The 226193-nt window shown below is 65.5% G+C and carries 207 protein-coding genes and 3 tRNA genes (2 of these 210 cut by a window edge); 114 read left to right on the top strand and 96 right to left on the bottom strand.

Going from position 1 to position 226193, the window contains the following annotated elements; translation table 11 throughout:
• The 6 genes from WNB94_RS06820 to WNB94_RS06795 form a co-directional block, all read right to left on the bottom strand.
• A protein-coding gene (locus tag WNB94_RS06820) for an acyl-CoA dehydrogenase family protein (RefSeq protein ID WP_341389258.1) crosses the window boundary here: on the bottom strand, positions 1-832 show its 5' portion. It extends 491 nt beyond the left edge of the window; the window shows 832 of its 1323 coding nt (coding positions 1-832); the start codon lies at positions 830-832; the stop codon falls past the left edge of the window.
• Between the two features lie 97 nt (positions 833-929).
• Complete coding sequence (locus WNB94_RS06815) at positions 930-2780, bottom strand: long-chain-acyl-CoA synthetase (RefSeq protein ID WP_341389257.1); 1851 nt, start codon at positions 2778-2780, stop codon at positions 930-932.
• 150 nt (positions 2781-2930) lie between these two features.
• Positions 2931-3149, bottom strand: a complete 219-nt coding sequence (locus tag WNB94_RS06810; protein WP_341389256.1) for a hypothetical protein — start codon at positions 3147-3149, stop codon at positions 2931-2933.
• A gap of 36 nt (positions 3150-3185) precedes the next feature.
• A complete protein-coding gene (locus tag WNB94_RS06805) occupies positions 3186-5003 on the bottom strand; it encodes an ATP-binding protein (RefSeq protein WP_341389255.1) in 1818 nt (605 codons plus the stop codon).
• 20 nt (positions 5004-5023) lie between these two features.
• Positions 5024-5668: a response regulator gene (locus WNB94_RS06800; RefSeq protein WP_341389254.1), complete on the bottom strand. Its 645-nt coding sequence runs from the start codon at positions 5666-5668 to the stop codon at positions 5024-5026.
• A complete protein-coding gene (locus WNB94_RS06795) occupies positions 5665-6912 on the bottom strand; it encodes a multifunctional CCA addition/repair protein (protein ID WP_341389253.1) in 1248 nt (415 codons plus the stop codon). The genes WNB94_RS06800 and WNB94_RS06795 overlap by 4 nt, the downstream gene beginning before the upstream one ends.
• Before the next feature lie 208 nt (positions 6913-7120).
• Here WNB94_RS06795 and WNB94_RS06790 point away from each other — a divergent pair, with 208 nt between their 5' ends.
• Entirely contained in the window at positions 7121-7564 is a 444-nt protein-coding gene (locus tag WNB94_RS06790) for a PEP-CTERM sorting domain-containing protein (protein ID WP_341389252.1), read from the top strand.
• A 52-nt stretch (positions 7565-7616) separates the two neighbouring features.
• Here the strand turns inward: WNB94_RS06790 and rsmA are convergent, their stop codons facing one another.
• From rsmA to WNB94_RS06775, 3 genes are read right to left on the bottom strand one after another with little or no spacing between them, the layout of a single operon-like run.
• Positions 7617-8444: a 16S rRNA (adenine(1518)-N(6)/adenine(1519)-N(6))-dimethyltransferase RsmA gene (gene rsmA, locus WNB94_RS06785; protein ID WP_341389250.1), complete on the bottom strand. Its 828-nt coding sequence runs from the start codon at positions 8442-8444 to the stop codon at positions 7617-7619.
• Positions 8434-9876, bottom strand: coding sequence for a peptidylprolyl isomerase (locus WNB94_RS06780; RefSeq protein ID WP_341389248.1), 1443 nt, complete (start codon positions 9874-9876; stop codon positions 8434-8436). The genes rsmA and WNB94_RS06780 overlap by 11 nt, the downstream gene beginning before the upstream one ends.
• Positions 9860-12265 carry an LPS-assembly protein LptD gene (locus WNB94_RS06775; RefSeq protein WP_341389247.1) on the bottom strand — a complete coding sequence of 802 codons (2406 nt, stop codon included), beginning with the start codon at positions 12263-12265 and terminating at the stop codon, positions 9860-9862. The genes WNB94_RS06780 and WNB94_RS06775 overlap by 17 nt, the downstream gene beginning before the upstream one ends.
• Positions 12266-12392: 127 nt before the next feature.
• Between WNB94_RS06775 and WNB94_RS06770 the strand changes: the two genes are divergently transcribed.
• Positions 12393-13493, top strand: a complete 1101-nt coding sequence (locus WNB94_RS06770; protein WP_341389246.1) for an aminoglycoside phosphotransferase family protein — start codon at positions 12393-12395, stop codon at positions 13491-13493.
• Positions 13494-13586: 93 nt separating this feature from the next.
• The gene (locus WNB94_RS06765) at positions 13587-15131 is read left to right on the top strand and encodes a DEAD/DEAH box helicase (protein ID WP_341389244.1); all 1545 of its coding nucleotides are present in this window, start codon (positions 13587-13589) and stop codon (positions 15129-15131) included.
• A gap of 2 nt (positions 15132-15133) precedes the next feature.
• Here WNB94_RS06765 and WNB94_RS06760 read toward each other — a convergent pair whose 3' ends face one another.
• On the bottom strand, positions 15134-16096 hold the full coding sequence (locus tag WNB94_RS06760) for an AraC family transcriptional regulator (RefSeq protein ID WP_341389243.1): 963 nt from the start codon (positions 16094-16096) through the stop codon (positions 15134-15136).
• 209 nt (positions 16097-16305) lie between these two features.
• Here WNB94_RS06760 and WNB94_RS06755 point away from each other — a divergent pair, with 209 nt between their 5' ends.
• Positions 16306-17499 carry an alkane 1-monooxygenase gene (locus WNB94_RS06755; protein ID WP_341389242.1) on the top strand — a complete coding sequence of 398 codons (1194 nt, stop codon included), beginning with the start codon at positions 16306-16308 and terminating at the stop codon, positions 17497-17499.
• An 11-nt stretch (positions 17500-17510) separates the two neighbouring features.
• Positions 17511-17681 carry a rubredoxin gene (locus WNB94_RS06750; protein ID WP_341389240.1) on the top strand — a complete coding sequence of 57 codons (171 nt, stop codon included), beginning with the start codon at positions 17511-17513 and terminating at the stop codon, positions 17679-17681.
• 38 nt (positions 17682-17719) lie between these two features.
• Here WNB94_RS06750 and WNB94_RS06745 read toward each other — a convergent pair whose 3' ends face one another.
• Genes WNB94_RS06745 through WNB94_RS06730 form a run of 4 tightly spaced genes read right to left on the bottom strand, consistent with a single transcriptional unit; the run spans position 17720 to position 22357 of the window.
• A complete protein-coding gene (locus WNB94_RS06745) occupies positions 17720-18517 on the bottom strand; it encodes a transglycosylase domain-containing protein (protein ID WP_341389966.1) in 798 nt (265 codons plus the stop codon).
• A complete protein-coding gene (gene aroE, locus WNB94_RS06740; protein WP_341389238.1) occupies positions 18517-19377 on the bottom strand; it encodes a shikimate dehydrogenase in 861 nt (286 codons plus the stop codon). Before aroE ends, WNB94_RS06745 begins: the two co-directional genes overlap by 1 nt.
• A complete protein-coding gene (locus WNB94_RS06735; protein ID WP_341389237.1) occupies positions 19374-20261 on the bottom strand; it encodes an energy transducer TonB family protein in 888 nt (295 codons plus the stop codon). The genes aroE and WNB94_RS06735 overlap by 4 nt, the downstream gene beginning before the upstream one ends.
• 26 nt (positions 20262-20287) lie before the next feature.
• Entirely contained in the window at positions 20288-22357 is a 2070-nt protein-coding gene (locus WNB94_RS06730) for a ribonuclease catalytic domain-containing protein (protein WP_341389236.1), read from the bottom strand.
• Positions 22358-22674: 317 nt separating this feature from the next.
• On the opposite strand from WNB94_RS06730, the gene WNB94_RS06725 reads away from it, so the two are divergent.
• Positions 22675-22920 (top strand): PEP-CTERM sorting domain-containing protein, encoded by a 246-nt coding sequence (locus tag WNB94_RS06725; RefSeq protein WP_341389235.1) that lies wholly within the window; start codon positions 22675-22677, stop codon positions 22918-22920.
• A 55-nt stretch (positions 22921-22975) separates the two neighbouring features.
• On the opposite strand, the gene WNB94_RS06720 is transcribed toward WNB94_RS06725, so the two are convergent.
• Together WNB94_RS06720 and WNB94_RS06715 are read right to left on the bottom strand one after the other, a co-directional pair.
• The gene (locus tag WNB94_RS06720; protein ID WP_341389234.1) at positions 22976-23596 is read right to left on the bottom strand and encodes a YqiA/YcfP family alpha/beta fold hydrolase; all 621 of its coding nucleotides are present in this window, start codon (positions 23594-23596) and stop codon (positions 22976-22978) included.
• A 36-nt stretch (positions 23597-23632) separates the two neighbouring features.
• Positions 23633-24826, bottom strand: a complete 1194-nt coding sequence (locus WNB94_RS06715; protein ID WP_341389233.1) for a glycerophosphodiester phosphodiesterase — start codon at positions 24824-24826, stop codon at positions 23633-23635.
• Between the two features lie 222 nt (positions 24827-25048).
• Here WNB94_RS06715 and gspG point away from each other — a divergent pair, with 222 nt between their 5' ends.
• The 25 genes from gspG to WNB94_RS06590 all read left to right on the top strand — a co-directional run bounded on the left by gspG (position 25049) and on the right by WNB94_RS06590 (position 58888).
• A complete protein-coding gene (gene gspG / locus WNB94_RS06710) occupies positions 25049-25510 on the top strand; it encodes a type II secretion system major pseudopilin GspG (protein ID WP_341389232.1) in 462 nt (153 codons plus the stop codon).
• A 10-nt stretch (positions 25511-25520) separates the two neighbouring features.
• Positions 25521-26648, top strand: coding sequence for a type II secretion system F family protein (locus tag WNB94_RS06705; protein ID WP_341389231.1), 1128 nt, complete (start codon positions 25521-25523; stop codon positions 26646-26648).
• Positions 26645-28210 (top strand): GspE/PulE family protein, encoded by a 1566-nt coding sequence (locus WNB94_RS06700; protein WP_341389230.1) that lies wholly within the window; start codon positions 26645-26647, stop codon positions 28208-28210. Before WNB94_RS06705 ends, WNB94_RS06700 begins: the two co-directional genes overlap by 4 nt.
• A gap of 2 nt (positions 28211-28212) precedes the next feature.
• Positions 28213-28857, top strand: a complete 645-nt coding sequence (locus WNB94_RS06695; protein ID WP_341389229.1) for a hypothetical protein — start codon at positions 28213-28215, stop codon at positions 28855-28857.
• Positions 28854-29504, top strand: a complete 651-nt coding sequence (locus tag WNB94_RS06690; RefSeq protein ID WP_341389227.1) for a hypothetical protein — start codon at positions 28854-28856, stop codon at positions 29502-29504. The genes WNB94_RS06695 and WNB94_RS06690 overlap by 4 nt, the downstream gene beginning before the upstream one ends.
• Positions 29501-30088: a hypothetical protein gene (locus WNB94_RS06685; protein WP_341389225.1), complete on the top strand. Its 588-nt coding sequence runs from the start codon at positions 29501-29503 to the stop codon at positions 30086-30088. The genes WNB94_RS06690 and WNB94_RS06685 overlap by 4 nt, the downstream gene beginning before the upstream one ends.
• On the top strand, positions 30085-30648 hold the full coding sequence (locus tag WNB94_RS06680) for a hypothetical protein (RefSeq protein ID WP_341389224.1): 564 nt from the start codon (positions 30085-30087) through the stop codon (positions 30646-30648). Before WNB94_RS06685 ends, WNB94_RS06680 begins: the two co-directional genes overlap by 4 nt.
• Positions 30645-32885 (top strand): secretin GspD/PilQ domain-containing protein, encoded by a 2241-nt coding sequence (locus WNB94_RS06675; RefSeq protein WP_341389223.1) that lies wholly within the window; start codon positions 30645-30647, stop codon positions 32883-32885. Before WNB94_RS06680 ends, WNB94_RS06675 begins: the two co-directional genes overlap by 4 nt.
• 1 nt (position 32886) lies before the next feature.
• Positions 32887-33375 (top strand): type II secretion system protein, encoded by a 489-nt coding sequence (locus WNB94_RS06670; protein WP_341389222.1) that lies wholly within the window; start codon positions 32887-32889, stop codon positions 33373-33375.
• 4 nt (positions 33376-33379) lie between these two features.
• Complete coding sequence (locus WNB94_RS06665; RefSeq protein WP_341389221.1) at positions 33380-33769, top strand: type II secretion system protein; 390 nt, start codon at positions 33380-33382, stop codon at positions 33767-33769.
• Positions 33756-34238, top strand: a complete 483-nt coding sequence (locus WNB94_RS06660; protein WP_341389220.1) for a hypothetical protein — start codon at positions 33756-33758, stop codon at positions 34236-34238. Before WNB94_RS06665 ends, WNB94_RS06660 begins: the two co-directional genes overlap by 14 nt.
• Before the next feature lie 29 nt (positions 34239-34267).
• Positions 34268-35107 carry an XrtB/PEP-CTERM-associated transcriptional regulator EpsA gene (gene epsA, locus WNB94_RS06655; RefSeq protein ID WP_341389219.1) on the top strand — a complete coding sequence of 280 codons (840 nt, stop codon included), beginning with the start codon at positions 34268-34270 and terminating at the stop codon, positions 35105-35107.
• A 10-nt stretch (positions 35108-35117) separates the two neighbouring features.
• The gene (locus WNB94_RS06650) at positions 35118-36044 is read left to right on the top strand and encodes an ankyrin repeat domain-containing protein (RefSeq protein WP_341389218.1); all 927 of its coding nucleotides are present in this window, start codon (positions 35118-35120) and stop codon (positions 36042-36044) included.
• A 330-nt stretch (positions 36045-36374) separates the two neighbouring features.
• Entirely contained in the window at positions 36375-37253 is an 879-nt protein-coding gene (locus WNB94_RS06645; protein ID WP_341389217.1) for a PEP-CTERM sorting domain-containing protein, read from the top strand.
• 92 nt (positions 37254-37345) lie between these two features.
• On the top strand, positions 37346-38554 hold the full coding sequence (locus tag WNB94_RS06640; protein WP_341389216.1) for a hypothetical protein: 1209 nt from the start codon (positions 37346-37348) through the stop codon (positions 38552-38554).
• A 109-nt stretch (positions 38555-38663) separates the two neighbouring features.
• Positions 38664-40322 (top strand): ShlB/FhaC/HecB family hemolysin secretion/activation protein, encoded by a 1659-nt coding sequence (locus tag WNB94_RS06635; protein WP_341389215.1) that lies wholly within the window; start codon positions 38664-38666, stop codon positions 40320-40322.
• A 45-nt stretch (positions 40323-40367) separates the two neighbouring features.
• Positions 40368-52118, top strand: a complete 11751-nt coding sequence (locus tag WNB94_RS06630; RefSeq protein ID WP_341389214.1) for a two-partner secretion domain-containing protein — start codon at positions 40368-40370, stop codon at positions 52116-52118.
• A gap of 89 nt (positions 52119-52207) precedes the next feature.
• On the top strand, positions 52208-53911 hold the full coding sequence (locus tag WNB94_RS06625; protein ID WP_341389213.1) for a DUF2341 domain-containing protein: 1704 nt from the start codon (positions 52208-52210) through the stop codon (positions 53909-53911).
• Between the two features lies 1 nt (position 53912).
• Entirely contained in the window at positions 53913-54320 is a 408-nt protein-coding gene (locus WNB94_RS06620) for an ExbD/TolR family protein (protein WP_341389212.1), read from the top strand.
• A 9-nt stretch (positions 54321-54329) separates the two neighbouring features.
• Positions 54330-54731 carry an ExbD/TolR family protein gene (locus tag WNB94_RS06615; RefSeq protein WP_341389210.1) on the top strand — a complete coding sequence of 134 codons (402 nt, stop codon included), beginning with the start codon at positions 54330-54332 and terminating at the stop codon, positions 54729-54731.
• Between the two features lies 1 nt (position 54732).
• Positions 54733-55428 (top strand): energy transducer TonB family protein, encoded by a 696-nt coding sequence (locus tag WNB94_RS06610; RefSeq protein ID WP_341389209.1) that lies wholly within the window; start codon positions 54733-54735, stop codon positions 55426-55428.
• 4 nt (positions 55429-55432) lie between these two features.
• Positions 55433-57166, top strand: a complete 1734-nt coding sequence (locus WNB94_RS06605; RefSeq protein ID WP_341389208.1) for a putative porin — start codon at positions 55433-55435, stop codon at positions 57164-57166.
• A complete protein-coding gene (locus WNB94_RS06600) occupies positions 57153-57791 on the top strand; it encodes a hypothetical protein (protein ID WP_341389206.1) in 639 nt (212 codons plus the stop codon). Before WNB94_RS06605 ends, WNB94_RS06600 begins: the two co-directional genes overlap by 14 nt.
• A gap of 19 nt (positions 57792-57810) precedes the next feature.
• Complete coding sequence (locus WNB94_RS06595) at positions 57811-58152, top strand: DUF1840 domain-containing protein (RefSeq protein ID WP_341389205.1); 342 nt, start codon at positions 57811-57813, stop codon at positions 58150-58152.
• Between the two features lie 70 nt (positions 58153-58222).
• Positions 58223-58888: a histidine phosphatase family protein gene (locus WNB94_RS06590; RefSeq protein ID WP_341389203.1), complete on the top strand. Its 666-nt coding sequence runs from the start codon at positions 58223-58225 to the stop codon at positions 58886-58888.
• 8 nt (positions 58889-58896) lie between these two features.
• On the opposite strand, the gene WNB94_RS06585 is transcribed toward WNB94_RS06590, so the two are convergent.
• Positions 58897-59508 (bottom strand): TetR family transcriptional regulator, encoded by a 612-nt coding sequence (locus tag WNB94_RS06585; RefSeq protein WP_341389202.1) that lies wholly within the window; start codon positions 59506-59508, stop codon positions 58897-58899.
• 107 nt (positions 59509-59615) lie between these two features.
• Between WNB94_RS06585 and WNB94_RS06580 the strand changes: the two genes are divergently transcribed.
• From WNB94_RS06580 to WNB94_RS06570, 3 genes are read left to right on the top strand one after another with little or no spacing between them, the layout of a single operon-like run.
• Entirely contained in the window at positions 59616-60905 is a 1290-nt protein-coding gene (locus tag WNB94_RS06580; protein ID WP_341389200.1) for an efflux RND transporter periplasmic adaptor subunit, read from the top strand.
• A 13-nt stretch (positions 60906-60918) separates the two neighbouring features.
• Complete coding sequence (locus WNB94_RS06575) at positions 60919-64047, top strand: efflux RND transporter permease subunit (RefSeq protein ID WP_341389199.1); 3129 nt, start codon at positions 60919-60921, stop codon at positions 64045-64047.
• A complete protein-coding gene (locus WNB94_RS06570) occupies positions 64040-65554 on the top strand; it encodes an efflux transporter outer membrane subunit (RefSeq protein WP_341389198.1) in 1515 nt (504 codons plus the stop codon). The genes WNB94_RS06575 and WNB94_RS06570 overlap by 8 nt, the downstream gene beginning before the upstream one ends.
• Here WNB94_RS06570 and WNB94_RS06565 read toward each other — a convergent pair.
• Positions 65509-66303 carry a SapC family protein gene (locus WNB94_RS06565; protein ID WP_341389197.1) on the bottom strand — a complete coding sequence of 265 codons (795 nt, stop codon included), beginning with the start codon at positions 66301-66303 and terminating at the stop codon, positions 65509-65511. The genes WNB94_RS06570 and WNB94_RS06565 overlap by 46 nt on opposite strands.
• A gap of 82 nt (positions 66304-66385) precedes the next feature.
• Between WNB94_RS06565 and ubiA the strand changes: the two genes are divergently transcribed.
• Positions 66386-67312, top strand: a complete 927-nt coding sequence (ubiA, locus tag WNB94_RS06560) for a 4-hydroxybenzoate octaprenyltransferase (protein WP_445819044.1) — start codon at positions 66386-66388, stop codon at positions 67310-67312.
• Here the strand turns inward: ubiA and proC are convergent, their stop codons facing one another.
• Genes proC through WNB94_RS06540 form a run of 4 tightly spaced genes read right to left on the bottom strand, consistent with a single transcriptional unit; the run spans position 67313 to position 71494 of the window.
• Positions 67313-68137, bottom strand: a complete 825-nt coding sequence (proC, locus tag WNB94_RS06555; RefSeq protein WP_341389193.1) for a pyrroline-5-carboxylate reductase — start codon at positions 68135-68137, stop codon at positions 67313-67315.
• Positions 68115-70034, bottom strand: a complete 1920-nt coding sequence (locus WNB94_RS06550; RefSeq protein ID WP_341389192.1) for an ATP-binding response regulator — start codon at positions 70032-70034, stop codon at positions 68115-68117. Before WNB94_RS06550 ends, proC begins: the two co-directional genes overlap by 23 nt.
• A complete protein-coding gene (locus tag WNB94_RS06545) occupies positions 70031-70771 on the bottom strand; it encodes a response regulator transcription factor (protein ID WP_341389191.1) in 741 nt (246 codons plus the stop codon). The genes WNB94_RS06550 and WNB94_RS06545 overlap by 4 nt, the downstream gene beginning before the upstream one ends.
• A 36-nt stretch (positions 70772-70807) precedes the next feature.
• On the bottom strand, positions 70808-71494 hold the full coding sequence (locus WNB94_RS06540) for a YggS family pyridoxal phosphate-dependent enzyme (protein ID WP_341389190.1): 687 nt from the start codon (positions 71492-71494) through the stop codon (positions 70808-70810).
• A gap of 35 nt (positions 71495-71529) precedes the next feature.
• Here WNB94_RS06540 and WNB94_RS06535 point away from each other — a divergent pair, with 35 nt between their 5' ends.
• From WNB94_RS06535 to WNB94_RS06525, 3 genes are read left to right on the top strand one after another with little or no spacing between them, the layout of a single operon-like run.
• Positions 71530-72573 carry a type IV pilus twitching motility protein PilT gene (locus tag WNB94_RS06535; RefSeq protein ID WP_341389189.1) on the top strand — a complete coding sequence of 348 codons (1044 nt, stop codon included), beginning with the start codon at positions 71530-71532 and terminating at the stop codon, positions 72571-72573.
• Between the two features lie 41 nt (positions 72574-72614).
• Entirely contained in the window at positions 72615-73751 is a 1137-nt protein-coding gene (locus tag WNB94_RS06530; RefSeq protein WP_341389188.1) for a PilT/PilU family type 4a pilus ATPase, read from the top strand.
• 4 nt (positions 73752-73755) lie between these two features.
• A complete protein-coding gene (locus WNB94_RS06525) occupies positions 73756-74676 on the top strand; it encodes an NAD(P)-dependent oxidoreductase (protein ID WP_341389187.1) in 921 nt (306 codons plus the stop codon).
• A gap of 20 nt (positions 74677-74696) precedes the next feature.
• Here the strand turns inward: WNB94_RS06525 and WNB94_RS06520 are convergent, their stop codons facing one another.
• The 3 genes from WNB94_RS06520 to WNB94_RS06510 are packed head-to-tail and all read right to left on the bottom strand — an operon-like array spanning position 74697 to position 76453.
• Positions 74697-75401: a BON domain-containing protein gene (locus WNB94_RS06520; protein ID WP_341389186.1), complete on the bottom strand. Its 705-nt coding sequence runs from the start codon at positions 75399-75401 to the stop codon at positions 74697-74699.
• Complete coding sequence (locus tag WNB94_RS06515; RefSeq protein ID WP_341389185.1) at positions 75398-75979, bottom strand: SIS domain-containing protein; 582 nt, start codon at positions 75977-75979, stop codon at positions 75398-75400. Before WNB94_RS06515 ends, WNB94_RS06520 begins: the two co-directional genes overlap by 4 nt.
• Before the next feature lie 30 nt (positions 75980-76009).
• On the bottom strand, positions 76010-76453 hold the full coding sequence (locus WNB94_RS06510; protein WP_445819025.1) for a YraN family protein: 444 nt from the start codon (positions 76451-76453) through the stop codon (positions 76010-76012).
• Between WNB94_RS06510 and rsmI the strand changes: the two genes are divergently transcribed.
• From rsmI to WNB94_RS06365, 29 genes are all read left to right on the top strand, one after another.
• Entirely contained in the window at positions 76398-77297 is a 900-nt protein-coding gene (gene rsmI, locus WNB94_RS06505; protein ID WP_341389184.1) for a 16S rRNA (cytidine(1402)-2'-O)-methyltransferase, read from the top strand. The genes WNB94_RS06510 and rsmI overlap by 56 nt on opposite strands.
• A 142-nt stretch (positions 77298-77439) precedes the next feature.
• A complete protein-coding gene (locus WNB94_RS06500) occupies positions 77440-78399 on the top strand; it encodes an esterase/lipase family protein (RefSeq protein WP_341389183.1) in 960 nt (319 codons plus the stop codon).
• 226 nt (positions 78400-78625) lie between these two features.
• Positions 78626-79579 carry an esterase/lipase family protein gene (locus tag WNB94_RS06495; protein ID WP_341389182.1) on the top strand — a complete coding sequence of 318 codons (954 nt, stop codon included), beginning with the start codon at positions 78626-78628 and terminating at the stop codon, positions 79577-79579.
• A 104-nt stretch (positions 79580-79683) separates the two neighbouring features.
• Entirely contained in the window at positions 79684-80622 is a 939-nt protein-coding gene (locus tag WNB94_RS06490) for a lipase secretion chaperone (RefSeq protein ID WP_341389181.1), read from the top strand.
• Positions 80623-80665: 43 nt separating this feature from the next.
• Positions 80666-82126, top strand: a complete 1461-nt coding sequence (gene tldD / locus WNB94_RS06485) for a metalloprotease TldD (RefSeq protein WP_341389179.1) — start codon at positions 80666-80668, stop codon at positions 82124-82126.
• Between the two features lie 218 nt (positions 82127-82344).
• Positions 82345-82713 (top strand): 50S ribosomal protein L14, encoded by a 369-nt coding sequence (rplN, locus tag WNB94_RS06480; protein ID WP_341389177.1) that lies wholly within the window; start codon positions 82345-82347, stop codon positions 82711-82713.
• A gap of 38 nt (positions 82714-82751) precedes the next feature.
• Positions 82752-83069 carry a 50S ribosomal protein L24 gene (gene rplX / locus WNB94_RS06475; protein ID WP_341389176.1) on the top strand — a complete coding sequence of 106 codons (318 nt, stop codon included), beginning with the start codon at positions 82752-82754 and terminating at the stop codon, positions 83067-83069.
• An 11-nt stretch (positions 83070-83080) separates the two neighbouring features.
• A complete protein-coding gene (rplE, locus tag WNB94_RS06470; RefSeq protein WP_341389175.1) occupies positions 83081-83632 on the top strand; it encodes a 50S ribosomal protein L5 in 552 nt (183 codons plus the stop codon).
• 8 nt (positions 83633-83640) lie between these two features.
• On the top strand, positions 83641-83946 hold the full coding sequence (gene rpsN / locus WNB94_RS06465) for a 30S ribosomal protein S14 (protein WP_341389174.1): 306 nt from the start codon (positions 83641-83643) through the stop codon (positions 83944-83946).
• A 30-nt stretch (positions 83947-83976) separates the two neighbouring features.
• Positions 83977-84372 (top strand): 30S ribosomal protein S8, encoded by a 396-nt coding sequence (gene rpsH, locus WNB94_RS06460; protein WP_341389172.1) that lies wholly within the window; start codon positions 83977-83979, stop codon positions 84370-84372.
• A 16-nt stretch (positions 84373-84388) separates the two neighbouring features.
• Positions 84389-84922 (top strand): 50S ribosomal protein L6, encoded by a 534-nt coding sequence (gene rplF / locus WNB94_RS06455; protein ID WP_341389171.1) that lies wholly within the window; start codon positions 84389-84391, stop codon positions 84920-84922.
• A 14-nt stretch (positions 84923-84936) separates the two neighbouring features.
• Positions 84937-85296, top strand: coding sequence for a 50S ribosomal protein L18 (gene rplR, locus WNB94_RS06450; RefSeq protein ID WP_341389169.1), 360 nt, complete (start codon positions 84937-84939; stop codon positions 85294-85296).
• Between the two features lie 27 nt (positions 85297-85323).
• Positions 85324-85842: a 30S ribosomal protein S5 gene (gene rpsE / locus WNB94_RS06445; protein ID WP_341389168.1), complete on the top strand. Its 519-nt coding sequence runs from the start codon at positions 85324-85326 to the stop codon at positions 85840-85842.
• Positions 85843-85858: 16 nt separating this feature from the next.
• Positions 85859-86041 carry a 50S ribosomal protein L30 gene (rpmD, locus tag WNB94_RS06440; RefSeq protein WP_341389166.1) on the top strand — a complete coding sequence of 61 codons (183 nt, stop codon included), beginning with the start codon at positions 85859-85861 and terminating at the stop codon, positions 86039-86041.
• A 24-nt stretch (positions 86042-86065) separates the two neighbouring features.
• Entirely contained in the window at positions 86066-86500 is a 435-nt protein-coding gene (rplO, locus tag WNB94_RS06435; RefSeq protein ID WP_341389165.1) for a 50S ribosomal protein L15, read from the top strand.
• Positions 86501-86527: 27 nt separating this feature from the next.
• On the top strand, positions 86528-87838 hold the full coding sequence (gene secY / locus WNB94_RS06430; RefSeq protein ID WP_341389163.1) for a preprotein translocase subunit SecY: 1311 nt from the start codon (positions 86528-86530) through the stop codon (positions 87836-87838).
• A gap of 126 nt (positions 87839-87964) precedes the next feature.
• Positions 87965-88078, top strand: a complete 114-nt coding sequence (gene rpmJ / locus WNB94_RS06425; protein ID WP_182665043.1) for a 50S ribosomal protein L36 — start codon at positions 87965-87967, stop codon at positions 88076-88078.
• 38 nt (positions 88079-88116) lie between these two features.
• Positions 88117-88479, top strand: coding sequence for a 30S ribosomal protein S13 (gene rpsM / locus WNB94_RS06420; protein ID WP_341389158.1), 363 nt, complete (start codon positions 88117-88119; stop codon positions 88477-88479).
• A gap of 36 nt (positions 88480-88515) precedes the next feature.
• On the top strand, positions 88516-88920 hold the full coding sequence (gene rpsK / locus WNB94_RS06415; protein WP_341389157.1) for a 30S ribosomal protein S11: 405 nt from the start codon (positions 88516-88518) through the stop codon (positions 88918-88920).
• A 278-nt stretch (positions 88921-89198) separates the two neighbouring features.
• On the top strand, positions 89199-89822 hold the full coding sequence (rpsD, locus tag WNB94_RS06410) for a 30S ribosomal protein S4 (RefSeq protein ID WP_341389156.1): 624 nt from the start codon (positions 89199-89201) through the stop codon (positions 89820-89822).
• Positions 89823-89970: 148 nt separating this feature from the next.
• On the top strand, positions 89971-90963 hold the full coding sequence (locus tag WNB94_RS06405; protein WP_341389155.1) for a DNA-directed RNA polymerase subunit alpha: 993 nt from the start codon (positions 89971-89973) through the stop codon (positions 90961-90963).
• Positions 90964-91055: 92 nt separating this feature from the next.
• Positions 91056-91445, top strand: coding sequence for a 50S ribosomal protein L17 (gene rplQ / locus WNB94_RS06400; protein WP_341389154.1), 390 nt, complete (start codon positions 91056-91058; stop codon positions 91443-91445).
• A 188-nt stretch (positions 91446-91633) separates the two neighbouring features.
• A tRNA-Met gene (locus WNB94_RS06395) sits at positions 91634-91710 on the top strand.
• 129 nt (positions 91711-91839) lie between these two features.
• Positions 91840-91916, top strand: a tRNA-Met gene (locus WNB94_RS06390).
• 185 nt (positions 91917-92101) lie between these two features.
• Positions 92102-93514: a S1 family peptidase gene (locus tag WNB94_RS06385; protein ID WP_341389153.1), complete on the top strand. Its 1413-nt coding sequence runs from the start codon at positions 92102-92104 to the stop codon at positions 93512-93514.
• A complete protein-coding gene (locus tag WNB94_RS06380; protein ID WP_341389152.1) occupies positions 93490-94539 on the top strand; it encodes an FHA domain-containing protein in 1050 nt (349 codons plus the stop codon). The genes WNB94_RS06385 and WNB94_RS06380 overlap by 25 nt, the downstream gene beginning before the upstream one ends.
• On the top strand, positions 94529-95317 hold the full coding sequence (locus WNB94_RS06375) for an enoyl-CoA hydratase (RefSeq protein WP_341389151.1): 789 nt from the start codon (positions 94529-94531) through the stop codon (positions 95315-95317). Before WNB94_RS06380 ends, WNB94_RS06375 begins: the two co-directional genes overlap by 11 nt.
• A 5-nt stretch (positions 95318-95322) precedes the next feature.
• Positions 95323-96537 (top strand): acetyl-CoA C-acyltransferase, encoded by a 1215-nt coding sequence (locus WNB94_RS06370; protein ID WP_341389963.1) that lies wholly within the window; start codon positions 95323-95325, stop codon positions 96535-96537.
• 87 nt (positions 96538-96624) lie between these two features.
• On the top strand, positions 96625-98289 hold the full coding sequence (locus WNB94_RS06365; protein ID WP_341389150.1) for a cryptochrome/deoxyribodipyrimidine photo-lyase family protein: 1665 nt from the start codon (positions 96625-96627) through the stop codon (positions 98287-98289).
• 33 nt (positions 98290-98322) lie between these two features.
• On the opposite strand, the gene WNB94_RS06360 is transcribed toward WNB94_RS06365, so the two are convergent.
• Positions 98323-99426, bottom strand: a complete 1104-nt coding sequence (locus tag WNB94_RS06360) for an alkene reductase (RefSeq protein WP_341389149.1) — start codon at positions 99424-99426, stop codon at positions 98323-98325.
• Positions 99427-99462: 36 nt separating this feature from the next.
• Positions 99463-100062, bottom strand: coding sequence for a TetR/AcrR family transcriptional regulator (locus tag WNB94_RS06355; protein WP_341389147.1), 600 nt, complete (start codon positions 100060-100062; stop codon positions 99463-99465).
• 123 nt (positions 100063-100185) lie between these two features.
• Between WNB94_RS06355 and WNB94_RS06350 the strand changes: the two genes are divergently transcribed.
• From WNB94_RS06350 to WNB94_RS06335, 4 genes are all read left to right on the top strand, one after another.
• Positions 100186-101580 carry a bifunctional enoyl-CoA hydratase/phosphate acetyltransferase gene (locus WNB94_RS06350; RefSeq protein ID WP_341389146.1) on the top strand — a complete coding sequence of 465 codons (1395 nt, stop codon included), beginning with the start codon at positions 100186-100188 and terminating at the stop codon, positions 101578-101580.
• A 3-nt stretch (positions 101581-101583) separates the two neighbouring features.
• On the top strand, positions 101584-102822 hold the full coding sequence (locus WNB94_RS06345) for an acetate/propionate family kinase (protein WP_341389144.1): 1239 nt from the start codon (positions 101584-101586) through the stop codon (positions 102820-102822).
• Between the two features lie 64 nt (positions 102823-102886).
• The gene (locus WNB94_RS06340; RefSeq protein WP_341389143.1) at positions 102887-103813 is read left to right on the top strand and encodes a branched-chain amino acid transaminase; all 927 of its coding nucleotides are present in this window, start codon (positions 102887-102889) and stop codon (positions 103811-103813) included.
• Positions 103814-103832: 19 nt separating this feature from the next.
• The gene (locus WNB94_RS06335) at positions 103833-104048 is read left to right on the top strand and encodes a zinc-finger domain-containing protein (protein WP_341389142.1); all 216 of its coding nucleotides are present in this window, start codon (positions 103833-103835) and stop codon (positions 104046-104048) included.
• Between the two features lie 6 nt (positions 104049-104054).
• Here the strand turns inward: WNB94_RS06335 and WNB94_RS06330 are convergent, their stop codons facing one another.
• The 3 genes from WNB94_RS06330 to WNB94_RS06320 form a co-directional block, all read right to left on the bottom strand.
• The gene (locus WNB94_RS06330; protein ID WP_341389141.1) at positions 104055-104606 is read right to left on the bottom strand and encodes a DUF3455 domain-containing protein; all 552 of its coding nucleotides are present in this window, start codon (positions 104604-104606) and stop codon (positions 104055-104057) included.
• A gap of 92 nt (positions 104607-104698) precedes the next feature.
• On the bottom strand, positions 104699-105391 hold the full coding sequence (locus WNB94_RS06325; protein WP_341389140.1) for an anti-sigma factor: 693 nt from the start codon (positions 105389-105391) through the stop codon (positions 104699-104701).
• Between the two features lies 1 nt (position 105392).
• On the bottom strand, positions 105393-106007 hold the full coding sequence (locus WNB94_RS06320; RefSeq protein WP_341389139.1) for a sigma-70 family RNA polymerase sigma factor: 615 nt from the start codon (positions 106005-106007) through the stop codon (positions 105393-105395).
• A gap of 79 nt (positions 106008-106086) precedes the next feature.
• Between WNB94_RS06320 and purU the strand changes: the two genes are divergently transcribed.
• Genes purU through WNB94_RS06300 form a run of 4 tightly spaced genes read left to right on the top strand, consistent with a single transcriptional unit; the run spans position 106087 to position 109050 of the window.
• On the top strand, positions 106087-106971 hold the full coding sequence (gene purU, locus WNB94_RS06315) for a formyltetrahydrofolate deformylase (RefSeq protein WP_341389138.1): 885 nt from the start codon (positions 106087-106089) through the stop codon (positions 106969-106971).
• 20 nt (positions 106972-106991) lie between these two features.
• The gene (locus tag WNB94_RS06310; RefSeq protein ID WP_341389137.1) at positions 106992-107447 is read left to right on the top strand and encodes a YybH family protein; all 456 of its coding nucleotides are present in this window, start codon (positions 106992-106994) and stop codon (positions 107445-107447) included.
• Between the two features lie 31 nt (positions 107448-107478).
• Positions 107479-108480: a YheT family hydrolase gene (locus tag WNB94_RS06305; protein WP_341389135.1), complete on the top strand. Its 1002-nt coding sequence runs from the start codon at positions 107479-107481 to the stop codon at positions 108478-108480.
• Between the two features lie 9 nt (positions 108481-108489).
• A complete protein-coding gene (locus WNB94_RS06300; protein WP_341389133.1) occupies positions 108490-109050 on the top strand; it encodes a DUF2946 family protein in 561 nt (186 codons plus the stop codon).
• Between the two features lie 74 nt (positions 109051-109124).
• On the opposite strand, the gene WNB94_RS06295 is transcribed toward WNB94_RS06300, so the two are convergent.
• Positions 109125-109667, bottom strand: a complete 543-nt coding sequence (locus WNB94_RS06295; RefSeq protein WP_341389132.1) for a c-type cytochrome — start codon at positions 109665-109667, stop codon at positions 109125-109127.
• A gap of 144 nt (positions 109668-109811) precedes the next feature.
• Here WNB94_RS06295 and WNB94_RS06290 point away from each other — a divergent pair.
• Positions 109812-109887, top strand: a tRNA-Arg gene (locus WNB94_RS06290).
• Positions 109888-110008: 121 nt separating this feature from the next.
• Positions 110009-111046: a site-specific integrase gene (locus tag WNB94_RS06285; protein WP_341389131.1), complete on the top strand. Its 1038-nt coding sequence runs from the start codon at positions 110009-110011 to the stop codon at positions 111044-111046.
• A gap of 51 nt (positions 111047-111097) precedes the next feature.
• Here the strand turns inward: WNB94_RS06285 and WNB94_RS06280 are convergent, their stop codons facing one another.
• On the bottom strand, positions 111098-111703 hold the full coding sequence (locus tag WNB94_RS06280) for a hypothetical protein (protein WP_341389130.1): 606 nt from the start codon (positions 111701-111703) through the stop codon (positions 111098-111100).
• Between the two features lie 397 nt (positions 111704-112100).
• Between WNB94_RS06280 and WNB94_RS06275 the strand changes: the two genes are divergently transcribed.
• The 7 genes from WNB94_RS06275 (at position 112101) to WNB94_RS06245 (ending at position 132785) form a co-directional block, all read left to right on the top strand.
• The gene (locus WNB94_RS06275) at positions 112101-115226 is read left to right on the top strand and encodes an SNF2-related protein (protein ID WP_341389129.1); all 3126 of its coding nucleotides are present in this window, start codon (positions 112101-112103) and stop codon (positions 115224-115226) included.
• A gap of 308 nt (positions 115227-115534) precedes the next feature.
• Positions 115535-116974, top strand: coding sequence for a hypothetical protein (locus WNB94_RS06270; RefSeq protein WP_341389127.1), 1440 nt, complete (start codon positions 115535-115537; stop codon positions 116972-116974).
• A gap of 73 nt (positions 116975-117047) precedes the next feature.
• Positions 117048-120272 (top strand): DISARM system SNF2-like helicase DrmD, encoded by a 3225-nt coding sequence (gene drmD / locus WNB94_RS06265; RefSeq protein ID WP_341389961.1) that lies wholly within the window; start codon positions 117048-117050, stop codon positions 120270-120272.
• Positions 120269-125338, top strand: a complete 5070-nt coding sequence (locus WNB94_RS06260; RefSeq protein WP_341389126.1) for an Eco57I restriction-modification methylase domain-containing protein — start codon at positions 120269-120271, stop codon at positions 125336-125338. Before drmD ends, WNB94_RS06260 begins: the two co-directional genes overlap by 4 nt.
• Positions 125338-131289 carry a DEAD/DEAH box helicase gene (locus tag WNB94_RS06255; RefSeq protein WP_341389125.1) on the top strand — a complete coding sequence of 1984 codons (5952 nt, stop codon included), beginning with the start codon at positions 125338-125340 and terminating at the stop codon, positions 131287-131289. The genes WNB94_RS06260 and WNB94_RS06255 overlap by 1 nt, the downstream gene beginning before the upstream one ends.
• A 49-nt stretch (positions 131290-131338) precedes the next feature.
• Positions 131339-132205 carry a DUF4747 family protein gene (locus WNB94_RS06250; RefSeq protein WP_341389123.1) on the top strand — a complete coding sequence of 289 codons (867 nt, stop codon included), beginning with the start codon at positions 131339-131341 and terminating at the stop codon, positions 132203-132205.
• A 10-nt stretch (positions 132206-132215) separates the two neighbouring features.
• Positions 132216-132785, top strand: coding sequence for a hypothetical protein (locus WNB94_RS06245; RefSeq protein WP_341389122.1), 570 nt, complete (start codon positions 132216-132218; stop codon positions 132783-132785).
• Between the two features lie 53 nt (positions 132786-132838).
• On the opposite strand, the gene WNB94_RS06240 is transcribed toward WNB94_RS06245, so the two are convergent.
• Both WNB94_RS06240 and WNB94_RS06235 read right to left on the bottom strand, forming a co-directional pair.
• A complete protein-coding gene (locus WNB94_RS06240; RefSeq protein ID WP_341389121.1) occupies positions 132839-134509 on the bottom strand; it encodes a hypothetical protein in 1671 nt (556 codons plus the stop codon).
• A gap of 127 nt (positions 134510-134636) precedes the next feature.
• Positions 134637-135620: a helix-turn-helix transcriptional regulator gene (locus tag WNB94_RS06235; protein WP_341389120.1), complete on the bottom strand. Its 984-nt coding sequence runs from the start codon at positions 135618-135620 to the stop codon at positions 134637-134639.
• 748 nt (positions 135621-136368) lie between these two features.
• Here WNB94_RS06235 and WNB94_RS06230 point away from each other — a divergent pair.
• Genes WNB94_RS06230 through WNB94_RS06215 form a run of 4 tightly spaced genes read left to right on the top strand, consistent with a single transcriptional unit; the run spans position 136369 to position 139787 of the window.
• Complete coding sequence (locus WNB94_RS06230) at positions 136369-136566, top strand: hypothetical protein (protein ID WP_341389118.1); 198 nt, start codon at positions 136369-136371, stop codon at positions 136564-136566.
• Positions 136556-137812: a hypothetical protein gene (locus WNB94_RS06225; RefSeq protein ID WP_341389116.1), complete on the top strand. Its 1257-nt coding sequence runs from the start codon at positions 136556-136558 to the stop codon at positions 137810-137812. Before WNB94_RS06230 ends, WNB94_RS06225 begins: the two co-directional genes overlap by 11 nt.
• 27 nt (positions 137813-137839) lie before the next feature.
• Positions 137840-138571 (top strand): NYN domain-containing protein, encoded by a 732-nt coding sequence (locus WNB94_RS06220; protein ID WP_341389115.1) that lies wholly within the window; start codon positions 137840-137842, stop codon positions 138569-138571.
• Positions 138572-138575: 4 nt separating this feature from the next.
• A complete protein-coding gene (locus tag WNB94_RS06215; protein WP_341389113.1) occupies positions 138576-139787 on the top strand; it encodes a hypothetical protein in 1212 nt (403 codons plus the stop codon).
• On the opposite strand, the gene WNB94_RS06210 is transcribed toward WNB94_RS06215, so the two are convergent.
• From WNB94_RS06210 to WNB94_RS06195, 4 genes are all read right to left on the bottom strand, one after another.
• Positions 139760-139897 carry a hypothetical protein gene (locus WNB94_RS06210; RefSeq protein WP_341389112.1) on the bottom strand — a complete coding sequence of 46 codons (138 nt, stop codon included), beginning with the start codon at positions 139895-139897 and terminating at the stop codon, positions 139760-139762. The two genes, WNB94_RS06215 and WNB94_RS06210, sit on opposite strands and share 28 nt — an antisense overlap.
• Before the next feature lie 7 nt (positions 139898-139904).
• The gene (locus WNB94_RS06205; protein WP_341389111.1) at positions 139905-140063 is read right to left on the bottom strand and encodes a hypothetical protein; all 159 of its coding nucleotides are present in this window, start codon (positions 140061-140063) and stop codon (positions 139905-139907) included.
• 123 nt (positions 140064-140186) lie between these two features.
• Entirely contained in the window at positions 140187-140591 is a 405-nt protein-coding gene (locus WNB94_RS06200; RefSeq protein ID WP_341389110.1) for a hypothetical protein, read from the bottom strand.
• The gene (locus WNB94_RS06195; protein WP_341389109.1) at positions 140579-140779 is read right to left on the bottom strand and encodes a hypothetical protein; all 201 of its coding nucleotides are present in this window, start codon (positions 140777-140779) and stop codon (positions 140579-140581) included. Before WNB94_RS06195 ends, WNB94_RS06200 begins: the two co-directional genes overlap by 13 nt.
• 75 nt (positions 140780-140854) lie before the next feature.
• Here WNB94_RS06195 and WNB94_RS06190 point away from each other — a divergent pair, with 75 nt between their 5' ends.
• Positions 140855-141106 carry a helix-turn-helix domain-containing protein gene (locus WNB94_RS06190; RefSeq protein WP_286742569.1) on the top strand — a complete coding sequence of 84 codons (252 nt, stop codon included), beginning with the start codon at positions 140855-140857 and terminating at the stop codon, positions 141104-141106.
• Positions 141107-141182: 76 nt separating this feature from the next.
• Positions 141183-141524, top strand: coding sequence for a hypothetical protein (locus WNB94_RS06185; RefSeq protein WP_341389106.1), 342 nt, complete (start codon positions 141183-141185; stop codon positions 141522-141524).
• A gap of 78 nt (positions 141525-141602) precedes the next feature.
• On the opposite strand, the gene WNB94_RS06180 is transcribed toward WNB94_RS06185, so the two are convergent.
• Positions 141603-142763, bottom strand: coding sequence for a hypothetical protein (locus tag WNB94_RS06180; protein WP_341389105.1), 1161 nt, complete (start codon positions 142761-142763; stop codon positions 141603-141605).
• Positions 142764-143490: 727 nt separating this feature from the next.
• Between WNB94_RS06180 and WNB94_RS17195 the strand changes: the two genes are divergently transcribed.
• Complete coding sequence (locus WNB94_RS17195; RefSeq protein WP_445819024.1) at positions 143491-143805, top strand: helix-turn-helix domain-containing protein; 315 nt, start codon at positions 143491-143493, stop codon at positions 143803-143805.
• A gap of 17 nt (positions 143806-143822) precedes the next feature.
• On the opposite strand, the gene WNB94_RS06175 is transcribed toward WNB94_RS17195, so the two are convergent.
• From WNB94_RS06175 to WNB94_RS06150, 6 genes are all read right to left on the bottom strand, one after another.
• Entirely contained in the window at positions 143823-145088 is a 1266-nt protein-coding gene (locus WNB94_RS06175) for a type II toxin-antitoxin system HipA family toxin (protein ID WP_341389104.1), read from the bottom strand.
• Positions 145088-145354: a helix-turn-helix domain-containing protein gene (locus WNB94_RS06170; protein ID WP_341389103.1), complete on the bottom strand. Its 267-nt coding sequence runs from the start codon at positions 145352-145354 to the stop codon at positions 145088-145090. The genes WNB94_RS06175 and WNB94_RS06170 overlap by 1 nt, the downstream gene beginning before the upstream one ends.
• A gap of 456 nt (positions 145355-145810) precedes the next feature.
• Positions 145811-146281 carry an excisionase family DNA-binding protein gene (locus WNB94_RS06165; RefSeq protein ID WP_341389102.1) on the bottom strand — a complete coding sequence of 157 codons (471 nt, stop codon included), beginning with the start codon at positions 146279-146281 and terminating at the stop codon, positions 145811-145813.
• A 314-nt stretch (positions 146282-146595) separates the two neighbouring features.
• On the bottom strand, positions 146596-147147 hold the full coding sequence (locus tag WNB94_RS06160) for a HipA domain-containing protein (protein ID WP_445819023.1): 552 nt from the start codon (positions 147145-147147) through the stop codon (positions 146596-146598).
• A gap of 53 nt (positions 147148-147200) precedes the next feature.
• Positions 147201-147806 carry a DNA-3-methyladenine glycosylase I gene (locus WNB94_RS06155; protein WP_341389101.1) on the bottom strand — a complete coding sequence of 202 codons (606 nt, stop codon included), beginning with the start codon at positions 147804-147806 and terminating at the stop codon, positions 147201-147203.
• Positions 147807-147867: 61 nt separating this feature from the next.
• Positions 147868-148611, bottom strand: coding sequence for a hypothetical protein (locus WNB94_RS06150; RefSeq protein ID WP_341389099.1), 744 nt, complete (start codon positions 148609-148611; stop codon positions 147868-147870).
• Positions 148612-148810: 199 nt separating this feature from the next.
• Here WNB94_RS06150 and WNB94_RS06145 point away from each other — a divergent pair, with 199 nt between their 5' ends.
• The 3 genes from WNB94_RS06145 to trmL all read left to right on the top strand — a co-directional run bounded on the left by WNB94_RS06145 (position 148811) and on the right by trmL (position 153751).
• Complete coding sequence (locus tag WNB94_RS06145) at positions 148811-151522, top strand: HAD-IC family P-type ATPase (protein ID WP_341389097.1); 2712 nt, start codon at positions 148811-148813, stop codon at positions 151520-151522.
• A gap of 106 nt (positions 151523-151628) precedes the next feature.
• Positions 151629-153272, top strand: coding sequence for an HDOD domain-containing protein (locus tag WNB94_RS06140; RefSeq protein ID WP_341389096.1), 1644 nt, complete (start codon positions 151629-151631; stop codon positions 153270-153272).
• An 8-nt stretch (positions 153273-153280) separates the two neighbouring features.
• On the top strand, positions 153281-153751 hold the full coding sequence (trmL, locus tag WNB94_RS06135; RefSeq protein ID WP_341389094.1) for a tRNA (uridine(34)/cytosine(34)/5-carboxymethylaminomethyluridine(34)-2'-O)-methyltransferase TrmL: 471 nt from the start codon (positions 153281-153283) through the stop codon (positions 153749-153751).
• Between the two features lie 23 nt (positions 153752-153774).
• Here the strand turns inward: trmL and ppc are convergent, their stop codons facing one another.
• The 7 genes from ppc to WNB94_RS06100 all read right to left on the bottom strand — a co-directional run bounded on the left by ppc (position 153775) and on the right by WNB94_RS06100 (position 161650).
• Positions 153775-156627 carry a phosphoenolpyruvate carboxylase gene (ppc, locus tag WNB94_RS06130; protein ID WP_341389093.1) on the bottom strand — a complete coding sequence of 951 codons (2853 nt, stop codon included), beginning with the start codon at positions 156625-156627 and terminating at the stop codon, positions 153775-153777.
• Between the two features lie 37 nt (positions 156628-156664).
• A complete protein-coding gene (locus tag WNB94_RS06125; RefSeq protein ID WP_341389092.1) occupies positions 156665-157315 on the bottom strand; it encodes a bifunctional 4-hydroxy-2-oxoglutarate aldolase/2-dehydro-3-deoxy-phosphogluconate aldolase in 651 nt (216 codons plus the stop codon).
• Positions 157312-159144, bottom strand: a complete 1833-nt coding sequence (gene edd / locus WNB94_RS06120; RefSeq protein WP_341389090.1) for a phosphogluconate dehydratase — start codon at positions 159142-159144, stop codon at positions 157312-157314. The genes WNB94_RS06125 and edd overlap by 4 nt, the downstream gene beginning before the upstream one ends.
• Before the next feature lie 79 nt (positions 159145-159223).
• Complete coding sequence (locus tag WNB94_RS06115; RefSeq protein ID WP_341389088.1) at positions 159224-160234, bottom strand: NAD(P)H-dependent glycerol-3-phosphate dehydrogenase; 1011 nt, start codon at positions 160232-160234, stop codon at positions 159224-159226.
• Between the two features lie 16 nt (positions 160235-160250).
• Positions 160251-160712, bottom strand: coding sequence for a protein-export chaperone SecB (secB, locus tag WNB94_RS06110; RefSeq protein WP_341389086.1), 462 nt, complete (start codon positions 160710-160712; stop codon positions 160251-160253).
• Between the two features lie 141 nt (positions 160713-160853).
• Positions 160854-161111 (bottom strand): glutaredoxin 3, encoded by a 258-nt coding sequence (grxC, locus tag WNB94_RS06105; protein ID WP_341389085.1) that lies wholly within the window; start codon positions 161109-161111, stop codon positions 160854-160856.
• 110 nt (positions 161112-161221) lie between these two features.
• Positions 161222-161650, bottom strand: a complete 429-nt coding sequence (locus WNB94_RS06100; RefSeq protein WP_341389084.1) for a rhodanese-like domain-containing protein — start codon at positions 161648-161650, stop codon at positions 161222-161224.
• 123 nt (positions 161651-161773) lie between these two features.
• On the opposite strand from WNB94_RS06100, the gene gpmA reads away from it, so the two are divergent.
• Complete coding sequence (gene gpmA / locus WNB94_RS06095; protein ID WP_341389083.1) at positions 161774-162517, top strand: 2,3-diphosphoglycerate-dependent phosphoglycerate mutase; 744 nt, start codon at positions 161774-161776, stop codon at positions 162515-162517.
• 33 nt (positions 162518-162550) lie between these two features.
• Here the strand turns inward: gpmA and WNB94_RS06090 are convergent, their stop codons facing one another.
• A complete protein-coding gene (locus tag WNB94_RS06090; protein WP_341389081.1) occupies positions 162551-164206 on the bottom strand; it encodes a GMC oxidoreductase in 1656 nt (551 codons plus the stop codon).
• A 239-nt stretch (positions 164207-164445) separates the two neighbouring features.
• Here WNB94_RS06090 and WNB94_RS06085 point away from each other — a divergent pair, with 239 nt between their 5' ends.
• Positions 164446-165555: a helix-turn-helix domain-containing protein gene (locus WNB94_RS06085; RefSeq protein ID WP_341389080.1), complete on the top strand. Its 1110-nt coding sequence runs from the start codon at positions 164446-164448 to the stop codon at positions 165553-165555.
• Here WNB94_RS06085 and WNB94_RS06080 read toward each other — a convergent pair.
• The 20 genes from WNB94_RS06080 to WNB94_RS05985 form a co-directional block, all read right to left on the bottom strand.
• Positions 165473-166471, bottom strand: coding sequence for an endonuclease/exonuclease/phosphatase family protein (locus tag WNB94_RS06080; RefSeq protein ID WP_341389079.1), 999 nt, complete (start codon positions 166469-166471; stop codon positions 165473-165475). The genes WNB94_RS06085 and WNB94_RS06080 overlap by 83 nt on opposite strands.
• A 24-nt stretch (positions 166472-166495) precedes the next feature.
• Positions 166496-167404, bottom strand: a complete 909-nt coding sequence (locus WNB94_RS06075; RefSeq protein WP_341389077.1) for a carbohydrate kinase family protein — start codon at positions 167402-167404, stop codon at positions 166496-166498.
• 15 nt (positions 167405-167419) lie between these two features.
• A complete protein-coding gene (locus WNB94_RS06070) occupies positions 167420-169018 on the bottom strand; it encodes a zinc-ribbon and DUF3426 domain-containing protein (protein WP_341389075.1) in 1599 nt (532 codons plus the stop codon).
• A gap of 7 nt (positions 169019-169025) precedes the next feature.
• Entirely contained in the window at positions 169026-169982 is a 957-nt protein-coding gene (gene prmA, locus WNB94_RS06065; RefSeq protein ID WP_341389960.1) for a 50S ribosomal protein L11 methyltransferase, read from the bottom strand.
• A gap of 33 nt (positions 169983-170015) precedes the next feature.
• Positions 170016-171368: an acetyl-CoA carboxylase biotin carboxylase subunit gene (accC, locus tag WNB94_RS06060; protein ID WP_341389074.1), complete on the bottom strand. Its 1353-nt coding sequence runs from the start codon at positions 171366-171368 to the stop codon at positions 170016-170018.
• 12 nt (positions 171369-171380) lie between these two features.
• Positions 171381-171851 carry an acetyl-CoA carboxylase biotin carboxyl carrier protein gene (gene accB / locus WNB94_RS06055; RefSeq protein ID WP_341389073.1) on the bottom strand — a complete coding sequence of 157 codons (471 nt, stop codon included), beginning with the start codon at positions 171849-171851 and terminating at the stop codon, positions 171381-171383.
• Positions 171852-171932: 81 nt separating this feature from the next.
• Positions 171933-172391 (bottom strand): type II 3-dehydroquinate dehydratase, encoded by a 459-nt coding sequence (gene aroQ / locus WNB94_RS06050; protein WP_341389072.1) that lies wholly within the window; start codon positions 172389-172391, stop codon positions 171933-171935.
• 111 nt (positions 172392-172502) lie between these two features.
• On the bottom strand, positions 172503-173126 hold the full coding sequence (locus WNB94_RS06045; protein WP_341389071.1) for a TlpA family protein disulfide reductase: 624 nt from the start codon (positions 173124-173126) through the stop codon (positions 172503-172505).
• On the bottom strand, positions 173123-173716 hold the full coding sequence (locus tag WNB94_RS06040; protein WP_341389070.1) for a hypothetical protein: 594 nt from the start codon (positions 173714-173716) through the stop codon (positions 173123-173125). The genes WNB94_RS06045 and WNB94_RS06040 overlap by 4 nt, the downstream gene beginning before the upstream one ends.
• Positions 173717-173768: 52 nt before the next feature.
• Complete coding sequence (locus WNB94_RS06035; protein ID WP_341389069.1) at positions 173769-174377, bottom strand: HD domain-containing protein; 609 nt, start codon at positions 174375-174377, stop codon at positions 173769-173771.
• Between the two features lie 101 nt (positions 174378-174478).
• Positions 174479-174742 (bottom strand): hypothetical protein, encoded by a 264-nt coding sequence (locus WNB94_RS06030; RefSeq protein WP_341389067.1) that lies wholly within the window; start codon positions 174740-174742, stop codon positions 174479-174481.
• 30 nt (positions 174743-174772) lie between these two features.
• On the bottom strand, positions 174773-175216 hold the full coding sequence (locus tag WNB94_RS06025) for a hypothetical protein (RefSeq protein WP_341389066.1): 444 nt from the start codon (positions 175214-175216) through the stop codon (positions 174773-174775).
• Entirely contained in the window at positions 175213-175914 is a 702-nt protein-coding gene (locus WNB94_RS06020) for a hypothetical protein (protein ID WP_341389064.1), read from the bottom strand. Before WNB94_RS06020 ends, WNB94_RS06025 begins: the two co-directional genes overlap by 4 nt.
• A complete protein-coding gene (locus tag WNB94_RS06015) occupies positions 175914-178832 on the bottom strand; it encodes a type VI secretion system Vgr family protein (protein WP_341389063.1) in 2919 nt (972 codons plus the stop codon). The genes WNB94_RS06020 and WNB94_RS06015 overlap by 1 nt, the downstream gene beginning before the upstream one ends.
• Before the next feature lie 96 nt (positions 178833-178928).
• Positions 178929-181175: a molybdopterin-dependent oxidoreductase gene (locus WNB94_RS06010; RefSeq protein ID WP_341389062.1), complete on the bottom strand. Its 2247-nt coding sequence runs from the start codon at positions 181173-181175 to the stop codon at positions 178929-178931.
• 66 nt (positions 181176-181241) lie between these two features.
• Entirely contained in the window at positions 181242-181808 is a 567-nt protein-coding gene (locus WNB94_RS06005) for an ATP synthase subunit c (RefSeq protein WP_341389061.1), read from the bottom strand.
• Complete coding sequence (locus WNB94_RS06000; RefSeq protein ID WP_341389060.1) at positions 181805-182203, bottom strand: hypothetical protein; 399 nt, start codon at positions 182201-182203, stop codon at positions 181805-181807. Before WNB94_RS06000 ends, WNB94_RS06005 begins: the two co-directional genes overlap by 4 nt.
• A 32-nt stretch (positions 182204-182235) precedes the next feature.
• Positions 182236-182640, bottom strand: coding sequence for a hypothetical protein (locus tag WNB94_RS05995; RefSeq protein WP_341389059.1), 405 nt, complete (start codon positions 182638-182640; stop codon positions 182236-182238).
• Between the two features lie 50 nt (positions 182641-182690).
• Entirely contained in the window at positions 182691-182852 is a 162-nt protein-coding gene (locus WNB94_RS05990; RefSeq protein ID WP_341389058.1) for a DUF1328 domain-containing protein, read from the bottom strand.
• Between the two features lie 166 nt (positions 182853-183018).
• Entirely contained in the window at positions 183019-184407 is a 1389-nt protein-coding gene (locus WNB94_RS05985) for a CHASE3 domain-containing protein (protein WP_341389057.1), read from the bottom strand.
• Between the two features lie 49 nt (positions 184408-184456).
• On the opposite strand from WNB94_RS05985, the gene WNB94_RS05980 reads away from it, so the two are divergent.
• Positions 184457-185089 carry a response regulator gene (locus WNB94_RS05980; RefSeq protein ID WP_341389056.1) on the top strand — a complete coding sequence of 211 codons (633 nt, stop codon included), beginning with the start codon at positions 184457-184459 and terminating at the stop codon, positions 185087-185089.
• Positions 185090-185112: 23 nt separating this feature from the next.
• On the opposite strand, the gene WNB94_RS05975 is transcribed toward WNB94_RS05980, so the two are convergent.
• From WNB94_RS05975 to WNB94_RS05955, 5 genes are all read right to left on the bottom strand, one after another.
• Complete coding sequence (locus WNB94_RS05975) at positions 185113-185535, bottom strand: response regulator (RefSeq protein WP_341389055.1); 423 nt, start codon at positions 185533-185535, stop codon at positions 185113-185115.
• A 175-nt stretch (positions 185536-185710) separates the two neighbouring features.
• Positions 185711-185926, bottom strand: a complete 216-nt coding sequence (locus tag WNB94_RS05970) for a CsbD family protein (protein ID WP_341389054.1) — start codon at positions 185924-185926, stop codon at positions 185711-185713.
• A 43-nt stretch (positions 185927-185969) separates the two neighbouring features.
• On the bottom strand, positions 185970-186287 hold the full coding sequence (locus WNB94_RS05965; protein WP_445819022.1) for a BON domain-containing protein: 318 nt from the start codon (positions 186285-186287) through the stop codon (positions 185970-185972).
• Between the two features lie 131 nt (positions 186288-186418).
• Positions 186419-186964, bottom strand: a complete 546-nt coding sequence (locus tag WNB94_RS05960; protein ID WP_341389052.1) for a ferritin-like domain-containing protein — start codon at positions 186962-186964, stop codon at positions 186419-186421.
• Between the two features lie 35 nt (positions 186965-186999).
• Positions 187000-187176 carry a DUF1328 domain-containing protein gene (locus WNB94_RS05955; RefSeq protein WP_341389051.1) on the bottom strand — a complete coding sequence of 59 codons (177 nt, stop codon included), beginning with the start codon at positions 187174-187176 and terminating at the stop codon, positions 187000-187002.
• Positions 187177-187383: 207 nt separating this feature from the next.
• Between WNB94_RS05955 and WNB94_RS05950 the strand changes: the two genes are divergently transcribed.
• The 3 genes from WNB94_RS05950 (at position 187384) to WNB94_RS05940 (ending at position 190013) form a co-directional block, all read left to right on the top strand.
• Entirely contained in the window at positions 187384-188160 is a 777-nt protein-coding gene (locus tag WNB94_RS05950; protein ID WP_341389050.1) for an OmpA family protein, read from the top strand.
• A gap of 29 nt (positions 188161-188189) precedes the next feature.
• Positions 188190-188414, top strand: coding sequence for a hypothetical protein (locus WNB94_RS05945; RefSeq protein WP_341389049.1), 225 nt, complete (start codon positions 188190-188192; stop codon positions 188412-188414).
• A gap of 147 nt (positions 188415-188561) precedes the next feature.
• Positions 188562-190013, top strand: coding sequence for a dihydrolipoyl dehydrogenase (locus WNB94_RS05940; protein ID WP_341389048.1), 1452 nt, complete (start codon positions 188562-188564; stop codon positions 190011-190013).
• Here the strand turns inward: WNB94_RS05940 and cydC are convergent.
• The 9 genes from cydC to WNB94_RS05895 are packed head-to-tail and all read right to left on the bottom strand — an operon-like array spanning position 189991 to position 198899.
• Positions 189991-191685 carry a thiol reductant ABC exporter subunit CydC gene (gene cydC, locus WNB94_RS05935; protein WP_341389046.1) on the bottom strand — a complete coding sequence of 565 codons (1695 nt, stop codon included), beginning with the start codon at positions 191683-191685 and terminating at the stop codon, positions 189991-189993. The genes WNB94_RS05940 and cydC overlap by 23 nt on opposite strands.
• A complete protein-coding gene (gene cydD / locus WNB94_RS05930) occupies positions 191678-193423 on the bottom strand; it encodes a thiol reductant ABC exporter subunit CydD (RefSeq protein ID WP_341389045.1) in 1746 nt (581 codons plus the stop codon). Before cydD ends, cydC begins: the two co-directional genes overlap by 8 nt.
• Positions 193424-193437: 14 nt before the next feature.
• The gene (locus WNB94_RS05925) at positions 193438-193851 is read right to left on the bottom strand and encodes a DsrE family protein (protein WP_341389043.1); all 414 of its coding nucleotides are present in this window, start codon (positions 193849-193851) and stop codon (positions 193438-193440) included.
• An 8-nt stretch (positions 193852-193859) separates the two neighbouring features.
• Complete coding sequence (locus WNB94_RS05920) at positions 193860-194855, bottom strand: arsenic resistance protein (RefSeq protein ID WP_341389041.1); 996 nt, start codon at positions 194853-194855, stop codon at positions 193860-193862.
• Positions 194856-194864: 9 nt separating this feature from the next.
• Positions 194865-195278, bottom strand: coding sequence for a DUF302 domain-containing protein (locus WNB94_RS05915; RefSeq protein WP_341389040.1), 414 nt, complete (start codon positions 195276-195278; stop codon positions 194865-194867).
• Complete coding sequence (locus WNB94_RS05910; RefSeq protein WP_341389038.1) at positions 195275-195994, bottom strand: class I SAM-dependent methyltransferase; 720 nt, start codon at positions 195992-195994, stop codon at positions 195275-195277. The genes WNB94_RS05915 and WNB94_RS05910 overlap by 4 nt, the downstream gene beginning before the upstream one ends.
• On the bottom strand, positions 195991-196116 hold the full coding sequence (gene cydX / locus WNB94_RS05905; RefSeq protein ID WP_341389037.1) for a cytochrome bd-I oxidase subunit CydX: 126 nt from the start codon (positions 196114-196116) through the stop codon (positions 195991-195993). Before cydX ends, WNB94_RS05910 begins: the two co-directional genes overlap by 4 nt.
• 38 nt (positions 196117-196154) lie before the next feature.
• Positions 196155-197291, bottom strand: a complete 1137-nt coding sequence (gene cydB, locus WNB94_RS05900; protein WP_341389036.1) for a cytochrome d ubiquinol oxidase subunit II — start codon at positions 197289-197291, stop codon at positions 196155-196157.
• Between the two features lie 27 nt (positions 197292-197318).
• Entirely contained in the window at positions 197319-198899 is a 1581-nt protein-coding gene (locus WNB94_RS05895) for a cytochrome ubiquinol oxidase subunit I (protein ID WP_341389035.1), read from the bottom strand.
• Between the two features lie 214 nt (positions 198900-199113).
• Between WNB94_RS05895 and WNB94_RS05890 the strand changes: the two genes are divergently transcribed.
• The 3 genes from WNB94_RS05890 (at position 199114) to WNB94_RS05880 (ending at position 202813) form a co-directional block, all read left to right on the top strand.
• A complete protein-coding gene (locus WNB94_RS05890) occupies positions 199114-200418 on the top strand; it encodes a sigma-54 interaction domain-containing protein (RefSeq protein ID WP_341389034.1) in 1305 nt (434 codons plus the stop codon).
• Positions 200419-200517: 99 nt separating this feature from the next.
• Positions 200518-201117 carry an OmpA family protein gene (locus WNB94_RS05885; protein ID WP_341389032.1) on the top strand — a complete coding sequence of 200 codons (600 nt, stop codon included), beginning with the start codon at positions 200518-200520 and terminating at the stop codon, positions 201115-201117.
• A 46-nt stretch (positions 201118-201163) separates the two neighbouring features.
• Positions 201164-202813 (top strand): caspase family protein, encoded by a 1650-nt coding sequence (locus WNB94_RS05880; protein ID WP_341389031.1) that lies wholly within the window; start codon positions 201164-201166, stop codon positions 202811-202813.
• Here the strand turns inward: WNB94_RS05880 and WNB94_RS05875 are convergent.
• Positions 202798-204102 (bottom strand): autotransporter outer membrane beta-barrel domain-containing protein, encoded by a 1305-nt coding sequence (locus tag WNB94_RS05875; RefSeq protein WP_341389030.1) that lies wholly within the window; start codon positions 204100-204102, stop codon positions 202798-202800. The two genes, WNB94_RS05880 and WNB94_RS05875, sit on opposite strands and share 16 nt — an antisense overlap.
• A 257-nt stretch (positions 204103-204359) precedes the next feature.
• Complete coding sequence (gene lysS, locus WNB94_RS05870; RefSeq protein ID WP_341389029.1) at positions 204360-205886, bottom strand: lysine--tRNA ligase; 1527 nt, start codon at positions 205884-205886, stop codon at positions 204360-204362.
• 67 nt (positions 205887-205953) lie between these two features.
• Between lysS and WNB94_RS05865 the strand changes: the two genes are divergently transcribed.
• Positions 205954-207246 (top strand): MATE family efflux transporter, encoded by a 1293-nt coding sequence (locus WNB94_RS05865; protein ID WP_341389028.1) that lies wholly within the window; start codon positions 205954-205956, stop codon positions 207244-207246.
• Here WNB94_RS05865 and WNB94_RS05860 read toward each other — a convergent pair.
• Entirely contained in the window at positions 207234-207851 is a 618-nt protein-coding gene (locus WNB94_RS05860; RefSeq protein WP_341389027.1) for a PEP-CTERM sorting domain-containing protein, read from the bottom strand. The genes WNB94_RS05865 and WNB94_RS05860 overlap by 13 nt on opposite strands.
• Before the next feature lie 178 nt (positions 207852-208029).
• On the opposite strand from WNB94_RS05860, the gene WNB94_RS05855 reads away from it, so the two are divergent.
• Genes WNB94_RS05855 through WNB94_RS05835 form a run of 5 tightly spaced genes read left to right on the top strand, consistent with a single transcriptional unit; the run spans position 208030 to position 212677 of the window.
• Positions 208030-208665: an acyltransferase gene (locus tag WNB94_RS05855; RefSeq protein ID WP_341389025.1), complete on the top strand. Its 636-nt coding sequence runs from the start codon at positions 208030-208032 to the stop codon at positions 208663-208665.
• The gene (locus WNB94_RS05850; protein ID WP_341389024.1) at positions 208662-209789 is read left to right on the top strand and encodes a glycosyltransferase; all 1128 of its coding nucleotides are present in this window, start codon (positions 208662-208664) and stop codon (positions 209787-209789) included. Before WNB94_RS05855 ends, WNB94_RS05850 begins: the two co-directional genes overlap by 4 nt.
• 9 nt (positions 209790-209798) lie before the next feature.
• Positions 209799-210854: a glycosyltransferase family 2 protein gene (locus tag WNB94_RS05845; RefSeq protein ID WP_341389022.1), complete on the top strand. Its 1056-nt coding sequence runs from the start codon at positions 209799-209801 to the stop codon at positions 210852-210854.
• Between the two features lie 18 nt (positions 210855-210872).
• Entirely contained in the window at positions 210873-212051 is a 1179-nt protein-coding gene (locus WNB94_RS05840) for a DegT/DnrJ/EryC1/StrS family aminotransferase (RefSeq protein WP_341389021.1), read from the top strand.
• A gap of 29 nt (positions 212052-212080) precedes the next feature.
• A complete protein-coding gene (locus WNB94_RS05835) occupies positions 212081-212677 on the top strand; it encodes a sugar transferase (protein ID WP_341389020.1) in 597 nt (198 codons plus the stop codon).
• A gap of 22 nt (positions 212678-212699) precedes the next feature.
• On the opposite strand, the gene WNB94_RS05830 is transcribed toward WNB94_RS05835, so the two are convergent.
• Positions 212700-214085 (bottom strand): L-serine ammonia-lyase, encoded by a 1386-nt coding sequence (locus WNB94_RS05830; RefSeq protein ID WP_341389019.1) that lies wholly within the window; start codon positions 214083-214085, stop codon positions 212700-212702.
• Positions 214086-214259: 174 nt separating this feature from the next.
• Here WNB94_RS05830 and WNB94_RS05825 point away from each other — a divergent pair, with 174 nt between their 5' ends.
• Positions 214260-217133, top strand: a complete 2874-nt coding sequence (locus tag WNB94_RS05825; protein ID WP_341389018.1) for a YncE family protein — start codon at positions 214260-214262, stop codon at positions 217131-217133.
• A 15-nt stretch (positions 217134-217148) separates the two neighbouring features.
• A complete protein-coding gene (locus tag WNB94_RS05820; RefSeq protein ID WP_341389017.1) occupies positions 217149-218651 on the top strand; it encodes a B12-binding domain-containing radical SAM protein in 1503 nt (500 codons plus the stop codon).
• A 97-nt stretch (positions 218652-218748) separates the two neighbouring features.
• On the opposite strand, the gene WNB94_RS05815 is transcribed toward WNB94_RS05820, so the two are convergent.
• Positions 218749-219630: a metal-dependent hydrolase gene (locus WNB94_RS05815; protein WP_341389016.1), complete on the bottom strand. Its 882-nt coding sequence runs from the start codon at positions 219628-219630 to the stop codon at positions 218749-218751.
• A gap of 333 nt (positions 219631-219963) precedes the next feature.
• Between WNB94_RS05815 and groES the strand changes: the two genes are divergently transcribed.
• The 3 genes from groES to WNB94_RS05800 all read left to right on the top strand — a co-directional run bounded on the left by groES (position 219964) and on the right by WNB94_RS05800 (position 222697).
• Entirely contained in the window at positions 219964-220254 is a 291-nt protein-coding gene (gene groES, locus WNB94_RS05810; RefSeq protein WP_341389014.1) for a co-chaperone GroES, read from the top strand.
• A 58-nt stretch (positions 220255-220312) separates the two neighbouring features.
• A complete protein-coding gene (gene groL / locus WNB94_RS05805; protein WP_341389013.1) occupies positions 220313-221953 on the top strand; it encodes a chaperonin GroEL in 1641 nt (546 codons plus the stop codon).
• A gap of 159 nt (positions 221954-222112) precedes the next feature.
• Positions 222113-222697 (top strand): DUF3617 family protein, encoded by a 585-nt coding sequence (locus WNB94_RS05800; protein WP_341389011.1) that lies wholly within the window; start codon positions 222113-222115, stop codon positions 222695-222697.
• A 14-nt stretch (positions 222698-222711) separates the two neighbouring features.
• Here the strand turns inward: WNB94_RS05800 and WNB94_RS05795 are convergent, their stop codons facing one another.
• From WNB94_RS05795 to WNB94_RS05780, 4 genes are all read right to left on the bottom strand, one after another.
• A complete protein-coding gene (locus tag WNB94_RS05795; protein WP_341389010.1) occupies positions 222712-223998 on the bottom strand; it encodes an NAD(P)/FAD-dependent oxidoreductase in 1287 nt (428 codons plus the stop codon).
• Between the two features lie 79 nt (positions 223999-224077).
• Positions 224078-225484, bottom strand: a complete 1407-nt coding sequence (locus tag WNB94_RS05790) for a TolC family protein (protein ID WP_341389009.1) — start codon at positions 225482-225484, stop codon at positions 224078-224080.
• Positions 225485-225533: 49 nt separating this feature from the next.
• The gene (locus WNB94_RS05785) at positions 225534-225743 is read right to left on the bottom strand and encodes a YgaP family membrane protein (protein ID WP_341389007.1); all 210 of its coding nucleotides are present in this window, start codon (positions 225741-225743) and stop codon (positions 225534-225536) included.
• A 21-nt stretch (positions 225744-225764) separates the two neighbouring features.
• Positions 225765-226193, bottom strand: the final stretch of a protein-coding gene (locus tag WNB94_RS05780) for an efflux RND transporter permease subunit (RefSeq protein ID WP_341389005.1). 2835 nt of this gene lie beyond the right edge of the window; the window shows 429 of its 3264 coding nt (coding positions 2836-3264); the start codon falls outside the window, past its right edge; its stop codon occupies positions 225765-225767.

Here is a 226193-nt window from a genome sequence, read left to right as displayed (position 1 = left end):
CGGCGGCACGCAGGCCCATGGCGGGCTCGGGGGCGCTGCTCAGGCCGGCGGTGCCGGCTTCCACCACGAACAGGCGCGGGCCCTGGCCTGGCAGTTCGGCCGCGATGATGAAGAGCTCGGCGCCGTCCACACCGGGCACCAGGCTTTTTTCACCGTCCAGCACAAATCCACCACCGGGCGCGGGGCGGGCCACGGTGCGCAGCGCAAAGGGGTCGAACACGGGCGTGGGCTCCACGATGGCCAGGGCGGCGGGCGGCGGGTGCTCACCCGCGAAAGCACCCAGGTAGGTGGCCTGCTGCTGGGCGGTGCCCCAGCGCAAGAGGCTCAGGCTCACGGCGGCGGGCGCCAGACAGGCCCAGGCCATGCCCAGGTCGCCATGGGCCAGTTGTTCGGCGATCAGCACCTGGGTCATCACGGCATATGACGAGCCCGATCCCCCCAGCTCATCGGGCACGGCCAGCGAGGCCACGCCCAGTTCGGCGAAGGCGGTGGCCAGCGACGGAGCCAGTCGACCGTCGGCATCGGCCTGTGTGGCGGCGGGGCGCAGTTGTTCGTCGGCGAACACGCGCATGGCCTCCATCATCATGGTCTGTTCGTCGTCGGGGCGCAGGTCGAACAGGTCGGTGGCGGTTTTGCGCTGCGGACGTTGAGCCGACCCCACGCCTTGCACCAGCTTGAAACCACGGCTGGCCGTGGCGATGGACTTGAAGCCCAGCTTGGTGCCCTCGTAAATCAGGCGCTGGGTGGGGCCGCGCAGCCCGGATTTGTCGAGCTGAGGCGAGGCCGCGACCTTGCGCAGGGTGCGCAGGCCCATGCGGACGATGTTGCTCATGGGGTGTCTCCGTGAAGGTTTCGCTGAGCGAATGTGGTGTGAAGTGTCATGGTCGTCGAGTCTGGAGCGCATGTCGAGCCGCGTTCCATCCTCGTCGTTATTCGAAGCGGAACTGTCCCGATTGAATGGCGTTCAGGTGCTCGCTGCTCAGGGGCGTGTAGCCCGTGGGCGTCAACACCCACAGGGCATCACTCACCTGGGCCGGGTCGAAGGCCTCGCGTTTGAGCTCGACCTTGCGGTGCTTGAAGGTGGCCGTGACCTCGTGGGTGTCGCGCACACGCAAGAACAGGGGCACCGCATACTTGGGCAAGGTGGCCTTGAGCCCGGCCATCAGCGCCGCGCCGTCAATGGTGTGCACCCCCTCGTCCAGTTGCACGGCGGCCATGCCCGCGCGGCCATCGGCCCCCGGGATCTGCACGCCGTACACCACGGCCTCCTGGATGCCGGCTTGCTGGCACAGGGCGGCTTCCACCTCCGTGGTGGCCACGTTCTCGCCCTTCCAGCGGAAGGTGTCGCCTACGCGGTCGACGAACTGGATGTGGCCAAAGCCCTGGTCGCGCACCAGATCGCCGGTGTTGAACCAGGCGTCGCCTGTTTTGAACACGTTGCGGTACACCTTGGCCTCGGTGGCCTTGGCGTCGGTGTAGCCGTCCAGCGGGGCCTTGTCGGTGATCTCGGTGAGCAGCAGCCCGACTTCGCCCTTGCCGACCTGGCGCATGAAGCCTTGGCCGTTCTGGGCACGGATGGGTTGCTCTTCGGCCACGTCGAAGGCGGCGATGGCGAACGACAGGGGGCACATGCCGGCACTGGCGGGCATGTTCAGGGCGTTCACGAAGGCGAGGTTGCACTCGCTGGCGGCGTAGAACTCGGCCACGTGCTTGATGCCGAAGCGCTGCTGAAACGCCGGCCAGATGTCAGGGCGCAGGCCGTTGCCGATGATGGCGCGCACACCATGGCGGGCGTCATCGGGCTTGGGGGGCTGGTTGAGCAGGTAGCGGCACAGCTCGCCGATGTAGGTGAAGGCGGTGGCGCGGTGGCGGTCGATGTCGCCCCAGAAGCCCGACACGCTGAACTTGCGGGCCAGGGCCAGACAGGCGCCCGCGCCCACGGTGGCCCCCCAGGACACGGTCAGCGCGTTGTTGTGGTACAGCGGCAGCGCGCAGTACAGCACGTCATCCTGGCGCAGCCTCAAGCCCAGCACGCCCAGACCATACAGGCAACGGTGCCAGCGGTAATGCGACATCACCGAGGCCTTGGGCATGCCGGTGGTGCCCGAGGTGAAGATGTGGAAGGCCGCTTGCTTGAGCGTGATCTGCGCGGTCTCGGGCAGGTTGGTGCGCGGGGCGCGGGCGATGTCGTCGCGCAGGTGTTTCCAGCCGTGCGGCGCCGGGCCGTCGCCGTCCCACCACCACGTGATGGGGTGGGCGGCGAGTTGCTCCGGGCTCAGCGAGTGTGCGGCGTCTTCGCACTCGGCGCCCAGCAGCACGATGCGGGGGCCCGTGATGCGCAGGGTGTGGGCCAGCGAGTCGCCGCGCAAGTTGTGATTGAGCAGGGTGACCGTGGCGCCCAGCTTGACGATGCCCAGGGTGTAGGCCAGCACCTCGGCGCGGTTTTCCATCAGCAGGCCCACGGCGTCGCCGGTGCGCACGCCGGCCTGTTTCAGGCTGTGGGCCAACTGGTTGGCCCAGGCGTTGAGCTCCTGGTAGGTCCAGACGCGGTCTTCAAAACGCAAGGCCGGTCGGCCCGGGTGTCGTGCGGTCTGCCGTTCGAACGTCAGGCCGATGGAGCCCGTCTGGTGGGGGCGCAAAAATGCCAGGCGCAGCAGGCCAGGCACCAGGATGGGCAACTCGGGCGCCATGCGCAGCCCGGCACCCAGCCAGGTCAGCAGTCCGATGGTGCCCGGGTTGGCGGCGGCGTTGGAGTCGGGTACAGCAGGAGTGGTTTGCACGGCAGGCCGATGAAGGTCGGTGGATGGGATGGGTGACAGGAACGGGCCTGCATCATCGGGTTACACCGGGGGCCTGGCGAGGATGGCGGGCGCCATCTCCGTAGAAACACTGTGCGAGAAGGGTTGAATGCGCGACAGTGGCGACCGTGCTCAGGGGCGCAGGCGCCAGCGGGCCAGCAGCCGAACCATCACCACCAGGCCGAGGGCCAGCACGCCCAGGTTGACGCCGGGCTCGCCCACGTGGTCGGCCAGGGCGGCCACGGTGGGCCAGCGGGGGGCTGCCCACAGCACCGCCACGACCACGCCCGCCACAGCGGTGGCGGCCAGGCTGTGCAGCAGGGCGTTCTTGAGGGAGGGGGGCATGACCATGCGGGCGATCGTGCCGCCATGCCCGGCCCCAGCGCATCACCCAGCCTGGGAGGGGTGGGTAGTAGGGTTGGGGGGGCGCCAGCCTTCCAGCACGGCGATGAGTTGCCCTCGGTCGATGGGCTTGCGCAGGTGCAGCACCTGATGGGCGTCGCAGCGCCCCGGCAGCGTCGCATCAAGGTCACCGGTCACCAGCGCGGCGGGCACCGCCAGGCCGAATTCATGCCTCAGGGTGGCGATGGCCTGCAGCCCGTCTTCCTGGTCGCCCAGTCGGTGGTCGCTCAGGATGGCCGCCGGCATCTGCCCGGCCTGCGCGATCCGTTCGATCACGTCCTGACTGGAGGCGCCCGCGGCGACCTGCCAGCCGGCCTGACGCATGATGTCGCAGGTGGTCTGGCGCACATCGTCATCGTCTTCCACCAGGGCCAGCAAGGGCGGGGTGGCCGGTTGTGCGGTGCGCGCGCCCAGGACTGTGGGGGTGGCGGCCGGGGCCGGGCAGGCCGGCAGCCACACTGAAAAACAGCTGCCTCGACCGGGGCGTGAGCGCACCGTGACCCGGTAAGAGCCGGCGTCTGCCAGCCGCCTCACCACCGCCAGCCCCAGGCCCAGCCCCTGACTGCGCTGGCGTTGTGTGTTGTGCCCCTGGACATAGTCGTCAAAGATGGTGGCCTGGGCTTCGCGCGCGATGCCGCACCCCGTGTCCCACACTTGCAGCACCGTGCAGTTGCCACGCAAGCGCGCGCGCACGCACACCTGACCTTGGGTGGTGTAGCGCAAGGCGTTGTCCAGCAGGTTGCGCAGCGTGCGCTGCACGAACACCGGATCGGCCATGCAGCCCAGCGTGGCGGGCACGGGGTGACAGTGCCAGCCCAACGCCCGCGCCTCGAAGGTGGGGGCCAGTTCGGCGTGCAGTGACTCCAGCAGGGGCGCCACCGCCAGGGCGCGTGGGTGGTGGGGGTGTTTGCCGGCCTCCAGGCGGGCCATGTCGAACAGCTGGTCGAACACAAAGCGCAGCCCTTCCAGGGCGGTCTGCATCCGGCCGGCGGTGTGGCGCAGGCGCTCGGCGTCGTCTTCCTGGTGCATCAGCCCCGCCAGCAAGGTCAGGCTGTGCAGGGGCTGGCGCAGGTCATGGCTGGCCGTGGCCAGAAAGTGGCTCTTTTGGCGGTTGGCGCGCTCGGCGTCGTCGCGGGCTTGCCGAACGTGGTCGATTTCTCTGGCCAGCTCGGCCAGCAGGGCTTCGTTGCGTCGACGCAGGCGTTCGGCCTCCAGCAGGCGTTGTTCGATCAGGCGCCCCACGGCCAGGCAGGTCAAGGCCGACACCGTCAAGATAAGGGCGATCAGGCGGTGTCCCTGCCCGTCCGACAGCACCAGGCGTGCACTCAGCATCAGCAAGATGGGCGTGCTCGCCACCACGGCCACACCCGTGTCGTGTGTGGTGAAGAACATCGCGGTGTAGATGAACACCAGCAAACCCGTCAGGATCAGCAGGTGCCACTGCTCGTCAAGCGCGCCCCACAAGGCGATGGAGAGCAAGGCCCAGCCCAGGCTCTGGCTCAATTCCCGCCACAGCGTGCGGGCCCGCCATCGGGGGTAGTTGTTGTCGTTGATTTGAATGTGGCGCAGGCGCCAGGGCGCCCGGGCCGCCCACGCCCACGAGCCCAGCAGCAGGGCCACCGCAGGGCCCCACGCCCACCACGGCAGGCCGCTGGCGCGGATGACCGGGCCCAGGGCCAACAGCACCAGCAGTTGGCCGGCCACGGTCCAGGCGTCCAGGCGCCAGTGTTCGCGCAGCTGGTCGATGTAGATGGCGCGGTCGTCTGCCCCCAGACCTTCGAGTGACAGCCGCAGTACCCGCATGTGTGGCGCAGCGTGCGGCGTCAGGCGGCGCTGCGGGCGCAACTGAGCACCAACTGCACCCGGTTGGCCACGCCATGGGCCTGCAAGATGGCGCTGACATGGAGCTTGACGGTCTCGGCGCTGATGCCCAGGGCCTCGGCGATCATCGGGTTGGTGGCCCCTTGCAGCAGATGGGCCATCACCTCGTGCTGACGCGGCGTGAGCGGCACCGCGCGGGGCGGTTCGGTGGGCGTGGGCACGCCGGCGCTGATGAACAGCTCGCGTGGGAAGTACAGGCCCCCAGCGGCGATCACGGACAGGGCGTGCTCGAATTGCACCAGGCTGCCCTGCTTGGGCACGAACGCACACGCCCCGTCGCGGATGCAGGCCATGGCCAGGTCAAGGTCGTTGTGCGCCGACACGATGGCCACGCGCGCCTGCGGCACCAGGCCGCGCAGGGCGATCAGGGTGGGCACGCCCTGGCTGTCCGGCAACGACAGGTCCAGCACCACCGTGTCGGGCTGCCAGCCAGAGCCCAGCGCGCCCCGGGCCTCGCTCAGGCTGCCGGCCTGCCGAATGTCTGCCAGGGGCACGGCCCGGCGCAGCACGCTGACCACCCCCTCGCGCAGCAGGGCATGGTCATCGATCACCAGGACCGCGTGGGTGTGACGAACAAGGGTGCTCATGCTGGGGCATCATCTTGAGGCACCGGCAGTGCCTTGGCCACCGCCTGAACGCGGGCCTGGTGAATCTGTGCGCCGATCTGTGGCCCTTGGCAGCCGCGCTCAAGCGCCTCGGCGGAGATCTGTGCGGTGTTCACCGACAGCGCCGCCGACAGGGCCTGTTGCAGGTGCGCCGCCTGAGGGTAAGGGCGTTCCTGCCAGCCCAGGCGGCCGCGGGCATCACACTCGCAGGCCTGCAGCACCTCCAGGAAGCGCTGTGGTTTGCGGATGGCATCACAACGCTCCAGCAGCCGCACCGTGGCCGCGGCCGACAGGCGTTCACTGCCGTGGATGTGCCCGTGCTCTCGCGCCACCACCTCGGCCAGCTCACGGCAGTCATTGGGCACGCGCAGGCGCTCGCCCACCGCCCGAATCAAGCGCACACTGCGGGCCTCATGCCCGATGTGCCTGGGCAGCACGTCGGCGGGCGTCTGCCCCTTGCCCAGGTCGTGACCCAGGCAGGCGTAGCGCACAGGCAGTGTGGCATGGAGCCGCGCACTCATGTCCATCACCATCATCGCGTGCACGCCCGTGTCGATTTCAGGGTGGTAGTCGGCCCGTTGAGGCACGCCCCACAGGGCCTCCAGCTCGGGCAACAGGCGTGCCAGCGCGCCGCAGGCCCGCAGGACGTCGAACATGCGCGAGGGCCTGATCTCCATCAGGCCCCGTGACAGCTCCTGCCACACCCGCTCGGGCACCAGGTGGTCCACCTCGCCATCGCGCACCATGCCCCGCATCAAAGCCAGGGTGTCGTCGGCCACCACAAAATCGGGCAGGCGTGCCGCAAAACGCGCCAGTCGCAGGATGCGCACCGGGTCTTCAGCGAACGCCGGCGAGACATGCCGCAGCACCCGGGCCTGCAGATCAGCGCGTCCGCCGTGGGGATCGATCAATGACCCGTCCGGGGCTTCTGCCATGGCGTTGATGCTCAGGTCGCGGCGCAGCAGGTCTTCTTCCAGGGTGACCTCGGGCGAGGCGTGCACCACAAAGCCCTTGTATCCCCGACCGCTTTTGCGCTCGGTGCGGGCCAGCGCGTATTCCTCGCCCGTGTCGGGGTGCAGGAACACCGGGAAATCCTTGCCCACGGGCCGAAAGCCCTGGGCCACCATGGCATCGGGTGTGGCGCCCACCACCACCCAGTCGCGGTCGCCGCCGGCCCGGCCCAGCAGGCGATCCCGCACAGCGCCGCCGACGAGATAAATCTTCATGGGCTGAGTGTACGGCGCGATCCAAGCTGGTGCCGGCCCCGGGGGCCAGGTGCCCCACATCAGGGCCTTGCGAAGGCGCTGGCGATGCGCCAGGTGCCAGAACGGCGCACGAACAGCGCAAGAAGGGGCGCTAAGGCGACAAACATCGCTTGGCAGGCTGGCACGCTGTGTGCATGATATGGCATACCCAATCACCACAGGAGGTCGCATGCGCCCCCACGTCCTTGCTCTCGCCGCCGCCATGTTGGCTGGCTCAGGTCTGGCTTCTGCCGCTGATCCGGTCGTTGGCACCTTCTCCGGCTCGTCCAAGTCGAACTACTACCTGTTCGACATCGAGACGGCTGGCACCTTCTCCGGGTTTGTGTTTTCCCAGACCGACATCCTGCCGGGCTACGACATCACCACGGTGATGGTCAACGGCATCCTGCTGGATGACCTGGTGCCCGCTGCGGCCGACTACTACGCCTTCAGCCTCGATGTGCTGCCCGGCACCATGTCGTTCTATGTGGCTGGCCTGTCCCTTGGTGGTGGCAGCTTCGTCGGTTCGTACACCGTCACCCCGGTGCCTGAAGCTGGCGCGGTGGCCATGGCCCTGGCCGGTGCGGGTCTGGTCGGCGGTGTGGCCGCTGCGCGTCGCCGCAAGGCCGCCTGATCACCACCTGTTCGCACTTGCCTGCAGTGACGGGGGCCTCGGGCCCCCGTTGTCACGTCGGGGTGGTGCTGGCGGCCTGCGCCAGTGCCACGTACTCTGAGACGGGCACCTCTTCAGCCCGGCGCTGCGCGTCAAAGGCCACGGGCACCTGGCGTTCGGTCAGCCACGCCCCCAGGGTGTGACGCAGGATCTTGCGGCGCTGTGAAAACGCCACCGCCACCAGTTCCTCCAGCACCTTCGGGTCGAGCGGGGCGGGGTGGCGATGGGGCACCATGCGCACCACGGCCGAGTTGACCTTCGGCGGGGGATCAAACGCGTCGGGCGGCACGTCCACCACGCACTCCATGTCGTAGCGCCACTGCATCATCACGCTCAGGCGGCTGTAGTCCTTGCCGCCGGGGGCGGCCACCATGCGGTCCACCACTTCCTTTTGCAGCATGAAGTGCTGATCAGCCACCCGGTGTGCCCATGGCAGCAGGTGAAACAGGATGGGGCTGGAGATGTTGTAGGGCAGGTTACCGATCAGGCGCAGACCGCTGCCACCATCGTGGCCCACCAGGTCGTCGGCCAGCGCGTCCACATCCACCTTCAGCACGTCGGATTCGATCACCGTGAGCTCGGGGCGCGCGCGCAAGCGGGCCGCCAGGTCCCGGTCCAGCTCGATCACGGTGAGGCGTTCACTGAGGCGCACCACCGGGTTGGTGAGGGCGCCCAGGCCCGGACCGATCTCGACCAGGCACTGGCCCGGGCGCGGGTCGATGGCCCGCACGATGTCGCCGATCACCCCCTGGTCGACCAGAAAGTTCTGGCCAAAGCGCTTGCGCGCCACATGCCCGCCACCGCCGGCCACGGCGCGCGGACGCCGTGCATCACGGCTCATCGCGGATTTCCACCCAGGCGGCCTGGCGCAGCTCTCGGGCCCACTCTTCGTAGGCGGCTTCAAAGCCCCGCTCTTTCAGGACGGCGCGTGCGGCGTCACGGCGCTGGGCCTCGCTGAGTTGCACCTCACGGCGTTCGATCAGCTGGATGAGGTGCACCCCGAAGCGGCTCACCACGGGCTGCGAGATTTCGCCAGGCTGCAGCGTGATCAGCACCTTCTCGAACTCAGGCACGTACTGGCCAGGCGACGACCAGCCCAGGTCGCCCCCACGGGCACCGCTGCCATCCTCGGAGTGCTGGCGGGCCATCTGGGCAAAGCTGGCCTGGCCTTCGATGATGCCCTTGCGGATGCCCTTCATCTTGGCCACCAGCTCGGTGGCGCCCAGCTTGGGTGTGGTGCGCAGCAGGATGTGTCGGGCGCGTTGCTGGGTGTAGCGGGCCTGAGCCACGTTTTCCCGTTCCACCAGTTTGATGATGTGGAAGCCGGCGTTGGAGCGCACCACCTGCGACACCTCGCCAACCTTCAGGCCGCGCACCGCGTTCACGAACAGGGGCGGCAGGGTGCTGGCGGGCCGCAGGCCAAAGGCGCCGCCCGATTCGAGGGTGTCGCGGTCTTCTGAGTTCTCGCGCACCAGTTGCGTGAAGTTCATGCCCACGGCGGCGCGATCACGGATCTGCTCTGCACGCTGTTGCAGCTGCCGCACGGCCAGCTCGCCGCTGCCTTCGGGCACCCGCACCAGGATGTGGGCCAGGTTGAGGTTGCTTTCGGCCTGGGCCGACGGGTCTTCGCGCAAGAAGGTGTCGATTTCTTCTTCGGTCACCTGGATGCGGGGCATGACCTCGCGCTCGCGCAGGCGCTGCAGCAGGATCTGCTCGCGCAGGCTGCCGCGGTAGCGTTCGAAGTCCAGTCCATCGGACACCATGCGCTGACGCAGTTCGGCCAGCGTGAGCTGGTTTTGCGCCGCGATGTTCTCGATGGCGGTGTCGACTTCGGCGTCGCTGATGCTCAGCCCGATGCCGCGCGCAAACGACACCTGCGCCTTTTCGTCGATCAGCGCGTCCAGCACCTGCTGGCGCAGCGTGGCGGGGTCGGGCAGGCGGCGGCGGTCGGGCACCGATTCTTCGATGCGTGCCACCCGTTTGTCCACGTCGGTGTGGGTGATGACCTCCTGGTTGACCACCGCCACGATGAAGTCGGACGTCACCCGTTTGCCTTCGATCTTCAGCTCGGTGCTGAGGTTGCGCGCGCCGGGAATCCGGGGGGCGGCCATCGGCACGTCGTCGGGATCGATCTGGGCCATGGCGGGCGTCACCTGCCCCAGGCCGATCAGCAGGGACAGCGCCAGACACAGGCCGCGGCGGGCGCCGAGCCTCGCAGCGTGCGATGGGCGAAGGGAGGTGGAGCGTTTGAACAGATCAGTCATCGGGGTCATGCAGGGGTGAGGGGCTTGCCGGCAGGGGCTCGCCCTCTTCGCGCAACAGGCTGTATCCGGGGATATTGTCCTTCAAGGTGCGCAAGGGATTGGCACCCAGGCTCAGGCGAGACAGGCCCACCAGTTCCAGCTGGAACATGATGCGCACGGTGGCGTCGCTTTGGCCGATGGCCACGCGTTCGGCCACCACGCGGCCGATCCAGCAGCCTGCATCGTATTCCAGGCCCATCAAGGTGTTGATGAAGCGGCTTTCTCGGGTGCTGTAGGCCACGCGGCCCACGCTGTACCAGGCGCCGCCACAGCTGGCCGGGGCGCGCAGGCCGCTGGCGTTGCTCAAGGGCTGCTGGGCGATCATCTGGCGTGCCGTGGGCTGCCGTCCGCCGATCGGCCACTGCCAGCCCAACTCTACCTGTGAGGCGCCGTCGCGCGTGTAGCGGTACACGGTGCTGACGGTGCGCCACTGGCCCGGGGTGTAGCGCACGCCGATGGTGCCTTGCTGGGCGCGGGCTTCTTCGGTGCTGTACTGCAGGGTGCCGTCCAGGTACCACGAGGGGATGACGGTGGACGAGCCCAGCAACATCAGGTCAGAAAAACGGCTGGTGATGGGCTCGCTGCCATTGGGGTTGATGCGCTGGTCGGCCAGCAGCATCTTCTGCACCACGCCAAAGCGCATCAGCTCGGCCCCCGAGGCCTCGTCCAGCAGGCGCGAGTTCACGCCGATGGTCACCTGGTTGGCGTCCGAGATGCGGTCCACGCCCGTGAAGTCGTTTTCGCTGTAGATGGCGTACTGGTTGAAATCGCGGGGGGCGCTGTCGAACAAGGGCAGGTCGGACTGGTCGCGGTAGGGGGTGCGCACGTACAGGATGCGCGGCTCCAGCGTTTGCACCAGGTTGCGACCGAAGTACTGCACGGGCCGGTCCAGGGTCATGCCCGCGTCCACCGACACCGTGGGCAGGCCGCGCGACACCGTGCGCGGCGCGGTGCTCAGGCCCTGGCGGTCCAGGTCGTAGGTGGTGCCTTGCCACATGAGCTTGGGCCGCACGTACACGCCATTGAAATCGAACTGCCGGGCCACCTGGGCCACGCCATGCAGGCGGTTGCCCTGCGTCAGGCTGCGGTCGGGGTTCACGAAGCGGTTGAACTCCAGCCGCATGTCCCATTCCAGCCCGGCATCAGACAGGCCCCGGCTGCGCACCCCCATCTGGGGCTCGCGCCGGTAAGGCTCGCCGATCTGGCTGTCGGCCGGCGCGTCCAGGTCCAGGTCTTTGAGGGTCTGCCACGACTGCACCTGGGCGTACAGCTCGGTCTGGCTGTCGCCCAGGCCCCAGTTGCGTTCGTTGAGCAGGCGCTGCACGCGCACATGGCTGTCCAGCAGGCGGGGGGTGTCGCTGTCGATGGTCTGGCCAAAATCTTTCCAGTAATCATCGTCAGACACGCGTTGCCACTGCACGGTGTATTGCGTGGGCGAGAGGCTGTCGCCAGCCGTCAGGCTGCCTTGATGCTGGTAATTGAACTGCCCTCGATGGCGGTTGGCCAGCCGGTCGTCTGGCAGGCCAAAGACGCGCAGCTCACCGGCATCGCTGGGCGCCAGGTAACGAAACTCGGCGTCCAGGCCCACCCCCCGGCGCGAGGCCACGGTGGGGGCCAGGGTGGCATCGCGGTCGGGGGCGATGTTCCAGTAATAGGGCGTGGACACTTCCAGCCCGCTCTTGCTGTCGAAGGTGATGCTGGGCGGCAGCCAGCCGGACTTGCGCTGGTCGTTGAGCGGGAAGGTCAGCGTGGGCGCCGCCAGGATGGGCACCCCCTGGAACTCGATGACCGCGCCTTCGGCCCGCCCCTCATTGGCCTCGAAGTCGAGGTCGATCTGGCGGGTTCGCAGTGCCCACGCAGGCTGGCCCATGTCGCCACTGGCCGTGTTCTCGGGGGTGCAGCTGGTGTAGGTGGTGCCGGTGGCGCTCAGGCGGTTTTCGCCCTTGAACTCGATGCGCTCGGCGGTGCCGCCGGCCTGGGTTCGCGCCAGCCAGTAACGCGGTGATTCAAAGCTGCCCTCCAGGGTGTCCAGCTTGAGCGTGACGGACGGGCCCACGAAGATGCTGCCGTCGCGCACCACCCGCACATTGCCGCGGGCGCGGGCCGTGTTGTCAGCCTGCGTGTGCTCCAGTTCGTCGGCGCGCACGGTGAGGTCGCCCTGTCGCACCCGCACGCGGCCTTTGGCCACCGTGTTGACCCCGGCCTCGCCGCCGAGCTCGTCGGCTTCGAACTGCAGGGGGGCCTTCGGGTCGCGCACGCCGGGCAGGGTGGGAGGAAAACTCAGCGCCCGGGCCACCTCGGTCTGGGGGTGGGGCGGTGTCTCGGCCACCGCCAGACCAGGCCCGCAGAGGGAAGCCATGGCGGTCAGCAGGGCGGCAAGCTGGGCAGAACGGGCGTGGTGTGCTGTCACAAGGCGTCCGGAGGGCGTCAATGAGGCGTGGCGTGCCTAAAATCGACGCATTATTCCATGCCCCTTTGTTCATACCGTGGATTCCAGCACTTCAGATTCCAAGCCACCCGTCCAGGGCCTCATCCACTGGGCCGATGAGGCCCGTGCCCAGGCCTTTGAGACCTGGCTTCATGCGCAAACGCCGGTCCACGACCTGAAGCCGCACACGCTGCGTGCGGCGAGCGCCGACGCATCGTTTCGCCGGTATTTCAGGGTGGACACGTCTGCCGGCTCGCTCATCGTGATGGACGCGCCGCCCGACAAGGAGGACTGCCACCCCTTTGTGGCGGTGGCCCGCCAACTGGAGGCCGGCGGCGTGCGCGTTCCGCACATCCTGCAGTGGGACGAGGCCCAGGGCTTCATGCTGCTGTCCGACCTGGGCACCCACACCCTGCTGTCCACCCTGGACACCCAGGCGCCGATGGCCCCGGGCAACCGTGGGCGCTACCTGGCCGCCATCGACGAACTGGTGCGCCTGCAGCAGGTGCCTGGCGCCGACCAGCGACCCGCGTACGACGACGCCCTGCTCCAGCGTGAGATGGACCTGCTGCCTCAGTGGTACCTCACGGCGCTGCGCGGTCTGAGCCTGGACGAAGCCACCACCCGGATGCTGGACACCACCTTCGGCCTGATCAAGGCGCAGGTGCTGGGCCAGGCGCGCGTGCTGGTGCACCGCGATTACCACTCGCGCAACCTGATGGCCCATCCCGAGCAGCCCGAGGCCCGCCCGGGGGTGATCGACTTCCAGGACGCCGTGCACGGGCCCGTGACCTACGACCTGGTGTCCCTGCTGCGCGATGCCTATGTGATGTGGGACGAAGACGTCCAGATCGATTACGCCGTGCGCTACTGGGAGCGAGCCCGCCAGGCCGGGCTGCCCGTGCCAGACGATTTCGGCGATTTCTGGCGGGATTTCGAGTGGATGGGGCTGCAGCGGCACCTCAAGGTGCTGGGTATTTTTGCGCGCCTCGCCCTGCGCGATGGCAAGCGGCAGTACCTGGACGACATCCCCCGCGTGTGGTCATACGCCCACCGCGTGGCCTCGCGCTACCAGGGCCTGGGCCCGCTGGCACGCCTGCTGGAGCGCGCCGAAGCACCCCACGGAGGCACCCAAACCCAGGTGGGATTCACCTTTTGAGGGCGGGGGATGCCCCCATCCGGATTGAAATAGGGGGGATGCCCCGCATCTGTTTGCGCAAAAAAGCAGCAATGCGGGGATAATCCGCCCTTGATGACAGACCAAACCACCACGCTGGCCGCCGACATGGCCGCCGGCCCCGCCGCAGACGCCGCTCCGCCGCCCCCCGCCCGCTTTGACACCCTGCCCCTGGATCCGAAGATCCTCGCGGCCATCGCCTACCCGACGATGACCCCGATCCAGGCCAAGGCCATCCCTCTGGTGCTGGCCGGCCGAGACGTCATGGGCGCCGCGCAGACCGGCACCGGCAAGACCGCCGCGTTCTCCATCCCCCTGCTTCAGAAAATGATGAAGCACGAGAACGCCAGCATGTCGCCGGCGCGGCACCCGGTGCGCGCCATCGTGCTGGCGCCCACGCGCGAGCTGGCCATCCAGGTGGCCGACAACGTCAAGACCTACGCCAGCAAGTGCAACCTGCGTTCGGCCGTGGTGTTTGGCGGCATGAACATGAAAGAGCAGACGGTTGAGCTCAAAGCGGGCGTCGAGGTGCTGATCGCCACCCCGGGCCGCCTGATCGACCACATCGAGGCCAAGAACTGCAACCTGTCGCAGGTGGAGTACGTGGTGCTGGATGAGGCCGACCGCATGCTCGACATCGGCTTCCTGCCCGACCTGCAGCGCATCCTGAGCTACCTGCCCAAAACGCGCCAGACCCTGCTGTTCTCGGCCACCTTCTCGCCCGAGATCAAGAAGCTGGCGCAAAGCTACCTGCAAGACCCGGTGCTGGTCGAAGTGGCCCGCCCCAACCAGACGGCCACCAACGTCGAGCAGCGCTTCTACAAGGTCGACGACGACGACAAGCGCCACGTGATCCGCCAGATCCTGCGCGACCGCGGCATCACCCAGTCCATCGTGTTCGTCAACTCCAAGCTGGGCGCGGCCCGCCTGGCGCGCACCTTCGAGCGCGATGGTCTGCGCACGGCCGCCCTGCACGGCGACAAATCGCAAGACGAGCGCATCAAGTCGCTGGACGCCTTCAAGCGCGGTGACGTGGACCTGCTCGTGGCCACCGACGTGGCAGCGCGCGGCATCGACATCGCAGCCCTGCCAGCGGTGTTCAACTACGACATCCCCTTCAACGCCGAAGACTACGTGCACCGCATCGGCCGCACGGGTCGTGCCGGCGCGTCGGGTCTGGCCGTGTCGCTGGTCACGGGGGCCGATGCCCGCCTGATGGCCGACATCGAGAAGCTCATCAAGAAAAAGCCCGAGGTCGAGCCCTTCGAGCTGGAGCGGCGCGCTGGCCGCGGTGAGCGCAGCGACCGTGACGGCGAGCGGCGTGAGCGCCGCTGGTCGTCGGGCGATGAAGAGCGCGGTGGCCGAGGTGACCGCCAGGCGGCCACCGAACTGCGCAGCCCCCGCCCGACGGTACGCCCCCGCTCGCAGGACCCTTTCTTCGACAAGCCCTACGAGCCGGACCCCTCGGCCGAGCCTTCGTGGGAGCAAAAAGACGCCCAGGCGAGCTCCGCCTCTTCAGGCGCCACCACGCAGTCGCCGGGCAGCGCCTTGTCGCGCTTCATCAAGCCCAAGCGCAAGGTGGCGGCCCTGCTGGGCGGCTCGGGCACCACGCGCCGCTGAGCTCAGGCGGCGTCCGCTTCCGGCGCGGCCAGGGCCTGGGTCTGCAGCAGTCGCTGCTGCCGCCACGCCGATGGCGACAGCCCGTACTCGCGTTTGAACGCCTGGCTGAAGGCCGCCTCTGAAGCGTATCCCACCATGTCGGCAATCTTGCTGACCGCCAGCCCCGCCTGGCCCAGGTGGCGGGCCGCCAGCCGCATGCGGTGTCGCGTCAGGTAAGTCAGCGGGGGCTCGCCCAGTGTCTGCGTGAAGCGGTCGGCAAAGGCCGAGCGCGACAGGCAGGCCTCGCGGGCCAGGTCCGGCACGGTCCAGTTGCGCTGTGGCTCGCGGTGGATGAGCGCCAGGGCGGTGGACAGCGCACGGTCTTTCAGGGCCGACAGCCAGTTGCCCGAGCCTTCCGGCACCGATTCAACGTAGTCGCGGATGCACTGCATGAACAGGATGTCGCCCATGCGGTTGAGGATGGCCTGTTGCGCCGGGCGCTGGTGCGCCACCTCCAGTGCCAGGAACTGCAGGCCCACGGCCAGCCAGGGAGGCGGCGCCTCACCCAGGCCCCGCACATGCAGCACCGGAGGCAAGGCCTTGATCAAGGGGGCGGCCATCGTGACATCAAAGCGCGCATGGGTGCTGATGAGGTGACACGACTGGGGCGTGTCCTCGCCACCCAGGCGGGCGCCGCCCACATCGCTGCCCATGAGGGGCAAGAGGTCGCGCGGGCGGGCGGTGGTGTTGGGGCGGTCCTGGATCGCGTGAGGCAGGCCGCCCGGCAACACGATCAGGTCGCCTGTTTCCAGCAACAGCGGCTCGGCATCGTCGCGCACCAGCCAGGCCTGTCCCCGTGTGATGACGTGGGCGCAGGCCAAGCCATCCAGGGCCAGGTGCCACGACCAGGGCGGGGCGTTGATCGACGATGCAAAGACCACACCGTCGAAGTGCATGTCGTCCAGAATCAGGCTGAGGGTGTCCATATTGACTGAGCTTGCCACGGAATGCCACCGCGGTGATGTGTCAAAAGCCCGAACTTGCATTGTCAAAAGCCGGGATCGGTGTGCGCTTGCGATACCTCGGGTTGACCCTGATCCGGCTCCGGCGGATTGCGACAGTGCCCCGGTTGTTTCAGGCTGTTTCTTCTTGCGCAGAATCAAGACACTGGTGGCATTGCACAGGAGTTGTTGTCATGTCTCAAGCCACCTTGACCCCCACGCCGGCCGTGCGCTGGTCTGATCCCAAGCGTTATCTCTGGCTGCTCGGGCCCGCCATCCCCATGATCGGTGCCGCCGTGCTGGCCGCCTACTGGCAAACGCAGCACAGCTGGTTGCTGTGGTTTGCCTTCATCCTGGTGCACGGGATCTTGCCGGTGCTGGATTACGTGTTCGGCGAAGACGCCTCCAACCCGCCCGAGAGCGCCCTGCAGGCCCTCGAGAACGACCGCTATTACAGCTGGGTGCTGTACGCCTTCGTGCCCATCCAGATCGGTGTGACCATCGCCGGCGCCTGGATGATCGGCACCATGGACATGCCCTGGTACGACATGCTGGGCCTGGCCATCAGCGTGGGTGTGATCAATGGCGTGGCCATCAACACCGCGCACGAGTTGGGCCACAAGAAGGACAAGCTGGACCGCTGGCTGGCCCGCATCTCGCTGGCCCCCACCTTCTACGGTCACTTCTATGTGGAGCACAACCGTGGCCACCACAAGAACGTGTCCACCCCGGAAGATCCGGCCACCTCGCGCTTTGGCGAATCGTTCTGGGCCTTCTGGCCGCGCACCGTGATGGGCAGCCTGCGCTCGGCCTGGCACCTGGAGGCCGAACGCCTGCAGCGCTTCAACAAGAGCGTGTGGAGCACCGACAACGAAAACCTGCAGTCCTGGGCCATGTCCGTGGTGCTGTTCGGTGGCTTGCTGATCGCCTTTGGCGCCGTCATCGTGCCTTACCTGATCATCCAGGCCATCTACGGGTTCTCGCTGCTGGAGGTGGTGAACTACCTGGAGCACTATGGGCTGCTGCGCCGCAAGAACGCTGATGGCCGCTATGAACGTTGCATGCCCGAGCATTCGTGGAACAGCAACCACACCGTGACCAACCTGTTCCTGTACCACCTGCAGCGCCACAGCGATCACCACGCCAACCCCACCCGCAAGTACCAGACGCTGCGCCACTTCGAAGACAGCCCCCAGCTGCCCTCGGGTTACGCTGGCATGATCACCCTGGCTTACCTGTCGCCGCTGTGGTTTGCGGTGATGAACAAGCGCGTGATCCAGCACTACAAGGGTGACCTGACGCGCATCCAGTACGCCCCGGGCAAGCGCGAGGCGCTGATGAAGAAGTATGCTGACTACGCCGCCCAGGTGCGGGCCGGCCAAGCCTGAGGAGACCGTCGATGAAGTACCGCTGCCCCAACTGCGGACATGTGTATGACGAAGCGAAGGGGGACCCCCACGAAGGGTTCCCGCCCGGCACGGCCTGGCAGCTCATCCCCGATGATTGGGCGTGTCCTGGTTGCGCCGTGCGCGACAAGGTGGATTTTGAGCCCGTGACCGACGAGGCTTGATCGTCAGAAGGCCAGACCGATGTCTGGCCTTTTTTTGTTCACGGCAGTTCGACGGCACCCATGCGGGCGGCGATCGTGCCAGCGCGACCCCGCACGTAGTTGGAGCCCGGGTTCTTCTCGAAGCGCTTGGGCGCCGGCAGCATCACGGCCAGCCGGGCCGCCTGGCGCGGCGCCAGTCGGGCCGCATCCACACCAAAGTAGTGGCGCGATGCGGCCTGGGCGCCAAACACGCCTTCACCCCATTCGACGTTGTTGAGGTAGATGTTCAGGATGCGGTCTTTGCTCAAGAACGCCTCCAGCATGAAGGTGATGGCGAACTCCTGACCCTTGCGCAAGAAGTTGCGTTCACTGCTCAAGAACAGGTTTTTGGCCAACTGCTGGGTGATGGTGGAGCCACCGATCACCCGGTGCGCCGCGGGGTTCAGGTTGGGGGGGGGCGGCTCGGGGCGTCCCCGCTTGCGGGCCCGCTCTACCGCGCGCTGGTGGCGGGCCAGCGCTTCGGCCTGGCGGCGCTCGGCCCGCGCTTTGGCCGCGCTGTTCTTGCGCCAGGCGTTTTCCAGGGCCTCCCATTCCACGCCACCGTGGTCGGCGAAGTTGGCGTCTTCTGATGCGATCACGGCGCGGCGCAGGTGGTCGCTGATGGCCTCGCCCGGTACCCATTGCTGGGCCCAGGCCACGCGGCCTTCGGTGCGCAGGAGGCGGCTGAACTCGCTGCGCTGGAAGGTGGTGGACTGCGGGTCCAGCACGCTCATCAAGGCGATGCGGCCCGCAAAGTACAGCTGCAGGCTCAGGCCGCTGAGCGCCAGCAACACAACGACACGCCACACCTGACGCATCATGATGTGGCGTCCACCTCGGCGCGCAGTTGCGCCAGCACCGGTGCCGTGTCTGGGCGCACGCCACGCCACAGGGCGAAGCTCTCGGCCGCCTGCTCCACCAGCATGCCCAGCCCGTCGCGTGCGATGGCGCCGTGGGCTTGCGCCCACGCCAGGAAGGGGCGCGCCGCCGGGCCGTACATCATGTCCACGGCCAGGCCACCAGGTTGAAGCACTTCAGGGCCCACCGGCACGCCACCACCGGCCAGGCTCGCGGCCGTGCCATTGATGAACACGTCGTGGGCGCTGCCGGCCTCGCTCAGGCCGCGGGCTTTCAGAGCCACCCCGTGCAGCGCGGCCCAGGCGGCATGGCGGTCCACGATGGCCTGTGCCTTGTCAACCGTGCGGTTGGCCATGACGATCTCGGCCGGGCGGGCTTCGATCAGCGGGCCCAGCACGCCAGCGGCCGCACCGCCCGCACCCAGCAGCAACACGCGCCGGCCCGCCAGCGCCACACCGGCATGGACGGTGATGTCGCGCACCAGGCCCACGCCATCGGTGTTGTCGGCCAGCCAGCCGCCGTCGGCCTCGGCATCGAAGCGCAGGGTGTTGGCGGCCTGGGCCAGCTCGGCCCGGGGTGTGCGGCGAGCCGCCAGCTCAAAGGCCTCGAACTTGAAGGGCACGGTCACGTTGCAGCCCTTGGCGCCAGAGGCCGCGAAGGCCTGCACCTCGGCCACGAAGCCGTCCAGCGGGCACAGCAGGCGGCCGTAATCCATGGTCTGGCCCGTTTGTCGGGCAAACAGCTGGTGGATGTGGGGCGAGCGGCTGTGGGCCACGGGGTTGCCCGCCACGGCATAGCGGTCTGGGGATGGGGGATTCATGGGGCGGTCGTTCGGCTCATGGTCTGCGCTTCCATGCCGGCGTCACGGGTGAATCGGAAACGCGAAGAAATCAGCAGCAGGTCGCGCCCCGCCAGCACCTCGGAGGGCACGATGCCGAACGGCCCCGCCTTTTTGGCGATGGCCGTGGCCTGGCGGTCCAGCACCGGGTTGCCGGAGCTTTGCAGCACCACGGCCTCGATGACCTGGCCTTGACGGTCGATCCACACCTCCATGATCAGCTCGCCGTAGAGCTTTTGTCCGTTGGCGGTGGGAAAGTTCTCGGTGCCGGCGCGCTCCACCCGGCTGCGAAAGGCGTTGTAGTACAGCGCATCGGCGGATTTGAGCGTGGCCGGGCTGAGGTAGCGCTTTTTGGGGCGGGCGTTCTCTTCCTGAATGCGTCGCTCGATTTCAGCCAGCATCTTGGAGAGTTGCCGGCGTCGCTCTTCTTCAGCGCGCGACGCCGGGCTGTCGCTGCTGGCGTGGGGCGTGGGCGGGGGCAGGGCGGCCAGTTCGTCACGCAATTGCGCCAGCAAGGCCTGTTGTTCTTGTTGCAGCCGCTCGATGGCGCGCGCGGTGTCGGTGAGGTCCTGCCCCAGCGCGGCTTCGGGCGTGGGCGGCAGGGGGGAGGTGGCCCGTCGTTGGTCATCGGCATCGCCGCCGCCGGCCAGGTTGAGCTGGGCCAGGGCCTGCGCCTTCTCAGGCGGCGCTTCGCTGCCGGTGTTCACCAGGATCACCTCCAGCGGCGTGTCCTGGAAGACGCGGTTGAAGCCTTCCGGGTCCACGAACCGGAAGCCGAACAGGCCCGCATGCACGGCCACCGAGAAGCCCAGACAGATCTGAAGCAGGCTCAAGCGTTGCCACAAGGTGCGCAGGCGGTCCAGCATCGGTGGTGTGTCTTGGGTTGATGGTCTCAGGCCGTGCCGGTGGGCGCCGGGCTGCTCGGCTCCGCATCGGCCACGTCGATGGCCAGTGTCAATGCGCCTGCATTGTCCAGCACCTCGGCCTCGTCCTCGTCTCCGGCATCACCCTGAGTGGCCTCGCTGGCGTCGGCCTCGTCCAGGCGCGCCACCACGCTGGCGTGCACGTCCAGCGTCAGCAGGTCGACCCCGGTGATGCGCACGCGCACCTTGGCATGGCGCGGCAGGTTGTCGGCGCCGATGGCCTTGAAGACCAGGGGCAGGGTGTCGGCACGCACCAGGCCGTTGACCATGACGGCGGCGTCCAGCTCGCTGATGCCGGCCTGGCCCAGGTGCTTGATCGTCCAGTAGCGCTCCATGCTGGACTGAAAGCCGTTGTAAGCGCTGTAGGCCCCATCGAAGTTCGAGATGATGGAAAACAGCTCGGCGTCTTTCGGCTTGAAGGGCGCGGCCAGGGCGGCGGTGCGACCGTTCTTGGCACACGCGATGATCTGCCACTGGTTGACCAGGTCCACATACCGGCGCAGCGGCGAGGTGGCCCAGGTGTACTGCGCCACGCCCATGCCGGCGTGCGGCAGGGCCTTGGTGCCCATGCGCACCTTGATGCCCGGCGCCAGGCTGGCCTGGCTGCGGTAGATGCCGGGCACGCCGAGTTCGGCCAGCCAACCACCCCAGGTGCTGTTGGCCAGGATCATGGCCTCGGCCACGATCAAATCGAGTGCCGAGCCACGGGCGCGTGTGCCGATGAGCACCTGCTCGTCGCCCTGGGGCTCGATGCCATCGCTCATGGTGTTGGTACCGTTGGCACCGATGAGCTTGAAGCTGTAGTCCGGGCGGTTGAAGGTCTCGGGCTTGCCGCGAACCACCTCCCGCCGCGCCTTCAGGTGCTTGGCCAGTCGGAAGGCAAAAGCCAGCTCGGGCGCGAAGGCGTAGTCGGCCGGGGCCTCGCCGCTCAGCGTGGCGTCGGTGATGACGCCGTCGAGCTGGTCGTGGCGCAGGTTGGCGGCAATGGGCACGCGCTCCAGCTTGGTCTCGCTGCCGGTGACGTCCAGCGTGGCTTCGTCAAACGTCACGTACAGGGACACCGCCGGGCAATCACGCCCTTCGATCAGTGTGTAGGCCTGCACCACGCTGTCGGGCAGCATGGTGATTTTGTGGCCGGGCATGTAGACGGTGGACATGCGCGCGCGGCCCAACTGGTCCACCGGGGTGCCGGGGGCGATGGCCAGGCCGGGTGCAGCGATGTGGATGCCGTAGGTGACGCTGCCCGTGCCCAGGCCTTGTACCGACAGCGCATCGTCGATCTCGGTGGTCATCGAGTCGTCGATGGAGAAGGCCTGGACCGAAGCCAGGGGCAGCTCGTCCTTGACCGGCGGCGCCTCCAGGGCCGGGAAGCCCACGCCCTTGGGGAAGTGCTCGAACAAGAAGCGCTTGTAGTGGAACTGGTAGGGGCTGTCGATGGCGCCGGCGTCTTTCAGCAGGTCCAGCGGGGCGCGCTGCGTGGCCTTGGCGGCTTCGACCACGGCCTTGTAGGTGGGGCCGTTCTTGTCGGGCTTGAAGAGGATCTTGTAGAGCTCGTCTTTGATCGGGGCGGGGCAGGTGCCGGCGGCCAGTTCTTGCGCCCACTGGGCGATCTGCAGGGCCTGCTGCTTCTTGCGCTCGATGGCGGCCAGGGCCTGCTTGAGGATGTCTTCGGGCGCTTTCTTGAAGCGGCCCTTGCCCCGGCGATGGAAGTAGTGCGGCGCGTCGAACAGGCGCATGAGCATGGCGGCCTGCTGCACGGCGTCGGCCGAGGCGCTGTAGTACTCGCGGGCCAGCTCGTCAAAGCCAAAATCATCTTCTGGGGCCACCTCCCAGATCAGGTCCAGGTCGATGTCGCTGGCCTGCGTGGCTGCTTGCGCCAGCAACTCGGCCGGGGCCGGCTTGGCAAACTTCAGCAACACGTTGGCGGTTTTGGCCTTCACGCGCTTGCCCGAGTCGAGCTCGATCTGCATCGAGGCGTCGGCTTCGGACATCACACGGCCGGCCAGGAACTTGCCAGCGTCATCAAATAGGGCGTACATGGATCGGGTGGTGACCAGGGGTCTTCAGAGGTCTTCAACCCTTGATTGTCCCATCTTGCGGCGGTGCACTTTGGCACGGCGTCGCCAGGGGTGTTTCATGCGGCGGTGGCGGCCAGACAGGTGCATCCCCCTCGTTCGGAGGGGGGGCTATCGTGTACTTTTGCCACCTTGTGCAATGTCGGTGCTGTGCCCCCCCGGGGGGAGAGGGTGGCAAAACCACCCAGGCAGGGTCACAATGCCGTCATGATATTTGGCGACCAGCAAAAGGGGTGGGTTGGTCGCTCAACGGCAAGGCACCTCCTGCGGAAGGCATCTTCATGAAACAGTTGATCGTATGGGCCCTGGCCTCTTTGGTGGCCGTGTCGGCATCGGCAGACGCGCCGCCCAAAGACAAGAAAGACAATTTCAACCCGATCGCGTTTGCAAATGCGAACGACAACGCACTGCTCAACAGCAATGTGAACTCTGCGGTGTCGCCCGTGCCTGAAGCCGACACCATCGCCATGCTGATCGCTGGTGTGGCTGTGGTGGGCGTGGTGGTGGCACGTCGCCGCAAGAAGTGATGTCTGGCCGCCCCGGCGGCGGCAGACGATCCAGCAGGGCCTTCGGGCCCTTTTTTCATGGGCGCCAGCCCAGCCACTGCAGCAGCCCAGGCAGGTGCTCGCTGAAATCGCTCACGGCATGGTCGCTGCCCGGCAGCACGGTCATGGTGGTGTGAGGGTAGTGCGCCACCATTTCTTCCCAGTTCAGCACCTCATCCCCTTTGGAGATCAGGGCCCAGTAACGCTCGGGCCGGGTGATGGGGTAGGGGTGCAGGGCCGCGAAGGAGGGCACGAACTCGGGCCGAAAGAAGAACCGGTCTTCAGGGTTGTGAAAGCTGGTTTGCTCGCCGATGTAGCGGGCCAGGTCGCGCGCCGGGGCCACGGCCGGGTTGATGACCGCCACGCGGCAGCCCAGGCGCTCGCCCAGCGCGGTGGCGTAAAAGCCGCCCAGCGACGAGCCGATGATGGCCATGCGTTCGCGCGGCCAGTCGGCCACGGCGTCCAGCACCTGGGTCACCGCCTCGTCGGGCGAGGGTGGCAATTGCGGGCATAGCCACATGATGGCCTGCTCGGGCGGGCTGGACTGGTTCAGCGCCGCCACGTGCGCCGCGATCATCCGCGCCTTGAACGAATGGGGCGACGAGCGAAAGCCGTGCAGGTAGAGCAGGTGGGTGAGGGGGGCAGGGCGAGCATCCATGCCCCCAAGCGTAACCCGATCAGGCCGGGCGCGCGCTCACGGCTGCTCGGCCACAAAAGCGTCGCGCGCCTGCTTGCCCAGGAAGGGGTGGTCGGTGAAGAAGCCGTCCATGCCCAGCGCCAGGAAGGCCTTCACCTGCCCGGCCATGTCACCCAGGTCTGCCAGGTTGGCGCTGCTGTCGAAGTCGTTGGGCAAGAAGGCGTTTTCGGCGCGGAAGGTCCAGCCGTGCACGATCAGGCCCGCCGCATGCGCATCCTGTACAAAGCGGGTGGGGGTGCCCAGGCGGCCGCCCACCAGCGGGATCATCACGCTGGTGTTGGCGCCCACGCCCTGGGCGTAGGTGGCGATGAAGCGCAGGCCTTCGGGCTTGGCCAGGTCGGCGTAGGTGCGGGCATCACCGTTGATCACAAAGTCGTAAGGCTTGCCGGCGCTGCTGATCAACTGCACCAGGGGCAGCTTGGTCATGCGGGCCAGATCCTGCAGGTTGCCCACCTCGAACGACTGGATGAAGGCGGCGGCATGGCGGCCCACATAGCCGTGGCGATGCAGGGTGCGCACCAGGGGCTCTTCCATCGACAGGCCAATGCTGTCGAAGTAGCTCGGGTGCTTGGTTTCGGGGTACACGCCGATGGGCTTGACCTTCAGCATGGCCTTCAGGCCGCCCTTGGCAAAGGCCGCGTGGCGGCGCGTCTGGTTGGCGCGCTCCACCAGTTGCAGCACCTCGTCCAGCGTGGGCACCTCGAACATGTTGTCAAAACGGGTGTTGGCCGTGCGCAGCTGAGGAATACGCTCACGGGCGCGCAGCGTCTTCAGCTCGGCCAGGGTGAAGTCTTCGGTGAACCAGCCTGTGATGCTGACGCCATCGATCACCTTCGTGGTCTGGCGGTCGGCAAACTCGGGGCGCTCGGCCACATCGGTGGTGGCTTCACGCACGCTGCCATCGGCGTTGAGGATGGCGATGCCGTTTTCGTGGCGGGCCACCAGCACGCCGTCGCGCGTGGGCACCAGGTCGGGTTCAACGTAGTCGGCGCCTTGCTCGATGGCCATCCAGTAGGCGGCCAGGGTGTGCTCGGGCAGATAGCCTGATGCGCCCCGGTGGCCGATGACGATGGGGGCGTCGGCCTGGGGTGCGGACTGGCGAGGGCCGTGGGCCAGGGCCACGCTGCTCAGGCCGGTGGTCAGGGCCACGGCCAGGGTGACGGTGCGGATGACGGGGCGAAGGGTCAGCATCTCGGATCCCATGGGTTGGTGTCAGGAGCTTGCCATGCTGCTGCGTGCCGGTGACGGCGTGATGGCGTTGCGCATGGCGCAAGCGGACCATGGCGGCTCGTGTCATCAGAGCGCCATGCCCCTGTAAAGCCGTGCCGCCTGTCACAAAGCTGTCAGCGATGCGCCAATAGGATCACGCCCATTGCATGCCCCGTGGTGGGGTGATGCCGGAAGGAATCTCAGATGTTCGTGTGTGCAGCGCCCCGTGGCCGGGTGCGGGGCCAACTCGCGCCTGTTGGACAGGCCCAGCGGGGCTTCACCTTGCTGGAACTGCTGGTGGTGCTGGTCATCATCGGCTTGCTGGCGGGCTACGTGGGCCCGCAGTTTTTCAAGCAGATCGGCAAGTCTGAATCCAAAACGGCGGCCGCCCAGATCGATGCGCTGGGCAAGGCCCTGGACCAGTATCGCCTGGACACCGGCCGTTACCCCAGCAACGAGCAGGGCCTGGATGCGCTGTGGACCAAGCCGGCCGACGAGAACCGCTGGTGGGGCCCCTACCTGCGCAAGGCCCCGCCCCAAGACCCCTGGGGCCGTGATTACCAATACCGTCAACCCGGCCAGCATGGCGAGTACGACCTGTACTCGCTGGGCAAGGATGGCCGCGAAGGCGGTGATGGCGAAAACGCCGATGTGAGCAATTGGTGAGGGTGCGGGCATGAACCCCTTGGCCACATCCACACGCCGACTGCAGTCCACGCAGACGGGCCCGTCTGCCCAGACTTCGGCGCCGTGGACCGCACGGCTGATGCAGCGTCAGCGCGAGTTTCCCCGGCGTCTGTTCTGCCAGGAGCTGGCCGTGCTGCTGGACGCGGGCATTCCGCTCTATGAGGCCTTGCAGACCCTGAAGGAAAAAGAAGGCGATGCCAGCGTGGCGTTGGTGCTGGCGCGCTTGTGTGTGGCCTTGTCGGAAGGCCAGACGCTGGCCCAGGCCATGCGCGTGCAGCCTGAGGCCTTCACCACCTTGCTGGTGGCCTCGATCGAGGCCGCGCAGCGCACCGGGCAGCTCACCCAGGCCTTGCGCCAGCATGCGGCCTACCTGGCCTGGGTGCAGGGCCTGCGCGACAAGCTGGTGGGCGCGGCCATCTACCCCGTGATCCTGATCGGCGCCAGCCTGCTGGTGATCGTCTTCCTGACGGTGTTCGTGGTGCCGCGCTTTGCCGAGATCTACGATGACATGGGCGGTGAGCTGCCCTGGTTGTCGGGCCTGTTGCTGCAACTGGGCCGGGGGCTGGGCGAGCACCCGATGCAGGCCTTGATGGGCCTGGTGGTGGTGCTGGCGCTGGCGGTGTGGGCTGCGCGCCAGCCCGCCCCGCGGCAGTGGGTGGGCGCGCGCCTGTGGCAAGCGCCGGTGGTGGGTGAGCGCCTGCGCTTGATCGAGCTGGCCTCGCTGTACCGCACGCTGGGGCTGCTGCTGCAGGCCGGGGTGCCGGTGGTGTCGGCCCTGGGCTCGTCGGCCGAGCTGATGGGCGCGGTGCTGCGGCCAGCCCTGGACCGGGCGCGCCAGCGTGTGGCCGAAGGCCAGCGCCTGTCCGAGGCCTTGCAGGCCGAGCAGCTGGTCACGCCCGTGTCGGTGCGCATGGTGCGCGTGGGCGAACAAACCGGCGAGCTGGGCCCCATGCTGGAGCGCGCCGCGCACTTCTACGACGAAGAGTTGGCCCGCTTCACCGACTGGGTGGGCAAGGTGGTCAACCCGGTGCTGATGCTGGTGATGGGCGTGGTGATTGGCGGCATCGTGGTGCTGATGTACCTGCCCATCTTCCAGGTGGCGGAGCAGATCCAATGAGCGCGGTGCTGCACAGCGTGTCCGGCCTGATGCCGCCCGTCGAGGCCCCTGCGCTGGTGCCCGATTGGGGCGTGTGGCCCCTGAGCAAGGCCCTGCGCTTGCGCGTGGTGGTGGGGCGGTGCCAGGGTGTGTGGCAGGCCCTGGCCGCCACCGAGCCCAGCCCTGTGGTGCGCGAGGCCGTGGCCCGCGCCACCGGGCAGGCGGTGCGCTGGACGCAGGTGGACGATGCCACGCTGAGCGCCTGCCTGGCCGAAGGCGAGCAGGCCTTCGAGGCCCGGGGTGTGCTGGACGAGGCCGTGGGCCCCACGGTGGATGAGGCCGTGGACGGGGCCCTGGCGGCGCTGTCGGTCGACACCTTGAGCCGCGCGGCCAGCCCGGTGGTGAAGTTGCTGGACGCCACCTTGTTTGATGCCCTGAAGGCGCAGGCCAGCGACCTGCACCTGGAGTCCACCGCCACGGGCATGGTCATCCGCCACCGGCTGGACGGTGTGATGGTGGCCGTGGGCGATGTCGGCTCGCGCGAGGTGGCCGAGCAACTGGTGTCGCGCTTGAAGGTGCTGGCCGAGCTGGACATCGGCGAGCGCCGCCTGCCGCAAGACGGCCGATTCAAGCGCCGCGTGCAGGCCTCGGCCGATGCCGCGCCGCGCGATGTGGACTTCCGGGTGTCGATCATGCCGTCCAGTTACGGCGAAGACGCCGTGCTGCGCATCCTGGACCGCAGCCGCCTGGCCACCGAGGCCCAGGCTTTGAGTCTGGAAGGCCTGGGGCTGGAGCACGACGATGCCCAGGTGGTGCGCCGCCTGGCCCGCAAACCCTATGGCCTGTTGCTGGTCACTGGGCCCACCGGCAGCGGCAAGACCACCACGCTGTATGCCGTGGTGCAAGAGATCAATGACGGCGCCGACAAGATCATCACCATCGAAGACCCGGTGGAGTACCAACTGCCCGGTGTGGTGCAGATCCCGGTGAACGAAAAGAAGGGCCTGACCTTCGCGCGTGGTTTGCGCAGCATCCTGCGTCACGATCCCGACCGCGTCATGGTGGGTGAGATCCGCGATGCGGAGACCGCCCAGATCGCCTCGCAGGCCGCACTCACGGGCCACCTGGTGCTGTCCACCATCCACGCCAACAATGTGTTCGATGTGGTGGGCCGCTTCATGCACATGGGGGTGGACCTGTACAACATGGTCTCGGCGTTGAACGGGGTGGTGGCGCAGCGCTTGTTGCGGCGCTTGTGCCCCCACTGCGCGCAGCCCCATGGGCTGACGCCTGCCGAGCGTCAGCAAGCCCAGGTGCCGCTGGACGCGCAAGGGCGCTTCATGCGCGCCGTGGGCTGCCCGGCCTGCCGGGGCACCGGCTACCGGGGCCGCAAGGCCATCACCGAGGTGCTGCTGATGGACGATGCCCTGCGCGACATGATCGTGGCGCGGGCTCCGCTGACGCAGCTCAAGGCCCATGCGCGGGCGCACGGCATGCGCAACCTGCGCGAAGCTGCGCTGGCCTGTGTGTTGCGCGGCGAGACCTCGGTGGACGAACTCAACCGCGTCACCCTGGTGGAATGATCATGGGCGACACCTTGCACTGGCGCCGCATGGCGCCCACCCTGTGGCGACGCGCTCAAACGCACTGGCGTCCGCGCCATTGGCGGGTGGGCGTGGGCTGCGCCACGGTGGACGAGGCCCTGGCGCAGGTGCAGGCCGAGTTTGCCGCGCAGGCTGGGGCGGTGTACGAACTGGGTGTGGCCTCACGCTGGGTGCATGCCCAGGCCCTGAGCCCCACCTTGAGCCCGGCCGAGGGCTGGCAGCACGCCTTGCAAACCTGGCTGACCGTGCTGGAGCTGGACGAGTCTCAACTGGCCGACGAGTGGGTGGTGCGCCAGGTGCATGCCGCACCCGGTGGCGCTCAGTTGCACCTGGTGACGGCCATGCCGCGCGCCCTGGTGGAGGGCGTCCAAAGCCTGGCGGCCCAGCACCATGTGCGCATCGACCGCATGGGGCCCTGGTGGGGCCTTGAGATGGCGGGCGCCTTGCCTGCACCGGCCGATGGCGCCACCACCATCGAGCAGGCCTGGAGTGATGGCGATTGGCGCACCCATGTGCAGTGGCAGCGCGGGCCCACCGCTGGCCACCCGGCCGATGAGGCCTGGCGCCTGGGCGCGGTGTGGTCGGAGCCTGCCGGGACCGAAGGCGGCACAGGGGGCCCGGCATGAGCCAGAAGCACGCGTGGCTGGATGAGCTGGACGTGGTGGGCCCGCGCTGGCGCTCCTCGGTGTGGGGCTGGGCCGTGCTGGCGCTGGGCCTGGCCCTGGGCCTGCATGCCTGGCAGCAGCACCAGCAGGCCCACATGGCGCTGCAGGTGGCCGATGACGAGGTGGCCCGCTTGATGCGCGCACGGCAGAGCCTGGAGCGTGAACAGGCCATGGTCAACACGCCGGTGAACCCGCAGGTGGGGGACGCATCGGTGGCCGCGGCAACTGGGGTGCCCGTGCTGGACGATGCCGGTTGGCGGCGTGCGGCGCAGCTGGCCGCCTGGCTGGCGGTGGATTGGCCTGCCCAGATGGATGGTGCCGCCCTGGCTGCCGCCGAGCAGCGCCTGGTGCTCACGCAGTGGGCGCTGGACCTGGCATCGTGGACGCCCGTGCCGCCCGCCTCGGCGCGGCCCGTGGTGCGTTTGCAGGCCTGGAGCCGCGACGACGACAGCCCGCTGGTGTGGTTGTCCACCTTGGGGCCGCAGGCAGAACTCCAGTCCCGTGAGCGTTTGTCCGAGCCGGTGGACACCCGGTGGGGCACGCTGGTGTGGCGGGTGCAGGCCGAGGTGCCCATGAGCCCACCGATCACGGGTGGAGGCGCGCCATGATGCACCGCCTGCCCCGCGTGGTGCAGCGCCTGGGCCTGCCGGGTGCCCTGGGCTTGCTCGCCATGGGCCTGGCCGTGTACTTGCAGCACGACATGGCCCGCCTGCAGACCGATCTGGACCGCGCACAGCAGGAGGCCGATCAGGTGCGTGAGGGCCTGCGCCAGGCCAGCCGCGATCGTCAGCCCTCTGGCAGCGCCGAGATCACGCCCGCCTTGACACCCACCCTGGCCTGGCAGGCCTTGTGGCAGCGCTTGCCCCCGGCCACCCAGCGCATGACCTTGCAATCGCAGGTGTGGCGCAGCGCTCAGACGCTGGGCCTGCAGTTGCCCTCGCTGCAGGTACAGGCCCAGCAAGAGACCTGGGTGCCCACCACCGCCGATGGCCACGGCCTGTGGCGGCAGCGCATGCAACTGCCGGTGGAGGGCCCTTACGACACGGTGCGTGCCTGGGTGCAGGCCTTGCAGCATGTGCCTGGCCTGGGCATCGATGGCCTGGATGTGCAGCGTGCTGATCCCCGCAGCGATGGCGTCAAGGCCCAGGTGCGTCTGTCGCTGTGGTGGCGTGGTCAGGAGGTGCGTCCGTGAGTGCGCCCATGAACCCCCGCCTGCTGGCCGTGTTGGCCCTGGTGCTGGCCATGGCGGCCTGGTTGCAGTGGCAATCCGCGGATGAAGCCGACGCCGATGAGGCCTCGTTGCTGGCGCCCCCCGATCAGCGCGCGCCCCGCATGGCCCCTGCCGTTCGGGCCCAGGGTGGCGATGCCAAGGAAGGCCTGAAGGCCGCACAGCAGACCTTGGCGATGTACGTGGGCCACACGCCCGCCGCCGTCAGCCCGCATCAGCCCCCCACCTGGTTGCTGGCCGAGCCACCGCCCCCACCGCCCGCGCCCCGCCAGGTGGCGCGTGTGGCGCCACCACCGCCCATGGCGCCGCGCTTTCCGCACCACTGGGTGGGGCGGCTGGACGACGAGCCTGCGAACGGCGCCCCTGCGGTGCAGCGCGCCGTGGTGCAAGGCCCTCAAGGGGTGTGGGTGGTTCGCCCTGGCGACGTGATCGACAGCACCTGGCGCGTCGAGCGCATCCAGGCCCGTGTGATGCAACTCAATTACCTGCCGCTGGACCAGGTTCAGACGGTTTCCTTGCGATGACCTTCAAGCTCTCAACCCTTGCACGGCGACTGGTGTCACCAGGCCACCCCCTGCTGCTGGTGGCCATCACGCTCAGCCTGCTGGGGTGCACCACCCCGGCCATCCGCGAGTCGCAGCAGATGGCGCAGGCCGGACAGCACGAGGCCGCGCTGGCGCACCTCAACGCGGCGCTGCAGTCGCACCCCGAGGATTCGCCCCTGCGCATGGCCTGGTTCCAGCAACGCGAAACCACCGTCAATGAACTGGCCCGGCTGGTGGAGGTGGCGCGCGCACAGGGACGCAGCGACGAGGCCCGCGTCGCGCTGGATCGCCTCATCGCCCTGGCGCCGCAGCACCCGCGCACGGCCAGCCTGCAGGCCGACGTTCAGCGCCAGCAGCGTGTGCAAGCCCTGATCGCCGAGGCCGAGCAGGCCATGACCCGTCAGCAATGGGGCCAGGCCGAGCTGGCCCTGCGCGCTGTGCTGGGCGAGGCGCCTCAGCAACCGCAGGCCCGCACCCTGCTCAGCCGCATCGAAAGCCTGCGCGAGGCGCAAACCCGCCAGCAAGCCGGTGTGGGCCTCAAGGCCGCGCAACGGGTCATCACCTTGGAGTTTCGGGAGGCCCCCTTGCGCACGGTGTTCGAGGCCCTGGCCAAGGCCGCCGACGTGAACTTCGTGTTCGACAAGGATGTGCGTGGCGACAGCCGCGTGACCATGTACCTGCGCAAGACCACGGTGGACGACGCCTTGCGCCTGATCACCAGCACCCAGCAACTGGGCCACAAGCTGCTCAACGAGAACACCGTGCTGGTGTTTCCCAACACGCAGCAGAAGACGCGCGACCTGCTCGACACCGTCACCCGCACGTTCTACCTGGTCAATGCCGACCCCAAGCAGGTGCAACAAATGGTGCGCACCGTGGCCAAGACGCGAGACATCTATGTGGATGAGCGCCTCAACCTGCTGGTGGTGCGTGACACGCCCGAGGTCATGCGCCTGGTAGAGCAATTGGTGCAAAGCGTGGACCTGGCCGAGCCTGAGGTCATGCTGGAGCTGGAGGTGATGGAGGTCTCGTCCAGCAAGCTCGATCAGGTGGGGCTGAAGTGGCCCGAGCTGTTCAACTACGGCGTGCCGGGCAGCACGGCGCCCATCACGTCCAGCAGCGATCTGCGCTGGTACGGCACCAACCCCCTGGCCATTGCCAGCCTCAAGGCCTCCACCGGCGCCACCAACCTGCTGGCCAACCCCAAGATCCGCGCCCGCAACCGCGAAAAAGCCAAGGTGCTGCTGGGCGAAAAATTACCCGTGTTCACCACCACCTCCACGGCCAACGTGGGCGTGTCGGCCTCTGTCAGTTACCTGGACGTGGGCCTCAAGCTGGAGATCGAACCCCAGGTGCAGCTTGACAACGACGTCACCATCAAGGTGGCGCTGGAGGTCAGCAGCATCACCCGCGAGATCACCGGGCCCCAGGGCTCCATCGCCTACCAGGTGGGCACGCGCCAGGCCAGCACCACTTTGCGGCTGCGCGATGGCGAAACCCAGATCCTGGCCGGGCTCATCAACGACCGCGACATCCGCAATGCGGCCGGGCTGCCCGTGTTGCACGACCTGCCCGTGGCCGGGCGCCTCTTTGGCAGCCGCAACGACAGTGTCGAGCGCACCGAGATCGTCTTGCTGGTCACCCCCCGCATCGTGCGCAACCTGGTGCAGCCACCGGTGGCTGCCGGCCTGCTGCCCTCGGGCACCGAGGCCCAGCCGGGTGCGCGGCCCATGGCCTTGAGCGCTGGCGTGGCCGGCATGGCGCCGGGTCGTGGTGGGGCGGGCGCACGATTCAACCCACGCGCCGTGCCGTCGACCGCTGCGGCCGATGCGTCCGATGGCGCCGTGGTCAGCCTGTCCGGGCCCGAGCAGGTGATGGCGGGCAACCTGCTGCAGGTCACTGTGCGCAACAACGGCAACGATCCGCTGGACACCGGCTTGCTGATGGACACGGCCGTGTTTGAAACGCCAGCCGCTGGTGGTGGGGCGCGTGTGCCGGTGCAGGTGCCACCCCGTGGCGTGCAGTCCATCATGCTCAAGGTCAAGCCCGACGCGCCGGCGATGGACAGCGCACTGGCGCTGGAAGACGGCTCGGCGATGTGGCGGGTGCGCATCCAGGCGAGCGAGCCAGCGCAGTCGCCCGATCCAGATGCCAACCCTGATGCCAACCCTCCTGCCGACCCTGCGGCCGAGTCGGCAGCGTCCGAGGGCCGCTGACATGCCTGCCGCCACGCCCACGATGGTGTCTCGGGGCTTCACCCTCATCGAGATGGTGGTGGTGGTGATGCTGGTGGGCATCCTGGCCAGTGCGGCCATGCCCCTGGCCAGCCTGCAGCACCGCCGTGCGCAAGAGTCCGAACTGCGGCAGAACCTGCGAACGCTGCGCACCGCCATCGATGCCTACAAGGCCGCCTGGGACGACGGCCGCATCGAAAAACGGGAAGGCGACACGGGCTATCCGCCCACCTTGCGCACCTTGGTGGAGGGCGTGCCCGACATCAGCCAGCCGGCCAAACCGCGCATCTACTTTTTGCGGCGACTGCCGCGCGACCCGCTGGCCGACCGCACCGTGCCGGCCGAACAAACCTGGGGCCTGCGCGCCTACGCCAGCCCACCCGAGGCGCCCGCACCCGGGGCCGATGTGTTTGACGTGTACTCGCAGGCCGAAGGCATGGGCCTGGACGGCACGCCTTACCGCCAGTGGTGATCTCATGCCAGGCCTGAATCGCCGCAAAGGCTTCACCCTCATCGAGTTGATCGTGGTGCTGGCCATCATCGGCCTGCTCGCCAGCATCGTGGCGCCACGCTATGTGCGCACGGTGGACAACGCCCGGGAAGCCACCTTGCGCACCTCACTCAATGTGATGCGTGACGCCATCGACAAATACACCGCCGACCGCGGTCAGTACCCCGAATCCTTGCAGCAACTGGTGCAGGCCGGCTACCTGCGCCACATCCCCGAAGACCCCATCACCGGCAGCCGCGATGGCTGGCAGATGCTGCCGCCCCCGGCCGACAGCGCCATCCCTGGCGGCATGGCCGATGTGCGCAGTGGCGCGATCGGTCGGGGGCAGAACGGGGTGCCGTATGGCGCGTGGTGATCACCGCCATGATCAGCGCGGCTTCAGCTACCTGATGCTGCTGGGCTGGGTGGCGCTCAGTGGTGTGTTGCTGATGGCGGCCAGCACCCACTGGCGCCAACAAGCCCAGCGTGAGCGTGAGATGGAGTACGCCTTTCGGGGCGAGCAGATCCGCCGCGCCATCAGCGCCTACGCGGCCGTGCCGCTGAGCACCGGTCAGTCGCCCTGGCCGCAAAGCCTGAACGACTTGCTGGCCGACGAGCGCACCGGCCAGGTGGTGCGCCACCTGCGCCAGGTGTGGCCCGACCCGATGACGGGGCAGGACTGGGGGCTGATCCGCCAAGGGCAAGGCATACGTGGGGTCTACAGCGTGTCTGCACTCACGCCCCTGAGCGCGCCCAAGGGCGTGGCGCGATTTGACGAGTGGCGTTTCGAGGCAGACCCGCCACCTGCCGCACCGCGTCAACAAACCGTCACGACCGCTCCCTAGACTGCCGCAGTCCATTCCACCCACTCGCCATGTCATCCACCTTCACCGACGCTGCACACCCAGAAGGCCTGATGCGCATCATGGAGGCCGCCCCGCAGGTGTGTCGCCGGCATCAGTTCTTTGTGTGGACACAAGGCGATCTGCAGCGCTGGTTGCCGCACGACCTGATGCTGTGCGGCTTTTACGACCGCGAGGCCAAAGACCTGGCCTTTGACGTGTTCAACAGCCGGCCCTTGCCGGAGGCCACGGTGGCCCAACTGCAAGAGGTTCCCCCCACCTGGTTGCAGCCCCTGGTGACCGTGTGGGACGCCGCCCGCCAGCAGGCCATGACCATGAGCCTGGGCAGCCACGCTACCCAGCACGAAGTGTTGGGAGCCCTCCATGGCGCAGGCTACAGCGAGGTGCTGATGCATGGCCACACCCGTCCGGGGCGCCCTGACGAGCTGGAGAGCTTCTTTGTGCTGGCCCGGCATGGGCAACGGCTGTCGGCCCAGCATGGCCTGGCGTTGGACATGCTGCTGCCGTGCCTGCACACCGCCTACCAGCGTGTGTGCGTGACGGAGCGGCAAATGGTGCCTGCGCGTGCACCTTCGCCCGCGCCTGCGCCCACCCCAACGACTGCGCGCCCCGCAACGCCCATCACCCTGCGCGAGCGCGAGATCCTGATGTGGGTGCGTGATGGCCTGAGCAACCATGCCATCGGCGCCAAGCTGGGCATCAGCGCCCTGACGGTCAAGAACCACGTGCAAAAGATCCTGCGCAAGCTGGGGGCCTCCAACCGGGCCCAGGCCGTGGCCATCGCCATGAGCATCAATGCCTGGGGCGATGGGCTGGGCGCGGCACCTGCGTTCAGAGACTCCCAACATTGAGCAACCCGACATGGCCTTCAAGCCCTTTGACGATCTTTCTTGTGCGGCCTTGCGTGCGGCCTTCCCTGCGGCCTTGTTGTGCCTGACCTTGAGTGGCTGGAGCGCACCTGCGGTGAGCCAGGTGTTGCCACCCTGGCGCGTGGACACCATGGCCAGCCGCGATGTGAACGATTGGCTGGAGTTTGCGCAACCAGCCTTGCCATCGTCCAGCGACCGCCCGGTGGACGACGCCGAGTTTGCGGCCGTGGCCAAGGGTGGGCCTTGGACGCCCTCCGACTGGGCGCCGCTGACCGGCGAGGTGCCCGCATTGATGGCCCTGGCGCGCCAGGGTGACTGGGCAGGCCTGTTGCAAGGCCTGGCCCGCACCGACGCGCCCGTCAACGAGCGCGATCGTGACGGGGCCACCTTGCTGACCCTGGCCGCGCGGCAAGGCCAGTTGAGCGTGGTCAGCGAGTTGCTGCGCCGGGGTGCACAGCCCGATCAGCAGGGCCTGTACGGCTTGAGCCCGCTGGGGGCTGCCGCCCTGGGGGGGCATGAGCTGGTGGTGCAGGCCTTGTTGCGCGCCGGGGCCGACCCATTGCGCTGGAGTGGCGCAGGGCAGGCGCCCTTGCACCTGGCGGCCCGTGGTGGCCATGCGCGCGTGATGCGCAGCCTGCTGGCCGGCGGCGCCGAGCTGATGCAGTTCAACCGCGAAGGGCGCCACGCGCTGGCCGAGGCCGCACGCGCCGGCCAGATCGAGGCCATGGCCTGGCTGCTGGACCAGGCGCAAGTGCCCGTCAACGCGCCGGATTTGCATGGCCTGACGGCGGTGCACGCCGCCGCACTGGGCCGGCATTTTGAGGCCGTGCAATGGCTGCAGCAGCGCGGTGCCACTCTGCAACACCCGCTCACGCCCGTGCTGATCGAGCGTGCCCCCGACCCGCTGCCGCTGAACTGAGGCCAGCCCGCCACTGCACCCCCCCGGAATCGGTGGGACCCCTTCAGACCATGGTTTGACAGCCCCGTGTCCACCCAAGGCGGCTTTGTGGTCTCAACGGACCATTTGGGGCGTTGGTGGGCCCGATGAATTGTCACAAAGCCTGCCTAGGGTAGGCCTTGAATCCAGTGCCGGTTGGGCAGCCTGATCCGAACAGATCAGGAACGCGCGATGGCCTGCCCTGAGGGCGTCACATGGTTTACCCACACTTCGCCCCGAGCCAGGACACCGCGTGCGGCCTGGATTCACGTCGACGTGTTTAGACCATTCATTCCCAAACGGAGAAAGCATATGAAACTGCAATACATCGCTGCCGCAGTGGCCCTGGCCACCGGCATGGGCGCTGCCAACGCTGCCCTGGAGCGCGGCTCCAACGGCAACGGCTCGCTGATCATGATCGCCTACGACAACCGCGGTGGCACCACCACGGCCGGCGTGTTCGATCTGGGCCTGTCGATCAACGACCTGATCGGCGCCACCGGCAACGGCACCGCCATCGACGCTGCCTCGCTGTCGGAAACCGTGGGCACGATGAAGTGGGACTTCATCAACAACACCATCACCCTGGACGGCACCGTCACCAGCTTTGGTGGCACCAACGACTGGACCGGCGCCTGGAACACCCTGCTGGCCAACTCGGACGCCGCTGACCTGCGTTTCGTGGTCACCGGTTTCGACACCACCGGCTTCGGTACCAACAAGCGTTCGATCGTGACGGGTGTGCAAGATCCGCTGCCTTCGCAGCTGTTCAATAGCACCACCAACGCCTCGAACATCCAGCAGATTGCAGCGCAGAACGACATCTTCACGCCGCAAAACAGCCGTGGCACCCACACCACCGTCGCCAACGGCGCCTACACCTTCACGGCTGCCGATGGCGCCACCACCCGTGCCAACGGCTACGCCATGGCTGGTGATGCATTTGGCAACAACTGGCGCAATTTCAACAACCTGGGCGGCGAGACCTTCGCCAACATGGCCACCTACCTGTGGGCCGTGGATGGCACCGCCGCCGAGCGCATCCTGGCCTATGAAGTGACCCTGGACGTGGCCAACGGCGTCCTGAGCGCCGCTGTGCCGACCCCTGCCGTGCCCGAGCCCAGCACCTATGCCCTGGTGATCGCTGGCCTGGCCGTGGCCGGCATCGCCGCCCGCCGCCGCAAGGCCTGATGTGGATGCCCGCTGGCCGTGCCCTCGGCTGGCGGGTCACCTCTTTGCCGATCGTTCGACGTTTTTTGCCCAACCCCTTTCGGAGCATTTCCATGAAATTCACCAAGATCGCCCTGGCCGCCGTCACCCTGGTGGCCGCCCAAGCCCACGCCGACACCGTGTACCTGGCTGGCGCCTCGGCCACCTCGTCCAACTACCGTTCGGCCCTGACCGCCATGTGCGGCAGCGCCGGTGGCAGCGCCACCGAGCTGAGCAGCGGCTCCAACCTGTTCGCCGTGAAGTGCACGACCGACTTCGCTGGCCTGCCCGGCGTGGACGCCGTGTCCTTCAACGTGTCGGGTGGTTCGTTCACCGCCGTCACCACCTCGGCCGGCACCGACACCGCTGATTTCATCAACCCCGCTGCGTCCGCCCCTGGCGCCATCGTCTTCACCGGCGCCCGCTCGTCGGAAGGCGGCTTCCTGGACATCGACGGCGCCGCCTTCTCGGCCGACGACCTGCTGGCCGCCGGCCTTGAGGTGTCGCCTGCCACCACCCCCGCCTCGTTCAGCCAGGTGTTTGGCGTGGCCGTGAGCAACGACCTGTACACCGCCCTGCAAGCCGCCCAAGGCCTGGCCAGCTGCGGCGTGGACAGCATCACCCCCGAGTGCCAGCCCAACATCACCCGCGCCCAGTACACCTCCATCGTGTCGGACGCCTTCAACACCGCCAAGGTCAACGTCAACGCCGTGCTGGGCGTGGGCGCCGAGGGTGACCTGCTGACCGTGTGCCGCCGCGTGTCCACCTCGGGCACTCAGGCCTCGTCCAACCAGTTTTTCCTGAACACCTACGTGGGCAGCGATGGTGCTAATGGCGGCGCTCTGGCACCTGCCACGGCCGCCGACTACGGCATCGCCAACAGCGGCCTGCCTTCGTTCGATGTGCAAGAAGGCTCTGGCACCGGCAACGCCCGTGCCTGCCTGAGCAACAGCGGCTTCGCCCTGGGTGTGCTCTCGCTGGAAAACGCCCCTGACCTGACCACCCGCAGCGGCGGCGCCCGTGCCGATCGCAAATGGCGCTTCGTGAAGGTGAACGGCGTGCACGCTTACGAGCCCGCCGTGAACAGCACCGCCACCGCCAAGAACGGCAGCTACGAGTTCTGGTTCACCTCGCACAAGTACGGCCACACCGCCAACGGCCAGGCCGTGGTCGATGCCATCGACACCGAACTGAGCAGCGGCCTGGACCGTGCTGGTCTGTTCGACAACGCTTCCAGCCAGGCCAAGCGTTCGTCCAACACCTCGCCCGTGTTCTTCGAGTGATCTCTTGAGCGCTGTCTCAGCGCGGATCTGCCCTGATTGCAGGGCAGATCCCGCCTGAAAACCCACAGTCCCCGTCCTCGGGGACTGTTCCATTTCTGTGTTGTTGGATATGAAAAAACCACACGTCCTGGTGAAACCGGCTTTTGCCCTGGCTTTGGCATTGATGCTGCCCGCCGCCCATGTCCAAGCGGCTGAAGCGGAACAGGCCGAGCCCCTGTTTGACGTGTACGAGTACGTGATCGAAGGCAACTCGCTGCTGCCCGATGCGGTGCTGGAACGCACCGTGGCGCCCTACATGGGCCCGGGGCGTCGCTTTGCCGACATCGAAGGCGCGCGCGCAGCGCTTGAGAAGGCCTACCAGGAGGCCGGCTACCTGTCGGTGCTGGTCAGCCTGCCCAACCAGCGGGTGGACGCTGGCGAAGTCACCCTCAGCGTGACCGAGGCACCGGTAGAGCGCCTCACCGTGAGCGGTGCCGCCCACACCCGTCCCAGCCTGATCCGCGAGTCGTTGCCCGCCGTGCAGCCTGGCCAGGTGCCGCATTTTCCGTCGCTGCAGCAAGAGATCGCCAACACCCAGTCGGCCAACCTGCAGATCACGCCGCTGGTCAACGCCACCGACGCGGGCGACGCCATCGATGTGGACCTGAAGATCCAGGACAAGGCGCCTTACTTTGGCAGCATCGAGTTCAACAACGCCCAAAGCTACAACACCACCCGTGGCCGCATCAATGCCACGGTGGGCATCAACAACCTCTTTCAGCTGGGGCACACCCTGGGCCTGAGCTGGCAGTACGCCCCCCGCCGCCCGGACGACACCAACACCCTGTCGCTGCTGTATGGCCTGCCCCTGGGCCCGAAGGACGACCTGCTGTTCACGCTCACCACCAGCAACAGCGACACCCCCACCCAGGTCAGCGGCAGTGGCCCCGATTCCACCCTCACCAAAGGCACCTTTGCCGGCGTGCGCTGGACGCACCGCCTGCCCGCGCTGAACTGGCCCGTGCGCCACAGCGTGTTTGTGGGGCTGGACTACAAGCGCAACCGCGACTTCAGCACCTTCAAGGACGGCGAGATCGTGCAGCGTCCGCCCACGCGCTATCCCATCCTGAGCGGGGGCTACAACTTCACGCACAACGGCGCCGGTGATGTGCTGAGCACGGCCAGCGCGTCCCTGCGCGCCGTGAGCAGCGCCATGGGCGGGCGCACGGTGGACTGCGATGGCCTGACGCTGGAGCAGTTTGACTGCAAGCGCGCCGGCGCCAGCTCGCACTTTGCCGCGCTGCAACTGGCCGTGGGTCACGCCCGCCCGGTCTTGGGCGACTGGCGCCTGAACCTGAGCGCCGACCTGCAACTGGCCACCGGCGCCCTGCCCAGCGGCGAGCAATACAGCCTGGGCGGCAGCAGCACGGTGCGTGGCTATTACGACTTCGAGCAATCGGGCGATGAAGGCTGGCGCACCCGCGCCGAACTGGTCAGCCCCGTGTGGCTGGAGGTGGCCGGCATACAGGCCACGGCCCTGACCTTCGTGGACCGTGGTTTTGTGCGCATCGTGGACCCACAACCCACCCAGACCGCACGCACCCACCTGGGCAGCTACGGCCTGGGCCTGCGCTTTTTTGCCTCGTGGGGCATGACGCTGAGCATCGACTACGCGCGCGTGGTGTTCGACACCGTGCGCCCCACCGACAACGGCTCGGTGCAGTTTGCCAGTGGCCCCAAGGCCGGCCGCGACCACCGTGTGGACGTGAGCCTGCAGTTCTCCTTCTGACCCATATCTGACCACCCTGACCGCAGTTTCATCGGGACGCTCATCATGAACAAGCACATCCACCGCCTCGTTTTTGATCGCCGCCGTGGCATGCGCGTGCCCGCTGCCGAGCACCACCGCAGCGCCGGCAAGGCCGCTGGCGGCCAGACCCGTGGCACGGCCGTGGCCGTGGCGGTGTCGATGTTGTTGGGGGCGGGCGCGGTTCAGGCAGGCACGGTGTCGGCGTCGGCCAAAGCGGGGGCGCTCAGTGCCAGTGGGTCGGCCCAACGGCTGTCGGCCTCGGCCAACCCGGCGCGGGCGTTTTCGGCCAGCCGCTCGGTGGCCGACATGGTGTCGCAGACCTTGGCCAGCGGCCGGCCCAATCTGCCGGTGTTCTCGGAGGCATTCCGTGGCGACAACCGCGGCGAGTTCGATGACCCGACCCTGTCGCCTGATGGCACGGTGATGACCCTGCTGCAAAAAAGCGGCGCCATCATCGTCAACTGGGACAGCTTCAACATCGGCAAAGGCTACACGGTCGAGTTCACACAGCCAGACGGTGGGCGAGCCCTCAACAAGGTGCGCGGTGGCGATGCCTCCTTGATCGATGGGGTGCTCAAGGGCAACGGCGAGGTGATGGTGGAAAACGGCGCCGGCATCATCTTCGGGCGCAACGCCCGGGTGGATGTGGGCAGCCTGGTCGCCACGGCGCTGAGTGTGGCCCAGCGAGCGATCGATGATCGCCATCTTGATAAGCTTCCAAATGGAGAACTGAGGGATCCAAGCGGGAAACTCGTTGACTTCAATGACCCCACCACCTTGAACATTTACCGCCTCCGCCAGGGTGAGGCGGTCTTTGGCGGCCCTGATGCCAGCACGGCAGGTTTTGTGGCCATCCAACCGGGCGCAGTCATCCAGGCCAAGGCCGGCGGCAAGGTGCTGATGGTGGCGCCCCGTGTGCTCAACCAGGGCGTGATTGAAACACCAGAGGGCCAGACGGTGCTCGCCGCTGGCCAGACCGTGTACCTGTTTGCCCCCACCGACCTGGCCCAGCGCGGCCTGATCGTGGCGGTGGACAACTTCAGCGACGAAACCCTGCAGCAGATCGAAGCACAGGTGCGCGAAGAAAATGGCCTGGGCGCCAAGGACGCCCTGCCGGCAGACTTCACCGCCGTGGGCACGGTTGAGAACCAACGCGTGAATGGCGATTACACCAGTGGCCTGGTGCGTGCCGACAAGGGCACCATCAACCTGGTGGGTGCGGCCATTCGTCAAAAGGGCCAGCTCACGGCCACCACGGCGGTCAAGGGGCAGAACGGGGCCATCTTCATCACCGCCATGAAGGACACGGCCGTGTCGTCTGGCAACACCCACCGCACCGCCAACACACTGGGCACGGTAGAGCTGGGTGTGGGCAGCATCACCGAAGTGCTGCCCTCTGCCGCAGGCTTGGAAATAGGCTTGGAAAAGGGTGGAGGCGGTCAGCGCGTGACCGACAAGGTGCAGGGCACCGTCGCGGGTGATGAAGGGGTGGCCGACGTGGTGTTCACCCAGATCGGTGTGGGCCCTGACGAGGTGGGTCCTGGCGAGGTGTTGCGCGCAACCGTGACGCCTGATGAGCCCAGGCGGCCCACCGTACCAGCTGAAGACGCCTCGGACGAGGTCAAGGCCCAGTACCAGGCAGACCTGGCGAAGTTCGAGCAAGACAAGCTCGCCTTCGATGCATCAGAGTTGACGGTGCAGCGCAGCAGTGATGTGTTCTACCGCTCGCGCATCGACGTGCTGGGCAGTGACATCGTGCTGAAGTCGGGTGCCCGTGTGCAGGCGCCTGCTGGTGAAATCAACATCCTGGCGGCCGACAACTGGCAGACCTCGGCTTTTCGCACCTCAGAGGCCACCGGCCTGGCCAAAGACAACAGCCGGGTGGTGATGGAGGCTGACGCGGTGGTGGACGTGTCGGGCTTGGACGACCTGCGCATCGCCACGCCCCGCCGCCAGTTGACCGTGCAGTTGTTCTCTGCAGAGTTGGCGGATTCGCCCCTGCAACGCGCCGGGGTGGTGTACCGCCAGACGGTGCGCGCCGATGCACGCGCGGCACTGAACCTGGGTGACGTCAGCGGCTATTACAAGAACCTGCGTTACACCGCTGCCGAGCTGTCCACCACCGGAGGCGTGGTGCGCATGCAAGCCCAGGGCAGCATGACCCTGGATGCTGGCTCGACCGTTGATTTCAGTGGTGGCAGCATCACCTACGACGAAAGCAGTCTGATCACCTCGGCCCTGTATCGCCGTGGGCTCTTCAGCCTGATGAGCAGCGCCACCCGCGACCAGATTTACGATGCCTTTGTCGAAGACCCGGGCAAATTCAGCGATGAAGAGGTGAGGCGTTACGGCCTGGCGGGTCTGGTAGAGAGTTCAGCGTTGAAACTGCCTGAGCAGATGGTGGGTAAAAGCGCGGGCGCGGCAGTGCTGGCGGCCCCTGAGCAGTCCATCGGCGCCCGCTTGGATGGTTCGGTGTCCATGAGCGAGGTGCAGCGCAACGCCACCCGCGAAGCAGGCCGAGACCCCGGCCTGAGTGGTTTGCTGCAAGTGTCTGACGGCTCACCTCCGGTGTGGGATGGTCTGGATGAGCTGGTGGCGGCCGATCGCCTGGTGCAATTGCCCAACGTGCTCACCGGTCAGGCGCAGGCCGATGGCAGCGCCGAGTACCTGCCGCACCTGTTCACCAGCTTGCGCCCCACGGCGGGTTGGCTGGTGCTGGGGCGCGAGGTGGGCTTCGAAACCACGCAGAAGGCCGCTGGCAACGTGGTGGATCGTGTTCTGATTTCATCGGTGCCGGACGCTTCGTACCAGTCAGACGGCGTCACCGTCTTGTCGGCTCAACAACTCAACGCCGCCGGTCTGGGGGGCTTCACCGTGTTTGCCAACCAGATCCAGATGGGCGATCTGGCCAGCAGCGACGCGCCAGTGATCCGTCTGGCTGCGGGTGGGCACGCGCAGCTGAAAGCCCGTGATGGCGATGTCAGCCTGCAGGGACAAATTTTGGCGCCGGGCGGGCGCATCGAGGTGTTGGCCCAGGGGGGCGATGCCCTGCTGCAGGCAGGCAGCCGTCTGGATGTCAGTGGCACCCGTGCCGATGACCGGTTTGCCGGCAGTGCCCAGATTCCTGGCGCATGGCAAGGCGGCGAGGTGTCGATCAAGGCCGCGGGCAGTGTGGTGCTTCAACAGGGCAGCGACATCGATGTGTCGGGCGCCGCGTGGCGCCAACGCAGCGGCGACCTGGTGAACGGTGGTGCGGGCCAGGTCACCCTGAAAGCCAACGATGGCGTGGCCGGCGCTGGATCGACCATGCCCGACGGCACGCTGGTGCTGGCAGGCACGCTGAGTGGCCATGACATGAGCCAAGGCGGCACCTTGAGCCTGGAGGGCTTGCCCTCGGTGCGCCTGGGTGAGGCCACCGAAGCCTCCAGCTCCGTGTTTGTGCTGGCCGATGGCCTGTATGCCGACCGGGGCTTTGGCACCGTCAAGGTCACATCACTGGGTGACATCACCGTGTCTGAAGCGACGCAGCACCGGCCCGTGCTGGTCAACATGCTGAGCCTGTCGTCCGCCTACAGCGCCGCCACGGGACAAACCTCGTCGCTCACCACCTTGCCGCAGGGCCGGCGCAATGGCGTGCAGCTCAGCCTGATCGCCAGCACCGAGCCCAACGTCACCGTACAAAACGGCAAGCCACTGGGCGCCAACCTCACGGTTGAGCAAGGCGCCTTGATCGATGTGGGGCTGGGTGGCAGCATCACCCTGCAAGCTGGCGGCAGCATCGACATGGCGGGCACACTGCAGGCCCTGGGCGGGCAGGTGTCGCTGGCACTGCTGGGTGCGCGGGGTGCATCGTCTGCTTCGGATGCCGAAGCCTACGGCTACCTTGCCGATCAATCCATCCACCTCAAAGCAGGCTCGTTGATCGACGTCTCCGGTGCGGTCAAGGCCGTGCGCAGCCCCAGCGCGCTCAGCCGCTTGCTGCGCCTGCCTGACCCCTTGCAGGGCGAAGTGTTGGCCGGCGGCACCATCACCCTGGGTGGGGCGCCGGACACCAGTGTGCGTGGCACCTTGCTGATGGATGCAGGCGCCACCTTGAAGCTCAATGGCGCGCAAGGTCAGTTGCGTTCAGGCAGTACGGGCCGTGCGGTTACGCGGGCTGCCGGTGCGGGCACCTTGAACATCCGCTCGACCGATGGCTTCAGCCTGCTGGGCACCATTGAAGCCAAGGCCCCCAACAACACGGTGTCGGGGGGCACGCTCAACATCAGCTTGAGCCAGCAAGGCAAGGGCGACTTCGTCGTGGGGGGTGGACAGGCTTATCCCGATGGCGACGAAGCCGGTCCGCGCAGCATCCTGATTGGTGAAGGCGCCACAGCCGTTCAAGACCTGAGCGACAAGCGGCTCTTTGGCCAAGGCGTCATGACCGCCTCGCTGGTCAACGGTTCGGGCTTTGACCGCGTGAGCCTGCAAGCCGACGACAGCATTCAGCTTCACCAGGGGGTGAACCTGAAGGCGGATGATGGCCGCGCCAGATTGCAATCGGTGGTGCTGGATGCTCCCGTGCTGGCACTGGTGGCACCCAAAAAGACCAAAACGGATGAAAACCCCGACACGGGTGAGGCAGTGGCACAGGTCGCGGCAGTGGCCAGGGTTCCAGACCATGTCATCCAGGCGCACCATGTGGCCATGGGCCCGGTCACCCGGCTCACGTCCGACCTGAGCGCAACCCCTCCCGCCAGCCAGCGCGAGCTGACGGGCGACCAGTGGCTTCACGTGCAGGCCGGCTTGATCGAGGTCACGGGCGACACCGCCGTGCAGGGCGCCAACCGCGTTGACCTGGATGCCACGCTGGACCGCAGCACCGGCACCACCAGCACGCGCACCAATGGCGAGATCCGTTTCATCGGCCAGCGCCCCCTGCGGGCCGACCTGGGCGGCGACCGCAGTCTGAAGGGGCAGTTCAGCTTCCAGGGTGATCTGAACCTGCGCGCGGGCGTGGTGTATGCCACCACCCTGTCGCAGTACGCATTGCAGGGTAGCCACGGCAGTCTTTTGACCGTGTCGGCCCCCGATGCAGGTAGCACCAGCCAGACGCCTTTGTCGGCCCTGGCCAGCCTGTCGCTCAAAGCCGATACCGTCACGCTGGACGGCGTGCTGCACCAACCTGTGGGCAGCTTGTCGGTGCAGGCCGACACCCTGACCGTGACCGATCGCGCCCGCCTGGCCAACACCGCAGACGGTGTGACGGTGCCCGTGGGTTACGTGGTCAACAACAGCCAGTGGCTTTACTCCTCGCAAGGGGCAGACCAGGGCGATTTGCCCACCGACAGCAACGTGGTGCAAGACATCACCCAGTTGCCCATCAACCAGCAGATCGTGCTGGATGGTGATGAGCTCAGCATCGGCCAGACCACCGTGGTGGAAGCCCAGGCCGGGGGCGACATCGTGGGCTGGCAGTTCAACCCAGGCGTGGGCGGCAGCACCGACACCTACCTGCGCCCTGGGCTGTTTGCCGTGCTGCCCAGTTACCGCTATGACTTTGCACCCTACGACGCCAACATCCGGGCGCGAACCCAAGGCATCGGCACCGACCTGAAGGCCGGTGATCAGGTGGTCATCAACTCGGGCAACGGCGTGCTGGCGCCCGGCGCCTACACCTTGCTGGACGCTCGCTACGGCATCTTGCCAGGGGCGGTATTGCTCAGCCCCACCACACTGAATGTGAACCAGGCGCTCAGCACCGGCGTGCGCAACGATGATGGTTCGGTGGTGGTGTCGGGCTTCAGAAACGCCACGGGCACCTTCCAGAACGGCGGCAATGATGTGCGTCAAGCCTGGGTGCTGGAGCCCGAGGCCACCTACCGCGCCAAGTCGGAGGTGGTGGTGGTCTCTGGCAACGCCTTCCAGGATGCGCGTGCGCGCCGCAGCGGCGTGGCCTTGCCCCGCCCAGGCGATGGCGGCACCTTGTCGCTGACAAGCATGAACGCTTACGACTGGGCCGCACGCTTCAACTTCAAGGGCGCCGAGGGCTTGCGGGCCGGTGCCCTGGACCTGGCCATGCCCGACATCGTGGTCAGCCGCGCGGCGGTGAGCACGCCAGGCCAGGGTGTGATCAGCGCCCAGGCGCTGGAAGCCACCGGCGCCGAGAGCATTCTGCTGGGCGGCGTGCGCACCCAACAGGCCGATGGCAGCGTGAGCGTCGAACGCCAGGCCCGCGCGGTGCGTGTGGCCGCCGAGGGCACTGCAGCCGGTGAAGACACCTTGACCCTGCCGGGTGAATTGTTGATGGTGGCCAAAGAGGCGCTCACGGTGGAGGCCGGCGTGAGCATCGCGGCACGGGCATCCGATGACGGCGAGACCCGCCGTTACGACACCCAGGGTGCTGGTGCGCAGTTGCTGGTCAGCCACCGCAAGGCTTCGGATGTGGCCTCGGTGGATGTCGAAGGCGAGACCCGCCCCGTGCTGATGGTGGGGGCTGATGGCAGCGCGTCCAGCGAGGCTGTTCGCCTGAGCGGCGCCGCCGTGCAACTGGACAGTACCGGCGTTACCTCAGTGGCCGACAGCACCGTGCTGGAAGCCCGCACCCTGGGTGTGGGGGCCGCAGCCATGGTGCTGGGTGATGCCGACACCAGCCAGTTGCCTACCGGTGTGTTGCCCGCTGATGCCCTGCGCCTGAGCGGTGAACAACTGGCCCGACTCAACCAGGCCGAGCGCCTGACCCTGCGGGCCAATGCAGGCAGCCTGGCCATCGCGGCAGGCACGCAACTGGGGCAATCGGGCACCCAACAGATCACACTGGACGCGCCCCAGATTCTGGGGCTGACGGCCCAGTCAGACGCGGCACAGGACGCCCCTGCCGCCGGCGTGACCGTGGTGGCGCAGAACATCAGCTTGCGCAACAGCAGCGGGAAGTCGGTGAGCGACGCGGCCGCCACCGCCGGGATAGGCGAGATCGAGTTTCAAGCCACGCCGGTGCTGACCGATGGCCGCACAGGCGGCATCACGGTGGATGCGTCTGGTGACGCCGGGCAGCACTGGGGCTTTGCCCAGACGCGCCTGAACAGCCAGGGCGACATCGTGTTCGCAGGCGCGGGGCGCACCGAGGCCGCTGGTGAGGTGACTCTGGAGGCTGGCCGGGTGACGGCCGCCGGCCAGGCTGATCAAACCCTGAGTGCCAAGGGCAGCCTGCAAATCACGGAGGCAGCCGGGGCACGTACCTTGAACGAAAGCCTGGGCGCCGGTGGCCGCCTGGCCCTGGGCGGCCAGTCACTGACGCAGGCCGGCCGCATCGACATCGAAGCGGGCCGCCTGACGATGACCGCCACAGGTCAGGATCTGACGCTGGCAGAAGGCTCCGTCACACGCGTGGACGGCCGTGTGCGCCAGGTGAGTGACACCTTTGCCGTGGCCAGTGGTGGAGGGCAGATCGTGGCCCAGGCCCAGCAGGGCAACCTGGTGGTGAATGGATTGTTGTCGGCCGCCGCGCCCACGCTGGGGGCCGGCGTTGCTGGCCAGACGCCAGAGGCCGGCCGGATCGAGTTGAAGGCGACGGCCCCGGGCGCTGAGGTGCGTCTGGGTGAGCAGGCACGGCTGGATGTGTCAGGCGGGGCAGGGCGCCATGGCGAGGTGGTGGTCGACGCCGCCACCCTGGCCCTGGGGGCCATCAACCAGGCCCAGGCTGCCCAGGCATCACAACAAAGTGCGGCCGCCAAAACGGCCCTGGATCAGCTGGTGGCCATCAGCCGCCCCACAGACGGCGGCAGTTTGCGCGCCTTCGAGGTGCGCCAGCGTGAAGGCGATCTGAGCCTGAATGCACAGTTGCGCGCGGCCCGTGTGGCCCTCAGCGCCGACCAGGGCAGCGTGACCCTGAACGGCAGCGCCCGCATCGACGCCACCACCGACGGTGGCGGCGTGGTGCAGTTGCAGGCCGGCCAGAACCTGGTGTTGAACGATGGTGCGCACATCGAGGCGCGTTCGACGCGCGAAGGCGCCAACGGCGGCGACGTGCTGCTGTCGGCCCAGGACGGCAGCGTGCAACTGGGGGCCGCCACGGTGGTGGCCGACAGCGCCGACGATGCGCTGGATGGACGCATCCTCATCCGTGCGCGCCAAACCCAGAACGCGCAGGGGCAGTACACCGGCATGAAGGTGGAAGCCTTGGAGGGCAGCAGCGGCGCCATCCTGCAGGCCGGCCGGGTTCAGCTGGAAGGCGTGCGGGTGTACGACAGCGCCAGCCTCAAGACCTTGAGCGCCGGTGCGGCCACCGCCAGCAACCTGCGCCTCAATGACCTGACGACGGCGGCCAACGCCTACGCCACCGCCAAGAACGAGGCGGACGTGTTGAGCCAAGCCGGCCTGACGGGCACGCCCAACGCCAGCCTGCGCGCGGGCATTGAGGTGCAGGCGCAAAGCGACTTCACCATCAGCCAGGATTTGCAGATGGCGGCTGCCTTGCGACCGCTCAACCTCACCATTCGGGCCGCTGGCAACCTCAACATCAATGGCAGTGTCAGTGCAGGCTTCAACAACGCCCTGACCACCGGCACGGTTCAGTCGGGCGAGGGCAGCAGCCTGCGCTTCGTGGCTGGTGCCGATTTGCAGGCCGCCGATGTGCATGCCACCCAGGGTGGGCCAGAGGCTGGCCATGTCACCCTGGCCAGCAACAAGCTGGTGCGCACCACCACCGGCTCCATCGATGTGCATGCTGCGGGCGACGTGCGCATGATGGCCAGCACCATCACCACGCCATCGGCCATGTACGTCACGGGTGGCTTGTCCAGCCTGGCCGACAACGAACTCTTCGCGGTGGACAACACCACTCCTGCCAAAAACGCCGCGCGCAACGCTTATGAAACGGGCGCCAACGCGGCCGTGTTCACCGAGCGCGGCGAGCGCTTGACCGTGAAAGCCGGCGGCCGCGTGGGCAGCTTTGCCAGCGTGACCACCAGCAGTGCTGGGCAGACCACCTACACGGCGCAACAACTCACCCAGGGCAGTGGCAACTACTTTCTGCATGGCGGTGCGCCCGAGGCGCCAGTGGCCTCCTTTAAGACACCGGTGGCCTGGTTCACCCGGTTTGGTGATTTCCGTCAGGGGCTGGGCTCTTTTGGTGGTGGCAACATCCATGTCCAGGCCGGCGATTCGGTGAGTGACCTGGCCGTGGTGGCACCCACCAACGGTCGCCAGGTGCTCACCCTGGATAAGCAGGGTAAGGTGTTGTCCAGCCAGATCAAGGTGCTCAATGGTGGTGATGTGAGTGTGGTCTCAGGCGGTGACGTTGCCGGTGGTCTGTACTTCCTGGGGCGTGGCACAGGCCGCATCCAGGCGGCCGGTGGCCTGGTGTCCGGGGCCGACGGTCTGGCCGATGGGGTGACCCCACCCAGCAATGCCGTGGCCGATCCAGATGCCCTGCTGGCCGTCATGGACGGGCAATGGGCGGTGAACACGGTGGGCGATTTGCGCATCTCGCACGCTTACAACCCCACGGCGATTCCCTTCCTCAGCACGTTGCAGGGTTTGAGCAACTCGCGCGCGGCGGTCTTCTTCACCTACGGCGATGACGCGGGCGTGTCGCTGTCGTCTTTGCAAGGGCAGGTGAGCGTCAGCCCCGACAACCAGAACTTCGAGCTGATGCACAGAAACTCTCCGACGGCTAAGCTGACTGAGGATGTGGCAAAAGACGCCTCGTACCTGGCCTCGGTCTTGCCGCCCGTGTTCAAGGCCGTCAGCCTGGGTGGAGATGTGTTGATCAACACCGCAGGCAAGTGGACCACCGGCGCCCCCACCAACGGCAACAACGGCTCGGCGCTGTTCGTCATGCCCACCCCGGCATCGGATGTGACCGTGTACGCGGCGCAAGACCTGCATCTGCAAGGCAACCTGCAACTGCCCGACACATCCGCCTGGGGCAAGAAGGGGCTGCCTGGGGTGAGCAAGCCCGTCAACTTCCAGGGCATCGGGTCGGGGGAACTCAGCCTGAGCGGCCTGGCAGACCTCTTCATCAGCGGCTTCACCAGCACGGGCGGCAACCTCAGCCTGTCCACCAATGTGCGCAGCAACACGGGCACCGAGGGCGCGGTGGTGGGCGCAGTGCACGCTGATCTGGGGCAAGCCAACAACCCCAACAAGGTGTGGCTGGTGGCCGGGCAAGATGTGACGTTTGACGACGTGATCGCCTCGCGCAACAACGTCAACCGCACGGTCTTGTCTTACCTACGCACCAACCGGCCCACCGAGATCGAGGCCGGCCGCGACATCAACAACCCGCATTTTGTGGGCCAAAATTTCGATGCCGACGACGTCACGCGCCTGTCAGCCGGCCGAGACATCAACGGCATCGGAGTGGGCAGCAACACCAACGCCCGTGTGATTGCCCTCGGTGGCCCCGGTGCCCTGAAGATCGAGGCCGGGCGCGATCTGAACCTGCGACAGATGGCCGGTGTGCTCGCTTATGGCAACCAGATCAACACGGCCTTGCCTGACGCAGGTGCCAAGATCACGGTGTCGGCCGGCCGTGGTCAGTCGGTGAACCTGGATGAACTGCTGCAGCGCCACGGCAGCCGCCCTGGCTTGCGCACCGCCATGGTTCAGGCCCTGGTGGACAGTGGCCTGCCTGTGACGCAAGGCCTCGGCGCCGACGATTGGGCAGCACTCAGCGATCAGCAGTTGCAGCAGGCCTTCAGTGACCTGAAGGATGCACGCCAGGTGGCAGCCATTGAAGACTTCCTCGATGCCGAGTTTGCCGCCCAGTACCTGCCTGAAGATGCTGGACAGACGGCGGCCTATTACCGCAGCGATGCTTTCCAGCGCAAAAAACAAGAGGCCATGTGGGCGCGCATCCGCGAAACGGCCGCAGCAGCAGTAGCCATCGCGGTGTCCACCGACGAGGACGAGGAAGCGCGCCGCAAGGTGCGTCGAACCGCCTTGTTTGAGCAGGCAGAAGCCGTGGCCGACCTGGCGGGCCTGGGGGCTACCTTCATCCGATCCGGTAGCGTGAATGTTGGGCAGTCGCGCGTGCATAACCTGGCGTCTGGCGGTGGCGCAAGCGAAGGCGGTGCGGACGATGCCCAAGGCGGCGTGGATGTGATCGCTGCAGAGCAGGTGCTGGCCGGTCTGCCCTCGGCGGCCAACAATCCAGGCGGCTTCATCAACTACGACGGCGGTACCTTCCGATCCATCAGCGGCGGAGATTTCCTGGCGGGCGATCAGCGCGTGATCGCCATCGGGCGGGGCAACCTGATGATCTACTCCGTGAACGGCAGCATCGACTCCGGCAAGGGCTCCAACACCGTCACCAGCACGGCCCTGCCGCTGAGGCGTTTCAATTCCCTCACTGGGCAAGTCGAGGACTTGAGGCAGCCCCCGATCAGCGGCAGCGGCTTCCAAAAAATCGAGACCCCCAAAGACATGGTGCCTGTGTTCGGGTTCTACGCGCCCAACGGTGAAATCCGTGCATTGGATGCGTTCATCACGGGCGATGCTCCCGCTGAGATTCCCGGGCGTGTTATAGGCGCTGACAACATCGGCGGAGCACCTGATCCAAGTCCTCCACCCAACGTTGGCGTGAGCCTGACGCCGCAAATTGCCAACCCGGCAGCCGGCAGGGAGAAGGTCGCCACCGCCGCCGAGGCCAATGCCGAGCAGCGCGCCAACTCGGTGCTCACCGTCGACCTGCTGGGCTACGGCGATGCCCCGGGCGCGGGCGCGCCTGCGCCAGAAGCCGCGCCAGCCAATACCCGCAACAGCGACGAGCGAGAAAAAGAAGCCCAGCGCTGAAACGTCCCTGTCATCTTCGGCTGGCAACCTTGCGCGCTTCGAGCCATGCGCGCAGTGGCGCGGCCCATTCTTTGTAGTCCGGATCGATCATGAAACTCGCCCGTTTGTTTTCTGCTGCCGTGATCAGCGCCGCCTGTGTGTTGCCCACCGTGGCCCACGCCTGGTGGAACGCCGACTTCACCCAGCGCACCCGTGTGGTGTTCAACACCAGCGATCAGGGCGTGACCACGCAAGAGGCCTTGTCGGGCGTGGTGGTGCCGGTGCGCCTGCACTCGGGCAACTTTGATTTTCTGAACGCCAAGCTCGATGGCAGCGACCTGCGCGTGGTGGCGGCCGACGACAAAACCCCGCTGAAGTTCTGGGTGGAGCGCTTTGATGGCGCCAATGAACTGGCCGTGGTGTGGGTGCAGCTGCCCAACCTGCTGCCCGGCACCGACAAGAACATGGTGCACGTGTACGCCGGCAACGAGCAGGCACCCGCAGAGGCCACCAGCCCGGCCTTGTTCGATGGCGCCATGCTGGCCGCAGTCACCTTTGCAGGCCAAACGGGCGAGCCCGCCGCAGACGCCAGCGGCCAGATCGCCTCAGCCGGCCCGGTGGTGCGCGACAACACCGGCCTGATCGGTGCCGCAGCGCGCCTGGATGGTCAGCCCCTGAGCTGGAGTGCCGACCGCCTGAAGGCGCCTGGCAATGGCCCCTACAGCATCAGCCTGTGGTTCAAGCCCGAAGCCCTGACCGGCACCCTGGTGTCGCAAGGTGCCCTGAGCCTGGCGCTGGACGCCGGCAAGCCCACCCTCAAGCTGGGTGACACCGTGGCCACGGGCGGCGAGCTGCCCACGGGGGCCTGGGCCCACCTGGCCATCACCGTGGGCAATGGCCAGCTGACGCTGTACATCAACGGCGGCCAGGCCGCTCAGGTTGAACTGCCCGCCGCCGCCGTGCCGTTGGAAGGCGCGCTGACCGTGGGTAACGGCCTGACGGGCCTGGTGGATCAACTGGAGGTGGCCGCCACCGTGCGCAGCGCCGACTGGGTGAAGATGGCCCACGCCGCCCAGAGCGCCGATGCCAAGCTGGTGCTGGCCGTGACCGAAACCGAAGACACGGCCGACGCGGGCGAGGGCGGCGAGCAAGGCCACTTCGCCATCCTGGTGGACAACCTGACGGTGGACGCCTGGGTGGTCATCATCATCCTGGCCGTGATGTTCGCCATCGCGGCGTGGGTGATGTGGGAGAAGGCCGTGCTGGTGGGCAAGGTCGACAAGGCCAACCAGCGGTTCCTGCAAGGCTTTCGCAACACCCGCGATGTGCTGGCGGTGCCCACCAACGAGGTGGCCAATTCGTCGCTGGCCCGCCTGTACCAGGCCGGCCTGCGCGAACTGCAAAAGCGTGATGTGGGCAAAGCGGGCGCTGCGCCGCTGTCGGGTGCCTCACTGGATGCCGTCAAGGCCGCCGTGGATGCCGACCTGATCCGTGAAAGCCACACCCTGAACAGCAAGATCGTGCTGCTGACCATCGCCATCTCGGGCGGCCCCTTCCTGGGCCTGCTGGGCACGGTGGTGGGCGTGATGATCACCTTCGCGGCGATTGCCGCCGCAGGTGATGTGAACGTCAACGCCATCGCCCCTGGTATTGCGGCGGCCCTGCTGGCCACCGTGGCCGGCCTGGCGGTGGCCATCCCCGCGCTGTTTGGCTACAACTACCTGGCCGCCCGCATCAAGAACATCTCGTCGGACATGTCCATCTTCGTGGACGAGTTCGTGACCCGCGTGGCCGAAGTGCACGGAGCCCGCTGAGATGGCTGGCGACGTCAAGGGCGACCTGCAGGCGTACGACGACATCAACGTCACGCCCATGCTGGACCTGGCCTACGTGCTGCTGGTGGTGTTCATCATCATGACCACCGCCTCGGTGCAGGGCGTGAAGGTCAACAGCCCGCTGACCCAGGCCGCCAACAACCTGGCCAAGCCACAGACCAAGGGCATCACCATCACCGCCGACGGTCAGGTGTACCTGGACGCCTACCCCGTGACCATGGACGAACTGCAAAGCACCCTGGCGCAGTACAAGGCCGCCAACCCGGCCCTGCCCGTGGTGCTCAAGGCCGATGCCGCAGCCCAGTACGACAAGGTGATGCAGGTGCTGGAGATTGCCAAGCGCCTGGACATCACCGAAATCGGCCTGGCCACCAAACGCATGCAGTGAGGCCCGCCCATGCAGGTTCAAGACGAAAGCAAACCCTACGACAGCATCAACGTCACGCCGATGCTGGACCTGGCTTATGTGCTGCTGGTGGTGTTCATCCTGATGACGACCGCGTCGGTGCAGGGCCTGAACATCAGCATGCCCAAGCCCAGCAACAAGCCCAGCACCGAAAAGATCGAACTCAAGGTGGTGCAGGTGATGCCGGGTGGCCAGTTGATGCTCAATGGCGTGCCCATGACCGCCCAGCAACTGGAAAACGAGTTGCTGCAGGCCAAGCAGCGCACGCCCAAGATGAGCGTGGCCATCAAGGGCGATGCACGGTCGCAGTACGCCGAGGTGGTCACCGTGATCGACCTGTGCAACAAGCTGGAGGTGCCCATGGGACTGGTCACCTCGCGCATCGGGACCTGACATGGCCTCGACGCAGTACCCCTCGGCCGATGAACAGCAGGGCGCGCGGCGCTGGCTGGCGCCTGCACTCATCGTGCTGGTGCTGGTGGGTGTGGGCGCGTTGATCGCCTCGCAAATGGGCAAGGGCAGCGGCGGCCCCAAGCGGCAGACGGTGAAGATTGCCGTGCTGCCTGACACGCCACCACCGCCGCCCCCACCCAAAGAAGAAAAGAAGCCCGAGCCCAAGCCGGAAGAAAACAAGCCCCAGCCCCAAGAGCAGCCCAAGCCCGTGGAGGCCCCCCCAGAGGCGCAGCAACTGAAGATGGAAGGCGCCGCAGGCGACGGCCCCAGCGCCTTCACGGCGGGCACCGTGCGCAACGAATACCGCGGCGGCGAGATTGGCGGCGGCGCTGGCGGCACCCTGGCCGACCGCATGGCGGGTGTCAATTACGGCAATGTGGCCCGCCGCGAACTGGGCGCCTTTCTGAGCCGCGACGACGAGGTGCGCCGCGCTGGTGACTACCGCGTGTCGGTGGCCCTGTGGCTGAACCCTGATGGCAGCGTGGCGCGCTGGCAACTGCTGGGCAGCACGGGCCAAGCACAGGCCGACGAGGCCTTGAAGAAGGCCTTGTCGCGCTTCAAGGGCTTTCGCGCTGCGCCGCCTGCCAACCTGAACTGGCCCATGCGGCTGCAACTGACCAACCGGATGACGGGTTGACCCCATGATCAAGACCAAACAACTCAAGCTGACCCCGCTGGCCCTGGCGCTGAGCGTGGGCCTGATGGCCGCCGCACCAGCGCATGCTGATGAGCGCGAATCGCTGGAAACCCTGCGCCAGACCACGCTCAACCTGATCGAGGCCCTGGTGGAAACCGGCGTGCTGCCGCGCGAGAAGGCCGATGCACTGATCCAGGCAGCGCGCGAGAAGGCCCAAGCTCAGGCTCAGGCCGCTGCGGATGCCGCTGCCGCCCCCACCGAGGCCACGCCTGCCAAGCGCGTGCTGCGCGTGCCCTACGTGCCCGAGAGCGTGCGCGCCCAGATCCGTGACGAGGTCAAGGAAGAAATCATCACCCAGGCCCGCGCCGAGCGCTGGGGTGTGCCGGGTGCGCCGTCATGGATGAACCGCATCAAGATCGATGGCGACATCCGGGTGCGTTACCAGAACGACAGCCAAAGCAAGAACAACACGGCGGCTGAGACCTACATGAGCAGTGAGATATTGAACGCCAATGGCATCAGCCGTGCGCCGGATTTCGGCAATTACCTGATCAACGACGCAGGCAATGCCCTGCCCACCGCCGACACCACGCAGTCCAGAAATCGTGAGCGTGTGCGCCTGCGCCTGGGCCTGACCGCCAAGGTCACGGACGAGGTGGGCGTGGGCGTGCGGCTGGCCACGGGCAGCGCCACCGATCGGGTATCGACCAACCAGACGCTGGGGCAGAGCTTCAACAAATATGAGTTGTTTGTGGATCGCGCCTTTGTGCGGGTGGACCCGGCCGAGTGGGTGAGCATCCAGGGTGGGCGCATCCCCAATCCCTGGTTCGCCACCGAGATGACGTGGAATGAAAACCTCAATTTCGAAGGCTTTGCGGCCACCTTCCGCCGACCCCAGGTGGACGATGGGTTTGCGCCGTTCCTGACGCTGGGCTACTTCCCCTTGCGTGAAAACTCGGCCTCGCGCAACCGTCGATCCTTGGTGGGTGCCCAGTTGGGGACGAGCCTTGAGGTGAGTTCTCGGACGCGCGTCAAGCTGGGTTTGGCGTACTACCGATACAACAACATCGCAGGGCGGGCAGAAACTGATTTTGAACAGTTCACCGACCCCGATACCAACACGGTGGGCATTGCCGTGGGCCAACGCTATGGCCAGTACGAATACCCGGTGGGGCTGCGCCAGCGCGGCAACACGGTGTTCGAGACCAATCCTTTGCTGCCCGTGGCCGACGGCGTTGACCTCATCCGGCCTACCTGGGGCCTGGCCTACGACTTCCGCCCCCTCGTGCTGACCGCCTCGGCGCAGTTCACCCACTTCAGCCCGTTCAACCTCTTGCTGTCGGCCGAGTACGCCTACAACACGGCCTTCAGCGAATCCGATTTCCGCAAGCGCTCCAACTACGACCTCAACCCCGGCGGCCGCCGCGACGGCTACAACCTGAAGCTGGCCGTGGGCGCCACCGAGGTGCGTGACATGGGCGACTGGCAGGCGCAGTTTGCCTACCGCCATGTGGGCTCTGACGCCGTGCTGGACGCCTTCACCGACAGCGACCTGGGCCTGGGCGGCACCAACCTGCGCGGCTTCACGGTGGGCTTCCAGTACGGCCTGTACCGCAACACCACGGTGGGTGTGCGCTACATGTCAGCGCAGAACATCGACACCACGATCAACAGCAGCTTCCCCACGGCCTCGTACAAGGTCAATACCCTGCAGGTGGATTTCAATGTGCGCTTCTGACCGTTCTCTGGCCTTCATCAAGGGGCTGATGCTGTCGTGTGCGGTCTTGATGGCCGCCAGCACCTGGGCGCAGGGCTCGGGCGACGAGCAAACGCGCCGCCTGCGGCTGCAGATGCGTCAGTTGCAGCAGCAACAGGCCAGCCTGCAAGAGGCCCAGGCGCAGGCTGAATCGCAACGCCAGGCCGCGCAGCAGGCCCTGGAGGCCACGCGCACCGACCTCTCATCCCAAAAAGCGGCGGCCGCTGCGGCGTCACGCCGGGCCGCAGGCCTGTCCAAGGCCCTGGCCGACACCACCGCCGAGCGGGACGCCCTGCAGGCCCGCGTGGCCGAGCTGGAGGCCAGCCTGCAGCGCAGCACCGAGCAGGGCCAGGTCTGCCAGGCCACGCTGGGGCAGGCGCGCCTCAACCTGGGGGCGGCCAACCGCGACCTGAACACCCGCCTGGGCCAGTGCCTGAAGGACAACAGCGAGCTGGTGACCCTGGGCCAGGACCTGCTGCAACGTTACGAAAACAAGGGCCTGGGTGAGGTGCTGGGGGCGAATGAGCCCTTCATCCAGGCAGGTCGGGTTCGATTGGAGAACCTGGGTGATGAAATCAGGGCTAAGCTGAAGTCCCACACCCACTGATCCTGCGATCTGCGCCGCCATGCCCATCACCTTCAAATCCCAGGCCACCGGTGACCTGCTCATGCTCCAGGCCTCCGCCGAGGCCTTGTTGTCCTTGTTGGACAAGAACGCGAGCGAACCCGGCATCCTGGAGCCCAAGGACATGCCAGCGGCCCTGGCCGTGCTCAAGGGGCTGCCCGCCGATGAGCCCGAACCGGCACCGGAGGCCTCGGCCGACACCGCCGATGAGGGGGGGCCATCGCCCGCCACAGACCCTGCCTTTGCCGATGAGCCTGTCACCTTGCGCCAGCGTGCCTGGCCCCTGGTGCGCATGATCGAGCGCGCCCTGGCCGACAACAAGCCCATCGTCTGGGGCGTTTGAACTTCAGCGGGTCTCCCTGTCCGCAAATGCGGGATTGTGCGCTGCAGCATGTCTGCGGCATGATGCACGCATGCCGCAAGACATCACCCGAGTGCTGGTCATCCGCCATGGCGAGACGGCCTGGAACCGAGAGTCCCGCATCCAGGGGCACATTGACATCCCCCTGAACGATCACGGCCGCTGGCAGGCCGAGCGCGTGGGGCAGGCCCTGCTCGACGAGCCCCTGGTGGCCATCTACAGCAGCGACCTGCAGCGCGCCCATGACACCGCTTTGGCCATTGGCGACGCCACGGGCACCGAGGTGCGCCCGGAGGTGGCCTTGCGCGAGCGCCATTTTGGCGAGATGGAAGGCCTGACCCACGATGAAATCCTGGCGCGCTGGCCCATCGAGGGCCGACGTTGGCGCCAGCGCGACCCTGAGTTCGGTCCGCCGGGGGGCGAAACCTTGCTGGCCTTCTACGAGCGCTGTGTGGCCGCCGCCACTCGGCTGGCGGCCGGGCATCCGGGCCAAACCATCGCGTTGGTGGCCCATGGGGGTGTGCTGGATTGTTTTTACCGGGCGGCCAACGGACTGGACTTGAGCGTGCCGCGCAGTTGGCGCATCGGCAACGCCAGCGTCAACCGCCTGCTGTATTCGCCCCAGGGCTTCACCATGTTGTCGTGGGCGGATGACCGTCATCTGCAGGCCGATGACGGCCTGGACGAAGCCACCGACGGCGCTGTGGCCCCCGCCTGAGGCCGTCGTCAGCGCGCCCGCAGACCGTCAAAAAACAGGTCCACGCTGCGCAGGCCCATGTCCACCAGATCAAACCGCTCCGGGGCCAGCATCCACACCTGGATGAGCCCATCGATCTGGGCGTGGTGGGTCATGGCGGCCACGGCGCAGTCGATGTCGGGGCGGATGTGGCCCAGGGCCTGAGCCCGCTCGAAGCAGCTGTGGATGTGGCCCTGGCACAGGCCGTGGATGCGCAGGTGGCGGTCGCGCACCGCCGACAGCTCGCTGACGTACTCCACCTTGTGGGTGGCGATGTCGAACACCCGCCGCGTGCGCGGGTCGTGCGCGATGCGCTGCAAGGCGGTGTCGGCCATGCGGCGCAACACCTCCAGTGGGGGCTCGGGCGCGTTGTCCATGGCGCGCACCGCGTCTTCCAGGGGCAAGGTGGTGCGCTCCATCATGGCGTTGAACAAGGTGGCCTTGTCCTCGAAGTGCCAGTACACGGCCCCGCGTGTCACGCCCGCGCGTTCCGCGATCTGCTGCAGCGAGGTGCGCGACACGCCTTGCTCGACAAACAGCGCCTCGGCCGCGTCCAGCAAGGCCTCGCGTGTGTGCAGAGCTTCTTCTTTCGTGCGTCGCATGCCGTCAGTGACCTTTCTGTTCTGTCGGGATTGTCGCCCGTTTCATAACATACATGCAAGTATGTATGTATATTTTGCTCAGACATTCAATGACCCAAGGTGCGCCCATGGCCTCTCAGCAAGTTTCCCGGACCGACCCTCTTCCCCTCAAACGCAGCGCCCGGTGGTGGACGTGGGCGGGTGATTCGCTGGGCGTCTTGGCGCTTTGCGCCTTGGCCGCCGCCTGGTTGACCGGTTGCAGCCCCTCTCAAGACGGCGCAGCCGCCGGCGCTGGCGGGCCACCCACCGTGCCCGCCGGCGTGGTGACGGTGCAGCCGCAAAGCGTGCCCCTGGTGGTGGAGCTGCCCGGCCGGCTGGAGCCCATCCGCACGGCCGAGGTGCGCGCCCGGGTGGCCGGCGTGGTGCAAAAACGCCTGTTCACCGAAGGCAGCACGGTCAAGGCCGGGCAGTCGCTGTTCGCCATCGACCCGGCCAGCTACCAGGCCGCGCTCGACAGCGCCCAAGCCGCCCAGGCCCAGGCCGAGGCGCAACTGGCGCAGGCCAGCGCCCTGCTGCAGCGCTACGAGCCCCTGAAAGAAGCCAAGGCCATCAGCCCGCAAGAGTTCCTCAACGCCCAGGTGGCCCAGCGCCAGGCGCAAGCCGCCGTGGCTGCCGCCAAGGCGGCGGTCACCCAGGCCCGGCTGCAGCTGGACTACGCCGCCGTGCGCGCGCCCATCAGCGGGCGCATTGGGCGGGCCCTGGTCACCGAAGGGGCCCTGGTGGGGCAGGGTGAGGCCACGCGCCTGGCCGTGATCCAGCAGGTCGATGCCCTGTACGTGAACCTTAATCAGTCGGCCACGCAGGTCATGGCCATGCGCCAGGCCCTGGCGGCAGGCCAGTTGCAAGCGGCGGGCACCTCAGGGGCGGCGGTGCGCATTCGCCTGGAAGATGGCTCGCTCTACCCGCTGCCTGGCAAGCTGCTGTTCACCGATCTGACGGTGGACGAGGCCTCGGGACAAGTCACCTTGCGCGCTGAAGTGCCCAACCCCAAGGGCGTGCTGTTGCCGGGCCTGTACGTGCGTGTGGAGCTGGAGCAGGCTCGCGCCGAAGGCGGCTTCGTGGTGCCCCAACAGGCCGTGACGCGCCAGACCAGTGGCGACACGCTGCGCGTGGTGGACGCCGAGGGCAACGTCAATGTGCGCCCGGTCAAGCTGGGGGGCTCGATGTTGACGCCCCAAGGCCCGCAGTGGGTGGTGCTGGACGGCCTGAAGGCCGGTGAGCAGGTGATGGTCGACGGCTTCCAGAAGCTGATGGTGCCGGGCACCAAGGTCAAGCCGGTGCCGTGGGCGCCGTCGGGGGCCTCCGCGCCTGCGGCCGCTGCTGCGGCCACATCGGCCACATCGGCCACACAGAACTGAGAAGGGGCACCCCATGGCCCAGTTCTTCATCAACCGCCCCATCTTCGCGTGGGTGATCGCCCTGTTCATCATGGTGTTTGGCGGGGTGGCCATCACCCAGCTGCCCATTTCGCAATACCCGACGGTGGCCCCGCCCGCCATCGTCATCAACGCCACCTACCCCGGCGCCTCGGCCAAGGTGCTCGATGAAACCGTGGTCAGCGTCATCGAGCAAGAGCTCAATGGCTCGCCCGGTTTGGCTTACATGGAGTCGGTCAGCCAGGCCAACGGCACGGCGCAGATCACCGTCACCTTCGAGACCGGCACCGATGTGGAGCTGGCCCAGGTGGACGTGCAAAACCGCCTGTCGCGCGCCACGCCGCGCCTGCCCTCGGCGGTCACGCAGCAGGGCGTGCGCGTGGACAAATCACGCAGCAACTTCCTGATGTTCGTGATGCTCTCGTCCAGCAACCCGGCGTACGACCCGGTGGCGCTGGGCGACTACGCGGCCCGCAACATCGTGCCCGAGCTGCAGCGCGTGCCCGGTGTGGGCCAGGTGCAGTTGTTTGGCTCCGAGCGGGCCATGCGCATCTGGGTCGATCCGGCCAAACTCGAATCCTTCAACCTGGGCTTTGCCGACGTCAACAACGCCATCCGCGCGCAGAACGCGCTGGTGTCAGCCGGTGGCGTGGGCGAGCGCCCCAACCTGTCGGCGCAAACCATGTCGGCCACCGTGGTGGTCAAGGGCCAACTGGAGTCGGTCGAGGCCTTTGGCAACATCGTGCTGCGCGCGCAGCGTGATGGCTCGGCCGTGCGCCTGAAGGATGTGGCCCGCATCGAACTGGGCGCCCAAACCTATGGCACCTACGCGCGGCTGAATGGCGTGCCCGCGGTGGGCATGGGCCTGCAGCTGTCGCCCACGGGCAATGCGCTGGAATCGGCCGAGGCCGTGCGCGCCCGCATGGACGAGCTCAAGCGCTACTTCCCCGAGGGCATGGACTACAACGTGCCGTACGACACCTCGGGCTTTGTGAAGCTGTCCATCGGCCAGGTGGTGCAGACCCTGTTCGAGGCCGTGTTGCTGGTCTTCCTGGTGATGTACCTGTTCCTGCAGAACATCCGCTACACCCTGATCCCGACGCTGGTGGTGCCGGTGGCGCTGCTGGGCACCTTCGGTGTGATGCTGGTGGCGGGTTTCTCGATCAACGTGCTGACCATGTTCGGCCTGGTGCTGGCCATCGGCATCCTGGTGGACGACGCCATCGTGGTGGTGGAAAACGTCGAGCGCATCATGGTCGAAGAAGGCTTGTCGCCGCTGCAGGCCACGCGCAAGGCCATGGGCCAGATCAGTGGGGCCATCATCGGCATCACCGTGGTGCTGGTGTCGGTGTTCATCCCCATGGCCTTCTTTGCGGGCTCGGTGGGCAACATCTACCGCCAGTTCAGCCTGTCGCTGGCCACCTCCATGGCGTTCTCGGCCTTGCTGGCCCTGTCGCTCACACCGGCGCTGTGCGCCACCTTCCTGAAGCCGGCCGACCCGAACCACCACGAGCGCAAGGGCTTCTTTGGCTGGTTCAACCGCCGCTTCAATGCCACCACCACGGGCTACACCCGCTGGACGGGCGGCTTGCTCAAGCGTGGCGGCCAGATGATGGTGGTGTACCTGGTCATCGTGGCGGCCATGGGCTGGATGGCGCTGCGCATGCCCACCTCCTTCCTGCCCAATGAAGACCAGGGCAACCTGATCGTCAACATCCAGTTGCCGCCGGGCGCCACGTCCAACCGCACCGAGGCCGTCGTCTCCGAGGTCGAGAAGTTCTTCCTGGCCCAGCCCGAGGTGGATTCCATCGTGGGTGTGGTGGGCTTCAGCTTCTCGGGCACGGGCCAGAACGCGGCCTTGGGCTTCGTCACCCTCAAGGATTGGGCTGAACGCACGGGCGAGGGGCAGTCGGCCCAAGCCCTGGCCGGGCGAGCCTTTGGTGGGCTCATGGGCATCCGCGATGCCTTCATCTTCCCCTTGGCGCCACCGGCCATCCGCGAGCTGGGCAATGCCACGGGCTTCTCGATGCGCCTGCAAGACCGCGCCGGCCTGGGCCACGAGGCCCTGCTGAACGCCCGCAACCAGTTGCTGGGCATGGCGCGTGAGAGCAAGGTCGTCACGGGCCTGCGCCCGGATGGCTTGGAAGACGCGCCGCAATTGCAGATCGACATCGACCGCGACCGGGCACTGGCCCTGGGTGTGGGCGTGGATGCCATCAGCACGGCCTTGTCGTCGGGCTTGGGCTCCACCTACGTGAACGACTTCCCCAACCAGGGGCGCATGCAGCGTGTGGTGGTGCAGGCCGATGCCAAAGACCGCATGCAGCCCGAGCAGGTGCTGCAACTGACGGCGCTCAACAGCGCGGGTCAGGCCGTGCCCCTGTCGGCCTTTGCCAGCACCCGTTGGGTGACCGGCCAGGTGCAGGCCGTGCGCTACAACGGCTACCCCAGCATGCGCCTGTCGGGTGATGCGGCGGCGGGCTTCAGCACCGGTCAGGCCATGGCCGAGATGGAGGCCATGGCCGCCAAGCTGCCGGCGGGCATCGGCGTGGAGTGGACGGGCCTGTCGCGTGAAGAACGGTTGTCGGGTGACCAGGCCGCCTTCTTGCTGGCCTTCTCGCTGCTGGCGGTGTTCTTGTGTCTGGCCGCGCTGTACGAAAGCTGGTCCATCCCGTTTGCCGTGCTGCTGGTGGTGCCCCTGGGCCTGCTGGGCGCGGTGCTGGGGGCCAACCTGCGCGGCCTGCCCAACGATGTGTTCTTCAAGGTGGGCCTGATCACGGTGATTGGTTTGTCGGCCAAGAACGCCATCCTGATCATCGAGTTCGCCCGTGACCTGCAAGACAAGGGCATGAGCCTGTACGAGGCCACCCTCAAGGCCTGTCAGCTGCGCTTCAGGCCCATCATCATGACCTCGCTGGCCTTCATCCTGGGTGTGCTGCCCCTGGTGATCGCCTCGGGCGCCGGCTCGGCCAGCCAACGGGCCATCGGCACCGGCGTGATGGGTGGCATGATCGCAGCCACCGTGCTGGCGGTGTTCTTCGTTCCCATCTTCTTTGTCGTGGTGCGCCGCTTCTTCCCGGGCCGCCGCGCCAACACCGATCTGCAGGAGCCTGCACATGAGTGAGCGTTTCATGACCCCTTCGTCTCTGGCCCTGGCTGTGGCCGCCGTGCTGAGCCTGTCGGCCTGCTCGCTCACGCCCGATTACCAGCGACCCACCGGGGCGGTGCCCGCCACCTTGCCAGCCAACCTCGGGGCCACCGCTGACCCTGCCACCGCCGTGGCCGACCTGCCCTGGACGCGCTACTTCCCCGATGCGAGGTTGCAGCAGCTCATCACCCTGGCGCTGGACAACAACCGCGACCTGCGGGTGGCCGTGCTCAACATCGATCGCCTGCAAGCGGCCTATCAAATCCAACGCGCCGAGCGCGTGCCCAACGTGGCGGCGCAGATCAACGCCACCCGCCAGCCTTCGTCACAGCCGCCGTACGACATCAGCACGGTGGTCAATGGTGGTCTGACGGTGTCGGCCTTCGAGCTGGACCTGTTTGGTCGCGTCAGGGCCCTGACCGAAGCCGCTGCGGCCCAGGTGCTGGCCTCTGAGGCCAACCGCCGCGCCGTGCACACCAGCCTGGTGGCGGCCGTGGCCAGCACCTACTACACGCTGTGGGCCGACCGTTGGCAGCTGGCCCTGGCCGAGCAAACCCTTCAGACCCGCCTGGATTCGTTCAAGCTGCAGCAACTGAAGTTTGACAACGGTGTGCTCAACGAGCTGGAGCTGCGCTCGGCCCAGTCCCTGGTGGAGGCCGCGCGCGTGGCCCGCGCCCAGGCGCAGCGCCAGTGGCAGCAAGACCTCAACGCCTTGAGCGTGCTGTTGGGTGCACCGGCGCCCGAGACCGCCTTGCCGCCCGCAGTGACCTTGCCGTCGCTGGCCTCAGAGCAGGCGCGTGACACGCAGGCCGCCGGTCAACTGGTGCAGGCCACGCTCTGGCCCGACCTGGCCGAGCTGCCGGTGGGCTTGTCGTCCGAGGTGCTGCTGCTGCGTCCCGACGTCGTGCAGGCCGAGCAGGCCTTGGTGGCGGCCAACGCCAACATCGGTGCGGCGCGCGCGGCACGGTTTCCGCGCATCGCGCTCACCGCCAGTGCGGGTGTGGTGAGTGACGATCTGTCGGGCCTGTTCAATGGTGATGGCCGCACCGCGTGGAGTTTTGCGCCGTCGGTGACGCTGCCCATCTTTGATCTGGGCCGTGCCAGCGCCAATGTGGCTTCGGCCCAGGTGCAGCGCGAGATCGCGGTGGCGCAGTACGACAAGGCCGTGCAGACGGCCTTCCAGGACGTGGCCGATGCGCTGGTGGCCCGCCAGACCTATGCCGAGCAGGCCCAGGCACAGCGTGCCCAGGCCGAGGCCGAGGCCGCGCGCCTGCGCCTGTCCACCCTGCGCTACGACACGGGCGTGGCCAGCCAGCTGGATTTGCTGGATGCGCAGCGCGCGCTGTTCAGCGCCCAGCAGGCCCTGATCGGGGCCCAACTGGCACGCCAGCAGGCGCACATCGCGGTCTACAAGGCCCTGGGCGGTGGCTGGGTGGCTCAGGACGCCGACGTGGCCTCAGCACCAGCGCCTTCGACGCCCTGATTGCCCTGATCCGTCACCTGATCAGCCGTCAGCCGCGTGGCCAGTCGCGCGCCCAGGCGGCGCACATTGTTCAGTGACAACAGGTGGGCGTGGATCCAGCCCAGTGCCCCCGAGGTGAACAGGTCTTGCACCACCTCGGGGGGCAGGGCCCGCAGGCGTGCTTCATCCACCACCTTGAAGCCCTTGAGGCTGCTGGTCTGCCCGTTCAACTGGGCGTCGATCGTCTGCTCGGTCAGCAAGTCCAGCTCAAGCAAGCGAGCCGCGAACTGGGTCGTGCGCACCATGTCCTGGTGATAGCCCAGCATGAACCGCTTGAGCTGTTGCAGGTAGGGGGTCTCACCGCCCTCGGCGTCGAACAGGGCCTCACCGCTGTCGGTGTTGAACCCCTCAAAGGCCTCGTCCAGGCAGACGGTCATCTCGTCTTGTCCGGCCTCGGTGGCCAGCACGAAGGGATAACGGCGCACGAAGGCCGGCACATACGCATGCTCGGCCCACTGGCCTTGGTCGTTCACCATCAGGTTCTCGTGATCGCGCAGTCCCACCACGGCCACCATGGTCAAGCCCTGTTCAGCCTCCACGAACACGCAGGGGTAGTCCAGTGCCGCCAGCGGCAGTTCAGTGCCCGCCAGCAGCACGGCGTTGGTGCCACGGGCAAACGCCATGGGTTCGGTGGCAGGGCGCAGTCGCCACTGACGGTGGGTGTCGCGGTTGACGGCCACAACACGTTCATACATCAACAAGGTGGTCATGGGGCAAAGTCCTCGAGACAAGCAAACCCCGACAGCATAGACCGCTTGTGTGACCCGTCGCCGACACGGCCCTGGCCTGATAATCCACACCGTGAATCCCGACCTGTCGCACCCCCCGTCTGGCTGGCGTGAGCGCCTGAACCTGTACCTTGACCTGATCCGCTGGGATCGTCCCCAGGGCTGGTTGCTGCTGCTGTGGCCCACCTGGCTGGCCTTGTGGATGGCCGCGGGCGGTTTTCCGGGCTGGCATCTGCTGCTGGTGTTCACGGCGGGCACCATCCTCATGCGCAGCGCGGGTTGCGCCGTCAATGATGTGGCCGACCGCGACTTCGATCGCCACGTGCAGCGCACGGCCCAGCGCCCCATCACCAGTGGCAAGCTCTCGGTGCGAGAGGCCTTGCTGGTGGGGGCCGTGCTGGCCCTGGTGTCGTTCGCGCTGGTGCTCAGCACCAATGCGCTCACCATTGGCTTGTCGTTTGGGGCGCTGGCAGTCACCGTGTTGTACCCCTTCACCAAGCGTTTTTTTTCGATGCCGCAAGCGGTGCTGGGGGTGGCCTTCAGCTTCGGCATGCCCATGGCCTTTGCCGCCGTGCAGGGTCAGGTGCCGCCCGTGGTGGGCTGGCTGCTGGTGGGCAACCTGGCCTGGGTGCTGGCCTATGACACCGAATACGCCATGGTCGATCGCGACGATGACCTGAAAATCGGCATCCGCACTTCGGCCATCACCCTGGGACGCTTTGATGTGGTCGGGGTGATGGTGTTTTACGTGCTGTGTCTGGGGTGCTGGGCCATGGCTGGCCGTCTGTCAGGTCTGGGCATGGTCTACCAGGTGGGGCTGGCATTGGCCGGGCTGCAGGCGTTGCATCACCTGTGGCTCATCCGCACGCGCGAACGCGCGGCCTGCTTTCAGGCGTTTCGGCTCAACCACTGGCTGGGCCTGACGGTCTGGCTGGGCGCAGCCGCCGACCTGGCCTGGGCCCATGCGGGCACCGTCACCCTCGGGGGCTGATCAGCGACCGAACTCGTCACCCAGCTCGCCGGCACGCCGCCGGGCAGCCTGCATGGCGGCCACGAAGGCCTCTTTCACCCCTGCCGCCTGCAGGTGTGTCAGGGCGGCGTAGGTGGTGCCGCCTTTGGAGGTGACGCGTTCACGAAGCACCGACGGGGGCTCGCTGGCCTGGCTGGCCAGGGCGGTGGCGCCGCCGAAGGTGGCCAGGGCCAGTTGACGCCCCTGTTCGGCGCTCAAGCCCATCTCTTGCGCCGCCTGCATCATGGATTCGATGAAGAAGAACACGTAGGCAGGGCCCGAGCCTGACAGTGCCGTCACGGCGTCCAGGTCGGCCTCTTGATTCACCCACATGGCCTGCCCGGTGGGCGCCACCAGGGCGTCGATGGCCTGCCGCTCCTGCAGCGTCACTTCAGGGCGGGCGTACAGGCCCGTCATGCCCTGGCCCACCAGGGCCGGGGTGTTGGGCATGGCCCGCACGATGCGGGGTGTTCCCAGCCATCGCGCCATGTCGTCGGTGCGCAGGCCGGCCATCACGCTGTAGTGCAAGGCGGTGCCGGTCAGCGGCGCGTACAGGTGGGCGGCGTCCTTGAACTGCTGCGGCTTGACCGCCCAGACGATGGTGCCCGCGGCTTGCAGCTGGGGCACCGCGCCGTCGGCGGTTTGCACGCCCAACTGGCTGCTCAGGCGGGCGCGCTGATCGGCCACGGGGTCGATGACCAGAATCTGGTGGGCGGGGCGACCTTGTCGAATCAGGCCACCCACGATGGCGGTGGCCATGTTGCCGCCGCCGATGAATGCGATGTCAATGGGAGAGGTGTTCGTCATGCTGCAGATCATGCCTGATGCGTGCCAGGCGTTCCAGCAGATCGGGCACATCGATGGGTTTGGGCAGCACCACCACCCGGTCGTGGTGGGCTTGTGCCGACAAGGTGCCTGACAACTCGCCCGTCACCAGGTAGGCGGGCAGGTGCTCGCCAAATTCATAACGCAGTTGGCGCAGGGCGTCCAGGCCGTTGATGTCCAGGCCCAGGCGGTGGTCGCTGATCAGCGCGCAGGGCATGTCACCTTCCGGCATCTGGCCCTCGGCCTGCAGGGTGACCAGGGCGTCCATCGCGCTGTCTGGTGTGGTGGCGGCCGCCACCTGCCAGCCGTGTTGCTTGAGCACCAGGGCCGTGCCCTCCAGCACGTCGGGATCGTCGTCCACCAGCACCACAACCCCCTGACTGGTCTGGGCAGATCCCGGCGGTGGTGTCGGGGCTGTGGCCATGGGGGCCGTGGGCGCCATGGGTGACCTGGTCGGTCCAGGGGGGCTGGCGGGCCGTGGGGCAGGTGCGGGCGTGGGGGTGGGCACCGACGCGACCGGCACCAGGCGAGGCACGCGCACCGAAAACACTGAGCCTCGGCCCGGTCGTGACAGCACCTTGATCGGCGTGGGGCCCAGCATGCTCAGGCGCCGGACGACGGCCAGACCCAGGCCCAGGCCCTCGCTGCTGAGGCGGCCCTCGTTGCTGGCCTGGAAGTAGTCTTCAAAGATGCGATGCCGGTGTTGCGGCTGGATGCCCAAGCCGGTGTCCCAGACCTGGCACATGACCCAGGGGCCACGCGCGCGCGCCCTCAGGCGCACCTCGCCGTGTTCGGTGTAGCGCACCGCGTTGTTCAGCAGGTTGCGCAGGATGCGCTCCAGCACGTGGGTGTCGGTCAGCACCCACTCGCGCGTGGGCTCCAGCGACCATCGCAGCCCCTTGTCAGCGCACAGCACCGAAAACTCCGAGTCCAGGCGGTGCCACATCGCATCCAGCGCCTGGGCCTGGGGCTGATAGTCCAGGCGCTGGGCATCCAGTCGTGCCAGGTCGAACATCTTGTCGAACATGCCGCTGAGCGACGACAAGGCCGTCTGCATCTTGTCCAGCAGGGGGCGTCCCTGTTGTGGCTCCACCCAGGTGCGCAAGGCATTGCTGAGCAGGGCCAGCACATGCAAGGGTTGGCGCAGATCATGGCTGGCCGAGGCAAAGAATTCGCTTTTTTGCTGGTCGGCCTGCTCGGCGCGGGCCTTGGCCTGGGTGACCTTGTCGATCTCTTCGCGCAGTTGCAGCACCAGGTCGGCGTTTTCATGGCGCAGCAACAGGCCTTCGCGCAGGCGACGGCTGATGCTCAGCGACACCACCTGGCAGGTGGTCATCGACAACAGCATCACCAGGGCCAGGTAGGTGGCACTGGGGCTTTGGGCCCACAGCAGCTTGAAGGCGGCCAGCAGCACCAGCGGGATGCTGCCCAGGAAGGCGGCCCCCCAGTCGTGCACGGTGACCAGCATCAGGGTGTAGCCGTACACAATGACGGCCGCCACCAGGGTCAGCCGCCACTCCAGGCTGGCCACGTCCAGCAGGGCCATCGCCAGCATGCCCCAGCCCAGGCTCTGTAGCGCGTGCCAGCCCAGCAAGGCCAGGCGCCAGTGGCTGTAGCCCGACTGCGTGATGCCGAAGCGGCGAAAGTGCCGCACCGCGCGCACCACCGCCGTCCACAGCGTCAGCAACATCAGCGAGGGCCACAGCCATTGCCAACTGGGCAGGGGCCAATCCCGAACGATCCACAGCAGCGCCACCAGGGCCAGGAACTGGCCCAGCAGAGAGCTGGGTGACGTGCGCCAGCCGTCCTGCAGCATTTGAAGGTCGATCCGGGCCTCCAGTGGAGACAGGCCCTGGAGCGACCGGCGCCACAGGCTCACGCCACGTGTTCCCTCAGCGGATCGCTGTCATCGTCCAGTGGCATCGGCTGGCTGTTGCCTTCACCGTCGGCGCGGCCCAGCACCCCCGGGCTGTGCGAGCACAGCAAGACCAGCTGGGTGCGGCTGTGCACGCCATAGGCCCGGAAGATGGCGCTGACGTGCAGCTTGACGGTTTCGGCGCTGATGCCCAGGGCCGCCGCGATGGCCTGATTGGTGCAGCCTTTGAGGATCCACTGCAGCACATCCTTTTGCCGCGGCGTCAGTCGGATGTTGCGCGGCTGGGTGTCTTCTTCGGGCGCGGGCCATTCCACGTCGCTGGTGCTGAGCAACTCCGACGGAAAATGCAGCCGGCCTTCCACCAGGGCCTTCAGGGCCGTCATGAAGCCGTCGATCTCGGCCAGTTTCGGGATGAAGCACGACGCGCCGTGGTGGATGCATTCCAGGGCAATCTGCACGTCGCTGTGACCGGTGATGATGCCGATGCGCTGGGTGGGCGCGGCCTGTCGCATGGTCTGGAGGGTGGCCATGCCTCGGCTGTCCGGCAAACCCAGGTCCAGCAGCACGACGTCGATCGGGTCGCCCGCGCTGTCTTGCAGGCACTGCAGCGCCGATTGCAGGTTGTTGGCCTGTGTGAATCGGGCCTGCGGATCCAGGCTGCGGATGGCCTGCATCATGCCTTCACGAATGAGGCTGTGGTCATCGACCAGCAGGTAATGGGGCGCTCGGGTGACTTCCATGACAATCTCTCTCAGAGTCCCAATGGTAGTGCGGCCTCAACGTTCACCAAATAGGGCTGTACCCACCCTGACCAGGGTGGATCCTTGTGCAATCGCCTCTTCCAGGTCCTGGCTCATCCCCATGGACAAGGTATCCAAGGGTATACCCGCTGCCGTCAGGCTGTCAAAGACTGCGCGCACCCTGGACAGTTGCTCGGCTTGCGCCCGAGGGTCGGCGCTGGGGGCGGGCAGGGCCATCACCCCGCGCAGGCGCAGCCTGGGCAGGCTGCGCACGGCCTGGGCCAAAGGCAGGGCCTCGGAGGGGGGGATGCCATGTTTGCTGTCTTCGCCGCTGGTGTTGACCTGGATGCACACCTGCAAGGGGGGCAGGTCGATCGGTCGCTGTTCGTTCAGCCGCTCGGCCACTTTGAGCCGGTCGACGGTGTGCACCCAGTCGAACGTTTCTGCCACCACGCGCGTCTTGTTGCTTTGCAGGGGCCCGATGAGGTGCCATTCGAGCTGATCGCGCAGGTCGGCCAGCTCGGCGACCTTGGCCACACCTTCCTGCACGTAGTTCTCGCCGAAGCGGCGCTGCCCGGCGGCAAACGCCTCCCGGACGGTTACGCCTGGAAACGTTTTGCTCACGGCCAGCAGGGTCACACTGTCGGCGGAGCGCCCAAAGCGTGAACAAGCCTGGCTTATCCTGTCTGTCACTCGTTGTAGGTTCTCAGCGATCGTCGCCATAATGGGCCGCTCTGTCGTACACCCTTCTATCATCCATGGATATCACCCAGCTGCTGGCCTTCGCGGTCAAGAACAAGGCGTCCGACCTCCATTTGTCGGCAGGCCTGCCCCCGATGATCCGGGTGCACGGCGATGTGCGTCGCATCAACGTCGATCCGCTGGACCACAAACAGGTTCACGACATGGTGTACGACATCATGAACGACACCCAGCGCAAGCAGTACGAAGAGACGCTGGAGTGCGACTTCTCGTTCGAGATCCAGGGCCTGGCGCGGTTCCGGGTCAATGCCTTCAATCAGAGCCGTGGCGCGGGCGCGGTGTTCCGCACCATCCCGTCCAAGATCCTGACGCTGGAGCAGCTCAATGCACCCAAGGTCTTCCAGGACCTGGCGCTCAAGCCGCGCGGCCTGGTGCTGGTGACGGGGCCGACCGGTTCGGGCAAATCGACCACGCTGGCCGCCATGGTCAACCACCTCAACGAAAACGAGTACGGCCACATCCTGACGGTGGAAGACCCGATCGAATTCGTGCACGACTCCAAGAAATGCCTCATCAACCAGCGCGAGGTGGGGCCCCATACCCTGAGCTTTGCCAACGCCTTGCGCTCGGCGCTACGTGAAGACCCGGACTGCATCCTCGTGGGCGAAATGCGCGACCTGGAAACCATCCGCCTGGCCCTGACGGCGGCCGAAACCGGCCACCTTGTCTTCGGCACCTTGCACACCTCCAGCGCGGCCAAGACCATCGACCGGATCGTGGACGTCTTCCCTGCGGCTGAAAAGGACATGGTGCGCGCCATGTTGTCCGAATCCCTGCAGGCCGTCATCTCGCAAACCTTGTGCAAGACCAAAGATGGCAACGGGCGTGTGGCCGCGCACGAGATCATGATCGGCACCCCGGCCATCCGCAACCTGATCCGCGAAAACAAGGTGGCGCAGATGTATTCGTCCATCCAGACCGGCAACAGCCTGGGCATGCAGACGCTGGATCAGAACCTGGCCGACCTGGTGCGCCGCAACGTCATCTCGGCATCCGAGGCCCGTTCGCGCGCCAAGATTCCCGAGAACTTCCCAGGCTGACCCGGCCTGCGCCTCATTCCTCCACCGCCCAGAACACGACCATGGAACGCGATCAGGCCTCGAAATTCATCAACGATCTGCTGCGCCTGCTGGTGGCGCGGGGCGGCTCGGACTTGTTTCTGACGGCCGACTTCCCGCCCGCCATCAAGGTGGACGGCAAGCTGACCAAGGTGTCGCCCCAGCCGCTGACCTCTCAGCACACCATGGCCCTGGCCCGCGTCATCATGAACGACAAGCAGGCCGCCGAGTTCGAGCGCACCAAAGAGTGCAACTTCGCGGTGGCGCCCACAGGCATCGGTCGGTTCCGGGTCAACGCCTTCATTCAGCAGGGCCACGTGGGCATGGTGCTGCGCGTGATCCCGCAAAGCCTGCCCACGGTCGATGGGCTGGGGCTGCCGCAAGTGCTCAAGGATGTGGCGCTCACCAAGCGCGGGCTGGTGATTCTGGTGGGGGCCACCGGGTCGGGCAAGTCCACCACGCTGGCGTCGCTGGTGGATTACCGCAACGAGAACTCCTACGGTCACATCATCACGCTGGAAGACCCGGTCGAGTTCGTGCACCCACACAAGAATTGCATCGTCACCCAGCGTGAAATCGGCATCGACACCGATGGCTGGGAAATGGCGCTCAAAAATACCCTGCGCCAGGCCCCCGATGTGATCCTCATGGGCGAAATCCGCGACCGCGAGACCATGGAGCACGCCGTGCAGTTCTCCGAAACCGGGCACCTGTGCATGGCCACGCTGCACGCCAACAGCGCCAACCAGGCGCTGGACCGCATCATCAACTTCTTCCCTGAAGAGCGGCGCACCCAATTGCTCATGGACTTGTCGCTCAACCTCAAGGCCATGGTGTCGCAGCGGCTGCTGCCCCGCCAGGAAGGTAAGGGCCGGGTGGCGGCGGTCGAGATCATGCTCAACTCCCCGCTCATCTCCGACATGATCTTCCAGGGGCAGGTGGGCGAGATCAAAGAGGTCATGAAGAAGTCCCGCGAGCTGGGCATGCAGACCTTCGACCAGGCGCTGTTTGACCTGTACGAGGGCAACTACGTCACCTACGAAGACGCCCTGCGCAACGCCGATTCGGTCAACGACCTGCGACTGCAGATCAAGTTGAACAGTGCCCGGGCGCGCAGTCGCGATCTCACCGAAGGCACCGAACACCTCAAGGTGCTGTGAGGCCATGCCGATCGTCGCCAAGTCCTACGAGCCGGTGCCTGCGCGCCATCTCGCCTTCATCGGCCTGGGCACCATGGGCAGCGCCATGGCGGCCCATCTGGTGCGCGCCGGCCACCGGCTCAGCGTGTTCAACCGCAGTGCGGCCAAGGCCCAGGCCTGGGTGGCCGAGCACGGCGGTCGTGCCGCGCTGAGCCCTGCCGATGCGGCCTGCGGCGCCGACATGCTGCTCTTGTGCGTGGGGCGGGATGAGGACGTCCGTCAGGTGCTGCTGGGCGAGGGCCTGCCTGGCGGCATGGCCGATGGTGCCTTGTCCACCCTGGCCCCCGGCAGCGTGGTGGTCGACCACACCACCACCTCGGCCGATCTGGCCCGCCACATGGCGGCAGCCTGTGCCGAGCGCGGCGTTGCGTGGGTGGATGCGCCCGTTTCAGGGGGTAACGTCGGGGCTGAACAAGGGGTGCTCACCATCATGTGTGGCGGCTCGCTGGCGGCCTTTCAGCAGGTTCAGCCGGTCATCGCTGCTTACGCGCGGGCCGTCACCCTGCTGGGTGAGGTCGGCAGCGGCCAATTGGCCAAGATGGTCAACCAGATCGCCGTGGCCGGTTTGCTCCAGGGGCTGGCCGAGGCGCTGGCCTTCGGGCAAAAGGCCGGCCTGGACATGGAGGCCGTGCTGGGCGTGATCACCCAGGGCGCGGCCGGCAGCTGGCAGATGCAGCACCGTGGCCCCACCATGCTGGCCGATCGCTTCGACTTCGGGTTCGCGGTCGACTGGATGCGCAAAGACCTGGGCCTGGTGCTCGACGAGGGGCGCCGCCTGGGCGCCCGCTTGCCTGCCACGGCCCTGGTGGACCAGTTTTACGCCGACCTGCAGGCCCACGGTGACGGGCGCCTGGACACCTCCAGCCTGATCCGCCGCCTGCGTTGAGCACCAGGCAGGCGCCGAGCTCAGGGGGCGGGGCGGTAGGCCGGCGTCGTCTCGGTGGGGCTGGCCGGCACCGACGAGCCGGGCTCAGGGCGGGGCAGGCGGTTGGCCAGTTCGGCCTCGCTGATGGTCTCGAACACCTTGATGACACGGCGCACCCCTGAAATGCTGGCCGTCAATTGGGCCGCACTGTTGGCTTCGCGCTCGGTCACGATGCCCATCAGGTAAACCTCGCCACGCGACACCACCACGTCAAAGGCGTTGGACATCAGGTCTCGGGCGTCGATCAGCGTCGCCCGCACTTTGCTGGCCAGCAGGGCATCCGAGGCGCGGGTGCCCAAACCCGCGGTGGGGCCCACCACCAGCTCATTGATCACTTCGTTGACGTTTTCCACACCGGCGACCGCCTGTGCCACCGCCGTGCGATCGGCTTCGGTGGGCACCTCGCCCGTGATCAGCACCTTGCGGTTGTACGCGTTCACGCTCACCCGGCCACGGTCGCCGATGGCCTCCAGGATGCGATTGGCGGCCTTGATGTTGATGCCCTTGTCTTCGACCAGGGCGCCGGACGTGCGGCGGTCGGTGGCCACCATCGCCCCGCCCACCGCGGTGCCCAGCACCAGGGGCGCACAGGCCGACAAGGTGCCCAGCAGCGTCACGGTCACCCCCAGCGCCACGGCGCGGTGGCGCCAGCGCCCTTGTCGATTCAACGCGGTGTTCGTCGTCATGCAGCTGTGTCTCCGAGCAAAGTGGCATCCACCGCATGACACAGGCCATCCAGGGCCAGCCATGCCGTGGCAAACAAAATCGCGGCGCGCGCACCCGGCAAGGGCACCCACACGTCCGTGTCTCTCAGCAAAGGCCCCAGGGTCTGGGCCGCCTCGCCTGAAAAGACCACCAGCGTCATGTCAAGTTCCCGCGCCGTGGCCGTGGCTGCTTTCAGGTCGCGCTCTTCGCGCTCCATCGAGAACACCAGCCACACGTCACCCGGGTGTCCCCAGGCCCGCAGTTGCTGGCCCAGCGTGGCCTCGCCCGCGGCCAGGGCAGGCGTGAGGCAGTGGGCGGCCAGCGGTGGGCGTTCTCGCCCGGTGCCATGCAGCAACAGCGCGGCGGCTTGGCGTGCCAAGGTGTGGGCCTCGGCTTCACCGGCGCAGAACACCCGACCGCCCGAGGTCACCGAATGCACGATGGCCTGCGCTGCGTAGTGGATCTGTGAGGTCAGTCGTTCTGACGACTGGTACAGCCAGTCTGCGGTTTCCAGCAGGGGCTGTTGAGGAAATTGGGCTTGAAACGGTGTGTCCGCCATGACGTGATCATAAGTCAGCGCCTGCCTGCTTCAGCTCGCAGCCGAGGCATCGAAGGCCGCAGGCAGCCACTGCAGGTGGTCGCCGTCGATGGCGATCACATCAAAGCGACACGGTGGCCACGTTGCCCACCGTTGCAGATAGTGTTGTGCGCCCCACACGCAAGCGCGTTGCTTCGCATGCGACACCGAGGCGGCTGCCCCGCCATGCGCTGCCGTGCGCCGCTGCCGCACCTCCACGAACACCACCGTGCCATCGGGCTCGCGCATGATCAGGTCGATTTCCGCGCCACGCCGTCCTGGCCCGCGGGCCACCCGATAATTGCGTTCCAGCACGGCCCAGCCCCTGTCAAGCAGGTAGGCCAAAGCGCGTTCTTCACCTTTGTCTCCCAGGGATTTTGTTGTGACCTTTGATGCCAAGATGCTGCTCCACGCGGCCCAGCAGGTGGCCGGCGGCCAACAGTATCCCAAAGCCACGCTCTACCTGGTGCCCACCCCCATCGGCAACCTGGCCGACCTGAGCCTGCGTGCGGTGCACGTGCTCTCACTGATGGACCTCGTGGCGTGCGAAGACACCCGCGTCAGTGGCGGTTTGTTGCGCCTGCTGGGCCTGGACAAGCGCCTGCTGCCGCTGCACGAGCACAACGAAGCCGAAGCCGCCCAGGTGGTCTTGCGTGCGCTGCAAGAAGGTCAGCGCGTGGCCTACGTCAGCGACGCGGGCACGCCGGCGGTGTCAGATCCCGGCGCGCGCCTGGTTCACCTCGTGCAGCAGGCGGGCGGGCGCGTCACGCCCTTGCCAGGCCCCAGCAGCGTCACCACGGCCTTGTCGGCCGCGGGCGACGTGGTGGCCCAGGGCTTTCATTTCATGGGGTTTGTGCCCGCCAAGGGCGCTGCGCGCGAGGCGGCGCTGGCGCGCCTGCCGCTCGACGGGGCCAGCGCCGTGCTGTTCGAGGCCCCCCACCGTGTGGCGGCGCTGGCCCGTGATCTGGCGCAGCGGACCCCCGGCGCACGATTGACCCTGGCCCGCGAACTCACCAAGCAGTTCGAAGAGGTGGTCAGCCTGCTGGCCCAGGATTGGCCCGCCTGGCTGGCCGCCGATGCCCACCGCGAAAAAGGCGAGTACGTCGTCGTGGTGCATGCCCGGGCTCCTGAGGCCTTGGCCGATGAGGCCCTGAGCCCGGCGGCCATGGCCGTGCTGGAGGCGCTGGCGGCCCATGTGCCGGTCAAGCTGGCGGCCAGCCTCATGGCTGATCTCACGGGTCTGCCTCGCAAAGTGTTGTACGAGCACGCGCTCCTGACCCGCCGACCGCCCGCGGATTGACCGGCGCGCGCAGCTCAGGGATCAAGCCGCGCCACGCTCGGGTTGGTCCTCATGTGGAAAAGTTAACGAAACACGTTAAATACGGCTCGCGTGTTCATCACGCTGAAACCATCAACAGTGTGTGTTAGCTGTAGGAGACTCCATGTCCATCTTGTCAACCCGTTCGGTGTGCGCCTCGATCGCCACCGCCGCCGCCCTGGTGTGTGCCGCGCCCGCCCACGCCCAGCTCTTCAACATCTTCAAACCTGCGGCCACCAAGCACCCCATCGTGCTGGTTCACGGCTTCATCGGCTTTGACAACATCCTGGGTGCGGTCAACTACTTCTACCAAGTGCCTGGCGCGCTGCGCGACAAGGGCGCCACGGTCTACATCGCCTCGGTCAACCCCTCGCAGACCACCGAATTCCGCGGTGAAGAGCTGATCCAGCAAATGAAGCAATGGGCAGCGGCCGACAAGGTCAGCAAGTTCAACCTCATTGGCCACAGCCATGGCGGCCCCACCGTGCGTTATGCGGCCGGCACCGTGCCCAACATGGTCGCCAGCGTGAGCACCATGGCAGGCACCCACTTCGGCAGCAAGGTGGCCGACGACATCCTGGCCAACACCACCCCCGGTGGCGGCTTTGACCAACTGGCCACGGCCGGTCTCAAGCTGATCTCGTGGCTGACGGGCAACAAGACCACCTCGGACACCGACCTGCTCACCGCCTTGAAAGCCCTGAGCGCTGAAGGCTCGGCCGCGTTCAACGCCAAGTTCCCCACCGCAGCCCCCACCACCGCCTGCGGTCAGGGCCCCGAGAAAGCCAGCATCAAGGGCAACGCCATGCGCTGGTATTCGTTCTCCGGCACGGCCGTCAAGACCAACGGCTGGGACATTTCCGACGCCATCCTGGCAGGCACCGCCACCTACTTTGGCGACGAGCCCAACGACGGCCTCGTGGGCCGCTGCTCCAGCCACTGGGGCAAGGTCATCCGTGACGACTACCCCTGGAACCACCTGGACCAGATCAACCAGGTGCTGGGCTCCATCGGCAAGAACGCCCCGGATCCCGTGGCCTTCTACGTGCAGCACGCCAACCGCCTGAAGTGGGCTGGCCTGTGATGCCTGCCAGGGGCTGACCCTGGTGTACGAGGGCCCGCTTCGGCGGGCCCTTTCGCTTTTGGCCAGAACGGCGTGGGGGTGTGAGGGGGTTAACCCGTTCAGGGGCGCTTGAACGCAGGGTGGGACTGACCCTGGAACCTGGGGGCAACCCTCGGTCGTGATTTAACACCCTGCGTTCAAATGAGGGCGTGTCTAGCAACACCCAACCCTGACCGAGGAGACCCTGATGAAAGTTCGTGCTGTATCCACCGCCCTGGCCGCCGCTGCCGCACTCACCTGCGCCGTGCCTGCCCACGCTGGTTTGTTTGACTGGCTGACCAAGCCCGCCGCCACCAAAAACCCCATCGTGCTGGTGCACGGTTTCATCGGGTTTGACAACATCCTGGGCGCCGTCAACTACTACTACCAAGTGCCCGGCGAGCTGCGCAAGAAGGGCGCCACCGTTTACATTGCGTCGCTCAACCCGTCGCAAACCACCGAATTCCGCGGCGAAGAACTGATCCAGCAGATGCAGCAATGGGCTGCTGCTGACAAGGTCAGCAAGTTCAACCTGATCGGCCACAGCCATGGCGGCCCCACCGTGCGCTACGTCGCCGGCACCGTGCCCAACATGGTCGCCAGCGTGAGCACCATGGCCGGTACCCACTTTGGCAGCAAGGTGGCAGACGTCGTGATTGAGGGCTACACCGATGGCGGCAGCTTCGACCAGTTGGCCACCGCTGGCCTGAAGCTGATCTCCTGGCTGACCGGCAACAAGACCACCTCCAGCACCGACCTGACGGCGGCCCTGGGCGCCCTGAGCAGCGAGGGCTCGGCCGTGTTCAACGCCAAGTTCCCCACCGCCGCCCCCACCACGCCCTGTGGCCAAGGCCCCGAAGTGGCCAGCATCCGAGGCAACCAGATGCGCTGGTATTCGTTCTCTGGCACGGCCGTCAAGACCAACGGTTGGGACATCTCTGACCTGATCCTGGGCGCCACCGCCAAGTACTTCGGCGATGAAGCCAACGATGGCCTGGTGGGCCGTTGCTCCAGCCACTGGGGCAAGGTCATCCGTGACGACTACCCCTGGAACCACCTGGACCAGATCAACCAGGTGCTGGGCACCATCGGCAAGGACGCTCCGGACCCCGTGGCCTTCTACGTTCAGCACGCTTCGCGCCTGAAGGGTGCTGGCCTGTGATGTCATGAACCCGGTCCGATAGAGGAAACTTGTCGGGCCCTGCAGTACCCAACGGCCTGTCTTGACAGGCCGTTGGTCATCGAATGAACAACAAAGGAACACGCATGCTCAAGCGTGGATGGATGCTCACACTCCTGGTGGCGGCCGTGCTGGCCGCGGCCGGTGGCTGGTTGTGGTGGTCGGGCCACGACCGTGACGGTGCCGATGCCGGACAGGCGGCGGCCGACGGCTGGTCCATGATCAAGTCCGGCGTGGGGGCGGCTGTTGGCGCCGACACCTCCGACGCCCAGACAGGCGGGTCGGCCATGACGGTCGCCCAAGTTCGCCACAAACTGTTCAAAGAAGGCTCATTCCAGGGCACCGAGCCCCACGGAGACTGGTGTGCCCGGGGGGAGGCCCTGCAGCCGTGCAGCGGCTTGCGCAGTCGCTTCGAGTACTACCTGCTGGCCATCGGCGAGGTGCCGATGGACGCCATCCGTGCCCTGGTGGCCGATGAGGCGCAGCGCGACCTCGGCGAGGCCCTGGCCACCCAGGTGATTTCGATGTACGACAAATACCTGGAGGTGCGCCGGTACCAGCCACGCAACACCTTCCAGCAAGACCAGCTCCACACCTGGATGCCCGTGCTGGCCGAACTGCGCGCCCACCGGCGCCAGGTGCTGGGCGCGGAGTGGGCGCAGGCGTTTTATGGCGATGACGAAGCCAAGTTCGAGAGCCTGCACGCGCAGATTCAATCGGGCCTGCCCCCGCCGCCAGACCCTGGGGCCCCGGTGCCGCAGATGGCGCCCGGCAAAGACCCCGCCGTGGTGCATGCAGAACGCGTGGCCCGGTACGGCGAGGAGGCCGCACAACGCTTGGCCAAGGTGGATGAAGAATGGGCCGACTGGCAGCGCCGACTCGCAGACGCCCGCCGCGAATGGGACAGCCTGCAAGGCAACAACGCCTTGTCCGACCTTCAGCGCCGCGAGCAAATGAACGCCTACGTGCAACAGCACTTCAAGCCCGACGAACACCTGCGCGTACAGGCCCTGCTCAAACTGTGATCCGTGGCCAGCACAAACCCGGCAGCCTGCCTACAATGAGACCATGATCGCTGCCGACGCCACCATCGCCCGCCTCCAGACCGCTCGCCAGTTGCTGCTGACGCCCTACGGTCTGGACGAGTCCACCTTGCTGGACGCCCTCAAGCTCATCACCGCCCACCGCGTGGACGATGCCGACCTCTATTTCCAGTACACGCGCAGCGAAGGCTGGAGCCTGGAAGAGGGCATCGTCAAGTCGGGCAGTTTCGGCATCGACCAGGGTGTGGGTGTGCGCGCCATCGCGGGCGAAAAAACCGCCTTCGCCTATTCGGACGACATCTCCGAAGCCGCGCTGCTGGATGCCGCGCGCACCGTGCGCACCATCGCCGCCGCAGGCCAGAGCCGCCGCGTCAAGGTGGGCGGCCACACCGTGGCCCCCAGCCGCAGCCTCTACGGCAGCTTTGATCCCATCGCCTCCATGGACAGCGCCGCCAAGGTGGCCCTGCTGGAAGACGTCGAGCGCCGCGCCCGCGCCAAAGATCCCCGCGTCGTGCAGGTGATGGCCGGACTCGGTTGCGAGTACGACGTCGTGATGGTGGCGCGTGCCGATGGCACCCTCGCCGCCGACGTGCGCCCCCTCATCCGCTTGTCCGTCACCGTCATTGCCGAACAGAATGGCCGCCGCGAGGTGGGTTCATCCGGCGGTGGTGGCCGACATGATCTGGCCTATTTCACCCCCGCCATCACCCAGCAGTACGTCGATCAGGCCGTGCACGCGGCGCTCGTCAACCTCGAATCCCGTCCGGCGCCCGCCGGCGAAATGACCGTGGTGCTGGGCAGCGGCTGGCCTGGCATCCTGCTGCATGAGGCGGTGGGCCATGGCCTGGAGGGTGACTTCAACCGCAAGGGCTCCAGCGTGTTCTCGGGCCGCATCGGCCAGCGCGTGGCCGCCAAGGGCGTCACCGTGCTGGACGACGGCACCCTGCCGGACCGCCGTGGCTCGCTCAACATCGACGATGAAGGCCACGTCAGCCAGAGCAATGTGCTGATCGAAGACGGCATCCTGCGCGGCTACATGCAAGACGCCACCAACGCCCGCTTGATGAAGACCGCCCCCACTGGCAATGGCCGCCGCGAAAGCTACGCCCACCTGCCCATGCCCCGCATGACCAACACCTACATGCTGGCCGGCGACAAAGACCCCCAGGAAATCATCGCCTCCATCGACCGTGGCCTCTACGCGGTCAACTTCGGCGGTGGCCAGGTGGACATCACCAGCGGCAAGTTCGTGTTTTCGGCCTCCGAGGCCTACTGGGTCGAAAACGGCAAGGTGCAGTACCCCGTGAAGGGTGCCACCCTGATCGGCAACGGCCCGGACGCCATGACCCGCGTCAGCATGATCGGCAACGACCTCTCGCTCGACAGCGGCGTGGGCACCTGCGGCAAGGAAGGCCAAAGCGTGCCGGTGGGCGTGGGCCAGCCCACGCTGCGCATCGACGGGCTGACCGTGGGCGGCACCGCCTGAAATCTTTTTCTCACTTGCTTGACGCGCGGGCAAAAACTCGTGCATAATGCAAGGCTTCGCTGTTAGAGCTTCTTGTTTTCCGGCCCGCACTCACTCGCGGGCAATCCAGGCAGACAAGAGCTTTGGCAGATCCGCCCGTTTAACCGGGCCCAAGACTGATTGTTCGTGGTTGTTGTGCAAGTGGTTTGCGCGGCCGAACGGTCAAGTTGGGGTACACCATGATCCAAATGCAATCGCGACTTGACGTCGCTGACAACACTGGTGCAAAGAGCGTCATGTGCATCAAGGTGCTCGGCGGCTCCAAGCGTCGTTACGCCGGCATCGGCGACATCATCAAGGTCAGCATCAAGGAAGCTGCGCCGCGTGGCCGCGTCAAAAAGGGCGAGGTCTACAACGCTGTGGTCGTCCGTACTGCCAAGGGCGTTCGTCGTCAAGACGGCTCTCTGGTCAAGTTCGACGGCAATGCCGCTGTGCTGCTCAACACCAAGCTGGAGCCCATCGGCACCCGCATCTTCGGCCCGGTCACGCGTGAACTGCGTACCGAGCGCTTCATGAAGATCGTGTCGCTGGCCCCTGAGGTTCTGTGACCTTCGGTGCAACCTAGGCTCAGGCAAAGGACGTTCTCATGAACAAGATTCGCAAAGGTGATCAGGTCGTCGTACTGACCGGTCGCGACAAAGGCAAGCGTGGCACCGTGGCGGCTCGCATCGACGTTGACCATGTGTTGGTCGATGGCGTGAATGTGGCCAAAAAGCACGTGCGCCCCAACCCCCTGAAGGGCACCACCGGTGGCATCGTCGACAAGACCATGCCCATCCATCAGTCCAACGTGGCGATTTTCAACCCTGCTACTGGCAAGGCTGACCGCGTCGGTATCAAGCTTCTGGAAGACGGCAAGAAAGTGCGCGTCTACAAATCCAGCGGCGAAGAAATCAAAGCTTGACGAGGTCACACATGTCTCAACAACAAGCTCGCCTGCAGCAGATCTACCGTGAAAAGATCGTGCCCGAACTGATGAAGCAGTTCGGCTACAAGTCGATCATGGAAGTGCCCCGCATCACCAAGATCACCCTGAACATGGGTGTGTCCGAGGCGGTGAACGACAAGAAGGTCATGGACAACGCCGTGGGCGACCTGACCAAGATCGCCGGCCAGAAGCCCGTGGTCACCAAGTCGAAGAAGGCCATCGCTGGTTTCAAGATCCGCGAAAACGTGCCCATCGGCTGCATGGTCACCCTGCGTGGCGTCACGATGTACGAATTCCTGGACCGCTTCGTCACCATCTCGCTGCCCCGCGTGCGTGACTTCCGCGGCATCTCCGGTCGCTCGTTCGATGGTCGTGGCAACTACAACGTCGGTGTCAAAGAACAGATCATCTTCCCGGAAATCGAATACGACAAGATCGATGCCGTGCGTGGTCTGAACATCAGCATCACCACCACCGCCAAGACCGACGACGAAGCCAAGGCCCTGCTGCAGGCTTTCAAGTTCCCGTTCAAGAACTGAGGTACATCGTGGCAAAAGTCTCTCTGAAGCAGCGCGAAGAAAAGCGCGAAAAGCTGGTTGCCAAGTACGCCAAGAAGTACACCGAGTTGAAGGCCATCATCGATGACGCCTCCAAGTCGGAGCAAGAGCGTTACGCTGCCCGTCTTGAACTGCAGAAGCTGCCCCGCAACGCCAACCCGACGCGTCTGCGCAAGCGCTGCAACCTGACCGGTCGTCCTCGCGGTACTTTCCGCCAGTTCGGCCTGGGCCGCAGCAAGATCCGTGAATTGGCTTTCGCTGGCGACATCCCCGGTGTCACCAAGGCGAGCTGGTAATCCCAGCAGGGCACGAACAGGAGTTATCCCATGAGCATGAGTGATCCCATCGCCGACATGCTGACCCGCATTCGCAACGCACAAATGGTTGACAAGACCAGCGTCGTGATGCCGTCGTCCAAGCTGAAAGTCGCGATCGCCCAGGTCCTGAAGGACGAGGGTTACATTGACGCATTTGCCGTCACCGGTGAGGCTGCGAAGCCTCAGCTGGAAATTTCGCTGAAGTACTACGCCGGCCGTCCCGTGATCGAGTCCATCGAGCGCGTGAGCCGTCCTGGTCTGCGCATCTACAAGGGCCGCAACGCGATCCCTCAGGTCATGAACGGCCTGGGCGTCGCCATCGTGTCGACCCCCAAGGGTGTGATGACCGATCGCAAGGCACGTGCCGCCGGCATCGGTGGCGAAGTGCTGTGCTACGTCGCCTGATAGAGGAGCAATCGCAATGTCCCGCGTTGGAAAAATGCCGATCGCCGTCCCTCAAGGTGTGGACGTCCAGATCTCTGCCGAAGCCATCACCGTCAAGGGCGGCAACGGCACCCTGAGTCTGCCGCTCAGCGGCCTGGTCACCGTCTCGCAAGACGGTGGCACGCTGAAGGTGGCTCCGGTCAATGAAACTGCTGAAGCCAATGCCATGTCCGGCACCTTCCGCGCCCTGCTGGCCAACACCGTCAACGGTGTGTCCAAGGGCTTCGAGAAGAAGCTGACCCTGGTGGGCGTGGGTTTCCGTGCCCAGGCCCAAGGCCAGAAGCTGAACCTGCAAATCGGTTTCTCGCACCCCGTCGTCAAAGACATGCCCGCCGGCATCAAGGTCGAGACTCCGTCGCAAACTGAAATCCTCATCAAGGGCGCTGATCGCCAGGTGGTGGGTCAGATTGCTGCAGAGGTGCGTGCGTTCCGTCCGCCCGAGCCCTACAAGGGCAAGGGCATCCGCTATGCGGACGAGCGCGTGGTCCTGAAAGAGACCAAGAAGAAGTAAGGAGCTGATTCATCATGGCAATGAGCAAGAAGGAACAGCGCCTGCGTCGTGCGCGCCAGACCCGGGCACGCATCGCCCTGCAAGGCGCCGTGCGTCTGACGGTCACCCGCAGCAACCTGCACATCCAGGCCAGCGTGATCTCTGGCGACGGCACCCGTGTCATCGCCACGGCGTCGACCCTGGAAAAGGAAGTGCGCGAGCAGGTCAAGAACGGTGGCAACGCTGCCGCTGCAGCCCTGATCGGCAAGCGCATCGCCGAGAAGGCCAAGGCCGCTGGCGTCGAGAAGGTCGCATTCGACCGTGCTGGCTACCAATATCACGGTCGGATCAAGGCTCTGGCCGAGGCTGCTCGCGAAGCGGGCCTCCAGTTCTAAGCCGTTGGCAACCGGAAGGAATCTCAAATGGCTAAGTTTCAACCGAAGGTCGCTGACGAAGGTCGTGACGACGGTCTGCGCGAAAAAATGATCCAGGTGAACCGCGTGACCAAAGTGGTCAAGGGCGGTCGCATCATGGGTTTTGCTGCACTCACCGTGGTGGGTGACGGCGATGGTCGCATCGGCATGGGCAAGGGCAAGGCGCGTGAAGTGCCTCTGGCCGTGCAAAAGGCCATGGACCAGGCTCGTCGCAACATGCTGCGCGTTCCCCTGAAGGAAGGCACCGTGTTCCACAACGTGACTGGCGAACACGGCGCTGCCAAGGTGCTGATCGCTCGCGCTCCTGCCGGTACCGGCATCATCGCAGGCGGCCCCATGCGCGCTGTCTTCGAAGTGATGGGCATCACTGACGTGGTGGCCAAGAGCCTGGGCTCGTCGAACCCTTACAACATGGTTCGCGCCACCCTGGACGCCCTGAAGAAGGCCTCGACGCCCTCTGAAGTGGCTGCCAAGCGTGGTCTGACCGTTGAACAACTGTTCAACTGATCAACGGAGCGCTGACATGAGCGAGAAGAAAACCATCACGGTCAAGCTGGTTCGCAGCGTGATCGGCACCCGTGCCGACCACCGTGCCACCGTCAAGGGCCTGGGCCTGGGTCGCCTGAACAGCACCTCTGTTCTGGAAGACACGCCTGCCGTGCGCGGCATGATCAACAAGGTTCGCTACATGGTGGTGGTGCTGTAAGGCACCGTCATCACGGAGAAATCCATGCAACTCAACACCATCAAGCCCTCTGCGGGCGCCAAGCACGCCAAGCGCCGCGTCGGCCGTGGCATCGGCTCGGGCCTGGGCAAGACCTCCGGCCGCGGCCACAAGGGTCAGAAGTCGCGTGCTGGCGGCTACCACAAGGTCGGTTTTGAAGGCGGTCAAATGCCGCTGCAACGCCGTCTGCCCAAGCGTGGCTTCAAGTCGCACAACCTGAAGTACAACGCCGAAATCACCCTGGGTGAACTGCAAGCGCTGGGCGCGTCGGAAGTCGACGTCCTGGCACTCAAGCAGGCCGGCCTGGTGCCCCAGATCGCCAAGAACGTCAAGGTCATCAAGTCTGGTGAACTGACGAGCAAGGTGGTCCTCAAGGGCATCGGCGCCACCGAGGGTGCCAAGGCAGTCATCGAAGCCGCTGGCGGCTCGCTGGCTGAATAAGCAGTCTGACAAACAGGATCAGGAAGCGTGGCTACATCCCCCACACAGCTCGCACGCAGTGGCAAGTTCGGCGATCTTCAACGCCGGCTCGTCTTCCTGCTGCTGGCGCTGGTTGTCTACCGGATCGGGGCACACATCCCCGTGCCGGGCATCGACCCTGCCCAGCTGCAGCAGCTCTTCAAGAGCCAGTCGGGCGGCATCCTGAACCTGTTCAACATGTTCTCGGGTGGTGCGCTGTCGCGGTTCACCGTCTTTGCCCTGGGCATCATGCCGTACATCTCGGCGTCCATCATCATTCAGATGCTGGGCTACGTGGTGCCCACGCTTGAGCAGCTCAAGAAAGAGGGCGAGGGCGGCCGTCGCAAGATCACGCAGTACACCCGCTATGCCACGCTGGGCCTTGCCTTGTTCCAGTCTTTTGGCATCGCCGTGGCGCTGGAAGGCACGCCTGGTCTGGTCATTGACCCCGGGTTTGCGTTCCGCATGACAGCGGTGATCAGCCTAACGGCCGGCACCATGTTCCTGATGTGGCTGGGTGAGCAGATCACCGAGCGCGGTCTGGGCAACGGCATCTCGATCCTGATTTTCGCTGGCATCGTGGCAGGCTTGCCCAACGCGCTGGGTGGCTTGTTCGAGCTGATCCGCACGGGCTCCATGAGCATCATCGCGGCCCTGATCATCATGGCCCTGGTGGTGGCAGTGACCTACTTCGTGGTCTTTGTCGAACGGGGTCAGCGCAAGATCCTCGTCAATTACGCCAAGCGCCAGGTGGGCAACAAGGTGTATGGTGGCCAGTCCTCGCACTTGCCCCTGAAGGTCAACATGGCGGGTGTGATCCCCCCGATCTTCGCCTCGTCGATCATCTTGCTGCCGGCGACCGCCGTGGGTTGGTTTGCCACGGGTGAAAGCATGCGCTGGCTGAAAGACATCGCCGCCTTGCTGTCGCCTGGTCAGCCGATCTATGTGATCCTGTACGCTGTGGCCATCATCTTCTTCTGCTTTTTCTACACCGCGCTGGTGTTCAACAGCAAAGAGACGGCAGACAACCTGAAGAAGAGCGGAGCCTTCATTCCCGGCATCCGCCCTGGTGACCAGACCGGTCGCTACATCGACAAGATCCTGGCACGCCTGACCATGGCCGGCTCGATCTACATCGCTGCAGTGTGTCTGTTGCCCGAGTTCCTGGTCTTGAAGTACAACGTTCCGTTCTACTTCGGTGGCACATCCCTGTTGATCATCGTGGTGGTCACGATGGACTTCTGGGCCCAGGTGCAGTCGTACATGATGTCTCAGCAGTACGAGTCGCTGCTGAAGAAGGCTAACTTCAAGGCGGGCTGAGGCCCTCCGTGACTCAAAAGATTGGATTCGTGCTCGCATCGTATTCCGGGCGAAGTGAGCTGGTTTTGGTGACCCCGGAAGCGTGGGCGAATTTCCGCTGAGCGATCAGCGGTTCAGGAGAAGACCATGAAAGTCTCGGCATCCGTCAAGAAGATGTGCCGTAATTGCAAAATCATCCGCCGCCATGGCGTGGTTCGTGTGATCTGCACCGACCCCCGTCACAAGCAGCGTCAGGGCTGATCGCCTGACCAGGCGACACACGCGTTCAGAGGACAGTTATGGCACGTATTGCTGGCATCAACATTCCGCCGCACAAGCACACTGAAATTGGCTTGACGTCGATCTATGGCATCGGTCGCACGACCGCCCAGAAGATCTGCGTGGCAGCAGGCATCCCCTTCAACAAGAAGGTGAAAGAGCTGACCGACGGCGACCTGGAAAAACTTCGTGACGAAGTGGGTAAGCTCACCATTGAAGGTGACTTGCGCCGCGAACTCACGATGAACATCAAGCGCCTGATGGACATGGGCTGCTACCGCGGTTTCCGTCACCGCCGTGGCCTGCCTTGCCGCGGTCAGCGCACCCGCACGAACGCCCGCACCCGCAAGGGCCCGCGCAAGGCGATTGCTGGCAAGAAGTGATCTTCGCTTCTTTGACCAAGTTCGAGAGAAAGTACCATGGCTAAATCACCTTCGAGCAGCGCTGCCCGCCGTGTGAGCAAGAAGGTCCGCAAGAACATTGCGGACGGCATCGCTCACGTGCACGCATCGTTCAACAACACCATCATCACCATCACCGACCGTCAAGGCAACGCCCTGTCGTGGGCTTCGTCGGGTGGTCAGGGCTTCAAGGGTTCGCGCAAGTCGACGCCTTTCGCTGCCCAGGTGGCTGCTGAAGTGGCCGGTCGCGCCGCCCAAGAGCAAGGCATCAAGAACCTGGATGTCGAGATCAAGGGCCCCGGCCCTGGTCGTGAATCGTCGGTGCGCGCCCTGGCTTCGCTGGGCATCCGCATCAACTCGATTTCCGATGTGACGCCGGTGCCGCACAACGGCTGCCGCCCTCAGAAGCGTCGCCGCATCTGAGTGCAGACGCCGCTGGGCGTCTCGCAGATTGAATGCCTCGCTGGCCGTGTGCCTGCGGGGCCTTCTTGTTGTCGACTTGTTTGCGACAACAGAACTTGTCAATTCTCGATGTAGAATGGCAAGCTTTTTCCAGTCCGGCTGACCCTGCAGAACATCGTTTTTCGGGGCAGGCCGGGTTGTTTTGAAGACCACCGTTTGCAGGCCACAGGCTCGCAGACTCGCGTCAATGCATCGCCTTTCGAGCGACATCGACGTCAGACATCACAAGGACACGAAAAGTGGCACGTTACCTCGGACCCAAGGCCAAACTGGCCCGCCGCGAAGGCACCGACCTGTTCCTCAAGAGCGCCCGTCGCCCCATCAGCGACAAGGCCAAGTTCGACTCCAAGCCCGGCCAGCACGGCCGCACTTCGGGCTCGCGCACCTCTGACTTCGGTCTGCAACTGCGTGAAAAGCAGAAGGTCAAGCGCATGTATGGCGTGCTGGAAAAGCAATTCCGCCGCTACTTCGCCGAAGCCGAGCGCCGCAAGGGCAGCACCGGCGTGAACCTGCTGCAACTGCTGGAATCGCGTCTGGACAACGTCGTGTACCGCATGGGCTTTGCCTCCACCCGCGCCGAAGCTCGCCAGTTGGTGGGCCACAAGGGTGTGGTCGTGAATGGCCAAGTGGTGAACATCCCCTCGTACCTGGTGAAGTCGGGTGACGTGGTGGCCGTGCGCGAAAAGGCCAAGAAGCAGGTTCGCGTTCAGGAAGCTTACAAGCTGGCCGAGTCCATCGGTCTGCCGGGTTGGGTGAACGTTGACGGTGCCAAGCTGGAAGGCACCTTCAAGAAGTCGCCTGACCGCGACGAGTTCGGCGCCGACATCAACGAATCGCTGATCGTCGAACTGTACTCGCGTTGATGTTGACACGCGCTGCGCGTGCTGGCCTTTGGTGCTGGCGCGCGCTTGCGCGTTTCTGTCCTCAGTTTTTCAGGGCCGGGGCATCCGCTCCGGTTGGTCCAGCAGCCTTATCGGTGTAACGAGCCGAGGGTATTGACAGGAAGACCTCATGCAAACCAATTTGCTGAAACCCAAAGCCATTCACGTGGAGCCTCTGGGCGGCCACCGCGCCAAGGTCACGCTCGAGCCGTTCGAGCGTGGTTACGGCCACACCCTGGGCAACGCGCTGCGTCGCGTGCTGCTGTCGTCGATGGTGGGTTTCGCGCCGACGGAAGTCACGATCGCTGGCGTGCTGCACGAGTACTCGACCATCGACGGCGTTCAAGAGGATGTCGTCCACATCATGCTCAATTTGAAGGGCGTGGTGTTCCGTTTGCACAACCGTGACGAGGTCACGCTGGTGCTGCGCAAGGACGGCGAGGGCCCCGTGACGGCGGCCGACATCCAGACGCCTCATGACGTCGAGATCGTCAACCGTGATCACGTGATTGCTCACCTGTCGCAAGGCGGCAAGCTCGACATGCAGATCAAGGTCGAGAAGGGCCGTGGTTATGTGCCGGGCAACGTGCGTCGTTATGGCGAAGAGAGCAGCAAGTCCATTGGCCGCATCGTGCTGGACGCTTCGTTCTCGCCGGTCAAGCGCGTGAGCTACACGGTCGAAAGCGCCCGTGTGGAGCAACGCACCGACCTGGACAAGCTGGTCATGGAGATCGAGACCAACGGTGCGATGTCGCCTGAAGAGGCCATCCGCATGTCGGCCAAGATCCTGGTGGATCAGCTGGCGGTGTTCGTCGGCATCGAGCCCACCGCCGAAGCCGGCATGGGCGGCGCGTACGAGTCGCAGCCTTCTCCGGCCTTCGATCCGATCCTCCTGCGTCCCGTCGACGAGCTCGAGCTCACCGTGCGGTCGGCCAACTGCCTCAAGGCCGAAAACATCTACTACATCGGCGACCTCATCCAGCGCACCGAGACCGAGCTGCTCAAGACCCCCAACCTGGGTCGCAAGTCGCTCAACGAGATCAAGGAAGTGCTGGCCTCGCGTGGTCTGGCCCTGGGTTCGCGCCTGGAAGCCTGGCCTCCTCAAGGTCTCGACAAGCGTTGATTTTTGAAAGTGGATGCCCCCTCCGGGGCGTCCGGTGCACCCGGCGGTACCTTGAAACGGCCGTCGGTTTTTAAAAGTGAAAGGAAAGCACCATGCGTCACGGACACGGACTCCGTAAACTCAACCGCACCACCTCGCACCGCCTGGCGATGCTGCGCAACATGGCCAACTCGCTGTTGGAGCATGAGGCCATCAAGACCACGGTGCCCAAGGCCAAGGAATTGCGCCGTGTGGTCGAGCCCCTGATCACGCTGGCCAAGGAAGACTCCGTGGCCAACCGCCGTCTGGCCTTTGCCCGTCTGCGCAACCGCGACAACGTGACCAAGCTGTTCACCGTGCTGGGCCCCCGTTTTGCCCAGCGTCCGGGCGGCTACACCCGCATCTTGAAGATGGGCTTCCGCGTGGGCGACAACGCCCCGATGGCCTTCATGGAGCTGGTGGAGCGCACCGAAGAAGCTGCTGGCGACGTCGCCGGCGAGTGAGCCTCTGGGCACAAGCCCTCCGCTCACGGCCCCTGCACATGGCAGGGGCTGAGCACACCCAACCCGCAGCGCGTGCTGCGGGTTTTTTGTTTGCGTGTTCACGGCGTGAGCTTGCTCAGATTTCTTCAGGGGTGGATGCGAAAAGTTGCAATCCGCCCCGTTTTTGTGCCATAATCTCATTCTTCAGTCGCGGGGTGGAGCAGTCTGGTAGCTCGTTGGGCTCATAACCCAAAGGTCGTTGGTTCAAATCCAGCCCCCGCAACCAAGTCAAGCGACTGACAAGCAAGCATCCGCACTCAATGCAGCATACAAAGTTGCATACAACAGTGTGTTCTTGTCGGTTCAAAAGTTTGATGCACACACCAGGTCACGCGAAGTGACCTCACCCATCTGGCGCGGGGTGGAGCAGTCTGGTAGCTCGTTGGGCTCATAACCCAAAGGTCGTTGGTTCAAATCCAGCCCCCGCAACCAATCCTAGAGACTCGTCGCCACGTGGCGAATTGAGCTTGTCTCAAACCGAGCAGGCCGACCCCAACTGGGTCAGCAGGCCGCGTTTCAAAAGCCCCCATGTCCACACGTTCGCGTTTGGGTGTTGGGGCTTTTTTTCATGCCTCGGCCCCCATGGGGGGTGGGGTGGCGCGCCCTAGAATGCACACATGAAAGCATCCTGTGTGGGCCCCGCTGGGGCTCGTGTTTTGGTGGCGATGGGCTGCGTGGTGTTGGGGTGTGCTGGGCCCGTGGCGCCACTTCGGGCACAGGTGCCTCCCCCGACCGTCCCGGTGAACAGCCCGGTGAGCACCCCGGAGCCGACCGGCTCGGCGGTGTCCAGTGAGGCGCAGCGACTGTACGAGCGCGCGCGCGCTCACCTGGTTCAGATCCGCACCTTGCTCAATGGGCAGGGCAGTCAGTCGTCGGTGGGGTCGGGTTTTGTGGTGGCGGGTGGCCAGCGCATCGTCACCAATTACCACGTGGTGAGTCAGGTGGCCCTGGAGCCCCAGCGCTATCGCTTGACTTACAGCCATGTCGATGGTCGACAGGGGCAGTTGCAGTTGCTGGCCGTGGATGTGGTGCACGATCTGGCCGTGCTGGCGCCTGTGGCGGGCGAGCAGGGCGCGGGCAGCGAGTCACCGCAGGAGGCCCGTGTGGGTCTGTCGTTTCGACCGGCCGGGCAGGTGTTGCAGCAGGGGGAGCATCTGTTTTCTCTGGGCAATCCGCTGGACGTCGGGTTTGCCGTGGTGGAAGGCACGTACAACGGGCTGGTGGAGCGCAGCCACATTCCCAGCATTTTCTTCAGCGGTTCCTTGAACCCGGGGATGAGTGGTGGTCCGGCGCTGGACGCCCAGGGGCGGGTGATCGGCGTGAACGTGGCCACGCGCCTGGATGGGCAGCAGGTGAGCTTTCTGGTGCCGGGCGAGCATGCGGTGGCCTTGTTGAATCGCGCCCGCAAGGCCGCACCTGTGACGGCGCCGATGTACGCCGAAATCACGCGGCAGTTGATGTCTTACCAGGCCGATCTGGCGCATCGGTTTCTGGCGCTGACCTGGCGCGACGGTGGGCATGAGCGATACAAGGTGCCCGTGCCACAAGAGCTGTTCATGCGCTGCTGGGGCAGCAGCAGTGCGGCCGATGCCAAGGGCTTGCAGTACGAGCGCTCGGAATGCGGCATGAACCAGGGGGTGTTTGTGGGCGGTTTTTTGCAAACGGGCACGGTGTCAACGCGCCATGAAATCTACGATGGGCGTGCGCTGGGCGCCTGGCGTTTTGCGCACCAGATGGGCGCCAGCTATGCCAATGAAGGTCTGGGTGGCGGGCGGCACCGCACCCCTGCGCGGTGTGCCCAGCGCTACGTGGACGCACAAGGCCTGCCCATGCGTGCGGTGGTGTGCATGAGCGCCTACAAAAAATTGCCTGGCCTGTACGACCTCACGGTGCTGTCCATGTCGGTGGACAGCGATCAGCAGGGTGTGCTGGGTCGATTCGATGTGCGCGGTGTGGCGCATGACAACGCCATGCGTCTGGCGGATTCGTACCTCAAGGGGTTTGGATGGACCACGTCCCCGTCGCGTTGATCGAGTGGCTGGACGCCCATGGGCAGGTCTTGCGCAGCACCCCGGTGTACCGTTGGCCTTGTCGCATCGGGCGTGCCGTGGAGGTGGATGTGCACCTGGATGACGCCAGCACGGCGGCGGTGCATGCCGAGCTGAGCCATGACGGCGAGGGCTTGCGGCTCACGGTGGGCGACACCCTCAACGGAGTCTTGATGGGACGCCGTCTGTTGCGCGCGGGTGAGTCGGCGCGCGTGGCCGGCCAGGAGGTCTGGCGCCTGGGGCACACACGGATGAGGCTGCGTTTGCCATCCGACCCCTTGGCGCCTGAGTTGCCCTTGGGGCGCGGTGCGCTGGCCTCGGGCGAACACGCCTTGCGCTCGCCGGTGGGCTGGACCGCCTGGTTGCCCTGGGCGGTGTTGGCCCTGCTCTGGAGTCTGTGGGACATGTGGGTGGCCTCCGAGCCCGACACCCCTTTGCGCACTTACCTGTCGGGCACGCTGGCCACCGCCGGCCTGGTGGGGGCCTGGACCTTGTTGTGGTCTTTGGGCAGTCAGCTGTTTCAAGGGCGCTTGCAGTTTCACGCCCATTTGCAGCAAGCGCTGTGGCATGGTCTGGCGTGGACGGCCGTGACCACGGCATTGCCCATGTTGTCGTTCATGACTGGCTGGATGTGGCCCGAGCGCGTGGCGGGCTGGGTGGGGGCGGCCGTGCTGGCCGGGCTGGTGTGGGCGCACCTGGCGGTGGTTCAGCCAGGGTTGCGCTGGACCATGGCGGCGGGGGTGTCGGCGGCTTACGCCACGGGCTTGGCCCTCATGATGTGGCTCAACGTGCAGAACACCGGGCAAGTGTGGTCTCAGCCCTATGCCGCCACCATGATGCCGCCAGCCTGGCGACTGGCCCCCTTGTCGGACCCCGCCCGATTGCTGGATGATGCCCAGGCGTTCAAGGCGGCGCTGGATGAGCGCGCGCGCCAGGATGAGGCCGAGGCGGGTGACGAGGCCTTGTGGATGCAAGACGATGAACCGGAGCCGGACCATGAACCCTGAAACTCTGCTGATTGACGTGCGCGGTGACGGTGACCGTCGCGTCGGGCTGATCACCTTGAACCGCCCCAAGGCCCTCAACGCCTTGAACGATCAACTCATGAACGAACTGGGTGATGCCTTGTTGTCGATGGAGGCCGATGACGGCATCGGCTGCATCGTCATCACCGGCAGTGCCAAGGCCTTTGCGGCCGGGGCCGACATCGCGGCCATGGCCAAGCTGGACTTTGTCGACGCCTACAAAGGTGACTTCGTGTCCCGCAACTGGGAAACCATTCGGCGTGTTCGCAAGCCGGTGATCGCGGCGGTGGCGGGCTTTGCGCTGGGCGGCGGCTGCGAGCTGGCGATGATGTGCGACATGGTGATCGCGGCAGACACGGCCCGTTTTGGCCAACCCGAGATCAAGCTGGGCGTGATCCCGGGCGCGGGAGGAACTCAGCGCCTGCCGCGTGCCATTGGCAAGGCCAAGGCCATGGACCTGGTGCTCACCGGCCGCATGATCGATGCGGCCGAGGCCGAGCGCAGCGGCCTGGTCTCGCGCGTGGTGCCTGCCGAGCGGCTGCTGGAGGAGGCACTGGAGGCGGCCATGGTGATCTGCGCCCTCGGTGGGCCCAGCGTGATGATGGCCAAGGCGGCGGTGAACCGTGCATTTGAGACGGGGCTGTCGGATGGGGTGACGTACGAACGCCACCTGTTTCATTCCTTGTTTGGCACGGCCGACCAGCGCGAGGGCATGCAGGCCTTCCTGGACAAGCGTCCACCGGCATTCACCCATCGGTGAGCACCATGGTGCGCAGCGCAGACCCGGTGGTGCTGGTGTCGGCGGCCCGCACCCCCATGGGGAGCTTTCAGGGCGCCTTGTCGGCGCTTGACGCGCCCAGCCTGGGGGCCGTGGCCTTGCGTGCCGCATGGGCCCGCTCAGGCTGGCAGCCCGATGAGGGCGCCGTCGGGCAGGGTGAGGTGCTGATGGGCTGCGTGTTGCCCGCCGGCCAAGGGCAGGCGCCGACGCGTCAGGCCGCCTTGCAGGCGGGCTTGCCTGTGGGCACGCCGTGCACCGGGGTGAGCAAGGTGTGTGGTTCAGGCATGAAGGCGGTGATGCTGGCGCACGACGAACTCATGGCCGGTTCGATCGAGTGGGCGCTGGCCGGTGGCATGGAGTCGATGAGCAACGCGCCTTATCTCTTGCCCAAGGCCCGTGGTGGTCAGCGTTTGGGTCATGGGCAGATGCTGGACCACATGTTCCTGGACGGTCTGGAAGACGCGTATGACGCTGGCACCCGCGGCCGGCTGATGGGCACGTTCGCTGAGGATTGTGCGCGCCGTTACGCGTTCAGCCGGGCGCAGCAGGATGACTACGCGCTGGCCTCGACCCGTCGCGCCCAGCAGGCCATGCATGAAGGTCGTTTTGACTGGGAGTTGGCGCCAGTGAGCGTGCCAGGTCGTGGCGGCGCGGCCACCGAGCTCAGGCAAGACGAGCCACCGTGGAGGGTGCAACCGGAGCGCGTGTCGACGCTCAAGCCGGCGTTTGCGCCCGATGGCACAGTGACCGCCGCCAACGCCTCATCGATCTCGGATGGTGCGGCGGCCCTGCTGCTGATGCGCCGATCGCAGGCCGAAGCGCGTGGGCTCAGCCCCCTGGCGGTGGTTCATGGGCATGCCACCCATGCGCAGGACCCGGCCTGGTTCACCACCGCGCCGGTGGGGGCCATGCAGCGGTTGCTGGCCCGTGTGGGCTGGACGGTGGGCGACGTGGACCTGTGGGAGATCAACGAGGCCTTCGCCGTGGTGGTGCTGGCGGCGATGCAGGACCTGAAGCTGCCACACGATCGCGTGAATGTGCATGGTGGCGCCTGTGCCCTGGGCCACCCGATCGGCGCCTCGGGGGCGCGCATCCTGGTGACCTTGCTGGGGGCCTTGCGCCATCACGGTGTGCGCCGAGGTGTGGCCAGCCTGTGCATCGGCGGTGGTGAGGCCACGGCCATGGCCATCGAGCTCTGCTGAGCCTCAGACGCGACAAAGGCGGGTCACCTCGTCGCCCTGGGTGCAGATCCGGGGCCACCATGGGAGTGGCCTGCCGACAATGCCGGGATGACGTACCGTGCCCTGGTCTGGTTCAAGCGAGATCTGCGCTGGCGTGACCACGCCCCTCTGGCCCAGGCCGCCCAGGCCGACGAATGCCTGGCGCTGTTCGTGCTGGAGCCGGCCTGGTTGTTCAGCCCAGAGTTCGATCTCCGCCACCTGCGGCACCTGCAGTGCTGCCTGGAAGAGCTGCGCGCCGATCTGGCCGAGCGAGGCTTGCGTCTGCTGGTGCGCGTGGGCGAAGCCCCCGAGGTGCTGGCCGCGCTGCACCGCGATTGGGCGTTCACCCACCTGCTGAGCCACGAAGAAACCGGCCCCTTCTGGAGTTACGAGCGCGACCGGGCGGTGGCGCGCTGGTGTCGTGGCCAGTCGGTGGTGTGGACGGAGCATGCCCAGACCGGCGTGGTGCGGGCCTTGCGGCAGCGCAGCGGGTGGGCGGCGCGCTGGGAGGCGCGCATGGCGGCGCCCGAGTCGACCGTGTCAGCGGGCTGGCGTTCTCCCACGGGTTTGACGGGTGATGCAGCCGAGCCCCTGCCCGATCTGGCGACACTGGCCCGTGCCCACGTGCCCGGCTGGGCCGAGCGGCACTCCGCCATGGCCAGGGCCCGCGGGGTGGCGATGCCAGCGATGCCGGCCGGTGAGCGCGCCGCCTGGGCCGATCTGGGCAGCTTCTTGCTGCAACGGGGGCGTGGTTACCGGCAGCACCTGTCCAGCCCCTTGACGGCCGAAGCCGGGTGCAGCCGCTTGAGTGCGCACCTGAGTTTTGGCTCGATCTCGATGCGGTGCGTGCACCAGGCCACCGAGGCGCGCATCGCGGCTTTGCGCGACCGTGACGAGCCCGGTGACCGTGGTCTGGCCTACCACCTGCAAGGCTTTGCCTCGCGACTGCGCTGGCATTGCCACTTCATGCAAAAGCTGGAATCCGAGCCGGAGATCGAGTGGCGGAACTTTGCGCGGGCGTATGACGGCCTGCGTGAGCCCGACTTTGATCGCGGCCGTTTCGAGGCCTGGTGCCGGGGCGAGACGGGATTTCCGATGGTGGATGCCTGCATGCGCAGCCTGAACGCCACGGGCTGGTTGAACTTCCGCATGAGGGCCATGCTGGTGTCGGTGGCGGCCTACCACCTGTGGCTGCACTGGCGCGAGCCCGGTCTGCACCTGGCGCGCCAGTTCATCGATTTCGAGCCCGGCATCCACTGGAGCCAGATGCAGATGCAATCGGGCACCACGGGCATCAACACCATGCGCGTGTACTCGCCCACCAAGCAGGCGCAAGAGCACGACCCCGAGGGGGTGTTCATCCGGCGCTGGGTGCCTGAGCTGGCGGGCGTGCCCACCGAGCACCTGGCCGAGCCGTGGCGCCTGCCGCTGGCCGAGCAGCGTGCGGCGGGCTGTGTGATCGGCAGCCATTACCCCGCGCCCATCGTGGACCCGGTGAACGCGGTGCGCGAGGCCAAGGCCCGACTGGCGGACGTGCGGCGCCAGCCCGAGGCGCAGCATGAGGCCGATGGCGTGCAGGCGCGGCATGGCTCGCGCAAGAGCGGCTTGCCATCGACCACAAGGTCAGCGCGCTCACGCAACGCCAGCGCGTCGAGAACCCGCATGAACAAGGACGCCGAAGCGTCCTTGAGCTCACCCAGCCCTCAGCTCGGTTTGTTTGATGAACTGAGCTGAGGGGCGTTGATGGCCTCGGTGCGTGAGCCCCGCTCAGGCGGGCAGCGCCGGGTAGTCGATGTAGCCGTGCGGGCCCACACCGCCATACAGCGGCGCATCCTTGAACAGCTCGTTCAGGGGGGCGTTCTCTTTGAAGCGACGGGGCAGGTCGGGATTGGTGATCATCAGGCGGCCAAAGGACACCAGATCGGCACGGCCCTCGGCCACCGCGGCTTCGGCCATGGCCTTGTCGTAGCCGTTGTTCACCATCCAGACGCCGCTGTAGAGCTGGCGCAGCGCAGCGTAGTCGAAGGGCGCGTTGTCACGCGGGCCGCCGGTGAAGCCCTCCACCACGTGGATGTAGACCGGGTGCAGCTTCTCCAGCTCGCGCACCACGTGTTCGAACAGGGGCTGCGGCTGCGATTCGCTGGAGTCGTTGACGGGCGACACGGGCGAGATGCGAATGCCCGTGCGTTCGGCGCCGATCTCGCCCACCACGGCGCTCATCACCTCGACCAGGAAGCGGGCGCGGTTCTCGATCGAGCCGCCATACGCATCGGTGCGCTTGTTCGAGCCGTCGCGCAGGAAGGCATCGATCAGGTAGCCGTGGGCGCCGTGCACCTCCACGCCGTCAAAGCCGGCCTCGATGGCATGGCGTGCGGCGCTGCGGAAGTCATCGACGATGCCGGCGATCTCATCCAGCGCCAGGGCGCGGGGCTCCGACGTGTCCACATAACCGGCGCCCGGGATGTAGGTCTTGGCATTGGCGCGCACGGCCGATGGGGCCACGGGGGCCTTTTCGCCGGGCTGGAAGGCGGTGTGCGACATGCGGCCCGTGTGCCACAGCTGCACGAAGATCTTGCCGCCGCGGGCATGCACCTCGTCGGTCACCTTCTTCCAGCCGGCGATCTGCTCGGGCGTGTGCAGGCCGGGCGTGGCGATGTAGCCCTGGGCCTGGGCCGACACCTGGGTGGCTTCGGCAATGATCAGGCCCACGCTGGCGCGCTGGGCGTAGTACTCGATGGTCATGGGGCCAGGCACGTTGCCGGGCTCGGCGCGGTTGCGCGTCAAGGGGGCCATCACCATGCGGTTGGCCAGGGTGATGGGGCCCAGTGGGAAGGGCGAGTACAGACCAGTGTCAGCGGGGGTGGTGCTCATGTGGGGCTCCTGTGGTGAAAGGCAAAAGGGACGAGGTCACGCCGGGCGGCGCAACAGGTGGTTCAACATCAAGGCGATGGTGTCGTGCAGGGGCTGCACGCGCTGCTCCACTTTCATGCGCAGCAAGGCGCCCTCCCAGGCATCCCAGAACAAGGTGGCCAATCGGGTGGCGTCCACATCGGTGCGCAATGCGCCGGTGGCCTGGCCTTGGGCGATCAGCTCGGCCAGGCGGCCACGCCAGTCGCGCAGACAGCCTTGCAGCACCTCGCGGCACAGCGGGCTGGATTCGGCCACCTCGGCGGCAAAGTTGCCCACCAGGCAGCCCTGGCAACCCTGGCGTTCGTGGTGTTGTGCAAAGCAGGTGAAGAGGTGGCGCAGCGCAGAGACCGGCTCGGCGGGCGCGTCGCTCAGGCACTGCTCCCAGGCCTGGGACACCCAGTCGGCGTAGTGGGCAATGATGGCCGCCGCAAAGGCCTCTTTGCTGTCGAAGTGGTTGTAGAACGAGCCCTTGGGCACGCCGGCCTGGTCGGCGATCTGCTGGATGCCGGTGGCGTTGTAGCCGTCGCGGTTGAACAGCAGATAGCCCGCTTCCGTGAGGCGGCGGGGGATGTCGGTTTTGTCGGCGGTGCGGGGCATGGGCAAATAATATGACCAGTCGTCTTAAAAAGCAAATCCTTGCGCCGGGATCGAATTCAGGCGTGGGGCTATGCTTGTCACACCGGGGCCATGCCCCCTTGTCACACTGGAGACGACCGCACGATGACCTCAGCTTCGCCCATGACGCAGTTCACCAACCAGACCTTCGATCAGATTTCATTGGGCGAGACCGTCACGGTGGCCCACACCGTGACACGCGACGAGGTCGAGTTGCTGGCCCTGGTGTCGGGCGATGCCAACCCCTTTGCCGATTGCGAGGCGCTCGCCGACGGCACAGAGCCCTTGCCACGCTGTGATGGCGTGAGCGCCGAGGCCCTCGTGCATGGGGTGCTCAAGCGGCGTCTGCCGGGGCCGGGCACGGTCATCGTGGCGCATGCCTTGACCTATGCAGGCCAGGCCCACGTGGGCGATGAACTCATGGCCACCGTCACCGTGACCGACAAGCAGGCCCCGGATCGTGTGGTGCTGGCCTGTCAGGTGCGCCGGGGTGAGGATGTGCTGGTCGATGGCCATGTCACCGTGCAGGCCCCGTCGGCCCAGCGCACCGTGGATGAGCGCGAATCGACCAACGTCGTCTTGCGTCGCCATGATGTGTTTGGCCGATTGTTTCGGCAGTGCGAACACCTGCTGCCGGTGACGTGCGCGGTGGTGCACCCCTGCGACCGCGATTCGCTGGCGGGCCCGCTGGAAGCCGCCCGCCACGGCCTGATCACGCCGGTGCTGGTGGGGCCGCAGGCCAAGATCCGCGCGGTGGCCGAGGCCCATGGCCTGGACATCAGCCCCTGGCGCCTGGTGGATGTGGAGCACAGCCATGCGGCAGCGGCTCAGGCTGTGGCCCTGGCCCGCGCGGGCGAGGTGCAGTCCCTGATGAAGGGCAGCCTGCACACCGATGAGTTGCTGGCCGCCATCGTGCCTTCGGCCACGGGCTTGCGCACCGGGCGCCGCATGAGCCATGTGTTCGTGATGGACGTGCCCGCCTACCCCCGCATGCTGCTGGTGACGGACGCGGCCGTGAACATCGCGCCCAATGTGCGCGACAAGGCCGACATCGTGCAAAACGCCATCGAGCTGGCCCACATCCTGGGCGTGGCGCAGCCCAAGGTGGCCATCCTGGCGGCGGTCGAGACGGTCAACCCCGACATGCCCGCCACGGTGGATGCGGCCATGCTGTGCAAGATGGCCGACCGCGGCCAGATCACCGGCGGGTTGGTGGACGGCCCCCTGGCCTTCGACAACGCCATCAGCATCGAAGCCGCCCGCACCAAGAAGATCGAATCGCCCGTGGCCGGCCTGGCCGACATCCTGGTGGTGCCCGATCTGGAGGCGGGCAACATGGTGGCCAAGCAGCTGCAGTACCTGGCCGGGGCCGACAGCGCCGGCATTGTGCTGGGCACGCGGGTGCCGGTGGTGCTGACCAGCCGGGCCGATTCGGTGCGCATGCGATTGGCCTCCACAGCGGTGCTCAAACTGGTGGCCCATGCACGGGCGCAGGGGTGAGCCATGAGTGAGCTGCCGCCACTGCCCGGGCCGCTGCTGGTCGTCAACGCCGGGTCGTCGAGCCTGAAGTTCTCGGTGTTCACCGAATGGGCAGAGCACCCGTTCATTCACGGTGTGCTGGAAGAGCTGCACACCCACCCGCGTTTGCTGGTGCGTCAGCGCCACGGAGACGTGCTGCTGGACGAACGCTGGCCCGCGGCCCAGGCCATCAGCCATGACGACGGCCTGGGCCGCGTGCTGTCGTGTTTGCCCCGATGGCTGGACGGTCGAGCCGTGTACGCCGTGGGCCACCGCATCGTGCATGGCGGGCCGGCCCACCTGGCGCCGGCGGTGTTGACCGATGCGCTGCTGGATGAGCTGGACGCCCTCGTGCCCTTGGCACCGCTGCACCAGCCTCACAACCTCTCGCCCGTGCGCGCCCTCAGGCGCCTGCAGCCGGGCTTGCCCCAGGTGGCCTGCTTTGACACGGCTTTTCATGGCAGCAACCTGCCTGAGGCACAACGCTTTGCCTTGCCGCGCGAACTGCACGATGCCGGGGTGCGCCGCTACGGCTTTCATGGCCTGTCCTACGAGTACATCGCCTCACGACTGCCGGCGGTGGACGAGCGCGCCGCCCAGGGCCGCACCCTGGTGCTGCACCTGGGCAACGGCGCCAGCATCTGCGCGCTGCAGGGCGGGCGCAGCCTGGCGTCGAGCATGGGTTTCACCGCGCTGGACGGGCTGATGATGGGCACGCGCTGCGGCAACATCGACCCCGGGGTGCTGTTGTGGTTGATGGACGAGCGAGGCATGGACGCCCGCCAGATCGAGCGCATGCTGTACCAGCAGTCGGGCTTGCTGGGCGTGTCGGGCCTGTCGTCCGACATGCGTGCGCTGCTGGCCGCCGAAGCCGATGCCGCCGAGCCTGCCCGTCAGCAGGCCGCGCGTGAGGCTTTGGGCCTGTATGTGCACCGCATCACCCGCGAGCTGGGGTCGCTGGCGGCGGTGCTGCAAGGTGTGGACGCCATCGTGTTCACCGCCGGCGTGGGCGAAAACGCCGCCCCCATCCGCGAACGGGTGATGCAGGCCGCCGCCTGGCTGGGCGTACGCCCCGACCTGGCGGCCAATGCGAAGGCCGTGGGCCTGCCCGATGGGCGGGTGGAACGCGTCAGCCAGGCCGACAGCCGGGTCGCGGTCTGGGTCGTGCCGACCAACGAAGAGCTGATGATTGCCCGCCACACCGCCCGCCTGGTGGGGGGCTGAACCCTGCCTGCGCGCACGCCGCGCAGCGCTACAATCAAGGGTTCGATGCGAAAGGATTTCCCCCATGTCGATGGATGACCGCGACGGCAAGATCTGGATGGACGGCCAACTGGTGGAGTGGCGCGACGCCAAGGTCCACGTGCTGACCCACACGCTGCACTATGGCTGCGGCGCGTTCGAGGGCGTGCGCGCCTACAACACGGTCAACGGCCCGGCCATCTTCCGCCTGCGTGAGCACACCGAGCGCCTGTTCAACAGCGCCAAGATCCTGCGCATGCCCATGCCGTTCACGATCGAGCAGATCGAGCAGGCACAGATCGACGTGGTCAAGGCCAACCAGCTTGAGAGCGGCTACATCCGTCCGCTGGTCTGGCTGGGCTCCGAGAAGCTGGGCGTCAGCCCCAAGGGGGCCAAGGTGCACCTGATGGTGGCCGCCTGGACCTGGGGCGCTTACCTGGGTGAAGAAGGCTTGAAGCGCGGCATCCGCGTCAAGACCTCCAGCTACACCCGCCACCACGTCAACATCACCATGACGCAGGCCAAGGCGGTGAGCAACTACACCAACTCAATCCTGGCCAACATGGAGGCCACGGACGACGGCTACGACGAAGCCATGCTGCTGGACAGCGCCGGTTTCGTGTCTGAAGGTGCTGGCGAGAACCTGTTCATCATCAAGGGCGGTGTCATCTACACGCCCGACCTGTCGGCCGGTGCGCTCAATGGCATCACCCGCAACACGATCTTCCACATCGCCAAAGACCTGGGCCTGGAGATCGTGCAAAAGCGCATCACCCGCGATGAGGTGTACATCGCCGACGAGGCCTTCTTCACCGGCACCGCCGCTGAAGTGACGCCCATCCGCGAGCTGGACCGCATCGAGATCGGCCGTGGCTACCGTGGCCCCATCACCGAGCAGATCCAGACGGCCTTCTTCGACATCGTCAATGGCCGCAATGCCAAGTACGCCGAGTGGCTGACCCCTGTTCGTTGAACTTCCGGAGCACGCTGAGATGAGCACCGCCACCCACGCCCCCAAGGCCGTTGTGGAAGTGACCGCCGCCGAGCTGCAAGGCCCCGGCGTGGTTTTCTGCCCCAACCCCAAGATGCCGATCTGGAACCACCACCCGAAGGTGTACATCGATGTGGTCAAGACCGGCGAAGGACGGTGCCCCTACTGCGGCACCGTCTACAAGCTCAAAGACGGCGAGCATTACCACGGTCACTGACCGGGCTCATCGCGCCGGCTTGTACACCACATAGTCGGCCTGGTAAGCCACCTGCATGCGCTGGCCCTGGTTGCTGGCCGTGCACGATGCCTGGGGGGCGACGCCGCCCCGGGTGTTGAGGCGCTGGATGTAGCTGGTGCCTTCGAACAGGCCCTGCCCGCTGCTGGGGGTAGCCTGCACCAGTTGCCATGCGATGTTGCCCGCCGGCGCAGGCGCCAATCCCACCTGTTTGCCCTTGACCATCGAGCCATCGCGGCCTTCCCAGGTCGGGCCCCCGTAATAGCGGCCCACCGTTTGCCCCGAGGCGTCGCTCAGCGTGGCCACTGGCGTGACGAACGCCCAGGCATGCTGCCCCGGGGCATCGGCCTTGGCTCGGCATTCGTACGTGATCTCGCCCTTGCCCACCGTCCACGCCGTCTGCCGATGCCCGTCGGGCACGCGCACGGCCTCGGGCAGTGTGGCGTTGTTGACGGTGGCGGGCTGGTAGGTGGAGGCGCAGCCGGCCAGAACGAACAGGGCCAAGGCGGCCAGGGGGGCGCGACGGACGGTGGTGTGCATGGCAGTCTCCTGATGAGTGAGGGTGAAGGGGCGCCCCGATGGCGCCCACCCCAGCCTTTACGCAGGTCGACCGCGTTTGGATGCAACCGGGCTCACAAGGCGCCCACGGAAATGATCGGCCCGGTCGGCGCCCCGGTGGGAGAGCCTCCCGGGGGCTCGACGCTGACCGCGAAGGCGGCAGTGTCGTCCAGCAGATGGGCGCGCTTGATCTTGGCCGTGCCATCGGCCGCCAGCAGGCCCAGCGAACGTGGCGCACCCGAGGGCGGTACCGCCCAGAGTTCCAGCGCGCGGTTCAGGTAGCGCTGCTGCGTGTCGTCCAGTGGCTTGAGCACCAGGTGGGCTCCGTCGGGGCTGACACCGGCCACAAAAGCCACGGGTTGCACACCTGCTTTGGCCGCATCAGGCTGCGCCGCCATCACCACCACGATGGGCGGCTGCGTGACGGGGGGCTGGCTCAACACCACCCCCAGCGAGATGGCGGCCACGGCGGCCATGCCGGCCGCGGCTTGCCACAGCACCAGCTTTTGCCACCAGCGCACCATGGGCTGCACCGTGTGCTGGAACAGGCGCTGCTGCACGCCCTGCCACACCCTCGGCGATGGCGTCACCTCGGGCACCGACACCGACAGCGCGTCCACACGGCGCTGCCAGTCCAGCATGGCGCGCCTCAGCGCCGGGTGGGCCGGCACCAAGGCTTCAAAGCGACGACGGGCCGGGCCGCGCAAGGTGCCCAGCACGTACTCGGCGGCCAGACGGTCGGCCAGTTCGGGACGGCTGTAGTCCATCTCAGCTCAGGGCCAGCGAGGCCCGCTCCAGGCAGTTCTTGAGCCCCTGCAGGCCCCGGCGCACCCAGCTCTTCACCGTGCCCAGCGGCTGGCGCAACTGCTCGGCCACTTCGCTGTGGCTCAGGCCCTGGTAGTAGGCCAGGGCCAGGCTCTGGCGCTGGTCTTTGTTGAGCTGCGCCATGCAGTCTTGCAGGGCCATGGCCTCAGAGGCCTGCTCCAGCAGGTCCAGCGGCCCCGGGGCGTCCGAAGGCAAGGCATTCAGCATGTCGGTCTCCTCATCGTCGGCGTGCGTGATCACCGAGCTCACGGTCTGGGGCGAGGTCTGGCGGCGGCGCAGGCTGTCGATGGCGCGGTTGCGCGCAATGCTGTTGAGCCAGGTCGTGGGTTGGCTCAGGGCCGGGTTGAAGCTCTGCGCCGAGCGCCAGATGTTGACGTACACCTCTTGCAGCACGTCTTCGGCCTGGGCCCGGTCTGATTGGATACGCAGGATCACGCCCAGCAGATGCGCACTGGTGCTGCGGTACAGCGTGTCAAAAGCCACACGTTCGCCCAAAGCCGTTCGGGACAAGAGATCGGCCAGCAGGTGCTGGCGCGCAGACAGGTCGTGATCGGCCATGCGGCTCCCGCAACGAATGAGATGCGCCATTGTAGGAAGAAGCGCCGTGGTCATGGGGCCCGCCTACAATGCCCCCACCATGAAGCTCGCCAACGAATTCGTCCTCACCCTGTCATGTCCGGATGCCAAGGGCATCGTGCATGCCGTGTCGGGCCTGCTGTACCAGGCGGGCTGCAACATCATCGATTCGCAGCAGTTCGGTGACCTGCTGGCCGAAGACAGCACCGGGCTGTTTTTCATGCGCGTGCACTTCGAGGCGCCTGAGCACCTGGCCGATCCGCACACGCTGGGCAAATTGTTCTCGCACGTGCGCGGGCAGTTCGGCATGGACGCCCACATCCACGCCTTGTCGCGCCGCCCGCGGGTGCTGATCATGGCCAGCAAGCATGGCCATTGCCTGAACGACCTGCTGTTTCGCTGGCGCTCGGGCTGGCTGCCGGTGGACATCCCCGGCATCGTGTCCAACCACCCCGATTACGCCGAGCTGGCCGCCAGCTACGGCATTCCCTTTCATCACCTGCCGCTGCCCACCGGCTCGTCGGCCGAGGTCAAGCGCGCGCAAGAGCAGCAGGTCGAGGCCCTGGTCAACCAGGAGGCCATCGACCTGGTCGTGCTGGCGCGCTACATGCAGATCCTCAGCCCCGAGTTCTGCGCCTTCCTCAAGGGCCGGGCCATCAACATCCACCACAGCTTCCTGCCCAGCTTCAAGGGCGCCAAGCCCTACTACCAGGCGCATGCGCGTGGCGTGAAGCTGATCGGGGCCACCGCCCACTACGTGACGGCCGATCTGGACGAAGGCCCCATCATCGAACAGGATGTGGCCCGCGTGGACCACACGCTCGACCCCGAGGACTTGACCGCCGTGGGCCGCGATGTGGAGTGTGTGGTGCTGGCCCGTGCCGTGAAATGGCACACCGAGCACCGCGTGCTGATGAACGGCCACAAGACGGTGGTCTTCCGCTGACGTGATTCATTGAGGGCCCCATGACCGACCCACGCACACGCCAGGCCCAGGCCGCCTTGATGAGCACGGCCGACGAAACCGAAGCCTCGTTCTACGAGGCGCTGCAACAGGGCGACGTCGATCGCATGATGGCCTTGTGGGCCGACGACGATGAGGTGGCTTGCGTGCACCCCGGCGGGCCGCGCATGGTGGGGCCGGGCGCGGTGAGGGCGGGCTTTGAAGCCATCTTTGCCCATGGGCCCGTGCACGCCACCATCGAGCATGTGCGTCGCCTTGAGACGGCGGTGTGCGCCGTGCACCACGTCACCGAAAAAATCCAGGCCCTGACCGAAAAAGGCTGGGAGACCGCCTACGTGATGGCCACCAACGTGTACGTGCGCACCGGCCATGGCTGGCGCATGGTGGCCCACCATGCCAGCCCCGGATTGCCCAACGATTTACCCGACATTTCCGAGCCGCGTAACATGCTGCATTGAGTTCTTGCCCTGGGTGTTTTCAGGAGTGAGCATGCAGCACTACGTTGCCCCCTTGTGGCTGGCCGGCAAGGGCGCTTTGGCCGGCAATGTGCAGACGATCTGGCCCGCGCTGGCCAGCCTGGCCCACCCTGATCGCCGCGATCAGGCGGTTCAATACCAGCGTCGGCGCTGGCGCACCCCGGACGACGATTTCATCGATGTGGACCACTTGCCGGCCGCCGAGGCGAGCGCCGGTCGGCCCCTGCTGGTGCTCTTCCACGGGCTGGAGGGATCGTCGCAAAGTCATTATTCGCGTGCTTTCGCCTGGTGGGCCCATGCGCGTGGATGGGACTACGTCGTGCCGCACTTCAGGGGCTGTTCGGGCGAGCTGAACCTGGCGCCCCGTACCTATTACTCGGGCGATCACGCCGAGATCGACTGGATCCTGGGCCGCCTGGCCCAGGCGCACGCAGGGCCCATCGTCGCGGTGGGCATCTCGCTGGGCGGCAACATGCTGATGCGCTGGGCGCAAGAGGCTGGTGACGCGGCCTTGCAAAAGGCCCGTGCCGTGGTGGCCGTGTGCTCGCCGCTGGACCTGGAGGCCAGCGCCAAGGCCCTGTCAAGCGGGCTGTCGGGGCGCCTGTACACCCGGATGTTTTTGCGCAGCCTCAAGGACAAGGCCATGGGCAAGCTGGCCCAGCACCCCGGCTTGTTTGATGCCCAGGCGCTGCAAGCCTCGCACAACTTTTACACCTACGACAACGCGTTCACGGCGCCGGTGCACGGCTTTGCCAGCACCGAAGATTATTGGGCGCGGTGTTCGGCCAAACCCCATCTGCGGCGCATGAAGCATGTGCCAACGCTGCTGCTGAACGCCCGCAACGACCCGATGGTGCCGGCCTGGAGCTTGCCCACGCGCGCCGAGGTGGGGCCGGCGGTGACGCTTTGGCAACCCCACGAAGGAGGTCATGTCGGGTTCCCTGCCGGGCGCTTCCCGGGGCATGTGGCCTCCTTGCCCGACGCCGTCGGACAATGGCTGCTTCAACACCTTTGATTGCCTTCCATGGATGACATCGTCAAGGCCGCGCTGAAGAAGTGGCCCAATGTGCCCCACTGCCACGACTGGCTGGCGCTGGACGCGCGCGGCGATTGGTACCTGCGTGACGCCCCCACCCAGGCGGCCGGCCCGTTTCCGCAGTCCAAAGGACAGCGGGTGGTGCACGACAAACTCAAGGCCTTCATCGAGCGCAACTACGAGCACGACGAGCAGGGGGCCTGGTACTTTCAGAACGGCCCGCAGCGGGTCTACGTGACGCTGGAGGCCAGCCCGCTGGTCTGGGGCGTTCGGCGCGCAACCCAGGTGACGCCGGGCACGCCGGTCCAGGCAGCCTACGCATGGCAGGCGCACACGGGCCTGGAGGCGCAAACGCTGCGCTCTGCCTGGCTGGACGAGCATGGCCGGCTGTTCATCGACACCGATGCGGGCTTTGGCCTGGTGCGCTCGCTGGACATGGACGTGGCCGCCGACGCCCTGGAGGCCAGTGGCCTGACGCTCAGCGAGTGTCGTTTTGACGAGCTGCCCCAGCGGTTTGGCTATCAATTGCACCCGCAAGCCCAGGGCTGAGGCGCCGTGGCTTCAGGCCGCTGGCCCATGAAAAAACCGGCTGCCAGAGCCGGTTTTTTTTGGGGGCCTGGTGTTTACTGGGCCGCAGCCTCAGACGCCGCAGCGGCCGGCATGGCGGGCGCTTCAAACTTGGCGCCGCCCGCATTGGCCATGTACACCACGGCGGCGGTGATCTCGGTGTCCGACATCTCGCCACCACCTTGCGGGGGCATGGCGTTGAAGCCCTTGATGGCGTGCAGGGCCAGCGTTTCCAGGCCCTTGCCGATGCGGCCACCCCAGGCGCCGGCATCTGCAAAGATGGGCGCACCCAGGGCGCCTGCGGCGTGGCAGGCGGCGCAAGCGGCCTTGTAGATCTCTTCGCCAGAGCGGGGGCCGGTGTTGGCCGAAACCAGCTTCAGGTCCACCTGACTGACCGGCATGATGCGCTCGGACACGGCCTGGGCCGACAAGGCATCGCTGCCTGCCGAATCTTTGGCGCTGGAGGTGACGTAGTTGACCAGCAGCACGATGATGACCACCGGCACCACGAACGCGGCCACGACGGCGGCCACCAGTTGCTGAGGGGTGCTGATCGGGCCTTCGTGGCCGGACTCGTGAGATTGGGGCGCTTGGCTCATGGGGTGTTGTCGTGCGCTGGAGGTTGAAAAACGGCAGTGAGGGGCCTTGCTCGTGGCCGGAAAGCCTCATGCCAAGAAGGTGATTATAGGTCGGGCCGCAGCGTGGCGTAACCCGTACAAAGCCGCTGCTAGAATGCCCCTGTTGCGCCCGTAGCTCAATGGATAGAGTACTGCCCTCCGAAGGCAGGGGTTGCTGGTTCGATCCCAGCCGGGCGCGCCACTCTGTGGCCTGGGGCAAATGCCCCCGCAGACCCCTCAAAAAGGGCTCTGGAATTTATACGCAGGCCTTTTTCCGACAATTCTCCGACACTGCTTATGACGGAGACGTCGGAGGACGACAGATGGCCAGCTTTTACAAGCGCGGCGACTACCAGTGGGAAGCCAAGATCCGCAAAGCCGGATTCCCTCAGCTTGCCCGCACTTTCGAGAGCAAATCAGACGCGATGGCCTGGGCCGCTGAGGTCGAGACCGAGATGCGCCGTGGCACCTTCGTGTCGCGCGCATTGGCCGAACGCAAGACGCTGGCCGCCCTGATCGGCCAGTACGTTGAGGAGGTCTCGCCGTTGCACCGAGGCGCTGACAGCGAAATCGCTCGGCTCAAGGCCATGGCACGGCGCAAGTTCGCCGAGACGGCCATGGCCAACTTGCGGCCCATCGACATCGCCCGCTACCGCGACGAACGTTTGAAGGTGGACGGGGTGTGCCCGGCCACCGTGGTGCGCGAGATGGGCCTGCTGCAGCGCGTGATCGCCCACGCCATGCAGGAGTGGGAAATTGCATTGCCGCGCAACCCGGCGCAGGGCGTGGCCAGGCCCAAGGTGAAAAACGGGCGTGACCGCCGCCTGAAGCCAGCCAAGAAGGGCAAGGCCCACCTTTCAGAAGAAGCGCGGCTGTTGGCTGCCTGTACGGCCGACGGCCGTGAGCGCAGTTGCCGTGTGCCCTGGCTGCGACCGATTGTGGAGCTGGCCATTGCCACCGCCATGCGGCGCGGCGAAATCCTGGCGCTGGACTGGCAGCACGTGCACCTGGAAGAGCGCTATGTGCACCTGCCGGAGACCAAGAACGGCGAGTCGAGGAACGTACCCCTGTCAACGCAGGCCATGGCCATCCTGGCGGAGCTGAAGGGCGATGACGAGCCAGAAGGGCGTGTGTTTGACGTGTCAGCCAATGCCTTCAAGCTGGCCTGGGCGCGGGCTGTGAAGCGCGCCAAGCTGGAAGATTTTCACTTCCATGATCTGAGGCACGAAGGCACTTCGCGCATTGCCGAGAAGCTGAGCAACGTGCTGGAGTTGTCCAGCGTGACGGGGCACAAGGACTTGCAGATGCTGAAGCGCTACTACCACCCGAGGCCGGGGGACATTGCTGCCAAGCTTGGGTGATTGAGGTCTGAAGCGGGCAGGCCGTGGGCCTGCCCACATTTCAGGATTTAGTCACTCACCCATCAGATACGGCTCGATGCTGCCGTGGTACGCGTCGATGGCAAGGTCCTCAACTTCCGCGAGCAGCATCTCGCGCCCGCGCTCGTGGGAATACCATTCTTGGACGCCTTCTTGCGGCTCCAGGGGATTGCCTTCGTCATCTTCGTCACCGTGGAAGACGAGCCGGTCTGGGAAGCCCTCGAAGTCGTTGGACAGGAGCAATCCGGTGTTGTCCGCCTCATCTTGCGTGGCTCGATCAAGTGCACCCATGACCTCGAAGTGGAGAGTACTCAGGTCACCGTTCTTCAGGTCGCGTCGCCGCACCCAAAGTGTTCCGCCACGGCACAGCCAATAGATGTCTGAGTTGCTGCACTGACGCAGAAAAGTTTCCAGTGCCTGGCTGATCTGGTAAATCGGATCGGCATACAGCTCTGAATTCGGTAAGGGGGCGGTCAGCGACTTTTCCTGTTGATGGTGCAGGTCAGCCCAATCGGCGAAGCCCATGCTCTGCGCAAACTGATTCAGCAACTGCACGTACGGTGTGCCACTGACCTTCTGTTGCTTACGGGCATCCCGCCGCAATTGTTCCAGGCGGCCCTTGGTAAGGGGTTCTTGCATCTTTCACTCCAGGGCAGTTCCAGAAGATCGGGCCCACACGACCAGATGTCACCGCCAATGAAGGAAGTGCAAAAAAAGACTGTTGATGTCGTGATGCCGAACCCGGCTTTGCTAATGTGGGCGCGCGAGCCGTCACGGGGCGGCTGCCGTTGATGAGTATAGCGCAAGCACAGGCTCATGTATTGAGCTTGTGATGATTCAAAGTGTTCGGTGCAGGGGGCGAGCACAATCGCCTTGCGCAACTAGTTCTACTCGCGTGAAGGCAACGCGGGGTCATCGGTTTGGAGCGATGAATCATTGATGGAGATCACGTCTGCGCACGCGCGAGGTCGGGCGGTAAAGTCCCTCCATCGTTTGATGATCTCCATAAAAACTGGTCGGCATAAGGGAGGTATGCATGGAAAAGGGGACACAGGTTCGCCGCAAGGACAACCCAGGTAAGGTTGGCACAGCCACGGGCAATCAGCGGCCCCGGAATGGGGTGCCGTACTACTCCATTCGATGGCACGACGGCACAACTGACTATTGCTCCAGTGAGCTGCTGGAGGCGCTGACCGAAGATGGTGATGGCGACATCTATCAACAGATCGACGCTGGTCGGTATGGCCGGTCTGAAGACTTACGGCGCAACCTCACCCATGTGCATCTATCGGGGCGGTTGGCCAACTTGGTCTATTCGATGGGCGTCACCAACACTGACTTCTATGCCCATCAATACAAACCGCTTTTGACATTGCTGGAGTCTCCTGCAAGCGGCATCCTGATTGCGGATGAGGTCGGCTTGGGCAAGACCATCGAGGCCGGCATCATCTGGACGGAGTTGCGTGCACGCGAAGAGATGCGGCGGCTTTTGATCGTCTGCCCCGCCATGCTCAGGGAGAAATGGCGGGACGAACTCTTGAACCGATTTGGTATTGAGTCTCAGATAGTGGATGCAGCCACTTTGACCAGTGAGCTTCAGAACACGTCTGCCTTCGGTCCGACCAAGGCATGGATTGCCAGTTACCAGGCGCTGAGGCCACCTCGTGGCTGGAAGTCTGGCGCCAGCGCCACTTCGAAAAGACCAGGGTCTCGGCATCTGCTCGCGGAGTTGCTGGATGGCTGTGCAGAAGAAGAGCCGTTGGTGGACTTGGTCATCTATGACGAGGCCCACTACATGCGCAATCCTGAAAGCGCCTCGTACAAACTGGGCCAGATGCTTCGGGATGTTTCGCATCAGCGGGTGCTGCTGTCTGCCACTCCCATCAACACTGACCGAGAGGATTTGTTCCACCTTCTGCGCCTGTGTGACCCGGACCACTTTCAGTACCGATCAAACTTTGCGGAGATGGTTCAAGCAAACCAGCCTTTGGTGGCGGCCAGAGATGCGGCGTTGCGCATCGGGTCAACGGCTGAAGAAATCAATGGTTTCATCCAAGAGGCTGCTGCGCATGACATGCTGGCAAGGTCTCGGCAACTGGCGGCATTACGAGACACGCCGCCTACAGATGCGGACCTGGCGGAGCCATCCTATCGTTCCGAGCTGGCGGCCGGCCTGGAGCGTGTCAACCTGCTCGGACATGTGATCACGCGCACGCGCAAACGCGACGTGCAAGTGAAAAGGGCCAAGCGTGAACCCAAGGCCGAGATCGTCGCCATGACGGCAGAAGAGCGTGCCTTCTATGAGCATGTCACCGAGGTTACGCGTGACTATGCCTTCCGTCACAGCATTTCAGATGGGTTCTTGCTGGCAACGCCACAGCGGCAGGTTTGTAGCTGCCCTGCAGCCTTTGCCAAAGCATGGTTAGGCGATCAGGCCGAGTTGGTTGACGACATGACCAGCGTGTATGTCGAAGACAGCGAAGAGTCCGAGTCCAATGACTTTGAATACGAAGATGTCAGTGGATCGTTGAAGGATTTTTTGAAGGCCAATCGCCCCAGAAATCTGGATGTCCAGGCGCTTGAGCTTAACGACTCAAAGCTACATCGCCTCAAGGCTGTTCTGGGCGACTACTTTGCGGCCTCCCCAGGTGAGAAGGTGATCCTGTTCACTTCCTTCCGCGTCACCGCCAAGTATCTGACCGAGAAGCTCTGTGCTGCTGGCATTCCTTCCCTGCTGCTGTGGGGCAACATGCAAGAGTCCAAGCAAGACCTGATCAATCAGTTTCGCGACCAGCCTGATCTCCGGGTCTTGGTGTCGACGGAGGTCGCGTCTGAGGGCGTCGACTTGCAGTTCAGCAAGCTGTTGATCAACTACGATCTGCCATGGAACCCAATGCGCGTTGAACAGCGCATTGGCCGTATCGATCGACTTGGCCAGCAAGCCGACATCATCCACATCTGGAACCTGATGTATGGCGGCACGATTGACGAACGCATCTTCAGCCGCCTGCTTTCAAGGCTGAGGGTATTTGAGCAGGCCTTGGGCGAACCTGAGCCCGTCATAGGCGAGGTGATTCAGAACCTTGAATCCACCCTGCTAACGCGTCGCCTGACACCGGAGGAGGAGGAGCGAGCTATTGAGGCAGCGCGACAGTCCCTGGAAAACGTTCGCATCGAGCAGGAGCGTTTGGAGAAAAATGCCGCCCAGATGATGGCCCATGGCGGCTTGGTATTGGAGCGCATCAAGGCCGCTCAAGAGGTCTCTCGTCGTGTGACTGAAGACGACCTGATCATCTATGTCAAAGACTTTTTAGTCAGACAAGCGCAAGGGCACCAGTTCGTACAGAGCGGTGGCCCTCATGAGTATTCGATCCAGTTGCCATCGGCAGTGGCCGCAGACTTTGACGAATACTGCCGAAGGACCGGACAGACAGGGATGTCAGCCTTGGGAAGTGGCTTGCCTCGCCAGTGCCGGTTCATCAACAAAATCACCGTGTCGGGCAACCGTGGATGGGAGGCCATTCACCAGTTTCATCCATTGGTGCGCTTTATTGGTGAACGAAGCAAAGGCCAAGCGCATCACGGGCTGGTGAGTGTTGAGATTGACGCTGAGCAGGTGCCAACCTTAAAGCCTGGCGACTACGCACTTTCCATCCGTAAGTGGTCATTTTCTGGGGTAAGCGAGGAAGAGTGGTTGCAGAAGGCGGCCTGTCCATTGGCATCGGCAGATCTGTTGGATGAGGATGCGGCTGAGGCCTTGATCAACGCCGCCAGGCTGCATGGGCGCGACTGGCTTGCGGCGGGTAGTGTTTTGACCGCTAACGTGGTGGCAGAGGCTTATGACCTCTTGGATTCAAACATCCAAGGGGCGTATCAGCGTGCACTGCAACGCAAACAGAACGAAAACGCAGACCGGATGATGTTCCAGCTCCATGGGCTTGATCAGCATCTGAATCAGCAGTTGGGCAAGCTGGAGGGTGTCCTGGCCATGCACAAAGCGCTGGCGCGCCATGGCCTTGTCAAAGCCACGCAGGGGCGGATCGATAAGCTTCGTGCGCGCATTGAGCTCAAACGTGAGCGGGTGCGCCAAAGAGAGCGTCTCAACCCGGATGACTCTCCTGTTTGTTTCGGGGTGATTCGCGTGTTGGGAGGCGGGCGATGAAAGATTGGCGAGATCAATTGAAGGCCATCAAGGGCGACCTGGCCTCAATAAGGGCAGACAGCCCAAGCAGCGCGCCACGGCAGGCGGACCAACGTGTGACGCACAGCCAGTCTGCGAGGCCGCCGCTGGACCCGCTGCGTCGCAGCACAACCACGTCGGCAACCAATAAGCCGTCTGGGGCCAAGTTTGATCGAAGGGGATCATCCGATAGAACACGCCAACCGGCGCCAGTGTCCAAGTCGCAGCAGATCAGGTCCCAGCCCCAAACCAAAACGGCAAGACCGCTGCTAGAAAAGCTTGCAGCGCCCATGCCCGCGTCAGCTCAGATTGTCGCGGCGGTGAAGCCCAAGGCAGAGCCTGCTGTTCCTGTCACCTTTCGCTCCATTAGGCCCTCTGCATTGACGCGGCAGTGCCAGTACGTTGAAGCACCTGATTGGGTTGAAGCGGGGCGCCAACTGTCCTTGGGCGAAGAGCGGACCGGGCAGCCGCCCATCGACGTATTCATCGGCATTGACTTTGGAACTTCATACACCAAAGCGGCTGTAGGCCTGATGGACGCGATCTTCCCTGTTCGGTGGGATGGCGCGAACAGCGCCGATGATCAGTTGACACTCCCTACCGAGTACTCAGTCTTGGAGGGAGGTCGGGCAGTTTTAGGGCAGCACCCTCGTGTAACACGTGAATCGGTGTTGGTAAACCTCAAACATCCTTTCCTCATGCCTGCAGTGTCACGCCGCTCCATATGCGAAGCTGCGGTCTTCCTCGCATTGGTGATTCGATACGTTCGCTCATGGACCTACAAGGAGCATGGTGACTTGTTGCGGCACAAGCGCCTCAATTGGATGCTCAACCTGGGCATGCCAAGCAATGGTCTTGAAGACGATCAGCAAAAGATTGCTTACCTGCGCTTGGTTCATTTGGCATGGCACCTCAGCCTGCAAGATCAAGTCCCCGGTCGACTCGATTCCGATACATCCCAGGTGTTGGATTGGATGACCAATCGTCCTGAATCTCTGGCTGACGAGCCAGGCCTCATCCCGGAGTTTTTGGCTCAAGTAGCAGGCTATGTCCAGTCATCGCAAAGAACAGATGGACTGCACTGTTTGGTTGATGTGGGTGGCGGTTCGTTGGATGTGGTCACGTTTTCTGTGATCCACCGCGAGGGTGAGGATAAGTTCGCCATATGGGCACCAGAGGTCAAACCTTTGGGCGTTCACATGCTGCTCCAAAACCGGTTGGTGGGGGCGGATACTCAGGACGCCAGCGCCGTAGATCCCATTTCATGCGCGCTGGAAGCTGAGGCTTTTGCACGGCAAGCAAGCCTGAAGCCCGATACGGTTCTGGCCCGAGATGGCTTGTTTGGGCAAGAGGTGGAGAAGCTCGTCAGGGCGGTTGTCGCAAAGACCAAGACAAAGCGCTACAAGCTTTCACCCGCCTGGGCTAACGGGCTGAGAGTTTTCATGTCGGGCGGAGGCGGTTCACTGGCTGAGTACCGAGGGCCGGTAGACGGAGGTGTCGGAAGGGTGGCCCACCGCGTCAACATGCTGGACATTCCCAGACATAACAAGGTGGCGGAACATCTGTTCCCACCTGGTAGCTACCACCGCATCTCAGTGGCCTGCGGACTGGCACAAGACCCCTTCAATTTTGGGACGCTCACTCTCGCGAAGGACATTGAAGACGACCCAGCTCTTGGCGCTGTCCATGTCCGCCCCAGACTCGACAGAGACGACCTGTACGCTAAATGAAACGCGATAGCATCCTCGGAGTGATTTGGATTTTGCTGTGAATACTGAAAAGATTTCTGTTCCTCGGGTAGGGATGCTGGCAACTGTGCGCAATCGGCGCGGCGTCATCTCCGCCGTCGAGCCATTTGCTGCCTCCAAGACATCTGAGCTGCTCCACTTGGTCACCATCGAGTTCAGCGATGCCGATGGCGAACCCGAAGAGACTGTGTTGTGGGAGCGGGAACGTGGGCCTGTGGTGCTGGAGCCCAACGCATTGCCCAAGGTCGATGCGGAAGCTCCCATGAAGATGGCCGAATTCCTTTCGCTCCAGCGGGCCACGCGCTGGACAGCCATCACGCCATTCCTCTCGCCAGAAGACCCCGATCGCCAAGCTGAGTCGGTCCCAACTGCTCCAGTTTATGGCGCCGTCAGTGCAGATGACTTCCAGTTGGTGCCGCTGGCCCGCGCCATGCGGATGCCGCGCGTGTCCTTGCTGCTGGCCGACGATGTCGGCTTGGGTAAAACGGTCGAAGCAGGTCTGATCCTTGCCGAGTTGGTCCGAAAGCGCCGGATCCGGCGCGTGTTGATCATCACCCCGGCCTCGCTGCGTACCCAGTGGCAGCAAGAAATGGAAGAGAAGTTCTCTCTGGGCTTTGACATCGTGGACAAGGCGGCCACGCATCGCTTGCAGAAAGAAATGGGGCTGGACGCCAACCCCTGGCGCGCGCTGCCCCGCATCATCACCTCGTACCACTACCTGCGCCAGCCAGACGTGCTGGAGCAGTTCATCGCCAACTGCCGGTCCACGCAGACCCAGCAGGGCGCCCAATTGCCTTGGGATCTGCTCATCGTTGACGAAGCGCACAACCTGATGCCGTCCAACTTTGGCGAGGACAGTGACCTGGCAGAAATGTTGCGCCTGCTGACGCCTTGGTTCGAGCACCGGCTGTTCTTGACCGCGACTCCGCACAACGGCCACACACGCTGTTTCTCCGGCCTCCTGGAGCAATTGGACCCCGTGCGGTTCACGCGCACACCCGCCTTCACCGAAAAAGAGCGCGCCATGATCGGCGATGTGCTGATCCGCCGTCTCAAGAGCGAGATCAACACGCAAGACAAGGATGCTGGACGGCCGCCGCGATTCGCCACGCGCAACCTGAAGCCAATGCCGCTCTACATGATGCGGGCCGAGAAAGACCTGGCCGTGGCCGTGCGAGCGTTCTGCGCGGCCCTTAAGCGCCAGATCTTGGCGGCCCCTGAAGTGCGCTCCGTGCTGAACTTTGCCATCGAGGTGCTGCGCAAGCGTCTGCTGTCCAGCCCGGTCACCTTCGCGGACAGCTGGCTGCGCTTCAAAGCGGGCCTTGATGCACAGGAGCAGACCCATGCAAGCGAAGTGCTGGCCGCTCGTCGGGCCGTTGAGGAAGACATCGATGACGATCAGGAGCGCGAAAGCCGGAACCTGCATGCGGCGCACGTTGTCGGCGCCTGGATGCACCCTTACTTGGGGAAACTGACCAAAGAAGTGGCCGCAGTCGATGCAGCCCTCCAGGCGCTGAAGCTGACCGACTTGCCAGTCACCACCAAGGTGCCTGCCGTTGATGCTCGCTTCGACCGGCTGAAAGAGCTGATCAGTGAGCGCTTGCGCAACGCTGAGGCCTGGAACCCTGACGAGCGCTTGATCATCTTCACCGAATACAAGACCACTCTGGATTACCTGGTGCAGCGCTTGGAGCGCGAGTACGGTGCCGACACAGGCGCCATCGTCCAGCTTTACGGCGGCATGTCCGATGAAGATCGCGAGCGCATCAAGCTTGCCTTCAATGACCCGGGCTCTGCAGTCCAGATCCTGGTGGCCACCGATGCTGCGTCCGAGGGCTTGAACCTCCAGCACACCGCTCGGTTTTTGGTGCACTACGAGATCCCCTGGAACCCCTCTCGGCTGGAGCAGCGCAACGGCCGTATCGACCGGCATGGCCAGGCGCGCGATGTCACGATCTTTCACTTCGCCAGTGACGATGATGCCGACCTGGCCTTTGTGGCCCGCGTGCTGGAGAAGGTCAACGACATCCGCGAGGACTTGGGATCAGTCGGTGAGTTGTTCGACGCGGCATTTCAGCGTCGCATGATGGAGCTGAACGACGATCAGGACGTGTTGGCCGACCTGGACCGCGAGATCGGGACCCGACAACACGCCACGGACGACGCCCGCGTGGTCACAGCCGAGCGCGGAATCGAAGAGCGTGCGCGCTTGGAGCGCTTGCTGACCGACCTGGATCTGACCCCTCAAACCCTTCAAAACACCCTGCGTATGGCACTGGGCCTGGGCTCGGCCCATGAGCCATTGCAAGGCCCGGACGCGACCGGACGCATGCGGCTGCGCACACCCCTGCCAGCGCGCTGGCAAGCCGTGGCTGATGACAGCCTGCGCCTGCGTGGTGATCGCGGCGTGGCTGGTGCCATGCCTTGGCTGGTGTTCGACAACCGCTACTTCGTCCACACCATCAACGGGCGCCCGGTGTTCCGCCCGTCGCCTGACACGGTCCTGATGCACCTTGGCCATCCGGTGATGCGCCAGGCGCTGACCTCGTTCGCCCGGTTGCGCTTTCCGGGGGGGCAAAGCGAGTTCGCTCCGCCGAGTCGCTGGGTGGCCACCCGTGGCCATGTGCCGGCCGGGGCAGATGCGCTTGTGCTGCTGACCATTGAGGAGCTGGGCATCAACGAACTCCGCGAAACGCTGCACCACTGGGTGCGCACCGTGGCCCTACCGGTGTCGGGTGGCAAGCTGGGCAGCATGCTGCCGTACGCCGGGCCACATGCAGCAACTATGCCTGGAGCCGAGGACGCAGCCATCGTGCCCGCCGCTCGCGACATCTGGGACGACGTCGACACCAGCGTCAAAACCTGGTTGAACGCCTACCGCGATCAACTGACCACCACATTGGCTCGCGAACTCAAATCGGCCGGTAGCACTGCTACTGAACACGAGAAAGCTGCTTTCGAGCGCCGTATTCGCGAGGTGGCCAGCCTGCAACGCGAGCAGAGCATCGAAAAGATCAAGCGCGAGATCGAAGAGCACCGCAAGCAGCAACTGCAGTACTCGTTACTGGAAGACGCCAACGAGAAGGCGGAACGTGAATTGCGCGATCTGCAAGATGAGCTCAAGCGCCGACAAGGCCAGTTCGGAGACCTGCTCGAACGCCTGACACAGGAGCGGGACCGCATCCTCAAACACGTCATGCCCCATCGCTTTGCACTCCTGGGATCGGCTCAAGTCTTCCCCGTGACCATCGAGATTCGTCTGCCGGGGAGCACGCAATGAGCATCGCCATCGATTGGTGGAGCAGCCTCAAGCATGGTGGCCTGCTCATCTCGCCGGACAAAGTTGCCAACGAATTTGCTACCGAGCTTTCGCCGCTGCCTGCCTGGCGGGCCGAGCGCCTGCGCCGCGCGCTCACAGCCTTCAATGGCGAGAACGAGCAACTGGGTGCGCTGCTGGACTTCGTGCTGCATGACCTGGCTGAACTGCCCGATGGTGAATGGCAGAAGGCCCAGGCGGTAGATGCACGTTGGAGCCTGCGCAGCTTCACGGGCGTCCTGGTCAAGCCACGCCGCCTGTGGCAAGGGCCGCAAGGTGAGGTACTGCCGGTCTTCGTGCCGGAAGACGGCGCTTCACGCCAATTCAGCGGCCGCCTGGGTGTGGGGCGCTCGCGCCAACTGCTCAGCCGCGTCGTGGAATGGCTGCGCCAGAAGCAGCAACCGCTGGCACTGGTGACCAACGGCCGACAGTGGCGGCTGGTGCATGCCGGCCAAGACTACGACGCCTGGTGTGAATGGGACATCGACCTGTGGTTTGTCGAAGGTGCCCCTGGCTCCCAGGTCACCGCGTGGCGCCAGTTGCTCAACCGGTCCGCGCTGGTGGCAGAGGCCGGGCAGCGACACGGCGTCCTCCTCAGTGCCATTCTGGCATCCCGCAAAGGCCAGGCAGACTTGTCTGCTGTGTTGGGCGAGCGTGTACGCCAGGCTGTGGAAGAGCTGATCACCGCATCGCATGGCGCCATCGAGCAGGCCCAGCAGGCCGGTACGGCGCCCGCCTATGCCGATCTGTACGTGGCAGGTTCACGCATCGTGATGCGTTGCATCATCACGCTCTTTGCTGAAGCCCGGAACCTGCTGCCGGTGGACAACCCGGTCTACCAGCGTGCCTACAGCCTCGAAGGCCTGCGCCAGACGCTGGATCGCCGTGCCACTGGCCGTGGCAACGATCGTTTGTCGCAAAGCCGCAGTGCCTGGCCCCGGTTGATGGCCCTGTTCCGGCTGATCCACGAAGGCTCGTCTCACGAAGCCTTGCCCGTGCCGCACTACAGCGGCGCACTGTTCGCACCTGGCGACGCTGCCTCCAAAGACGGCATTGATCGTGCCCTGGCCTTGTTGGAGGGGCCGCAAAACGCCGTGACCGACCGTCAGGTTCACCGCATGCTGCAACTGCTCACCCGAACGGTGATGCGGGTTCGGCAAGGTCGCAGCAGTCGGTTGGTGCCATCGCCCGTTGATTTCTCGGCCCTGTCGTCCGAGTACATCGGCATCTTGTACGAGGGCCTGCTGGACTTCGAACTCAAGCAAGCGGCTGTTGATGACCCGGTCATCTTCCTGGCGGTGGGCAACGAACCTGCCTTGACCCTGTCGCAGTTGGAAGGGATGAGCGATGCCGTGATCAAGCAGTTGTTCGACGCGCTCAAGAAAAAAGACAAAGCCGGCGGTGGCGATGGTGATGACGATGGCGGTGAGGACGAAGCCGCTGAGGCCGACGAGGAAGCCGGATCTGATGCAGAGGCTGACGACATTGAAGAGGTTGCAGAGCCTGAGGAGGCGCCAACAGACGTCGCTGCTGAAGATGACGAGCTGGCCCTCAGCCAAGACCACCTGCAACGCGCCCAGGCGTGGCTGGAGAAGGCCGCCGTCATCGCTGGTTTGGTGAAGAAGCCTCGTGGTCGCCGAGCGGCGGGGGCTGCTGACGGCGAAGATGCCGAGGCCTTGGCCAAGGCCGCTCGCAGTCTGTGTGCGCGCCAGGTCGCGCCAGGCCAGTTCTACCTGGTTCGCTGGGGTGGTACACGAAAAGGCGCGGGCACTTTCTACACCCGCCCTCAATTGGCCGCACCCACCGTGCGCCGTGCCCTGCAACCCTTGGCCTATGAAGCGGCCCGCACCGAAGTCGACACGCGCACTGGCTTGACCGAAGTAGTGGACTGGGTGCCGAAGCGGCCTGAAGACATCCTGGCGCTCAAGGTGTGCGACCCGGCCATGGGCTCAGGCTCCTTCCTGGCCGGTGCGCTGCGCTACCTGACCGATGCCCTGGTGGCTTCGCTGTACCACCACAAGCTGATTGAACGGTCGGAAGACGGTGGCGTGCCCCGCATGGCCGATGGCCAGATCAGCGAGGTGCTGAGCGATGAACTGTTGAAGCTGCGCCCCACCGAGGAAGGCTTTGAAGACGCACTGCGTGCCCAACTCAAGCGCCACATCGTCGAGCGCTGCCTCTACGGCGTGGACCTGGACCCACTGGCCGTGGAATTGGGCCGCATGGCCCTGTGGGTGGAAACCATGGACCGGGACCTGCCATTCGGCTTCCTGGACCACAAGCTCAAGGTAGGCAACGCCTTGGTCGGCACTTGGTTTGACACTTACCGTGACTATCCGGCCCTGGCCTGGGAGCGCGAAGGTGGAGACAAGGACTACCAGAAGGACAAGCCACAGAATCTGGTCAATCACTCCTACACCGACGCCAAGGGCAAGAAGCGCGGCGACAAGTTCACCGCCGCCATTGCTGCGCGCAGCAAGGCCGTACCTGAGCAGCTGATCGGTCAACTGAGCGGCCAGATCACGCTGGAAGGTGGGCTGGAAGCCAGCGAGGTGCACAACGAACTGCTGAAGGTGTTCCGCAAGCTGCACCGCCTGCCTGTGCACGACAGCGACCGCCGCGCCACCGTCTACCGCGAGGAGGTGCTGGCCAACCCGCACTACCATGCGCTGAAGGCCCGCATGGACCTGTGGTGCGCGCTGTGGTTCTGGCCTGGGGACCAGATCGACGTGGCCCCGCTGCCGCTGCAGTTTGGCCAACCCAGTGAGACTGCCTTGGCCGTGGCCACCGAGGTGGCAGCCAGGCGGCACTTCTTTCATTGGGAGTTGGAGTTCCCTGACGTGTTCACAGCCAGCCAGCAGGGCTTTGACGCGATCTTGGGCAACCCGCCGTGGGAGATCCAGAAGCCCAGCTCCAAGGAGTTCTTTTCCAACCACGACCCGCTGTACCGCGCCTACGGCAAGCAAGACGCATTGGCCCAGCAGATCGAGTACTTCAAGGCCAACCCGCAGCTGGAACACAAATGGATTGCCTACGTGGCAGGCATCAAAGCGATGTCGAACTGGGTGAAGTGCGCTGGCCAACCGTTTGGCGACCGCGTCACCACCGACAAGGACGGCAAGAAAAAACACGATCTGAACCTGGGTGGCCGAGGCCGCGACAGCTTTGTCGTGTCACAGCGTCTGCACGACAAGTGGCTGAGCCAGCGCAAGAAGCGCAAGGGCTTCGCTGACAGCGCCCACCCTTTCAAGCACCAGGGATCGGCCGACCTGAACACCTACAAGATGTTCCTGGAGCAAAGCCATGCGCTGATGCGACCGCACGGGCGCATGGGCATGATCGTGCCCAGTGGCATTTACACCGACAAGGGCACCACCGACCTGCGCACGCTGTTCCTGGACCACTGCGAATGGCAGTGGTTGTTCGGGTTCGAGAACCGCGAGGGTATCTTCGACATTCACCGCTCATTCAAGTTCTGCCCGCTGGTGATCCAGAAAACCGGCACCACGCAGGCGATCCGTGCGGCGTTCATGCACCGCAATGTGGACGACTGGGCTCAGGCCGAGCGGCATGTCATGGCCTACCCACGCGAACGCGTGCTCGAGTTCTCCCCATACTCAAAGGCCATCCTGGAAATTCGCAGCGAGCAAGACCTGAGGGTGCTGCAGAAGATCTACGCCAACGGCGTGCTGCTGGGTGACCAAAGCGAACGCGGCTGGGGCGTCAAGTACGCCCGCGAGTTCGACATGACCAACGACTCCAAGCTGTTCCCGCCACGGCCGAAGTGGGAAGAGAAGGGGTACCAGCCGGACGAGTATGGTCATTGGCTGAAGGGGCCTTGGCAACCATACAGCGGGCCGAGCAACATCCTGGATCGCCCGGCGGGGCTGGTGCTGTCGCGTGATGGCAACCAGGCGCTCCACGTTGGCAGCATCGAGGACGTGGCGTTGCCGCTCTACGAGGGGCGGATGATTGGGCAGTTCGATTCGGCCGAGAAGGGCTGGGTGAGTGGCAAAGGTCGCGCGGCCGTCTGGCGAGAGCTGAGCTATGACGAGAAGGAACTGGAGCCGCAGTTTTTGATGGGACTGGAAGATGCAGTAGATAACGGCATGCTTCTCGATTGGAAAGCTCCAATGCTCAACATCGGAAGCGCCACCAATAGCCGGTCGGTGATCGCAGGCTTGATGCGAGGCTTCCCTTGCAACCACTCGCTGAATCCGATTACCTTTCAGGATCAGGAGTTGACCTTCTGCGCTCCCGTTGCGCTGAACAGTTTTGTCTTCGACTACGACGTTCGCCAGCGGCTCGGTGGGTTGAACCTCAGCTTCTTCCTGCTGGACGAATCGGTCTTCCCGAGGCCTGGGAGGGCACGACACCTAGCGGCTATTGGTCGAGCGCTCAGTGCAACTTCTGAGCGGGTAGCCAACGCCTGGTTGGTTGACATTGACCGTTCAAAGTCATGGCGAAGACACTGGGCCGTCACGCCCCATGAGCGCCTACGCCTGCGAGTAATCGCCGACGCGGTGACAGCACACATCTATGGGCTGTCCACAGAAGACTTCGCGCACATTCTGGCTGATTGCGACAGACCGGAAGATGATCTTCGTAGTCGTGTCACGGGCTTCGATCCAAAGGGATTCTGGCGTGTTGACCGTGATCGCCCTCCCGAACTCAGGGCGACCGTGTTGTCTCTCGTAGCACTACATGAGATTTCTCGTCTTGGCCTTGAGCCGTTTATGGCGATGAATGACGGCGAGGGGTGGTTGCTTCCGGAGCATCTACGCTTGGCTGACTTTGGCTTAGGGCACGATTCGCGTGCGGAAGCAGTGCAGGAAGTCGCAAGGCATTTCGGTCCCCGTCACCTCGACTGGCAGCTCTCAGAAGACGTTGACCGCTCATGGCAAGAATGTGAAGCTCACGCAGCGCTGATTCGAACCATCGCACCTAAGATCTACGTGGACGAAGCGCGTACAGCTGTGGGTGCGCTGGCGCCTGCTAACGATCCGAACCATCAACCAGGTTTGTTCTGATGCTCAACCCCATCACCTACACCGAGCAGGTCGTCGGCGACTTTTTGCGCTACCAGCTCAGCACCTACGCTTTCGCCGACACGGGCCTGTACCAGCAGATGCGGACGCTGCTCAACCTGGAGCACACCCGTAACACGCCACTGATGAAGGGGCCGTACATCTCGCTGTCACGCACCTTCCAGCAGGGCGCGACCTTGGAACAGTTGGTGAAGGAAGGGGTGCTGCACGCCCACATCCGCAAGCTGTCTCCCTACCCGGCGGCCTACCGCCACCAGGAGCAGGCTTTCCGTGCCATCCACGCCGGCCAGCCTACGCTGGTGGCCACGGGCACGGGCTCGGGCAAGACCGAATCTTTCCTGTTTCCCATCATCAGCCGCTGCCTGCAACTGCGTGACGAGGATGCGACCGCAGGCATCACCGCTGTGATCGTCTACCCCATGAACGCGCTCGCCGAAGACCAGTTGCAACGCATGCGCGCGCTGCTTGCCGGTACGGGCGTGACCTTCGGCATGTACGTGGGCAAGACGCCGCAGAAAGAGTCTGACGTGGTGGGCGTGCGCTTGCCGCCCGGCAGCACTGCGGCCGACTATCAGAACAAGCTGGCCGACATGCAGGCCAAGAAGCAGGACGTGGCCCTGCACCCTGCGGAAGAGCGCACCAGCCGCGAGGCCATGCGAACCCCCGGCCAACAACCGCGCATCCTGCTGACCAACGTGAAACAGTTGGAGCTGTTGCTGACCCGCCAGCACGACCTGGAGTTGTTCGACAACGCCCGGCTGGAGTTCATGGTCTTCGACGAGGCCCACACCTTCACCGGGGCGCAAGGTGCCGAGACGGCTTGCCTGATTCGCCGCCTACGTGCCTATTGCGGCAAGGACCAGTCCAGCACCACCTGCATTGCCACCTCGGCCACCATCGCCGATCCGGTCAAGGGCCTGGACGCTGGGCGCGAGTTTGCCAGCCGCTTCTTTGGCGTGGACGGCAAGAATGTCGCCCTGGTGGGCGAAAGCTACGAGGCCGATGTGTGGGGTACGCCCCGAACTGCCAGCCCGCCACTCAACGGTGACCAATCGGCCCAGTTGCAGACCGTGCTGGAGGTGCTGACCCAGGTTGACCGGGAAGAGGCCACCGAGGCCGATGTGCAGGCCTTGCGCGTATGGTTCACCACCGCCACGGGCAGCCGATTGCAGCCTGGCCCTTGGCGCGAGGCCATCGGGCATTGGATGAGCCACAACGAAGTGGTCTACCAGATCGCTGAATCGCTGCGCCGTCCGCGTGCGCTCGATGACCTGCTGGTCAATCTGAGCGAAAAGCTGGGGCGCACCATCTCACAAGAGGAGATCCTGGTGTGGCTGGCCCTGGGCGCTGCCGCGCGCCAAGGCGGCCGGCCCTTGTTGCGCCCTGTAGTGCATGGCTTTGTGCGCGGCGTCAGCGGCGCGGTGGTCACCTTCCCTGACCAGAGCAAGGATGCCAAGCTGTGGCTGTCGGCTGAGGACGCACTGGCCGAGAACACCGACCTGCATCGCTTCCCGCTACTGAGCTGCACCACCTGCGGGCAGCACTACTTCGAGCACGGTTTGGAGGACTTTGACTTCACCGGCGCGCACCCCGGTGGTGGCTCAGCTGAGGGCAAGGGCCGCGTCTGGCGTGGGGCAGACATCAAACTGGGCGGCGTGCGTGCCTTGTCGCTGGACCACCAAGTGGGCAACGATGCCGAGGAAGAGCCCGTCCGAACCGAAACGCTGTTCGCCTGCCGTTACTGCGGCACTGTCCATGATGACAACGTCACTGAGTGCGCGGGCTGTGGCCGCAACAAGGCGCTCAAGCCGCTGTACTTCGTCCAGCAGAAGGATGAGCACAAGGGCAAGTTGACGCGTTGTGTGTCTTGCGGAGCGGCTGGCCGCCGATTCAGTGGCAACTACCGTGAGCCAGCGCGTCCTGTTCGGGCCACCACGGTGGCCGACGTGCATGTGTTGGCCCAAAGCATGATTCACCGTGCCGAGCGCCGCCGCCTGCTGGTGTTTGCTGACAACCGGCAGGACGCGGCCTTCCAGGCTGGCTGGATGCAAGACCGATCGCGCCGCTATCGCTTCCGCGAACTGATTTATCAGAAACTCAAGCAGGGAACGATTTCGGTCAGCGACCTCACGCTGTGGCTGGACCAGCACTTGGATGCGGACGACGAGTTGTCGCGTGCGCTGATCCCTGAGGTGTGGCGTGTCGAGCCCAAGTCAGAGACGGGCCAGGCGCACGGCCAGGAACGCAAGTGGTTCCTGCGTGTTCAGATCTTGCGTGAACTGGCCATCGGTGGCCGACAGCGCCTGGGCCTGGAACCCATGGGCCGACTGAAGGTGGACTACCTGGGCCTGGACGGTGAGCGCCCTGAGATCAAGCGATGGGCTGCCAGGATCGGCTGCGAGCCTGAGGCGCTGGCGCAGGGCGTGGCGTCTCTGCTGGATGCAGCGCGGTCACGGCGCATGATCTTTGACAGTGTCACCGGCGTGTATTCCAAGGTGTGGCTGGACGGCGAGCGCGAGGTCTTGCGGGGTTACCTGCCATCCATGAAGGGCGTGCCCTCGGCTCTGAAGTTCCAGCGTGACGGGCAAGACGACGAGACACGAATCAAGCAGTGGTTCAGCACCCATGCCACTGTGGCCCGACAAGCGGCACTGGCCTGGGGTGTTCCCAGCGGTGATGCAGGCGAGTTCCTGAGCGAGATGTGGGCGCTGGTGGCCAACGAGCTGCTGCTGTTGGCGCCGGTTCAGTTGAAGGGTGCTCGCGGCAAGTTGCTGCCTGGCTGCGTGGGCGCGCACCAGGTGGACGTCGATCGGTTGAAGATGCGACCCGCCAAGGGCATGTACCGCTGTCAAACCTGCCGGCGCTTGCACAGCCGACCGAACCCGACGCTGTCATGCATGGCTTGGCGTTGCGCGGGCAAGCTGGTGTTGGAGCCGGAGAACGCGGACGACTACGACCTGCTGTTGCTCGATCAGGAATTCGCTATGTTGCGTGCCAAAGAGCACTCAGCCCAGATCCCCGGGCCAGACCGGGAGCGCATCGAGAACGCTTTCAAGGGCGACAACGAGCGCATCAACACGTTGGTGTGTACACCCACGCTGGAGATGGGCGTGAACATCGGTGCCTTGGATGCGGTGCTGATGCGCAACGTGCCCCCGCTTCCAGCCAACTACTGGCAGCGCGCAGGCCGTGCGGGTCGTCAGTTCCGCATGGCGCTGGACATCACCTATGCGCGCGCCGCCAGCCATGACCGTGCCTACTTCAACGAACCGTTGAAGATGCTGGAAGGTTTGGTCGAGCCCCCCAGCTTCAACTTGCGCAACCCCATCATGGTGGCCAAGCATGTGCATGCCACGGTGCTCACTGCAGTTTTCAAGATGCTGCGTGACAAGGCCCTGCCTCAAGCCGCGATGGATGAGCTGCAAGAAGCGGTACGCAGTTGCTTGCCACAGCAGATCAGAACTTACCTGTTCACCCCTGAGGGCATGGTGCGCCCTGCGCCGATGAAGGTGAGCGCGTTGGAAACAGTGATTCAGCGCCATCGCCAAGCACTGCTGTCGGCCACGATGACGGCCTTCCAGCAAGGGTGGCCAGCGGCAGATGCTGATGTGGTCAGCCAGGCCAGTGTGGAGGCCACCATCGACGGGTTGTCAGCAGAGTTGCAAGTGGTGGTGGACCGCCTCTTCCAGCGCCTGCAATGGGCGCTGAATCAGCTGGAGCGCCTGCGCAAGGTGGCCAGTGCCAAGGGGGCGCTGGACCCTGATGAAGAAGCGCTGCGCAGTCGCTGCGAGCGCCTGGTCAAGAAGCTCAAGGGTGAGGCTCGCCGTCGGGCTAACCAGGCCGAGGGTGTTGACGACACCAACACCTATGGCGTGCTGGCGGCCGAAGGCTTCCTGCCAGGCTATGGCCTGGACACCGGCGCGGTCAGCATCACGCACATCGCACCGCGCTTTGGATCAGACATCTCTGACTGGGAACTGCGGCGCAACAGCGCACTGGCCGTGCGCGAGTACGTGCCGGGTAACCTGATCTACGCCAACGCACACAAGTTCGTGCCGCGCACCTTCCATCTGGTGCCGGAAGAGCCAATCGTGTTTGCGGTGGACCTTGCGAATGAAGCGATCCAGGAGACCGGAGGGCTGGGTAAGGCTGCTGCACCCACGCAAGCTGAATCGGTGGGGGTGTCCAGCATCTTCGGCGTGCAGGTGTGTGACGTGGATGCGCCGCACCAGTCCTACATCTCAGACGATGAGGACTACCGCTTCCAGCTTCCGGTGGCCGTCTTCGGCCAGGACCAAGGGCGCCATTCGGGTGGCAAGGCCTATGAATGGGGTGCGGCCACGCTGCACCTGAAGCACGGGCTGCACATGCGCTTGGTCAATGTGGGTGCGGCTTCGCAGGTGCGATCCAGCGGTGAGATGGGCTACCCCGTGTGCATGGTCTGCGGCCAAAGCCGCTCGCCGATGAGCACCCTCAAGGAGCTGGATGCCTTCAACGAGCACCACATCGAGCGTTGTGGGCGGCCCATCCAGAAGATCGCTTTCTACGCCGAAGTGGTGGCCGACGCGCTGGTGCTGCCCGACTGTGCGTCGAAGGAGGCTGCTTACAGCGTGATGGAAGCCTTGCGGCAAGGGGCTGCGGGTGTACTGGACATGGAAATCTCGGATCTGCAGGTTCAGGTGTTGGGTAAGCCAGGGTCTGACAAGTTCGATGCCCTGTTGTATGACCCGATGCCTGGTGGTTCGGGCCTGCTGGAGCAGTTGCTCGCGCACTGGCCCGCTGTGGTCAAGCACACCCTGGCGCTGGTCGAGGACTGCCCATCCGCCTGCGACACCTCGTGCATCGATTGCTTGCAGAACTTTCGCAATTCGTTCTATCACGAGCACCTGAACAGGCATGCGGCGTTTGAGTGCATCACGAACTGGGGTGACGGCCTCATCCTCAGCCACGCGATCCCAGCAGTGCTGCCCGACGACAACCAGGGCAAGAAGCCTGGCAACCCGCCCGAGCAGCAGCTCGTTGCCATGCTCAAAGCGGCTGGCCTCCTCGACTTTGAGACGGAGCGACCCATTGAGTTGAGCGGCGGCGTGGTGACCCGGCCTGATGTCTACTTCCACAAACCGAACGACCAGTTCGACGGCGTTTGCGTCTACCTAGACGGTATGAGTGAGCACCTGCATGGCAACTCGCAGACGGCGGCGCAGGACCGGCAGATCCGCGATGAATTGCTGAACACCGACTACGAGGTGGTGGCCATCCAGTACCAGGAGCTGTACGACAAGACCGTGATGCGCACGCACATGCGCCGCATCGCCAAGGCCGTGGTGGGCAAGGCCAAAGCCAAAGAAGTCGAAGCCGCCGACGGGTGGTTTGAAATCGCCACGGGTGCGCAACCGGCCGAGGCGCCAGCCAGTGCCCCGAGCGCCACGATCTACCCGTTCCCCGTGATCCAACCCGGTCAGGCAGCGTTCAAGCCCTACGACACTTGCGTGCCGATCAGCACACTGAAGGCTGCGGCGGGCCTGTGGAGTGAGGAGCAGGGCAATCTTGATGCTTTGGCTGACCACGCCGACGAGTGGGCCGTTCTGGATGAGTTCAAGCTGGCACCGGGGATGTTCGTTGCACAGGTTGTGGGCCAATCGATGGAGCCTTTGGTTCCGTCTGGAAGCTACTGTCTGTTCCGCCCGGTGCCAGGTGGCACGAAGGATGGACGTAAGCTGCTGGTCTGGCACAGCGGCGTGACCGATCCGGAAACGGGCGGGCAATACACGCTCAAGCTGTATCGCAGCGAGAAGTTGGTTGGCGATGACGGTGATGTCCAGCAGACCAAGATCACCTTGAGTCCAGTGAACCCGGCGTTCACGCCGATCCAGCTGACCCCGTCTGACGCAAACGCGGTGCGAGCTGTCGCTGAGCTGGTTCGGGTCCTCTGACGCGAGCAAAGACCACAAGAAATTTCAATTTGGGAAGCAAAACGACATCATGGAACGAACCCGGACGATCACGGTCTCTTGCCTGAACCTCGCCATGCACTCGCCACATTCCAGGAGGCGGTATGTGGAGCTGTTGTCTACGGCGTTCGCCGCCAAACGCATGGTGCGCCTTGGAAGTGTCCACGGGGGAATGATCGGCTCACTGTATGGCACGGCCAGCGCGAGCGCTGAGAAGGAGTTGACGGGCGAGCTGTATCGCTTCTTGAAGCTGGACCCCGACGAGCCATGGTTCAACGCCCAGACGAAAGAGGCCGCATCACCTGACGATCTGGAAGCACTGAGTATTCCTTCGCACCTGCTGCCGCATTTGCAGAGGGTCCCGTTTCTGTTCAAACCGGCCACCCATCGCCTGTACCTTGTATCCAAGGATCGAAAAGACAACATGTCCCCGAGTACTGCCAAGCAGCTCTTGGATGGCGTCTTTCAGCCGCTCGCCTTGGAGGGTTTGTTCCCTCCTGTGGAAATCACGGTGGAGCCGGCCAAGGATGCGCTGGATGAGATCTTGAGCCTCACGTCACTCGAACATCTGGTGATCGAGCTGGTTCCGCCCAATCCTGACGATGGCGATGACATCGAGAAGAGCTGGAAAGATCGGCTGAAGAAACAGAACGTCCGCAAGCAAACGGTTCAGCTGGACTCAGAACGGAACCAGACGATCAAGCCAGATGCGGAGACGGTGGCCCTGGCCAGGGTGGCGGCAAGCAATGGCAAGGTGACGGCAAGCGGTCACGATGCAGCCGGAGTCAAGCAGGACATGTCGACCGAGGATAAGCCCTTGCGCGAACGCTTCCAGCATGATCCAAATGTCGAGACACTGTTTGACACGTTGCGGCGAGCCGCAGACATGCTCGGCTGACGGGGTGACCATGTACAAGGGCGTGTTCAGCATCTACGCACGGTACTGGCGTGCCTATGGCGGCACCGCTGCCTTGGTGCGCTCGTTCTACTTGCACGCGGCGCTTCTGATCACGTTGATTTGTGCCAATGTCTGGCTCACCCCTGGTTGGTGGGATCAAGTGACTGCGATCGTCCCCAACGTCCTCGGCTTCACCCTTGGAGGGTTTGCCATCTTCATCAGCTTCGGCGATGAGAAGTTCAGGCAACTGCTCGCTGAGCCAGATGACGAGGACGACGAGGATGCCCCGACCGCTTACGTCAGGCTTTGCTCCACATTCGTGCACTTCATCCTGGTACAGATCTTGGCGCTGTTGTTCGCGATCATCGCCAAGGCCATGTACTTCCCTTGGATTGATGCACCGGCTTTTTTCAAGGCCGCCCTTCCGTGGATGAATGGGGCGGCGGGTTTCATTGGCTACGCGCTCTTCATCTATTCCCTCGCCAGCGCCCTGGCTGCGACGATGCACGTGTTTCGGATCGCGTCGATGTACGAAAGCTTTCAGAAGAGCCAAGCCGAAGCTGAAAATGATCCCAGGTGACTCACAACGATTGATGCGTGAGGGGAAGGCTTTCGCGCCACGTTGGCGCTGAGTTACCAGCGTGGCAGGTCCTGCGCAGCCGACCACGCCCCATCGACCATGGCCTTGACCGCGACGCTCGGCCCCAACTCTGCTTGCAGTTCCCTGGTGATTTGCGATTGCTCGCGTCTGTGTCGCGTCCAGAATGACCCGGGCGGCCCATATGGGGGCTCGCTGATGTTCTCGTCATGGTCTCGCTGCCAGGCGGCGATTCGCCTGACCAACGGGAATGGCAAATCCAGTTGGTCATAGGTCAGCGCGATGCCCTCTGCATCCCACAAACCACTGCAGTGCTCCTTGCTGTTCACGCGTAGTTCGGTGAGTTGCTGTGTGAATGCCGTGCGCAGCGCCCGCTTGGCAGCCACTCGCTCTGGGGCGCCACATTGCTTCAAAAAGTATTCGGGGTTTGATCGCCCCATGCGGTCTATGCCGAGGCACTTGATGGCGATCCCATTTTCCAGTGCGAGCCAAAGCAGGTCCTCCACTGATTCGTGTAGGTGCAGGTCACGTCCCTTTGATGCGGCTGTGTCACCTGTGATGATAAACAGCTCGTCGATCAACGCCAGAGTCTCGATGGGTTGATCCACGCACTGTCCCTGCATGTAGTCTGTGCGCCATCTGGGGCAGTTGATCGCCGCTTGCCTGATCCAGGCAAAAGACGCCAAATCCTGTGGGGCGACGACATGAGCGTCGGCACCGATCTGCATGGCCAGGATGGCCTGAGCCACCGGGCGTGCCTCTGGGCTTGAGAACAACACGCCGATGGTTTTGCGGGCGCCAGGTGGCAGGTAGCTGATCCGGCAGGGCAATGTTTCCAGTCCCGACGCGCCGTTCATCTTGTACGGATGGGTGTAGCTTGCCGGGTCGATCAGCACGGCTTTGAGTTCATCCACATCCCGGACGCCACTGATGGTCACGAGATGCTTCACGAACGTCGCGTCGGGCTTATGTGAGCAACACCAGTGCAGCACCAAGAACCGATGCACGTAATCGTCGTCCAGTTCATCTTGCAGATCAGCGAAGTGGTAGACCGACTCGCCCAGGGTTTGCTCCAACGCCTGAGCAATGGGGTAGATGGCCTTGCGCCATTGGATGAAGGGGTTCTCGTCTGATGGCCAATCTTCTTTGGTGCCCCACCTGTCGATGTCGATCCAGGGTGCGCCAGGGGTGAACTCGATCATCGCTTTACTGGGCGGCCATTCGGGAAGGTCAAGCAGCGACCACGGGCTGGTCCAGTTGTCCGGCCCCCGGAACATGGGCACGGATGCTGCGACCCCGATGGACTTTTCGAGGAATTCGGCGACTGCTTCTGAAATCAGCCCTTCCTTCTTCAGTGCCTCGACAAATGTCGCCGCTGGCAGGCATTCGGGAGAATCGGGCCTCAAATCATCCAGGAAGCGGGCCGTTGGCACATCTGGCATGTCGGCCCTCAACTCCTTGACCAGGGCGCGCGCATGAGCCGGTGCCTCGTCTGCGGCCATGCCTTGGTGTCGCAGCAGAATGATCAGTGCGGCAACGGGGTTGATGTACGGCATGCGATGGCCAGCAGGAGGCTCCAGCAAGGTGATATGCCCGTGCCAACGCTGGTGCTCAGGCAAGTCGAGGAAGCCTGTCAGGGTGGCCAATTCTTGCGGCTCAAGCCCGGAAACGGGCAGGGCTTTCATCAATGCGGAAATGTTGACCATCTGGAAGATCCTCTGAACTTAAATCTGCCTGTTGGACAGGGGCATCCGTTCCATTGTGATCAGTCTTAGGCTCATGGCATGAGCTTCAGTGTGGTGTCGGGCGAGCCATGCCATGGCCCCCACCACCCTAAGTGCGGGAGTAGGTTGCCAGGGCATCGCGCAGTTGCTGTGCAACCTCTGCCCTCAATTCTTTGGGCTCCAATACCTCCACCTCGGGGCCGTGCCGCAAGATGTCCATGCGCAGTTCGGTCATGTCGGTGAAAGGCAGTTTCATCTCTACCCTGCCATCGTCCAGCGCAGTCAATTGCTGATCAGGGTGCCATCGCTCGCGAGCCACCCATTGCGACGCGCGGGCACTGAACATCAGTCGCGCCCAGCGCAATTGGTTGCCAGCGTAGATGCCATAGCCCCCGTCCAGTTTCTTGATGACTGTGCTGATGGCGACCTCCTTGGCTTTTTCATCCCGCACCTGAACGTCGTCCATGGCGTCGAGGGCAAAGCGGCGCAGGTCGTTGTTCTTGTGGCACCACGCGTCCAGGTACCAGGTGTTGCGGTAATAGATCAGGCGTTGGGGGGAACCTTCTCGACGGGACTCGGCCTGGCGTGAGCGCGTGAAGTACTTGAAGGAAAGCCTATGGCGGCCCAGCAATGCGCTGCATACCGCTTCGAAGCAGGGCGCCTCGACGGGGCGCTGGCTGGCATTGATCACGCTGATGCGCTGCATCACGTCGATCCGGTCGCGATCATTCTGACCGACCAACTGGTGGATGCGATCCAGCAAGGGGCCGACATGCCTATTCAGTGCGCCATTGGGGTCGAGGCTACTGAGTAATTGGTGGGCCGTCAGCAGTGCATGAAGCTCTGTTGCGCTGAACCACAGGCCTGGGATTTCCAGGCGTTCTCCGACTTGAGCTGAGGCGTCAAGGCGGTAGGTGTCTTCGGCCCGGTCGTAAATGATGGGGCAGCCGAGTCGATCACGCAGAAAAGCCAGATCGCGCTTGATGGTTGCGGGAGAAACCTCCAGGATGTCGCGCAATGTTTGAAAGTTGACCGGGCGGTTACGGCGCAGCAGGCTTTCAATTTTGACGATGCGATCAGTTTGGGCGCCCATGTCTGTTGGTCCAGATATTGTTCTGAGGATTGTGGCCTGCTTCTCAGCCAGCCCTTGGTTTGAGTGTGGCGAGCTGGCCGGGGATTTTCGGTGTCACATATTCCAGATTGACCTGTCAATATGGCATGTGGCAAACCTTGCTCAGGTCATGCCGATATCAGCGTGAACGGGCGCCGCCGCTTCGCGGCGGGCCAAGCAGCAGGCGCTGCGCAGGCCCCCGAGGCGCACCTGGCCCCAGCCAGGTTGCCGAGGGGCTGGGGGGAGCCGCCAGGCACAAATCGCCCCAGCGATTTGAGGCGCCCCAGCGCCGGTGCATGAGCGGGGGGCGAAGCCCCCGCCTCCCCCTCGCCGCAGGCGCGGGGGCACCCGGGAGGCCGGTGGGGCGTCCAGCCCCAGCCCGTAGGGCCGACCGGAGTAGGGGCGCGCAGCAGACCCTCGCAGGGAGCCGGATCTGCCGGGTGCCCCCGCGCAGCGGGGCGCTGATGGCGCAGCCATCAGCAGGGGGAGGCGCGACCCCGGACAGCGGGCGGGCAGCAAGCCCCGCGTCCAGCGGGGATAGGGGCCGTGGGCGGCGTCCAGCCGCCCCTTGAGGCCCCGGTGATGTCCGGGTGCTGCCCCGATCACGTCACCCGATTCTGGCTCCGAGTCACCCGGAATCGGATCAGGCTCGGGCCCGGATTCGGGACACTCGACCTGCACAGTTGCACATGTTCAATTGACATGGTTCTTGTGCACAAGGCATGTGAACATGTTCAATGTGATCAGTACAAGTGTTGGAGGGAACATGGTGTTGTTCATCTGTGCTATCGCCGCCACGGTGCCCATCGCCATCATCGTCTGGGCCTTGCTTGAAGCACGGTCTGCTCGCCGCCGCGCAAGGCATGCCGTTGACCGTGTTCAGGTGCTGGAGTGGGTCAGGCAGGCAGCGGGCACGCATGGGCATTGAGGCGATCACGCGTGAGCAGCTTTACGCCGAGGTCTGGGCCGAGCCCATGACCAAGGTGGCGCTGCGCTACGGCGTCTCGTCCAGCTTCATGGCCAGGGTGTGCACGGCCATGAACGTGCCCCGACCTGAGGTGGGCTACTGGACTCGGTTGGAATTTGGCAAGCCAGTGTCAAAGCCACCCTTGCCTGACGCTCGACCCTTTGACGTGCTGGCTTGGGCACCCGGCATGGCGTTTCCCGCTAAGCCCGTGCTGAAGCCAGCCGCCCCAGTGCCTGCCGCGAAGAAGGCCAGGGCGCCCAAGAAGCCTGCCTTGACCGGGCCTCGAATGCACCCCTTGCTGCGTGACATTCGCAGCCACTTCGAAGCCGGGCGTGAGAATCAGAACGGGTACTTCCGCCCCAACAAGAAGACGTTGTCAGACGTGGTGGTGTCGAAAGCGGCTTTGCCGGCGGCGGTTCAACTGGCCAACCAGCTCTACCTGGCCTTTGAAGACTTAGGGCATGAGGTGTCATGGTTGCCGGTGGGCGCAGACTTTCAACGGCACAAAGTCAATGTGCATGAAAAGCCACCAAGGCATGAGGACTACGAGACTTATTGGTATCCAGTCAGGCTGACGGCGGTTTCGATGGGCACGCTGGCCATTGGCCTGACCATTTTCGAGACTTGCGAAGCCATCGAGATGCGCTACATCCGAGGCACCTACTACCGGGAAGACCAGTTGCCCAAGGTGAACCCGCGCGACATGGTGCATTCATGGACCACCATGCAGAACCAGTGCACTGGCCGCTTCTGCATCCAGGCCTATTCTCCCTACGGTGTGCTCGACTGGAGTCGGCAGTGGGGGGAGGCCAAGCCGGGCGAGTTATTGGGCAAGGAGCAAGCCATCGCGAAGGAGCTTGCCGACTTGGCGCCTGAGCTGGTGGCGTTTTACGAGGCCGCGCAGCAGCGGGCCGAGGGTGAGCGTCAGCGCAGAGAAGCGGAATGGCAGCGGTGGCAGGCCGAAAGCCGCGCCAAGGAACTGCTGAACGCACAGACGAAGAGCAAAGAGGCTTTGCTCGCGTCCATCGAGCATTGGGCCAAGGTGAAGGCCATGGACGCATTCTTCGAAGACGTTGAACGCCGTGCAGCCGAACTGCCGGACGAAGCCGAGCGTGCGGCTATCCTTGCCAATGTGCAGCAGGCCAGGGAGGTGATTGGCAGCACGGATGCGCTGGCGTACTTCAAGAACTGGCGTTATCCGAAGTAGGGCCTGCAGCGCTGCCGAGCAAAAGGAATGGCAACACCACACAACGACAAGCTGGCTGTGCTCATAGATGCGGACAACGCGCAGGCCAGCATCATCAACGAGCTGATGGCCGAGGTATCTCGCTACGGCACCGCCACCGTGAAGCGGGCCTATGGCGATTGGACGACACCCAACTTGCGAGGCTGGAAGGACGTGCTGCACAAGCTGGCCATTCAGCCCATGCAGCAGTTTGCCTACACCACGGGCAAGAACGCCACCGATTCGTCCTTGATCATTGACGCCATGGACCTGCTGCACTCAGGCAGTGTCAGCGGTTTCTGCCTGGTCTCATCAGACAGCGATTTCACGCGCCTGGCCACTCGCATCCGTGAAGCAGGCCTGGTCGTCTATGGCTTTGGCGAGCAAAAGACACCGCAGCCATTTGTGGCGGCCTGCGACAAGTTCATCTACACCGAGATCTTGCGAGCTCAGGGCGAGGTGGCCGCTCAGCCCATCGTGACGGAGGAGCCCGGGCTGTCGTTGGAATCCATGCTGCGTACCGCTGTGACGGCCACGGCCAAAGACAACGGCTGGGCCGCCTTGTCGACAGTGGGCTCGATGATCATGAAGAATCATTCGTCGTTTGACCCGCGCAACTACGGCTGCCAGAAGCTCGGGGAGTTGGTGCGCAAGCAGGGCTACCTGGAGGTCAAGGAGACGCCGATGCAGGACGGCTCCACCCATCTGCATTTGTTCGTCAGGCTGAAGGTGGGGGGCTGAGGTCGTGGAGATCATCAGCGATGCCGAGGGGCGTCAGAAAGCCATGGTCATGGCCGATGCTCTGCTGGCTTTGCCTCTGCTGCTGATGGCCGCGATCCAGGGCAAGGCGATGCGGCCCCTTTTGGCCAAAATGACAGGACTGTCTGAGACCCGCATTGCCAAGGGAAATCTCGGTTCATTGAGCTCTGCCACTCAGCGGCGGGTTGCCGCACATGCCCGAGAGATGGCTTTTCAAGAAGGTCGTCGCAATGGACTTTCTGCTGAAGAGATGGAGCTTAGACTGGCGGAACTCAAGGATCTCGAGCGCGAACCGTGGGAGCTTTTTGCAGTGATGCTCATGGTCCGAGAGGTCCACATGATCCCTCATGCGCGTTCGGTTGGAAGAGATTACGGGCGACGACTGAGAGCACTGTTTGAAGATGCTGAGGCCGATCGATTTGATGCCTTCCGAGAGAAGTTGCACCCGGCGGTAACTTGCGAGCCGTTCGAGCATCTTGGTGCAGTGGTGACCGATCGTCTTGAGCGCTATCGGTCTGCGTGTATGGCTGCGAGCACATGGGGTGAAATCCTGCCGGTGTTCAAGGACGCGGTCGATTTGTGGTTCTTTGACTTTTTCTCAGCCATGGATGCCGAGTGGGGCCGACTCTACTTCGGCGCGATGAAGCCGGCGCCCTACTTTCTTTGGGTCGCACCCATGACTGATTTGCCCGTAGGTCAAGGGAAGGTGGATTTGAAGAGCCGCCGCAACATTGTCTATTTGCCGGTGCGCAGGTTGCTGCAGCTGAGCCATGTGTTGATACAGCGTGAGTACCGGAAGGCATGGCCCAGTCAGCCTGCCGGACGATCCTCGCTGGCGATTGATGCGGATCAGACTGAAGTCGTGATCGGCAGTTACTTCGATGGGACCAAAGCTCTCCGGCAGGGGGATTACGTGGCCATGTGGCATGCCATGTATCAACGCCTGTCGGGCAACGTCTCTGAGGCTGACGAGCCGACCCCGCCCATGGCGCTGTTGCATGTCGCCTTGCTTTGGCAGCGCTTTTTCGTCCAGAGGGGGCCTGGATCAAAACTGGATGCCTTCACGATCTTGGACGAAGCTTTGTACCGTGCCTGTTGGCAGCGACATGTCGATGTGCTGGCGGACCAACCTGCGACCGAAACGCACGATTGGCCCGACTGGTTGGTCAATCAGTCTTTGTCGCCATCATCAACCTGATCTGCCCAGTCTTGAGGGCGCTCGTCCTCTCCCCGTGATTGCCAGTAGACATCGTTGTTGGGGTTGAGTTGGTTGGCGCGGTTGTCTTCACGGTCTTTGTCTCGCTGCATGGCCACCTCACTTGGACTTGGCCGCTGCCTGCTGCAGACGTCCAACATAGCTGCCGGAGGGCACCTTGCCGCCGTGTTGCTTGGCAACGGCGCTTTGGGCGCGTGACGCAGCGTGTTGGGTCATCGGTGTGGCGGGCCTGGGCTGTGCACTGGTCTTCTTGCTCATATGAACTCCTAGTTGAAAGTTGCCCCCTGTCATCAGGGTGGGGTGACTGTCTCAAAAGTCGTTCAATGAGTTCATCCAAAAATCCCAACTTCGGGGGGCGTAGCCCCTGGTGGACGTCTCGTCTTATGCGGTGCAACGACTGCGTTGGTCGATGAGCTTCTGGATCGTCTGCTCCACAGCCTGATGCAATGCGGGCGACTGCTTGCCAAAGGCACTTTCCTGCAGATCCGGGAATGCCTTGTTGAGCGGCCAGATCAGGTCGGGAAATGGGTAGGTCTTGCGTGACACCCAGTTCGGGACGAAGTTGATGTACAGCTCGGTCGAGAAGTTGACGATGCCGAGCCAGTGGCTGTTGATCGTCGGGGAGTAGATCAGGGCCAGCTTGTTGCCAGCCCGGACCCCAAAGTCGCCCGAGTACTGCAGGCTGCCTTCGATGCCATCCTCGCGGCGATACCAGACCTCCCGCAGCTCTTGACCGTAGGAGAAGTTGCGACGGCCTTCAATGGCCGTGACCATCAGTGATTGCACTTGGACCATGATTCGTTCTCGCTGGGAAAGAAGGCGCACTGGCTCTGTTGCCAGTGGATCGGTACCAGGTCAATTAGCTTGACCCACTTGTCGTTGGCCTTGCCATCCACCTCGGTCTGCACCTTGGCCAAGCTGCCGGCGGCAAGGGTGGATGCCGCCAGCATGCGCAAAGCGATTCGCTTCTTCACCTTGAATTCCTATTATTGTGTGAAGACAAATCCTAGCTGAAACGCGAAATTCTTCCAACTATTGGAGGAGTTTTTTTGGAAGTCGGGACAGCGTTCGGTAAAGTATTGAGGCGGTTGCGCAAGCAGGCCGGGCTCAGCCAGGAGCAGTTGGGCCTGGATGCCGATCTGATGCGCAACTACATCAGCATTCTTGAGTTGGGGCAGCAGCAGCCAACGATTAAGACATTGTTCAAACTGTCCGTCCCTCTGAAACGGAGACCTTCCGAAATCGTGGCCTTGGTCGAGGATGAAATCCTCGCTGACGCCACCGGCTCCACAAAAGACTGAATCCCTCTGATCAGCCAGTGCCTTGATGGGCGTTCTCACTGGCCTCTCTCCTTGTCCTGATCGCTGGCACGGGTCCATGCGGTTGTGGGCAGCGCTTTGGCCAATCGCGCTCATTGGTTGGCATCAGCAGGAGAAGCATGTGGATTCAAAGTTCTGGAGCAATGACCCCGAAGACAACCGCCGAATCTTTCGGGACAGCAAGGGCCGCATGGTGGTGAAGGTCGTCACGCCAGGCGGAGTGGTCGGTCTGATCGGTGCGGACATTCCAATGACGGCGATTGCTGAGTTGAAGCGTCGGATCCATTGCCGGATCCTGCTCCGCAAGCAGAGCAACATCCCCTCAGGATCTGTTGACGATCATGGGCTTGATCAATCCGCTGGGGAGGATGTTGGCGATGACATTCATCCTCCCCCGTAAAGGCCTTAACAGATGCGATGAGTTGCGGGTGAACACTTGGCGCACGCGCATACTTTGCGCTGCAGGCGGCTCTCCAAATTAGTTCAACGGCACCAGCAGGAGGTCGGCCGTCTTGGCGGCGGCTTCGAGCAGACCCAAGGATGGCTGATGCCCCGCGGTCGGATTCGGCGAGGTCTTCAGATCGACCTCCAAGCCTTCCTCCGGAGTTTGCTCTGGCCGATGGACATGCCATTTGCCATGACCCAATGTGGTCACCAGAAGCTCTCGCTTGAAATCCAGCGTGCTCTGGGTGAAGAGGAAAGTCGTCGCCCCTTCGTACTCCAGGTACGGCTCGAAGTTCCACCAAGTCCAGCCCTCTTTCTGGAGGCGTCGCAACACCATGTCTTTGGCTGCGGCCTCTGTTTCGCCGGTACGCCACAGCCACGATGAGGGTTCAAAGGCGATCGAGTGTTCGTCCAGGTGAACGACAGATTGCCGCACCCGGAAGGCAAAGGGAAGGCCGACCGGTGGACCCGCAGTCCACTTCTGCCCGCTCGCCAGCTTCCACTTCCGGACGCTGGCGTTCTTCAAGCATTCGCGCAGGTACCTATTGGTGGATGGCGCGCGGCACAGCCAGATTGTTGGCAAGTGCTGTGACCTGGATGCGAGTAGCAGGGCCTGTTCGACCTCCCGCACCTTTTTGGGGTAGCGCTCGATCTCGAAGGCGATCTCGTGGTGTCCGTAGCCGCAGATCAGGTCTGGCAGCTTGATGTGCTTGACGTCGCTGCTGGAGTGCTTGGAACGAAGTGTCAAGTCGGTCTCAATGACGCGACCCCCACCGTGGATCCAATGCGCAGCGATGCAGGCTACCGTCAGGTCATGTTCCAGCTGGGCTCGCCTGATCGACTCGGGACGGGTGTCGTAGTCATGTAAATCTTCGCGGTCGCAGTCGGACTGCGCGGCTAGAAGGCCTGCCTTCGTGAGCATGAAGACGCGGCCGTTGGGCGCGAGTGCGCTCGATGTCAGCACCACTTCCTGCAGAAGGCGGCGCATGAGCAGTTGGCGGACGGTGGCATTCGCATTCGAGTTACTCGCGCCCAACAAGGCCTGCACACAGGGGACCGAAATCATGTGGGTCAGGTAAGTCAACTTCAAGATCTTGGAGACCTTCTGCTGATGGAGAAGGCGGGCCAGAGGGCCAGGTATCAGATAACTTGGTCGGAGCGCCAATTCGAGATTGGGGATGGTCGTTTGGATCATGTTTTGACCTTTCAGATGGCGCTGCAGGCTCTGTCAATGGTGGCTCCGCATGCGGAGCCACTTGCGCAGCCATTGACTGAGATTGCGGCGCGGATACGCTTGCTCGACGCGGGCCATGCAGCCGCTTGGCTGTTGGCCCGATCGAGCCCCTGCGGGCGGTGCAGCGCCCCCTGCCCTGGGGCAGGGCGGGGGGGTGGGGGGAGAGATCAGGAGGCCCCGATGTGGTCGGCTGAGATGTCGCATGCGCCAACGGTAGAGCGTAAGCAACGTATAAAACCGTCAGGATCGGATCGAGGTAGAAGGCGGGAGCACGCGGTATACCTCGCGCACTTTTTGTCCAACGTTACCGTTGCGACTCACGCCCTGTGGTCGTGAGCGAGCGCACCCCATGGACAACTCGTCCCGAGTTGCCCACAAGGTCCCCGCGCGGCCGGTCGTGACCAAAAGGTCACCATTCAAAACAGCCGAACAGCCGAACAGCCGAACAGCCGAACAGCCGAACAGCCGAACAGCCGAACAGCCGAACAGCCGAACAGCCACGCGCTGCGCGCGTCAAAGGCTGGCCCGCCCTGCGGACCAGCCCCTGGTCTTCGACCACTATACAAGATGGGCGGACATGTCCGGCGTGGGACAAGGTGCTCACCAAGGGCGTAGGCGCCCGCTCGTGAGATTTTATACGGGGGTCAATTTTCTAGACTGAGTCCGATCGAAGCATCGGAGATCCATCATGCACCCTCACGATCGACTGACCGCAGTCCAACCCACAACTCTTGAGCTCCTTCAGAGGCAAGGCCAACCTGCGCTGATTTGTCTGAAGGACGCAGCGCGCATCAGTGGCGTTGCCGTCCAGACCTTGCGCAACCAGATCAGCCAGGGGCGCTGCCAGCTCAAGACCATCAAGCGCGGTGGTCGCAGGTTTGTGCGTCTGCAAGATCTTGCTGAGTTCATCGACGGATCTCCCGGCGGGAGCGAGTCCTCAGTACGTCGGACGGGGCGGCTCACGAAGCGCGAGGAGATCGAGCGCAGGAACGGGCGGTGCTGAACCTTCTTGTTTCCGATCTAGGGCGCTTGACGGAATCTCGCCTGTGCCTTTTTGGTGATCGACTTCACCTCGTGGGTAAGGTGCTCTGCGAAGGTCTGGCTGTTGTGGGCCAGCAGCGGCGAGATTTCGTTCACGGCTTGATCGATGGCAGCAGGAACCTTCGCCGCCACATCGTCTGCAACCGTCTGCAGATACCGGGGCTTCATGCCCAGTTGCTGGGCCATGCCTTGCAGCTGCACGTGGCCCATCTGGCCTGGAAGCACTTCGCCGCCCACATTGAAGGCGAACTCTTTGGACAGCCCGGGGTAGATGCGCGTGCACATCAGGTCATAGAAGGGCGTGAGGCGAACGCCCTGGCCTGGTAACGCGTACAGCGACAGGTTTTTGGCGTGGCTGTCGTTGTTGCCCACACAGATGTTGAAGAACACCCATTGCACCAGCGCTTGCAGGTCAAGGGCTGCGCGTGAACTGTGTTCGCGGATCAGTCGGGCGCAGGCCTGTAGTCCGGGCCCGCCTTCCTTTTCGTACTTCTTTTCAGATACGGTGCCTGCCAACTGGCACAGGTCGTACTGGATGACGCGGCTCAAGCCACCATCGTCTCTGCGAAGCCGGTCAAAGCGCTCGACCACACAGGCCTTGGTCAGTGGCTCGTAAAACACTTCGGCCGTTCTCAGCCCGCAGTGCTTGGCCGTGCGCATGATGATGGCCTCGTTCACAGCGCTGTCTCGCACCTTGGCCAGCCGGCGGATGTCGGGCTTGAGGATGTGCGTGGACGGCGCGTGCCCCTTGGGCAGCATGGGTTGGCCGTCGAAGATGGCGATCGTTGCTTTGTCTTGCGCACCAGCCAGTGAGATGCGGGCGTCCTCTCCTTGAACCTGGATGGCTGCGGCCGATTTGGACTTAAGGATGTCGGCCAGGGCCTGCCAGCTGGTGGGTTCGTATTGCGGGGGCTGTGGGCGTTGTCCCTGGGGCAGCATCACGTAGGCACCGGCCGTGTCGCCCGCCACGGCTTGCAGCAGCGCGAACAGCGTGGACGCCTTGCGCTGAGCCGAGAGGTAGGTGCGTACCTCGCCCTCGGGCAGCAGATTCTCGAAGAAGGCCTGCACCTGGGGTTCGACCAGGCGCCCCGGCTTTAGGGCGATGCTGGACAAGGGGAAGGGACCAGCCGGCTGTTGCCTGCCCAGCCAGGTCGGCGCGTATTCGAAGCTCAATGGCTCGGTGTCGAAGACGGTGCCGATCAGCTCATCGCCATGGAAGACGTCCAGCGCAGTGACGCGTTCCATCACAGCGTCCTGGATGTCTTGGGCTGGATCACGACTTCCAGGCCGAGGATGTCGAGCAGGTCGAGCACCTTTTGAAGCTGCACGGTGGGCTTGCCGTTTTCCACATCGACGATCAAGCGGTTGCCGGTGTTGGCCAGGCCGGCGACATCGAGCTGGCGCAGGTTCATGCCGTTGCGCTGCCGCTTGACCATCTGACCGATGTCCAGCGCGGTGCGAACCACATGAGGTGTGGGGTCGAGCAAGGGGCTGTCTGCGGTGGTGTCCATGGGGGCGGCCTTCAAATTACCGTTAGGTAATTTTATGAGGTCAGTTCGATCATGACAAGCACTTGATTACCGATCGGTAAGTTCTTTATGTAATCGATGGTGCATGGGACTTTAGTTACCGATCGGTAACATTCGCCGTGCTCATTCATTCAAGGTTGCAACTCAGAAGTCAGTTGCAACTTACTTAGTCTGTATGGAGTTCTTGCAGAACGAGTCCACGGTACGTCGGACGGGGCGCCTCTTGAACCTCCCAGTCAAGGACGGCCTCCCGCATGGCATCGCGCCGGGTGGTCAGTCGTCCGATCAGATCGGGCCGTTGCTCCTCCAGGTTCCGAATCTACTCATCCTCAATCCTCGTGGTCCATTTCCCCGCAAACAGTCCTTTGGACGCGAGGCTCATCAGGGCATACAGCACGCATGCATCCAGCAATGCCGTGTAGCGTGCGTGTCCTGCCATCAGTAGCCCAGGCCCAACTCGTGGGCGTCCTCAGCCGTGCGATCTAGCGCGGACTGTTGGCGTACGCGCATCTTCTCGGCGTATTGCACTAGGTCATCAAATGCGATGCGGCGATGGGTGCCCACCATCCGGTAGGGCAGCCGTCCTTGCTCGATTTCCTTGATGACGAAAGGGCGCGAGACGTTCAGAAAGTTAGCTGCTTCCACGGTCGAGACTTCCTGCTTGGACGGCATGACCACGATGGGGCGACGCTCGCTCATGGCGCCAAGAACCTGCGCAATGACTTTCAGGGCCTGTGGCGGGACCTGGATGACGGGCTGATTGCCTTCATCATCGGTCAGCGTGATTGAGGCCGCCTTGGAGTGGTCCAAGGCGGCCATGATGCACCGCTGTGCAGCGCGGGCCATCTCTGCGTCCTGGGCAGACATGACCGGGGGCATGATCTCTCCGTTGCGCTCCAGTGTTGACATTTGGACCTCCGGTGCAGCCATCTGTGTGCCTCCGGTGGAGGCCTCAAGGCTGTCTGTTCGATATCGGCACTTTAATCCATAAGTGCAATAAACGCAGCAGATGAAGCCAATGATCTGATGCCAGTCCAGGTGTTGCAGATCTTGGCGCTCCGACAGTTTTCCGACAGTTGACCCGGGAAACACCGGTATACTGTGGTCTACCCTGCTGTACTAAGTTATTGATTTTGCGAGGTTTTCAGTGTCCCTCGCAGTCGGAAATGGCGCTCCGAAGGCAGGGGTTGCTGGTTCGATCCCAGCCGGGCGCGCCAACTGAATCACCCGACCGCCACCTTGGTGCTCGGGTTTTTTTGTGCCTGCAGCCGCGCAGCGGTCTGGGCCAGGCCCTCCAGAATCCGGTCAGCCAGGTTCAGCGGATACCCTTCAGGCAGCTTGCGCCTGACCTGCTGGATGACCTCAGGTGTGCGTGCCACCAGGTCGTCCAGCAGCTTGTCGACGGGTTGGCCATTCTCGGTGACCACACCGTGCCGAGTGCCCACAGCCACCCAATGCCGTCGCTGGATGTCGTTCATCTTCCAGTGCGCGTTCTTGCCTCGAACCGCCATGGCCAGTTTGACCTTGAATGGCGAGATCTGGTTGGGCCCATGGCCCAGGATGGGGTAGGCCGAGATCACGTCGTACAGCGGCGTGAGTTGATAGCGCCCTCCCGGCCGGATGAAGAGGCTGAAGTTCTTGGCGTGGCCGTCGGGTGCGCACAGCATCCAGAACAGCACCTGGGCCAGGAAGAAGGTGCGCTTGTCCTGCTCAGGTGTCATCGAGCCCGCCAACACGGCCCAGCCGCTGCCACGAGCCGTGTCAGTCTCGGACAATGTTTTTTGTCCAATCGCCTCTTCCCTTCGAACAGGGGTTGTTTGAGCGATTGTTAAGGGCGTTTGAACGCCCGCCGCGCCGCCGCTGCCTTCGTCCGCACGCTGCACCCGCTTGCGTGATCGTTGACCAGACCCATGGCCTGCATGAAGGCGTAGACGGTGGTGGGCCCCACGAACTTCCAGCCCCGGCGCTTGAGTTCTTTGGACAGCACCACCGCGGCGGGCAGGGTGTTCACGCTCTGCGGCTCGGGCAGGGTGTCGGCGGGGGGCTCGTGGCGCCAGAAGAACGCGGCCAGCGAGCCGTGTTCGGCGGCGAGCTCCAGTGCGCGGCTGGCGTTGTGGATGGTGGCTTCGATCTTGCCGCGATGCCGCACGATGCCTGGGTTGGCGAGCAAGCGCTTGACCTCGGCCGGGCCGTAGGTGGCCAGCTGGGCCACGTCGAACTCGGCGAAGGCCTCGCGGAAATGCTCGCGCTTGGCAAGGATGGTGCGCCAGCTCAGACCGGACTGAAACGCCTCCAGGCTGATCTTTTCGAACAGGCGGCGGTCGTCGGCGACCGGGAAGCCCCATTCGTGGTCGTGGTACGCCAGGAATTCGGGCGCGCCACCGCACCATCGGCAACGGGGCTGGGCGTCGGGCCCAATGAAAAGGCTGCTCATGGGTGTCCTCCCTTGAGCAGCCAGTGTAGGGGCGATGGGCGGGCCCCAGGCCCGCCTTCAATCAACCGCCGCGACGCTTCAACGCAGCCTCGGTGGCGTCACTCTCCCACAGGTTGTTGGTCACGTCCACCTTCTCGGCCTTGCCGGTCTTGGTGTTGAGGTCCAGCTGCACTTCGTAGCTGTTGTGCCCCTTGACGATCTCGACCTCCACGTAGTCCTTCTCGCGGTCATTGACCGAGGTCACCGTGTAGCCCAGGCCTTGCAGTTGCGACAGGTAGTCGGCCGGCGCCTTGCCCGGCGTCATGGACTTCTGCAGGGCCTGCTTCTCGGCGTTCCATGCGGGCATGAATCGGCGGTCGCTGAAGTCGGACGACTTGATGGCTTGCACCTTCTTGCCTTCCAGGGCCAGTTTGGTGCTGTCGGCTCGCCACAGGTTGGCCGCCACGCTCACGTCGGTCACCTGGCCGCCCGACAGGTCCAGGGTCACTTCATGGCTGTGGGGGCCCTTGACCACTTCGTACTCCATGCTGTTCTTGTCGGCATCGTTGATGGCCGTGATCTGGTAGCCCATCTGCGAGAGCTTGGCGCTGATGCCGGTCACGGTCTTCACGCCCGTCAGGGCCTTTTCCAGCTGTTCACGCTCGGCCTGGGCGGTGGTGGCCATGGCCCGGTCGCTGCTGCTGGTGCCTGCAGAGGCAGATGCTTGGCTGTTCTTCGCGTCCGAGGCGGCGTGGGCCAGGCCGGCGCAGGCCAGGGCCAGGGTGGTCAGGGCGATCGAGGTGGTGTGCTTCACAGAGCGTTGCATGTCTTTTTCTCCTGTTCACGTTGCGCTGCGGGGTGCTCATCACCAACCGCTTCAGCGTGGTCACATCGTGCAATTCATGTCTCGGTTTGGCTGTCGGTGTTGGGCGCGAGTGCGCGTCGGCGAGGTCCTACAAGCTCTGGCGCTCACTGACTTGATGTGTCTCAAGTTTGTGAAACCGGTGGCTTGTTGTAATGCGCTCATGCACGACCCTGACCTGGCCACCACGTCCACGGCGCACCCGTGGCATGCCCTTGACACCGAGGCGGTGCTGGCCGCGTTGGCCACCGATGCCGAGGGCCTCACTGGCGTCGATGCTCAAGCCCGCTTGACGCGACACGGCCCCAATCGCCTGGCCGAAGCGCCGCTGGTGCCGGCCTGGCGGCGCTTGGTGGCCCAGTTCAACAACACCTTGCTGATGGTGTTGATGGGGGCGGCGGCCGTCACGGCCTGGATGGGCCACACGGTCGACACGGTGGCCATCCTGGCCGTGGTGGTGCTCAATGCCGTCATCGGTTTTGTGCAAGAAGGCAAGGCCGAGAAGGCGCTGGCGGCGATACGCCACCTGCTGGCCCCGCACGCCGTGGTGTTGCGCGACGGGCGGCCACACGATCTGGAGGCGGCCCACCTGGTGCCCGGCGACGTGGTGCTGCTGGCCTCGGGCGACAGCCTGCCGGCCGATGTGCGCCTGATCCAGGCACGCAACCTGCGGGTGGACGAGTCGGCGCTGACCGGCGAGTCGGTGCCGGTGGACAAGTCTTGCGCCGCAGTGGACCGGGCGGCGGCCCTGGGCGATCGCGTGGGCATGGCCTATGCAGGCACCCTGGTGACGCAGGGCCAGGCCCGTGCCGTGGTGGTGGCCACGGGCGGCCAGACTGAAATGGGGCGCATCGGCAAGCTCTTGCAGACGGTCGAGGGGGGCGCCACGCCGCTGTTGCGCAAGATGGAGGCCTTTGGCCGCACGCTCACGCTCACCATCATCGTGGTGGCCGCAGGCCTGTTTGCCTACGCCACGCTGCTGCGGCAGATGCCGGCCGCCGAGGTGTTCATGGCGGCCGTGGGCCTGGCGGTGGCGGCCATCCCCGAAGGCTTGCCGGCCATCCTCACCATCACCCTGGCCATCGGGGTGCAGCGCATGGCGGCGCGGCATGCGGTGATCCGTCGTTTGCCGGCGGTCGAGACGCTGGGCTCGGTCACCGTGATCTGCTCTGACAAGACCGGCACGCTCACGCGCAACGAGATGACGGTGCAGGCGGTGGTGTGTGATGGCCTGAGCGTGGCCGTGAGCGGTGCGGGTTATGCGCCCGAAGGGACGCTCACCGCCACGGGGCCGGCGGGCAGTGCTGCCCCCGCGCTGCGGGCCCTGCTGCAGGCTGCGGCCTTGTGCAACGACGCCAGCTTGCGTGACGACGCCGGGCAGTGGCGCCTGACGGGCGATCCCACCGAGGGCGCCTTGCTCACCCTGGCGATGAAGGGCGGCGTCATCCCGGTGACGGCGCAGATCGAGTGCCCCCGGGTGGAGGTGATTCCCTTCGAGTCGGCGCACCGCTACATGGCCACCTTGCATCACGACGCCCAAGGGGCCCAGGTGTGGCTCAAGGGCGCCCCCGAGCGTGTGCTGGCCATGTGCCAGCACCAGATGGCGCCCGATGGCACGCTGGTGCCGCTGACACCCGGCGTCTGGCAGGCCGCCATCGAGGCCCAGGCCCGGGCAGGGCGCCGTGTGCTGGCCCTGGCGGGCAAGCGCCTGCCGGCCCACACCATGGACTTGGACCACGCCCAGGTGGCCCAGTGCATGACCTTGCTGGGCCTGGTGGGCATCATCGACCCACCACGCGAGGAAGCGATGGCCGCCGTGGCGCGCTGCCGTCGCGCGGGCATCCGCGTCACCATGATCACGGGCGACCATGCCGTGACGGCCTCGGCCATCGCGGCGCAGCTGGGCATGGGTCAAGCCGATGAGTTGCAGGCCCTGACCGGCCCCGAGATCGAAGCGCTGGACGACGCGGCCTTGTGCGAGGTGGTGCACCGCACCCGGGTGTTTGCGCGCGCCAGTCCAGAGCACAAGCTGCGCCTGGTGCGCGCCCTGCAGGCCAATGGCGAAATCGTGGCCATGACGGGCGATGGCGTCAACGATGCGCCGGCACTCAAACAGGCCGACGTGGGCGTGGCCATGGGCCTCAAGGGTACCGAGGCGGCCAAACAGGCGGGGGCCATCGTGCTGGGCGATGACAACTTTGCGTCCATCGCCCACGCGGTGGAAGAGGGGCGCACGGTGTACGACAACCTGCGCAAGACGATCACCTTTTTGTTGCCCATCAATGGGGGCGAATCGTTGTCGTTGCTGGTGGCCATCGCTTTGGGTTGGAGCCTGCCCATCGCACCGGCGCAGGTGCTGTGGGTGAACATGGTCAGCTCGCTGGCCCTGGCCATGGTGCTGGCCTTTGAGCCCACCGAGGCCGATGTGATGCGTCGCCCCCCGCGACCCGTGGGCGAGCCGATGTTGTCGGGGTTCGTGGTCTGGCGGGTGCTGTTCGTGTCGGTGCTGTTCTTGCTGGGCATTTTCGGATTGCACGACTGGGCCCTGGCGCAAGGCCTGGGCGACGAGGCCGCCCGCACCGTGGCGGTCAACACCCTGGTGTGCATGGAGGTGTTTTACCTGTTCAGCGTGCGCTACCTGAAGGCAGGTTCCTTCACCCTGCAGGGCGTCAAGGGCACGCCCTTGGTGCTGGTGGCGGTGACGGCGGTGGTGGTGTTGCAGCTGTTCTTCACGTACACCCCGTTCATGCACGCCTTGTTTGGCAGCGCCGCCCTGCCGCTGCAGGCCCTGCCGGCCATCGTGGCCGCCGGTGTGGCCGTGTTCGTGGTGCTGGAGCTGGAGAAGTGGGTGCTGCGCCGTCACTCCGCACCCTGAGTTGTCCGCCATTCCCCGGTCTTTTCAGGCGGCTGTGTGGGCTGGTGCTGGTGCAAGATCGCCAAAGACATCATGATGTCAGACACACACCGCAGGGGTTCGCCACGTGACATCGTCCAGCCCGCACCATGTCAGTTTGTCCGAGCCTGAGGCACCCCCCCGTGCCGAGGGCGACCTGACCATCGATTACCTCTTGCGCCGCATGCGCTTCAAGAGCGACTTCCCCGCGCTGTCGGCGTCGGTGTCGCGGGTGCAGGCGCTGTCAGAGTCGGAAGACGACCGGCTGCAGGCCCTGTGCGACGAGATCCTCCAGGACGTGGCCCTGACCAACAAGCTGCTCAAGGTGGTCAACACGGCCCACTATCGGCGGGCAGGCGCCGACCCCATCAGCACGGTGTCGCGCGCGGTGCTGCTGCTGGGGGTGGGCGGGGTGCGCAACCTGGCCCTGTCGCTGATGCTGCTGGAGCACATGCCCGACCGCGATCACGCACGGCAGCTGAAGGTGGAGTTTTTGCAAACCGTGATGGCCGGCACGGTGGCCGGCGAGCTCAGTGGCAACGCCCGCGAAGCCGAGGAGGCCTTTCTGGGTACCCTGTTCAGGCAACTGGGGTGGCTGCTGGTGTCGTACTACCTGCCGGAGGATGCTGACCAGATCCGCGAGCGCTGTGGCGCCAGTGAAGGCCTGACCCCGTCGCCTGCGGCGCTGGCGCAGGCCGCCCGAGAGGTGCTGGGCGTGAGCCTGGACGATCTGGCCGACCACGTGGCCGCCGCCTGGGGCCTGCCCGACGGGCTGCGCGCCTGCATGCGCACGCCGCAGGGCTTGGTGCCGGCGGTGTCGCTGGCCGCCCGCCCCGAGCGCCTGTGGTGGCTGGCCAGCCTGAGCCATCAGGCCGCCCACACCTTGATGCACACCGACGCGGCCGAGATGGGCGAGGCACTCAACCAGCTCACCCAGCCCTATGTGAAGGCCCTGGCCGTGTCGCCCCCGGTGCTGCGCGATGCCCTGGGCCGGGCCAGCCAGCGCCTGAAAGACCTCACGGCCGCGCTGAACATGCAACTGCCCGGCGGCCCGCAGGTGGAGCGCTTGCTGGAAACCTTCTACGTGGACGCGCCCAATGCGGGCGACACCAGCGGCCCCTCGCCTGAGGCGCTGGGGCTCGACAGCGAGCCCGGTGTGCTGGTGCAGGATTCGCCCCTGCCGGCGCACGACGCCGCCAGCGTGCTGACCAGTGGCATCCAGGACATCGCCAACACCCTGGTCGAGTCGTTCAAGCTCAACGACGTGCTGCAGATGGTGATGGAGATCATGTGGCGCGCCCTGGACTGCCGCCGCGTGGTGTTTTGCTTGCGTGATCCGCGCAGCGGCGCCCTGCAGGGGCGTCTGGCCCTGGGCGAGGGCGGCGAGGCGGTCAAGTCGGTGTTCAAGGTGCCGCTGGCGGTGCCACCGGGGCAGCAGCCCGACTTGTTCACCGCGGTGGCCCTGCGTCAGGCCGACACCTTGATCGCCGATGCGGCCGCCCCCAACATCGTCAACCGGTTGCCGGCGTGGTTCCGCGACCAGGTGCAGGCGCCCACCTTCTTGCTGTTGCCCCTGGTGCTCAAGCGGGCAGGGCAGGCCGATGTGGTCATTGGCATGCTGTATGCCGACAAGGGCCAGACCCACAGCCTGCAGTTGGGCGAGCGAGAGCTGTCCTTGTTGCACACCTTGCGCAACCAGGCCGTGATGGCCTTCAAGCAGACCGTCACATAATCGCGGGCATGTTCCGCATCGTTTTGGTTGAACCCGAGATCCCGCCCAACACGGGCAACGTCATCCGCCTGGCGGCCAACACCGGCTGCGAGCTGCATCTGGTTGAGCCCCTGGGTTTTTCGATGGACGACAAACTGCTGCGCCGCGCAGGGCTGGATTACCACGAGTACGCCCCGGTGCGCCGGCACGCCGACTGGACGGCCTTCATCGAGACCGTGCAGCCCGACCCCGCGCGCATGTTCGCCTTCACCACCCATGGCAGCCAACCCTTCGCGCAGGTGGCCTGGCAGCCGGGCGACTGGCTGGTGTTTGGCTGTGAAACCCGGGGCCTGGCCCCCGAGCTGCGTGAGCGTTTTCCCACCAGCCAGCGCGTGCGCCTGCCCATGCTGCCCGGCCAGCGCAGCCTGAACCTGAGCAACGCCGTGGCCGTGACGGTGTTCGAGGCCTGGCGGCAAAACGGCTATGCGGGCGGCGCCTGAGCGCCGCTGACTGCCGTGGCCACTCAACCCGTGTTGCGCAGGGCCGAGGCCACCCCGTTGATCGACAAGTGGATGCCCCGGCGCAGGCGCTGCCCGGGCGCATCGGCATACACGCCTTCGGCCTGTGCCGCCGGTGCGGTGTCCAGGGGTGGGGCCTTGCGGTGTCGGCGCATCAGCTCCACCTGCAGGTGGTTGAGCGGGTCCACATAGGGGAAGCGGAAGGCCAGCGTGGCGGCCAGCTCGGGCTGCGTGGCCAGGCGTGCTTTGGTGCCGGTCAGCAGGTTCAGCATCTCGTTGGTGCGCTGCCATTCGGCCTCGATGGCCGCGAAGATGCGCTTGCCCAGGCGCTTGTCCTCCACCAGGCTCACGTAGCGGGCGGCAATGCCCAGATCGCTCTTGGCCAGCACCATGTCCATGTTCGACAGCAGCGTGCTGAAAAACGGCCAGCGCTTGGCCATGCGCTGCAGTCGTTTGAGCTGCACCTCACGCGTGCTGCCGGGTTGCTGCAGGTAGGCCTCGATGGCCGAACCCAGGCCGAACCAGCCGGGCAGCGCCACGCGGCATTGCCCCCATGAAAAGCCCCAGGGAATGGCGCGCAGGTCTTCGATGCGGCGGGTGGACTTGCGCGAGGCGGGGCGTGAGCCGATGTTGAGCTCGGCGATTTCGCGAATGGGCGTGGCCGCGAAGAAATAGTCGGCAAAGCCCGGCGTGCGGTAGACCAGATCCTGGTAGGCCTGCATATTGGCCTGCGAGAGGAAATCAGCCGCCTCGATGAAGTCTTTCGGCACGGGGCGCTCGGGCGCCAGCAGGCTGGCCTCCAGCGTGGCGGCCACCAGGGTCTCCAGGTGGCGTCGGCCCACCTCGGGGTTGGCGTACTTGGAGGCGATCACCTCACCCTGTTCGGTGAGCCGGATCTGGCCATTCACGGTGCCCGGGGGCTGCGCCAGGATGGCCTGGTACGACGGCCCACCGCCACGCCCCACGGTGCCGCCCCGGCCATGGAACAGGCGCAGGCGGATGTCGTGGCGCTGGCGCAGCGCCTGAAAGTGCGCCACCAGGGCCACCTCGGCGCGGTACAGCTCCCAGTTGCTGGTGAAGAAGCCGCCATCCTTGTTGCTGTCGCTGTAGCCCAGCATGATGTCTTGCTCGCCGCCCGAGCGCTCGATCAGCTCGGCCACGCCGGGCAGCTCCAGGTAGGCACCGATGATGGGCGTGGCGTTGCGCAGGTCGGCAATCGTCTCGAACAGGGGCGAGACGATCAGGTCCAACTGCGCTTGGGGATGGCCCAGGGTGCCGCGCAGCAGCCCGCATTCCTTCTGCAGCAGCAACACCTCCAGCAGGTCGCTGACGGTTTCGGTGTGGCTGATGATGTAGTGCTTCAGGGCCTGTGGGCCATAGCGCCGGCGGGCCTCGGCCGCGGCCTCGAAGATCGCCAGCTCTTTGAGGGCCAGCTCGCTGTACGGGGCGCCGGGCACCCGCAGCGGGCGGGGCTCGCGCAGCAGGCGCAGCAGCACGGCCTGGCGGCCGTCTTCGTCCAGCGCGGCGTAGTCTTCCAGGCCCGCGTGCTGCAGCAGCTCGGCCACCACCAGCTCGTGCTGGTCGGAGCTTTGCCGCAAGTCCAGCGTGGCCAGGTGAAAGCCGAACACCTGCACGGCCCGCATCAGCGGCCGCACATGCAGGTCGGCCAGCGTGGCCGCGTGGTGGCTGCGCAGCGAGGCGTCCACGGTGCGCAAATCGGCCAGGAAGGCGTCGGCATCGGGGTAGGGTGTGGAGGGCGCCACCGCATGGCGCAGGGCCTCTTCGCCCGACAGCTGCCGCAGCGTGGCCGCCAGCCGCGCGTACACGCCGGTCAGGGCGCGGCGGTAGGGCTCATCGGCGCGGTGCGGGTTGTGGTCGGGCGATCGTTCGGTCAGGGCCTGCATCTCGGGCGACACGCCCACCAGCAGGCCGGACATCGACAGCTCGGCACCCAGTTCGTGCACCTTCAGCAGGTAGTGGCGCAAGGCCACCTCGGCCTGTCGGCCCAGGGCCAGGCGCAGGGTGTCGGCCGTCACGAAGGGGTTGCCGTCGCGGTCGCCGCCAATCCAGTGGCCCATGCGCAAGAACGATGCGATGTCCAGCCCGGGCAGGGCGGCCTCCACTTGCGCGTACAGCTTCGGGATCTCCGTGAGGAAGGTGCTGGGGTAGTAGCTCAGCACGTTTTCGATCTCGTCGGCCACCGTCAGCTTGGTGTAGCGCAGCATGCGCGTTTGCCACAGCTGGGTGATGCGGGCGCGCAGGGCCTGGTCCACCTCGGCCACGCGGGTCTCGTCGGCCTGCGCCGTGGCCTGGTGGCGTTGCGACAGCAGCGCACCGATGTGCCGCTCGGCATCGAGGATGGACTTGCGCTGCACCTCGGTGGGGTGGGCGGTCAGCACGGGCGACAGGTAGGCCTGCGACAGCAGGGCCGCGATGTCTTCGCTGCTGTGACCGGCCTCGGTCAGGCGGTGCAGGCTGTGCGCCAGGGTGCCTGGTGTCGGTGTGGATGCCGGTGGCAGGGCGCGTGCGGGCTTGAGCGCCTGCCGGTCTTCGGCGATATTGGCCAGGTGCGAGAAGTAGCTGAAGGCCCGGATGACGGACACCGCGCGGTCGGACGACAGCCCTTTGAGCAGTTTGTCGAGGTCTTTGCCCGCGCTGGCGTCACGCTTGCCCCGGTAGGCCACGGCCAATTGGCGGATGCGCTCGATGAGTTCGAAAGCGTCACGGCCTTCTTGCTCTCGGATGACCTCACCCAGGATGCGCCCCAGGTGGCGGATGTCGGGCAGCAAGGTGCTGCCGTGGGTGGATGGGGTGGTGGCGCTCGTGGCGCGTTGTCGGGGCGATCGGGTGGATGGCATGGACAGGGGCGTGAGGTGATTCGGGGGCCAGCGGTGCTCAGCCTGATGGGCCAAGCAAGTTCTGCGCGCACCGGGTGGCCTGTTGCGCGCGCTGTGTGATCAGCGCCCAGCGACCGGCTTCGATGTCGGCCAGCGGTGCCAGCCACGAGCCGCCCACCATGGCCACGTTGGGCAGGGCCAGCAGCTCGGTGAAGCTGGTCTCGCTCACCCCGCCCGTGGGGCAAAAGCGCACATCGGGCACCGGGGCGGCCAGGGCCTTGAGCATGCCCAGGCCACCAGCCTGTTGGGCCGGAAACAGCTTCATCAGGCGGAAGCCCCGATCCCGGCAGCCCAGCACCTCGCTGGGGGTCATCACGCCAGGCACGAAGGGCAGGCCTTGGTTCACCACCTCGTCGAGCAGGGCATCGGTGTGGCCAGGCGACAGGCCAAAGCGGGCGCCCGCCCGCATCACGCGCTCGACGTCGGCCGCCTGAAGCAGGGTGCCCGCCCCCAGGGCCATGTCGGGCACCTCGGCGGCCACGTTCGCGATGGCGTCCAGGGCACAGGGGTGGCGCAGCGTGATCTCGATGACGTCGATGCCGCCCGCTAGCAGGGCTCGGGCCAGGGGTACGGCCTGATCGGCATGGCTCAGCGCCACGACGGGCACCACGCGGCTGTGAAATGGAGGCAAGGGAAACGGTGTGCTCATGGGGCGTCGGGGGTGTGCAAGGCGGGGCCCCACAGCGGGCTGCCGCCCGATTCTGCGCTGCCCGCCGCGTGGCGGAACAGGCCGAACAGCTCGCGGCCCGTGCCATGGTGGTGGTGCGCCAGCTGGGGCACCACGGGCGTGCGCGCAGCCCATTCGGCGTCGGGCACGTCCACGTGCAGGTCACCCGTGGTGCCGTCGAGCACCACGGTGTCTCCGGTGCGGATGCGGGCGATCGGGCCGTTGTCCAGGGCCTCGGGGCTGAGGTGGATGGCGGCAGGCACCTTGCCTGACGCGCCCGACATGCGCCCATCGGTGACCAAGGCCACCTTGAACCCTTTGTCTTGCAGCACGCCCAGCACGGGGGTGAGTTTGTGCAGCTCGGGCATGCCGTTGGCACGCGGGCCCTGGCCCGTGAGCACGGCCACGAAGTCGCGCTCCAGCTCGCCGCGCTGGAAGGCGTCCTGCACCGCTTGCTGGTCGTGAAAGACGATGGCCGGCGCGCGCACCACGCGGTGTTCGGGCTTCACGGCCGACACCTTGATGATGCCGCGCCCCAGGTTGCCCCGCATGAGCTTGAGCCCGCCATCGGCGCTGAAGGGCTCGCTCACAGGGCGCAGCACGGCCAGGTCGCCGCTGGTGGCCGGCGCCGGGCGCCAGGCCAGTTGGCCGTCATTCAACCAAGGCTCTTGCGTGTAGGCCGCCAGGCCCTCACCCATCACCGTCTTCACATCCAGGTGCAGCAGGCCGGCCTGCGCCAGCTCGCGCATCAGAAAGCCCATGCCGCCGGCTGCGTGGAAGTGGTTCACATCGGCCGTGCCATTGGGGTAGATGCGCGTGAGCAGGGGCACCACGGCCGACAGGTCCGAGAAATCATCCCAATCGATCAGCACACCGGCCGCACGCGCCATGGCCACCAGGTGGATGGTGTGGTTGGTGGAGCCACCGGTGGCCAGCAGGCCCACGATGCCATTGACCACGGCGCGCTCGTCAACGATGTCGGCCAGGCGCACCGGGTGCTGGAGCACCTGCTGCACCGCCGCGGCCGTGAGCGCCTCGCGCAAGGGCGTGCCCGGGTTCACGAAGGACGAGCCCGGCAGGTGCAGGCCCATGATCTCCATGAGCATCTGGTTGGAGTTGGCCGTGCCATAGAAGGTGCAGGTGCCCGCCGAATGGTAGGACGAGGCTTCGGCCTCCAGCAGGGCCTCGCGGCTCACCAGGCCTTGCGCATGCTGCTGGCGCACCTTGGCTTTCTGGTCGTTGGCCAGGCCCGAGGTCATGGGGCCGGCGGGCACGAATGCCGAGCCCAGATGCCCAAAGCGCAGCGCGCCCATCAGCAGGCCCGGCACGATCTTGTCGCACACGCCCAGGTACAGGGCGGCATCGAAGGTGTTGTGCGACAGGGCCACGGCGGTGGACAGGGCGATCACATCGCGCGAGAACAGCGACAGCTCCATGCCGTCGGCCCCCTGGGTGATGCCATCGCACATGGCGGGCACGCCGCCAGCCACCTGGGCCACACCGCCTTGCTCGCGCGCCACCCGCTTGATCAGCTCGGGGTAGCTGGCGTAAGGCTGGTGAGCCGACAGCATGTCGTTGTAGGCCGTGACGATGCCGATGTTGGGCACCTTGGCCTCGCGGATGGCGAGCTTGTCGTTGGTGGGCAGGGCCGCGAAGGTGTGGGCCAGGTTGGCGCAGCCCATGCCCTGGCGCTGGGTGCCCGCCTTGCTGGCGCGGTTGACCAGTGCGAGGTAGTCGGCGCGGGTGTCTGCGCTGCGTTGCTGGATGCGTTCGGTGACGCGGACTAGAACGGGATGCAGGGGGGCTGTCATGCGCGAGGTGGGGCTTCAGACACCCCACAGTGTGCGCGCATTGGCGTGCTTTGTCTGCAGCGTGGACGTGACGCTGCGCTCAGTGACTTGCAGAATCGAGGGGCAACTCCGGCTTGGCCTCTCGGGCCATCAGCAGTTGCACCGCATCAGCCGGGGTCAGCCGGCCTTCGATCACCTCCACCACCGCGTTGGTGATGGGCATGTCCACCCCCAGCGAGCGGGCGCGTTCGCGCACGGTGGCGGCGCTGTACACGCCTTCGGCCACATGCCCCAGCTCGCGCAGGATGTCGTCCAGCGTCTTGCCTTCGGCCAGTTTGAGGCCCACCGTGCGGTTGCGCGAGAGGTTGCCGGTGGCCGTGAGCACCAGGTCGCCCAGGCCAGACAGGCCCATGAAGGTTTCGGTCTGGGCACCCAGGGCCACACCCAGGCGCGTCATCTCGGCCAGGCCACGGGTGATGAGGGCTGCGCGGGCGTTCAGGCCCAACGCCAGCCCATCGGCGATGCCGGTGGCGATCGCCAGCACGTTCTTGACGGCGCCACCCACCTCCACACCCACCGGGTCGGTCGAGGTGTACACGCGCACGCTGTCGCTGTGGAAATACGCCACGGCCTGATCGGCCAGGGCCGGGTCGTTGGTGGCCGCCACCAGCGCCGTGGGTTGGCCCAGGGCCACTTCCTTGGCAAAGCTGGGGCCGGACAGCACACCATGGCGGCCCCGGGGGCGCAGCGTCTGGGCAATTTCGTGGCCCAGGCGCCCGGTGCCTTTTTCAAAGCCCTTGCACAGCCACAGCACGGGCAACTCGTCGGGCAGGGCCTTGAGCATGCCGTCCAGCGCGGCCATGGGCGTGCCGATGATGACCAGCCCCCCATCGCCCCGCGCCTTGCGCACGGCGGCGTCCAGGTCGGCCGTCAGTTGCAGGCTGTCGGGCAGCGGGGCGTCGGGCAGGTAGCGGCCGTTGACACGCTGGGCTTGCATCTGGGCAATCTGGGCGCTGTCGCGCCCCCACAGCCAGACGTCAGTGTTGTAGCGTGCTGCGCTGATGGCCAGGGCTGTGCCCCAGGCGCCCGCGCCGAGGATGGTGACCGCCATGCCGTGCGTGACGCCCTCAGGCCTGGGCTTGGCCGTTGGCGGCAGCGGCTTGAGCCAGCTGGGCCTCGTACATGGCCTGGAAGTTCACTTCCGTCAGGTGCACGGCGGGGAAGCCGGTGCGGTTGAGCACGTCGGCCACGGTGGCGCGCAGGTAGGGGTAGACGATCTGCGGGCAGGCGATGGCGATGATGGGCTGCATCTGCTCTTGAGGCACGTTCTTGATCTCGAACAGGCCCGATTGCTTGGCTTCGACCAGGAACAGCACCTTGTCGTTGATCTTGGCCGTCACGGTGGCCGTCACGGTCACTTCGTAAACGGTTTCCAGCACGGGCTCGGCGTGCAGGTTCAATTGCACGTCGATCTGGGGCTGACCTTGTTCCAGCAGGATCTTGGGCGCGTTGGGCATCTCCAGCGAGAGGTCCTTCAGGTAGATGCGCTGGATGGCAAAGCTGGGCTGGTTGTTGTCTTGATCGCTCATGAGATGTCCTGTTAATGGCAAGGGTGCGGCACAAGGCGCCCACCGGTGACCCATTATGGCCCAGCCCTGTGACACTGCCTGGGCAGGCGTGTCAGGTTTTGGCGCCCATTTGAGCGTGTGCGCACCAGGCGCAGCGTCGCGTCAGGCCTGCAGCAAGGGCAGCAGGCCACCCTTTTGGTCGAGGGCGATCAGGTCATCGCAGCCGCCCACGTGGGTGTCGCCGATGAAAATCTGAGGCACGGTGCGTCGGCCGGTGATGGCCATCATGTGGTCCCGCTGGGCCGGGTCGAGGTCGATGCGGATTTCTTCGATGGTGTCCACCCCCCGTTGCTTGAGCAGGGACTTGGCCCGCATGCAGTAGGGGCAGACCAGGGTGGTGTACATCTTGACGGCTGGCATGGCGGCTTTCTCACGCGCGCCCAGTGGGGGCGCTGGGTTCACAAAGTCTTAACATTGTGGCGTGTTCAGGATGCCTGAGATCGCTGTGGGGCCAAGCCGGGCCTCGACGCTCAGGCCTTGGCCTGACTGCGCTCCACGGGCATTTGGGCTTCGCGCCAGCTCTTCATGCCGCCTTGCAGCACCTGGGCGTTGTCGTAGCCCAGCTTCTTGAGTTGCGCGGCGGCGCGGCCCGCCCGCATGCCACTGGCGCACACCACGATCAGCGGTGTCTGTTTGTTGCCTGGCAGGCCCTTGGCCTCGCCAATCTGCGCCAGGGGGATGTTTTTCGAGCCTGGCACATGGCCGGCCGCGAACTCGGCGGGCTCGCACACGTCGATGACCTGGGCCTTTTCCTTGTTCATCATCTGCACGGCCAGGGTGGGCGTCAGGCCACCACCGCCGCCCTCGCGAATCTGTTGCCACAAGAGCAGGCCCCCCGAGCTGGCGGCGGCCAGGATCCAGATCCAGTTGTCAACGAAGAAATTCGGCGTGGCACTCATGCGGGGGCTTTCAGCAGCCAGTGGCTGGTTTCAGGGCGTCAGGGGGCATCGGGAACAGGCCGGGATTATAGAATCCCGGGTTTCCATCTCTTCATCCCACTCTTCAAAGAGAGGCCCGATCTCATGTACAAGCTCGTGCTGATCCGCCACGGCGAATCGACCTGGAACCTGGAAAACCGCTTCACCGGCTGGACCGATGTGGAGCTGACGCCCACCGGTATCTCGCAAGCCATGGCCGCCGGCAAGCTGCTCAAGGCCGAGGGCTACGAGTTCGATGTGGCCTACACCTCGGTGCTCAAGCGCGCCATCCACACCCTGAACTACGCGCTGGACGAGATGGACCGCACCTGGCTGCCCGTGGTCAAGGACTGGCGCCTGAACGAGCGCCACTACGGTGGTCTGCAGGGGCTGAACAAGGCCGACATGGCCAAGCAGTATGGCGATGAGCAGGTGCTGGTCTGGCGCCGCAGCTATGACACGCCGCCGCCCGCGCTGGAAGCCAACGACCCGCGCGGCCAGCGTCAAGACCTGCGTTACGCCAAGCTCAACCCTGAACAGGTGCCGCTGACCGAGTGCCTGAAGGACACCGTGGCGCGCGTGGTGCCCTACTGGAATGAGGTGCTGGCCCCCGCAATCAAGGGTGGCCAGCGCATCCTGATCGCCGCGCACGGCAACTCCATCCGCGCCCTGATCAAGTACCTGGACAACATCGGCGACAACGACATCGTGGGTGTGAACATCCCCAACGGCATCCCCCTGGTGTACGAACTGGACGCCGATCTCAAGCCCATCAAGCACTACTACCTGGGCGACGCCGAAGCCGCTGCCAAGGCCGCGGCTGCCGTGGCCAGCCAGGGCAAGGCTTGAACAGTGGGTGGTCGGCCCCCGAGGCCGACCGGCTCACCGGATCGCGTCGTGCCCCAGGATGTGGTGCATGTTGCGCTCGGCCAGGGCCGTGATGGTCACGAAGGGGTTGACGCCCACGCTGCCGGGGATGAGCGATCCATCGGTCACATACAGGCCAGGGTGGTTGCGCACCCGGCCGTGAAGGTCGGTGGCCTGGCCCAGCAGGCAGCCCCCCAGCGGGTGGTAGGTGAAGTCATCGGCCACGATGCGTCCGCCACCGAACAGATCGGTTCGGTACACGGTGGCTTCGCGCCGGTTGATGGTGTCCAGCAGGCCGCGCAGGGCCTGCACACTGGGCGTGTTCTGTGAGCGTTGCCAATCCAGGCTGACCTGGCCGGTGCTGCTGTTGTAGCGAAAGCTGGCGCGCTCGGGGTTGCGGGTCACGCCCAGGTACATGCTCACCCAGTTCTCGAAGCCCGTGGGCAGCGGCGTGATTTCGGCAAAGATGGGCCGTGTCGGGTGAGCCCAGTCGTCGATGCCCATGAGTGGCATCGTGCTTTGCAGCGATCCGGTGGGATGCCAGACGTGGTTCGCGCGGGCGGCCATCACGTTGCCGTTGTGCCCCCAGCCCTGGCCCACAGCGCCGGGCAGTCGTGGCAGATCACCGCTGTCACGGGCTCGCACCAGCAGTTCGCTCGTGCCGATGCTGCCCGCCCCCAGGAACAGGCTGCCGCAGCTGACCTGAACTTCGTCGATCACGGCACCGTGCTCGTCGATCTGCCGCACGTCCAACAGGTAGTCACCGTTGGGTTCTTGCCGGATGCGACGGACCTCGTGAAGGCAGTAAATGCTCACGCGCCCGGTGGCCACGGCGTCGGCCAGGTAGGTCTTGTCCAGGCTGCGTTTGCCGTGGTGGTTGCCGTAGATCACCTCCTGGTCCAGGGCCGAGCGTGGCACCTCGCCGCGTTCTTCGCGGGCCAGGTAGTCCAGGTCGTAGACCGAGGGCACGAACATGGTCTTGAAGCCAGACCGGTGCGCCTGGTCTCGCGCCACGCGGGCGTAACGCTGCGAGCGGGCAGATTCAAACCAGGTGGGATTGACCTGCCCCACGCCCAGGGTGCGGTTGGCCAGCGGGAACCAGCGCGCGTACATGTCCGAGGCACTGACCTCGGGCAAGATGGTTTCGAAATAATCGCGGCGAGGGGTCACGGCCATGCTGCCATTGACCACCGAACCGCCGCCCACCCCCCGGCCCAGGTACACGCTGATGCCGGGGTAATTCACCCGGTCCAGCACGCCGGCATAACGAGGGATCTTGCGGTTGATCACGTCCAGCCACAAGAAGCTGCTCAAGGGTGCCTCGGTACGGTCTTTGAACCACATCGCCCGCCCGTCTGGCGAGAGGGTCTTGGCAAAGATGCGACCGTCGCTGCCGGCCTGGGTCCACAGGCGGCCCATTTCCAGGATCACCACCGGGGTGCCCGCCTCGGCCAGGCGCAGCGCGGCGACCGCCGAGCCATAGCCTGAGCCCACCACGATGGCAGGCACGCGCCCCAGGGTGCCCAGCGAGGCCGCAGGGGCGGCCGCTCGTGGGTCGAGCCGTTCGCCGCGGTTCAGTGTCTGGGCGCCAGCCTTGAAGGCGGGCAGCGCGGCCAGGGCAGCGGCCTGCAAAACAGTCTGGCCCATGAAGCGTCGGCGGGAGGTGTGCATGATGAAGCGGTGCCTGAGTGACCACGAAGGGCGGGTCTGTTGATTGAAGCCCTTTCTGGCACTGACGGGATGGGACATTGACTTGCAGTTGGGGACAAACCTTTGCCTCCATTGACTTGGGTGGGGTGGGGCCGCTGAGGGATTACCCGTTTCATGTCGTTGTTCGCGCATCGTTGTTCGATTCCTGGGGGAGGCGCCGTTACACTGCGTAACACGTGGTCCGTGAGAAGAAGTGATTCATGGCGGTGATGAAAGTGGCCCCCGTGGCGTTCCAGGTGGTTCTGGATGCCGCCGATTTGCAGCACTGGCCGGTGCCTGCATGGGCGCGTCAGCGCCTGGCCGAGGCCCGAGCGGCGGGCTCGTCCGAAGCCGAGGCCCAGTGGCTCGATGCCACCGAACTGGAGCGTCTCTATCTGGCACTGATGCAGGGCTCAGGGCGCCCTGATCTGGGTCTGCTCCTGGGGGCCTCGCCGGCGGTGGTGCGCTATGGCGTCTTGCCATCGTTGATCATGAATGCGCCAGATTTGCGGCGCATCATCGAGGTCATCACCCGCTACGCGGTGCTGACCCAGGAGCGATCTGAGCTGCAGTTCGAGCCGTCCTTGCCGTGCTCGGCCGTGTACATCGACCCCTTGGGGCGCACCGCCGAAGGCCTGCGCTGCCGGCTGGAGTTCATCCTGGTGGGCCTGACCATGATCTGGCGCCTGGCCGGCGGAGGGCGCTCCGGGATTGTGCGCACCTGCTTTCCCTATCCGCGACCAGATCACGTCGGGGCTTATGCCGAGGCCTTTGATGGCGAGTTGGTCTTTGACGCGCCTCGTGCCGCCTTGGTGTTCGACACGCAGATGCTGGAGCGTGGCCTGCCTGGCGCAGATCCTGTCTTGTTTGAGGCCGTGCGCTTGCGTGCCGACATGACGATGGCCGAGCTCAGGGCGCGCCAAAGCTGCGTGCAAACCTTGATCCAGACCCTGGAGGCCTGCCTGCATGAGCGGCCTCGCATGGCCGACATTGCCGCGCGCATGCAATTGCATGAACGCACCTTGCGGCGCCAATTGCATGAGCACGGTGTCACTTACAACGAGGTGCTTGCGCGCGTTCAGCTGGCGCGTGCGCAGTCTTTGTTGTGTCAGGGCGAGATGAGCATTCAGGCGGTGGCGCAGGCCACGGGGTACCTCAACGTCAGTGCATTCCATCGGGCTTTTTTGCGCAGCACGGGCCGCACCCCTGGGCAATGGCGAGGCGGCCCTGACGCCCCTGTGCGGCCTGTCAGTGCCGCAGTGCCCACACCACCGGGCAGTGGTCCGACAAGACGCGTCCCGGCGGCTGATCGTCAAAAGTGGCCCGCGTGAAGCGCCGCTGCCCGTACCGCTGGGCCAGGCGCTGATCGATCAGGATGTCATCGATGTAGTGGCGGTGTCGCTCGCCGGGATGGCAGGGCACGTAGGATTGGCCATCGGTGGCGCGCCAGAGTATCGCTCCACGTGGCTCGTTGTCGCTCCACGCCTGCATGGCATTGAGTGGGGCGTTTTCATCCGGCCCGGCCGGGAACCGGGCATCGGTGGCCAGGTGGCGATTGAAATCGCCCAGCACGGCAAAGGCGACGCCTTCGCGCACGCGATCATCGATCCATGATTCCACCACCGGCACCTGTTTGCGCAGGGCGGCACAGGGGCCGAGGGTGCGGTCGAGCCGGCCTGTGAAGCACCCGCTCTTGAGGTGCACGTTCAGCACGCGCACCGCCTGTGCGGTGCCCGGCCACAAGGTGAGGTCAGCCCCCGCGCGTGCGTGGCCGTCGATGTCCAGCGCACCGAGGTCGCCATTGCAGCGGTAAGGCACCCCATCGCGGATGGCAAATCCCACCTTCTGTGGGTGGGCGCGGTCCACGAAGCAGTCCAGCCGCCACCCCTGGCGAAACACCTGCGCGGCAGCCTCGGGGCCATCGGTTTCCTGCAAGGCCACCACGTCGACCTGGTGCTCGTTGTGCAGGGCCTGGGCCGTGATTGACAGTGCATCCAGGTCGGCCTGGCTGCGTCGGGGGGGAGGTGGACGGCCCGGGGTGCAGGGCAGGGCCCGCTCGTCGCTGCCGGGTTGCCGGGCGGTGCAGCGCGACGCCAGCCGGTGGTGTTCGGCGGGCGTCATCAGCCATTCGAGGTTCCAGGTGGCCAGGCCAAGTTGCCCGGTCGATGGCGCCTGTTCGGCGCGGGTGCAGGCGGCGCTCAGAGCGCTCAGGGCAAGCAGGGCCGCCACGGCGCAGCGCCCAGGCATCTTCAACACACCTTCACCACGCCCTCACAACACCAGCACCGAGCCGTCCAGCGTGTAGTTTTGTGGCCCCGCCACGGCGATCTTCAGGGCGCCCATGCGGTTGCCCAGTTGCACGGCCTTGACCAGGTCCCAGCCTTTCGACAGGCCGTACAGCAGTCCGCCGCGGAAAGCGTCACCACAGCCGGTGGGGTCGACCACGGCCGCCGCCTGCACCCCGGGCACGTGTGTTTTTTCGCCCTGGATGTACACATGACAGCCGTCGGCCCCCAGGGTCTCGATCAGGCCCTTGAGGTGGGGGGCCTTGGAAATCTCGACGAGGCTTTGCCCTGTGCGGTCGGCCAGCATCTTGCCCTCGTAGTCGTTCACCGCCACCCAGGTGGCTTGCGACACGAAGCGGCTCAGCTCGGTACCATCGAACATGGGCAGACCCTGACCCGGATCGAAGACGAAGGGGATGCCGGCGGCTTGCAGTTGCTCGGCATGCTGGATCATGGCGTCGCGGCCATCCGGGGCCACGATCGCCATGTCGATGTCGGGGTCGGCTTCGATGGTCAGGCGGTGGGCCTGCCCCATGGCGCCCGGGTGAAAGGCCGTGATCTGGTTGTTGTCCTGGTCGGTGATGATGATGGCTTGCGCGGTGTAGTCGTCGTCCACCGTCAGCACATGCCGTTGACTGATGCCCAGGTGTTCGAGGTGGGTGCGGTACAACGCGCCGTCCTTGCCCAGCGCGGCCATGATCAGGGGCTCGCCACCGAGCTGCTTGAGGCTGTAGGCGATGTTGCCCGCGCACCCGCCAAACTCCTTGCGCATGGACGGCACCAGGAACGACACGTTGAGTATGTGCACTTGCTCGGGCAGGATCTGTTGCGCAAAGCGGCCCGGGAAGGTGGTGATGGTGTCGAAGGCGAGCGAGCCGCAGATCAAGACAGACATGGGTGCACTTTCAGATCAGGGGTGATCGGGTGGGTAGAACAGCTCGGCGGTGTAGCCAGCCGGGGTGAGGTCGTCCAGTTGCAGCGACCAGCTCAGGGTGCCCAGGGCAGCGGGGCCCACGGCCGCCGGGGGGCGCACGCCAGTGGTGGCGCGCACAGGGGCTTCGGCCAGCCAGTCGGCATCGTTCACCCGCAGGGTGCGGCGTGCCATCACCACGCCATTGGCGTCATTGAGCACCAGGTCGACGGCTGGCCAGGCCAGCTCGGTGCGTGCCAGGTTGCGCACCACCAGGGTCAGGCGGTATCGATCGGGACCTTCTGATTCGGCCCGCACCAATGCTGCGTGGTCCACCTGCAGCTGGTCCAGGCCTTTCAACAGCCGAAGCTCGCAGCCCGCCAGGCTGCACCATTGGGTCAGCCAGGGTTTGCTGGCCGGCAGGTGGGCGGCCAGCCAGTCGCGTTGCTGGTGGGCGACCTGAGCGGCCAGCGTGAGCGACAGGGCCAGGCACAGGCCGGTCAGCACGCCGCGCACACCGGGATTGCGCCACAGGGCTTGTCGTTCGGCCTGCCGGATGAACTCGGGGGTGTCGGCCTGCGGTCGCCGGCTTTTCTGGCGGGCCTGACGCTGGTGCCGCGCGAGCAACTCAGCCTCGGTCAGCGCCGGGGCGATGGCGGTGGTGGGGCGCTGGTCTTCGGCGTGCGGTGGCCGCTCGTCGTCGTCAGCAAACCGCGACGGTACCGTGCTGATGAGGTCGTCAGCGGCGGGGGCGTCGGCCGGCATGGGCGGCGGTGCTGGCGGTGTCTCCGATGGGGGCAGGGCCTTGCTGGGCGTCGACGCGGCCACGGGCTCAGGCTCAGGCTCAGGTGCGGACTCAGGCGGGGCGCTGGGCAAGGTGGCCAGTGCAGCCAGTGCACGCTCGGCCACGCTCAGACCGGATGGCGTGGTCTCGTCAGTGTGAGGGGGGAGGGCGGCGGGCGCCGATGGCCCGGGCTCAGACGCTGGGGCCGCGTGGCCTCGCGCCAGCGAGGGGGGGGCCGTGCTGGGCAGTGGCGGCACGTCCAGCGACCAGTCGTCTTCGGCGTCCAGCCAGGCGTCCATGGGGAACTCGGCGTCGGCAAACTCGGGGCCCTGTGTGCGGCGCACCGGGGCCTTGCGGCTGCGACTGCTGGACGGCAACAGATAGCGCGACTCCAGGGCGTCGGCCTCGTAGGTCATGGGCACGCTGTCCGGGCCGGGGGCGGCGACGTCGTCCGTGTGCTGCACGAACACGCCGCCGGGCTGCACCGCCGCTGGCACGTCCCTCAGGGACACCGAGGTGTCGAGGTCAAAGTCGTCCTTGGGGGTCGCCCGGGGGGCGCCCAGGTTCAGCGGGGCGTCCGCCAGCAGGTCTGCCTTGGTGGGCTGTCGGGCCACGGCGCCAAAGGCGGGCGGCGTCGGTGAGGGGGTGGATGGCCGGGGGGGCGGTGCCTCCGACGCCAGGTCGAACAAGGCCGGCAGGGCGTTGAACACCTCGTTGCAGCGGCCACAGCGCACCCAGCCTTCAGAGACCTTCAATTGGTCTTGCACGACCTTGAAGATCGTGCCGCAGTGGGTGCATCGGGTGGCCAGGCTCATAGGCCTGTCATGCTGCCACAGTCGCGGGCTCGTTGACCGCCTTGCGCGCCGTCATGAGGATCCAGCCTTCTTCCTCGTTGGCCACCTGCAACTGCAGGCCGGCCTCGGCGTAGGCGGCCTTCAGCTCGTCTTCCTGGCGGGCCAGGATGCCAGCCAGCACCAGGTGGCCACCGGGGGCCACGTGCCCGGCCAGCAGGGGGGCGAGCATCTTCAGGGGCGTGGCCAGGATGTTGGCCAGCACCACCGGATATGCGCCTTGCGCCTGGCCCACCAGCTCGGGCAGGCCCACGGCCAGGGGCAGCTCGCCCTGGTCATTTTTCAGGTGCGACACGTTGGCGTCGGCATTGGCCAGGGTGGCGTCCACGGCGGCCGGGTCGATGTCCACCGCATCGGCGTGGCGGGCGCCGTGCAGCAGTGCGCCAATGGCCAGGATGCCCGAGCCACAGCCGTAATCCAGCACCGGCTTGCCTCCATAGGACGGGACATTCTGTGCCAGCCACTTCAGGCACATGCGGGTCGTGGGGTGGGTGCCGGTGCCAAAGGCCAGACCCGGGTCCAGGCGCATGGCCACGGTGGCCCCCGCTGGCACCTCGTGCCAGGTGGGCACGATCCAGAACTCATTGGTGATGGGCACGGGTTGGAACTGCGACTGTGTCAGTCGCACCCAGTCCTGCTCGTCCACCGGCTGGATGCCCTGCACGTGGATGTCGGCCGCCCAGTCCTGCGCCAGGATGAGGGTCACGGCCTCCAGGGCCTCGGCCTCGTCCGGGAACAGGCTCTTGATGGTTGAGCGCTGCCAGGCTTCGCGGGGCACGGGCATGCCCGGCTCGCCCCACAGGGCTTCTTCGTGCTCGGTGTCGGCGTCAGCGTCTTCCACCGAAACCGACAGGGCTTCGACCTCCATCAGCGCGTCGCTGAGGATCTCGACGTCGGCCTCGGAGGCCAGCAGGGTGAGTTCGTACAAAGGCATGTCAAGTGGACGGAGGGGCCCGTGGTCTCAGCGCTGTTTGCGCGCGGCCATCCACGCTTCCAGGTAGTGGATGTCGGTGCCGCCTTCCACAAAGCCGGCGTCCACCATCAGCTCGCGGTGCAGCGGGATGTTGGTCTGGATGCCTTCGACCACGGTCTCGGACAGGGCCGTGCGCATGCGCGCCAGGGCCTGCTCGCGCGTGTCGCCGTGCACGATGACCTTGCCGATCATCGAGTCGTAGTTGGGGGGCACGAAGTAGTTGGTGTAGACGTGCGAATCCACACGCACACCAGGCCCGCCCGGCGCATGCCAGGTGGTGATGCGGCCCGGCGAGGGGATGAACTTCACCGGGTCTTCAGCGTTGATGCGCACCTCGATGGCGTGGCCGCGCATCTCGATCTGGCGCTGCGTGAAGGGCAGTTTCTCGCCCGCCGCCACACGGATCTGCATCTGCACGATGTCGATGCCCGTGGTCATCTCGGTGACGGGGTGCTCCACCTGCACGCGGGTGTTCATCTCGATGAAATAGAACTCGCCGTTTTCGTACAGGAACTCGAAGGTGCCCGCGCCGCGGTAGCCGATCTTCTTGCACGCGGCGGCGCAGCGGTCGCCCACCTTCTCGATCAGGCGGCGGGGGATGCCGGGGGCCGGTGCTTCTTCGATGATCTTCTGGTGGCGACGCTGCATGGAGCAATCGCGCTCGCCCAGCCACACGGCGTTTTTGTGCGTGTCGGCCAGGATCTGGATCTCCACGTGGCGTGGGTGCTCCAGAAACTTCTCCATGTAGACCTCGGGGTTGCCAAAGGCGGCACCGGCTTCGGCCTTGGTGGTCTGCACGGCGTGGATCAGCGCAGCCTCGGTGTGCACCACCCGCATGCCGCGACCACCGCCACCGCCGGCGGCCTTGATGATCACGGGGTAGCCCACGGCGCGCGCGGTGCGGATGATCTCTTTGGGGTCATCGGGCAGGGCGCCTTCCGAGCCGGGCACGCAGGGCACACCCGACTTGATCATGGCCTGCTTGGCTGAGACCTTGTCGCCCATGATGCGGATGGATTCGGGCGTGGGGCCGATGAAGGTGAAGCCCGATTGCTCGACGCGCTCGGCGAAGTCGGCATTCTCGGACAGGAAGCCGTATCCGGGGTGGATGGCCTCGGCATCGGTGACCTCGGCCGCCGAGATGATGGCCGGCATGTGCAGATAGCTCTGGGCCGACGGCGCCGGGCCGATGCACACGGCCTCGTCGGCCAGCTTGACGTACTTGGCGTCGCGGTCGGCCTCGGAGTAGACGACCACCGACTGGATGCCCATCTCGCGACAGGCGCGCTGGATGCGCAGGGCGATCTCTCCACGGTTGGCGATCAGGATCTTCTTGAACATGGAAGACCCCGCTTACTCAACGATGAACAGGGGCTGGCCGTATTCCACAGGCTGGCCGTTCTCGACCAGGATCTTGGTGATGGTGCCATCGATGTCCGACTCGATCTCGTTCATGATCTTCATCGCTTCGATGATGCACACCGGTTGGCCGGCCTTCACCTGGTCGCCGACTTCGGCAAAGGCCTTGGCGCCCGGGCTGGAGGCGCGGTAGAAGGTGCCCACCATGGGCGACTTGACCACATGGCCGGTTTCAGCCGGTGCTTCGGCAGGTGCCGCGACGGCGCCAGCGGGCGCACCCGGGGCAGCGGCGGCCACGCCAGCAGCAGCGACAGGGGCGGCTGCGGCCATGGGCTGCGCATACACCACCGGCTGGGCGCCGGCCTTGACGATGCGCACCTTGCCATCGGCCTCGGTGATCTCCAGTTCGGAGACGTTGGATTCGGACACGAGGTCGATCAGGGTCTTGAGTTTGCGCAGGTCCATGATGAGGTTACTCCAGCGATGCAGGCGAGCGGGTGGCTCGTGGGGTGAGGTCGGCGTGGGGGCGGTTTGGTTGAAACCGCGTCAGCCGGCCACGTTCGGGGGCGGCGCCCCCAGGCGTTCAATGGCCGCTTCCAGTGCCAGGCGATAGCCATGGGCACCCAATCCCACGATCACGCCTTCGGCAAGATCAGAGAAGTAGGAGTGGTGTCGGAAGGGCTCGCGACGGTGCACGTTTGACAGGTGCACCTCGATGAAGGGAATGGCCACGCCCGCCAGGGCGTCGCGCAGGGCCACGCTGGTGTGCGTGTAGGCCCCCGGGTTGATGAGGATGAACTGGGTGCCGTCGGTGCGTGCGGCGTGCACGCGGTCGATCAGCGCCCCTTCGTGGTTGCTCTGAAAGGCCGACAGCGTGGCCCCCCGTTGGGCGGCTGCAGCGACCAGACCGGCGTTGATCTGATCCAGGGTGGCGGCCCCATAGACCTGGGGTTCTCGGGTGCCGAGCAGGTTCAGGTTGGGGCCGTGGAGGACAAGGATCTGCATGGGTTCCGGGCCCTGATGTTGATTGCCAGGAAGGTGAGCGAACTCATCGACAGGCAAAAAACAGGCCAAGAAGTTGTAAGTAAAGTGATTTTAGCCGTTTTTGGCTGCAAATCAAAGCTTTTTGGTGTCGGGCGCCTCCACGCCGTCCACCCAGGCCATCAATTCGTCATGGTGGGTCTCGCCCATCTTGCGTTGGCGGATGCGGCCTTGGGCATCCACCAGCACCGTGAAAGGCAAACCGCCGGCGGTGTTGCCCAGGGCCTTGGCAAGTTCGGTGCCGCCAAAGCCTGCCAATCCGGTGGCGAATCCTACCCTGACTTTGCCCAGAAATTCGCGCACCGGTGTCGGCCCATCCACCGCCAGCCCCACCACCCGCCAGCCACGCGGCAGCAAGGCGGCGTGCACGCGGTCCAGTTCGGGCATCTCGCGCACGCAGGGCGGGCACCAGGTGGCCCAGAAGTTCAGGATGAACCCCTGGCCTTGCAGCCCCTTCCAGTCCAGGGGCTTGCCGTCAGGTTGATCGAAGCTCAGATCCCAGAAACCCTCGGGCAGGGGATCGCCGGGCAGGTCAGAGGGCTCGCCTTTGGCAGGCAGGGGGCCTGCGCCACCCTGGGCGCGCCATGCCAGCCAGCCACCGGCGGCGGCCGCACCGGCGCCCGCCAGAACCAGCCATGCCCGACGCCCCCGGCTGGGCGACACCGACTCTTCGGCCGGGGTGGGGTGGTCGGTGCTCATGCGGCGTCCTCGTTCAGCAATCGTTGCAGGGCGGCCAGATCACCCCGTTCGCTGCGCCCACGGGCGTCTGGTTTCAGCGCGCCACGCAGGTCGTCGGCGTCCAGGATGCTCAGGTGCAGCCCCACGGGCTCACCCAAGGCTGGGCAGGGGATGGTCAGGCTCAATCGGTCCACCATGCTGCCGCGCGGACCGGGGGCGCTGCCCACGTCGTAGTCAATGCCCTTGTTGAGCAGCAGGATTTCCGCCGATTTGCTGTCATCGCAGTACAGCTGCAAGTGGATGTCATTGAGCCGCGTGGCCGTGCCCCGCCACACCGCACCCGTGAGGTGTGGCCGAAACTCGGCCAGCCGCTCCATCCACACCACCGCAGCCTCGCGCAGCGCCCGCAGCTCACCCGGCTGGGTGTCGGCGCAGAACAGCGAGAGGTACTCGCGCACGGCGTCTTCCAGCAAGTCGTTGTCGGGCAGCTCTGCGCGCGTGCTCAGGCCCAATTGCTTGATCGCCCGGCGTTTGGCCGGGCCGTACTCCAGGCCTTCCTCGACCACCAGGCGGGCGGCGGTGTGGGCGATTTCTTCACGGGCGGTGCTCATGGGGGCGATTGTGCCTGGGGTGATCACTCTGCTTGGCTCAGGGGCCAGCCGCTCAGGAATCTGCAGCCGGTTGATTCACCAAGTGGTTCAGTTCACGTTGCAGGTTGAGTCGCGCAGGGGTCTCCCACAAGGCGCGCAGGGCCGGCGTGAAGTACAGCGTGGGCCGGTTCAAAAAATCTTGCAGCACCGCCGCGCGGCGAGCCCGGTACATCTCCGGCGGCACCCAGGCGTACTCGTGGGCAATCTGCTCGGTGTAGCGCTGGTACACCTCGGGCTCAGCCGCCAATATCGACAAGTCCAGATCCAGGAACAAGGCGGTGTCGGGGTCGCCATCGGTCCATGTGTGCCCGGCCGTGGCGCGCACCTTGGCTGCCACCGAGCGCACCAGGGCCTCACTGCATCCCCAGGCACTCAGGGTGTCGTGCGCCAGGAGGGCGCTGCGCTCTTCGTTGTCCCCGCGCAGGGGGTCATAGATGGCATCGTGAAACCAGATGGCCAGTGCGATGGCCAGCGGATCTTGCGTGCGGTGTTGGTGGGTGTGCAGATGCCCCAGCAAGGCCTCGACATGCGCGGTGTTGTGATACGCGCGATGCGGCTCGCTGTAGCGGGGGCGCAGCAGGGTGTCGGCGGTGGCGAGCCAGGAGGCGGAGGATGGTGTCATGGAGGACATCATCTCAAATGCCGGGGGCGTTCCCTGAATGTAGGGGCGGTGCGCCCCACTAGGTGAATGGGGCCGTTCAGCATCGGGGCCCTCAGGGATCCTCACGGCGCGCTCAGAAGCTCTTTGATCTCGCGTCGGTCTGCGTCACTGAACTGAGCCGCGGCGATGATGGCCTTGACATCCTCGGTGTTCAGCTTCATGACCTTCAGCAAGTCGATCAGATCGTCCTTGTAGATGGGTTGCAGCGTTGCCGGGGTGATCGCACCAGGGATTGTGATCCGATCCCATTTGCCGAGCCAACCGATTTGATAGTCCGGGCCGATGACGACAGGGCGGTCGATGTCGCCATCAATGAAGTCCATCATTACCTCGCTGCCTCTCTTCTGAGCAAAAGCTTACCTTGAAAACTCCTCAAGCAGGTTGCGGATTTCGTCTTTTGACAAGGTGCCAGATGCGAGTATTTCCCTGAGTTCGTCCTTTGTGATTGGATAGTCTTCAGTCAATTTCTTCAATTGTTCCTTGCCGACGGGGAAGGCGACCAAAGGATCTAGCCAAAACTTGTCGGTTGGTGGCGCAACATCTAGAGAGGTGCCTTCCACGTTGACATAGATCTTGTATCTCACGAACCCCTCTGGGAAGGCTTGATCGTAGTACAAGGTTGTGCCGGCTGGGAGTAGGTAATGGTGTTTTGATGCGGCGCCGCCTGAAAGCATGAGTGGCGCCTTAAGTTTGTGCATCATTGGTGGATTTTCGTTGCTCATCATTGCCCTAGAAAAATATCCTGCCGATGCCGCAATGGTTGCGACTGCGATCATTCCAAAGAAGCTTGAAGCCTTCATTTTACAGCGCCGTAGACATCCACCCTAGTCGGCTTGACTGCTGGCTTGGTGGATAAAAATTTCTCTAAGTTTGCTGGCAGGAATAGCCTGCTTGGGGTTCCTCCTCCGATGGTTTTCATCGCCAGCAATTCTGTCATTGAGAGAACGGCAGCGGGGTCAATGAATGCCGCGCCCCCATTTTCAAAATTTGGCATCCCCGCCTTGACTCCATCCAAGCTCAATGTCGTACAGTTGTAGGAGAGTGCGTGGTAATTTCTTGGGAGCTGGTAAATTTTTAGCGCACTGCGACCCCGCTCTAATTCAGTCCTTGGTTTGCTGCTTCTAATCAGGTCGCGAAAATGTGTGTTTACAGCTTGCGATTGTTCTTCAAACGCAGAGAAAACGAAACCAGTTGTTTTTCGTTTTAAGCTGTTTTCTCCTGAAATATAGTCTGTGAAGTTAAGCCATACGCGCAAAATACCCTCTCCTTCTGCGCCAAAATCGCCTGTAACTCTGCCGTAGCGGCCGAAATCATAGGTTGTGTCAGTCCCAGGTGTTTTAACACGAACTGCCACATGCCCATACCTGTGTTCTTCTCGGCCCGCTGTGTAGGGGCCGCCGATAAGTATATGAATTTCTGAGTTCGGCTTCAGTCTGCTAACAGGTGCCGTGCCGCCGGGCTCCTGAGTCTCAGTTCTAAAAATCTTTGATGGAGGCATCACGCGCCTCCTTTGCTGTTTGCTGTGACTCCCCAGTGGAATTCAATACTCTGTGGGTTGATCGTTGGCACCAGCATTGTCAGCCCATTTTCATCGGTCGTTCCGTAATGAACATCTCCTTCTGGAGTCGTTGCTTTGTAAGGCACTCCCGCCATCGGCTCACCAGTAAGGTCGTTTACCAGCTTCGCCTGACGGTTGAAGAGCTTTACCCTGGAGTCTGGCAGGGCCGTCAAACTCGCCGCCCCATTCCCTGGCCCGGCCCAGTTGTGCGCACTGGCCTTGGCGATGAAGTTGCCCGGACACGTGAACGTGATGTTGCCGCCCTTGAGCTCGATCTGGCTTTGGCCTGCGGTCAGGGTGATGCTCTTGCTGGCCTGGATGCGGATCTCGCTGGTGGTGCTTTGCACGGTCAGGTCTTGTTCGGACCAGATCTGCTGGGCATCGGTGTGGGCGCGCAGGCTGAGGGCGGCGTTGGCGGTGATGGCCTTGATGCCGCCTGAGTGGGTGTAGAGGCTGGTGGTTTGACCGCTGACGGCGCTCAGGGTGTGGGCGGCGGTGAGGTGGGCGTCGCTTTGCGCGGTCAGACTGGTGCTTTGGCCGCTGAACAGGCTGATCTGGTCAGGCGTGACGAAGCTGGCGGCCACCGGGGTGTCGAGGTGGATGAGCGGCTGCGCGAAGCGTTCGACCGGGTCCTGGCCCTCCCGGCTGCCGGGCTGGGCCTTGGTGGCGGGCTGGCCGTTGACGGCGCCGTCGAACTTGCCCTGCGCCTGTGGGCTCATGGCCTCGGCATGGCGCTGCAGGGCCTGTTGTGCATCATGGCTGGGCAGGCCCTGGGCGCCTTGCTGGCGAGCGCTTTGGCTGAGGGCCTCGCCCAGTTGCTGCGCGCCCTTGAGCTGGGCCACGGCCTCGGCCGCATCCATCTGGGTGCTGGCCACGCTGGCGCCTTGGACCGGGCGGGTGCTGGTGCTGAGCAGCAGGCCGCCTGCGGCGCGCACGATGGCCCAGCCATCGGTGGCGCCATAGAACCCGCTGCCCAGCCAGGTGCCGCGCTGCGCGTGACCCGCGCCGCCTTGGGCGCTGTGCTGGATGAGGTGGCCCAGGCTGAGCTCGCTGTGGCCGGTCTGGCTGCCGTGGCTGGCCAGGCGCATGCGCAGCTGGCCGGTGGCGTCGTCGATCAGCCACTGGTTGGCGCCGCTGCCGTCCAGGTGGCTGCTGTGCCAGCCTGAGATCGTGCCGCCGTGGTTGGCGCCAGTGTCCACCCCGGCGGGCCAGGGTAGCTCGTGTTGGCCGTGGTGCAGCTGGCCGATGACGACGGGGCGGTCGATGTCGCCATCGATGAAGTCCACCATCACCTCGCTGCCGGCGCGGGGCGTGAAGACGGTGCCCCAGTTGGGCCCGGCCAGGTGCTGGGCCACGCGCACCCAGGTGCCGCTGCGTTCGTCATGGCTGGCGTGGGTGGCGGCTTCGCCTTGCGGGCCCGCAGGCGCGCTCAGGCCCGCACTCAAGGGTGCCGCTCCACGCTGCCACGCAAATTGGATGCGGATACGCCCATCGCGGTCGGTGTGCAGGGGCTCGCCCGCTGCCGCCACCACGGTGGCGATCTGGGGGCCGGGTGCGGTGGGGGCCACGATGGCCTGCAGGCTGTTCGGTGGCACCAGGCGGGTGCTGGCGGGCACGGCCGTGAACCGGTTGCGGTAGCTGCCTTGCCCCAGATCCGGCTGCGACAGCAGTTCAGCGGCCTGCGCCCCCAGGTTGTTGGCCGCCTCGTGGCTGATGTGGATGACGGTGAACTGGCGGGCCTCCAGGGGTTGGCCTTCGTACAGGTGGTGACCGGTGATGGCAAAACGCTGTGCAGGTGCCATCGGGCGCACGCCTCCTTGGGCCTGCACCTGGCGATGGCCCAACTCGTGGGCGGCCAGCACGGTGTCGGCCCGGCGCTCGGCCTGGGCGGGGCTGCCGGGCTGGGCGTCGGCCACGCGGCCGTCGGCATGGCGCCGCTCGCCATGGCCCAGGTAGGTTTCCAGCACCGGGGCGCTGCCATGGGGCAGGGTGCTGTGGCGTTGGCTGGCCAGGCCTTGCAGTTGGCGCTCGTCCCACGCCCCCAGGGTGACGGCATTGGGCACCAGGCGCTGGCCCACGCTCCAGGCGGTCAGGGTGTCTTGCACCCACCCGTCGTTTTGCCGCATGTCGGGGCGGCTGTAGCGCAGTTCGCCCAGGTCACCCAGGTCGGCCACACTGGCGTGCTGGTCAAAGATCAGCAGGGTGTGGTGGGCGGCGCGTGCGCCGGCGAAGGTCTGGTCGGTGTGCTCGTCGGCCTCGTGCAGCACACACCAACTCCAGCCCTCCTGCGCCATGAGGCGTTGGGCAAATGCCCAGTCTGACTCGGCGTACTGCGTGCACAGGGCGCGCAGGGGGCCGTCATGGGCCACGTCAAACCGAAACCGCGCCTGGGGCCAGGCCTTGAACACCTCGGTGAGGATGTCGCGGGCCGTCCGGTCCTGAAACACGCGGGTGTCTCGGCGGTGTTGCAGCCAGTGGGTCCAGGCCGCCAGCGTCAGGCGGTAGCGGGCCAGGCCGCCGTCGCTGGCCAGTTGGGCGGTGTGCATGGCGTAGCCGTGCCAGTGGCGCCATTGGCCGTCGGCCAGCATGAGGCGCACGGTGAGTTGCTCGCCCGTCAGGTGTTTGAGTGCCAGGTGGGCGTTGGTGCTCAGGCAGTCCAGTTCGGCCCACAGAGGCTCGGGCGCGTGCACGCCTTCGTGGATGCGGCAGCGCTCCAGCACCAGGGTGCCTTCAGGCAGGGGTGTGTGCAGTTGCAGCAGGCGGGTGTGCTGCCCAAGGTGCAGGGTCGAGGCAAGGCGAGACAACAGGTCTGCGCCCCATGAGCGGCTGGCGCCCAGGGCGTGTGGCGTGGACGGCAAGGCCCCTCCGCTGGTTTATGGATATGGGGCCGTATCCTAGAAGCGCCAGACGGGGCCCGCAGACCCACCAACAGGGGGAAGTTGCAACGAGGTGTGTCAGGCGGCCTGCACCCACACCGGCACGGCACTGAAGGCGGCATTGCCACTGAGCCGCTCGGTCAGGCGGTCGTCCGTCAGGTCGTTGATGCTGGCGCCGGCGTGGGCCTGGGCCACCTGCAGCGCGATGCCAGGGCGGTCATGCCCCCAGCCGTGCGGCAGGCTGACCACGCCGGGGCGGATGTCGGGTGTCACGTGCAGGGGCACGCGCACCTGGCCCACGCGCGAGGCCACGGTCACCGTCTGCCCATCGCTGAGCGACTGGCGCTCGGCATCGTGCGGGTTCATCCACAGCACGCAACGCGGTTTGCCCGACACCAGGCGTTCGCTGTTGTGCATCCACGAGTTGTTGGTGCGCACATCGCGCCGGCCGATCAGCTTGAGGGCAGTGCGGCCATCGGGCGCGGTGGTGTCGGCAAGGGCGGCACCCGCCGGGAAGGCCTGCGCCAGGTGGGGCAATTCGTGCTGGATCAGCGCGGGCATCAGGCCAATGGTCTTGCGCCGCGCCTGCAGGCTGGCCACCAGCGAGGGCTTCAGCGGCCCCAGGTCCAGGCCTTCGGGGTGCTGGCGCAGTCGCTTGAGGCTGACGCCCTGCTGCTTGGCCGTGGGGCTGCGGCGCAGGCCGATGTCCAGCACGCGGTGCGGGGGCAGGCGGCGCATCAGGCTGCGCACCAGCATGCCTTGCAGGCGTTGCTTGATCGTGCCTTTCTCCAGGGCCCAGATGCGGCGGGCATAGCGCTGGGCCAGCTCGCTGTAGATCTCCCAATCGTGCAGGGTGCCGGGGGCGCGTTCCACGATGGGCTCGCTGTAGCGGCTCACGTTGTGCACGGCCAGGTGCAAAAAGATCAGGTCATAGTGGTCGTGCTCCACGAAGCAGGTGGGCGGCAAGATGACGTGGGCGTGGCGCGTGGTTTCGTTCAGGTAGAAGTCGATGGACACCATGAAGTCCAGCCCGGCCAGGGCCTCGTCCAGCTGGCGGCCATTGGGGGTGGACAGCACGGGGTTGCCGGCGGCCGTCACCAGGGCGCGGATCTGCCCCTTGCCGGGTGTGAGCATCTCTTCAGCCATCACCGACACGGGCAGCTCGCCGCTGAACTCGGGCGCACCACGCACCCGGCTGCGCCAGGCGCCCAGGTGGCCGGGGCCCATCAGCTTCATCTGGATGAGGTTGAGCGCCGGGCTGGTCAGCAGGGCGCCGCCTTCGCGGTCGATCTGGCCGGTGAGCAGGTTCAGCACCTGGATGGCCCACTGGCACACCACCCCATGGGCCTGGGTGGACACGCCCATGCGGCCATAGACCACGCCGCCCTCGGCCTGGGCCAGCTCGCGCGCCAGACGGCGCGTGGTGGTCGCATCGATGCCCGTGTGGGTGGCGGTGGATTCGGGGGTGAAGTGGGCCACGGCCTCGCGCACGGCGTCGATCTGCGTCAGCACGGGCTGCAGGGCGCCGGGGCGCACCAGGTCTTCATCGAACAGGGTGTGGATCAGGGACAGCAGCCAGGCCGCGTCGGTGCCGGGGTCGATGGCCAGGTGCTCGTCGGCGATGGCGGCGGTTTCAGTGCGGCGGGGGTCCACCACCACCAGCCTGCCGCCGCGGGCCTTGAGCGCCTTGAAGCGCGCACGCACATCGGGCACCGTCATCAGGCTGCCGTTGGAGGCCAAAGGGTTGGCGCCCAGGACCAGCATGAAGCGTGTGCGGTCGATGTCGGGGATGGGGATGGCCAGCTGGTGGCCATAGAGTGCCTGGGCCACCACATGGTGGGGCAGTTGGTCCACCGAGGTGGCCGAAAAGCGCGCGCGGGTTTTGAGCTGGCTGAGGAACAGGTGGCCGTGTGTGATGTTGCCCCAGTTGTGCACATTGGGGTTGCCCTGGTACACGCCCACGGCGTGGCTGCCGTGCTGCTCGCGCACGCGGGCCAGGCCCTCCACCACCAGATCGAAGGCTTGTTCCCAGTCGATGGGCTCCCACCGTGTGTGGCCGTCCACCGTGATGCGGCGCATGGGCTGGCGCAGGCGGTCGGGGTCTTCGTGCAGATCCTTCAGGGCCACGGCCTTGGGGCAGATGTGCCCGCGCGAGAGCGGGTCGGCCTCGTTGCCCTTGATGCTGATGATGCGCGCCGACGGCCCCGTGCCCTGCACCTGGAAGGTCAGGCCGCAGATGGCCTCGCAGAGGTTGCACACGCCGTGTCTGGTGACAGTGTGCACGTCTGCGCTGGCGTTGGCAGCGGGGCTTGTAGGATGAGACATCAGGCAGCTCCAGCAGGTGGGAGTCCGCATCCTGCCAGAAGCTGCCCGCGTCTGCACTGGGTTGATTCAGGGGTGGTTGGCGGGCATCGTTTGTGCTGCTGGCGCTGGCTGCTCAACGGGGGCTGCTTCAGGCTGGCGGGTGAGCGCCTCCAGTGCCGCGGCCGTGATCGGACCGATCGACTGACTGAGTGCTTCGCCACCGATCGCCGCCAGTCGAGGCAAGGCCTCTTGCTGAAGCCAGGTCGCGAGCGCTTTGCGCTGCGTGCTGAGCAAGGCGCCGGCCAGCAGGGCGATGCCCACGGCGCGCCACGGGTGGGCTTGAACCAGCGGGGCGGTCCATTGCTTGAGTTGGACCTGGCTTTGTTGCGCCAGCGTCTGCAGCAGGGTGGGGCCATGATCGCCCCGCAGCCACTGCTGAAGCCCATCGGCCACCAGCGAGCTGATCAGCGCCGACATGGCCTGGCTGCTGTCCGGGGTGGATGGGTTGTCGGAGGTTTCCGGCCCTGGCGGGTGCCGGACCGACCGGTCTTCCGATGTGCGCTGCTGCGTCAGGCAGGCGCGCATCAGGCGGGCGCGCGTCAGCGTCAGTTGGGTCAGCGCCTGTTCTCGTTGTTGGATCGCGCTGTGTGTCATCGGTTGGATTCCGGTCGGCCCAGCAGCCAGGTGGCATCGGCGTGCCACTGTTCATGCAGGGTGTCCCATGCGGGGTGGACGGGGGTGCGGTGCCATCCCCAAAGCGACAGTCCGCTGGCGCTCAGGAACAGCGCCGAGGGCAACACGAGCCCGGCGCACTGCAGGGCGCTGAGTTGATCACCCACCACCACCCAGGCCATGAAGGCCATGGCGGCCAGCCCCAGGCCCAAGGAGGCCAGGCTCAGGCTGATCAACATCAGCAAGCCGCGCCGCCGCACCGAGCGCCACCACAGGCGGCCCTCGGCACTGGCCAGCTGGCCATAGGCCTGGGCATGGTTCAGCCAGGCGTCTGGCTGACTGACCATGGCCTGGAGGTAGGCGGACCATTGAGGCACGGGCGGCGTCCTTTTTTTGTCGTCCGGGTTGATCAGCGTTGCTGACGGCGCTGAGCGACGTAGGTGGCCACGGTGGCCAGGGCGGCACCGGCTGCCACCGCGATCAGCACCGACTTCAGCGGATCCTGGCGGATGCGATCAGAGGTCTGGTCGGCCACCTGCAGGGCCTTGTCCTTGGCCAGGGCGGTGGTTTCGGCAGCAAAGGCCTTGCTTCGCTGTCCGACATCCTTCACCCGTTCGACAGCGAGATCGACCAGACCAGGGGTCTTGTCGACCATCGCCTTGGTGCTGTACTGCATCTTGGTGATGGCCTGGTCGGCGGCCACATGTGCCGTGTCCAGCGCCTCGCTGGCGTTCTCGGCGGCGCGATCGATCGACACATTGGCCGAGCGGGCGAAATCTTGGGCGTTGGCGGTGAGGGTGTTGGTCTTGCTCATGAGAATTCCTTTCAGGCGATGACGGTGGGCTCAGGGGCGGCGAACCGGGTTCAGCGGCGCAGGGTGTTGCCCAGGAAGGACAGCAGTGCCAACACCAGGAAGATCACGAACAGGATCTTGGCGACACCCGCAGCACCAGCGGCGATGCCGGTGAAGCCGAACAAGGCGGCGACCAAGGCAATGATGAAAAAGACGGCGGCGTAGTGCAACATGGTGGGCTCCTGGTTGAACGGGAAACCTGCTTCCCTGGGCTCGCCACCACAGCGGTGGCGATGACTTCACTGTAGGCGCCCAAGGCCTGTGCGGCTGCCGGCCATGGCCGACACTGGGGGTCGGTCCTCAGGCCATGGTCTTGTCAGACTGGACTGACAAGACCCTTCACGTGGTGGTGGCGGTGGCCGCCTGTGGTGAAGCCTGTCGCGGCAACCAGGCGCTCACGCGCGTGCCCTGACCGGGGGTGGACTGGATGTCCAGTCGTCCGCCTGCGGCCTCCAGCCGGAACCTCATGCCGCGGATGCCATGGCTGCCCGCGCGGGCGCGGGTGGTGTCAAAGCCGCGCCCGTTGTCGCTGACTTCCACCAAGGCCATGTCCCCATCGGGCACCAGGCGCACGCTCAGTTGGCTGGCTTGCGCATATTTCAGGGCGTTGGTGACCGATTCCTGAACCACCCGGTAGGCCGTGAGCTGGTCGTCGGGGCGCAGCGTGACCGGCTGCAGGCTCACGGCCATGTCCAGGCCACTGCTTTGGCGCATGTCGTGCAGCAAGGCCTCCAGCGCTGCAGCCAGACCCAGGGTGCGCAGCGAGGAAGGGCACAGGTCCTCGATGATGCGGCGTTTCAAGGCGATGCCTTGATTGAGGGCCTCGATCAGGTGGGTCACCTTGGGGCTCAGGTCGGGCAGATGCTGCTGCACCTTGGGACGGATGACCGCCACGTCCAGCTTGGCGGTGGTCAGCAGCGCCCCCAGTTCATCATGCAGGTCGCGCGCCAGGCGGGCGCGCTCATCTTCGCGGGCGCTCTGCAGGTGCCGGGCCAGGTCCTTGAGGTCGGTGAGCTGATCTTGCACAGCCTGCTCCAGCCGGTCTCGTTCGCGCACGAGGGCGTGGCGCTGTTCTTCCCGTTCTTTCAGCAGGGTCTGCCCCTGGCGGATGAAGAGGATGAGGATGAGCACACTCAACAAGGTCATGGCACCGATGCCGATGCGCCCCAGCAGCAGCAGGTCCTGCACATCCTGCATGTGCGCATCCATGCGTTCGGAGCGCACCTTCATGTTCTGCTCATAGCCCGCACGCATGCGCTGCATGATCTCGCGGCCGATGCCGCTGCGCACCATGTCGACGGCGGCCTCGTGCCGGCCGCTCTCGTGTTCTTTGAGCACGGTCTGCATCTCGCCCAGCTTCTCGTCAACCAGGCGGTCCATCTCGTCTTGCAGTTTCAGCACCTGCTCGTCTGCCGTCTGTTGGTCGAGCTTGTGTATCTGCTCCATGGCGAACCGCACGTCGCGGCTGGCCTGGCTGTAGGGCTCCAGGTAATCGTTGCCACCCACCAGCAAGAAGCCACGTTTGCCGGATTCCGCATCGGTCACGCGCTGGACGGCGTAGGCCAGCAGGGCACGGGCCTGCCCCATGGTCGAGATCACCTGCATCTGCTCGCGCTGACTCTGGTAGGCCAGTTCGGTGATCATCAGCATGAACAGCGCCGCCACCAGGGTGACCGCAATGCGCCATCGCGCCGTACGGCTGTTCACGAGAAAGGATGAAAGTTCCATGGGCTTGACCTAGACTGGAGTCCAATCAGTTTATTTTGACGACCAACCCATGATCCGAATCGGCCTGGTGGATGACCACCTCATTGTGCGCGCGGGCATCAAGCAGTTTCTGTGCGAGCAGGTGGACCTGCGCGTCACCGCAGAGGCGGCCAACGGCATCGAGGCGCTGGAGATGGCCCGTGGTGGAGAGGTCGATGTGCTGGTGATGGACCTCTCCATGCCCGACCAGGGCGGGGTGGACGCACTGTCGGCCATCAAGGCGAGGTTTCCGGACCTGCCGGTGCTGATCCTCAGCGGATTTCCGGAAACCCACTACGCCACCCACCTTTTGAAGCTGGGCGCGGCCGGCTACCTCAACAAGGACTGCGATCCGCAGGACATCATCAGCGCCATCCGAACGGTGTTTCGGGGCCGCAAGTACATCACGCCGGCGGTGGCCGAGCTCTTGGCCGATGGCTTGAGCGGGGATGTCGAGAAGCAACCGCACGAACAGCTGTCCGAGCGTGAGTTTCAGGTCTTTTTGCGCCTGGCCAAGGGCGAGACGGTGGGCGCGATGGCAGACGCCATGGCCCTGAGTGTGAAGACGGTGAGCACCTACCGCTCTCGGGTGCTGGAAAAGCTCAACCTCAGCACCAACAGCGACCTCACTTATTACGCCTTGAAAAACGGCCTCATCCAGTGAGGCCGCTGCAGCGTTGGCGCGCATCAGTCTGAGTTCAGCTCAACGCAGTATTCGATCAGCGACTCCAGCTCGCTGGATTTGTCAAACACGCGGTCGGCGCCCAGCTCGGCGCACCGCTGACGGATCGCTGGCGCGGCGTAGTTGGTGAGCACCACCTTGCGCATGCCAGGGGGGCTGCCCAGTCGCTGCAGGTGTTCCAGCACGCCCAGGCCGGTGCCGTTTTTCAGCAGCATGTCCAGGATCACGAGATCGCAGCCTTCCCGGTGCGTGTCCAGCCAGCCAATCGCAGACAACTCGTCGGCGGCATGGCCCACCACCGTCAGTGCCGCAACCTGCTCCAGCGTGTCGGTCAGCTCCTGCAGGATCAGGGGGCTGTCCTCCACGATGAAGCACTTGGGTCGGCGCGTGGGGGTGGGGTGGTCAGCGTGGGGGGCGGTGGTGGACATGGCGATGTGGCCTCTCGGGGCGATGGGGTCTGGTGATGCTTCGACCCTGTCTGCATTGGACACCTGAACGGTCAACGCGCGTGTCGGACAAGTCCTACACGCGCGTTGATCACGGTTCAGAACGTGTCAAAGGTCACCGTGGCGTCGCCGTGGTGGGCCCACAGCACAGGTGGCCTCAGTTGAACCAGCTGTCCTGGCTCTTGGATTGCCATTCCTTGACCTGTTTTTCGGCCTCGTCCTTGGCCATGCCGTAGCGCTCTTGCAGCACGCCGGCCAGTTGCTCTTGTTTGCCGTTGATCACGTCCAGGTCATCGTCGGTGAGCTTGCCCCATTGGGCTTGAACCCGACCCTTCAGTTGCTTCCAGTTGCCTTCAATGCGATCCCAGTTCATGGCTTTCTCCTTGCGGTGGTTGAAAATTTTGGTGGTTGAAGAATCAGGGGCGAACAACAATGCTGTTCTTCACGGCCTTCACACCCTTGACCTGCTTGGCCAGCGCTTCGGCAGCCGCCTTTTCTTCATCGGTCTTGGCAAAACCCGACAGCATCACTTCGCCATTGAGCGTTTCCACCTTGATGGCCGCTGCACTGACCAGCTTGCTCTCCACATGCTTGGCCTTGACCTTGGTGGTGATGGTGGCGTCGTCGATGTACTCGCCAACGGTGGACTGATCGCGCGTGACCGCGCAGCCGGGCAGCACCAGCAGGGCAGCGGTGGCGGTCATGGCGGCAACAAACAGGCGATGTGTTTTCATGGTGGTGGCTCCTTCAGGCTCTGGGCCTCTTGGTTGTGCAGGTCGGTGTGTTCACCGTGATTTCATTGTGGGTGGACGTCTCGTCTGGCGGTGTCGGACGGCGTGGTCATGTCGTGTAGGACAAGGCCGCCTCAGGCCAGCAGATCGGCCAGTTCATCGGCATGCTCTTCTTCATCTCGAAGGATGGCCTCGAGCAACTGGCGGGTGGTGGGGTCCTTGTCGCCGATCAGAGTGATCATCTGCCGGTAGGCCTCAACAGCCACACGCTCGGCCACCAGGTTGGCCCGGATCATGGCCTTCAGGTCGTTGCTGTCGTCGTACAGCGCGTGGCTGCGCGACGTCAAGCCATCGGGGGCGTAGTCGGGTTCTCCACCCAGTTGCACGATGCGTTCCGCCAGGCGGTCGGCGTGAGCGGCCTCTTCATTGGCGTGCACCATGAACTCGGCGGCAATGGGTGCGGCATTCAAGCCGCTGGCCATGAAGTGATGACGCTTGTAGCGCAGCACGCACACCAGTTCGGTGGCCAGCGCGTCGTTGAGCAGGCGCACGATATCGTCACGCCAGGGGCCATAACTGGGGGTCACGGCACCGTCGTGCAGCCCTTCGCGGGCTTGGGCCAGGGCCTCGTCGTTCAGAACAAGGCGGTGGGTGTTGGGGGATGGGGAGGGGTGTCTCATGGATGGCTCCTGTGATGAGTTGGGGAGGTGGTGCATCACTTGCGCACCAGCGAGATGCCGAGCGCGACCAGCGCCAGCACCACGATGAAAGCAACCAGGAAGATCACGAACAGGATCTTGGCGATGCCTGCGGCGCCGCTGGCGATGCCGCCAAATCCGAAGGCGCCGGCAACGACGGCGATGAGTGCAAAGATGAGGGCCCACTTCAGCATGGCGACTCCTTGTGAAAGCGGGTGATGTGCCCGATGCCTTCATTGAAATCCCGGTCAGCCCTGGTGTGTGTCGGTGTCGTGCGGCTTTGCGTGTAGGTCTTGGCTGTCAGACACGTCTGTCAATGCAATGCGGTCGAGGCCGGCAGCGTCTGCGCCCCTGAGTCGGCACACTGAAAGCGTCCTCCAACACCTTTCAGAGCAAGCACCATGACCAAGAAAAACCCCTTCCAACATGCCTTGTTTTCGTTGAGCGCTGCGAGCGTGCTCGTGGCGTGCGCCGTGGGCACATCCAACGCTCAAGCCCTTCCTGCCATGACCGTGGTCAGCGCCAGTGGCGCGCAGCCGTACGTGGTTGACAGCCAGCGCGACATCGTCAAGGACGGTGCCGGCCAATGTGTGCGCAGTGGCACCTGGTCTGCAGACGATGCTGCGGGCGTGGCCTTGATGAACCATCCCCTGCCGGCGGGCTGTTATTGCGACGAGGCCCTCATGCCCCAGGGTGCCTGCACGGTGCCGGTGGCTGCGGCGCCCGTGACGCCAGCCCCGGCACCTGTTGCCCCGGCGCCCGCGCCTGCCATGCCGCAGGCCGAGAAGGTGACCATCCCTGCCGACACCTTGTTTGCCTTCGACCAGCACACCTTGTCTGACCAGGGACGCACTGCGCTGAATGCCTTGCTGCAGAAGCTGCAGCGCGTGGATCTGGAGGCGATCGTCGCGGTGGGCTACACCGACCGCATCGGATCGGCCAGCTACAACCAGACCTTGTCTGAGCGACGCGCCGAATCGGTCAAGGCCTACCTGATTGAACAAGGTGGTATCAAGGCCGATCGCATCTTCATTGAAGGTCGTGGCGAGGCCCAGCCTGCCACGGGCGATGCCTGCCAGAAGCTGGGCGCGGCCAACCGCCACAACCAGGACCTCAAGGCCTGTCTGGCACCTGATCGCCGTGTGGTGATCGAGGCTGTTGGCACGCTGGCCCGCTGAGGCCCACCACTCGTCACAAGGAGCCGATCATGAACAAGACAGCCATCATCGTGGGCACCATCTTGCTGGTGCTGGGCGCTGCATCGCTGGTGTACGGTGGTTTCACCTACACCGACCAGGACACGGCGTTCAAGCTGGGCCCGGTTGAAGTGGATGTCCAGCAAGACAAGCGCGTCAATGTGCCCGTCTGGGCTGGTGCGCTGCTGGCCATCTCCGGCGGTGTGCTGGTGGGGGTGGGCGCGCGCCGACGTTGAGGCACCTACCCGGACTGCCCGTGCCTTCGCCTTGCGGATGATCGACATCAGATCATCCGCAAGGCGACGTTGTATGGTGTGGGGTGATCGCACATGCATGACAGGCCTTCGGCAGCGTGTGCAGCCTTGTTGGACCAGGAGACATGCATGACGACATGGAAGACCGATGTGGCCATCGTGGGCGCGGGCACGGCGGGCCTGTATGCCTTGCGCGAGGTGCGCCGTGCAGGGGGCTCATTCGTGTTGATTGACCAGGGCCCCTTGGGCACGACGTGTGCCCGCGTGGGGTGCATGCCCTCAAAGGTCGCTCTTCATGCTGGCGCCATGTGGGCGGCGCGTGGGCACGCCGCAGCGATGGGCGTGGAGGGCGCCGAACACTTGCGCATCGACCGCGCACGCACCTGGGACCATGTGCGCCAATGGCGAGACGAATTCGCTGGTGGGGCCGCCACCAAGACCCGCCACACGGCGGGAGAGCAGCTCTTGATGGGCACGGCGCGCCTGGAGACACCCCAGGTGCTGAGCGTTCAGACGCCTGAGGGTGCGGTGCGCGTTGAGGCCCAGGCCATCGTGCTGGCCACCGGTTCGCGGCCTGTGATGCCGGCGTGGCTGGCCGCCTTGGGCGATCGGGTGGTCACCACCGACGGCTTTTTCGAGCTGCCTGCCTTGCCCGAGCGCGTGGGCGTGCTGGGTTTGGGAGCCATTGGCCTGGAAATGGGCCTGGCGCTGTCTCGCCTGGGTGTTCACGTCATTGGGGCCGACATGGCGCCCGTGGTGGCGGGCATCAGCGACCCATTGGTGGCCGCGTTGGCCCGAGACCGCTTTGGGCGCGAGATGACCCTGTGGCTGGATCAGCCCACCAGCGTTGAGCGCAGCGCTGGCGGCGTGATGATGCGTTCGGGCGATCGACATGCCGAAGTCGACCTGGTGCTGGCCGCGCTCGGGCGGCGCCCCAACGTCGATGCACTGGGGCTGGCCGAGGTGGGCGTGACCATGGATGCGCGTGGCACACCCATCTTCAATCCCCAGACGATGCAGGTCGGGGATTTGCCCCTCTTCATCGCGGGCGATGCCAATGCTGATCGTCCGCTCATGCACGAGGCCTGCGACGAGGGCAGCATCGCCGGCTACAACGCGGCGCAGCGGGCCACGCAGGGTGCTGCGGCGCAGGCCACGGCTTTTCAGCGCAAGGTGAGCTTGGGCATCGCCTTCACCGATCCTGATGTGGTGAGCGTGGGTGAGCGATTCGACCGCCTGACGGACAGCGACGTGCTGGTGGGCACCGCCCGTGGTGAGGGCAACGGGCGCACGCGCATCCTGGGTGGCGAGCAAGGGCTGCTGCGGGTGTATGCCGACCGCCAAACGGGCCGCCTGCGCGGCGCTGCCATGGTGGCCGTGCGCGGCGAGCACCTGGCGCACCTGCTGGCATGGGCCATCCAGCGAGGCGAAACCGCCCGCGCTGTCTTGCAGTTGCCCTTCTATCACCCGGTGGTGGAGGAGATGCTGCAAAGCGCGCTGCAAGACATCGTGCGGCAGCAGGGAGACCACTGCCCCTGGCCCATGGGCTTGCAGGCACTCAGCTCACAGCCTGGAGGTTGAGCACACGGCTGAACGCTTCGGTGGCCGTCGTGCGGTGGCTCACCCAGATCAGGGTGCGGCCTTGCAGATGGCGGGTCACGTGTTGCGTCAGTTCGGCCTCGCCCGCCAGGTCCAGGCCTTCGCTGGGTTCATCCAGCAAGGTGATGGGGGCGGCTTGCAGCAGTGCGCGTGCCACGCTCAGCCGCCGACGCTGGCCGCCCGAGAGGTTGGCGCCGCCTTCGTCGATCCAGGTGTTCAGGCCTTGTCGCCAGCCTGACGCCGCAGGGTCCAGGCCCACCAGACGCAACACATCCAGCATCTCGGCCTCGGTGGCGTCAGGGCGGGCCAGGCGGAGGTTGTCTGCCAGGGTGGCCGTCTGCACCCAGGTGTCCTGCAGGGCGCAGGCCACCTGTTGACGCAGTGTGGGTTCGTCCAGCATGTCAATGGGCACATCGCCCAGCAGGATCTGACCATGCTCCGGCTGTTCCATGCGGGTGATCAGGGCCAACAGGGTGGACTTCCCGCAGCCGCTGTCGCCTGTGAGCAGCAGGTGCTCGCCAGGCCGGATGTGCAGATTCAAACCGGCCAGCACGGGGGTGTGTTCGTCCCACTTGAAGTGGAGGTCGTGAACATCGATGCCGCTGTGCGCCGGCTGGGCCCCATGGCCGACAAACAAGGTGTGGGGCGGCTCGTTGGTGATGGCGTTCAAGCGCTGTGCAGCGCTGGCGGTGCCCGGCAGGTCAACACACGCCCCGGCCAGGGGCTGCAAGGCCTCGGCGCAGCCCATCAGCAAGAGCACCAGGGCGACGATCCAGGGCACACCCAGTTGCACCCCAACGGCGTGGCCCCCCAGCCAGGCCAGGCTCCACCATGCGGCCAGGCCCACCAAGAGGCCCACCCCCGTGCGCAGCAGGGCGCTGCGGCGTTGCACCTGGCTGTGCAAGCGCAGCCATTGGGCGCTGCTGTCCAGGGTGCGCTGCCGCTGTTGTGTCCAGGCCCGAGGGTGCAAGGACAGGTCTTCCAGGCCCTCCACCGTGTCCAGCAAGCGGACACGCAGGGTGGTGCGCAGCCGCATCCATGAAGGCGCCATCGAGCGCCCCAGTAGCCACCCCAGCCACGGCAGCCCCACCACCGCGCAGGCCCACAGCATCAGCGGCACATGAACCAGCCCCGGAGCCTGCCAGATGAACACCGCCACCAGCAATGCCATCACCAGGCTGGCCGCCGCCATGGGCATCAGCACGCGCGGATAGAGGTTGTCCAGCGCGTCGATGTCTCGCATCAGGCGGTTCAGCAGGTCACCGCCGTGGTAGCGGCGCAGCTGGCTGGGCGCCAGCCGTGCCAGGTGGTCGTACAGCGACACGCGCAAGCCCGCCAGCAGGCGAAAGGTGCCCTCGTGGCTGAGCACGCGCTCGCCCCAGCGTGCGGTGGTGCGCAACACGGCCAGGAATCGCACGCCCGCACCGGGCATGAAGAAGTTGAACGTGGCGGCAGTGACGGGGCTCAAGCCCGCGATGGCCGCGCCCGTCAAGAACGCGCCTGACAAGCCCAGCAGACCCAGGCTGCCCACCAGGGCGGCCACCGTCAGCGCCAGCCCGCCCAGCAGCCACCAGCCGGCGCCCGACAGGGTGCGCACAAAGGGGCGCAGGGCCTGCCAGCCTTCGCGCCACCGCAGCGTTGGTGGCTCATGCATGGGGCATCTCCTGCGCGGCGGCTGCGGCGGGTGCCCACGCCTGCAGTTGCCCGTGCTGCAGTTGCAGCACGCGGTGGGCCAGTTGAAGTGGCGCACTGCGGTGCGTCAGCAGCAACACGGTCTTGCCCGCACACAGCGTGGCCAGGCGCTTGATCAGTTCGCGCTCCGTGTCGGCGTCCAGGCTGGCGGTGGGCTCGTCCAGCAGCAGCACATCGGCCGGGCGCAGGCGCACACGCGCCAGGGCGAGGCGGCGCAACTGACCGCCGGACATTCCCCGCCCACCTTCGCCCAGCCGGGTGTTCAGGCCCTGCGGCAACTGCTCAAACCAATCGCCCAGGCCGGCCCACTGCAAGGCGTCGTGCAGGGCTGCGTCGCTGGCCTCGGGTTCGGCCACGCGAAGGTTGGTCGCCAGGGTGTCTGCCAGCAATCGCGGGTGCTGGGTCATCCAGGCCACACGCTGGCGCCAGGCGCTCAGGCGCCACGACGAGATGGGCTGCCCGGCCACGCACACTTGTCCATGCTGAGCGGCCAGTTGACCCAGCACCAGGCGCAGCAAGGTGGTTTTGCCACCCCCGCTGGGGCCCTGGATGGCCACCACCTCGCCGGGCGCCACCTGCAGATGGCAGTGCCGCAGCACGGGCTCGCCCTCGCGGTGGGCAAAGCTCACGTCGTGCAAGGCCAGTGATGGCGGGCCGGGGGGCGGCGTGAGCGAGCCTTCATCAGGTTGGGGCGAGGCGGCACGGAGCCAGTCTTGCAGCGCACCGGCCGCGGCCAGGGCCTCGGCCCGGGCGTGGTAGTGCGTGCCCAACTCGCGCAGTGGAAGGTAGAACTCGGGCGCCAACAGCAGCACAAACAAGGCCACCTGCAAGGTGGGTCGTTGGCCATAGAGGCCGAAATCCAGGTGCCCCAGCAGGTTCATCCCGAAGTACACCGCCGACAGGGCGATGGCGACCGAGGCAAAAAACTCCAGCACCGCCCCCGACAGGAACGCCAGGCGCAACACGCGCATGGTGCGCACCCGAAAGGCGTGCGCCACCTCGGCCACCTGGGCTTGCATGCGGTGTTGGGCGTTGAGCAGGTGGAGGGTGGGCAGACCGCGCACCAGTTCCAGGAAATGGCCGCTCATGCGCTGCAAGGCCAGCATCTGCTCGGTCTGTCGTTGCCGGGCCCCCCAGCCCACCAGGATCATGAACAAGGGGATGAGCGGGGCGGTGATCAGCAAGATGAGCGCCGCGCCCCAGCTCCATGGCAGCACGGCTGCCACGATCATCAAGGGTGTGATCACGGCCAGCCATTGTTGCGGACGGTAACGGGCCACCCACCCGTCGAGCGCCTCGACTTGCTCCAGCATGGTGCTTGCAAGGCCACCGGCTTGCTGGCGGCTGGCCCACGCCGGCCCCAGGGTGTGCAGGTGGTCCAGCAGGGCTGCACGCAGCGACTGCCGCGTGGCCTGAGACATGCGCAGCCCCGCTTCCTCGCGCACCAACGCCGCCATCGCCCTCAGCAGCAGGGCAGGCAGCATCCACCACCACACCGCGTTGAGCTCACCAAACGAGGCCTGTGTGATGGCCAGGCCATGCACGATGTGGGCCAACAAGGCCGCCACGGCGATGGTGCAGGTGGTTTGCACCACACCCGCCATCACCGCCACGACAGACCACAGCGGATGGCGGGCGTGCTGCCGTGTCAGCGCCTGGAGCGCTTTCAGATGGGGGTCGGGGGATCGGGTTTCGGGCATGGGCCCCGACACTATCAGAACGACAGGATCTGCACCTCGGGCTTGAGCAGGTGGGCCGCGACCTCGCCAGGTTTGGCCGGCGTCACCCCGGCGATCAGTTCGCTGGCCTGTTTGCCGCTGTTGGGCAGGTACAGGGCGCACACCTCGACCTTGGCGCCACCCTTGATCAGGCCCTGCAGCATCTGCTGCGCGGTCACGTTGCGGGGCTTGAGCATGGGCAGGTGTTGTCCCGTGACCGCGATGTCGGCGGCTGCATCACACAGCAGCAGCCGCACCGACGCTTTTTGCTCCAGTGCCTGGGTGGCCAGCACCAACCCGGCTCCCTGTGCCATGGCGCCTGAGGACTGGATGTTGACGAACAGCTCGGCCGCTTGTGCGGACGACAGGGCAGAGACGGCCAGGGCCAAGGTGCTCAGTGTGCGTTTCATGTGGACTTTCATGCAATTTTCTCAGGGGTGGGTTGATGTGAAGAGACACGGCCAAACAGGCGATCCGTCAGGCGCACGTACCACGCCGCCGACTGCACCTGCACCACGTAGGCCAGGGCGATCAGTAGGGCGGCCTCGGTGCCGTGGTCTTTGAACACGCCGATGGCGATGGCCAGGGCGATCGACAGATTGCGCATCACCGTGCCGTACACCAGGGCGATGGCGTCGCCCCGCTCAAAGAAGAGCCGGCCCACCACCGTGGACAAGGCAAAGTTCAAGGCGTAGACCAGGGCCAGCGGCATCAGCAGGGTGGCCAGCAGGGCGGGGTTTTGCACGATGTCGTGCGACTTCAAGGCCATCGACACGAAGACGATGCCCAGCACGCCCAGCGTCGACCACGGTGGAAACAACAGCTTGGTGTGGCTGTTGAAGCGCGCCTGCCCCACCTGGGCCACCAGCCACTTCTGGGTGAGGTGGCCCAGTGCCATGGGCAGGAACACGATCAGGCCGATCTGCAGCGCCACCTGGGTGACGGGGATGGACACCACCGCACCCAGCAGGGCTTGCAGGTACAGCGGCGCCAGCAGTGAGCCAGCCACCAGACCCAACACCGTCATCTTGACGGCGGCAGGCACATTGCCTTTGGCAAAGCCCGTCCATGAGATGGTCATGCCCGAGGTGGGCAGCAAGGCGGTGAGCAACAAGGCCAGCCGTGCCGCCGGTTGGTCGGCAAAAAAAACCACGCCGGCACCCCAGCCCACGGCAGGCATCACCACGAAGTTGATGAACAAGGCGGTGCCTTGTACACGCCCCCCACCCGGGCTGAGCAGGGCCTTGAGGTTCATGGTGACCATCATGGGATACACCATCAGGAAGGTCAGGGGCAGGATGGCCCAGCGCAAGGGGCCGGGGTTGGCCAGCTGGCCGAACAGCAGGCCCAGCAGCATGGCGCCCGGGATGCTCCAGACCAGGTTCTTTTGCAGCCAGCTCAGTGCGCGGGTCATGGCGAATCCTCAAGCGATCTGATGGGCGCCCAGGCGCTCGATGACGCGGCCCAGTTGGGCACGTGCCAGCTCGCAGGCTGACTTCACGTCCACGTTGTCGGTCTGCGCCGCGATCACGCGGGGGTCTTGCAGCACGATGCGGGTCTGGCCTGGCGTCGCTTCGGCCGCACCGCCGCCGCAAGGCAACAGCGCCGCAATGTCGGGCTCGGCGCCCATCAACGCATGGGCGATCTTGGGGCTGCAGATGCCCAGCAGTTTTTGTGGGTGCGAGTCCAGGCCCAGCTTGGCCTTGAGTGTGGCCTGCACGTCCACCTCGCTGACGATGCCCATCTGTTCGGCCGTCAGCGCGGCGCGCAGGGCGTCTACCGCCTCGGGCAGCGGCAAGGGCAGGTCGATGGCGAAGGCGTAAGAGATGGTGTTCATGGTTGAAGACTCCGGTGAGTACGTTGCCACCAGCGCACGTGCATGGGGCGGGTGAAGAAGGCGCCTTGCGGCCCCTGGTGCGGCGCATAGGCCTGCGCCACGCGGGCGCGCAGGGCTGCGTCGATCTGGTGGTCGGCGAAGGTGGGGTGCATCATTCGCTGCTCGAACTGGGCGAAGTCGCGGTATTGCACGGGCATCTCGAAATGTCGCTGCGCCAGCTCGGTCCACAGGCCCTCGGGGTTGACCAAGGCGCGCTGCAGGGCGCTCTGGGCGGCCGCTCGCACCGTGCCCTCGTCGTTGTACAGGCGCACGATGTCGTTCAAGGCGCCGTCGTACACCGGCTCTGAGACGTAAAAGTACGCGCCGGGCTTAAGCACACGTGCCACCTCACGCAAAGCGCGATCCATCTCTGGCAGGGGCACGTGGTGCAGCGACTTGAGCATCAAGGCCAGCTCAAACGCGGCACCGTCCGCCGGGATGGCTTGTGCGCCGCCCAAGGCAAAGCGCATGCCGGGCGCGGGCTCGGCGATGTTCAGGGCATGTTGCCGCTCGTCAACCTCCAGGCCCAGGTAACTCAGCGTGGGCCAGCGCGCCAGCATCTGCCTGGCCATGCGTGCGGCGCCGCAACCCAGCTCGATCACCTCACCCGAGGGCTGGGGCCACACCGTGGCCAGCACATCCAGCTCATCGGAGATCAGGGCGGGGGTGCTGCTCACGGGGTGTCCTCGTGGCCGGCTTGGGCACGTTGACGGCCTTCTTCGTTCTCGCCCCACATGGCATTGAGAATGGCCAGCAGGACGGCAAAGCCGACGCCGAGGATCCAGGCGAAGTACCACATGGTGTTGCTCCTTCAAATCAATGGGTGATGCGGGTGGCTCAGTACGCCGCGTGGTCGTTCTCGCGGATGTAGGCCTCGGTGACCTTGCCGCGCATGACGCTGTAGGCCCAGCTGGTGTAGGTCACGATCAGGGGCATGAAGATCAGCGTGGCCCAGAACATGATCGACAAGGTCAGGTGGCTGGAGACGCTGTCCCACACCGTCAGGCTGGACGCCAGGTGCGTGCTCGACGGCATGATGAAGGGGAACATGCTGACCCCGGCCGTGCCGATCACACCCACCACGGCCAGCGACGAGGCCACGAAGGCGCTCAGCGTGGCGCGGGCACGCAGCAGCAGCGCGGCCAACAAGGCACCAGCCACGCCGAGTGCGGGCAGGATCCACAGCGCGGGCATGGCGGCGTAGTTGGCCATCCAGGCGCCGGCCTCGCGCACCACCGTCTTGGCCAGCGGGTCGGGCAGGGCGTCGCTGACCACGGCCGAGGTGATGCGGTAGCCCTCAATGCCTTGCAGCCACACGCCGGCCGCGATGAAGCCGAGCACCATCACCAGGGCGGCACCGATGCCGGCCTTGATCGTGCGGGCCTGGATGGCGCCCTCGGTGCGGTGGGCCAGGTAGGTGGCGCCCTGCAGCGTGATCATCGCGCTGCTGACCACACCGGCCAGCAAGGCAAAGGGGTTGAGCAGGGCCCAGAAGCTGCCGGTGTAGGTGGGCATCAGGTACTCGTTGAACGAGAAGGGCACGCCCTGCAGCAGGTTGCCAAAGGCCACGCCAAAGATGATGGGTGGCACGGCGCCGCCGATGAACAGGCCCCAATCCCAGGTGCTGCGCCAGGTGGGGTGGTGGATCTTGCTGCGGTAGTCAAAGCCCACCGGCCGGAAGAACAGCGCCCACAGCACCGCCAGCATGGCCCAGTAAAAGCCGCTGAAGGCCGTGGCATACACCAGGGGCCAGGCCGCGAAGATGGCCCCGCCGCCGGTGATGAACCAGACTTGGTTGCCGTCCCAGTGCGGGCCCACGGTGTTGATGACCACGCGGCGTTCGGTGTCGTTGCGGCCCACGAAGGGCAGCAGTGAGCCCACGCCCATGTCGTGGCCGTCCATGATGGCAAAGCCCACCAGCAGCACGCCCACGAGCAGCCACCAGATCAGCTTCAGGGTTGGGTAGTCCAGCATGTGTTTCTCCTTGATGGGTGGTGGTGTTCAGTGCGCCAGGACCTGGCCCTGCTCGGCGTGCGTCGGCTCGTTCATGTAGCGACCGGTGCCCAGGCTGCCCGGGCCCAGGCGCGCGAACTTCACCATCAGGAACATCTCCACCACCAGCAGCACGGTGTAGAAGCCGATGAAGCCGACCAGCGAGCCATAGATGCTCTCCACCGTCAGGTTGGACACGCTCAGGTGCGTGGGCAGCACGCCGTAGATGGTCCAGGGCTGGCGGCCGTACTCCGCCACGAACCAGCCCACCTCACAGGCGATCCACGGGGCGGGCAGCATCCACAGCGCCCACTTGAGCAGCCAGGGCTTGTCGGTGAAATTGCCCTTCAGCGTGGTCCAGAAGCTCAGCGCAAACAGCGCCAGCATCAAAAAGCCCAGGCCCACCATCACACGGAACGACCAGAACATGGGTGCCACGGCCGGGATGGTGCTGTCCACCGCCTTCTGGATCATCTCGGGCGTGGCCTGGTTCACGTCGGTGGTGTACTGGCGCAGCAGCAGCCCGAAGCCCAGATCGGCCTTGTGTTGCTCGAACACCTGCTGGGCCACGGTGTCATCGGGTGTCTTGCGCAACGTCTCCAGCGCGTTGACCGCCACGATGCCGCGCACGATGCGTTCGCGGTTGCGCGCCTTGATCTCGTGGATGCCCGGGATTTGCTTGTCCAGCGAGCGCGTGCCGATCAGGCCCATGACGTAGGGAACCTCGATCTCCCAGTCGTTCTTCTGCTCGGCCTCGTTGATGCCTGCCACCAGCTTGAGGCCGGCGGGGGCTGGTTCGGTCTCCCACATGGCTTCCAGCGCGGCCATCTTGGTCTGCTGGGCCTCGCCCACGGTGTAGCCCGACTCGTCGCCCAGCACGATCACACTCAGCACCGAAGCCAGGCCAAAGGCCGAGGCCACGCGGAAGCTGCGCTTGGCGAATTCGATGTCGCGGCCCTTGAGCAGGTACCACGCCGAGATCGACAGCACGAACATCGCGCCGGTCACATACCCGGCCGACACCGTGTGCACGAACTTGGCCTGGGCATCGGGGTTGAAGATCACGGCCCAGAAATCGACCATTTCCATGCGCATGGTCTGGTAGCTGAACTCGGCGCCCACCGGGTTTTGCATCCAGCCGTTGGCCACCAGAATCCACAGGGCCGACAGGTTGGTGCCCAGCGCCATCAGCACCGTCACCATCAAATGCTGGGTCTTGCTGAGCCGGTCCCAGCCGAAGAAGAACAGGCCGATGAAGGTCGATTCCAGGAAGAAGGCCATCAGGCCTTCGATGGCCAGCGGTGCGCCGAACACATCGCCCACATAGTGCGAGTAGTAGGCCCAGTTCGTGCCGAACTGGAACTCCATGGTGATGCCCGTGGTCACGCCCAGGGCGAAGTTGATGCCGAACAGCTTGCCCCAAAAGCGCGTCATGTCCCTCCAGATGACCTTGCCGGTCATCACGTAGACACTTTCCATGATGACCAGCAGCCAGACCATGCCGATGGTCAGCGGCACGAACAGGAAGTGGTACATCGCCGTGGCGGCAAATTGCAATCGAGACAGGTCAACAAGTTCTTCTGAAATCATGAAGGTTCTCCTTGGGTCTGGGCGCGGCAGACCGGCGCGCAGACGGTGAATGTGCTTTCACGATTTGTACCAAGGGGGGTATGGGGCGAAAGTTGTTGTGGATCAAGGACTTGCGATCTTTGCGGCCTGGTGATTCCATGTTTTTGGCGACAAATTGGCAGACGAAATGGCTGCCAAGGCTTGTCATGCCTGCCGTGCCGGGTGACAATCGGCCATGGATGACACCCTGACCGAACTGGTGGCCTACTTGGAAGGGCAGGAAGCGCCCCACATCGTGTTTGATCAGCAGTACCGCATCGTGGCGGCCAACGCGGCTTACCGCGCGCAGTTCAGCCCGCAGGCCTCGGTGCTGGGGCGCACCTGTTACGAGGTGTCTCACCACTTCAACGTACCTTGCGATCAGGCGGGCGAAACCTGCCCCCTGGTCAAGGCACGCCAGACGGGCCGGCACGAACGCGTGCTTCACCTGCACCACACACCGCGTGGTGAGGCCTACGTCAACATCGAGCTGATGCCGTTGAAGGGGGCGGGTGGGTCCCCGCGTTACTTCGTCGAAAAGATGGAAGAGGTGCAACTGGCCCGGGGGCGCGCCACCGACCAGGGGCTGGTGGGACGCTCACCGGCGTTCAGGCGCCTGGTGGAGCAGGTGCAGCGCGTGGCGCCCTCGGCGGCCAGCGTGCTGCTGTTGGGCGAGTCGGGCACGGGCAAGGAGCTGGTGGCCAGGGCTTTGCACGAGGCCAGCCCGCGCAAGTCACGCCCGCTGGTGGTGGTCGACTGCGCCAGCCTGACGGAGACCCTGTTTGAAAGCGAGGTCTTCGGTCACGAGCGCGGCGCCTTCACGGGGGCCAGCACGGCCAAGCAGGGCCTGGTCGAGGCGGCCGACGGCGGCACCTTGTTCCTCGATGAGGTGGGCGACATCCCGCTGACCATGCAGGTCAAACTGCTGCGCTTGCTGGAAAGTGGCACCTACCGGCGTGTGGGCAGCACCGAGCTGCGCCACACCAATGTGCGCGTGGTGGCGGCCACGCACCGCCAGATCCGGCAGATGGTGGCCGATGGCCGCTTCCGCGAAGACCTCTACCACCGCCTCAATACCTTCCCCATCCACCTGCCTGCCCTGCGGGAGCGGCAAGAGGATGTGCCCCTGCTGGCCGAAGCGCTGCTGCAGCGGCTGGCGCCCGAGCGACGACTCAGTCTGTCGCGTGGGGCCCAGCAGATGCTCAAGCGTCACCCGGTGCCCGGCAATGTGCGCGGGCTGCGCAACGTGCTGGAGCGGGCGGTCTTGTTGTGCGATGGTGGGGTGATCGACACCCCCGTCTTGCAGGAGGCGCTGGCCATGGACGAGCCGGTGGGCAGCGCGGCACCCCACGTGGCCCCGCAGCCTGCCAATGCCCGCGATCAACTGCGCCAGCAGGCGGTGGCCCTGGCCCAGCGATCGCCTGGCAGGCGAGCCGAGGTGGCCGCCTCGCTCGGCATCAGCGAGCGCACCTTGTACCGCTGGGTCCAGCAAGCGGGGTGAGGCCTTGGCTCCCCTCCAAAGGGGGGTGAGATTGGGCGCCACAGCACACCAGACATTGCGCACAATCTGGGCATTCTCATCAAATCAGGAGTGAATGCCATGCCTTCATTGCGCATGTGGTCTCGCGCTGTCGAGACGATCGGTGGGGCGCAGCCCCGTGTCTGGTGCGGTGCCGTCTTGCTGTGCGTGGCCAGCCTGGCGCAGGCCCAGCAGGCGGTCATGGAGTACCGCGACGGTGAGCTGCCCAGCGCCAACGATGTGGCCGACATCCTGTCGCGTGGGGCGGCCGAGAACCTGCGCCATCGTGGCATGGGTTCACCGTTTTCGGCCCTGGAGGTGAAGCCAGTGTCGCGGGTGCGCGAGGCCAGTGCCCTGTCGGTGCCGGTCAACTTTGCTTTCGACTCGGCCGACCTGACCGAGGGCGCACGCCGCCAGCTCGACGTGATTGCCGAAGGCATCCGCCTGACCGAGGGCACCGTGCGCGTGGTGGTGGAAGGCCACACCGACGCCAAAGGCCGGCTCACCTACAACGACGATCTGTCCTTGCGGCGGGCCCGCGCCGTGCGTGATTACCTGGTGGGACAGCACCGCCTGTCGTCGCGCTTGTTTGTGATCGAGGGTCGTGGCCCACGGGCCTTGATCGACAAGCAGGATCCCTGGAGCGCGCGCAACCGCCGCGTCCAGTTCCGTGCGGGTTGAGCCTGTGGCGGGCACCCGGACATGGTGGGCCTGCTGCCTGAGCGCCATGGTGTGCCTCGGGGCGTTGGTGGCGCCTCGTGCCCACGCCGCCGATGCCGAGTCCTCCGCCGATGAACTGAGTGTGCATTGCCTGTTGCCGGGCAAGGTGCGTCGCCTCGGTGCCTTCAGCAGTGTGGTCACGCCACGCCGTGCGGCTCATGTGTCGGCCGCAGAGTGTCAGGCCGGTGGTGGTGAGTACGTGGTCCGGCAAGATCCGCACCTGGCCGTCCGGCAGGTGTGGTTGCCGCTGGCGGCTGAGGGGGTGGCCGAGGCGCAGCTCACCGTGGGCGAGCTCTACGAGCAACAAGGGCAGACGGCCCTGGCCCGTGTCTGGTACGAAAAGGCCGCAGCGCAGGGCGTGGCCCGCGCGCAGTTCAACCTGGCGGCCTTGATGGCCCGTTCTGGGGGGGGCTCAGACCGCGTACACGAGTTGCTGGCGGCCGCCAGTGGCGGGCTCATCGCCGGGCTGGCGCTGGGTGAAGACACCCGGCCGCGCATTGAGGTGGTGTCGCCCGAAACGGCGCTGCGCCTGCCTGCTGGCGCTGCTGACTCGCCGCCGGTGGTGGTGTTGCCTGATGCCGGCCCCCACACGGTGCGCGCACGGTATGTGGCGCCTGCAGGGCTGGCCTCGCTCACGGCCAACGGTCAGCCCGTGCAGCCGGTGGAGCCCGGGTGGGTGGACGTGACGCTTCCGCCTCATGAGCCGTCTCAGCCAGCCACGCAAGACGCCGTCCAGGAGCTGGTCTTGGCGTTGACCGATCGCCTGGGCCAACAGGCGCAGGCACGTGTCACCTTGAGTCATCGGGCGGCGTCGACCGCCATGGCCGCTGGGCAGCCCACCGCCTCGGCCGCCATCGTGGACGAGGGCACGCCCTGGTTGCCGCCAGGGCGGCGCCATGCCCTGGTGGTGGGTAACCAACGCTACCAGCACTGGCCCACCCTGGAGACCCCCCGCGCCGATGCCCAGGCGGTGGCGGCGCTGCTGCGCGAGCGGTTCGGCTTTGAGGTGACGGCCTTGCATGACGTGACCCGCGCTCAGGTCTTGCAAGCCCTGGCCCGATTGCGGCAAAGCGTCGGGCCGAATGACCAGGTGCTGCTGTACTACGCGGGGCATGGGCAGATGGACGATGCCACGGCCCGAGGGTACTGGATCCCGGTGGATGGCGACCCGAAAGATGTCTCGGGCTGGTTGTCGGTGATCGACATCACCGACCAGTTGGCTGCGATGCCGGCCCGCCATGTGCTGGTGATCGCAGACTCTTGTTACTCCGGCACGCTGACCCGCTCGTTGATGCCCAGGGTGGACGCCGCGCTGAGCCTGGCCCAGCGGCGTGCACCACTGGCGCACCTGTCGCAGCAGCGGGTTCGGGTGGCCATGACCTCTGGCGGGCTGGAGCCCGTGGTGGATGGCGGCAGCGTGGAGCACTCGCTCTTTGCACGCAGCTTGCTGGATGCCATGCGCGGTGTTCAGGCACCGGTGGCGGCCAGAGAACTGTTTGACGTGGTCACCGCCCGGTTTGCCCACCTGGGCCAGCGCCTGCAGGTGTCTCAAACCCCGGAGTACGCCCCCATGGCCTTTGCGGGCCACGAGGCGGGAGACTTCGTGCTGGTGCCCCGCCATGCCGACGGGGCCGTGGCGGCTCACAAGGCGGATTGAACGCCCACGGTCAGGCGCCAGGCGCGCACATCGCGCAGTCCCAGGGTGCGGTCGTAATCTGAATAGATCGTCCAGCCCTGGGGCAGCACCGCGCTGAAGCCCAGCCCCAGTTGTTGGTAGCTGCGATCGCTGGCTTGAGGGTTGGGCTGCAGGGCCTGCAGGTACTGGTCGGCGTTGGCCTCAGGCTCGCCTTCCAGGCGCCAGCGCATCACCTGATTGAACTCCAGGCGGGCGTGCGGCATGAGCACTCCCCAAGACATGGGCCATTGGGTCTGTGCCTGGGCCCCCAGCGTGCGCTGGGTGCTGTGGCCGCGATGAACCCCCGAGGCGCCCTCGAAGTGGCTCACGCGGCTTTGCACCCAGTCCACCCGCGCATAGGGGGCCACCGTCCAGGTGCCCACGCGCAGGTCGTGGCCAGCCGACAGGCTGACCCCCGATGATTGGCTGACCGCTTGGCTGCTCACGCTGTCGATCAGCAGGTCGGTCATGATGAACGGCCAGGCCTGCAGTTGATACCGCGTGCGCTGCGCACTCACGGCGGCGCTCAGGTAGGTCTGGTCGCTGACACTCCACAGGGCATGCACACCGGCGCTGACGCCATCGCCCGAGGCCCGGTTGCTGGGCGTGCCGCGCCACTGCAGTTCGGGGTGGGTGAGCGCCAGGTGAGCACCCACCGCCCACTGGTCGGTCCATTGGTGGTCTGCACCCGCGAGCAGGTCAAAGCTGTTCATCTCCAGCGTGCGCTGGCCCGTTTGGCTGGCGGTGTGTTGTGTGGGTGCGCCTTCGACGAAGACGCGCCAGGTGCCCACCGCCGCCCGCTGGCTGCGCAGCCCTTGCTGTCGCACCCATTGCGACGTGAGTGCCGCGCGGGTTTGTTGCAGCGCCACGGTGCTCAGTGGGCGACCCAAGGTGCGCGCAACACAGGCTGCAGCCGGTCCGGTGGCGGGCATCGATGTGCTTGATGTGGTCGCCTGGGCCGTGTCGCGCACGGCGGCTGGCTGAACCCGTGCCAGCGCTTCGTATTCGAACTCTCCGCCGTAGTCGTTCAGTGGCTCGTCGACGAAGCCGTCGAAGGCCGGCTCACCAAACAGGACATCGGTGTCGCAGGCGGTGCTGGTGCTCTGAGCCCAGGCCGGCGCACCGCACAGCAGTACGCCACAAGCCAGGGCCGCCGACAGGCGGCGTGTGGCGCTTGACTCGCTGTGGTGCGAGGCCTCCGAGTGGGCGGCAGCAGGACTGGCGGGTGGCGTGGAGGTGGCAGAGAGTGCGGGGTTGGGTGCGTGTGACATGTCCGTGGGCAGGTGAACCACGGCCGGGCCCAACGAGCACGCACCAAGGCACGCGCCAAGGCCGATGGCCCCGCGCGCCTTCACCACCACCGCGACGACGGTGGTGCTTCCCTGTGTATGGTGTTCGTCCGGCGGTCGTTGACCTGGCCGTGAAAAAGAAAACGCCGCGATTGTGGCGGCGTTTCTCGATCGGCATGCTCCCCCTCAATGGGGAGCACCCCTTGTTTCTGGGGGCAGTGAGCCCTCCAACGGTGGCCTCACCCCTCGCGACGCAGCGCCGGGAACAGGATCACATCCCGGATGTTGGGCGCATCGGTCAGCAGCATCATCAGGCGGTCGATGCCGATGCCGCAGCCGCCGGTGGGGGGCAGGCCGTATTCGAGCGCGCGGATGTAGTCGGCGTCAAAGAACATGGCTTCTTCGTCGCCGGCGTCCTTGGCGCTGGCTTGGGCGTGGAAGCGGGCAGCCTGTTCTTCGGGGTCGTTCAGCTCGCTGAAACCGTTGCCGTATTCGCGGCCGGTGATGAACAGCTCGAAGCGCTCGGTGATGCTGGGATCCGCGTCCGACGCGCGCGCCAACGGGCTCACCTCCACCGGGTAGTCGATGATGAAGGTGGGCTGCCACAGCTGTTCTTCCACAGCGGCTTCGAACAGGCCGAATTGCAGTTCGGCCAGGCTCCAGCGGGCCGGTGGCTCTTCGCCCAGTTGCTTGAGCTTGGCGTGCAGCACGGCGGCGTCATCGGCCTCGGCGGGTGTCAGGCCGGCATGCTTGATGAGCGAGTCGCGCACCGTCAGGCGCTCGAAGGGCGATTCGAGGTCGACGTCCTTGCCGCCGTAGCTGAGCTTGGCGGTGCCGACGGCGGCGATGGCCGCGTGGCGCAGGATGCTTTCGGTGAAGTCCATCAGGTCGCGGTGGTTCCACCAGGCCGCGTAGAACTCCATCATCGTGAACTCGGGGTTGTGCCGCACCGACACGCCTTCGTTGCGGAAGTTGCGGTTGATCTCGAACACGCGCTCGAAGCCGCCCACCACCAGGCGCTTGAGGTACAGCTCGGGCGCGATGCGCAGGAACATTTCCTGGTCGAGCGCGTTGTGGTGGGTGATGAAGGGCTTGGCGTTCGCGCCGCCAGGGATGGGGTGCATCATCGGCGTTTCGACTTCCAGGAAGCCGTGGTTCACCATGAAGCTGCGGATCGAGGCCACGGCCTTGGATCGGGCAATGAAGCGGGCGCGAGACTCTTCGTCCACGATCAGGTCGACATAACGCTGGCGGTACTTCTGTTCCTGGTCGGTCATGCCGTGGAACTTGTCGGGCAGCGGACGCAGGGCCTTGGTCAGCAGGCGGATGCCGGTGACCTTGATGGACAGCTCGCCCGTCTTGGTCTTGAACAGCGTGCCTTCGGCGCCCAGGATGTCGCCCAGGTCCCAGTGCTTGAACGCGTTCAGGGCGTCGGCACCGACGTTGTCCAGCGTCACATAGACCTGGATGCGACCGGTGGCGTCTTGCAGGGTGCCGAAGCAGGCCTTGCCCATCACCCGCTTGAGCATCAGGCGGCCGCCCACGCTGACCCGGACGCCCTGGGCTTCCAGCGCCTCGGGCTCGGTGCCGTCGTGGGCGGCGCGCAGTTTGGCGGCACGGTCAGCGGGCTTGAAGTCGTTGGGGAAGGCCACGCCCTGAGCCCGGATGGCCGCCAGTTTCTCGCGGCGCTCTGCCACCAGTTTGTTGGTGTCCACCACGGTGTCGGGGGTGGCATCGGGCGTCGCGGGGGTGTGGTTTTTGCTCATGACAGGCAACAGGTTTCAAGTCGGCCAAACCTTCGATTGTATGAAACCGTGGGCGACAATGGCGGCCATGTTCAACCGTTTGCCTGTTCCACGCTCCGCATTGGGCAATTTGCTGGCCAAACTGCTGATGGTGGCACTGGGTTTGGCCATCACCGTGGTGGTGGCCCGGCAGGGCCCTGGCGTGCAAGGTGCGTTTGCCTTGTTCATGGCGGTGGAGTCGGCCATGCTGACCCTGCTGTCCGGCTTGGGTTTGTGGCTGGCCAGGCGCTTGTCGCAGGAGTCGAGCGCCCCGGCCACGCGTTCGCGCCCCATGTTGCTGGGGGTGTTGCGGGCGGCGGTGGGTTTGGGCTTGCTGGCGTCGTTGCTCTTGTTGGGCTGGTCATGGGTGGCCGACCAGATGCCTTACCGGCAACTGTGGCTGCTGGCGCTGGCCGCCCCGTTTTTGTTGCTGGTGCCCACCGCCACGGGCTTGTGGCTGGGGCAAGGGCGCATGTGGCCGATCAACGTGGCCCAAGTGGCGCAGCCGGCCTTGGTGCTGGCGGGGCTGGGCGGCGTCTTCTGGTTGCTGGAGGGCACCGACCGGGTGACCCCGCTGGTGTTGGGCGTGCTGATCGCGTGGGTGAGTGCCAAAGCGCTGGTGGGGGTGCTCACGGCCTTTTGGTCGCTGCGTGATGCCAGCCATCGGGATGCGGCCATGGTGCAGCCAGCGATGGACCATCCGCGCTGGCGCCATGAGTGGCGTTTCGTGGCCGTCATCGGCATCACCAACCTGATCAGCCTGCTCAACTACCGGGCGTCCTTGTTCCTGGTCGAACACTTTTTGGGGCTCAACGTGGTGGGCACCTACTCGGTGGCGGTGCAGGTGGCTGAGTTGCTCTGGCTGGTGTCCTCAGCGGTCACGATGTCCCTGTACGCGCGCATCGGCGCCCCTGACCGGACGCAGGCCGCGTTCGACACCTTGCGTGCCGTGCGTTTCAACGTGCTGGTGACGGTGGTGGCGGCGCCTGTGCTGTGGGCCCTGGCCGCCTGGGCCGTGCCCTGGGTGATGGGTGAGGCCTACCGCGCATCCTTGCTGCCGCTGGCCGCGCTGTTGCCCGGCGTGGCCGCGTATGCGGCGGCGTCCAGTTTGTCGGCGTTTTACACCAATCACCTGGGGCGCCCGCACCTGTCCGGCATGGTGGCCGGGCTGTCGCTTGGCGTCAGTGTGCTGGCGGGCTGGTGGCTGATCCCGCAGTGGGGCAGCCTGGGGGCGGCGGTGGCCAGCACCACGGGCTACCTGCTGGCCATCGTGGTGGGCACCCACCTGTTCTTGCGTGAGGCGGGCCTGCCCTGGCAGGCCCTGTGGCGTCAGGCGCGCTGACGGCGAGCGGCTGCGGCCACACCCATCAAGCCCAGCGCCATCAGGGCGTAGGTGCTGGGCTCGGGGATGGCCGGCGCGACGGCGGAAGTGAACTTGATGCCCATGACCATGTCATCGAAGTCGCTGTCCATCGGATTTTTCACGATGCCTTTGTCATTGAAGGCCACGATGAAGTCAAAGTCACCGTACTGGCTGGTGCTGACGTCCGAGACGAACACCATGGCACCGTAGCTGCCGTTTTGGTAAGTCTTGCCTCGGGTCACGTCCGTGAAGCTGAAGTTGACCTTGCCGGCGCCGATGTCGGCGCTCAAGGTGGTGCCCAGCAGCGCGGGGAGTCCTTCGCGGCTGTCATCGGTCAAGCGTTGTCCGTTGAAGCTGAATCGGTTGGTGTTCCAGGCTTCCTTGCCCAGGTAGGTGAAGCTGATGGTGCCCGCCTCTTCGGCCATCAAGGTGCCGCCCAGACCTTGGGTCAGGGTGCCGGTGACGCTGGCGGGCGTGCCGTCATAGTCTTGAAAGTTCATGACCGACGAGGCCGACACCGTCAGGCTGGCGTGTGCGCCATGTGCGGCCAGGGCCAACGCCAGGACAGAGATGGATTTTTTCATGGACAACCTCGTGCTGCTTGGGTGATTTGGATCAAGTCAGACGGATGCTAGGGCCGTCCCGCCGGCTTGAACACCGTGCGGTCAGGGGTACGGGCTGCTTTTTCTGGCGCATCCGTGCATTCCTGCGCGGATGCGCATCGACTTGCGGAGACAATCACGCCAGGACTTCCCCTGCACCATGTCTTTGCTGCGCCGTTTTGTGATCCACCCGCTTGCCCGCCTGGCCACCGTGCTGCAGGGGCCTCGCATCATTTATGGCTGGTATAACGCCAACGGCCAGTGGTGCGAGCACACCCGCGTCAGTACGCACACCTGTGTCGAGGGGCGCCGTGGACTGCACCTGCACGACCACGTGTTCGTGGGTCACTTCAACCGGCTGGATGGCTCCAATGGTCTGGTGCTGGAAGAGGGGGTGCAGGTCACCAGCCATGTGGCCATCCTCAGCCACTCCAGCCACCGCGCGGTGCGCGTCATGGGGCGGCGTTACATCCAGGATCCCAACCCGGTGGGTTATGTGCGCCAGGCCACCCGCATCGGGGCCTACAGCTTCATCGGTCCGCACAGTGTGATCGCGCCAGGCAGCCAGATTGGCAAGGGCGTGATCGTGCAGGCCTACAGCTTCGTGTCCGGCGTGGTGCCTGATTTCGCCATCGTGGGCTCGCAGGCCCACGGCAAGCCGGCCGAGGTGATTGGCGACACCCGCCGCATGGACCGCGCCCTGCTGCAGCGCCACCCTGAGCTGCACGCCATGTACGTTCAGTGGGCGGGGCAAGACCACCTGCGCCGCGCCCTGGGCATCCAGGAGGGGACATGAGCGTGGGCCGCGAACAGCTTCGCGTGCTGTACTTTGCCGATGCCGCCAGCGTGCACACACGCCGGTGGGTGGCCGCCGCCGTGGAACGTGGCGCGCGGGCCGTGGTCGTCACCCGCAACCCGGGCGAGGTGCCGGGGGCCGACGAGGTCATCACCCTGCGGCCGGGCAGCGACAAGCTTTCCTGGTTTGCCGCCCTGCCTGAAGTGCGCCGCGTCAGCCGCGAGTTGATGCAGCGCTTTCAGCCCACGCTGGTGCACGGGCATTACGTGACGTCCTATGGTCTGTGGGCGGCCGCGTGCGGTCTGAAGCTGCCCAAGGTGCTGACCGCCTGGGGCAGCGACATCCTCGTCACCCCGCGTGAAAGCCGCCTGATGCGCGCCGTGGTGGGCTGGTCGCTGCACCACGCCGACCTGATCACGGCCGACTCGATGGACATGCTCGACGAGATCGGGCGCTACCACCCGGGTGCGCCTTGCCACCAGATCTTGTGGGGGGCTGACACCGACCGCTTCGTGCCTGGTGAGCCGGCGCCCGGCTTTCAGGTGCTCAGCCTGCGCAGCTGGGAGCCCAACTACAACATCGACGTGCTGATCAAGGCCTTTGCTCATTTCGTGCAGCAACGGCCCGACGCGCAGGCGCGCCTGTGTCTGTTGGGTGGCGGCCCCCAGGCGGCCGAGTTGCAAGCCTTGGCCCAGCAACTGGGTGTGCAGCGCCATGTCGATTTTGTGGGTCGGGTGGGTGACCAGGCCATGGTTGATGCGCTGCAGCGCAGTCGCGTGTCGGTGTCGGTGCCCAGCAGCGACGCCACCTCGGTGTCGGTGCTGGAATCGATGGCCTGTGGCCTGCCCATCATCGCGTCGGACCTGCCCGCCAACCGGCAATGGATCACCCCGGGGCAAGGCGGCTGGCTGGTGCCCGTGCGCGACGAAACCGCGCTGCTGCAGGCCTTGATCACCGCCCACGACCAGGCCGAGGTGCGGCACAGCATGGGCCAGAGCAACCGCGAGCGCATCGAGCGCGATGCCTCACGCCGGGGCCAGATGGACGCCATGTGGCGCCTCTACCAGGGGCTGCTGCACCCGGTGGTGCCACGCCTGGCCCGCCGCCGTCCTGCGCAGCGCTGAGGTTCTGTCATGACGACATCCACCGTGACGGTCATCGTGCCGTGCCGCAACGAGCGCGATCACATCCAGGCTTTCTGCGCCAGCGTGGCCCAACAGCTGGTGCCCGAGGGCTGGACGCTGGAGGTGCTGATGGCCGACGGCATGAGCGACGACGGCACGCGCGAGCGCCTGGCGGCCTGGTGCCAGCAGGATGCGCGCTTTCGCATGGTCGACAACCCGGGCCGCATTGTGTCGACCGGCTTGAACCGCTGCATCGAAGCGGCCCAAGGGCGCTTCATCGTGCGCATGGACGTGCACACCGTGTACGCCCCCGATTACGTGGCCCAGTGTCTGGCCACCTGGCAGCGCACGGGCGCCGACAACGTGGGTGGCCCCTGGCGCGCGCAGGGCGCCGAGGGCCCGCAGGCCGTGGTGCAACGGGCCGTGGCTGCTGCGTTCCAGTCGCGCTGGGTGGCGGGTGGCGCGCTGTCGCGCGATCTGGCCTATGAAGGCCCGGTGGACACCGTGTACCTGGGTGCCTGGCCGCGAGAGACCTTCGAGCGCTTTGGCGGCTTCGATGAACAACTGGTGCGCAACCAGGACGATGAGCACAACCTGCGCATCCACCGGGGTGGCGGGCGTGTGTGGCAGTCGGCCAGCATTCGTTCCACCTACTGGCCGCGCGCCAGCAAGGCCGATGTGTTCCGCCAGTACCGCCAGTACGGTTACTGGAAGCCCTTCGTGATGAAAAAGCATGGGCAGGCGGCGGCGCTGCGGCACCTGATCCCTGGCTTGTTCGTCGCCGCCTTGCTGGTGGCGCTGGCCCTGACGGTGTCGGGGCTGTGGTTGGCGCCACTGACGATGCTGGGCGCGGCCGCCATGCTGGGCCTGAGCGGCCTGTACATGGCCGCCGTGTGCGCCATCAGCCATCGCATCGCGGCCGAGTCTGGCCGCGATCTGCGTCCCCACCTGCCAGCGGTGATCGCTGCCTACCACCTGGGTTACGGCCTGGGCTCGCTGCGCGGCTGGTGGGATGTGCTGGTGCGTGGCCGCCCCGACCCCGCGTTTGGCCGATTGACCCGATGACGATGAAACGAGTGCCCCATGAGCGCTGAATCCAAATTGCCTTTCCTGCCCTTTGCCCTGCCCGAGATTGGCGAGGAAGAGATCGCCGAGGTGGTCGACACCTTGCGCTCCGGCTGGGTCACCACCGGCCCCAAGGCGCGCCAGTTCGAAGAGGCGTTTGCCACCTTCCTGGGTGAGCCTGGTCTGCACTGCATCGCCGTCAACTCCGCCACCGCTGGCTTGCACCTGGCGCTGGAAGCGCTGGGCATCGGCCCGGGCGACGAGGTCATCACCACCACGCACACCTTCACGGCCACGGCCGAGGTGGTGCGCTACCTGGGGGCCGACGTCAAGCTGGTGGACATCGACCCGGCCACGCTCAACATCGACCTTGCGCAGCTCGAAGCCGCCATCACGCCGCGCACCAAGGCCATCATGCCCGTGCATTACGCCGGCCTGGCCGTGGACATGGATGCGATGCAGGCCATCGCGCGCAAGCACGGTGTGAAGGTGGTGGAAGACGCGGCCCACGCCTTGCCCACCACCTGGCGTGGCCAACTGATCGGCCTGCACAGCAGCGACGCCATCGTCTTCAGCTTCTATGCCAACAAGACCATGACCACGGGCGAAGGCGGCATGCTCGTCACCCGCAACGCCGAGCTGGCCGCGCGCGCCAAGGTCATGCGCCTGCATGGCATCAACCGCGATGCTTTCGACCGCTTCACGGCCAAGGTGCCCAGCTGGTACTACGAGATCGTGGCGCCGGGCTTCAAGTACAACCTCACCGACATTGCCGCCAGCCTGGGCCTGCACCAGCTGCAGCGCATCGAAGGCTTTCAGCACCAGCGAGAGCACCTGGCCCAGCGCTTTGATGCGGCCCTGGCCGACCTGCCGCTGGTGTTGCCGCCGCGGCCGGTTCATGCGGGCGATCGCCATTCGTGGCACCTTTATGTGGTGCGCCTGAAAGACGACGCTGGTATCACGCGCGACCAGCTCATCGAGCAGCTGTTTGCCGATGGCATTGGCGTGAGCGTGCACTACATCCCGCTGCACCTGCACCCCTACTGGCGTGACCGCTATGACCTGAAGCCTGAGCAGTTCCCGCACAGCCAGCATGCGTATGAGCGCATGGTCAGCCTGCCGCTGTACACCCGCATGACGGATGGCGATGTGGACCGCGTGGTGGCCTCGGTGCGCAAGGCGTTTGGCCGCGCCTGATCGATTCCTGGGTTGACCGGTTGCCCACCATGACCAAGCGTGTGTTCGATTTGCTGCTGTCGTCGCTGGGCCTGCTCGCGCTGGCCCCGCTGCTGCTGCTGATCGCCCTGCTGATCAAGCTCGATTCGCCCGGGCCGGTCATGTTCCGGCAAGAGCGGGTGGGGCGCTTTGGCCAGCCGTTTCGCATCCACAAGTTCCGCACGATGCGGCACGAGCCGGCGGTGCAGGGCTTGCAAATCACCGTGGGGGCAGATTGCCGCATCACGCGGGTAGGTGGCTTTTTGCGCGCCTCCAAGCTCGACGAGTTGCCTCAGTTGCTGGACGTGTGGCTGGGCGACATGAGCCTGGTGGGGCCGCGCCCCGAGGTGCCGCGCTACGTGGCCCACTATCCGGCCGAGTTGCGCGACAAGGTGCTGTCCGTGCGCCCGGGCATCACCGACATCGCATCCATCGAGTACCGGGATGAGAGCGCCGTGCTGGCCCGTGCGGCCGACCCCGAGCAGGCCTACATCCACGAGGTGCTGCCGCACAAGCTGGCGCTGGCGGCGCAGTATGTGGACCGGGCATCGATTGGGCTGGATGTGCGCCTCATCTGGCGCACGCTGCTGGCCATCGTGTGTCGTTGAGCAGGCGCTGAGCAGGCTGCCGTCAGCAGGCCACGATGTTCACGGCCAGGCCGCCTCGCGCGGTTTCTTTGTATTTGTCCTGCATGTCGGCGCCCGTCTGGCGCATGGTGCAAATCACCTGGTCCAGGCTCACCCGGTGTTCGCCGTTGCCGTGCAGGGCCAGGCGGGCCGCGTTGATGGCCTTGACCGCGGCCACGGCATTGCGTTCGATGCAGGGAATCTGCACCAGCCCCCCCACCGGGTCACACGTGAGGCCGAGGTGGTGCTCCATGCCGATTTCGGCGGCGTTTTCCACCTGCGCCGGGCTGCCGCCCATCACCGCGCACAGGCCTGCGGCCGCCATCGAGCAGGCCACCCCCACCTCGCCCTGGCACCCCACTTCAGCACCTGAGATCGACGCGTTTTCCTTGTAAAGCAAGCCGATGGCGCCAGCCGTGAGCAGGAAGTCGACCACACCGTCGTCATGGGCGTCCGGCACAAAGCGGCGGTAGTAGTGCAGCACCGCCGGGATGATGCCGGCCGCGCCGTTGGTGGGGGCTGTCACCACCCGTCCGCCGCCGGCGTTTTCTTCGTTCACCGCCAAAGCGATCAGGTTGACCCAGTCCATCACGAACAAGGGGTCGTTGGCCGGGGCCCGCTCGGTCAGGCGCCGGTACAGGGCTGGCGCCCGCCTGGGCACACGGAAGGGGCCGGGCAAGCAGCCTTCTTGTGTGCAACCGCGCTGCGCACAGGCTTGCATCACCGACCACAAGGCCAGCACATCGTGGTCGATGGCGGTTGGCGTGCGCCAATGGGTTTCGTTGCGGCGCATCACGTCGGCGATGCTGCAGCGGTGGGTCTGGCACAGTCGCAGCAACTCGGCCGCGCTGTGGAACGGCAGCGGCAACACCTGTGGCCCTGGTGCGATGTGACCCTGGCGCGCTTCGTCATCGGCAGCCTGCTGACTGAGCACAAAACCGCCGCCCACCGAGTAGTACACCTCGCGGGCCAGGGGATGGCCCTGAGCGTCCCAGGCCTCGAAACACATGCCGTTGGGGTGCCAGGGCAAGGGCGCATCCGCCTGCAGCCGGATGGCCTCGTCGACGCGCAGGGCGATGCGGTGCTCGCCCAGCACCATCAACGCCTCCTGCTGTCGGACCTCTTCGACCCATGAGGGTATTTTCGCCACCTCGACGGTGTCGGGGGTGTGCCCCATCCAGCCCAGCAAGACGGCTTTGTCGCTGGCGTGTCCAAGGCCTGTGGCCCCCAGTGAACCATGCAGACTGCAACGAAGACGGGCCAGTCGCGGCATCAAGTCCCGTTGCTGAACCTGCACAACGAACATCCGCGCGGCCCTCATCGGCCCCACGGTGTGGGAACTCGATGGGCCGATACCCACCTTGAACAGGTCGAACACCGAGATGGCCATGTGCGTGCTCCTGTCTCCCATGGTGCGCTTTTCGGGGGCGCTGTGGTCGGGTGATATCCCCTGCCATCCTCCATGGAAACCAGATGTTTCGGGGTAAACGCGCTCATGACTTGACGCTGGTGTTTCGTTAAATGTGACCGAAAGTCCAACAGAGCATGGCATCAGGAGACACACATGCCCCACACCACCATCGGCCGCACCCCTCGGAAAGGGGTCTTGTGGCAAGCCGCCACCCAGGCGCTGATCGGCGCCACGGTCGCGCTGGCCGGCGCGATGCTGCCGGCGCACGCCACTGGCCGTGACTTCATCGCGTTCGAATCGGGGCATGTGCGTCCCATGGCGCTGTCGGCCGATGGCACCCGCCTGCTGGTGGTCAACACCCCGAACAACACCTTGGACATCTTCAACGTCACCGCCAATGGGCTGCAGCCGGCGGGTCGGGTGCCTGTGGGCATGGAGCCGGTGGCCGTGGCCTGGCGTGGCGACCAGGAAGCCTGGGTGGTCAACCACCTGTCGGACAGCGTCAGCGTGGTCAGCCTGCAAGGCACGCCCCGCGTGGTGCGCACGCTGCTGGTGGGCGACGAGCCTCGCGACATCGTGTTCGCCGGCTCGCCAGCCAAGGCCTTCATCACCTCGGCCCACCGTGGCCAGCACCGCAACCACATCTCCAACCGCGATGTGCCTGGCGCGGGCGACCCCGAACTCACCACCCCTGGGGTGCCGCGTGCCGACGTATGGGTGTTCAATCCGGCCCAGCTCACCAGCCAGGTGGGTGGCAAGCCGGTGCGCATCATGAGCTTCTTTGCCGACACGCCCCGTGCGCTGGCGGTCAGCCCCGACAAGCAAACGGTGTATGTGGCCGCGTTCAAGTCCGGCAACCAGACCGCGTCCATCAACGAAGAGCTGGTGTGCGAAGGCTTCGAGCTCAACAAGTCCTGCTGGATCAAAGGCACCAAGTCGCCCGGTGGGCAGCTCGGCCCGGCCACCAACGCCGAAGGCAAGCCGGTGCCCAAGACCGGCCTGATCGTCAAGTACAACCGCGCCACCAAACGCTGGGAAGACGTGGCGGGGCGCAACTGGTCGAACGCCATGCGCTTCAACCTGCCGGACAAGGACGTGTTCGCCATCAACGCCAACACCCTGGCCGACAAGGCGACGTACAGCCATGTGGGCACCACCTTGTTCAACATGGTCACCAACCCGGTGTCGGGCAAGCTGTACGTCAGCAACACCGAAGCCAACAACATGACCCGCTTCGAGGGCCCGGGCCAGCATGGCGGCTCGACCGTGCAGGGCAAGATCGCGCTGTCGCGCATCACCGTCATTGCCAATGGCCAGGTTCAGCCGCGGCACCTCAACAAGCACATCGACTACAGCAAGCTGGCCCACGATCCGGGCTTTGACCCCACGGCCAAGCAGCACAGCCTGGCCAGTCCCATGGACATGGCGGTCACCGGCGATGGGCGCACGCTGTTCGTCACGGCCTATGGCTCCAGCCGCATCGGCGTGTTCGACACCGCCGAGCTGGAAGGCGACAGCTTCAACCCACGCACCACCAGCAGCCGCTACATCAACGTCAGCGGAGGCGGCCCCAGCGGCATCGTGCTGGACGAGGCGCGTGACCGCATGTACGTCACCACCCGCTTTGACAACGCAGTCAAGGTGATTCAGCTGTCGAGCCGCGCCGAGGTGGCGCGTGCCCTCATGCCCAACCCCGAGCCCATGAGCGTGATCGCCGGGCGGCCCTTCCTGTACGACGCCCGCATCTCATCGGCCAACGGTGAGGCCTCCTGCGCCAGCTGCCACACCTTCGGTGACATGGACGACCTGGCCTGGGATCTGGGCAACCCGGACGCCAAGGTCACCAAGAGCCCCATCCCGCAAGAGTTCACGCGGGGGCTGGAGTTCCAGGTGGCCAAGCAGTTGTTCCAGTCTGACCCGGACAACAAGATCAACGGCAGCGACGACCCCAAGGACTTCCACCCCATGAAGGGGCCGATGACCACGCAGACGCTCAAGGGCATGGTCAACCAGGGGGCCATGCACTGGCGCGGCGACCGTGCCACGGGTGAGTTCGGCACCGATGCCTTTGACCCGGTGATCTCGTTCAAGAACTTTTCGGGTGCGTTCGCCGAGCTGCTGGGCAACCACGAGCCGATGAACGAAGCCGGCATGCAGGCCTTTGCCGATTTCATGCTGCAGGTGTTCCTGCCACCCAACCCCATCCGCAATCTGGACAACTCGCTCACCCCGGCTCAGAAGCGTGGCTTCGACTTCTACTTCGGCGACAGGCCCTCTGACGGCATCCTCGTGCCCGACCTGGGCGATCTGCGTCAGTTTGTGCGCAGCCACAACTGCAACGGATGCCACACCGTGGACCCGGCCAAGGGGCAGTACGGCACCAGTGGGCACCAGAGCTTCGAAGGCATTTCGCAGATCGTGAAGATCCCCCACCTGCGCAACATGTACGCGAAGGTGGGGCGCTTTGGCTCGCCGGCCATCCCCTTTGCCACGGCGCCTGACACCGGACATGTGGGTGACCAGGTGCGCGGTTTCGGCTTCGTGCACGACGGCACGGCCGACACCCTGGCGCACTTCTTCACGGTGCGGGTCTTCCAGCCGACGCTGAACTCGGGCTTCCCGCTGTGGAACCCCAACCAGACCCGCCGGGACGTGGCCGACTTCATGCACGCCATGGACAGTGATCTGGCGCCGGTGGTGGGCCAGCAGGTCACCTTGACGTCGGACGCGGGCACGCGCCTGGCGGTGTGGCCGCGCATCGACATGCTGATCCAGCGTGCCAAGACGCCGTTCGTGTCGAAAGAGCTGGGCGGCCAGGTCACCGAATGTGATCTGGTGGCGCACACCGTCGAGGGCGGCCAGCGCCGGGGCTTCTGGTTTGACACGGCAGCCAATGCCTTTGTGGGCACCGATGGCAGCCGCCGCTCAGACGTGGCCTTGCGCAATGTGGCGTCCGTGGCAGGTCAGGAGGTCACCTACACCTGCGCGCCACCCGGCTCCGGACGCCGCATGGCCTCCACCATGTGATGGCATGAGGCGCTCATGAAGGTCGGCATCATTGCCGTCCACACCGACTACCACCGTCGGGGTGCCCACCACCGCACCTTGCTGCAGCCGCAGATCGGCCCGCTGATTGCCGGTCTGCTGCCCGATGAGGCCGACATCGAGGTGGTCAACGACACCTGGACCGATCCGGATTGGTCCAGGTCGTACGACTTGCTGTTCGTGTCGGCCATGCTGTCCGATTACGAGCGTGCGCGGCAGATCGCCCAGTACTTTCGGGCCCGTGGTGCCCGCACGGTGCTGGGCGGGCGCATGGCCGACGCCTACCCGCACCTGTGCCTGCGCGATTTCGATGCCGTGGTGATCGGTGATCCGGAAGACACCGTGCCCCGCATCTATGCCGACGCGCGTGCCGGGCGCTTGCAGCGCCTGTACCGCTCTGGCGGGTACCAGCCCGACCGGGTGCCGGTGCCGCGTTGCGACCTGACCGCCACACAGCAACCAGCGCCGTTTGGTTTGGAAGTGACCCGAGGGTGTCCCTTCACCTGCGACTTCTGCGCCCTGACGGGCTCTGGCACGCGCTTTTTGACACGCCCGGTGGAAGGCGTGGTCAGAGACATCCGGGCCATCGAGGCCAGTTTGCGGGGCAAGGTGCCGTTCTGGCGTCGCCAGATGCTCATGTTCTACGACAACAACCTGGCGGGCAGCTTTGCTTACCTCAAGGCTCTGTGTGAGGCCTTGGCGCCGCTGGGGCTGCGCTGGGGCACTTGCGTCACCTTCAATGTGCTGGGCCGGCGTGATCTGTTGAAGCTGATGTACGAAGCGGGTTGCCGATCGGTGTTCGTGGGCCTGGAGAGTTTCAACCCCGCAGCCATCGAGGGGTTCAACAAGCATCAAAACAGGCTGGGGCATGTGCGACGTGCGCTGGAGACCGCGCGCGAAGAAGGCATCCTGGTCAGCTCGGGGCTCATGCTCAGCCCGCAGCACGACGACCTGGATTACATCGCGTCGCTGCCCGAGCGACTGCGCGACAGCGGGCTGCATGTGCCCAGTTTTGTGTGCATCGAGTCGGCTCTGCCGGGCACGCCCTTGTTCAAGCGGCTGGCGCAGGCCCCGGTGCCTCAGTTGATGCCCCATGCCAGCCTGCATGATTTCAATGCCTACACCTTGGTGATTCGCCCTCAGAAAACCACCCCCGAGCGCTTTGTGCAGGCCTACCGCGAGGTCTTGCCACAGATCTACAGCCTGCGGCAGCGCTGGCACAAGCTCGCAGACGACGCGCCTCGGCTGATGCAGGCTCGATCCTGGTCGGGTGTGGCCATGGACCTGCTCGTGACCCTGGGGGCCAGCACGCCCGTGGCACCCGGTCGCACCTTCATTCCGGGCACCGACATCTTGCCGCCCGAGCAGGTTCCGCTGCGCCAGGCACACTGCCGCGACGAAGCGCACTTTCTGGACCTGACCAGCCCCATGGCCGTGACCGACGCGCAGGGCAGGGTGCTGCCCCAGTGGCTGGAGTCGTCCATCCGCGTGGCTGCTTGAGCGGCAGGTCATGAAAAAAGCCACCCGAAGGTGGCCTAACAAGTGGAGTGTCGAGCAACACCGCTCTGCGGCGGCTGGCGCGACGGGCTGGAGGCGCTCAGTGTGCTGCCTGAAACAGCGCATCGCCGGCGCGCATGGGGTCGCCGGTCTCCTCAAAGGTCTGTACCCACACGGGGTAGCTGTGGATCACCTTGTGCTGCCAGGGGTGGAAGCCCGGACGGTAGTAATCAAGCAGGTTTCGTGTGTTGCGCGCAAAGATGCCGCCGGGGCCATACAGCCACCACGCGCCCTTGGTGCACAGCCACAGGCGTTGGGCCAGCGAGAACTTGTCGGCCACCAGCAGGCGGTTGGTCAGGCGCATGCTGTCCACCACCACCTTGTACAGGGCGTGGGTCATGGCCGCACAGCGCATGACATAGCCCACCTTGGCCACGTCCTTCATCACATCAAAGGCCACGGCCTTGTGCTCCATCTCTTCGATGGCGTGCCACGCCCACATGGCCCGCACGTTCGGGTCGGCGGGGGCCATCACGTCTTTCGACTCGAACAGCATTTGCGCCATCATGGCCGTGAAGTGCTCGAACGCGGCCGTCAGGGCCAGGTTGTACTGGGCCGAGTACTGACGGGTGTATCGGTCGAACAAGGCCTTGGCGTCGGTCAGGATGCGGTCCACATCACAACCCTGTTGGCGCAGCAGGTCGTTGTAGTGCGTGTGGGCGATGCCGTGCTGACCCTCCTGACGGATGAAGTTCTTCACGTCCTCGGCCATTTTGGGATCGGTGATCAGGTGGCGAAACGCCCGCACGCTGGTGATGAAGTAGCGCTCGCCATCCGGGAAGGCGGCCTGCATGCCATCAAACAGCCGCGTCTTGAAGGCGTCGCCGCCGTACCACCAGCGGGGGGTCTTTTCGTCCAGCGAAAAATCCAGCTTTTCGCGCGGAACGATGGCGTGTCGGTCTGGCGTGTTCTTGTGTCGCATCGTGTGTCTCCATAGGCGATGGCCTGGATTTCAGTTTACGTAACAAGTAGATACTTGACGTATACGTCATCGCGACACATGGGCATCGTGCGCGACATATGACCGCCTAAGGGGGGGCGAGGGTCATCCCGCGACCTCGGGTTAGCCCGAATGTCGATGGGATTCCGCCCCCCTCTTGAAACTTCTCAAGCCGTCCCTATAATCTGTTAGCACTCGCCTGGTATGAGTGCTAGCGACGGTGTCACCGCGCTGCGTCTGCCAGGCCCCACCCCGGCACGAGTGTGACTCGTGCCTTTCAATGTCAACCCGATGTCTCAAGAGACAGGAGAAGTCATGAAACTGCGTCCCCTGCACGATCGCGTGATCGTCAAGCGCCTGGAACAAGAAACCAAGACCGCTTCGGGCATCGTCCTGCCCGACGCCGCCACCGAGAAGCCTGACCAAGGCGAGATCCTGGCCGTGGGTCCTGGCAAGCGCAACGACAAAGGCGATTTCGTGGCCCTGAACGTTCAGGTGGGTGACCGCGTGCTGTTCGGCAAGTACTCGGGCCAGACCGTCAAGGTCGATGGCGAAGAGCTGCTGGTGATGCGCGAAGAAGACCTCTTTGCCGTTGTCCAGAAGTGATCCGCACGCGCTGATCCTGCTTACCTGACACCCCCATTTACTGATTTCGGAGATACACATGGCAGCAAAAGACGTCGTGTTCGGCGGCGAAGCCCGCGCACGCATGGTTGAAGGCGTGAACATCCTGGCCAACGCCGTGAAGGTGACCCTGGGCCCCAAGGGCCGCAACGTGGTGCTCGAGCGCTCGTTCGGCGGCCCCACCGTGACCAAGGACGGTGTGTCCGTGGCCAAGGAAATCGAACTGAAGGACAAGCTCCAGAACATGGGCGCCCAGATGGTCAAGGAAGTCGCTTCCAAGACCTCGGACAACGCCGGTGACGGCACCACCACCGCCACCGTGCTGGCTCAGGCCATCGTGCGCGAAGGCATGAAGTACGTGGCCGCCGGCATGAACCCGATGGACCTCAAGCGCGGCATCGACCGCGCTGTGGCCACCCTGATCGACGAGCTCAAGAAGATCAGCAAGCCCACCACCACCTCCAAGGAAATCGCCCAGGTTGGCACCATCTCGGCCAACAGCGACGCTGACGTCGGCCAGATCATCGCTGACGCGATGGACAAGGTGGGCAAGGAAGGCGTGATCACCGTGGAAGACGGCAAGAGCCTGAACAACGAACTGGAAGTCGTTGAAGGCATGCAGTTCGACCGCGGCTACCTGTCGCCCTACTTCATCAACAACCCCGAGAAGCAAGCCGCGCTGCTGGACAACCCCTTCGTCCTGCTGTATGACAAGAAGATCAGCAACATCCGCGATCTGCTGCCCACGCTGGAGCAAGTGGCCAAGTCGGGTCGTCCCCTGCTGATCATCGCTGAAGAAGTTGACGGCGAAGCCCTGGCCACCCTGGTGGTCAACACCATCCGCGGCATCCTGAAGGTTGTGGCCGTCAAGGCCCCTGGCTTCGGCGACCGTCGCAAGGCCATGCTGGAAGACATCGCCATCCTGACCGGTGGCAAGGTCATCGCTGAAGAAGTGGGCCTGTCGCTCGAGAAGGTGACCCTGGCCGACCTGGGCCAAGCCAAGCGCGTGGAAGTGGGCAAGGAAAACACCACCATCATCGACGGTGCTGGTGCCGCTGCCGACATCGAAGCCCGCGTCAAGCAGATCCGCATCCAGATCGAAGAAGCCACCAGCGACTACGATCGTGAAAAGATGCAAGAGCGCGTGGCCAAGCTGGCCGGCGGCGTGGCCGTCATCAAGGTCGGTGCTGCCACCGAAGTCGAGATGAAGGAAAAGAAGGCCCGCGTGGAAGACGCCCTGCACGCCACCCGTGCTGCTGTGGAAGAAGGCGTGGTGCCTGGCGGTGGCGTGGCCCTGCTGCGCGCCAAGCAAAACGCTGGCGAAATCAAGGGCGACAACGCCGACCAGCAAGCCGGTGTGCAACTGGTGCTGAAGGCCATCGAAGCCCCCCTGCGCGAAATCGTGGGCAACGCCGGTGGCGAAGCCTCGGTGGTCGTCAACGCCGTGCTGCAAGGCAAGGGCAACTACGGCTTCAACGCCGCCAACGACACCTATGGCGACATGATCGACATGGGCATCCTGGACCCCACGAAGGTGACCCGCACCGCACTGCAGAACGCCGCTTCCGTGGCTTCGCTGATGCTGACCACCGAGTGCACCGTGTCTGACGCACCCAAGGACGAAGCCGCTGCACCCGGCGGCATGCCTGACATGGGCGGCATGGGCGGCATGGGCATGTGATGCCTGTCTGAACGCGCTGCTCACGCAGACGTTCAATCAAAAGGGCCGCAGCGATGCGGCCCTTTTTTTTCGGCTCCGCACCCTCTCAAGAGGGTATGGGGGATGCCACGGCGCTGCTAAGCTCCACGTCAGTCAAACAATACTGAAGGGGTACAAGCGATGGGTCACACCATGAAGGCGAGGGTGTCTGCAGCGGCGGTGCTGGGCATGTGGGTGATGTCGCTTGGGCAAGTTGCTCAAGCCCAGACACTGCCGGGACGCCCCGGGCTTTGGATTGAATCAACGTCCGGCACCATGAATGGGAATGCCTTGCCGGGCTTGGAGGCGACGCTGGAGGCTTACGGGCCTGAGGTGCACACCCGCGTCCGAGCGGCTTTGAAGCGCTATGGGCTTCCTCTGGATGGCGCGCCGAGCCTGAAGTGCCTGAGCAGCGCCGACTTTGATGTCGATGCCGTGCTTCGTAAAGCAAGGCAGGAGTGCCCTGGTGCACAGGTGGAGAAAACCGCCACGGGCGTGAAGTACCGCGGTACCTGCCAGGGGCAGAGTGGCACCACGGCTTCTGTCGAGGGCGAGGTGCGCATGTCGGCCAAGGGCGACGAGATCGTGTCAAACAACCGCGTGTCGGGCCAGTTCATGAAGGGACGATACGTGTCCGAACACCGCTCCATCCAGAAGTGGATTGGCGGTGATTGCAGCCATCCTCCGGCCGGTGTGGACCGGGAATGGCTGACCATGGATCAATGATCAATGATCAATGATCAAGGCTCCAGGCGCTCGATGCCCAGGGCCTTGAGCACGTACTTCTCGTAGATGGGCTCGGAGTTGCCGGTCTTCATCTTGTGCATGAAGTACTTCTCGAAGGCCACCTTGGCCAGGTGCACCCATTTGCCTTTCTTGAACCAGTTCACATTGCGTGGCGGGATCTGCGGCAGGGCCACGAAGGCGGCGCCGGTGTCGCCCATGTCGGCCAGGCAGATGGCGTTCCACGAGCCACGGGCCGTGGCCTCGCGCCCTTCGATCTCACTGGCGATGTTCTCGACGATGGCCGTGACCATGGTCTCGATCATGTAGCCCGTCTTCGGCGCGCCCGTGGGCACGGGCGTGGCCTCGATGGGCGGGATGGCGATGCACACGCCGGCCGAGAAGATGTTGGGGTATTTGGTGCTGCGCTGGTGCTTGTCGACCAGCACCATGCCGCGCGGGTTGCACAGGCCGTCTACCTTCGCCACGGCGTCCACACCCTTGAAGGCCGGGATCATCATCGACATCTTGAAGGGCAGCTGATGCTCCTTGAGCACCTGGCCCTGGTCGTCCAGCTGGGTGACGTGCATCACGCCGTCTTCCACCTTGGTGACCTTGGCGTTGGTGATCCACTTGATGTCGTTGTTGCGCAGCTCCGATTCGAGCATGCCCTTGGAGTCGCCCACGCCCCCTAGGCCCATGTGGCCCACATAGGGCTCGGAGGTGACGAAGGTCATCGGCACCTTGTGGCGCAGCTTGCGGCGGCGCAGGTCGGTGTTGACGATGAAGCCGAACTCGTAGGCCGGCCCGAAGCAACTGGCCCCGGGCATGGCGCCGACGATCACCGGGCCGGGGTCGTCCAGGAAGCGCTGGTAATGCGCCCAGGTGTGCTCGGCATGGTCGATGGTGCAGATCGAGTGGGTGTGGCCTTGCGGCCCCGCGCCTTCGATTTCGTCAAACGCCAGTTTCGGGCCGGTGGTGATGACGAGGTAGTCGTAGCTCACCTCGCTGCCGTCGATCAGCGAGAGCTTGTTGTGCGCCGCGTCGATGGTGTCCACGGCCTTGCCGATGAAGTCGATCTGCTTGCGGGCCAGGTAGGGGCGGATCTCGAAGGTGGTGTCGTCGCGCTGTCGCCAGCCCACGGCCACCCAGGGGTTGGAGGGCACGAACTGGAAGGTCTCGCTGGCGTTGATCACCGTGATGCGATGGTGGGGGCCCAGGCGGTTGCGCAATTCGTAGGCGGCGGGCATGCCGCCCGTGCCGGCGCCCAGTACGACGATGTGCTTCTCGACGATGTGATTCATCTGCGTCTCCTCGCCCCGAACCATGTGGATCGCCCGTGGGCCTCGGGGACGGGCCCAGGGGTGTCGCCTCAGCGTCTGGTCATGGTGTTGATGTGGTCATCGGTGTGGTGCGCAGCCATGCGTTGGCCCGCTCCAGTGAAGATTCGTCCAGCGTGCCGGCCATGGCGTCCAGCCGCAGCCTGCTGAGAAGGGCCTGGTGCTGCGCCAGGGTAGCTTGGCGCTCTGCCTGCAGCCAGTCGCGCTCGGCATCGAGCAGCTCCAGCATCGTGCGGTGGCCCACGTCAAAGCCGGTCTGGGTGGCGCCTCGACGGTCTTGTGCCGACCGCAGGGCCTGCATGGCGGCCTGCCATTGCGCCTGGGCCGATTGCACGCCCAGCCAGGCGGCGCGCACATCGCGTTCCTGCAGTTGCACCACGTCCAGTTGCCGGGCCAGCGCCGCCTGCAGGTTCAGGGCGGCCTCTTGTGCTTGGGCGCCTTGCATGCCACCGGTGTACAGCGGCACCTGCAGTTGCAGGCCCAGCCATTGCTGGCGGTTGCTCACGCGGGCATCCTGACCGGCGGTGGCGTAGGGGCCATCACCGCGAATGCGTTCGTCGCTGACGCGCCCCACGAGGTCGAGTGACCATGGCGCTGTGGCCTGGTGCTTCTCCACCTCGGCGCGGGCCAGTGCCACGCTTTCTTCGGCCATGCGGGCTGCCAGCCCCTGCGTGCGGGCACGCTCCTGCCACTGGGCCTCGGTGTCGATCGACAGCGCGATGGGCGCCTGCTGGGCCAGCGCCCTGGGCTCGGCACTCGCCAGCCCCGTGAGCTGCCGGTAGGCCAGTTGGGCCACGTTCAGGGTTTGTTGGCTTTGCACACGTTGGGCCAGGGCCATGTCGTGTCGGGCCTGGGCCTCGTGCACGGCAGTCACGGGGGCGGCGCCGGTCTGGTAGCGCTCGCGTGCGGCGTCGGCGGCTTTGGCCGAGGCCTGGGCTTCCGCATCGGCGATGCGCACGGCATCCTGGGCTTGCAGCACCTGCAGGTGGGTGTCCACCAGGCGCCAGATCAGGGCTTGGCGTTCGGCCTGGCCTTGCAGCGCCGCCAGGCGGGCCATGGCGGCCAGTTGCTCGGCGTTGGCGCGACGGCTGCCGCCCAGCAAGGGTTGCTGCACCATCAGCGTCACCGCGGTGCCCAGGCCTTGGTCCACCTGGGTGCGAAAGCCCACGTCTTGCGAGGTGCCGAAACCTGGCGCGGTGAAGGCCGCACCGTCCATCTGCGTGCGCTGCGAGGCCCAGCCTGCCCCGGCGTTGAGCAGCACCTGCGGGCGCCACAGGGCACGCCCTTGTTCGGCCTTGGTCTGCCCGGCTTGTGCTTGTGCGACGCTGGCGGCGTAGGCCGGCGAATGGGCCATGACGGCCTGCCATCCCGCCACAAAGTCGGTGGCGGCTGCCGTGGCCAACACGGGTGCCGACAGGCCCAGGCTCAGAAGGAGGTGACGCAGTCTCATGGCGCGGCCTTCGTGATGTTGACGGGTGTTGATGGCTTGTGTTGAAGGTTCATTCGGTGGCCGGCAGGCCCAGCTTGCGCAGGATGCGCTCCATCAGGCACCAGCGCGTCACGCCGCTTTGCAGCAGGTTGATGCCCACGAAGGCGGTGAAGCCCAGCCAGCCCACGTGCTGGAACACGGGGCTGCCTTCGATGCCGAGGGCCAGCGACAGCAGGATGAAGGTGCCGGCGATGACGCGGGTGAGTTGCCAGGAAGTCATGGTGGTTCTCCTTGTGAGGGGTCAGGCGCCGTGTTGACGGCGGTAAGTGCGGAAGTACAGCAAGGGGATGACGACCAGCGTCAGCACGGTGGAGACCAAGATGCCGAAGATCAGCGAGATGGCCAGGCCGTTGAAGATGGGGTCGTCCAGGATGAAGAAGGCGCCGGCCATGGCCGCCAGCGCGGTCAGGGCGATGGGCTGGGCGCGGGTGGCGGCCGAGCGGATCACGGCCTCGCTGAAGGCCATGCCCTCGCTCACCTGCAGCTCGATGAAGTCCACCAGCAAGATGGAATTGCGCACGATGATGCCGGCCAGGGCGATCATGCCGATCATCGAGGTGGCCGTGAACTGCGCGTTCAGCAGGGCATGGCCCGGCATCACGCCGATCACCGTCAGGGGGATGGGCGCCATGATGATCAGGGGCGTCACGTACGAGCCAAACTGCGCCAC

The organism is Aquabacterium sp. A3 (assembly GCF_038069945.1).
GTDB lineage: Bacteria > Pseudomonadota > Gammaproteobacteria > Burkholderiales > Burkholderiaceae_C > Aquabacterium.
This window is presented reverse-complemented; position numbering and strand designations above follow the sequence as displayed.

Bases quoted from the DNA above. Each gene is read 5' to 3' on its own strand.
- WNB94_RS05860 (WP_341389027.1), bottom strand. From the start codon at position 207,851: ATGAAAAAATCCATCTCTGTCCTGGCGTTGGCCCTGGCCGCACATGGC.
- WNB94_RS06650 (WP_341389218.1), top strand. From the start codon at position 35,118: ATGGCCTTCAAGCCCTTTGACGATCTTTCTTGTGCGGCCTTGCGTGCG.
- WNB94_RS06180 (WP_341389105.1), bottom strand. From the start codon at position 142,763: ATGATCCAAACGACCATCCCCAATCTCGAATTGGCGCTCCGACCAAGT.
- tldD (WP_341389179.1), top strand. From the start codon at position 80,666: ATGATCGCTGCCGACGCCACCATCGCCCGCCTCCAGACCGCTCGCCAG.
- WNB94_RS05915 (WP_341389040.1), bottom strand. From the start codon at position 195,278: ATGAACACCATCTCTTACGCCTTCGCCATCGACCTGCCCTTGCCGCTG.
- WNB94_RS06360 (WP_341389149.1), bottom strand. From the start codon at position 99,426: ATGAGCACCACCCCCGCTGACACTGGTCTGTACTCGCCCTTCCCACTG.
- WNB94_RS06590 (WP_341389203.1), top strand. From the start codon at position 58,223: ATGCCGCAAGACATCACCCGAGTGCTGGTCATCCGCCATGGCGAGACG.
- WNB94_RS06575 (WP_341389199.1), top strand. From the start codon at position 60,919: ATGGCCCAGTTCTTCATCAACCGCCCCATCTTCGCGTGGGTGATCGCC.
- WNB94_RS06535 (WP_341389189.1), top strand. From the start codon at position 71,530: ATGGATATCACCCAGCTGCTGGCCTTCGCGGTCAAGAACAAGGCGTCC.
- WNB94_RS06800 (WP_341389254.1), bottom strand. From the start codon at position 5,668: ATGAGCACCCTTGTTCGTCACACCCACGCGGTCCTGGTGATCGATGAC.
- WNB94_RS05955 (WP_341389051.1), bottom strand. From the start codon at position 187,176: ATGCTGAAGTGGGCCCTCATCTTTGCACTCATCGCCGTCGTTGCCGGC.
- WNB94_RS06775 (WP_341389247.1), bottom strand. From the start codon at position 12,265: ATGGCTTCCCTCTGCGGGCCTGGTCTGGCGGTGGCCGAGACACCGCCC.
- WNB94_RS06620 (WP_341389212.1), top strand. From the start codon at position 53,913: ATGGCTGGCGACGTCAAGGGCGACCTGCAGGCGTACGACGACATCAAC.
- WNB94_RS05785 (WP_341389007.1), bottom strand. From the start codon at position 225,743: ATGACTTCCTGGCAACTCACCCGCGTCATCGCCGGCACCTTCATCCTG.
- WNB94_RS06305 (WP_341389135.1), top strand. From the start codon at position 107,479: ATGCAGCACTACGTTGCCCCCTTGTGGCTGGCCGGCAAGGGCGCTTTG.
- WNB94_RS06490 (WP_341389181.1), top strand. From the start codon at position 79,684: ATGCTCAAGCGTGGATGGATGCTCACACTCCTGGTGGCGGCCGTGCTG.
- grxC (WP_341389085.1), bottom strand. From the start codon at position 161,111: ATGCCAGCCGTCAAGATGTACACCACCCTGGTCTGCCCCTACTGCATG.
- WNB94_RS06100 (WP_341389084.1), bottom strand. From the start codon at position 161,650: ATGAGTGCCACGCCGAATTTCTTCGTTGACAACTGGATCTGGATCCTG.
- WNB94_RS06255 (WP_341389125.1), top strand. From the start codon at position 125,338: ATGCTCAACCCCATCACCTACACCGAGCAGGTCGTCGGCGACTTTTTG.
- WNB94_RS05950 (WP_341389050.1), top strand. From the start codon at position 187,384: ATGACCAAGAAAAACCCCTTCCAACATGCCTTGTTTTCGTTGAGCGCT.
- WNB94_RS05985 (WP_341389057.1), bottom strand. From the start codon at position 184,407: ATGGAACTTTCATCCTTTCTCGTGAACAGCCGTACGGCGCGATGGCGC.
- WNB94_RS05865 (WP_341389028.1), top strand. From the start codon at position 205,954: ATGTTCAACCGTTTGCCTGTTCCACGCTCCGCATTGGGCAATTTGCTG.
- WNB94_RS06185 (WP_341389106.1), top strand. From the start codon at position 141,183: ATGCGGTTGTGGGCAGCGCTTTGGCCAATCGCGCTCATTGGTTGGCAT.
- WNB94_RS06670 (WP_341389222.1), top strand. From the start codon at position 32,887: ATGCCTGCCGCCACGCCCACGATGGTGTCTCGGGGCTTCACCCTCATC.
- WNB94_RS06765 (WP_341389244.1), top strand. From the start codon at position 13,587: ATGACAGACCAAACCACCACGCTGGCCGCCGACATGGCCGCCGGCCCC.
- WNB94_RS06405 (WP_341389155.1), top strand. From the start codon at position 89,971: ATGCAAACCAATTTGCTGAAACCCAAAGCCATTCACGTGGAGCCTCTG.
- WNB94_RS06615 (WP_341389210.1), top strand. From the start codon at position 54,330: ATGCAGGTTCAAGACGAAAGCAAACCCTACGACAGCATCAACGTCACG.
- WNB94_RS06805 (WP_341389255.1), bottom strand. From the start codon at position 5,003: ATGCGGGTACTGCGGCTGTCACTCGAAGGTCTGGGGGCAGACGACCGC.
- purU (WP_341389138.1), top strand. From the start codon at position 106,087: ATGAAGCTCGCCAACGAATTCGTCCTCACCCTGTCATGTCCGGATGCC.
- WNB94_RS06150 (WP_341389099.1), bottom strand. From the start codon at position 148,611: ATGCAACGCTCTGTGAAGCACACCACCTCGATCGCCCTGACCACCCTG.
- WNB94_RS06735 (WP_341389237.1), bottom strand. From the start codon at position 20,261: ATGCTGGACCGCCTGCGCACCTTGTGGCAACGCTTGAGCCTGCTTCAG.
- WNB94_RS06565 (WP_341389197.1), bottom strand. From the start codon at position 66,303: ATGACCACCTTGTTGATGTATGAACGTGTTGTGGCCGTCAACCGCGAC.
- WNB94_RS06230 (WP_341389118.1), top strand. From the start codon at position 136,369: ATGTTCAATGTGATCAGTACAAGTGTTGGAGGGAACATGGTGTTGTTC.
- WNB94_RS06380 (WP_341389152.1), top strand. From the start codon at position 93,490: ATGGACCACGTCCCCGTCGCGTTGATCGAGTGGCTGGACGCCCATGGG.
- WNB94_RS05995 (WP_341389059.1), bottom strand. From the start codon at position 182,640: ATGAGCAAGACCAACACCCTCACCGCCAACGCCCAAGATTTCGCCCGC.
- WNB94_RS06610 (WP_341389209.1), top strand. From the start codon at position 54,733: ATGGCCTCGACGCAGTACCCCTCGGCCGATGAACAGCAGGGCGCGCGG.
- WNB94_RS06125 (WP_341389092.1), bottom strand. From the start codon at position 157,315: ATGAGCACACCGTTTCCCTTGCCTCCATTTCACAGCCGCGTGGTGCCC.
- WNB94_RS06530 (WP_341389188.1), top strand. From the start codon at position 72,615: ATGGAACGCGATCAGGCCTCGAAATTCATCAACGATCTGCTGCGCCTG.
- ppc (WP_341389093.1), bottom strand. From the start codon at position 156,627: ATGCCATCCACCCGATCGCCCCGACAACGCGCCACGAGCGCCACCACC.
- WNB94_RS06515 (WP_341389185.1), bottom strand. From the start codon at position 75,979: ATGGCGGACACACCGTTTCAAGCCCAATTTCCTCAACAGCCCCTGCTG.
- WNB94_RS05975 (WP_341389055.1), bottom strand. From the start codon at position 185,535: ATGTCCACCACCGCCCCCCACGCTGACCACCCCACCCCCACGCGCCGA.
- WNB94_RS05845 (WP_341389022.1), top strand. From the start codon at position 209,799: ATGACGACATCCACCGTGACGGTCATCGTGCCGTGCCGCAACGAGCGC.
- WNB94_RS06810 (WP_341389256.1), bottom strand. From the start codon at position 3,149: ATGGTCATGCCCCCCTCCCTCAAGAACGCCCTGCTGCACAGCCTGGCC.
- rpsE (WP_341389168.1), top strand. From the start codon at position 85,324: ATGGCTAAGTTTCAACCGAAGGTCGCTGACGAAGGTCGTGACGACGGT.
- WNB94_RS06545 (WP_341389191.1), bottom strand. From the start codon at position 70,771: ATGGAAGTCACCCGAGCGCCCCATTACCTGCTGGTCGATGACCACAGC.
- WNB94_RS05920 (WP_341389041.1), bottom strand. From the start codon at position 194,855: ATGACCCGCGCACTGAGCTGGCTGCAAAAGAACCTGGTCTGGAGCATC.
- WNB94_RS06250 (WP_341389123.1), top strand. From the start codon at position 131,339: ATGGAACGAACCCGGACGATCACGGTCTCTTGCCTGAACCTCGCCATG.
- WNB94_RS06035 (WP_341389069.1), bottom strand. From the start codon at position 174,377: ATGACACCATCCTCCGCCTCCTGGCTCGCCACCGCCGACACCCTGCTG.
- WNB94_RS06695 (WP_341389229.1), top strand. From the start codon at position 28,213: ATGGGCGACACCTTGCACTGGCGCCGCATGGCGCCCACCCTGTGGCGA.
- WNB94_RS06310 (WP_341389137.1), top strand. From the start codon at position 106,992: ATGACCGACCCACGCACACGCCAGGCCCAGGCCGCCTTGATGAGCACG.
- WNB94_RS06245 (WP_341389122.1), top strand. From the start codon at position 132,216: ATGTACAAGGGCGTGTTCAGCATCTACGCACGGTACTGGCGTGCCTAT.
- rpsM (WP_341389158.1), top strand. From the start codon at position 88,117: ATGGCACGTATTGCTGGCATCAACATTCCGCCGCACAAGCACACTGAA.
- rplO (WP_341389165.1), top strand. From the start codon at position 86,066: ATGCAACTCAACACCATCAAGCCCTCTGCGGGCGCCAAGCACGCCAAG.
- WNB94_RS06090 (WP_341389081.1), bottom strand. From the start codon at position 164,206: ATGCACACCTCCCGCCGACGCTTCATGGGCCAGACTGTTTTGCAGGCC.
- WNB94_RS06365 (WP_341389150.1), top strand. From the start codon at position 96,625: ATGACGTACCGTGCCCTGGTCTGGTTCAAGCGAGATCTGCGCTGGCGT.
- WNB94_RS06495 (WP_341389182.1), top strand. From the start codon at position 78,626: ATGAAAGTTCGTGCTGTATCCACCGCCCTGGCCGCCGCTGCCGCACTC.
- cydX (WP_341389037.1), bottom strand. From the start codon at position 196,116: ATGTGGTACTTCGCCTGGATCCTCGGCGTCGGCTTTGCCGTCCTGCTG.
- WNB94_RS06075 (WP_341389077.1), bottom strand. From the start codon at position 167,404: ATGTCTGTCTTGATCTGCGGCTCGCTCGCCTTCGACACCATCACCACC.
- WNB94_RS06010 (WP_341389062.1), bottom strand. From the start codon at position 181,175: ATGTCTCATCCTACAAGCCCCGCTGCCAACGCCAGCGCAGACGTGCAC.
- WNB94_RS05990 (WP_341389058.1), bottom strand. From the start codon at position 182,852: ATGTTGCACTACGCCGCCGTCTTTTTCATCATTGCCTTGGTCGCCGCC.
- rplX (WP_341389176.1), top strand. From the start codon at position 82,752: ATGAACAAGATTCGCAAAGGTGATCAGGTCGTCGTACTGACCGGTCGC.
- WNB94_RS06730 (WP_341389236.1), bottom strand. From the start codon at position 22,357: ATGTACGCCCTATTTGATGACGCTGGCAAGTTCCTGGCCGGCCGTGTG.
- WNB94_RS06235 (WP_341389120.1), bottom strand. From the start codon at position 135,620: ATGGGCGCCCAAACTGATCGCATCGTCAAAATTGAAAGCCTGCTGCGC.
- WNB94_RS05925 (WP_341389043.1), bottom strand. From the start codon at position 193,851: ATGAAACGCACACTGAGCACCTTGGCCCTGGCCGTCTCTGCCCTGTCG.
- rplR (WP_341389169.1), top strand. From the start codon at position 84,937: ATGGCAATGAGCAAGAAGGAACAGCGCCTGCGTCGTGCGCGCCAGACC.
- WNB94_RS05940 (WP_341389048.1), top strand. From the start codon at position 188,562: ATGACGACATGGAAGACCGATGTGGCCATCGTGGGCGCGGGCACGGCG.
- cydD (WP_341389045.1), bottom strand. From the start codon at position 193,423: ATGCCCGAAACCCGATCCCCCGACCCCCATCTGAAAGCGCTCCAGGCG.
- WNB94_RS06155 (WP_341389101.1), bottom strand. From the start codon at position 147,806: ATGAGCAGCCTTTTCATTGGGCCCGACGCCCAGCCCCGTTGCCGATGG.
- WNB94_RS06335 (WP_341389142.1), top strand. From the start codon at position 103,833: ATGAGCACCGCCACCCACGCCCCCAAGGCCGTTGTGGAAGTGACCGCC.
- WNB94_RS06600 (WP_341389206.1), top strand. From the start codon at position 57,153: ATGTGCGCTTCTGACCGTTCTCTGGCCTTCATCAAGGGGCTGATGCTG.
- WNB94_RS05965 (WP_445819022.1), bottom strand. From the start codon at position 186,287: ATGAAAACACATCGCCTGTTTGTTGCCGCCATGACCGCCACCGCTGCC.
- WNB94_RS05815 (WP_341389016.1), bottom strand. From the start codon at position 219,630: ATGCGACACAAGAACACGCCAGACCGACACGCCATCGTTCCGCGCGAA.
- WNB94_RS06595 (WP_341389205.1), top strand. From the start codon at position 57,811: ATGCCCATCACCTTCAAATCCCAGGCCACCGGTGACCTGCTCATGCTC.
- WNB94_RS06790 (WP_341389252.1), top strand. From the start codon at position 7,121: ATGCGCCCCCACGTCCTTGCTCTCGCCGCCGCCATGTTGGCTGGCTCA.
- WNB94_RS06070 (WP_341389075.1), bottom strand. From the start codon at position 169,018: ATGAGCCTGGCCACCCGATGCACCCACTGCGGCACGATCTTCAAGGTC.
- lysS (WP_341389029.1), bottom strand. From the start codon at position 205,886: ATGAGCAAAAACCACACCCCCGCGACGCCCGATGCCACCCCCGACACC.
- WNB94_RS06700 (WP_341389230.1), top strand. From the start codon at position 26,645: ATGAGCGCGGTGCTGCACAGCGTGTCCGGCCTGATGCCGCCCGTCGAG.
- WNB94_RS06580 (WP_341389200.1), top strand. From the start codon at position 59,616: ATGGCCTCTCAGCAAGTTTCCCGGACCGACCCTCTTCCCCTCAAACGC.
- WNB94_RS06685 (WP_341389225.1), top strand. From the start codon at position 29,501: ATGATGCACCGCCTGCCCCGCGTGGTGCAGCGCCTGGGCCTGCCGGGT.
- WNB94_RS06585 (WP_341389202.1), bottom strand. From the start codon at position 59,508: ATGCGACGCACGAAAGAAGAAGCTCTGCACACACGCGAGGCCTTGCTG.
- drmD (WP_341389961.1), top strand. From the start codon at position 117,048: ATGCTGGCAACTGTGCGCAATCGGCGCGGCGTCATCTCCGCCGTCGAG.
- WNB94_RS06640 (WP_341389216.1), top strand. From the start codon at position 37,346: ATGAAATTCACCAAGATCGCCCTGGCCGCCGTCACCCTGGTGGCCGCC.
- WNB94_RS06645 (WP_341389217.1), top strand. From the start codon at position 36,375: ATGAAACTGCAATACATCGCTGCCGCAGTGGCCCTGGCCACCGGCATG.
- WNB94_RS06755 (WP_341389242.1), top strand. From the start codon at position 16,306: ATGTCTCAAGCCACCTTGACCCCCACGCCGGCCGTGCGCTGGTCTGAT.
- WNB94_RS06280 (WP_341389130.1), bottom strand. From the start codon at position 111,703: ATGCAAGAACCCCTTACCAAGGGCCGCCTGGAACAATTGCGGCGGGAT.
- WNB94_RS06375 (WP_341389151.1), top strand. From the start codon at position 94,529: ATGAACCCTGAAACTCTGCTGATTGACGTGCGCGGTGACGGTGACCGT.
- trmL (WP_341389094.1), top strand. From the start codon at position 153,281: ATGTTCCGCATCGTTTTGGTTGAACCCGAGATCCCGCCCAACACGGGC.
- WNB94_RS06220 (WP_341389115.1), top strand. From the start codon at position 137,840: ATGGCAACACCACACAACGACAAGCTGGCTGTGCTCATAGATGCGGAC.
- rplF (WP_341389171.1), top strand. From the start codon at position 84,389: ATGTCCCGCGTTGGAAAAATGCCGATCGCCGTCCCTCAAGGTGTGGAC.
- WNB94_RS06040 (WP_341389070.1), bottom strand. From the start codon at position 173,716: ATGAGCACCGCCCGTGAAGAAATCGCCCACACCGCCGCCCGCCTGGTG.
- WNB94_RS06260 (WP_341389126.1), top strand. From the start codon at position 120,269: ATGAGCATCGCCATCGATTGGTGGAGCAGCCTCAAGCATGGTGGCCTG.
- WNB94_RS06340 (WP_341389143.1), top strand. From the start codon at position 102,887: ATGTCGATGGATGACCGCGACGGCAAGATCTGGATGGACGGCCAACTG.
- WNB94_RS06300 (WP_341389133.1), top strand. From the start codon at position 108,490: ATGGATGACATCGTCAAGGCCGCGCTGAAGAAGTGGCCCAATGTGCCC.
- WNB94_RS06690 (WP_341389227.1), top strand. From the start codon at position 28,854: ATGAGCCAGAAGCACGCGTGGCTGGATGAGCTGGACGTGGTGGGCCCG.
- secB (WP_341389086.1), bottom strand. From the start codon at position 160,712: ATGAGCGATCAAGACAACAACCAGCCCAGCTTTGCCATCCAGCGCATC.
- WNB94_RS06205 (WP_341389111.1), bottom strand. From the start codon at position 140,063: ATGAGCAAGAAGACCAGTGCACAGCCCAGGCCCGCCACACCGATGACC.
- WNB94_RS06745 (WP_341389966.1), bottom strand. From the start codon at position 18,517: ATGCGTCAGGTGTGGCGTGTCGTTGTGTTGCTGGCGCTCAGCGGCCTG.
- WNB94_RS06540 (WP_341389190.1), bottom strand. From the start codon at position 71,494: ATGGCGACGATCGCTGAGAACCTACAACGAGTGACAGACAGGATAAGC.
- WNB94_RS06795 (WP_341389253.1), bottom strand. From the start codon at position 6,912: ATGAAGATTTATCTCGTCGGCGGCGCTGTGCGGGATCGCCTGCTGGGC.
- WNB94_RS06320 (WP_341389139.1), bottom strand. From the start codon at position 106,007: ATGGCCGATCACGACCTGTCTGCGCGCCAGCACCTGCTGGCCGATCTC.
- WNB94_RS06210 (WP_341389112.1), bottom strand. From the start codon at position 139,897: ATGCAGCGAGACAAAGACCGTGAAGACAACCGCGCCAACCAACTCAAC.
- groES (WP_341389014.1), top strand. From the start codon at position 219,964: ATGAAACTGCGTCCCCTGCACGATCGCGTGATCGTCAAGCGCCTGGAA.
- rplN (WP_341389177.1), top strand. From the start codon at position 82,345: ATGATCCAAATGCAATCGCGACTTGACGTCGCTGACAACACTGGTGCA.
- WNB94_RS06725 (WP_341389235.1), top strand. From the start codon at position 22,675: ATGAAACAGTTGATCGTATGGGCCCTGGCCTCTTTGGTGGCCGTGTCG.
- edd (WP_341389090.1), bottom strand. From the start codon at position 159,144: ATGACAGCCCCCCTGCATCCCGTTCTAGTCCGCGTCACCGAACGCATC.
- WNB94_RS06635 (WP_341389215.1), top strand. From the start codon at position 38,664: ATGAAAAAACCACACGTCCTGGTGAAACCGGCTTTTGCCCTGGCTTTG.
- WNB94_RS06085 (WP_341389080.1), top strand. From the start codon at position 164,446: ATGGCGGTGATGAAAGTGGCCCCCGTGGCGTTCCAGGTGGTTCTGGAT.
- WNB94_RS06115 (WP_341389088.1), bottom strand. From the start codon at position 160,234: ATGGCGGTCACCATCCTCGGCGCGGGCGCCTGGGGCACAGCCCTGGCC.
- WNB94_RS05980 (WP_341389056.1), top strand. From the start codon at position 184,457: ATGATCCGAATCGGCCTGGTGGATGACCACCTCATTGTGCGCGCGGGC.
- WNB94_RS05895 (WP_341389035.1), bottom strand. From the start codon at position 198,899: ATGATTTCAGAAGAACTTGTTGACCTGTCTCGATTGCAATTTGCCGCC.
- WNB94_RS06170 (WP_341389103.1), bottom strand. From the start codon at position 145,354: ATGGACACCACCGCAGACAGCCCCTTGCTCGACCCCACACCTCATGTG.
- WNB94_RS05795 (WP_341389010.1), bottom strand. From the start codon at position 223,998: ATGAATCACATCGTCGAGAAGCACATCGTCGTACTGGGCGCCGGCACG.
- WNB94_RS06285 (WP_341389131.1), top strand. From the start codon at position 110,009: ATGGCCAGCTTTTACAAGCGCGGCGACTACCAGTGGGAAGCCAAGATC.
- WNB94_RS06520 (WP_341389186.1), bottom strand. From the start codon at position 75,401: ATGACGACGAACACCGCGTTGAATCGACAAGGGCGCTGGCGCCACCGC.
- WNB94_RS06145 (WP_341389097.1), top strand. From the start codon at position 148,811: ATGCACGACCCTGACCTGGCCACCACGTCCACGGCGCACCCGTGGCAT.
- WNB94_RS06325 (WP_341389140.1), bottom strand. From the start codon at position 105,391: ATGGACTACAGCCGTCCCGAACTGGCCGACCGTCTGGCCGCCGAGTAC.
- WNB94_RS06350 (WP_341389146.1), top strand. From the start codon at position 100,186: ATGACCTCAGCTTCGCCCATGACGCAGTTCACCAACCAGACCTTCGAT.
- WNB94_RS06165 (WP_341389102.1), bottom strand. From the start codon at position 146,281: ATGTCAACACTGGAGCGCAACGGAGAGATCATGCCCCCGGTCATGTCT.
- proC (WP_341389193.1), bottom strand. From the start codon at position 68,137: ATGACGAACACCTCTCCCATTGACATCGCATTCATCGGCGGCGGCAAC.
- WNB94_RS05855 (WP_341389025.1), top strand. From the start codon at position 208,030: ATGTCTTTGCTGCGCCGTTTTGTGATCCACCCGCTTGCCCGCCTGGCC.
- cydC (WP_341389046.1), bottom strand. From the start codon at position 191,685: ATGCATGAGCCACCAACGCTGCGGTGGCGCGAAGGCTGGCAGGCCCTG.
- accB (WP_341389073.1), bottom strand. From the start codon at position 171,851: ATGGACCTGCGCAAACTCAAGACCCTGATCGACCTCGTGTCCGAATCC.
- WNB94_RS05880 (WP_341389031.1), top strand. From the start codon at position 201,164: ATGGTGTGCCTCGGGGCGTTGGTGGCGCCTCGTGCCCACGCCGCCGAT.
- WNB94_RS05890 (WP_341389034.1), top strand. From the start codon at position 199,114: ATGGATGACACCCTGACCGAACTGGTGGCCTACTTGGAAGGGCAGGAA.
- WNB94_RS05830 (WP_341389019.1), bottom strand. From the start codon at position 214,085: ATGGCCATCTCGGTGTTCGACCTGTTCAAGGTGGGTATCGGCCCATCG.
- WNB94_RS06025 (WP_341389066.1), bottom strand. From the start codon at position 175,216: ATGAAGGCTTCAAGCTTCTTTGGAATGATCGCAGTCGCAACCATTGCG.
- WNB94_RS06045 (WP_341389071.1), bottom strand. From the start codon at position 173,126: ATGAGCACCGACCACCCCACCCCGGCCGAAGAGTCGGTGTCGCCCAGC.
- rpsK (WP_341389157.1), top strand. From the start codon at position 88,516: ATGGCTAAATCACCTTCGAGCAGCGCTGCCCGCCGTGTGAGCAAGAAG.
- rpsH (WP_341389172.1), top strand. From the start codon at position 83,977: ATGAGCATGAGTGATCCCATCGCCGACATGCTGACCCGCATTCGCAAC.
- WNB94_RS06715 (WP_341389233.1), bottom strand. From the start codon at position 24,826: ATGCTGACCCTTCGCCCCGTCATCCGCACCGTCACCCTGGCCGTGGCC.
- rpmD (WP_341389166.1), top strand. From the start codon at position 85,859: ATGAGCGAGAAGAAAACCATCACGGTCAAGCTGGTTCGCAGCGTGATC.
- WNB94_RS17195 (WP_445819024.1), top strand. From the start codon at position 143,491: ATGCACCCTCACGATCGACTGACCGCAGTCCAACCCACAACTCTTGAG.
- accC (WP_341389074.1), bottom strand. From the start codon at position 171,368: ATGTTCAAGAAGATCCTGATCGCCAACCGTGGAGAGATCGCCCTGCGC.
- WNB94_RS06345 (WP_341389144.1), top strand. From the start codon at position 101,584: ATGAGTGAGCTGCCGCCACTGCCCGGGCCGCTGCTGGTCGTCAACGCC.
- rsmA (WP_341389250.1), bottom strand. From the start codon at position 8,444: ATGAGCCGTGATGCACGGCGTCCGCGCGCCGTGGCCGGCGGTGGCGGG.
- WNB94_RS06660 (WP_341389220.1), top strand. From the start codon at position 33,756: ATGGCGCGTGGTGATCACCGCCATGATCAGCGCGGCTTCAGCTACCTG.
- WNB94_RS05820 (WP_341389017.1), top strand. From the start codon at position 217,149: ATGAAGGTCGGCATCATTGCCGTCCACACCGACTACCACCGTCGGGGT.
- WNB94_RS06175 (WP_341389104.1), bottom strand. From the start codon at position 145,088: ATGGAACGCGTCACTGCGCTGGACGTCTTCCATGGCGATGAGCTGATC.
- rplQ (WP_341389154.1), top strand. From the start codon at position 91,056: ATGCGTCACGGACACGGACTCCGTAAACTCAACCGCACCACCTCGCAC.
- gspG (WP_341389232.1), top strand. From the start codon at position 25,049: ATGTTCGTGTGTGCAGCGCCCCGTGGCCGGGTGCGGGGCCAACTCGCG.
- rplE (WP_341389175.1), top strand. From the start codon at position 83,081: ATGTCTCAACAACAAGCTCGCCTGCAGCAGATCTACCGTGAAAAGATC.
- WNB94_RS06625 (WP_341389213.1), top strand. From the start codon at position 52,208: ATGAAACTCGCCCGTTTGTTTTCTGCTGCCGTGATCAGCGCCGCCTGT.
- WNB94_RS06705 (WP_341389231.1), top strand. From the start codon at position 25,521: ATGAACCCCTTGGCCACATCCACACGCCGACTGCAGTCCACGCAGACG.
- WNB94_RS06355 (WP_341389147.1), bottom strand. From the start codon at position 100,062: ATGCCCCGCACCGCCGACAAAACCGACATCCCCCGCCGCCTCACGGAA.
- WNB94_RS06020 (WP_341389064.1), bottom strand. From the start codon at position 175,914: ATGCCTCCATCAAAGATTTTTAGAACTGAGACTCAGGAGCCCGGCGGC.
- WNB94_RS06270 (WP_341389127.1), top strand. From the start codon at position 115,535: ATGCCCGCGTCAGCTCAGATTGTCGCGGCGGTGAAGCCCAAGGCAGAG.
- WNB94_RS05840 (WP_341389021.1), top strand. From the start codon at position 210,873: ATGAGCGCTGAATCCAAATTGCCTTTCCTGCCCTTTGCCCTGCCCGAG.
- aroE (WP_341389238.1), bottom strand. From the start codon at position 19,377: ATGAATCCCCCATCCCCAGACCGCTATGCCGTGGCGGGCAACCCCGTG.
- WNB94_RS06605 (WP_341389208.1), top strand. From the start codon at position 55,433: ATGATCAAGACCAAACAACTCAAGCTGACCCCGCTGGCCCTGGCGCTG.
- WNB94_RS05960 (WP_341389052.1), bottom strand. From the start codon at position 186,964: ATGAGACACCCCTCCCCATCCCCCAACACCCACCGCCTTGTTCTGAAC.
- WNB94_RS05970 (WP_341389054.1), bottom strand. From the start codon at position 185,926: ATGAACTGGGATCGCATTGAAGGCAACTGGAAGCAACTGAAGGGTCGG.
- WNB94_RS05825 (WP_341389018.1), top strand. From the start codon at position 214,260: ATGCCCCACACCACCATCGGCCGCACCCCTCGGAAAGGGGTCTTGTGG.
- WNB94_RS05850 (WP_341389024.1), top strand. From the start codon at position 208,662: ATGAGCGTGGGCCGCGAACAGCTTCGCGTGCTGTACTTTGCCGATGCC.
- aroQ (WP_341389072.1), bottom strand. From the start codon at position 172,391: ATGCAGATCCTTGTCCTCCACGGCCCCAACCTGAACCTGCTCGGCACC.
- WNB94_RS06665 (WP_341389221.1), top strand. From the start codon at position 33,380: ATGCCAGGCCTGAATCGCCGCAAAGGCTTCACCCTCATCGAGTTGATC.
- groL (WP_341389013.1), top strand. From the start codon at position 220,313: ATGGCAGCAAAAGACGTCGTGTTCGGCGGCGAAGCCCGCGCACGCATG.
- WNB94_RS06295 (WP_341389132.1), bottom strand. From the start codon at position 109,667: ATGAGCCAAGCGCCCCAATCTCACGAGTCCGGCCACGAAGGCCCGATC.
- WNB94_RS06240 (WP_341389121.1), bottom strand. From the start codon at position 134,509: ATGGTCAACATTTCCGCATTGATGAAAGCCCTGCCCGTTTCCGGGCTT.
- gpmA (WP_341389083.1), top strand. From the start codon at position 161,774: ATGTACAAGCTCGTGCTGATCCGCCACGGCGAATCGACCTGGAACCTG.
- rsmI (WP_341389184.1), top strand. From the start codon at position 76,398: ATGCTGCTCCACGCGGCCCAGCAGGTGGCCGGCGGCCAACAGTATCCC.
- WNB94_RS06750 (WP_341389240.1), top strand. From the start codon at position 17,511: ATGAAGTACCGCTGCCCCAACTGCGGACATGTGTATGACGAAGCGAAG.
- WNB94_RS06570 (WP_341389198.1), top strand. From the start codon at position 64,040: ATGAGTGAGCGTTTCATGACCCCTTCGTCTCTGGCCCTGGCTGTGGCC.
- epsA (WP_341389219.1), top strand. From the start codon at position 34,268: ATGTCATCCACCTTCACCGACGCTGCACACCCAGAAGGCCTGATGCGC.
- WNB94_RS05800 (WP_341389011.1), top strand. From the start codon at position 222,113: ATGGGTCACACCATGAAGGCGAGGGTGTCTGCAGCGGCGGTGCTGGGC.
- WNB94_RS06760 (WP_341389243.1), bottom strand. From the start codon at position 16,096: ATGGACACCCTCAGCCTGATTCTGGACGACATGCACTTCGACGGTGTG.
- WNB94_RS06030 (WP_341389067.1), bottom strand. From the start codon at position 174,742: ATGATGGACTTCATTGATGGCGACATCGACCGCCCTGTCGTCATCGGC.
- WNB94_RS05875 (WP_341389030.1), bottom strand. From the start codon at position 204,102: ATGTCACACGCACCCAACCCCGCACTCTCTGCCACCTCCACGCCACCC.
- WNB94_RS06630 (WP_341389214.1), top strand. From the start codon at position 40,368: ATGAACAAGCACATCCACCGCCTCGTTTTTGATCGCCGCCGTGGCATG.
- WNB94_RS06500 (WP_341389183.1), top strand. From the start codon at position 77,440: ATGTCCATCTTGTCAACCCGTTCGGTGTGCGCCTCGATCGCCACCGCC.
- WNB94_RS05885 (WP_341389032.1), top strand. From the start codon at position 200,518: ATGCCTTCATTGCGCATGTGGTCTCGCGCTGTCGAGACGATCGGTGGG.
- WNB94_RS06525 (WP_341389187.1), top strand. From the start codon at position 73,756: ATGCCGATCGTCGCCAAGTCCTACGAGCCGGTGCCTGCGCGCCATCTC.
- WNB94_RS06225 (WP_341389116.1), top strand. From the start codon at position 136,556: ATGGGCATTGAGGCGATCACGCGTGAGCAGCTTTACGCCGAGGTCTGG.
- WNB94_RS05835 (WP_341389020.1), top strand. From the start codon at position 212,081: ATGACCAAGCGTGTGTTCGATTTGCTGCTGTCGTCGCTGGGCCTGCTC.
- WNB94_RS05945 (WP_341389049.1), top strand. From the start codon at position 188,190: ATGAACAAGACAGCCATCATCGTGGGCACCATCTTGCTGGTGCTGGGC.
- WNB94_RS06005 (WP_341389061.1), bottom strand. From the start codon at position 181,808: ATGACACACAGCGCGATCCAACAACGAGAACAGGCGCTGACCCAACTG.
- WNB94_RS06675 (WP_341389223.1), top strand. From the start codon at position 30,645: ATGACCTTCAAGCTCTCAACCCTTGCACGGCGACTGGTGTCACCAGGC.
- WNB94_RS06780 (WP_341389248.1), bottom strand. From the start codon at position 9,876: ATGACCCCGATGACTGATCTGTTCAAACGCTCCACCTCCCTTCGCCCA.
- cydB (WP_341389036.1), bottom strand. From the start codon at position 197,291: ATGCTGGACTACCCAACCCTGAAGCTGATCTGGTGGCTGCTCGTGGGC.
- WNB94_RS06370 (WP_341389963.1), top strand. From the start codon at position 95,323: ATGGTGCGCAGCGCAGACCCGGTGGTGCTGGTGTCGGCGGCCCGCACC.
- WNB94_RS06080 (WP_341389079.1), bottom strand. From the start codon at position 166,471: ATGCCTGGGCGCTGCGCCGTGGCGGCCCTGCTTGCCCTGAGCGCTCTG.
- WNB94_RS06275 (WP_341389129.1), top strand. From the start codon at position 112,101: ATGGAAAAGGGGACACAGGTTCGCCGCAAGGACAACCCAGGTAAGGTT.
- WNB94_RS06720 (WP_341389234.1), bottom strand. From the start codon at position 23,596: ATGGATGCTCGCCCTGCCCCCCTCACCCACCTGCTCTACCTGCACGGC.
- WNB94_RS06385 (WP_341389153.1), top strand. From the start codon at position 92,102: ATGAAAGCATCCTGTGTGGGCCCCGCTGGGGCTCGTGTTTTGGTGGCG.
- rpmJ (WP_182665043.1), top strand. From the start codon at position 87,965: ATGAAAGTCTCGGCATCCGTCAAGAAGATGTGCCGTAATTGCAAAATC.
- WNB94_RS05790 (WP_341389009.1), bottom strand. From the start codon at position 225,484: ATGAGACTGCGTCACCTCCTTCTGAGCCTGGGCCTGTCGGCACCCGTG.
- WNB94_RS06330 (WP_341389141.1), bottom strand. From the start codon at position 104,606: ATGCACACCACCGTCCGTCGCGCCCCCCTGGCCGCCTTGGCCCTGTTC.